Origin of the sequence: Enterococcus sp. S183_ASV_20, from assembly GCF_018919685.1 — a bacterium.
GTDB lineage: Bacteria > Bacillota > Bacilli > Lactobacillales > Enterococcaceae > Enterococcus > Enterococcus faecalis.
The window spans coordinates 57672-247553 of the sequence record NZ_JAHLRI010000001.1 but is presented as its reverse complement, the minus strand read 5'-3'; the positions used below and the strand labels follow the sequence as shown (position 1 = coordinate 247553).

Here is a 189882-nt window from a genome sequence, read left to right as displayed (position 1 = left end):
TGTCTCTTCGTCCGAATATCAGCGCTGCTTGCTTTAAAATATCATTTTCCATTTCTAATTGCTGGTTTCTTTTACGTAGTTCTAACAATTCTTTTTGTTCAGGCGTAAGATTATCTTTTTCTTTGAATGAACCACTCGTTTTAGATTGCTTTACCCATTTGTCAAATGCTGAAGCCGTTAGTTCATATTCTCGAATGATTTCTACACGTGGCTTTCCAGCTAAGTAAATATTGACTATTTGTTGCTTGAATTCTTGTGAAAAAGTTCTTCGTGTTCTCTTAGATATAAAAATTCCTCCTGGTATGTTTTCTTCTAGTCTACACACCTTAATTTTTCTGTCTAGTTAATTGTAGCCTATCCAGTGCTTCTGCCGGAGAAAATCAGATCCGAGGATGCTCATTGTCAAGGGCAATCGGAGCCATAACACCGCAGCATTCACAACACCTTATAATTTTTGTCAAAAAAAGTGTTGCCATTCCAATAGATGAAATTCTTCAATTGAGAGTGTAAAATATTTTGTGTAAATAGAAAAAAGGAAGTCCCTTCTGTAGAATAGAGTTACCACAACACATTCACAGAAAAGAGGACTTCCATATGAACGATTTTACTACAGAAATTCTAAAGACTCTAGCGAACAAAGGCGATTTGAATGAATTATTAGTTGCTTTAATTATTTATAAATAACTATAATGCTTTTATTATAGTATCGTAAATAGTTTATATGAATACATTAATTGTAAAAATGGTGGATGGCTCTGAACGATTAACAATATTTTTTTGTTTTGACTATCATTTTATTGTTCAGAAATAATTTATTGCACTTTTTGAGGTAAATAGTTTAGAATTATTTTAATATAAGTACTTCAGATTTAATAAAGGAGAAATATCTAATGAAAAAAATTGATTTAATAAATATGATAGGTATGTTAATAGGGATATTAGTAAATATAGTAATTTTCACAGATTGGCTCGGGGTGTTATTTTCTAATCTTATTCCCATACTTATTATAGGCATTTGTGGAATTATACTTTCAATATTAGAACTTTTTGAAAGCAGAAATACAATGAATAGAATATTTGCTTGTATTATATTAATTGTTAATCTATTGCCTATGGTCTATTTTACTTTTTTATATTTTGCACTGGGATGAAATAAATTAACCAAAAGTTTCTTTTTCTTATAATGTGTATCAATATTAAAACTGAAAAAGATATGGATAATAGGATCAAAGCCCTCATTGGAACACTCAATATATTATCAGATTTAAATTTCAAATAGATAATTTCATTTTTTAGTAATATCGAAAGATACTTTTTTAATGATGAGAGTGTAATGTAAACCGTGTAAGTAACCATTAATCCTAGGCAGGTGGTTGCTTCGCGGTTTTTCTTTTTCTACAATAAGATCAAGAGGTGATTACACGATGGCTAGAAAGAAAAGAAATCCTGATGCCGAAAAGTTAGCTGAATCCATTCTGAATGCCTATCAACCTGAATCTGTCGATGACATGCAAGATGCTTTGAAAGATGTGTTTGGGCCCCTTTTTGAAAAAATGCTTCAAGGAGAATTGAATAATCATTTAGGTTATGATGCCCATTCTAAAGAGCCTAAGGAACACGATAACCGTCGAAATGGCTATGGAACTAAAACGCTTAAAACCAGTTTTGGTGAAGTAGCTATTGATGTTCCTAGAGACCGGGAAGCTTCCTTTGAACCAGAGTTAATTCCTAAGAGAAAACGAGATGTCTCCGACATCGAAGGGAAGGTTCTTTCCATGTATGCACGAGGAATGAGTCAACGAGATATTGCCGCAACCGTCGAAGCTATCTATGGCTTTGATATTTCCCATGAAATGATTTCAGATATCACTGACGCTGTCCTTCCTGAATTGGAAGAATGGCAAGCCCGCCCCCTAGCAAAGTGTTATGCCTTTCTATTCGTTGATTGTATGTATGTTACTTTACGAGAAAATTATGAAGCCAAAGAATATGCTGTATACACCATTCTTGGCTATGATCTCAAAGGAAATAAGGAGATTTTAGGATTATGGTTAAATCAAACAGAATCTAAAAATCGCTGGATGCAAGTATTTGATGAACTGAAAGCACGTGGTGTCGAAGATGTCTTTTTCATTTCGATGGACGGTGTTTCTGGCCTCGAAGAAGGCGCAAAAGCGATCTTTCCATCGGTAATTGTTCAGCGCTGTATTGTTCATCTTGTTCGAAATGCATTGCGCTATATTCCAAGTAAGGACTATAAGGAAGTCTGCCGAGATATGAAAAAGTTCTACGGTGCTTCTTCTCTAAACGCTGCACATGCTGCTTTTGGCAGTTTTCAAAATCGGTGGTCTCATTATTCTGGTGCTGTAGATGTCTGGAAACGGAACTTTGCACATGTTGAACAACTATTTGATTATGGTAGTGCCATTCGAAAAATTATGTACACTACCAATGCGGTTGAAAGTGTCCACTCCAGCTTCAGAAAAGTCACAAAAAAAGGAGCGTTCTCTAATGAGAATGCACTCCTAAAACTACTTTATTTACGCACGAAAGAATTACACGCGAAGTGGTCAGGTGGTCGAATTCAAAACTGGGCTATGGTGCTTAAGCAGTTAATGATCAACGAGACCTTCTCCTCTAGAATGAAAAGTATGCGATTTACCTTCCGTAACAACGGTAGGTTTATTCAACTATGTGTCCGATCAAAATTTATCTGATTTCAAAATAGCCGAGAGAATTATGGTGGTTAAAAACTCTTAACTATTTAACTTCCACAGTTTAGTTGACAAACCCCAATTAGTTCTCTATTTTCACATACTATTTTCAATAGTGTGTTTTTTATTTATATTCTTAGTCAAGCTAACTGTATGAGTATTTAGTAAAGTTGTTTCTTTCAAAAATTCAGAAGTCTTATCACCTTGTATACCTAACCAAATCAGTGTCCAAGGTTCCTTTTTATCTGTATAATACTTCACTTTTTGACCTTGAAAAAAAAGAAAATATCGTGTTCTATAAGTTCAAAATGTTGAGCTTCTACTTCTAAGAATCCCTTACCAGATAAAACATAATGAAATATCCATTTTTGTTGAACTATATAATTACGAATAGAAGAATTGGGATGATAAGATTCATATCCGCATTGGGAAAGGGAAATTGGAGCAGAAACTGACTTATTATGATACCAAAAATCCTCCATTATTATCCTCCTTTATAGAACTAACTATGAAGAAAATACCATGTTTTAAGTATAGATTATCATGTTCAAATGGTCAAAAAAATCTATACTATAATTAGATAGCGCTTTCTAACTATTTTTTGAAGGAGTCAATCATAATGAGTGAGAAAATAATGAATACAATCCAGAATAAAGTTTTACCTATAGCTACTAAGATTGGGAATCAACGATTTTTAGTAGCGTTAAGAGATTCATTTATGGGTACGATGCCTGTAATAATGACAGGTTCGGTTGCAATATTATTAAATGCTTTTTTAGTAGATTTTCCTATGCAATTTGGCTATGAGAAGATTACTGATTATTTTCAATGGTTAGTAGATATAAATAATTTGATATCAAAAGGAAGCATTTCTATTGTTTCCTTACTGTTTATTTATTGTTTAGGAGTAAATATTGCTAAAATATATAAAACAGATACTTTGTCTTCAGGACTAGTCGCCCTGTCTTCATTTATTATTTCTATAAGTAATTCTATGACTTCAACTTATAATTTATCGAATAATAATAATATTGACTTAACAACACTATTTACTGATGTTGAGGGAATAACAGTTACAGGTAACAGTTTAAATGTGACTATATCAGGATTGTTGCCTGGTACACAAATTAATTCAAATGGTTATTTTACCGCAATAATCATAGGTTTTTTATCTTCAATTATTTTTTGTAAACTCATGAATAAAAATTGGACAATTAAATTACCTGATACAGTTCCTCCAGCTATCGCTAAACCATTTTTATCAATTATTCCGGCTTTAGTTTCTCTTTATATAATTGCTATTTTGACATTTTTGTTAAATAGAATTACAGGAAAAATTTTAACAGATGTAATTTACGAAATATTACAACGCCCTATGTTAGGACTTTCCCAAAGTTTTTTTGTTGTTATATTAGTTGCTTTCTTAGTTCAATTTTTCTGGTTTTTCGGTATTCATGGTGGAAATGTTATGGCACCTATTATGGAAGGTGTATTTGGAGTAGCGCTTTTAGTTAATTTAGAAGCTTATCAAAACAATGAAACTATTCCTTATGTTTGGACAAGTGTATCATACGGATCGTTTGTCTGGTATGCAACTTTAGGTTTATTAATTGCGATTTTTTGGGTATCAAAAAATAGTCATTATAAAGAAGTTGCAAAACTTGGAATTATGCCTGTTTTGTTTAATATTGGTGAACCAGTAATGTATGGATTACCTACTGTATTAAATCCTATTTTATTTATTCCATTTTTGTTATGTCCTGCTGTAATGTCTAGTGTGGCTTATTTAGTAACAGATTTTAAGTTGGGTTTCTCCAGTAACACAAAATGTAACTTGGGTAATACCACCGGTCTTATATGGATTCTTTTCGACAGGATTTGATTGGAGATCAATTATTTTATCAATTATTAATTTATTTTTAACCACGTTAATTTATTTGCCATTTGTTAGAATGGCAAATAAGAAAATTGGATAATTTTTAAGTAAGTCGTAGTTAGTGTGTATTAGAAGTATGATAAGCCTCATTTTTGATATATTAAGGAAGGAGAAGACATGCAAACGTTTGAGATAAAAGAAGAATTTTTGGTAGATGGAAAACCAACTAAATTGATTAGTGGCGCAATCCATTATTTTCGCATGACACCGGCACAATGGGAAGATAGTTTATACAATTTGAAAGCACTGGGTGCGAATACCATAGAGACTTATATTCCTTGGAATCTGCATGAGCCAGTGGAAGGCGTCTATGACTTTGAGGGCATGAAAGACATCGTTGCTTTTGTGTCATTGGCGCAAGAACTTGGCTTGATGGTGATTTTGCGGCCATCTGTCTATATTTGTGCGGAATGGGAATTCGGCGGGCTACCTGCTTGGTTGCTGAAAGAGCACGTGCGATTGCGTTCAACTGATCCACGATTTATTGCAAAAGTCCGTACTTATTTCAGTGTGCTTTTACCAAAATTAGTTCCTTTGCAAGTGACACATGGCGGACCAGTCATCATGATGCAAGTCGAAAATGAATATGGTTCTTATGGCATGGAAAAAGAGTATTTGCGGCAAACAAAACAGGTGATGGAAGAATTTGGCATCGATGTTCCGTTATTTACGTCAGATGGTGCTTGGGAAGAAGTGCTGGATGTGGGCACACTGATTGAAGAGGATGTTTTCGTGACAGGAAATTTCGGCAGTCATTCCAAAGAGAACGCTACAGTGATGAAAGCATTTATGGCAAAACACGACAAAAAGTGGCCGATTATGTGCATGGAATACTGGGACGGTTGGTTCAATCGTTGGGGAGAACCGATTATCAAGCGTGATGGCCAAGATTTAGCTAATGAAGTCAAGGATATGCTAGCCTTAGGTTCATTGAATCTCTATATGTTCCATGGCGGAACCAATTTTGGTTTTTATAATGGTTGTTCTGCTCGTGGTGTGTTGGATTTGCCACAAGTGACTAGCTATGACTACGATGCGCTATTGACGGAAGCTGGCGAGCCGACTGAGAAATACTTCCATGTACAAAGAGCCATTAAAGAAGTATGTCCTGAAGTGTGGCAAGCCGAGCCCCGCAGGAAAACATTTGGTTCTTTAGGAACATTCCCTGTGCAAAACAGCGTCTCACTGTTGGCGGTAAAAGACCAGATGATGACGGCCCAAGAAACGATGTATCCAATAACGATGGAAGAAGCAGAATCTGGTTATGGGTATATGCTTTATTCAGTAAACTTAAAAAATTATCATCACGAAAATAAGCTCAAAGTTGTGGAGGCCAGTGACCGATTGCATCTTTTTGCAGACGGTAGCCTGCAGACAATTCAATATCAAGAAAACCTTAGGGAAGAAGTGATGATCAAGGGTACGCCAGAGAAAGAATGGATTGAACTAGATGTTTTAGTAGAGAACTTAGGCCGAGTGAACTATGGCTTTAAATTGAATGGGCCGACACAAGTGAAAGGCATTCGTGGGGGAATCATGCAAGACATCCATTTTCATCAAGGCTATCGGCAATATGCATTGACATTGTCAGCAGATCAACTCAAAAAAATCGATTATACTGCCGGTAAAAATCCGGCCCAGCCTTCTTTTTATCAAGCTGAATTCACATTGACTGACCTCGCGGATACATTTATCGATTGCCGCAGCTATGGCAAAGGGGTGGTCATCGTCAACGGTATCAATTTAGGTCGTTACTGGCAAAGAGGACCGATTCATTCCTTGTATTGTCCGAAAGAGTTTTTGAAGAAAGGCACAAATGAGATCGTGATTTTTGAAACGGAAGGGATAGAAATTAATGAGCTCATCTTTTGTGGACAACCGATAGTCAAGAAACTTTTGACTAATGATTTTTCTGAAATAGGTTCAAATATCCATAACCATATAGACAGCTAGTTTAAATTTATTGCAGCAAACCAATCATTGTATGTGTCGCGATTTTTCCAAATCTCAATACTTATTCTAACGCATCACAAATATTTATCTCAACAAGTCTCGAATGATTTTTACTTTTCATTTATGGTTCAAGCAGTGAATAATTTACACTTTCTTTTGAGATTGACTTATATTCGCGATAAACATCCTAAATGATAGAGATAATTTAAGCATTTGATCGTTGATAAAAGGTATAATTATAGATTCATCACAGATACATTGCTTTTTTCGAAGAAACTATAAAAAATGAGAGTCTAGGTTATTTGAGAATATCAATTGAGCAAGTACAAATAACTCCAAATTTAGTAATATTCCTAATTGATTATTGGTGAGTAATTAAAAAGGAATACTCAAGCTACATGTATAGCATAGAAAATCAGCATTCAATCAGACAATTAGGATTGAATGCTGACTTTTTTGTTATATTGATATTTTCAATTATCTTCTTTATTTTCTTCTAGTTTTTCGAAAAATAGGTATTCTCTGATCGTTGTATTAGTGGAAAGGGGATAAAGGAGCATATTGATCGTGCAACAAAACAACAATGAGATATCTACACAACACCAATTTGATGCCTACTGTAAAAAAGTATTACGCAATGAAGCTAAGTCTATTCGAAAACGAAACGATAAAATAAAAGAAAATGAGGAACCATTAAATGATTTAAATGAAGGTAAGTATTCACAAACTCATTTAGATGAGCAAGATGTTTATTTCTTATTTGGAATGGAGATATTAATTTCAGATCAGAAGTTATCAGCAGCAATTGATCAGTTATCGGATACAAGGAAAAAGATTGTTTTACTTTATTATTTTGCAGGTTTTAATGATACTGAGATCGGTAAAATTTTCAACATGAGTACAAGTGGTATCTGGTATCAACGAACGAAAGCGGTTGAACAATTGAAAATGGAATATGGCTTATGGTAGACAAACAAAGGAACCAACATTACCCATTAGTTCCTATATCTATTATCTTATCTACTTTGAAAGAAGACCCAATTTCAATCAAAATGATACTTAAACATTACCACGGTTATATAACTAAGTTATGTTTAAAAAATGGATTTAATGAGGTGGGGCAATTTATTACCTATGTAGATGAATATATGCTAAGACAGCTAGAAATTAAATTGATAGAGGCTATATTGAAATTTAAAGTTAACTAATTAAAAAGTCCCCTTTCCACTTTTGCTATCTAAAAGAATCTTCTAATATTTGAGAGATATGTTTTTTAGTTAGAAAACCTATTGATCATTGAAAATTAAATAAATTCTATCAGTACGTTAACACTTCAAGGAGCATATTTTAGTTGCGCCATGATCTCTTATTGTAAAGAAGGAGCGATTAAAATTCTGAAATAGTTTTTATAGTCAATAAAAAGCGATGATTTGAAGTTGAAATAATGATACTTCCGTAAGGCTCGCCGTAAACTTGGGGAGAGGTGAAATTCCTATGTACTTTTGACAAAAGTGGCTGATAGATTAATTATTGTTAATAGAAAGGAAGAGACAATCATGTCGAAGAATAACAATAAAAGTAATTCATCAGAGTTAGAAAAATATTTGTTTCATCCAGAAAAGATAGAGGATTCTAATAATAAAATGAAGAGGATAAATCAACTACCATTAGTTTTAACGAATAAAGATTTAAAAGAACAATTTCAAATAAGTGATAGTACTTTAAACCGTCTTATAAAATTAGGTGATTTTCCAAGCTGCTGGTTTGGCATTAGAGGACATTACCTTAGAGATGACATTTTAGAATGGGTAAAAAAAGGAAATGAAGAATATTTTTGCGATCAGTTTCGTTTATTACGATTATTGTAGAATTTATCTTTTCGTCTGCATGTTGTATAATTATTTCATAGATAGAAAGATTTTCAAGCACTTCCGATTGTTGGGTTCCTTCGTAATTGGAGGTAAGAATAAATGGAAAATATGAGTCGTTTTAAAAAACATATTACTGCAACGGGAAAAATTACTTGGTACTTTCAGGCTTTTCGAACTACGAGACGAGGTTTTAATTCTAAACGTGAAGCTCAGCTTGCTTATCTTGAAATGGAAAAACAACACAGAAATAAGCAAAAAAGGCTTGCTAGTAATGATAAATTTAGTGTTGTTAGTCAAAAGTGGTTTGAATATTATCGATCACTAAACGAACAAAAGGTGGCAACGTATGATAAACGAGAAGAACAGGTGAAAATACTTAATCGATGGATTGGTGGTAAAAAATTAAGTAGTTTATCATCAGAAGAACTACAAAAATTCCTTTTCATTTTAAAAGAAAAGGGAATTGATGGCGTTAATGTTGGTTATGCTAAAAATAGTTTACAATCTCTTGTTCAGGTTCTAAATATGGTTTTTAATTATTGTAAGAAAAAGAATTTGATAAATGAGAATCCAATGAAGTTTGTTAAAATGCCTAAATATCAGTTATCTCTTAAAGATTTAAAAGAGTCTGTCAACAGTTTAGAAGATAAGTTTTTAACAGTGGATGAATTACGAGCTTTTTTAAACTATGGGATAGTTTATGAAGAGTTACCCATGTCTGTTCTTTTTCATGTTTTGTTTTATACTGGGTGTCGTGTGAGTGAAGCGCTTGCTTTACAGCCTCAAGATATAGATTTTGAACGAAATGAAATTTTGTTTTATAAACAGACAGCAGTAAAAGGAAAAAGTAAAGATTTTCGAATAGAAACTACAAAAACTGTTAGTTCTGCAAGAAGAGTACCCGTCACACCATTAGTAATGGAGAAATTACAAGAATTAATTGATGTATTAAATAAAACAAAAAGAAATAGTAATTTTGTTGTAGATGAAACTTATTTATTTGTTTATCTCGATCCTGGAAAGCGTGGAGTTCCTTATCGTCGTGAATATGTAAACGATCATGTTAAACGTTGTGTAGAGCGATGTGGAATTAACAAAGATTTTCACACCCATTTGGCTCGTCATACTATGGCTAGTTTAGTGGCAGAGTATTGCAGTTGGGATGTTTTAAAGGATCGTTTAGGTCATACAGACAGTACAACCTCAAAAATATATCGCCATTTAACATCAACTGAAAAGTTAAAGCCTCTGACTGCTTTTAATTCTTTAGAAGGTTAAAAAGATGGTGAAAGTACTGGTATTACAGGATTCTTGAAAAACATTTTTTTAATAGGTTAGTCAAAGTGTAGTCAGAGGCAATAAAAATTCTTTTATATCAATACTGTAAAGACTTTTCACAAGTATCAAAGAAATCCGTCGTTAATCTTTACTATTCGACAAACGAACACCCTCTTGCTCAGCAAGAGGGTGTTTTTTTGTGTAATTAAGTGGAAAATCAACATTGACTTTTTTTGAAGTCACATAAGTGTGAAAATTAGGTTTTTGGACAATGATTCAGAAATCTTTTGAAAATTGAAGGTGTGAGGAAATTTAGAAAGATAAAAAGAGGGAGTACTGAAAACCGAAATTTCAGTTAAGTGCTTGGATCAAGAAACAAAAACTACGTTAGTTTGTCAATATCAGTTGAAATTGGAGAAGAAGCAGAATGGGGTGATAGTATTGGCAAATTAATTATTTAAGGTCATCGTTACAGGATTTTTGTTTTTTATATTCAATCAAAAAGAAATAAATACAAAGAACACAGATAAGTATTTTAGCAAGTAACCAATAAATAGCAGGACTGTTGGTGCTATAAGAATACAAGAAAATAGTAGTAAACTTAATTGAGAATCGTTTGCTATTTAAATAGTGTTCTTTTCCTTTTAATATATATACGATAAAATAAGTATATTAATTGTAAAAGGACATGATAATTATGGAAGAATTAGAATGGAATAATTTTTATGTTTGCTATAGTTTTGAGGGTAGTGATTCTTTTAATAACTGTCAAGATAGTAGATTACTTTGCGAATACTCCTGAAGTACAAATACAGAGAAAACTTCCTGAGTTTGAAAAAGTGCCACCTTATGATCCAAGAGATAATTCATTTCTGATACAAATTATTCTTTAAGTAATACAACGACTAAGTTTATTTACCAAACCATTACAATAAGAAAAGGTGCAAGTATACCTAATTACTATTGGTATGATGATGGTCAATTTAGAGGAAATCTAAAACTTCAACGTTGGCAAGACTACGGAGAAGATCCAAACATAAGAGGATATATCTGTACTTATGGAGGCTACGTTACCAATGGTTCAAGCCCGGCGCAAAGAATTGTCGATATTAATGAACAATAGCTATTCTAACTTTATGTAATAGGAGGGAGTAATCATGAAAAAAATCGGGTATTTTAGTTGTATTATTTTTTTCATGTTTTTGGTAGGTTGTAGTAATAACAAAAAAGAAAACGGCAATCTTTTGAATGCCAGTTCGTTTCCTTTAATACTCACCACGATTATTGAAAAAGAAGAAGACCTAACGAAAGGTTCAATTTTTTTCAACAAGGATAAAACCATGACGCTTGAAAAAGAATATTTAGTTAATCCCAATAATGAAGACACAAAAAAAACAAGTAGAACAGAAAAAAAGGTATATAAAAATATTAAAATACAAGAAAATAAAGAGAGCTATGAAATTATAGGTCAATTGGACAAAAAAACGAAAAAAATAGAGTTTAAAAAAGTTGATGAAGGTAAACGTATATCTGATGCAGAAGGTAATGTGTATGGTGATTTTGGTGGTAAATAGGATAGTTAAGTCATAAAAAAGAAGGCTAAAAATTTTTATTTTTTTCGTCTCTATACTTTCTGATGTTAGTTTTTTTACCAACATCAGAAAGTATAGAGACGTTTTTGTGTAATTAAACAAAAAATCAACATTGACTAAGACCAGAAATACTTCCTTTAGTGCTCCGAGTTGCTCTAATATAAGACACCAAATTGATAACCATTTGCTTGATAAAACTCTATTAATTGTGGCAATGCTTGTTTTGTTAATTCCTTATCTACTGAATCATGCATTAAGACTACTCTAATATTATAATCCGGATAAACCTCAAGTGAATGTTGATGGAAAGCGAGCATTTCTGCGACTGTAGTAGGCTGTCTGTCTAACGGCTCCGCATCTCCAACCATCGCATTCCAGTCAATCCAATGGATGCCAAGTTGTTTGAATAATTCATCAGATTTTTCTGTACCTCCCCATGACATATGACCTCCTGGGTATCGCCAGAGAGTTGTTTGAAATGTTTCGCCCAATATTTTTTTAAGAGAGTTCTCCATGGTTGCTATTTCCGCTTGTATTTCTTTAGTGTTGACAATCCCGTTTGGATATAACGTTGCATAATCATGAGTTGAACTATGAAAGCCTATTGAATGTCCTTCTGCAACTTCGCGTTTCACTATCTTTTGATTTTCGGAAGTTAGGGTATTTCCTACAAGAAAAAAAGTTGCGTGGACGTTATACTTTTTTAATGTATCTAGGACTTGTGGGGTTATTTGATTATTAACGCCATCATCAAAGGTTAAGAATACTAATTTTTCACCTTTGTAAGGTTCTTCTCCAGTTATATATTTTCTGATTTTGTCTGCTGAGTAAGCATATTTTTTTGATGAAATAGTCATGTGTGTTGATTCCTTTTCTAACTTGGTCGGGGAATCTTTTTTTGCAGTTGAATTTTTAGTCGATGTCTGCGTAGTATCATCATTTTTACTTGTTATCTTGGGTTGAGTTAATAGGAACGTTTGAATGAAAACAAGAACAATGAGGATTAACGCACTAAATAATACATACCCGTTTATTTTGAATTTTCTTTTCTTATGTCGCATACTTTCACTCCTCTTTGGTTAATGAAAAAGTTAAAAAATACACCTCCACATTATACAAAATTGAACGTCCTATTAGTTATAGACGAATTTGAGGACCAAAAAGTTTCAATTTTTTCAATTTAGTTAGTTGTTTATTTAATAAAAAATAAAAGGTTGCTAGAGGATGAAAGGAGTATAATTTATTTATCTAGAAGAGTAATCGGAATGAGAAAGGGCTGTGGAAATGGATCATCAACAGGTGTTGAAAAATGAAATTAAACAATATTTAGTGAGTAAAAACTGTGAGAAGACGTATTATCATTGTATGGAAGTTGGAGAGTATGCCTATCAACTCGGTGAAAAATATTTAACTAGTCCAGAAAAAGTAAGTATTGCAGGATATTTACATGATATCTCTGCGGTTTATCCAAATAATCAGAGAATTAGTGTCGCACAAAAATATGGGATTGAATTAAACGAAACAGAAATGGCCTTTCCAATGATAATTCATCAAAAAATTTCTAAGTCTATTGCGAAAATGGATTTTGGTATTGAAGACAATGAAATTTTATCAGCTATTGAATGCCATACAACATTGAAGAAAAACTATTCGGACATAGATTTAGTTTTGTTTGTCGCTGATAAAATAAAATGGGATCAAGAAGGGAAGCCACCATACTTAGATGGTTTATTACAAGCTTTAAATTGTTCTTTAGAAAATGCCGCATATTTCTATATCGATTATATTTTGAAACACGATATTAAAGTCGTGCATCCTTGGTTATGGGATGCTTACAATCAACTTAATTTGATAATTAAATAACAAATAAATATAGCCGTTTTTAGTCGAGTTTTGCTGGTGAGAAAAGGTGAAAAGTAGTACAGTATTCTTGTCAGAAAGAAGGGATTCCCAATGAAAAAAATAATCTTGATAGGTCTTTTATTGAGTATTTTATCAGGATGTTCTTCCAACAAAAGTGGTGATAGCACTGCAAGCAAATCAAGCAAGCCGACAGCAACATCAGAAATGAAAGCACAACAGTAGCCAAGCGAGTCAAATGAGCACGGAGTCAAAATCTAGTACAACTCAAAGTAATTCTTCTGCTTCTACTAAAACTGAAAATCAGTTGTGGTCTGTGCAAAAAAAAGCACAGTTACAACAATTTATGGCTGACTGGGGGCAACGGATGAACCAAACGTATAAAGAATATATACCAGGAAATTTAATCAATTTTAATGGCGTCCAAGCGCCTGATGGTCTAGTAGGAAATGTTACTATGCAACCAGCGATTGGTCAGCATCCCATTTATTTAGAATGGTCTGAAAATGGACAAGTGAAGGATGGATATGCGTTAGTTGCTGTTTACTCTGATGCAGAAACGCAACCAGAAATGCAAAAGCATTTGTATTTATTCACCATCGTTAACAATCAGCCCTTAGTTTTAGTGACGATGCAAAATCAAGGAGATCCTTATGGCTATCTGTATTTTGGAGCAACAGATAATGCAGAGTTGAGGGCTGGCTTTGAAAAAATTGTAGGTGCCCCGTCAATTACTAAAGAACAAATCCCAAATATTTCAGTCAATCCGTGGTCTTCAAAAGAGGAAGCGATTGATTTTTACGAAGGAATGTATAAAAACACGGCAAACGAAATTTCAACTCAAATTGACTGGCATAACTATCAGCGGGCAAATTGGCGCGAGGTAGAAACAAAAGGCGACACGTTGACATTGCATTTTGCCAACGCGGGCGGTGCTGGGGGCTCATACACACAATTCACGAAAGTTGGTACGAATACTGTTGTTGTATCATTTGATGGCAATGCTGCTTATCCCGATAACCCAAGTAGCGTTTTACTCGTGCAAAATAGTGATTATAAAGTTTTAAGGACTTTGAATCAGTAATAGGGGAAATATATCGTTTACTTAAACATAGGCAAAGGCGGGTTGCTTACCTTTTTATAAGTAACCTACCTTTGCCTATGTGCTATTTTTTGGGATAGAGGTGCTCAGAGTAGGGGATGTTTTTATGGGAAATTTTTATGCTAGATCTCTGTTTGACTAGGCTCAAATAGATCTGAATCAATCGTTGAAGTGATATCTGTTTATATAAAGATAGGCTAAATCGTCAATTTTTTACAAATCGTCGTTCATGTTAAAATAAATGGAGAAATGTTTTAGTATTCATAGTAAGTATTTTATCGTAGAATAAAAGATATACTAACAATGGAGCGATGAAAATGCTAAAAGAAGAAAGATTAAATGCGATAGTCTCTCTAGTAGATCAAAAAGGGGCAATCAAAGTTACTGAAATTATGGAACGATTAAATGTTTCGGATATGACTGTTCGTAGAGATTTGACAGAATTAGAAGCAGCGGGGCGTTTAAAACGAGTACATGGAGGAGCTAGCAGTTTAAATACATATCGTCCACATGAATTGTCTCATGCTGATAAACAAATTATTAATAGTGTTGAAAAAAAAGAAATTGTCCAAAAAGCATTAAGTTTAATTCACGAAGAAGAAACTATCTTTCTAGGACCAGGAACAACTATTGAACTTTTGGCCGAGGCAATGGAATTTAAACATTTAAGAGTAGTAACAAACTGTTTGCCTGTGTTTGAAACGTTAAGTAAAAAAAAGAATGCGTTGACCATTTATTTGGTTGGTGGAGAAATGCGACTTTTAACTAAATCTTTTTTTGGAGAAATCGCTAATAAAGCATTAGAAGAAATGCATTTCCATAAAGCATTTTTTAGTTGCAATGCGTTAAAAGATAATAAAATTATGACAGCCACTATTGAAGAAGGACAAACACAAGCAATTGCATTAGATAACTCAATAGAAAAATATTTGTTAATGGATACTTCTAAAGTAGAGAAACAGGATTTTTATTCTTTTTATCAATTAGAAGAAGTGACAGCGGTAGTTACAAATAAAGATAAATTTGACACATCTAAAGTATTGGAAAAAGTTGTCAGGGTGATCTACTAAAAAGAAGAGGTGCAGATGCACCTCTTCTTTTTAGTTCCCCTTATTGAGCTTTTTGAGCATAAATAATATTTCGCTTCTTCATTTGTTTTGCATACCAAATGAAAATCAGTAGATAGGCGACTAGCGCCAGACATGCGTATAAAATAAATTCGAGTTGACCTTGTGATGCATTGCCGACTAAGTATCCTAAGAATTTTTCCATTGGCCCTTCCATGGTAGTATGTGAAATTAAAGTATTATTATTTAGACCCGCTGGGAAAGCGCCAACTTTTTTTGCGGTTTCGGTAACGAACGGTGCAATTAGGGTACCAGACCATAAGAACAAAGGTAATTCGATTGCTCCAATGATAATCATTCGGATGAGTTTACCTCTTGTTACTACTAGTAGAGCAGGGGTTACACCCATTGCAATAATTCCGCCAAGTGGTAAAAGTTTATTGCCAGGTAGGACAATGGCTTCTAATAGCATAATTGGAGCCAATACGTTAGCTGCTGCCCAGATTTCAGCACGACCAGCTAAGAAAGGCCAATCTAAACCAATATTAAGTGTACGTCCTTTTAATTTATTCGAAGCAAAATCAGTGATCCCTTGGGATAAAGGCTCAACTGCAGCGATAAACCAAGTTCCAATTAAAGAGAATAGTTCCAAACAGACTGCAGCCGTAAAGGATAGAGAAAAAATTTGCGTGGGTGTTTGGCCAGCTAAAAGACCCACAAAAATCCCTAAGTAAATCCCAATGGCAAATTTTGATCCCCAAAAGCCAATTTTACTATTCAATTTGGCAGCGTCAAAATCGTATTTGTCTAACCAAGGAAAAAGCTTATCAAAAATTTTATCAAAAACCATAATGATTGGGTTCATCATATAGTTCATATGTGTGGTAGTCATAGGATTGGTATCTGGGGCGTTAAGTAAATCGTTAAACGTTGGTTTCATTAAGTCAGAATTGATAATTTTTAAAACACCTATGAAAATAACTAAGATTGTTGCAATTATTAAGTTTGCGCCACAAAAAATAGCAAATAAACCAACAATCGATAGATGCCAAATGTCGAAAATATCCACATCTAATGTGTTTGTTTTATTTAGAATTAACATAATGACATTGACAATCACCATAATTAAAAGAAAGTAAAGGGTGTAAGGAGATCCCCAAGTGATGGTGGCCAAAGGTGCCCAACCAACATCGGTAATATTTAAAGAAATTCCTGTACGTTCTACGAAAGAGGCCATTGCATCTGAGAAAGCAGTAGTTAAAATTCCTATAATAGCACTGATACCAGTTAAAGCAATTCCTAGTTTAAGACCACCTTCTAATGCGCGAGTGGGTTTTACCTTAAAACAAAGGGCAATCAGTGTTAAAACAATAGTCATTAAAGGAGCAGCACCTAAATCAATTAAAGGTTTAAAAATTGTATTTGCTAGGTCAATAATCGTATTCATTTATTTTCTCCTTCATAAGCTAAGATAACAAAATTTTTATCTTAGTTTTGTTATTGTTGACAGTGAAGCGTAAGTAATTAGTCTGAAAAGGAAATCATTTGTTTAAAGAGTGAATGATACTTTCCATTTGTTGATAAACAGGTTCAGCCATTGCTGGAATTCGATAAAGAATTGCGCCTGCATCAACTACAGGAATCGTGATTGGGAAACCCAAATCTGTTTTGGCGATTTGGGCGAAAATATCATAATGGGATAGCATCTCTTGATTGATATCTTTAATCATTACGGCATCGCAAGAAACTTGGTAGCCTCTTTTAGATAATTCTGTTTCTAATGCAGATTTGATTTGATGGCTAGAGTTTACCCCAGCCCCACATGCAGCTAAAATTTTGATCATGTTAAATCTCTCCTTTAAAATTTTTTTGTAAAAAACGATAAACTTCTTCTTTATCTTCACATTGAAAAAAAGCCAATAGTGATGAACGGTCTGTCGTGTTAATAAAATCCATGATAGTCGCTAAAAGACCCGTTTGTTCAATACCGTTTTCATTTAAAATCATGAAAAGAAAGGAAACAGAGAGCGTTTCATCTGGGATAATCATGTTATGAAATGATAAGGATTGTTTCAATTTAATCGGGATAATTCTTGTCGTCCGTACAAAGGTACTTTCGGTATGCGGAATGGCGATATTCGGTAGTGCAGGATCAATCGGTGTTAAACTTAAACCAGTCGGATAGTTGTGTTCTCGTTCCAATAAATTAGTTAGAAAATCAGGTGTAACTAATTTCTTTTTTAACAAGTCTAAATAAACTTCTTCAAAAACTTCTTCTTGTGTTTTTTTGTTTGAAATATAGGTAGTATCTAATGAAAAAATCGATGTTTTAATAACCATAGAACCCCTCGTTTCTTTAATATATTATTATTTATTTACAAGTATAATATAAAACGCTTTCAAAAAGATGTCAACACAATATTAAACAATAATAAACAAAAAAGAAAATAAATGTTGAATAAAGTTTGATATTGTTTTATTATGTTTTCGAGAAGGGGATTTGAGTTTAAAGAAAGGGACAGAATTTTAATAGTAGATACACGAGGTAAGGAGGAAAACAAAATGCGTGTCATACTTGGTTCAGATTTAGATGGAATAAAATTAAAAGCAGAAATGAAACAATACTTATTGCAAGAAAAAGTTGAGGTAATCGATAAAAGTGAAAGTGCTTCGGAAGACTTTATAGAAGCAACGCTTGCTGTTGCTCATGAAGTTTTAAAGGATACTGAAAGTTTAGGAATCGTTTTTGATGGTTATGGGGCAGGTAGTTTTATGACTGCTGCTAAAATTAAAGGAATGATTGTCGCTGAGTTGTCAGATGAGCGTTCTGCATATATGGCGCGAGAACACAACAATGCTCGGATGATCACGGTGGGCGCAAAAATTGTTGGAACGGAACTAGCCAAAAACATAATAAAAGAATTCTTAACAGGTCATTATGCAGGCGGGCGTCATCAAATACGTGTAGATATGTTAAATAAAATGGCTTAATAAATAATAGAAAGGAAGCGTTTTTATGAAAATTGCCATTGGTTGTGATCATATTGTGACGGATACCAAAATAGCAGTTTCTGATTTTTTGAAAGCAAAGGGATATGAAATTTTAGATGTAGGCACGTATGATTTTACTCGAACTCACTATCCTATTTTCGGAAAAAAAGTGGGAGAAGCCGTAATGAGCAATCAGGCTGATTTGGGTATATGTATTTGCGGAACAGGCGTTGGAATTACCAATGCGGTTAACAAAGTGCCGGGTATCCGTTCTGCTTTAGTTCGCGATATGACTACAGCGTTGTATGCGAAAGAGGAATTGAACGCAAATGTTATTGGTTTCGGTGGGAAAATAACAGGAGAATTCTTGATCTGTGATATCGCTGCTGCCTTTATTGAAGCACACTATCATCCAACAGAAGACAACGAACAACTAATTGAAAAAATTAATCAAGTTGAAAAACAACATCCAGAACAACAAGATGCGCACTTTTTCGATGAATTTTTAGATAAATGGCAACGAGGAGTCTATCACGATTAGTATTTAATCAATGAAGGTTACTTAAGAAAGTGGTCTTAAATAATAATCATTGGTATTTGAGTTAAATTCCCCTTCATTAATTTTTATTGCTGTTTTAATGTGGCACTGTAAAGAGCATTATTAAGAAAAAGAAGTAACAAAGGAACAAATTGAAGGCTATACAGGTAACCATAAAAAGTACACGAGTTCTTTTCTCGTGTACTTTTTATGGTTTCGCTGCTTGTTTTATTTTAGTAATTATTTTTCTATAAAAATAGTCCCAGAATTATTAAAATAATCCCGATAACTAAACTGCCGATGCCAGAAGCCGTACCATATTTTTTACCTAAATTTATATCAGTAGTATTTTTAGGAATCAAGTTTGAGAAAAAATAAAATTTTTTTACCAAGATTAGATATGCAACAAGTAAAAGTAATAATCCTAAGAGAAGATAACTAAGATTTTCAGCTAATAAATCTAGATGAGCTAATAACAATATCCCCAAAAAGAGGCCTACCAATCCATATTTCATCGTTTTTTCTTTTGCTGACATATAAACATCCCTACTTTACTTTTTAATTTATTAAGAGCATAAAACCATAGATTCGATATAAGTTCATTTTGTTGTATCCAAAAGAGCATGACCTGGAATGACCTATATAATTAGAAAATTGGAGTGATATATAGTTATTTTACCATAGCTTAAATGAGTTGATTAACTCCGAATAATGTACAACTATGTACACCTATTGTGGGTGGAATGTGTGTTGGGACTTTGCTAACCTAATAGTTGAAAAAATGAATCAATAAATTTAGAAAAGGGACTATTCAAAAGAAACTTTTTTGGGAATTGCTATATTATTTATTTTTTTAAGCGTAATCAACTAAATGTTTTTATGGATAAAGAAAGTCATTGTTCCTTGTCATCAAGCTACAACAGCCAAATTCATTAGAATTTTTTTAGTGAATGACTTTAATTTTAGAAAGGTACTGTTGTTAAACATTCATGCTATCAAAGGAGTGTGAGGCGAACGAAGCAAGTATTTTCATTTTATAAAAGTTGTATTATGGACTCTTAAAAAGAGGTGATTTAAAAAATTTTGAAGTGGAAATGTTAAGAAAGGAGAGAGGAAATGACTTATTTAGTTCTGGTCAGTCATGGCGATTTTGCTAGAGGGTTAAAAAATTCATTAGGGATGTTTGCTGGCGATGAGATAGAGAAAGTCAGAGTGTTTGGCTTACAACCTGGTGAATCTACCGATAATTTTGGTAAGCGGTTTCTTTGTGAAGTTGAAAAATTACCGCAGGAAACGAGGCTAATCGTTTTGGCTGATATTGTAGGTGGGAGTCCACTTGCTACTATTTGTAAAGTATTAGATAAGCAAAAAATGCTAGAAAATTCTCTGATTGTTGGAGGAGTGAATTTTCCAATGGCTTTAAATGCGCTTCTATTGAAAGAAACTAGTGAATTATCTGATTTGAAAAAAATGATAGTAGCAGATGCTTGTCATGGCATTAGAGAGTTAACTATAACTGAAGGCGATGTAACTGAAGAGGATATCTAAAGGAGAAGATGAACATGTCAATTTCTTTTGTTCGAATCGATGATCGAATGATTCATGGCTTAATTACTTTACGTTGGACTAAAGAAATGCCATGTGATGGCATTATAGCTGTGAATGACAAAGCAGCAAGTAACCCCATTTTAAAGGAAGCATATAAAGCAGCTGCACAAGATAAAAAAACCTTTATTTGGACAATGGCGCATTTTTTTGATGTAAAGGATAAAGTATTAGCGTCTAAGTCAAAATACTTTTTGATTACAAAGAGCCCTTTGGATATGAAAAAAATTTTGGTAGATTGGCATTTTGTTCCAAGTGAAGTAAAAATGATTAATGTTGGACCGGGGAATGATCGCGAAGGGACAATTAAATTAGGGGATAACCAATCCTTTACAGCAGAAGAAGCAGCGGCTTTTGAAGAAATTGAAAAGGCTGGTTACAAAGTGGATTTTGCCTTGTTACCTGATCAACGAATTGGTTCTTGGGCGCATTTTAAAGCTAAATTTGGTTACTGATTATAGAAGTTTTGAAAAGAGGAGAGTAGTATTATGACAATCAACTGGATACAAGCGGCTATTTTAGGCCTATTTGCTTGTCTGTGTTCAAATTCTTGTATGGCTGGACAAGCGGTGGGAAATTATACGATTGGGCGTCCTTTAGTCGGCGGATTAGTTTGTGGCATTATTTTAGGAGATTTAAAATTAGGAATCGCTTGTGGCGTAGCAATGCAATTAGTTTACATTGCTTTGGTCACACCTGGAGGCACAGTGTCTGCTGATGTGCGGGCAATTTCATATATCGGGATTCCTTTGGCGATGGTGGCGATTTCGACCAAAGGGTTAGATCCACTTGGCGGCTCTGCAGCCGACCTGGCTAAATCGGTCGGCACATTAGTTGGAACGATCGGAACGGTATTATTTTATTCTGTTGCCGCGTTAAATTTAGTTTGGCAATCGTTTGGTTGGAAAGATATAAAAAAAGGCAAGCTTGATCATTTATATGCCATTAATTTTGGTTGGCCGTGGATTTCTCATCTACTTTTTTCCTTTTTGCCAACCGTGATTTTAACCTATTTTGGGGCTACGGCTGTTACAGCAATGAGAGATGCATTACCTATGGATGGTCTTGCAATGAAAACGCTTTTTACTGTAGGTGGCATGCTTCCGTGTGTGGGAATTGCAATTTTGTTACGTCAAATTGTTAATAAGAACATTGATTTTGTACCTTTTTTTGTAGGGTTCACATTAGCTGCTTCATTAAAACTCAATTTAGTCTCAATAACGATTATTGCGCTTCTTTTTGCTGTAATTTTTTATAAAATTGCTTTGATTAAAAACAATACTAAACTGGTTGATTCAACAGGAAGTCTAACGAATGATGACGAAGAGGAGGACATATGAGATGGAAGAGTTGAAAGCAAATAAATTAGACCAAAAAACGTTAAAGCATTCTTTTCATTTATGGTTTTGGGGAGCATTAACTTGTTTTTCACAACAGCATATGCAAACCTTCGGCTATCTTTCTTCAATGCTTCCTATTATCAAAAAACTTTATCCAAAACATGAAGACCAAGTGAAAGCCATTCAAGCATATACAGCTTTTTTTAACACAAATCCAATGCTTGGAACGGTCATTGTTGGTGTGACTGCTAGTATGGAAGAGGCTAGAGCAAGTAAGAATGAAATTGATGGAGAAACCATTAATGATATGAGGGCAGGATTAATGGGACCGATTGCAGGGATTGGCGATTCATTAGTTGATGGTACCTTGATTCCTATCTTGTTAGGAATTTCCTTAGGAATGTCCACGGGCGGTTCGCCAATTGGTGCCATATTTTATATTATTGTTTGGACGTTAATTTCCTATTTTGGCCAACGCTTTTTGTATTTTAGAGGCTATCATTTTGGTGATAAAGCAGTAAGTTTCTTAGTTGGGAAAGAAGGAGCCGCTGTTAGAGTTGCTATCGGAGTTATTGGTAGTATGGTTGTCGGTGGGGTCCTTGCATCTTGGGTAAATGTAACTACTTCTCTTAAATTAATAGGTGCTGACGGAAAAGTTTTCCTTAAACTGCAAGATAAAATTGACAGTATTTATCCAGGATTATTAACGATACTTGTTACCTTGTTTTGTTGGTGGTTAATGTCCAAAAAACATGTTTCCGCTATTTGGACGATGCTTATTTTAGTTGTTATTTCTCTCGTTGGCGTTTTATTAGGTGTTTTCAATCCAGGATTAACTTACTGAACAATCACCAAAAAGGACTCTAGCTGTTAGAGCAAACTGACTTTTGCATAAAACCGATAACGAAAAAGCTAATAAATTAAATTCTTACTCTCTAAGACACAGAAAAAATCTTGTGATTAAAATAAAAATATATAAAATAGAAGAAATTTAGAGACTAGCTTCTATTTTATATATTTTTTTGTTTTAGAAATTTAGTTGGTTTATTAGAATTTTAGGAAAAATTTTACGAAAAGTGTCGCAAAAATGGCTCCTAAAAACGGTGCAGTTCCGGGAACAATCAACCCATATTGCCAATCATTATTGGTTTTATTTTTGATTGGTAAAAGTTGATAGGCGATACGAGGACCTAAATCACGTGCTTGATTCATTGCGAATCCTGTAGTACCACCTAGCCCCATGCCGATTGCCCAAACAAGCAAGCCAACAGCAATGGGTAGTTGTGTTTCGTAGGAATGTGCAATCGCTAAAATAGATGTTAAAAAAATGAATGTTGCAAAAGTTTCAACAAAATAGTTTCTTGGTAAATTTCGTTGGTTCGGATTTGTAGAAAAAATATTACGAATGGCGATCGGATCGACACTATCGGCGGATAGCTTGAAATGATCAGCATACATAATATAAACAATGACGGCGCCACAAATGCCGCCTAACATTTCAGCGATGACATAGGGAATGAAGTAAGACCATGGAATCATTCCTAAAATAGCTTGAGCGAGGGCCATTGCTGGATTAATACAGACTCCGCCAAAGACGAACAGAACAACAGAGATTCCAAAAGCCCAAGTAGTGATTGCAAACATGTGACCAGAACCAGCGTATTTTGTTCGTTTTAGGACATCGTCGCAGTGAACACCTACCCCAAATACGATCATTAATGCAGTTCCCATAAATTCTGATAAGATATGATGAAACATAAGATAAAGCTCCTTTAATCAATAGTTTTGTTATTTAATGTTTGGACGAGGCGATAGACTTCCTCGATTGTAAAATTATATTGTTTAGCAATTCGTTCACAATCTTGGTATTCAATAGACTCTTTCAATAGGCCATGATAATGATTTTTTTTAATATGGACCTTACCAAAAGGTGTTTCCAAGATTTTGAAAGAACGGTCCATCACACTACGTTCCATTGTTTGAAAACGCATACCAATTGTAGAAGTATGTTTAAAGAGTAGTTCTGTAAAATATTCTTTTTCCTCTGTTGTTGTTAAAACCGTTAATAGAATGGCACTTCGGTTTTTTTTCATATGAATGGGCGTGAAAAAAACATCTAGAGCACCATGCTCTAATAATAGATCCATTACGTAACCTAACTGTTCAGGTGTTTGATTGTCTATATTTGTTTCAATTTTTAAGACTTGGTCATGGTGTTCTGTCCTCTTTTTTTTACTATGTGTTTCAGTAAAGATTGATCCTCTGAGGGCATTGAACTTGCCTGTTTCCCGTTTGCCAAATCCGTAACCTATTTTTTCAATTAATCGTTGTTCTGGTGCGACAAATAGAGGACTAAGTTCTTTAAAAATAGCTAAGCCAGTCGGTGTGACAAGTTCAGTTTTTATCTCAAAGTCTTGTTGAATGATTAAATTCGTTTCTTTACGTAATTCCATCACAGCGGGAACTGGTATTGGCATGACTCCATGGGCAATTGTGATAGTGCCACTTCCATCTGTAATTGGCGTTGAATAGACTTGTTCAATCTCTAACTGTTCCCATAGGATAAAAAAGCCAACGATGTCAACAATTGAATCAATTGCTCCAACTTCATGAAAATGAATAGTGTCAATTGTTTGTTGATGAACAGCAGCTTCAGCTTTTGCAATGTCATAGAAAACATTTTTACTATGTTTTTTTACAAAATTGGACAAGTCGCTTTTTTCAATTAAGGAACAAACAAAACGATCATTCACGAAAAGAAAAATAATCTGAGTTTTGCACCAAACACAAGGTTTGATCTGCCTATTTTACTGAAAGATTCGTTTAAACCTGGAGACTATACCTATACCATTAAGTTGAAAAACCATGAGGGGAGCTGGACGTTCTCAAAAGATTTCACGATAAACAAAAAGCAAGCTGATCAGTATAATAAGCGTTCTGTTGATCATAAAGTCAAAAACCTTCACTGGCTTAAGTACCTCATGGCCTTTTTAATTCTAGTTATTTTAGGTACCGTCTGCTATATCTTGGGAAAAAAGAAGGGAAAAATGAGGTTGTAAAACCTGCCTTTAAAATAGTTGACAATTATGCAGAAAAAATCATGCCAGTATGAATTATCTATGACATAAGGGAAGAATAGCTGTCTAGCAAGGATAAATTGTCAAATTAGCGTTAATTTACGCAAGTCATTGGTGTTCCTTATTTTGGAAAGTAGTATTATACTATTATTGTTCAATGATTCACAATAGAAACAAGGAGGAAAGAACCATGTATAAAGCAATTGTCGCAGCAAAAGGAAAAACAACAAAAATTGTTGAAAAAGAATCGCGTCCATTGAAAGATAATGAAGCGCGGTTGAAAATGGAAGTCTGTGGTGTCTGTCATACGGATTTACACGTTAAGAATGCAGATTTTGGCGATGTTAGCGGTTGTACCTTAGGTCACGAAGGAATTGGGATTGTGACGGAGGTTGGAAAAGACGTTACTAGTTTAAAAATTGGTGATCGTGCATCTGTTGCATGGTTTTATGAAGGCTGCGGGCATTGCGAATATTGTACTTCTGGTCGAGAAACGCTTTGTCGTTCAGTAAAAAATGCTGGATATACAGTTGATGGTGCCATGGCCGAAGAATGCATCGTCACAGACGGTTATGCAGTGAAAGTGCCAGAAAATTTAGCATCAGAGCCAGCTTCCTCTATTACTTGTGCAGGGGTAACAACCTACAAAGCGATAAAAGAATCTGGGATTCGTCCAGGTCAATGGCTAATGATTTCAGGATTAGGTGGGCTAGGTAATCTAGCTTTACAATATGCCAAGCATGTCTTTAATGCAAAAGTAGTAGCTGTTGATGTGAATGATAATCAGTTAGCTTTTGCGAAAGAAATGGGTGCTGATCTTTTAATTAATCCAGTTAAAGATCCTGATTTTGCTGCACAACTTCAAAAAGAAATTGGCGGTGTCCATGCAGCAGTAGTCACTGCGGTAGCTAAATCAGCATTTAATGGCGCAGTCGATGCAGTCCGTGCGGGAGGAACGGTTGTCGCCGTTGGATTGCCTGTTGAGACAATGGATTTATCTATTCCACGTCTTGTTCTTGATGGCATTCACGTAGTCGGATCGTTAGTTGGAACCCGTCAAGATTTAAGAGAAGCTTTCCAATTCGGTGCAGAAGGAAAAGTTGTTCCTGTTTGTCAAACACGTCAACCAGAAGAAATTAATGCTATTTTTGAAGAAATGGAACAAGGAAAAATTCGCGGGCGCATGGTCATTGATTTTCGCAGTTAATTTAGTTTTTTAGTGATTCGTTGATTTAATCTGAAAACCATGAAAGGATGGATGGAATGTTTGCAAATCTTACTCTCCGTGAGAGACGACTGCTTAAGCAAGCACAAGTGGGAGCCACAATTAGCTTTATTCTTTTGTTTGTACCAATTCTGACAATCATTCTTTTGCATACTAGTGACTTATTAGCAAAATGGCTAGGTATAGTTGGGGTAATTATGGTTTTACCATTGTTGTATTTTGCGTGGCAGATTTTAAAGATAGCCTATAAAGATCAAAAAGATAATCCAACGCCTCCTTTGTGGGTTCCGAAAGTTTATGGGATTGGGCTTTCGATCAATCCCTATCACCGGTTTGGAAAGTTAATTTTTATATTGCTAGCGGTACTGATAGTTGGCATCATCATTAGTTTGCTTTTCACACCAGCAAGTCAAATCAATCACTAAAAAACGAGTAATTAACACCCTCTTGCTGAGCAGGAGGGTGTTGATTATTTTTAAATAGACTAGATTTGAGCAACAGGTATTAGATTTTTGAAAAAGTCTTTCTTTTTCTGATGTAGATATTTTCGCAATAAAATCATCATTATAAGTGAATTAACAGGTTTATCAAGGGTTAATACTTGTTAATGGTGGCTGCTATAATTAACCGTTGACAAACACAAAAAAACCATCATACGATAATTATGTTATTAAAAAAGTGAAAAATTGGTAGTCAACAAATGAAAACGCATTCATTAGGAAATTATGATTCTGTACTAAAATTTTTATATAAGATGAAAATAGATTGTTTTCATTTAATATTTTATTGAAAGGATGTGTTTATGAAGGGGTTACTGAAACTGACTTTCTAACAGTCTCAGTAAACTAAGAAAATCGTTATGACTTTTCATCTGGATAAAACTTTGTTGGGTTTTGGATTTTGTGAGTAATTTTGTCGGAACTATTCTATGGGGAGCAATTTTAAGGAGGAAAAAATGAACAAAGAGTATCAGGGTAAAAAAATTTACGGTAAAAAGCACTGGTTGACATTTTTATTAGTGAGTTCGTCTGTATTGGCGTTCCATTCGTTTGTTACGATGGATTCTCAAGTGGTTGATGCGCAAGAGCAAACAGCAAAAGAAGACGTAGCTGATTCAGCAACGTCAGTCGGAGCAATTGTGTCGATTGAAAAAGCGGAGAAAAACTTTGTCATTACGTATGCTTCTGGAAAAAAAGCACAAATTAGTATTTTAAACGACCATCTTTTTCGCTATCATCTAGATCCAACTGGTAAATTTGAAGAATATCCAACGCCAAATGATCCAAAGCATGTTGCGAAAATTACGGCTAAAACAATGGCCGACTATGGTACACAAACCTTTGAGCAAACGAACGTCACAGATTCAGGAAACCAATTTATTCTAGAAAATAATGGTTTAAAAATTATGTTCGAAAAAGAAAGCGCTTTAATGAAGGTTCTAGACAAGAAAAAGAATCAAGTTATTTTAGAAGAAACCGCTCCGCTATCCTTTAAAAATGATAAAGCTACACAAACGTTAAAACAAAGTAGTCAAGAAAATTATTTTGGCGGAGGAACTCAAAATGGTCGATTTACGCATAAAGGAACAGCTATCCAGATTGTCAATACGAACAATTGGGTAGATGGCGGAGTAGCATCGCCTAACCCATTTTATTGGTCAACTGCAGGGTATGGCGTTGTTCGAAATACATGGAAACCTGGCAACTATGATTTTGGAAGTCATGATCCACAAAAAACCACAACAACGCACGAAGGAACAGATTTTGATGCTTTTTATTTCTTTAATGATTCCTCAGCAGGTATTTTAAAAGATTACTATGAATTAACTGGGAAACCAGCTTTGATGCCAGAATACGGGTTCTATGAAGCGCATTTAAACGCGTATAATCGGGACTATTGGGTGAAAGTAGCAGAAGGAACCGCGGGAGCAGTTAAGTTTGAAGATGGTAATTTTTACAAAGAATACCAACCAGGCGATCTAGGAAACTTAAATGGCACGCTAGAATCTTTAAATGGAGAAAAAGAGAATTATCAATTTTCTGCACGCGCAGTTATTGATCGATATAAGAAAAACGATATGCCGTTAGGGTGGTTCTTGCCAAATGACGGCTACGGTGCTGGCTATGGCCAAACAGATTCATTGGACGGCGATGTACAAAACTTAAAAGAATTTACAGAGTATGCTCAAGCCAATGGTGTTGAAGTGGGGCTGTGGACTCAATCTAATCTCCATCCAGCGGATCCTAAAAATCCTAAAAAAGGAGAACGGGATATTGCGAAAGAAGTTAGTGTCGCTGGTGTTAAAGCTCTCAAAACTGACGTGGCGTGGGTCGGGTATGGGTATTCCTTTGGCTTAAATGGTGTAGAAGATGCCGCGAATGTTTTTGTAAAAGAAACAGACGGCGCAGTTCGTCCGATGATTGTTTCATTAGATGGTTGGGCCGGAACCCAACGGCACGCTGGTATTTGGACAGGCGATCAAACGGGTGGTCAATGGGAATATATTCGCTTCCATATCCCAACATATATCGGGACTTCGTTGTCTGGACAACCAAATGTCGGTTCAGATATGGATGGAATTTTTGGTGGAAAAAATAAAGAGATCAACATACGTGATTTCCAATGGAAAACTTTTACACCAGTGCAGCTAAATATGGACGGCTGGGGCTCCAATCCAAAAACGCCATTTGCTTTTGATCAAGAAGCCACAGATTTGAACCGAGCGTATCTAAAATTAAAATCAATGATGATGCCTTATAACTACAGTATTGCCAAGGAATCAGTTGATGGACTACCAATGGTACGGGCCATGGCTTTAGAATTTCCTAATGAAGGAACAGCATATACAAAAGATTCTCAATACCAATATATGTGGGGACCAAATTTACTCGTTGCCCCAATTTATAATGGCAATCAAGATGAGGCAGGAAATTCAATCCGTGATGGAATCTACTTACCAGATGAAAAACAAGTCTGGGTTGACTTATTTACAGGCGAAAAATATCAAGGTGGCCGTGTCTTAAATGGAGTAAAAACACCGCTGTGGAAGGTGCCCGTTTTCGTCAAAGATGGCAGTATTATCCCAATGACGAATCCAAACAACAATCCAAAGGAAATCCAACGAGATCAACGATCTTTCTTGATTTATCCAAATGGCACCACTTCTTTTAATATGTATGAAGATGACGGAATTTCAACTAGTTATGAAGCTGGGCAATCAGCTACGACTAAAATAAATAGTCAAGGCCCTAAATCAAACGAAAAAGGGGATCTGACCGTTACTATCGAACCGACAAAAGGAAGTTATAAAGACTTTGTTGATGAACGAAGCACCACGCTTGATTTGCTAGCTTCAGAAGCGCCCGAAAGCGTAACAGCAATGGTGGGGGGGACAGAAGTAACCTTGAAACAAGCAGCTAATAAAGAAGAATTTTTAGCTGGCACAAATCTATATTATTTTGATAAAGAATTCCAAGTGAATCAGTATCTTTCTGAAGCTTCAGGAGAAAAACTGAACCAATCAGCGTTATCAGTAAAACTAGCGAAACAATCTGTGACCGCCAAAGATGTTCAAATAACTGTCAAAGGTTTCATTAATAAAGGAACGGTTGACGGAGGAAATACAACGGTCGATGACCAGTTAACTATTCCGGCAAATGTCGCAATCAATGAAGAAAAAACAACGCCATCTTCTTTGACTCTTCAATGGGATCAAGTAACTGAGGCAACAAGCTATGAAGTAGAGCGTGACGGGACTGTTTTCGGAAATATTCAAACGAATACAGCAACATTTGATGGATTTTCCTTCCTAAGCGAACATACTTTTCGAGTTCGAGCTGTTGGAAAAAACGGGGTCTCTGAATGGAGTGAACCGATTAAAGGAAAAACACAAGATGATCCCTATAAAGAAACAATTAATCAAGTCAAAGCAACAAGTAATTTACCAGAACAACCAGGCGCAGAATTGAAGAAATTAACAGATAAAGATTTGAGTACAGGTTGGCATACGAACTGGTCAACAGGCATCGCTAATCCAAGTGATGGAAATTTCTTGTCTTTAAAATTTGATCTTGGTGCGGAGTATCAAATGGATAAAATTGAATACTTGCCAAGAGACAATGCCGGCAACGGAAATATTTTGCAGCTCCAGTATCGGACGTCGAAAGATGGAGCTAATTGGACAGAGTTTTCAGAACCTATTAACTGGAAGCAAGATGCTTTGACAAAAACCATTGAAACGAAGGACCAAGCGTATCGTTTTGTTGAAATGAAGGTATTAAAATCGGTGGGTAATTTTGGCTCTGGTCGTGAGATGCTCTTTTACAAACAACCAGGAACAGAAGGAATCTTACATGGAGACATTACTAACGATGGAACGATTGATGAAAATGATGCAATGAGTTATCGAAACTATACAGGCTTAGAATCTGTGGACAGTGACTTTAATGGCTATGTTGAAAAAGGTGATTTAAATAAAAATGGGGTAATTGATGCTTATGATATCAGTTATGTTTTACGACAATTAGATGGTGGGATTGAGATACCTGATGTCGAAGAAATTGCGGGCGGTTTATCCCTTGCTGTGGTTAATGAAAATGGCAAGGATACTTATCTTCCTGGCGATACATTAACCTTTATACTTAAAGGTCAAGACTTAAAAAACATTAATGCGTTAAGCACAAAAATGTCCTTTGATTCTAGCAAATTTGAACTTGTCGGTCAGCCTGCAACCACGAATAATACACAACAAATGGAAAATTATTCTAAATATCGGAAACATTCAAATGATGTGGAGAATCTATATTTAGTTCTTAGTAATCAAGGAAATAAACAATTGTTAAATGGTTCAATGGACTTAGTTACCTTTAAAGTTAAAGTAAAAGAAACAACTCGCGTAAAACGTGCGACAACTGTTGAGCAGCCATTACAATTTGATATGAGTCAAGGCTTATTAGTAGGCCAAGGATTCCAACAAGCCACACTTTCAGATTTTTCTGTAACAGTGAAGCCCACAGAGCTAGTAGATAAAGAGTTATTACAAGCGCTAATTACGCTAAATCAAGCACGTGTCGAAAAAGAATATACGCCTGAAACTTGGGCAATCTTTAAACCAATCTTAGATGAGGCAGTAGCTGTTCTAGCCAATGAACAAGCCACACAGACAGACGTTTCTGCTGCCGCGGAAAACCTAGAAAAGGCTGCAAGTCAGTTGGAAAAAATGCCTGATGTAGCGAATAAAGCTGATTTAGAAAAAGCAATTCAAGAGGGGCTAGCGAAGAAACCAAGTGATGGGCAAGAATTCACCGAAGAAACTAAAAAAGTTCTCGAAGAGTCATTAGCAGCAGCTCAAAAAGTATTTGCTCAAGAAAAAGTTACTCAAGAAGAAATAGACCAAGCGACTAAAACATTGCGTGAAGCAATTGCACAATTAAAAGAACAACCCGTCGCCGTTGATAAGGAAACCTTAAAAGAGCAAATCGCTCAAGCCCGAGGAAGAAAGCCGGAAGAAGGATACCAATTTACAAAAGAAACAGAAAAACAATTGCAAGAAGCAATTCAAGCGGCTGAAGCAATCGTAGCGAAAGAAACGGCGACAAAAGAAGAAGTCTCAGAGGCTCTAAACGCATTGGAAACTGCAATGGCTCAATTAAAAGAAGTACCCCTTGTAAATAAAGACCAATTACAAGAAGTAGTCAAACGAGCGCAGCAAGTCACTCCAAGTGAAGGGCACCAATTTACTGCCTCCTCGTTACAAGAGTTACAAAAAGCGCTTTTAGCAGCTAAAAACACATTGAAAAACCCAGCAGCTAATCAAAAAATGATTGATGAAGCGGTTGCTGAATTAACTAGTGCCATCGATGGGTTACAAGAAGAAGTGTTAGTTACAGATAAAAAAGCCTTAGAGGCAATGATAGCCAAAGCAAAAGCAATCAAACCATCTGCCGGAAAAGAATTTACCAGCGAGTCTAAAGCGCGCTTAACTGAAGCAATTGACCAAGCGGAAGGGATTTTAGCTGATAAAAATGCTCGGCAAGAACAAATTGATATTGCTGAAAAAAATGTAAAAACTGCTTTGGATAGTTTAGAGGAACAAGTCCTTCAAACGGATAAAACAAAGTTGAAAGAACTGCTTCAAAAAGCAGAAACCTTGAAACCTAAAGCAGGAAAACAATTTACAAAAGCATCGCAAGAAGCTTTAGCTGAAGCAATTAAACAAGCAAAAGCACTTGTTGAGGACCCAAATGCGACGCAAGAAGCTGTGGACAAATGTTTAAGTATTTTATCACAAGCCATTGAAGCAATGGCAGAAGAGCCAATCAGTAGCAACTCTACAGGCAACAATGGAAATCATAGCACGGTTAGCGGTACTGGTGGTGTAACCAGCCAAGGAAAGGGCACAGCAACAGGTGGAACGACAACGAAAACCACCACTTCTGGTACTTTGCCAAAAGCAAATGAAGTTGTTTCGCCAATCTGGTCAATCAGTGGTTTTCTATTGATAGTAAGTATTGGTTTAGGAAAATTATTCTTCAAAAATAAAAAAGAGCAAAATTAGCGTATCATTAACTTACAAGGCGCATTTGTACAAAAACAGTGTGCAAATGCGCAAGTAAGTAATAGGAGAGGATTTTTACGAATGAAAAGAAAGAAAATCAAGAATCAACTACTTGTTTTAACAAGTATTCTCGTTCTTCTGAGTTTGGAAGTCGCTCCAGTTGTTACGTTGGCTGCAGAATTACCAAGTAGCTCGCTACAAACAGCTCTGTCCTCGGAAACGACAATTACTTCGGAAGAAAAAGTAACCGAAACAACCGAAACAACTGTTGCTACATCGACAACGTCCACTAGTAGTTCGTCATCTGAATCAAGTAGTTCTACCGATACGACTACCGAATCAACGAGTCAGTCAACGACAGAAACGACAACCACAAATACTAGTTCTGAAACAAAAAAAGAACCTACAGAGCCAACGGTATCATCAGAAATCACGCAGCCTGTTGAACAATCGCAACCACCACAAGTTCCTGTGACCAAGCAAGAACCCGAAGAACCTATTCAAGTTCCTGAAGCCAACAATAACTTTGTTGAAGAAAATCAGGCTGTATCGTTAAATCCGTCCCTCAAAGTAGATGAAATAGCTTCTTCAAATTTAAAAGGCTACGAACTTCCACTGTTGTCGTCTTTTGGCGAAAAGAAACGGGCAGTCGTGGTCGCTGAAGCATTAAGACACGTTGGGAAAACAAAAAAAGAATTTAATTTGACGGAGCAAGCATTGACCAGTAGTTTCCTTGCCCAAAAAATTTACCAACAATTATTTAAAATAGACATTGGCAGTACGCCGCAAGAACAAATGACATTTGGTAAAGTTCGTTCTATAGAGGAGGCAGAACCTGGTGATCTGATTTTTTGGCAAACAGCTGAAGGAAAAACGCTTCAAAATGGTGTTTATCTTGGCCAAGGAAAATATTTAATTGCCGCAGCGGAATCGGATTCTAAAGAGAAACCAGAAGTAATCGCTCAGTTAGAGAATATCTATACTGCCAAACAACAACCAGACTCAAAAGAGGAAAAACGCTTGGTAGTGACTAATCCTTTTAAGGAGTTCATATTAACGGAGTATGGCAAAGAAGTTTTAGCAACATATGGTGCGTCATTTGAAATGCAGAAGTCAGAACAAACCACAGCGTTTATTAAAAAAATTGGTGAGACAGCCAGAGAACTTGGCGAAAAATACGATGTTTTTGCATCAGTAATGATAGCTCAGGCTATTTTAGAAAGTGGCTCTGGCGAAAGTCAACTAGCCAAAGAACCTTATTATAATCTCTTTGGCGTGAAAGGTTCGTTCCAAGGAAATAGTGTTAGCTTTTCAACAAAAGAGGCTGATCAGAGGGGCCAACTTTATACAATTTCCGCTGGGTTTCGCGATTACGGTGGCTATAATGACTCACTGCAAGATTATGTTCAATTACTCCGACAAGGGATTGACGGAAATCAAGATTTTTATAAACCAGCGTGGCGTTCGGAAGCCAAAAACTACCTTCAAGCAACGCGTTTTTTAACAGGTAAATATGCAACAGACAAGCAATACGATAATAAATTAAATTCGTTAATTGCGGTTTATAACTTAACCCAATTTGATTTACCAAAAACAGTGGACGGTTTGATTATCCAATCTAAAAATAAGCTGTCGGAAGCGGAACAGCAACAAATGCATTTTCCAGTCTATGATGGGATCAATTATAATCGAAGTGGTAGCTATCCCGTGGGCCAATGTACGTGGTATGTCTATAATCGTTTCAAACAGTTGGGCACTTCTGTGGATGAATTTATGGGAAATGGCAGTGACTGGGGAAGAAAAGGACGTGCATTAGGCTATCAAGTTAGTTCATTGCCTAAAGCTGGTCGTGCGATTAGTTTCCAACCAGGAGTTGCTGGCGCAGATAATCAATATGGACATGTTGCTTTTGTTGAAGCGGTCACTTCTGATGGAATCATTATTTCTGAAAGCAATGTCATCAATGATCAAACGATTTCGTATCGTGTCTTACCTAATGTAATTGCTTATAGTAGTGGCGTGACCTACATTGGCGCTTAAGCGACTCATTCAACAGGAAGAAGTGTGGATGTTTAAGTAAAAAATTAGTACAATGATCCATGTGTGAACTAACAAATTAAATTAACCAGAATCGACCAATGAATTGATTTTGTCATGTATAAAATGACAAGAACAGTTTGGCGGTTGATTCTTTGTTTTTCATCAACGAAGAGACAATAGTCCTCATGATTCGTTAGAAAAAGATGAATAGTCCAAAGTACTCTTTCTTGATCCTTTGTTATTTTATGTTTTTGTTTGCAGGAAACTACTGAAATCGCTATACTAAATTTATGTGAATATACTAACAGACAATCAATTTTTTATCTCTTTTATTGGTGTATAAATTGATTGAACATTATAATCATTTGTCTTTTGTTGTGTAATTTTATATCTTCTTGAGAAAGGGATGAGTGAACAAATGGCTATTTATATATTAGAAGACCAAATTATTCAAGCAAAAGCGTTAGAAGTATTGTTAACAAATATCCTACATTCAAGAAATATTTATAATGAAACAATCCATTTATTTTCACGTTCAGATGAATTATTACAAGTGGCACACCAGGACGCCCAACTAAATATCTTTTTCCTAGATATTCAAATGAACAATCATATCCAGGCAGGATTTGAGGTTGCTAAAGAAATCAGAAAAACAGACAGTGAAAGTCTGATTGTATTTATTTCTACTCACACAGAATTAGTTTTAACTTCCTACAAATATATGGTTTCAGCTCTTCAATTTATTCAAAAGAACGTGGATTTTCTAGATTTCCAAAAAGAGGTCGAAACATGTGTCGATGCATATATTCAACAAAAAGAAAATATAAAGACAAAAAGTGAATATATTATCATTAACTTAAAAGCGTCTTCTATAAAAATGGATATTAATGATATTTATTTCTTTCAAACGGAATACGATCATCGTGTGTCAATGGTTGGTAAAAATTTTAAAAGAGAATTTTATGGAACGTTATCAAAAATTGAACAACTGCATCCAGATTTGATTAGAGTCCATCAATCAATCATCATCAATAAAAAATATGCGTCAAAATTAAATTATAAAACGCATCTTTTAACTATGAGAGACGGAACGGAAGTACCAGTCTCAAGAAGATATTATACTCAGGTCAAGGCACTATTTCTTACTTAGGGAGGGATAATGACTAATTAAGGAATTATCTATCTATTAGTCGCTATATTCGTTATAATTTAGTGCAATACTTGAAGAGGAGGGCGATATGCTAATCGATTGGATTCTAAAAAATATTATGGATATGGATCAGGAAGATCAATCAGGAAAAACACAATGGACAAAGTATTATCTAACCGTTTATTTTTCTGGCTTATTTAATCTTCTGATGATTCTGATTTTATCAGTTTTATTTGGGACGTTAAGCGAAACCTTTATTGTATACGTCGTACTGATTTTTTTACGGCCTGTCGCAGGTGGCTGGCATGCAAAAACTAAATGGCTCTGTCGTCTAGAAAGCATTGTTATCTATGTCGCCATACCATTTGTATTGAAAAATTCTTCTGTGAGCTTACCGTTTATTTATAAAATTCTATTGATGTGCCTCTTAGTCGTATTATTTTATTGGTATGCGCCACAAGGAACAGCGATTGAACCTGTTCAGCCATCTGATTTAAACGTGCTCAAAAAGCAAAGCCTTATAAGGGTGTGTTTACTTATTTTATGTAGTCTGTTTGTCAAAGAAAAGATTGCTTCAGTAATACTCTACGGTCTCGTCATCCAAGGTCTGATGATACTCCCTGTAACAAAAAATTTAATTGAAGGAAGTGTTTTTATGAAATTTGGTAAAAAAATAATTAAAAATGTTATTGAAAAAAGAGTTGCAAAAGTTAGTGATGGTGTGGGAACTAAGCCTAGATTAAATCAAAATTCGCCCAATATATTTGGACAATGGATGGGACAAACTGAAAAACCTAAAAAGAATATTGAAAAATGATTTTGTCGTTATTAGCTACTAACGTTTTGCTTGTATCTAGCTTTATCGTTTTTGTCTTTTTACGAGTAACATTGATCAAGATTGAATGTAAAATACCGTTACTTTCATTGCTTATTGTCATTAATCTTTGTTCGTTTGCGGCATTAATGTTGGGCTACTCTTGGTTGATTTATGCGCTGACAGTCGTTATTTTTACAGGATTTTTACTCATTCACAAAAAGAGGTTCTCAATTTTTAAAGCGATATTTTTGTCTGTTTTTACATTGCTTATGGTTTCGTTTATCAATTACACGGAGCAAACGATTTTAAGTGTTTTTTTTCAACAGATTTATCAAAATAAATTATTATGGATTGCCTCAAATGTTCTTCTGTTGCTTATAAATATCTGGATTGCTTTAAAAATTCCCAATAGTGTTTTTTTAAGATTAAATCGTGTGTTAGAAAATAGCCGAATTTTTTTTGGTTGTTTACTTTTATTGTTGATTCTGTTGTTACTTTTTGTGTTTTTGATTTCGCCAGAGATTTCACCTGACTTTATGCGAGGATTTGTCACGGTAAATAGTTCTAAATTGGAGTTATTAATAAGTGTAGGTTTATTTTTAATTCTGATTGGCTTAGTCATTGAAGCTTATTTGGAAGAACAACGTATCAACACTCAATTATTGAATAATTTAACGATTTATACTGAAAAAATAGAATCCATTAACGAAGAGCTAGCGATGTTTCGTCATGATTATAAAAATTTATTGTATAGTTTACAAATTGCTATTTCATACGAAGATATTCTGGAAATCAAAAGAATTTATGAAGAAACGATTGCACCAACCAAAAAAATTATTGATAATGAAGAATTTGAACTTATGAAGTTAAATCGTTTGAAAAATATGGAACTTAAGGCACTCATAAGTATGAAAATTAATACCGCAAAGCAAGCAAAACTAAAAGTGATTGTTGATGTGCCAGAAGTATTTATTCTTGATACATCAATCGACTTAGTGGTTGTGATTCGTTTGTTGGCTATTCTATTAGATAACGCGATTGAAAACAGTGCAAAATCAGAATTGAAAATGTTCGCTATCTCAATTTTCAATAAAAATGAAACACAAGAGTTTGTGATAACAAATAGTGTCCAAGCCGAATTTGATTTTAAGGTTATGAAGAAAACCAAATTTAGTTCTAAAAGTAATCCAGAAGAGCACGGTTGGGGATTGTTATATGTAAAAGAAATTGTTGATTTTTCAGATCAATTTGATTTGCAAACGTCCTTCAATGAAGGAGCGGTCACTCAACATTTAATTATTGAAAAAAATCATAACAGTAAAAAAGTTGTTAACGAATGAATTTGTTAACAACTTTTTTGCTATGGTATTGAGTTATGAGGGGCAATACAGGGAAAAATGTCGGCTGATTAAGGAATTTAGATAGTGCCGGTTAGGTAGTTGTCTATAATGAAAATAGCAACAAATATTTACGCAGGGAAAGGGGCGGTCGTTTAACGGGAAAAATTAGGGAGGATAAAGCAATACTTTTGTTGGGAAAAGAAATAAAAGGAAACTGGGGAAGGAGTTAATTGTTTGATGAAGGGAAATAAAATTTTATACATTTTAGGTACAGGCATCTTTGTTGGAAGTTCATGTCTATTTTCTTCACTTTTTGTAGCCGCAGAAGAACAAGTTTATTCAGAAAGTGAAGTTTCAACAGTTTTATCGAAGTTGGAAAAGGAGGCAATTTCTGAGGCAGCTGCTGAACAATATACGGTTGTAGATCGAAAAGAAGATGCGTGGGGGATGAAGCATCTTAAGTTAGAAAAGCAAACGGAAGGCGTTACTGTTGATTCAGATAATGTGATTATTCATTTAGATAGAAATGGTGCAGTAACAAGTGTTACAGGAAATCCAGTTGATCAAGTAGTGAAAATTCAATCGGTTGATGCAATCGGTGAAGAAGGAGTTAAAAAAATTATTGCTTCTGATAATCCGGAAACTAAAGATCTTGTCTTTTTAGCTATTGACAAACGTGTAAATAATGAGGGGCAATTATTTTATAAAGTCAGAGTAACTTCTTCGCCAACTGGTGACCCCGTATCATTGGTTTATAAAGTGAACGCTACAGATGGAACAATTATGGAAAAACAAGATTTAACGGAACATGTCGGTAGTGAAGTAACGTTAAAAAACTCTTTTCAAGTAGCGTTTAATGTGCCAGTTGAAAAAAGCAATACGGGAATTGCTTTACACGGAACGGATAACACAGGGGTTTACCATGCAGTAGTTGATGGCAAAAATAATTATTCTATTATTCAAGCACCATCACTAGTAGCATTAAATCAGAATGCTGTTGACGCCTATACGCATGGAAAATTTGTGAAAACATATTATGAAGATCATTTCCAACGACACAGTATTGATGATCGAGGGATGCCCATCTTGTCAGTTGTTGATGAACAACATCCAGATGCTTATGACAATGCTTTTTGGGATGGAAAAGCAATGCGTTATGGTGAAACAAGTACACCAACAGGAAAAACGTATGCTTCCTCTTTAGATGTAGTTGGTCATGAAATGACACATGGTGTAACGGAACATACTGCCGGTTTAGAATATTTAGGACAATCAGGTGCGTTGAATGAATCTTATTCTGATTTGATGGGTTATATTATTTCGGGTGCATCTAATCCAGAAATTGGTGCGGATACTCAGAGTGTTGACCGAAAAACAGGTATTCGAAATTTACAAACGCCAAGTAAACACGGACAACCAGAAACCATGGCTCAATACGACGATCGAGCACGGTATAAAGGAACGCCTTATTATGATCAAGGCGGTGTTCATTATAATAGTGGAATTATTAATCGGATTGGTTACACCATTATCCAGAACTTAGGCATTGAAAAAGCACAGACTATTTTCTACAGCTCGTTAGTAAATTACTTAACACCTAAAGCACAATTCAGTGATGCTCGTGATGCGATGCTTGCTGCTGCAAAAGTTCAATATGGCGATGAAGCAGCTTCAGTGGTATCAGCAGCCTTTAACTCTGCTGGAATCGGAGCTAAAGAGGACATTCAGGTAAACCAACCAAGTGAATCTGTTCTGGTCAATGAATGAAAAAAATTCCCCAATTAAATAAAAATGGATAAGGAGTGGCATAATCTTATGAAAAAGTTCTCCATACGAAAAATTAGTGCTGGTTTTTTGTTTCTGATTTTAGTAACTTTGATCGCCGGTTTTAGCTTGTCTGCAAATGCAGAAGAGTATATCGTTCCTGCCGAAAGTCATTCACGACAAAAAAGATCGTTACTGGACCCTGAGGACAGAAGACAAGAAGTGGCAGATACAACCGAAGCGCCTTTTGCGTCAATCGGAAGAATCATTTCCCCTGCCAGTAAACCAGGCTATATTTCTTTAGGAACAGGCTTTGTTGTTGGAACCAATACAATTGTCACCAATAATCATGTGGCTGAAAGTTTTAAGAATGCCAAAGTATTAAATCCGAATGCCAAAGATGATGCTTGGTTTTATCCAGGTCGAGATGGCAGTGCGACACCATTTGGCAAATTCAAAGTGATTGATGTAGCTTTTTCCCCGAATGCGGATATTGCGGTAGTGACTGTCGGCAAACAAAACGATCGTCCAGATGGCCCAGAGTTGGGAGAAATTTTAACGCCATTTGTTTTGAAAAAGTTTGAATCTTCAGATACCCATGTCACAATATCAGGCTATCCAGGTGAGAAAAACCACACACAATGGTCTCATGAAAATGATTTGTTTACATCTAACTTTACAGACTTAGAAAATCCATTACTATTTTATGATATCGATACAACCGGCGGTCAATCTGGTTCACCAATCTATAATGATCAGGTTGAAGTAGTTGGTGTTCATTCCAATGGCGGCATTAAGCAAACAGGAAATCATGGTCAAAGACTAAATGAAGTGAATTATAACTTTATTGTTAATCGAGTGAATGAAGAAGAAAATAAACGTTTATCCGCTGTGCCAGCAGCGTAAAGAACCATAAAAATACTCGGAATTTCCAGAATCACGGGAAATCTCGAGTATTTTTGTTTTTTAAGATAGTGTAAGTTACGATAAAAGTACCTTGTAATTATCGGTTAAAAGCATATAATAGTGCTGAAAAGAAGGCAAATAATCCGATTAAGTTAGTATTTCTAAACCATCATAACTCGTAATGATTTCATGCTTTTGAGATAAAGCCGCCATCTCCGCATAAGACAAGCCGCCATTGTGAGAAAAATGGTTGGCAACGTAAATCGTTTTATCTGTGACGAGTTTTCTTTCTTTTAATTCTGCAATTAATTTTAAATTTTCTTCCCAATTCATATGACTATTGCCAGTTTCGTTTGTTTGACTAGTACAATCTAAAGAAACAATACTAAGAAGTAAGTGGCTCTTTTCAAGATATTCAAACATTTCTGACGTAAAGTAACCTGTATCATGGGTGGATAAAAAAGCATCTTTACCATCGTCTATAACGAAAATAAAACAATCTTCACTGAAATTTCCATGTTGTGCAGGAAGGGGATAAATCGTATAGTTCGCAATAGTAAAACATTTGTAGGGCTGAATAACCTGATAATGTAATCGGGTATCGTCTTGACGACCTTCTAAATCAAAGGCGCGCTGATAAAACGTCTTAACTGCTTCATTTCCATAAACAGTTAAACGATTGGGAATATCTAATGCATAACCAGACATTCGATAAGCCAAATCCTCGCCGTAAAAATGATCGGAATGCCAATGAGAGATTAGTAAAGAGTCAAAGTCTGCAAAACACAAGTCGTACTGCAACAGGTGTAAATAAGAATCCCCTGGAAAATCAATCAGCAGGACATCATCAATAATTAATTGAGTTTGTGTACGAATTTCTCGTCCTTTTTTCTCTCGAGCGTACTTACATAATTTACAATTACAAAAAATTCCTGGAATCCGTTCTGCTGCACCCGTGCCTAAATAGTTGATTTTCATTGGGAGTACCTAACCTTTCTTTGACATTCTTCATACTTAGTAGATAACGCTGAACCTTAAAGTAAATGGGCATGGAAACTGAAACATTTGTTGTGTCCATCTTACCTTTTTTAGAGAAGAATTGAAATGGAATTTTTTAAGTAAATATGCGTAAAATAGAAAAAGCTAGACGCCTTTTTTGATAAGCTGAATTTACTGCGAATGCTCGTACTATTTCCGAAAAAAAGTTTTACCAAAGGCACTTTCATATCCATCTGCTATTAGTTATAGAAAAATAACAAGATGGACATAGCTTATTAGAGCAAAAATAACTACGCTATTGATAAAGAGTGAGGCGTGTTTTGAACAGGTTGCGTGGGCAAATGAATTTGAATAAAAGGGATGACAAAAGATGACTATTGAAAAATTAGAATATTTTTATACCATTGCAAAATATAATAGTATTTCCAAAGCAGCCTCTGAACTCCATGTTAGTAAATCAACCTTAAGTGCGTCATTAAAAGATTTGGAAAGTGAATTGGGCCATTTACTTTTTAACCGTAACGGTAATTCTTTGACGTTAAATTCCTATGGTGATAAAATCGTCCAATCTGTATATATCATTTTAAACGAGGCTAAGAAAATGAAACTTAATTTGCATGAAATGATTGAGAATCCAGTGATGCGTTTAGGTTTTGGAAATACGTCCTTGATGTATAAAGTGACAGAAAATGAGGATCAACTGAATCGTTTTTGGGAATGTTACCATGGTTCATCGTTTGAGTTATTGAATAAATTGGAGAATCATGAGTTGGATTTTGTGATTACTTCTGCAGATGTGAATAGTCCAGTTTTAAAGAAAGAACAATTAATTGAACTAAAAATGTATCTTTGTGTTTCAAGAGAAATTAAACAAGAAATTGAGGAAGAAGGCTTCAGCTGTTTGACCAACTATCCATTTCTATTTTTGCCGCATCACTTAGATCATTTAGAAGCTACCAAGAGTGTGCTAGAAATGTTGCAATTAACAAGTCCGCTTGTTTGTTGCTACGATACGTTGATGCTTACTCGTCTCATTGAAAAAAGTAAAGGAGTTTATGCGGTGATCTCTCTTCGGAAAGAACAACTGCAGGAAATTGATTCTAAACTCTTCTTTTTACCGATTGAACGAAAACAAAAATTTTATTTATACCGAAATGTTTCCAGTTCGGTTTTTGTCCAACCTGGTCAAATCAAGGCAACTTTACAAAAGTTGCTAGAGACTTAGCCATTAAAATTACTTTGGAATAGTTACCAAAAATAGCTTTATTCGCTTAGATTTACTTCTGCTGCGGATAAGGCTATTTTTGTTGTTCATTGTTTAAAAGAGATGCTCAATTATGGGGCTGTTCGATATTTCTGAACAGAATGTTCAATTATTTAATAACTTAAGAATCGATAAATCGTATCTATTACGGTTCAATTTAAAGGGGTTCTGGTGTATAGTTTGGCTATCTAAAGATTTACTTTTTTAAATATAAAATAACTAAATGGCAAGGAATATAAAGAACTGTTGATACGTGAGTACTTGCGATAACTGTGTCGTTAGAAGTTTAAGTGTCATTGTTGCTTTTCCTGTTTTATGTAGTTGCTAGAAAGGACTGTTTTTATGATCGATAGAAAAAAAGTTATTTTGTATACTTGTTGCATGAGTTTGTTTGTAGTGACCATGGATGTTACGGTTGTCAATGTGGCGTTACCATCCATTCAAAGTGATTTTCACACGAATCTGTCTACATTACAGTGGGTAACAGATGGCTACACTTTAATGGTAGCATCCTTATTATTGTTGTCTGGGTCTACAGCAGATCGAATTGGCCGTAAACGAGTCCTTCAATTGGGCTTAGCCTGTTTTGGTTTAGCGTCTTTCCTATGTGGGATTTCGCAAACCCCAGGGCAATTGATCGCGTTTCGCATGTTGCAAGGGATTGGTGGTTCTATGTTAAATCCGGTAGCAATGTCTATTATTACACAGGTATTTACCGAAAAGTTAGAAAGAGCGAAAGCAATTGGCTTGTGGGGCTCTGTTACAGGGATTTCCTTAGGCATGGGCCCGATTATTGGTGGACTGATTGTTTCTTATTTTAGCTGGCGGTATGTCTTTTTTGTAAATGTACCGATCATTGCTGCGGCAATCATCCTTACACAAAAGTTTGTACCTGAGTCAAAAGTAGAGAAGACGGTGAAAAATGATTTTGTTGGTCAAGCATTGATGATTCTTTTTCTATTTAGTTCTATCTATTCCATTATCGGACTACCTAGAAAAGGGCTTTTCGCGCCAGATATTTTAAGTACTGGGATAATCGGCTGCTTAGCCATTGTTATTTTCTTTATTTATGAATATAACATTGACAATCCGTTAATCAACCCGCGTTTCTTTTTATCTATTCCATTTACATCGGCTTCTTTTTTAGCTATTTTTGGCTTTATCATATATAACGGCTATTTATTTTTAAACACGCTATATTTGCAAGAGATGAGAGGCTTCAGCCCGTTGGAAGCTGGCTTATCAACCATTCCTTTGGCTTTTGTTAGTTTTCTTGTTGCACCGAGAGCCGGCGAAATGGTAGGGAGAATAGGGACGAAACGTCCTATTATGCTTTGTGGTATTTCAATGTTGGCTGTTAGCTTTTTACAATTATTTGTAACTAAAACAACGCCTATGATTATTTTATTTATTATTTATATCTTTTTAGGCATTGGGTTTGGGATGTTAAATTCACCGATTACCATTACAGCGATTGAAGGAATGCCACTTTCTCAGTCAGGAATTGCAGCAGCCATTGCGGTGACATGTAAGCAAATTGGCAATTCTTTAGGGGTGGCGCTACCAAGTCTTTTAATTACAAAGCCTATTACTAGTTCGCTTACTCGAACACCTTTTACAAACGTATGGCTTTTATTTGGATGTTGCGCCATTGCGATTATCTTTTTAAGTTATTTATCCAATTCTCCGCTAGCGAAAAAGTCATTGCGCAGAGTTAGGTTTTATTTTTAACAAATCAAGATTTTTTTGAAGGGAAAGGAAGACAAACTTAGATGAAAAAAATAAATAACCGATTAGGACTCTTTTTATTTTTTGTTTTACTCTTTTGGGCAAAAACGATTCTGGCGTATTACCTAGATTTCTCATTGGGTGTTAAGGGCAGTCTCCAGCGAGAAATTTTATGGTTCAATCCAGTTGCTACTACGCTGTTATTATTTGGTTTTAGTTTGTATTTTAAAAAGCATAAAACATTTATGCTTAGCTTAACTCTTTTAAATGTTTTAAATACATTAATTTTATATTTGAATATTATTTTTTATCGTGAATTCACTGACTTTATTACCATCCAATCTGTTTTTGGCTTTTCAAAAGTTTCAGAAGGAATTTCTGGTGATTTACTTGCCTTAATGAGGGTCCACGATGTCTTTTATTGGCTAGATACTTTAGTGCTGCTCGTTTTGGTATTTTACTCTTTTAAACAGCGACGGAATCATCAAGTCTTTGTGACCAAACCTATCAACAGAAGATTGGCGATCTCAATTAGTTGTTTAAGTGTCTTGCTCTTTTCGGTTAACTTATTTTTAAGCGAAACCGATCGTCCTCAATTGCTTCAAAGAATTTTTGACCGTAATTATTATTGTAAAATATCTTGGCTTGGATGCATTCACAGCCATCGATGGTGTCAAAACAGCCATGTCAAATGAGGTAAGAGCAGAAGCTAGTTCAAACGAATTACCTGAAATCATGAAATTTACCAAGCAAAACAATTTACCGCTTAATCCACAGTATGCCGGGATTGCCAAAGGAAAAAATGTATTTGTGATTCATTTAGAAAGTTTTCAACAATTTTTGATTAATATGAAAGTCCAAGGCCAAGAGGTTACACCGTTTTTAAATCAGCTTTATCAAAACAAAGCGACAATCAGTTTTGATAATTTCTTTCATGAAGTAGGGCAAGGAAAAACGAGTGATGCGGAGAACATGTTGGAAACAGGAACATTCGGGTTACCGCAAGGCTCTCTTTTTACACAATTAGGATCAGACAATACTTTCGAAGCGGCTCCCGCAGTTTTAGGACAAAAAGGCTATACAACCGCTGTTTTCCATGGAAATGTGGGGAGTTTTTGGAATCGAGACCATGTGTATAAAAACTTAGGATATCAATACTTTTTTGATCGGTCATATTTTTCAAAAGATGACAAAATGCTAGGTTACGGTATTTTAGATAAACAATTGTTGCGTGAATCAGCTAGTGAGCTTGAACATTTACAGCAGCCATTCTATGCGAAGTTTTTAACTGTGACCAATCATACCCCTTATTATACGGATGACCAAAACTTCCCGTTTCCTAAATTGAACACAGGCAATTCGATTGTGGATGATTATGTTCGAACAGCGCACTATTTGGATCAATCGCTAGAACAATTTTTCCATTACTTGCAAACAACAAGTTTATACAATCATTCTATTTTTGTTATTTATGGTGACCACTTCGGTATTTCAGATGCGAACAACAAGGACTTATGTAAAGCTTTCAACCGCGATCCAAAAACGTGGACAAACTATGACAATGCGCAATTGCAAAGAGTACCTTTGATGTTTTACATGCCAGGCTATACGCAAGGGAAAATCATGCACGAATATGGTGGGGAAATTGACGTTTTACCGACACTGTACCATCTTTTAGGTGTCGATGATAAAAATTATATCCATTTTGGCACGGACCTTTTATCTCCTCAATATAAACAAGTGGTTCCTTTTAGAAATGGCGATTTTGTAACGCCTCAATTTTCGTATCTAGGTGGGGAAATCTACAATAATCAAGGGAAAAAATTAGACCAAGTTCCAGCAGATTTAAAAGCAGAAGTCACGAAAGATAACGATTGGGTGAAAAAATCGTTAAGTTTATCTGACAAATTAAATCAGGAAAACCTTTTACGTTTTTATAAACCACAAGGATTCCAAGAAGTGCAACCAAAGGACTACAACTATGATGTAGCTTTTGAAAAAAACAAAGTCTTAGAAGTAGAAAAACAAAAAAATGCACAATCAACTAGCTTGTTTAGTCAAAATGGCAATCAAACGACAGTCCAAAATTATCCGACTACGCCATAGATCATTTAAGAAGGATAATTTTTGGAAGGGAAAGAGAATCATATATGAAGTGAAGGAGGTCAGGACAGAACCGTTTATTTTCGAAGGAATTGGTTCTGTTCTCGCCATTTATCAGGTTTTGAGCCTGGAACAAAAATCCAAAGTGATTTTTGTCCCAGGCTCTTTCGCTCTTTTATTGAGTAAGAAGTCAGTTTAGAATTTATATTAAGTTTCGCTGTACATTTTAAAATTATCATCAACAGAAAATACAACAGGCGAATTTTTAGATAAAAAAATTAGTAAAACAAGTATTAAATAAATAGTATTATTGAGGATAAAGTAAGAGAAATGTTGTTTTTTTAATAGTTGTTAACGGAAAACAAAATTATTTTATAGCCATAAAATATATTTTTATTATAATTATATTATAAAATAATGAGCATGTGATTTGCAGATAAGTTTTTCAGGGCCTATTCTGAATAGGAACTTAGCTATAAAAATAAAAGAGGAGAGTGGTTTTGATGAGAAAAAATCAGAAGATTGTGCCAATTGTGACAGCTTCAGACGAAAATTATGCTCCTTATTTGAATGTAATGATGACAACTGTTTTAGAAAATTGTCATGCGGAGAGACCTGTTCATTTTTATGTGATTGATGATGGGCTGTCGCTATCTAGCAAAAAAGCACTCCGAGAAACGGTTAGTAGTAACTCACAAAATGCAACTGTTGAATTTCTAACAGCAGACAAAGAAGTCTATCAAAATTTTTTAGTGAGTGATCATATTACAACGACCGCATACTTACGCATTTCTTTACCGTCACTTTTACAAAAATATAGCTATAAAAAGGTTCTTTATTTAGATGCAGATACGCTGGTTTTAGATGATATTGTCCAGTTGTATGATACGCCATTAGTGAACCAAACGATTGGCGCGGTTATTGATCCTGGTCAAGCATATGCCTTGAAACGTTTGGGCATCCATTCCTCCGATTATTATTTTAATTCAGGAGTTATGATTATTGATATTGACCGATGGAACGAGAAAGCAATCACCCAAAAAACAATTCAGTATCTAGAAGAAAATGGGGACCGCATAGTTTATCATGATCAAGATGCTTTAAACGCTGTTCTTTATGAAGATTGGCTAGCTCTAGAACCAAGATGGAATATGCAGACGTCTTTAGTTTTTAATCGTCATGAAGCGCCTAATGAAGCCTATCAAAAATTATATACAGCGGGAAATCAAGAGCCAGCGATTATTCATTTTACTGGACACGATAAACCTTGGAATACGTTAGAAAATCATCCTTATACAGCTCTTTATCTAAACAAGTTAAAGAAAGTAGGTGCAAGAAATGGAAAATAGAAAAGAATTAGCGATTGTCTCCTGTTGCAATACCAACTTTGTACCGCATCTTGCTGCTATGTTTGTTTCAATTTTAGAAAATAGTCCTTCAGCGGCAGCTGTTCATTTTTATGTGATTGATGACAATATCAATTTTGAAAGCAAGCAACTACTGTATTTTACGATTAAACATACCCAAATCAATGCAGAGTTAACATTTTTAAAAATCAACCCCCATTTTTTCAAAAATGTTGTAACCAGTGAACGAATTCCCAAAACAGCTTACTACAGGATTGCTATTCCAGAGCTGTTTAGAGGAAGCCAGATCGAACGGCTGTTGTATATGGATTGTGACATGATTGCCTTAGATGATGTCGCAAAATTATGGACAGTTGATTTAGGTGAAAATATCATCGCCGCTGTGGAAGATGCAGGGTTCCATCAACGTTTGGAAAAAATGGCGATTCCTGCAGAATCTATGTGTTATTTTAACTCAGGCTTGTTGCTAATCGATGTTAAAAAATGGTTGAATTTAGATGTAACCACTAAAGTCTTAAGATTTATTGAAGAAAATCCAGATAAATTACGTTTCCATGATCAAGATGCATTGAATGCGGTTTTACACGACCGTTGGACCCTGTTGCATCCTAAGTGGAACGCCCAAGGTTATATTCTGTCAAAAGCGAAAAAACATCCAACTATTTATGGAGAAAAACAATATGAAGAAACGAGAAGAGCACCATCCATTATCCACTTTACTGGCCATGTCAAACCTTGGACGAAAGAATTTCAGTGGTATACCAAGCGTTATTATGATCAATATGCGAATAGGACGGCCTTTCGTTGTGTCAACACATTCAATCAATATTTATCTTATACGAAAATTAGTAGAAGGATTGAATATGCTCAATAATGAATATTGTCATGGATTTCGTAAAATTAGTTACTTGTTAGTTGTTGCCAGAACCAAACAATAGAAACGAAGAAGTCGGGATCGAACTGTTTTTCAGATTTTGAGTATGAGACAAAAATCTAAAGTGATTTTTGTCTCATACTCTTTTTTGTCTATTTAAAATAAAGCCAGCAACTGGTATCATATTTAAGGATGGTTTTTTATAAAAAAATGATTTCTTGAGGAAAAAAATATTACAATAAAGAAAAATAAAAAAATGTAAACGTTATCATTTCAAGGTTATAGCGGTATGAAGATATTTATTAATACTTTTTATTGACAAAATAAAAAAAACCACCGTACTATTGGTTTGTGGTTATAACCAGTTAGGGTAAAGGAGAAAGTTATGGAAAATGCCTTTAAAAACAAAGCTTTGTATCATCAACTTGTTGATTTGCTGCAGGAACGAATCGAAACATGCATGATTCCTCATGACAAGTTGCCCTCTGAACGTGAATTGACTGCACAATATGGAGTGAGTCGGACGACGGTCCGGTTAGCGCTACAAGAACTAGAAAATAGAGGTTCCATCTATCGTCGTCATGGCAAAGGAACATTTGTTTCAGATATAAAAAAAGAGGCCGCTGATTTAGCTGGCGCATATAGTTTTACAGAACAAATGAAAGGGCTGGGTCGAAAACCACATACCCGTATATTATCCTTCGAAAAATTGGAAGCGGATAAATTTATTTGTCAGCATTTGAATCTTTCGTTAGGAGAGGCAGTTTTTAAATTAAGTCGGTTGCGGATTGCTGATAACGAGCCATTAATGGTTGAAGACACATACTTGCCTGTGAAATTTTTCTTATCACTCACGGATCAATTACTACGTAGCAAACCATTATATGATCTATTTTCGGAAGATTTTAAGCAAACCGTTCGTTTAGCTGATGAAGAATTATACGCTAGCATTGCGTCAAAAGAAGATGCCAAATTATTGATGATTCCGGAAGGAGCGCCAGTCCTTCATTTAGCACGCCAGACATATAACATGAAAAATGAAATTATTGAATTTACGTTGAGTGTGGCGCGAGCAGATCAATTTCATTATCAGATACGCCATATTCGGAATAGTTAGGAGAGTTAAGTATGTTTACAGCAGAAAAAGAAGAACTAGAACAACTAGGAGCGGAAATCACTACACGTGAAATTCGTCAGCAACCTGAGCTTTGGCAAGAAACCGTGACACTTTATCATGAAAATCAAACAGCTTTGGAAAACTTTTTAAAAGAAGTCCAGGCCAAAGCGCAAGGAAAACGCACAAGAGTAATTTTTACAGGAGCAGGGACTTCGCAATATGTCGGTGATACGGTTGTACCTTATCTCCGAGCACACGGCGACACACAAGCCTTTTCATTCGAAAGTATTGGGACAACGGATATTGTGGCCAAACCAGAAGATTATTTGATTAAAGACGAACCAACATTGTTAGTTTCGTTTGCAAGAAGTGGAAATAGTCCTGAAAGTTTAGCGGCAGTTGAAGTAGCTAATCAAGTGGTCGAAACAATTCATCATTTAGCGATTACTTGTGCCGAAGAAGGACAACTAGCACAAATAAGTCAAAAAGAAGAAAACAGCTTTTTATTCTTAATGCCAACACGTTCCAATGATGGTGGTTTTGCGATGACTGGTAGCTTTTCTTGCATGACTTTGGGTACATTACTACTCTTTGATCAAACAGCCTTTGAGCAAAAACAAGATTATGTAACCGCTCTAATTAAATTAGGTGAAGAAGTGCTATCCCGTGAAGAAGAATTAAATGAAATTGTTAACCTTGATTTTGAACGCATTGTTTATGTTGGTTCTGGAAGTTTAGCTGGTTTGACAAGAGAAGCGCAATTGAAAATTTTAGAACTAACAGCCGGCAAAGTTGCCACAATTTTTGACTCTTCTATGGGCTTCCGTCATGGACCAAAATCATTTATTAATGAAAAAACAATAATGTTTGGTTTTGTTAATAATACACCATACACAAGAGATTATGACTTGGATATCTTAGAAGAAGTTCACGGTGACGAAATTGCGGCGGGTGTTTTTGCGATTGCTCAACCTGGCAAACGTAATTTCTCAGGTTCAACTATTGAATATTCCGCAGAAACTGCTCTATTACCTGATGGCTATTTAGCATTAGCAGATATCATGGTAGCCCAAACAGTCGCACTTTTAACATCTATTAAAGTTGGAAATAAACCGGATACCCCTTCACCGACAGGTACAGTGAATCGTGTGGTTAAAGGCGTAACGATTTATGACTATAAATAATACAACATTTGGAGGAGGAACTATGCTTACGTTAACAGCTGGAAAAAAAGCGGCAATGGATCGTTTGTCAACCCAAGAAGGAATCATTAGCGCATTAGCCATTGATCAACGAGGTGCCTTGAAAAAAATGATCAAAGCGCTAGATGTAGAGCCAACTGATGCACAAATTGAAACGTTTAAAGAATTAGTCTCGAAAGAATTGACACCTTATGCGTCTGCCATTTTATTGGATCCAGAATATGGATTGCCTGCTGCAAAAGCACGCGATACCGAGGCTGGATTGTTACTCGCTTATGAAAAAACGGGCTATGATGCAACAACTCCGGGACGATTGCCTGATTTACTAGCAGATTGGTCTGTTTTACGCTTGAAAGAAGAAGGCGCAGATGCGATTAAATTTTTACTATACTATGATGTGGATGAGGATCCAGAAATCAATCATCAAAAACATGTATTCATTGAACGCTTAGGAAGTGAATGTGCAGAAGAAGACCTACCATTTTACTTAGAATTAGTTTCTTATGATGCACAAATAGCAGATGCGACTTCTTTAGAATATGCAAAAGTTAAACCGCATAAAGTGAATGAAATGATGAAAGAATTTTCTAAACCCCAATATAAAGTAGATGTATTGAAAGTGGAAGTTCCAGTTAATATGAATTTTGTAGAAGGTTTTGCGCCGGCTGAAACAGCGTATACAAAAGAGGAAGCGGCGAATTATTTCTTAGAACAAAGTCAAGCCACTGATTTACCATTTATCTTTTTAAGTGCCGGTGTCTCAACAGAGCTATTCCAAGAAACACTACGTTTCGCTAAAGAAGCTGGTTCAACATTTAATGGTGTTTTATGTGGCCGTGCTACGTGGAAAAATGGCGTGAAACCTTTCGTTGAAGTAGGAGAAACTGCGGCTTGTGATTGGTTAAAAACAGAAGGCCGAGAAAACATTGAAAGTTTAAATGAAGTCATCGCAGCAACCGCCAGCTCTTGGCATGCGAAAGTTCAAGTAAACGAAGGGTAATTGGGAGGCATAGCTGTGATAGTAACAGTAACAATGAATCCGTCAATTGACATCTCCTACCTATTAGATCATCTAAAGCTTGATACCGTTAATCGGACCAGTCAGGTGACCAAAACCCCTGGTGGCAAAGGACTAAATGTCACTCGCGTTATTCATGATTTAGGTGGAGATGTTATCGCTACCGGCGTTCTTGGTGGTTTTCATGGGGCGTTTATTGCAAATGAGTTAAAGAAAGCAAACATCCCCCAAGCATTTACGTCAATCAAAGAAGAAACACGTGATTCGATTGCGATTTTGCACGAGGGGAATCAAACTGAAATTTTAGAAGCTGGACCAACTGTTTCCCCAGAAGAAATCAGTAACTTCCTTGAAAATTTCGATCAATTAATTAAGCAAGCAGAAATTGTCACAATTTCTGGCAGTTTAGCGAAAGGATTACCATCAGATTTTTATCAAGAATTAGTTCAAAAAGCTCACGCACAAGAGGTTAAAGTGCTACTAGATACTTCTGGTGATAGTTTAAGGCAAGTTCTTCAAGGACCATGGAAACCGTATTTAATTAAACCTAATTTAGAGGAACTAGAAGGATTGCTAGGGCAAGATTTTTCAGAAAATCCATTAGCAGCTGTACAAACAGCTTTAACAAAACCAATGTTTGCGGGAATTGAATGGATTGTCATATCTTTAGGAAAAGATGGTGCAATTGCCAAACATCACGATCAATTCTATCGTGTAAAAATTCCAACGATTCAAGCTAAAAATCCTGTTGGTTCAGGAGATGCAACCATTGCTGGTCTTGCATATGGACTAGCCAAGGATGCCCCAGCTGCCGAACTGCTAAAATGGGGCATGGCGGCTGGAATGGCTAATGCCCAAGAAAGAATGACTGGGCATGTAGACGTAGAGAACGTGAAGAAACATCTTATGAACATCCAAGTAGTCGAAATTGCTAAATAAAGAGCTTTCTTTATTTAGCAATTATCCAGCAATTGAAAGCGTTTACTAGAAAGGGTGACAATGTGGACAGATTTGAAATTAAAGAGGAGTTTCTTTTAAATGGTCAATCATTTAAAATTTTATCAGGCGCCATTCATTATTTTCGTGTAGATCCCTCAGATTGGCATCATTCCCTTTATAACTTGAAAGCTTTAGGCTTCAATACAGTTGAGACATATGTACCATGGAATTTACATGAACCGCAAAAAGGAACATTTCATTTTGAGGGAATATTAGATTTGGAGCGCTTTTTAAAATTAGCACAAGAACTTGGACTATATGCGATTGTGCGGCCGTCTCCTTATATTTGTGCAGAATGGGAGTTTGGCGGTTTTCCAGCCTGGCTATTAAATGAACCAGGACGGATGCGTTCGAATAATCCAACCTATCTGAAGCATGTTGCGGAATATTATGATGTTTTAATGGAAAAAATTGTTCCGCATCAACTTGCTAACGGTGGCAATATTTTAATGATTCAAATCGAAAACGAATATGGTTCATTTGGCGAAGAAAAAGCGTATTTACGGGCGATTCGCGATTTGATGATTGCACGCGGCGTGACAGCACCATTTTTTACTTCTGACGGGCCATGGCGCGCAACATTGCGGGCAGGCAGCATGATTGAAGATGATATTTTAGTAACCGGAAATTTTGGCTCAAAAGCCAAAGAAAATTTCGGTATGATGCAAGCCTTTTTTGAAGAACATGGTAAAAAATGGCCGCTAATGTGTATGGAATTTTGGGATGGCTGGTTTAATCGTTGGAAAGAGCCAATTATTAAACGAGATCCGCAAGAATTGGCTGAATCAGTTAGAGAAGCATTAGCATTAGGCAGTATAAACTTATATATGTTTCATGGCGGCACCAATTTTGGGTTTATGAATGGCTGCTCCGCACGAGGAACCATTGATTTACCACAAATCACTTCCTATGATTATGATGCGCCACTTGATGAACAAGGGAATCCAACCGAAAAGTATTTTGCGTTACAAAAAATGCTTCACGAAGAGTACCCTGCGTTACCACAAGCTGAACCATTAGTAAAAGAATCTTTTGCGCAAACAGCAATTCCTTTAACCAACAAAGTGAGTTTGTTTGCGACTTTAGAAACGATTAGTCAGCCAGTGGTCAGCGTTTATCCGCAAACCATGGAACAATTAGGACAAAATACCGGCTATCTTCTTTACCGAACAAGCATTGAAAAAGATGCTGCAGAAGAAAAGCTAAGAGTGATTGACGGTCGTGATCGTCTGCAATTATTTGTCAATCAGGTACATCAAGCAACGCAATATCAAACGGAAATTGGCGAAGATATTTACGTTACACTGCCGCAAGAGAATAATCAAATCGATATTTTAATGGAAAATATGGGTCGTGTCAATTACGGGCATAAACTATTTGCAGATACTCAGAAAAAAGGGATTCGAACGGGTGTCATGGCAGATTTACATTTTATGACGCAATGGCAACAATATTGTTTACCTATGACAAGCTGTGAACAGGTAGACTATTCAAGAGAATGGCAGCCTGATCAACCAAGCTTTTACCAGTATCATGTGGAGTTAGCAGAAGTGAAAGATACATTTATTGATGTTTCTAAATTTGGCAAAGGAATTGTTTTTGTTAACCAAACCAATCTTGGTCGTTTCTGGAATGTTGGTCCGACGCTTTCCTTATATATTCCCAAAGGATTATTAAAAGAAGGGCAAAATGAGATCGTCATTTTTGAAACGGAAGGAACGTACCAACCAGAAATTCAGTTAGTAAAAGAACCACTATATAAAGAAATGAAAGAGGGATTACAATGAGTATTATTGGCGTAAGAATTGATGGACGTTTGATTCATGGACAAGTGGCAAATTTATGGGCGACAAAATTGAATATTTCCAGAATTATGGTCGTTGATGATGAAGTTGCAGGGAATGCCATTGAAAAAAGTGGCTTGAAATTAGCAACACCAGCTGGCGTGAAACTAAGCGTGTTACCAGTTGAAAAAGCTGCTCAAAATATTTTAGCAGGAAAATACGACTCACAACGTTTATTAATTGTGGTACGGAAACCAGATCGTTTATTAAAACTAGTAGAACTTGGGGTGCCGATTAAAGAAATCAATGTTGGGAACATGTCTCAAACAAACGAAACACGGTCGATTACTAAGTCAATCAATGTGGTCGATCAAGATATTGAGGTTTTTAAAGAGTTAAATGCTAAAGGTGTCCATCTGATTGCTCAAATGGTGCCAAGTGACAAAGCGGAAGACTTTATGAGTTTGATAACAAAATAGGAGGGAACAAAAAATGAATATCTTATGGTGGCAGATCTTATTATTAACATTATACGCAGGATACCAAATTTTAGATGAATTACAAATTTATTCTTCATTAAGTGCGCCAGTGTTTGCAGGTCTTTTTGCAGGATTAGTGATGGGGGATATTAAAGCAGGACTTATTATTGGTGGAAGCATGCAATTAACTGTATTAGGAGTTGGGACTTTCGGGGGTGCCTCCAAAATTGATGCTAACTCAGGCACGATTCTTGCCACAGCATTTTCTGTGTCTTTAGGAATGAACCCTGAACAAGCAATCGCTGCTATTGCAGTACCAGTTGCTAGTTTAATGATTCAATTAGACATTTTGGCTCGTTTTGCGAATACCTACTTTGCACATCGGATTGATAAAATGGTCGAAGATATGAACTACAAAGGAATTGAACGTAACTTCTTAATGGGTGCCTTACCTTGGTCTCTTTCTCGAATGATTCCAGTCTTCTTAGCACTTGCTTTTGGTGGTGGTTTAGTACAAAAAGTTGTATCTGTCCTAAATGGCGATTTGAAATGGTTAGGTGATGGCTTGTCTGTTGCTGGGGCGGTCTTACCAGCGGTCGGTTTTGCAATTTTACTACGTTACTTACCAGTGAAAAAACATTTCCCTTATTTAATTCTTGGTTTTACTGTAACTGCTTTACTAGGAACAATCTTTACAAACATGCAACTTTTAGGAACATCTGTTGCGAGCGTTGTGAAAGACTTCAGTGGTGTATTTAACGCACTACCAATGTTAGCAGTCGCTTTAATTGGTTTCGCTTTAGCCGCAATTAGCTACAAAAATGGTCAAATGATTCCGAGTGGGCCAGCAGCCAAAAAAGAACATGCAGCGAATGATTCAGACGAAGGAGAGATTGAAGATGACGAAATCTAATTATAAATTGACGAAAGAAGATTTTAAACAAATTAATCGCAGAAGCTTGTTTACTTTCCAATTAGGTTGGAACTACGAAAGAATGCAAGGATCAGGTTACTTGTATACGATTTTGCCGCAATTGCGTAAAATTTATGGGGATGATACGCCTGAATTAAAAGAAGTAATGAAAACACACACGCAATTTTTCAATACTTCAAACTTCTTTAATACAATTATTACAGGGATCGATTTGGCCATTGAAGAAAAAGAAGGCATTGCTGGAAAACAAACAGTTTCAGGTTTGAAAACTGGTTTAATGGGACCGTTTGCAGCAATTGGGGATTCAATTTTCGCAGCTTTAATTCCAACTATTTTTGGGGCGCTAGCTGCCAACATGGCGATTAATGGTAACCCAACTGGTATCTTTATCTGGATTGTTGCTCAAATTGCCGTGATGGTCTTCCGTTGGAAACAATTGGAATTTGCGTATCGCGAAGGAATTTCTTTGGTAACAACTATGCAACACCGCTTAACTGCCTTAACAGACGCTGCAACTTTACTAGGGGTCTTCATGGTTGGCGCTTTAGTGGCAACGATGGTTAATGTCAAACTATCATGGGCACCAAGTATTGGGGATGTAACACTTAACATGCAAAATAACTTGGATATGATTTTACCACGTCTACTTCCTGCAGGAATTGTCGGTGGCGTTTATTGGATGCTAGGTAAAAAGAATATGACGTCTACTAAAGCCATTTTTATCGTATTAATTGTCTGTGTCGCATTGTCTGCGTTAGGTGTTATTTCAAAATAAGTAAGACAGGAGAAAATCGATGAGTGAACATTTAGTTTTAGTAAGTCATGGCCGTTTTTGCGAGGAATTGAAAAAAAGTGCGGAGATGATTATGGGACCGCAAGAAACAATTTCCACTGTTGCTTTATTACCAGAAGAAGGTGAAGCTGACTTTTTAGAAAAATTTGAAGCGATTACGGAATCGCTAGAAGATTTTGTTGTCTTTGCTGATCTACTAGGGGGGACACCTTGTAATATTTTATCCAAAAAAATTATGCAAGGTGCTTCGTTTGACTTATATACTGGGATGAATTTACCGATGGTTATCAGCTATGTAAATGCAAGTTTATTAGCGATCGAAGGTGACTATGTTAAGGAATCAGCAGAAAGTATTGTGAAAGTCAACGAATTGCTGCTAAATGTTGCAGTAGATGATGAGGATGAATAATTCTGACTTGTCGTCGTAAGCTATTACAGTTTTTAAGAGAATGATTTAGAGATGGACGTTCCAAAAATAAAAGAATTTATTTTTGGAACGCCCCTTTAATTGTTAATAATGAAAGCGTGTTCAAAAATGTTAGGGGGCTGATTTATCAGATGAAACATGGAAAAATAAAACGATTTAGTACATTGACACTATTGGCAAGCGCAACGATTTTAGTACCATTAAGTACGTCTGCAGAAGAAACAACAAACAGCAGCACTGAAACAAGCTCATCAATGGTGGAACCTACCGCAACAGAAGAAAAATTGTGGCAATCTGATTTTCCAGGAGGGAAAACTGGTGAGTGGCAAGATGTGATTGGTAAAACAAATCGAGAATTAGCAGGAGAGTCATTGGCGATTTCACGAGATGCAGCAGCAGGTAATAATGCCGTATCTTTAAATTTAGATTCCCCTAAATTAGCTGATGGTGAAGTAGAAACAAAGTTTAAATACACTGCTGGAAGCGGTCGAACGGGTGTGATTATACGTGGTAATACCAAAGATAGCTGGGTTTTTGTAGGCTATAACGCGAATGGCAAATGGTTAGTTGAAAGCCCTAATTCGTGGAATGATTCAATTTCTGGGCCAACGTTAAATGAAGATACGAATTATTTGTTGAAAGTACGTTATGTTGGTGAAAAAATTACTATCTGGCTTAACACCACGTTGATTTACGAAGGAGAACCTGTTTTGGCCAATGGAGACAAAATTCCAACAGAAGCCGGACATGTGGGTGTCCGTTTGTGGTACGACAAAAAAATTGTCAATTATGACTATTTTAAAAATGGCCCCGTAGATAGCATTCCAGAAATTGTGCCAGAAGTGACACAAATTGCGCCAGTCAAAGTTTTTACAAAAATTGGTGTCGCACCAAAATTACCGAAACAAGTAAAAGTGACCTATAATACTGGTAAAGAAGCCAATGAAGCAGTCCGTTGGAATGAAATCGATCCTGATGCATATAAAGAACCAGGAACTTTTGAAGTCGACGGTACTTTGGAAAATACAAACATCAAAGCAAAAGCCAGCATTGTTGTTGCTAAAGACAATGAAGCTGAAAAAGGCGACAAAATCTCTTCCGCAGATTTAACAGCCGTGGTTGATCCACAATTTCCACGAATTATTCGCTACGAAGACCCTCAGAGTAATCAAGTGATTTTTAATGGCCAACACGAGAAAATTGACCAAGTAATGATTGATGGCAAAGCATATAAAGCAACTGCTGAAAAACAGAAGAGTGAAGCAAATCAAGCCGTTTATAACGTAGCTGTCCCAGAAATTGGTTTGCGTTTCACAACGACATTGACTGTTTCCGAAGGCCAAGAATTAGCTATGAAACTCTCAGATATTCGTGAAGAAGGAACCAAAATACACACAATTTCAATTCCAAATCAAGGCTTGATTTCTGTCAATAGTACAGATGAAGGGGCGACTTTTGCTGGCGTTGTGATGAATACTGGGACAAATGCAAATAACGGAAATAAAAATGGTGATACTATCCAAGATTTAACTACAACAAGCCAAGAAGAAACGAAAAAATATATGTATGGTTTCTTAAATACGGCGAATTATGCTGCAAGTTTTTGGACGAACGCCTATGGAGACGGCTCTGTCGATGGTAGTGACAACAATCGAATCCATAAACAAACAAAAGAAGCGGCGACTGGTTTTGTAACAACCTTGTCAAGTGGGGCATGGACCTATCGACCATTTGATGCACCGGAAGATTACACAACTGGAGAAACGCCAGAAGTGAAAGTTAAATTCTCAAAAGATAGCAACGACGACAATCGGGTGGATTGGCAAGATGCGGCAATTGGGTTCCGTTCAATTATGAATAACCCAATGGGTGCGGAAAAAGTCCCTGAATTAGTCAACCAACGGATTCCTTTTAACTTTGCTAGTCAGGCGACAAACCCATTCTTAGTGACGTTAGACGAATCAAAACGTATTTACAATTTAACAGATGGATTAGGACAAATGAATTTACTAAAAGGGTATCAAAATGAAGGACATGATTCTGCGCATCCAGATTACGGTGCTATTGGTCAGCGACCTGGTGGGGAACAAGCGTTGAATCAATTAATTGATGAAGGACATAAATTAAATGCCGTTTTCGGTGTGCATATTAATGACACCGAGTCTTACCCAGAAGCAAAAGGATTTAATGAGGAATTAGTTGATCCAACGAAGCGTGGCTGGGATTGGTTAGATCCGTCTTATTTTATTAAACAAAGACCCGATACATTGAGTGGTCGTCGCTATGAGCGCTTTAAAGAATTAAAACAAAAAGCACCGAATCTAGATTATATTTATGTTGATGTTTGGGGCAACCAAGGCGAATCAGGTTGGGCAAGTCGTCAACTAAGTAAAGAAATTAATTCACTCGGTTGGTTTACAACCAATGAATTTCCGAATGCTTTAGAGTATGACTCGGTTTGGAACCATTGGTCTGCAGAAAAAGATTACGGCGGTACAACAACGAAAGGCTTTAACAGTACAATCGTTCGTTTTATTCGGAATCATCAAAAAGACACTTGGATTATTTCCGACAACCCTTTGTTAGGTGGAGCTGAATTTGAAGCCTATGAAGGTTGGGTGGGTAAAACCAATTTTAATACCTATCGCCAAAAAACTTTTGCCATTAATGTCCCAACTAAGTTCTTACAACATTACCAAATTACAAACTGGGAAACTACAACAGCAGCAGATGGTCAAATCTATGGCACAATTAAATTAGCGAACGGTGCTGAAAAAGTGACCGTTACTCAAGCAGATGCTAATTCGCCAAGAAGCATTACGTTAAATGAGACAGAAGTTCTAAAAGGTGATGCGTATCTACTGCCTTGGAATGTCAATGGTCAAGACAAACTATATCACTGGAATCCAAAAGGCGGTACCAGCACTTGGTCATTGGATAAGAAAATGCAAGGAAAAACGAATTTACATTTATATGAATTAACAGATCAAGGGCGTATTGACAAAGGCGCAATTGCCACTACAAATAACCAAGTGACCATCCAAGCCGAGGCTAATACACCGTATGTCATTGCTGAACCTGACAGTATTGAACCGATGACATTTGGAACAGGAACACCATTTAAAGATCCTGGATTTAATGAAGCCAATACCTTAAAAAATAACTGGAAAGTTTTCCGAGGTGATGGAGAGGTTAAAAAAGATGCCAATGGTGATTATGTCTTTAGTTCAGAAAAAGAAAGAACCGAAATCAAACAAGATATCAATCTTCCTAAACCAGGAAAATATAGTTTGTATCTAAACACAGAAACACATGATCGTAAAGCCACAGTAACTGTTAAAATTGGTGGTAAGAAATATACGCGGACAGTGAATAATTCGGTTGCCCAAAACTACATTCAGGCAGATATTAACCATACAAGCAGGAAAAATCCGCAGTATATGCAAAATATGCGAATTGATTTTGAAATCCCAGATAATGCCAAAAAAGGCTCGGTGACATTAGCGGTTGATAAAGGCAATTCCGTTACAAAATTTGATGATTTACGAATTGTTGAGCGTCAAACGGATATCATGAACCCAGACAAACAAACAGTTATTAAGCAAGATTTTGAAGACACACAAGCAGTTGGGTTATATCCGTTTGTTAAAGGCTCAGCTGGTGGTGTAGAAGATCCACGGATTCATTTATCAGAAAGAAATGAACCTTACACACAATATGGTTGGAATGGAAACCTTGTTTCAGATGTATTAGAAGGCAACTGGTCCTTGAAAGCCCATAAACAAGGAGCAGGATTGATGCTTCAAACAATTCCGCAAAATATTAAATTTGAACCGAACAAGAAATATACGGACCAATTTGATTATCAAACTGATGGTGAAAATGTCTTTACTGCTGGGACCATTAATGGGGAGTTGAAAAATAACAATGACTTTAAGCCAGTCGGTGAGTTAACTTCGACAGCAGCAGATGGTCAAACCAAGCATTATGAAGCAGAAATAATTGGGGATGCTTCAGGAAACACTACGTTTGGTATTTTTACAACAGGTGCCGATAAAGATTTCATTATGGATAACTTTACGGTCACAGTGGAATCAAAAAAATAAATTTAGTCTATCTAAGCAACTTGGTCTACAAGTTAAACGTACTTGTAGCCCAAGTTGCTTCTTTTATGAAAAGAAGCAAGGTCTAGTGCCTCATTTTTATACTGCAGAATAAACCGACACATTTTTTAAAGTGTCAGGCTTCTTTGTGTATTTCATCAAGAACGAATGGACAAACTTGCCTTTTGCCACAAATCGTTTACAATTACAATGATAGGCATAATTTATTTAGAGGTGAAGTGATTGAAGAAATACAATGTTGATTGGAATTACTGGGTTGTCCGCTTTTTATTTGTAATGGCGCTGATTGTTGGCTATTTATTAATCACGAATTATCAGCACTTTGTCCATAGTGTTTCGGGTTTATTAGGCATCTTATCCCCATTCATTACTGGGTTTGTGATTGCTTATTTATTGAGTGGAAGTCAGAAAAAAATCGAGGGATTACTAGAAAGAGTTCCTTTACCAGTCGTTAAAAAAGCGAAACACGGCTTGAGCGTACTCCTTTTGTACCTGATTATTTTGTTTATTTTTGTTTTGACATTAAACTATATCGTTCCGCTACTCATTAGTAATTTAGTAGATTTAGCAAACTCTTTACCCACTTTTTATGATCACATGGTTCAGTTTGTAATGAGTTTAGAAGATAAAGGGATTTTAAAAACAGCCGCGATTGAAAAATATTTAAATAGTGTCCTTAAAGATTTGTCGCCAGAACGTTTTTTAAATCAATGGACACAAGCGTTGTTTTCATTAGGAACGTTGACTAAAAATGTTTCATCATTCTTTTTAAATGCATTTTTGACGTTGATTATCTCAATATATGCGCTGGTATTTAAGCAATCTATTTTGACATTTGTTGAAAAGGCTGCCCACAAATTGCTGTCTGAAAAAGTGTACAAGCAAACACAAACTTGGTTAAATACAACGAATAAAATTTTCTATAAATTTATCAGCTGCCAATTTCTTGATGCTTGTATAATTGGCGTTTCATCAACGATTTTGTTAAGTATTTTGAATGTGAAATTTGCTGTGACTTTGGGGATTTTATTAGGTATTTGTAATATGATTCCTTATTTTGGTTCGATTTTTGCGTCAATTGTTGCTGGTGTGATTACGCTTTTCACAGGTGGTGTTACTCAAGCAATTACGGTGTTACTAGTTTTATTAATTTTACAACAAATTGACGGCAATATTATTGGTCCTCGAATTATGGGAGATGCCCTAAATGTCAATCCGATTTTAATTATTGTTTCAATCACGATTGGGGGAGCGTACTTCGGCGTCTTAGGGATGTTTTTAGCAGTTCCTGTTGCTGCAATCATTAAAATTATTGTCTCGGAGTGGCTAAATGAATCAAAAGAAAATGATAAGATTGTAGATTCTATTGAATCCTAAAGTAAAACTTTTCGTCGCGCGTTGACGAAAAGTTTTTTAGTGGAAAAGAAAGTTTAATTATTTGGAATTTTTGATATGCTATACTTAAAGTAAATAAAAAATCAAAATTGAGGTGAATAGATGCAGTTTTTAAAAAAATATGGCGGCTATTTTTTAGTTTTAGGGGTCTTACTTGATTTTTTTACACCTTATTATGTCGGATTCAAAGATCAAGGTTACAATCAATTGACAGAAGTAATTAGCTTATTAGGTGATGTGAATAGTCCAGTTAGGGAAAACTTTAATCGGTTAACTATCATTGCGGGAATGTTGATGTTAGCAAGTTTACCTAGGATATATGCTATTTTTTCCAGAAAAACGAAAAAAGGTGCTTGGTTAGTAGTGGCAATGATTGGCGCTTATGGTTTATTTGATTGTATTTTCAGTGGGCTCTTCAGCGTAGACACTTCAAGCGCTGGCACAGTTGCTGCCGCGCTTCATAACGGAGGATCAGCAGTCGGTTATACAGGCTTTTTGTTGTTATCAGGCGTCTTAACCATTATCTACAGTAAATACGGTTCGCAAAAAAATAAAAACCTTTTTGGCTTTTTGTTTATTTTATGTATGCTTGCAGCCGGCTTATATGGCTTAGCAAGGATTCCACAGTTGCAACAGGTAAAACCATTTAATTATTTAGGCTTATGGCAAAGAGTGAGTTCATTTTGTAATTATCTACCAATGCTGGCACTGTGTTTACAAACTAAAACCAATGACAAATTTGATTGAACATTTGTCATTGGTTTTTTACTAGTTAAAATTGTCTGGTAATAACTTAATTATTGGCTACGGTGACTTCACCAGTAACAGTGGCACCATCTTTTTCTAAGTCAGCAGAATCTTTGTATTCTTGTTTATCAAAAGTAATATTGCCATTAACTTTGGTACCATTTAAAGTAAAGCCATTTGCTTTCACCTCAATATCACCTTTGACAGTCCCGTGAACGATGTTGAAATTTTCAGAAGAAACGATTAGCTTAGGAACCGTGATTTCATATTCAGCAGTTACTTTTTTATTATCATCTTGGGAATAAAGTGCTAATTTACGATAGACATCGTTGGAATCTTTCCCCTTATCATGGAAAGTACCAGCAACTGTTACCTCTTTATCAAAAGTGACATTGTCAGTAGCTGCGACAATCCAATTTCCTTTATCACTTAACGCCATTTCGAGCTCTTCAGGCTTGGCACTAATTGAAGCACCAGAGACTACTTCTGTACTTGAATTAGCTGTTTCTTTGCTACTAGAACTACTATCTGTTTTTTTATCAGATGAACAAGCACTAAGCAACACAAGAGCAGCAGTTGCCGTCAAAACAGTGGTGAGTACTTTAGACATTTTCATGAAAATCCCTCCAAAAAATTTATTTATTTCTTCCTTTATCATAACTGATTCAAAGGGAAATGAGTAATCATACACTCAAAGATTGAGAAGTTTGGCTAATGGGAAATTAGGCTTATTCTCTCAAGAAGGTTCAGGAAATATTCAAAGTAATCATTTCTTTTTCAAATGTTCCTTTTCTGTAGTAAGCTAGTAATAGACAGAATTTAAGGAGGAGATTTTGATGCCTTGGAATATGAATGATTATCCTACATCAATGAAAAATTTAGCACCTTTGATTCGGAAAAAAGCGATAGATATTGGCAATGCGTTGCTTGCGGATGGCTACCCTGATGATCGCGCCATTCCAATTGCGATTAGTCAAGCGGAGAAATGGTATCAAGAGGCAAGTGCAGCAGACAAAAAGGCATTTGAACAAGAAGCAAATCCTACGAAACAAGATTCGCATAAACAGGATAAACATGCGGGAAAATTATTAACGGCGGCTGTCAACGTTAAATATAAAGACGGCCAATGGTTGGTGATTTCAGACAGCGCTGAAAAAGCAAGTAATACATTTACCCACAAACAAGAGGCGATTGAACGAGCCCAAGAAATTGCTCGGAATAAGCAAACAAAGCTGAAAATCTATAAGCAAGATGGTACGTTACAAGAAACCAAAGAGTATACTGAATAATTTTTCGAAACCTTGATATTCCGTTGCAATTCAAGAAACGGTTATCAAGGTTTTTTTGCGAGGGAGAAATGGACAAGTAAGAAAAAATAACAAAAGTTAAGAATGAGAATAAGACTTGCTTTTCTAGTTTTTGGTGGGTACAATTACACTAATTAAGATAAAAAATCAAAATAATTGAGGTGCTACGACAATGGAAAAAGCCAATCTTGATTGGAATAATTTAGGATTTTCTTACATTAAAACGCCCTTTCGTTATATTAGTTATTGGCGAGATGGCAAGTGGGAAGAAGGCACGCTAACAGATAACAATCAGTTAACGATTAGTGAAGGTTCGCCTGCTCTACATTATGGCCAACAATGTTTTGAAGGATTAAAAGCGTATCAATGTGCAGATGGTTCTGTCAATTTGTTTCGTCCAGATGAAAATGCCAAACGGCTACAAAAAAGTTGTGCGCGTCTACTGATGCCACAAGTGCCAGTAGAAACCTTTGTTTCTGCATGCCAAGAAGTGGTGAAAGCCAACCTTGCTTATTTACCGCCATATGGAACGGGCGGTACGTTGTATCTTCGCCCTTATATGATTGGTGTCGGCGATAATATTGGCGTAGCACCTGCCAAAGAATACATTTTTTCTATTTTTTGCGTGCCGGTTGGTTCGTATTTTAAAAATGGTTTAGCACCAACCAACTTTATCGTTTCTGAATATGATCGAGCAGCGGGTCGAGGAACTGGGGCAGCTAAAGTGGGGGGCAATTATGCAGCTAGTCTTTTACCAGGTGCAGAAGCACATGAGAAAGAATTTAGTGATTGCATTTATTTAGATCCGTATACGCATACGAAAATTGAAGAAGTTGGTGCAGCCAATTTCTTTGGCATAACCAAAGATGGTACTTTTATTACGCCGAAATCAGCGTCTATTTTGCCAAGTATTACTAAATATTCATTATTGACGCTAGCAAAAGAACGTTTAGGGATGACGGCGCTTGAAGGAGACGTTTACATTGATCGATTAGCGGACTTCTCCGAAGCGGGTGCTTGTGGCACAGCGGCGATTATTTCTCCTATTGGTGGGATTCAAAACGGCACAGATTTCCATGTATTTTATAGTGAAACGGAAGTTGGACCAGTGACTAAGCAACTATATGATGAACTGGTTGGCATACAGTTTGGTGACAAAGAAGCGCCAGAAGGCTGGATTGTAAAAGTTTAAAGAGACAAAAGAGAGAGAATTCATGCTCTCTTTTTTTGTGTAGAATATTCAGAATTTTCTATAAAAAGATTGACTTTGATTCTATTTAAAGGAATAATGGAAGATACAAGATTTAAAAAAGGAGGGGAAGCTATTGCTTATTAAATCAGCAGAATCAGAAGAAATGACGATTTTTTTTGATAAAGAAAACCAACCAAATGCACAAGTTCAAATGGGCATTATTACATTACAACCTGGTGAAAAACGGCCTTTAGCTGGATATGCTCGCCATGAACAGGATGAATATTCTTATGTGATTTCTGGCGAAGCACATACGATTTTAGAAGATGGTCAAGACTTAGTTGGAAAAGCTGGACAAGCCCAATTAATTGAAGCTGGTGAGGGGCACATTAATTATAATAATGGGTTGGAGCCAGCGGTCGTTGTCTGGATGCTTGTGGAAAGGACAAAATAAAAGGGGAGCTGTCTTTCTGTAAGTAAGAGCATAAAAAAATGAAGAGTTATAGGAGAAAGAAGATGAAAAAGTATTTAAAAATCACAATGGTTTGTATTTTATTGGTAGGATTTTTAGCTGGGTGTACCAATAAAAATGAAAATAAAAAGAAACAGAAAAATACCAAAGAAGCCGTTCAACTGATGTCACCCTCGGAATTAACAACGCTCAACACCTCTGTATTATTGGATTTTCCAGATGCTATTGTCCAAACTGCAGCGTTTGAAGGGTTATATAGTTTAGATGAACAAGACCAATTGGTACCAGCCGTAGCAAAAGCATTGCCGATGATTTCAGAAGATGGAAAAACCTACACGATTTCTTTGAGAAAAGAAGCGGTTTGGAGTAACGATGATCCTGTCACAGCACATGATTTTGAATATGCTTGGAAAAAAATGATTGATCCTAAAAACGGCTTTGTTTATAGCTTCCTCATCGTTGAAACAATTCAAAATGGTGCAGAAATCTCAGCGGGGAAATTAGCACCCAATGAACTAGGTGTCACAGCTGTGGATGATTATACATTAAAGGTGACGCTCAAAGAGCCAAAACCGTACTTTACGTCCTTGTTAGCTTTTCCGACATTTTTCCCGCAAAATCAAAAAGTAGTCGAACAATTTGGTGCGGACTATGGAACTGCTAGTGATAAAGTCGTCTATAATGGTCCGTTCGTGGTAAAAGATTGGCAGCAAACAAAGATGGACTGGCAACTAGCAAAAAATAATCGCTATTGGGATCACCAGAACGTGCGCTCAGACATTATCAATTATACAGTTATCAAAGAAACATCTACCGCATTGAATCTTTTTGAAGATGGACAATTAGATGTGGCTACACTAAGTGGTGAACTGGCGCAACAGAATAAAAATAATACGTTGTATCATTCGTATCCAACAGCGACAATGAACTATTTGCGCTTAAATCAAAAACGGAAAGGGCAAGCAACGCCGCTTGCAAACGAAAACCTGCGTAAAGCATTGGCTTTAGGAATAGATAAAGAAAATCTAGTCAATAATATTATTGCAGATGGTTCTAAAGCGCTACATGGTGCGATTACGGAAGGCTTTGTGGCGAATCCCACAACGGGTCTCGATTTTCGTCAAGAAGCAGGTAATTTAATGGTTTATAACAAAGAAAAAGCGCAAAGTTATTGGAAAAAAGCACAAGCAGAATTAGGAGAAAAGGTTAACGTTGAATTGATGGTAACAGATGATGGTTCTTACAAAAAAATTGGTGAAAGTTTGCAAGGCTCGCTACAAGAATTGTTTCCTGGTTTGACAATAGAGCTAACCGCATTGCCGACTGAAGCTGCATTGAACTTTGGGCGAGAAAGTGACTATGATTTATTCTTAATTTACTGGACACCAGACTATCAAGACCCTATTTCTACCCTGATGACTTTATACAAGGGCAATGATCGCAATTATCAGAACCCTGTCTATGACAAATTATTAGATGAAGCAGCCACAACCTATGCCTTAGAGCCAGAAAAAAGATGGGCGACACTGATTGCAGCTGAAAAAGAAGTGATTGAAACGACTGCTGGCATGATTCCACTTAGCCAAAATGAACAAACAGTCCTGCAAAATGATAAAGTCAAAGGCTTGAATTTTCATACCTTTGGCGCTCCATTAACGTTAAAAAATGTTTATAAGGAAAAATAAAAAGAGAGCCTGGGCTGAAAATCGCTTTTGATTTTCGGCCCAGGCTTAAATCCTGCTTTTTAACCCAAAATTTGTCACCATTTAGCCTTTTCGGGTTTTATCTCGAACGCTTCTGTTCTAATAGTTCAGAATCAGGTGCAGTGTGGGGCTGGGCATATTTTTTCATATATGTCGGCAAGGCTTGACTAATCTTCGTTGGTAAAACAACATAGTCAGTTTTGGCCAAATCATCTCCAATGAGACTGTGTAAGTAGACGGCGCCAGCAATGGTTTCAATTGTCGGCTTAAACTGAGCTAAAAAACCAGCAATGATGCCAGCCAAGGTATCCCCAGTTCCGCCAGTAGCCATCCCAGGGTTGCCACCTGTATTTTGAAAAGGTTCTCCTGCGTGGAAAATTGTGGTGCGATGACTTTTTAAAACAATCGTACTGCCTAATTTTGCTTGTTGGCGCTGGTTATTTGCCAGTGTTTGTTGCTCGATAGGTAAGTGACTCAAACGTTGCCATTCCATTTGATGAGGTGTGAAAACAACTTTTTCAGGATAGGTAAGGGAAAAATTGCCTTGGCTAAACAGGGTAATTGCTGAGCCATCGATAATTAACCATTGTTGTTTTTGATGTTGGGCGAGTACCATCTTTAATATTTGTTGTGCAGTAGCATCTAAGCCTAAACCTGGACCAATTAAAATAACATCCGCTTGCTCTACGACGTTCGTCAGAAGGACTGTTTCTTCAAAGCCCACGACCATCGCTTCTGGGCATCTTGCATGTAAAGGCCCGTGATTTTTAACATCAGTAATCACAGTGGTGAGACCAGCGCCACTATTGATACACGCTTCGGTACTCATGATGATGGCTCCGCCATATTGTCGGTTTCCTCCGATTAATACAACACGCCCAAAATTACTTTTATAAGAGTCAGAGGGGCGTTGAGTGATGACTTCCTCTAAAATGTCCTTGCTTAAATAGCGCATTCTATCACTCCTTTTCTTGGGATTTCTTTGTTCTCAGTATACTACAAGAGCCCCGAAAAAATCAGTTTATTTAATGTTAAAAGTTACTCTATTGAAGGCAATGAGGTGTATAATAAGGACCAGATAAATGAGTTAGGAGAGTGAAACAGATGGAAGAGAAAAAAACATTTTATATGAGTGGCTACGTAGGAATTGCGAGCTTATTAGTTATTTTAATTGCGGGAATTGGTTTATTTATTTATGGAGCGAGTCATACCAATGGTGTTCTTGTTGTTTTAGGTATTATTTTGTTAGTTGGGGCTATTTTATTTTTAAGTTCCTTAACCATTGTTAGTCCCAACCAGGCGAAAGCTATTTTATTTTTTGGTCGCTACTTAGGTACGATTAAAGAAAATGGGTTGTTTATTACCATTCCATTTACGCAAAAAATGAACATTTCTTTGAAAGTGCGAAATTTCAATAGTTCTCTATTAAAAGTCAATGACTCTGACGGGAATCCAATCGAAATCTCTGCGGTCATCGTTTTTCGGGTAGTCGATACAGCTAAGGCGTTATTTAATGTCGATTATTATCAAGACTTTGTGGAAATTCAAAGTGAAACGGCAATCCGGCATGTAGCAACACAATATCCTTATGACACTTTTTCAGATAATGATGTAACTCTGCGAGGAAATACCGAACAAATTTCCGAGGAGTTAACCAAAGAATTGCAAGAACGCTTAGCAGTGGCTGGTGTAGAGGTTATCGAAACACGGTTGAATCATTTAGCTTATGCAACTGAAATAGCTAGCTCCATGTTGCAAAGACAGCAAGCAAAAGCAATCTTAGCGGCTCGACAAACAATTGTTGAAGGTGCGGTAAGCATGACACAAATGGCCTTAGAACAGATTGAAGAAGGGCAAGAAATTAATTTTACCGATGAACGAAAAGTACAACTTATTAATAATTTACTAGTCTCAATCATTACTGATAAGGGCACACAACCAGTTATTAATACAGGCGACGTTTCTTCTTAAAGAGGAAGCAACGCTAAAAATAGCAAAAAAGAGTCATCTTTCCGATGACTCTTTTTTGATAAACACGAACATTATATAATTTTAATCTATAATATTTCGGTTTTTCTTTGACATCTCTTTTTCTCATTGTTAGAATAACAGTGAAAAAAGGCGGAAGGAGTTATTACATTCATGAAACCATTAGTCGCTGTGATTATGGGAAGTACCTCAGACTGGGCAACGATGAAAGCTGCTTGTCTTGTGTTGGAAGAGTTGAAAATTCCTTATGAAAAACGAGTGATATCAGCACATAGGACCCCTGACTTGATGTTTCGTTTTGCAGAGGAATCACGAACAAAAGGATTGAAGGTTATTATCGCTGGCGCTGGTGGAGCGGCCCATTTACCAGGGATGGTAGCTGCAAAGACAACCTTACCTGTCATTGGTGTTCCAGTTAAAACACGAACGTTAAACGGTATTGATTCACTGTTGTCTATTGTGCAGATGCCAGGGGGAGTTCCTGTAGCAACAACTGCGATTGGCTCAGCAGGTGCTACCAATGCTGGGTTATTAGCTGCAGAAATACTAAGTATTGATGATTTACAGTTAGCAGAAAGAATCCAAGCAAGACGACAATCATTGGAAAAAGCGGTTATGGAAAGTGGGGAACAACTTGAATAAACCTTTAAAAGTAGGAGCAACTATTGGCATTATAGGTGGGGGACAGTTAGGGCGAATGCTAGTCATGAGTGGTAAAAAAATGGGTTTCCAAATGATTGTGTTGGACCCAACGCTCAATAGTCCAGCTGGTCAAGTAGCTGACCGTCAAATTGTGGCAGCCTTTGATCAGATATCTGCTTTAACTGAACTAGCAGAGTTAAGCGATGTGATCACCTATGAATTTGAAAATATTGAAGTGGCCTCCCTAGAAAAGGCCATTCCACTAGAAAAGTTGCCACAAGGAACAGAATTGTTAAAAATTACTCAAAATCGATTGCTTGAAAAAACGTTTCTTCAATCGATTGGCTGTAAGATTGCCCCTTTTGCGGAAGTAAAAAGCCAGAAAGAGCTGCCACAAGCAATAGAAAAGATTGGTTTTCCATGTGTCTTAAAAACTATTCAAGGTGGATACGATGGAAAAGGACAAGTCGTCTTAAAATGCGAAGAGGATTTCTCCCAAGCGACTAAATTATTAGCTAACGCCACTTGTGAATTAGAAAAGTGGGTGCCTTTCACTAAAGAACTTTCAATCATCGTTGCAGGGAATAAGCATGGTTACCAAAGCTTTCCTGTATCTGAAAACATTCATCGAAAGAATATCTTGCATGAATCAATTGTGCCAGCACGAATTTCTGAGAATGTGCAACAAAAAGCAGCGGAATTGGCGCAATACATTGCTGAGGAATTAAATCTATCTGGGGTTTTAGCTATCGAAATGTTTTTAACGGATTCAGAAGAGTTGTACGTCAATGAATTAGCGCCACGGCCTCATAACTCAGGTCATTACTCTATTGAAGCTTGCTCATTTAGTCAATTTGATGCGCATATTCGAGGGATTAGCAATTGGGGCATTGGGTTACCCCAATTACTTCAATCAGTGGTTATGGTGAATCTCTTAGGCGAACACTTAGAAAAAAGCTACCAGTTATGCACGTCAAAACCCACTTGGCAAGTCCATTACTATGGAAAAGCCGAATCAAAAGTTGGCAGAAAAATGGGCCACGTCACCATTACAACACCTTGCTTATCAGAAACGTTAAAGGAAATTGAGACTGTTGGTATTTGGAACGTAACTTAATAAATGCTTGCTCCAAGCAAGTTTTTTATTTTTACATTCGACAAACACGAACGATTATTGTTTTTTTGTAACTAATGTAAGTTTTTGTCTGATGTGAATCAGCTGAGTTAGAAAGAATAGGGTTCATGAAGCTAACGAGAAGAGGGAAAGAATGGAAAAGAAAGCACTTGTGTATACAGGAAAAGCGAAGAAGTTGTATCAAACAGAAAATGCTGCGGTTCTTTTTGTGGAATATCTTGATCAAGCAACAGCTTTAAACGGTCAAAAAAAAGACAAAGTTCTTGGGAAAGGCGCTTTAAATAATCAAATCACTAGTCTAATTTTTGAACATTTACAGCAACAGAAGATTCCCAATCATTTTATCAAAAAAGTATCTGAACACGAACAATTAATTCAGGTCGTAGAAATGATTCCTTTGGAAGTTGTCGTACGTAATTATGCGGCAGGAAGTTTTTCAAAGCGTTTAGCGATTGAAGAGGGCACTAAATTAGTGACGCCCATTATTGAATTTTATTACAAAGAAGATCGTCTGGATGATCCTTTTATTAACGAAGACCATATTCAATTTCTAAAAGTAGCCACTCCTGCTGAAATTGTGGAGATTAAAGCATTGGCTTTACAAATTAATCAGGCGCTTAGTCAACTCTTTCAACGCCTCAATATTTGTTTGATCGATTTTAAAATCGAGATTGGTCGGACGAAGGCCAATCAATTGTTACTGGCAGATGAAATTTCTCCAGACACCTGTCGTCTATGGGATTTAAACACAAACGAACATCTGGATAAAGATGTTTATCGCCGTGAATTAGGAGAAATAGTTCCTGTATATGAAGAAGTTTTACAACGTTTACTAACAGCTAATTGAGGAGGAAGCGCGTATGTATTTTGTCAAAGTCTATGTTACGTATAAAGAATCAATTTTGGATCCCCAAGGTGAAGCGGTTAAGGAAGCAGTCCATCGGCTTGGTTTTACAGAAGTAGCCGAAATCCGTGTCGGTAAGTATTTTGAAATGCACGTCCAGCAGACAGAAGCAATTGAAGAGAAAATTGAACAAATTTGTGATCAACTATTAGCCAATGTAAATATGGAATCCTATCGTTTTGAAATTTTATCTTTGGAGGAAATTTAAATGAAATTGGCAGTGATTGTTTTTCCAGGATCCAATTGTGATGCAGACTTATTGTGGGCTGTCAAAGAGGTGATGGGCATCGATGCAGAATTTGTCCGACACGATGCCACTTCTTTAGCAAAATTTGATGGCGTATTGTTGCCTGGTGGTTTTTCTTATGGCGATTACTTACGTTGTGGTGCAATTGCTCGGTTTTCGCCAATTATCAATGAAGTGATTCGCTTTGCTACAGAAGGCAAAATGGTTTTTGGTACTTGTAATGGCTTTCAAATTTTAACAGAAATTGGCTTACTTCCTGGCACGTTGTTAAGAAATGATTCGCTTCGTTTTATTTGTAAAAGTGTCCCATTGAAAGTGAATACGCACACAAAGTTTACAAGTGAGTATCCTGAAAATGTTTCGATACATTTACCAGTAGCGCATGGCGAAGGGAATTACTATTGTGATGAAAAAACGTTGAAGGAGCTGAAAGAAAAGAACCAAATTGTTTTTACGTATCAAGAAAAGGTGAACGGTAGTCTTGCGAATATTGCTGGTATTTGTAATGAACAGGGCAATGTTCTAGGAATGATGCCTCATCCGGAACGAGCGATGGAAGAATTGTTAGGTTCAACAGATGGACGCAGCTTTTTTGCTTCAATCATTAAAAACTTTGGAAAGGAATTAAGCCAATGATGAATGAACCAACACCAAAAGAAATCAAGGAAACACGGTTGTATGCAGAATGGGGACTAACAGATGAAGAATATCATCAGATTGAGACCATTTTGCAAAGAGAACCTAATTATACAGAAACTGGCTTATTCTCCGTGATGTGGAGTGAACATTGCTCTTACAAAAATTCCAAGCCCGTTTTAAAAAAGTTTCCGACGGAAGGGCCACAAGTGCTTCAAGGCCCTGGTGAAGGAGCTGGGATTGTCGATATTGGTGACGGATTAGCTGTTGTTTTTAAAGCAGAGAGCCATAATCATCCTTCTGCAGTAGAACCTTACGAAGGAGCAGCTACAGGCGTTGGTGGAATTATTCGCGATATTTTCAGTATGGGGGCGCGGCCGATTGCTTTACTGGATTCGCTAAGATTTGGCGAACTGACGGATGCACGAACACGTTATTTGTTTCAAGAAGTTGTGGCGGGGATTAGCGGTTATGGAAATTGTATTGGTATTCCAACCGTTGGCGGCGAAATTGCTTTTGAGCCATGTTATCAAGGAAACCCACTTGTTAATGCTATGTGTGTGGGATTGATTCGTCATGATGAGATTCAAAAAGGCCAAGCAAAAGGCGTCGGAAATAGCATTCTTTACGTAGGTGCGAAAACAGGACGAGATGGAATTCATGGTGCGACCTTTGCTTCAGAAGAATTTAGTGAAGGTGAAGAACAGCAACGATCTGCGGTACAAGTAGGTGATCCGTTTATGGAAAAATTATTATTGGAAGCTTGTCTTGATTTAATCAAAAATCATCAAGATATTTTAATCGGCATCCAAGATATGGGGGCGGCTGGCTTGGTTTCTTCAAGTGCTGAAATGGCATCAAAAGCAGGTTCAGGCTTGATTCTAGAGCTAGATAAAGTTCCGCAGAGAGAGACGCAGATGAGCCCCTATGAAATGCTCTTGTCTGAGTCCCAAGAACGGATGTTAATCTGTGTGGAAAAAGGAGCAGAACAGCAAGTTTGTGAATTGTTTCAAACGTATGACTTAGAAGCGGTAGCGATTGGCTCCGTAACAGATGATGGACAGTATCGTGTCTTTCACGGTGGCAAAATAGTCGCAGATGTACCAGTAGATGCTTTGGCAGAAGAAGCCCCTGTCTACCAGAAAGCCTATCAAGAACCAGAGCGGATGCGTGCTTTTAAAAAATTAGCGCCCTTCATTCCAGAAATTACGAATAGTACGGAATTATTAAAACGCCTATTGCAACAGCCAACGATTGCATCGAAAAAATCAGTTTACGAAACCTATGATAGTCAAGTACAAACGAATACAGTGGTGCAACCAGGAAGTGATGCAGCTGTTTTAAGAGTGCGGGGCACCAATAAAGCCTTAGCGATGACGACAGATTGTAATAGCCGTTATTTGTATTTAAATCCTGAAATTGGTGGGCAAATTGCGGTTGCAGAAGCAGCCCGTAATATTGTAGCGAGTGGAGCACAACCTTTGGCTATCACTGATTGCTTGAATTATGGTTCCCCAGATAAACCAGAAAGTTTTTGGGAATTATGGACGTCGGCGGATGGAATCGCCGCCGCCTGCCGTCAGCTAGGAACACCCGTGATTTCAGGGAACGTCTCTCTTTACAATGAAACAGATGGTCAAGCCATTTATCCAACGCCAATGATTGGCATGGTGGGAGTGATTGAAGATGTTTCACAAATTACCACACAAGCGTTTAAACAAGTTGATGACTTAATTTATCTCATCGGTGAAACCCACGCAGATTTTAACGGCTCAGAAATTCAAAAAATACAACTGGGTCGAATTGAAGGGCAATTACGCTCATTTGATTTAAAAGAGGAAAAAGCAAACCAAGAATTAGTTTTAAAAGCAATTCAAGTAGGCCTAGTTGCTAGCGCGCATGATTGCGCTGAAGGTGGCGTTGCCGTTGCTTTAGCCGAGTCGGCTTTTGCTAACGAACTGGGGTTACAGGTGACACTGCCATTAAAAAAAGAATATCTATTTGCGGAGACGCAATCCCGTTTTATTCTTTCAGTTAGTCCCCAGCATCAAGAAGCATTTGAAACACTTATCGGAAGAAAAGCTCAACATATTGGGAAAGTGACTGAAACTGGTTTGGTCATTCATGCGTTAGATGATGTGATCAATTGCTCAACAAAAGAAGCCAAAGCCTTATGGGAGGATGCGATTCCATGTCTTATGAAGCAAAAAGCTTAAATGAAGAGTGTGGTATTTTCGGTATTTGGGGTCATCCTGATGCGGCACAAGTGACCTATTTTGGCTTACACAGCTTGCAGCATCGAGGCCAAGAAGGCGCGGGAATTGTGGCGAACAATTCTGGGAAATTAGATGGCCACCGTGATTTAGGTTTATTAGCAGAAGTATTCCAAAAGCAAGAACAACTGAATGCGTTAGAAGGAACGGCGGCTATTGGTCATGTACGCTATGCAACCGCTGGTACGGGTAGCGTGGATAATATTCAGCCATTTTTATTTAAATTTTATGATAGTCAAATTGGGTTAGCACACAATGGCAATTTGACAAATGCCAAACGTTTACGAAAACAACTAGAAAGAGAAGGCGCTATTTTTCATTCCAATTCAGACACTGAAATTTTAATGCACTTGATTCGAAAAAGCACTGCTGCCTCGTTTCTCGATAAATTAAAAGAGAGCTTGAATTTGGTTAAGGGTGGCTTTGCTTATCTTTTATTAACAGAAACGATGATGATTGCTGCACTGGATCCCAACGGCTTTCGCCCTCTCTCCATCGGACAAATGAACAATGGGGCGTACGTTGTGGCATCCGAAACGTGTGCATTAGAAACAGTTGGGGCTCGCTTTATTCAAGATGTGGCGCCTGGTGAAGTAGTCATCATTTCTGATGAAGGCTTGAAAATAGAGGTTTTCACTACGGAAGTCCAACCGGCAATTTGTGCAATGGAATATATTTATTTTGCACGACCAGATTCAAATATTGCCGGAGTTAATGTGCATACAGCTCGTAAAAGAATGGGGAAGAACTTGGCAATCGAAAGTCCAGTCGCAGCTGATATGGTAATTGGTGTACCGAACTCGTCATTGTCTGCAGCTAGCGGCTATGCAGAAGAAGCACAGATACCTTACGAACTAGGTTTAGTAAAAAATCAATATGTCGCTCGAACATTCATCCAGCCGACACAAGAATTAAGAGAACAAGGTGTCCGTATGAAACTATCGGCAGTTCGTGGCGTGGTCAAAGGAAAAAAAGTCATTTTAGTAGATGATTCGATTGTTCGCGGGACCACTATTCGGCGCATTATTCATTTATTAAAAGAAGCAGAAGCGCAAGAAGTTCATGTCAGAATTGCTTCACCACCATTAAAATATCCGTGTTTTTATGGCATTGATATACAGACGCGGGACGAACTAATTGCGGCAAACTATTCAATTGAAGAAATCAAAGAGCAGATTGGCGCAGATTCGCTGGCTTTTTTGAGTGAAGCAGGGCTGATTGATGGGATTCAATTAAATTATGATGCTCCTTATTCTGGGCTGTGTATGGCTTACTTTAATGGAGACTATCCAACGCCTTTGTATGATTATGAAGAACAATATCAAGCATCCTTGAAAAAAGAAACTAGGAGGAATTGACATGGAAAATGCCTATTCAAAAGCTGGTGTAAATGTTGAGGCGGGATACGAAGTAGTAGAACGAATTCAAAAGCATAGCCAAAAAACACAACGGACGGGAACGTTGGGCATGCTTGGTGGTTTTGGTGGTTGTTTTGATTTAAGTAGTTACAAGCTTAAAGAACCAGTTTTGGTATCAGGAACGGATGGCGTAGGCACAAAGTTACTCTTGGCAATTGAAGAACAGAAACACGAGACAATCGGAATTGATTGTGTAGCAATGTGTGTCAATGATGTCGTCGCACAAGGCGCCGAACCGTTATATTTTTTAGATTATTTAGCGTTAGGGACCGTTAATCCAGCTAAAGTTGAAGCAATTGTTGCGGGTGTTGCGGCTGGCTGTTGTGAGGCGAATGCAGCCTTAATTGGGGGCGAAACAGCTGAAATGCCTGATATGTATGAAGCAGATGCTTATGACGTGGCTGGTTTTGCCGTGGGTATTGCTGAGAAAAGTCAACTCTTGACTCCAAGTAACGTAAAAGAAGGCGATTTCTTGATTGGTCTTCCTTCAAGTGGTCTTCATTCTAATGGTTACTCTTTAGTAAGAAATATTTTTTTTAAGAAACATTCGTTTAAAACAACGGACAAGCTTCCAGAATTGGCACCCAAAACGTTAGGGGAAGAATTATTAACACCAACAAAAATTTATGTGAAGGAATTATTGCCATTGTTAAAAGCAGGACTCGTGCATGGGGCTGCGCATATTACTGGCGGCGGGTTTTTAGAAAATCTACCAAGAATGTTTTCTTCCGCATTAGCTGCAGAGATTCAATTAAATAGTTGGCCAGTGCTACCAATTTTTAAATTGATTCAAAAATACGGTGAAATTCCACCTGAAGAAATGTATGAAATTTTCAATATGGGCTTAGGGATGATTTTAGCGGTGAGTCCAGAGCATGTTGAAAAAGTTCAGGAGCTTTTGCCAGAAGCTTTTGAAATTGGTCGTTTGGTACCTAGGAAAACGAAAGCCGTTATTTTTAAGGAAGCCTTATGAAGATAGCTGTTTTTGCATCTGGCAATGGTAGCAATTTTGAGGCGATTGCTGCAGCTTTTTCCCAAAAAAAAATCGCAGGGCATTTGAGCTTAGTCTTTTGTGACCAGCCTGAAGCCTATGTATTGACCCGTGCCCAAAAACGCAAGATTCCCGTTGTTTGCTTTTCGCCATCTGATTTTTCATCTCGTGGGCAATATGAGGAACAAGTATTGAAACATTTAAAAGAGCATCAGATCGATTTAATCGTGTTAGCTGGTTATTTGAGAATTATCGGCAAGACTTTACTGGAGGCTTATCCAAAGAGAATCGTCAATATTCATCCTTCTCTGTTACCTAGTTTTCCAGGTCTTCACGGAATTGAAGAAGCATTTCATTATGGAGTGAAAATAACAGGAATCACTATCCATTATGTTGACTCTGGGGTTGATACAGGACCGATTATTTTCCAAACAACCACCAAGATTGATACCGAAGATACAGTGGACACATTAGCAGAGAAAATTCATGCTCTTGAGCACGAATGGTACCCAAAAATAATTTCACAAATTGTAAAGGAGACAATGAAATGACCAAAAGAGCATTGATTAGCGTTTCAGACAAAACAGGAGTGACAACATTTGCAGCAGGCTTAGTTGCAAATGGCTTTGAAATTATCTCCACTGGGGGAACAAGGACTGTCTTGGAAGAAGCGGGGGTACCGACACTTGCTATTGACGACATCACTGGCTTTCCAGAAATGTTAGATGGCCGTGTCAAAACGTTACATCCGAATATCCATGGCGGACTTTTGGCAAAAAGGGGAAACCAAGCGCATCAAAAAGCACTGACTGAACAAGGCATTCACTTTATTGACCTTGTAGTAGTGAATCTTTATCCATTTAAAGAAACAATTTTAAAACCAGCGATCTCTGAAGCAGAAGCGATTGAAATGATTGATATTGGCGGTCCTAGCATGTTACGTTCAGCGGCAAAAAATTATCAAGACGTAACAGCAGTGGTTGATCCTAGTGATTATGAACAGGTATTAAGTGAAATTAGCAGCACTGGAACTAGCCAGTTAGCCACTAGAAAAAGATTAGCAGCAAAAGTCTTTCGTCATACCGCTGCTTATGACGCGCTTATCGCTGACTATTTAACGACGCAAGTGGGTGAAACTGAACCAGAGAAACAGACGCTTACTTATGAACGTAAGCAAACATTGCGTTATGGCGAAAATAGCCATCAACAAGCCACCTTTTATCAATCCGTTGTACCTGTATCATTATCCATTGCTTCCGCTCGACAACTTCATGGCAAAGAACTGTCATATAACAATATTCGAGATGCTGATGCAGCACTCCGGATTGCTAGCGAGTTTACAGAACCTACGGTCGTCGCTGTTAAACATATGAACCCATGTGGAATTGGAACAGGAAAAACGATTTTGGCAGCCTATCGTCAGGCATTTGAAGCAGATCCAGTTTCAATTTTTGGTGGCATTGTTGTTTTGAATCGTCCAGTGGACCAAGCGACTGCGGCTGAAATGCATCAAATCTTTTTAGAGATAATTATTGCGCCTAGTTTTGAGGAAGAAGCTTTGGCACTGTTATCTCAGAAAAAGAATCTTCGTTTGTTAACGTTAGATTTTCATGCTCAAGAAAAAAAAGCGGTGGAATTAGTTTCTGTTATGGGCGGGTTATTAATTCAAGAACAGGATACAGTTGTTGAAAATGACCAAGCATGGCAAGTTGTTACAGAGCGCCAACCCACACCAGCCGAAAGAGACGCATTGAACTTTGCTTGGAAAGCAGTCAAGCATGTAAAATCAAACGCTATTGTTTTAGCCAATGAAAGCCAAACGGTGGGGATTGGCGCTGGTCAAATGAATCGAATTGGTTCAGTAAAAATTGCAGTTGATCAAGCCCAAGCAGCTGGAAAATTACAAGGGGCCGTCTTAGCAAGTGATGCCTTTTTCCCCATGGCAGATAGCGTGGAATATGCTGCACAACATGGCATTCAAGCAATTATTCAGCCAGGCGGGAGCATTAAAGACCAAGCATCAATCGATCTAGCGAATCATTATGGTATTGCGATGATTTTTACTGGGACTCGTCATTTCAAACATTAATTTTTAAAGGAGAAACCGATGAATATATTAGTGATTGGGCGTGGTGGTCGTGAACATGCAATCGCCAAAAAATTACAGCAAGAAGACAAAGTCAAGACTGTTTATTGTGCACCAGGTAATCCTGGTATGAGTGGTGATAATATTCGGACTGTACCTATCGGTGAAGAGCAGCAAACGGAACTAATTCAATTTGCGAAGGATAATCAGATTGATTGGACATTCGTCGGACCGGAAACGCCATTAATTGAAGGAATTGTAGATGCCTTTCAAGCAGCGGGATTACTGATTTTTGGCCCGACGAAAGCAGCTGCAATAATTGAAGGTTCAAAAAGTTTTGCGAAAGATTTTATGCAAAAATACCAGATTCCAACGGCGGAATATCGGGTCTTTCGACGTTTGGCACCTGCCTTAGAATATATTGAACAGCAAGGAGTACCAATTGTTATTAAGGCAGATGGTTTGGCAGCTGGAAAAGGAGTAGTAGTTGCCGAAACAAAAGCAGCCGCAAAACGGGCGCTAGTTGCGATGATGGAGGACCAACAATTTGGAGCAAGCGGTCAAACGGTTGTAATCGAAGAATTTTTGCAAGGAGAAGAATTTTCCTTAATGGCTTTTGTTTCTAATGAGAAGGTATATCCGATGGTGATTGCTCAAGATCATAAGCGGATTTTCGATGGGGATGCTGGTCCGAATACAGGGGGGATGGGCGCTTATACACCAGTGCCTCAGGTCCCAGAAGAAGCGGTTCAGCAAGCCATTAGCCAAGTCCTGAAACCGACTGCTAAAGGAATGGTGGCTGAAAAACGTCCGTTTCAAGGGATTTTATATGCTGGTTTAATCCAAACAGCAACTGGCCCCAAGGTTATTGAATTTAATGCTCGATTTGGGGATCCAGAAACACAAGTTGTGTTGGCACGTTTAGAGAGTCCCCTTTCAGAAATAATTTCTTCATTGCTGGTGAAAGAGCAACCAACGATTGCATGGAATGAGTTAGCGAGTGTTGGTGTTGTTGTAGCAGCAGAAGGCTATCCTAATCAATATAAGACAAATCTACCATTGCCAGAAATGTCTGGTGCAACCATCTATTATGCAGGGGTAACTCGTTCAGAACAGGCTCTGGTTTCGGCTGGCGGACGAATCTTTTTAGCAGAAGCAACTGCTTCGACTCTTGAAGAAGCCCGCAAAAAAGTTTATCAAACATTGGATAATTACTCATTTCCTGGAATGTACTACCGAAAAGATATAGGTGTGAAAGGCTTGATTTAGGATTTTCAAAAACAGAGGCAAGGACATTTAATCGAATGTTTCCTTGTCTTTTTTTTATTGCAAATTCAGATAGGGAGGCATAAACTGAAAGTATATCCATCATTAAACTAAAGGAGAAAGCTAAGATAATGAGAAACAAGCAGATTGAAAAAGTTAGTCAGGGGTTGTTTATTGTTACAAGTGTCTTGGCAGTCTGTTTACTGTTATTAAGTGCGGTGGTTTATCCTGATTTACCAGCTCATGTGCCCATTCATGTGAATTTTTGGGGCGAGGGGAATTCGTTTGGCCCAAGATCTAGTATATTTATGTGGCCAGCGGTCCTGTTTGGCTTGAGTATTTATCAACGAAGTTATCAATCAGTACAACCATATGGCAGATGGCTGAAGGTATTATTAATCATTGTTAATCTTGGCGCTTTGTTTAGTATTCTGCGTCTATTTATTCATTTGTTGATTTGAAGGGGTCGAAAGGTGAGAAAATGAGAAAGTTAATTTTAGTTTTTGTGGGTTGTGCCATGGCCTTTTGTTTATGGCCTAATCAAGCGGCGGCTGTAGCTGGTGGCTATGGCGGCGGGCGTGTAGAAAGTCCTAGCGGAGGTAATCCCTCGAATGGTTTTTCGCCAAGCGGTGATGGATCAAGAAGTTATGTTCATCATAACGAGACCGGGACCAGCAACACAACGCCACTGGAAGGCTTAATTTCAACAGTGTTTTTTGTTCTTTTTGGGGGCACGATGATTTGGCAAAGACGCCGTAGAAATCAACCAGTCGATGAAGGAGCTTTTCAAGAAATGTGGGCAGCATTACCTGGAACATCAAAAGAAAAAAAGGCACTCTTAAAAGAAATACAACAAACGTTTTTAGAAATACAACAAGCGTGGGATCAAGAAAACTTGTCTGTGGTCAAAGATAACTATACAGAAAAACTTTATCAAAAACATCTTGCAGTATTACAAGCAAATCAACAAGTGGGCATCAGAAATCATGTGAAAAAAGTGAAAGTAGCGCCAGCTTCGAATTATCATCATATTAGTGAAACGAGTTTTTCACTGATGCTTCATTTTTCTTGTATTGACTACGAGGAAGATACTCAAAGCGGTCGTGTTTTATCGGGATACAAGCATCAAAAACAATATTTTTCACAACTTTGGTATTTTGATTACAATCCATCTCTTGGAAAATGGCAAGCAGACTTCATTCAACCTAAAGGATAGTGCTAAAAAGCGCTTGGGGTTTAAATCCCAAGCGCTTTTTTATTCTTCGATGCGTTTTACAAGCTGTATTTTTTTATTTAATACGTAAATCAGGATACCGCCGACGGTCATTGAAAGAAGTTCACCAAGTCCAACGGTCAACCATGTGTACCAAAAAGGTAACTGATAAAAGAACGTTAAGGGTCCGGCGACAGTGAACATGGACAAAGCAAAAAGAATGGCCGTCAGCATTAGTTTAATCAATAAATTTTGCTGATTTTTTGTCGCAAAATAGGCAATCCATAAGACTGCGCACGTTCCAGCACTACCGATGACTATATCGATGATACCAAGAGGCGAAGCGGTGTTGGCAATCGCAACCCCTAACGTAATGGACCAGATATATCGCTTGTTAAAAACGCCTAAATAATTAAATAATTCGGCAAGACGAAGCTGTATCGGACCAAAACTAAGCGGAGCGAGAAGTACAGTGACAACGACATACAAAGCGGTAACCAGCGCCATTTTAGCCAACGCCGTAGCTGACCACGTACTGGTTTGTGGATTTGATGAATGATTCATTTAAGATTCTCCTTTATAAAACAACGACGTGTTTTAGTGATAACCATAACCAAAGGAAGGGCAGTAAAGCCAACTGAAGTGTTATGGTGTGAGTTGCCTCACTGTGTTACATGTTACTGAAGAACAGACACTCTGTAAAGTCTTTTTATTTCATGGTCCAACCACCATCAATGGTCATAACTGTGCCATGGATATAATCAGCGTCATCACTAGCTAGAAATAATGAAAGTTTTGCTACCTCTTGTGGCTGTGCCCAACGGCCCGCGGGTGTTTCACGTGCTACCCAAGCAGCCATTTCACCTTCTCCTGCAAAATCAGCTGCGTTCATGGGTGTTTGGATGGCACCTGGCGCAATCGCATTTGCTCGAATGCCTAATTTGGCATAATCGTAGGAAAGTTGTTTTGTATACCCGATGATTGCGTGTTTGGAGGCAGTGTACGCTGCGCCGCCGCCCCCAGCTACTAAGCCAGCGATAGATGCCATATTAACGATTACTCCTTTTTTTTGTTGGAGGAAATAAGGTAATATGGCATTGGTCACTAAAAAGACACTTTTTAAATTGGTTGCTAAAATTTGATCCCATAAAGCTTCTGAAGTTTCTAGAGAAGGGCGATAATCATCTAAAATACCTGCCGTATTTAATAAAATATCAATTTGGCCGTTGTTTTTCACAATTTGTTTCATCGTGGCTTGCACAAATGAGGGAGAAGACACATCACCGACAAAATAAGTAAACGACTTAGCAGAATCTGGGTCAACCAGTGCGGCTGTCTGCTTTAACCCCGTTTCGTCTAGGTCGATGCCAATAACTTCAGCACCTTGCTCAGCAAAGGCAATTGCTTGTGCTTGGCCAATCCCTGAAGCTGCACCGGTTACAAGCACCCGTTTTGTTTCAAATTCTTTTGGCATAAGAAAAACTCCTTTAAACATTTATAAAATTAAGGTCTGGAAGAACGAGCAATCGCCGTAATCTGCCAGACCTTATGCGTGTAGTTATGCTTCAACAATCACCCAATCTTCTGCTAAGACATCACAGGGTGTTGGTGAAAACATGCTGTAGCCTTCATCAGAAGTTTTGATTAAAAAATACGGGGTAACTTGTAAAAATTCACCTTCGGAGGTGCCAATTTCATCACGTAATTCAATAAAAAGTTCAAAACCGCTCCAGCCTTTACGTACGGCTTTTTTTCCTGCTTTAATCTGTGGCAATACTTCTTCAAATGTCATTTGCTTGTGCTCCTTTTTCGTTAAATGGTAGTTCGTGATAGTTCGTTGCGCCTTTTTCAATTGTCAACTGACCGTTAAGTAGATCCGTCATTTCAGCTATAAATGTTTCTGTTGCTTGTTCATCTACTAAACAAATTAACTGAATAGACTCTGTGTAAATAGTTTCTTTAAGCGTGTAGGGACTATGTTCCAAAAAGGCTTGGGCTTTTCCTAATAAAGGATAGGCGATCGTAATCAATAGCTCTTGTTGCAATTTGCCAATGACTAAACCAATTTCATCTAAAGTGTGGGAAAGAGCATGACTATATGCTCGGATTAAACCACCAGTGCCTAATTTTATTCCGCCAAAATAACGAGTGACAACAGCCACTACGTTGATTAACTCTTTTTTCTTTAAGACTTCCAGCATTGGAACACCAGCAGTGCCACTAGGTTCGCCGTCATCGCTGCTCCGCTGAATGTCATTTTTTTCGCCGATCACAAAAGCACTACAATTATGATTGGCTTTCCAATGTTCTTTTTTTATTGCGGCGATAAAGGCTTTTGCTTCTTCTTCTGATGTTACGCGCTTTACAGAACAGATAAACCGCGATTTCTTGATTTCAATCTCGCTGAAACCATCTTGTTTGACTGTAATATAGCTTTCTAACATATGGGTATCCTTTTCTCTCGTAATAAAGTCAGTATAAAAAAGAATCAACTGAATAGCAACTTTTTCTCTCATCTTTTTTGTGAGATTTTTTGGAAAAAAACGTTATAATAAGGTATGATAGAGAAAAGGGAGGCGCTGGAAATGGTACATACACGACAGAAAAAATATGATACAATTACTCATTATTTGAAAACGAATGGCGGTTCCCAAGTTAACTTGACCTTTACCCAGTTTGATGAATTGTTATTCCCTCATTCTGGTTTACCAAAAACTGCTAAGACAGATGTCGATTGGTGGGCAAACGATTATAAGCATCCAGAAAAGGGCGCTTATGGTTGGTTGAATGCGAGTTACCAAGTAGTTCAAGTGAATTTGGAAAAAGAATATGTGGTATTTAATAAATTACTGAAATCAGCATGGTACGTTTAAACCAAGATTGTATCCGCTTTAAAAAACAAGAATGATTGACAAAAATTAACTTTACACTATAATATTTTTAATAGATAATGTTGAAAATTGAAAAAGGCAATGGTAAAAGGGGCTGTTAAAATGTCAAAAAAAACAATTATGTTAGTTTGCTCCGCAGGAATGAGTACTAGTTTACTTGTTACAAAAATGCAAAAAGCAGCATTTAATCAAGGCTTAGATGCCCATATATTTGCGGCTTCTGCATCGGAAGCAGAAACAAATTTAGAAAATAATCCAGTCGATGTGTTATTGTTAGGTCCACAAGTTCGTTATATGAAGAGTGATTTTGAAAAGCGTCTATCACCAAAAGGTATCCCAACAGATGTCATTAGCATGTCTGATTACGGCTTAATGAACGGGGAAAAAGTGCTGGAACAAGCCTTGGGTTTGTTAGCACAAGCAGATAAAAAAGAGTAAAAACAAGTTGTTTTTTCGAGAATCTTCGAAAAAGCAACTTGTCTTTTTTTATGACTTTAGTTAATTGGAATTGAGCTGAAGCAGTCATTCTGGTTTATCAGTTCCATAAATTATAGAGCCGAAATTAGTCCTGTGAGCTAGAGAAAGACAACTGTCTTTAATTTTTTACTTTAATCTAGATACTAAAAAAACATACTTAACAATCTATTTTCTGAATAATGAACGCCTTTTTCCGTAGTCTGAAAGTAGTAATTCAAAGAATGATTAACAATATTTTATATACGAGTCATTATAGTATGGCATAAGCATTTCGAATAACAGACTTATTCAGCAAATAAATGAGAGAGAATTCTGTTTTTATTGTTTAAAAATAATGAGGTTATTTCATAAGGCATACTTTCTTCATACGTGATTTCTAAAGGACTATCTTTATCAAAAGAAATAATTTGTGAGTCAGGCATTGCAAGTAATATAGGTGAATGAGAGACAATAATAAACTGAGACCCCTCATCAATTAGTTTTTTTATAGATATCATTAAGGCTAGTTGGCGTTGAGGTGAGAGAGCCGCTTCAGGTTCATCTAACAGGTACAGACCATTTCCTCTAAACCGATGGTTCACCAGATTCAAAAAACTTTCGCCGTGTGATTGATGATGTAGGGATTTATCGCCGTATTCAGAAAAATCTAAGTCTATATTTTCTGCATATGTAGCAACATTGTAGAAACTTTCAGCTCTTAAAAAGAAACCATCCGTAGCACGCTTTACACTTTTTCCAACAGTTAAATAATTATGTAAATCCAAGTGAGTATCTTTTGTAGAGAAATTAAAATTAATACTACCGCCTTCAGGATTAAATCCCCAGTTGACTGCGATTGCTTCTAATAAAGTGGATTTTCCAGTTCCATTTTCACCTGAAAAAAAAGTAATAGGTTTTTTAAAATTTAGTGAATTAAATTTATTCAGCCCTTCAATTTTTGAAAAAACAGAATCTTCTTCAAAAGCTTTGAATTCTAGTCTTTTTAAAAAAATATTTTCCATGATAAAGCTTGCTCCTTTCTAGTCTTTTCAAATTAAAGCTTGGATTACTAGATATACTTTAACATTAATTTTTCTTTAAAGGTAGATAAATTTGTTATAAAAAATCTGCATATAGGTAAGTCGAAAGTGGAAGATTCGTGTAAACAATAAAGCGTATCAAGAGTTTGTTTAGTAGGTAACGACTAGATAAGAATAGAAAGATAACGGTGGGAGATTTCCTTTTTCGCAAAAAAGCTAGAGAAATGCGTATTTTATAATTGAGGTGGTTAACATGGAAGATTTGCATGGACGTAAAATAATTATTGAAGAAACAGAACGTTCAATACAGACAAAACTGGTTTATTTACCAACAATGTTAGAGCGTTCCCCCCTAACAATTCAATGTCAGCGGTGCGGGGAAGTCGTATCCAAAAAAGAAAACAGACTGGCGACAAATGTATACTACTGTCATGCGTGCATTCAATTAGGCCGTGTGACTTCTTGTCAAAAATTTTGTCATTTACCAGAAAGGCCCAATAGCCCAAGAACTGTCTTTTTTGAGTGGTCTGGACAATTAACAAAGGGACAGCAAGCGATCTCGGTTGAACTTTGTGAGACAGCAAAAGCAAGAGAGAATCGCTTAGTGTGGGCAGTTACAGGTGCAGGCAAAACAGAAATGTTATTTGCTGTTTTACACCAAACCTTACAAGAAGGGGGGCGGATTGCGCTGGCTTCGCCGCGTGTCGATGTTTGCTTAGAACTGTTTCCCAGAATCCAAGCGGTTTTTCCTCATGAAGCAATTGCTTTACTCCACGGAAACAGTCAAGAATCGTATCGTTATACGAAACTAGTGATTTGCACCACCCATCAATTATTGAAATTCCATCAAGCGTTTGATTTACTTATCGTTGATGAAGTCGACTCTTTTCCTTTTGTTAATAACGAACATCTTTATTATGGAGTGCGTAACGCACGAAAAAAAAGAAGTAGTTTGGTGTACTTAACAGCAACGCCTACGAAAGAATTGCGGAAGCTTTTACAGCAAAAGAAGTTAGCAGCCAGTATTTTGCCAGCAAGATATCATCGTAGGCCATTACCTGTGCCACGCCGATTTTGGGTTCAGTCGTGGCAACGTCTTTCTAGCAAAAATATTAAAATCATTGCACATCATTTGAAACGTTTATTGGTGCGTAATTCAGTTTTACTATTTTGCCCAAGCATTTCATTAATTCACCAATTGCATGCATTAATAGCTGAGCGATTTTCCGACAAAGAAGTTGTCGCCGTTTATGGTAGTGATGAGCTTCGCCTGGAAAAAGTTCAAGCAATGCGTCAGCAGAAAACGGATATTTTGATCACTACAACCATTTTAGAACGTGGTGTGACTTTTGATGCAGTCTCAGTTATTGTTTATGGTGCCAATCATCGAGTCTTCACTTCTTCAACACTTGTCCAAATTGCGGGCCGAGTCGATCGAAGACAAGAATTCAATTACGGCGAAGTTTTATTTTTACATGATGGGGAAACAAGAGACATGAAAGAGGCAATTCGGCAAATAAAGCAAATGAATCGCTTGGCTAGTAAACGAGGGATGTTAGATGGATTGTAAAAATTGCGCAAGCCCCATTCGTTTGGAGATAACATTAAAAATGCTCTTACGTTTTAACAAATGGATGAGCCCTTCACTTTGCCAGCACTGCCAAGCAAAGTTCCAGAAACTGCCAATGACAGGCACTTGTTTTGGCTGTAGTCGCGTCAGCCAAGAGCGCTATTGTTTTGATTGTCAAAGGTGGCAGCTGCTTTATCCAGAGTATTCTTTTCATAATGCAGCGTTGTTTCATTATGATGAAGGAATGCAAGAGTGGATGGAACGCTATAAATTTCAAGGAGACTATCGCTTAAGAATGTGTTTTAACGAGGAAATCAACTTTTACTTTCAGCAACAGTCTGCGGACTATATTATTCCGGTGCCCTTATCCGAAAAACGAATGCAAGAACGAGGCTTCAACCAAGTAATTGGCTTACTAGAAGCGGCTGATGTTCCGTACAGCCCTTTTTTAATTAGAAAAGAGGAAAATGTTCCGCAATCTAAGAAAACTAGAAAGGAAAGGATGCAGTTGCAACAACCATTTGCCATCCAAAAAGAAAACCAAAAAAAATTAAAAAAATGTTCTGTTATTTTGGTGGATGACATCTATACCACTGGACGAACTCTTTTCCACGCAGCTGCTGTTATCAATGACTGTTATCCTAAAAGTTTGAATACGTTTACTCTCGCGCGATAAAAAGAAAAGAATTCATAAATTTGATGACTATTTTGTTGGCAAAACCCAGATTATTCGATATAATGAAATTAAGAAGAAGGGAATTAAAGAGTGGTCCTTTAATCTTTTCTTTACTGGTAGATGAAAGGGGTAATTGTTATGTTTAGATATAATGTACGTGGAGAAAATATCGAGGTAACCGAAGCGATTCGAGACTATGTTGAGAAAAAAGTCGGTAAATTAGAAAGATATTTCAGCGATTCACCTGAAGCAACGGTTCACGTGAATTTGAAAGTGTACACTGAAAAAACAGCCAAAGTCGAGGTTACTATTCCTCTTCCTTATCTAGTTTTACGAGCTGAAGAAACGTCACCTGATTTATACGCAAGTATTGATTTGGTTGTCGATAAATTAGAACGACAAATTCGTAAATTTAAAACAAAAATCAACAGAAAATCTCGTGAAACAGGACGTAACAATACAAAAGCCGCTGTCTTCTTAGTTGGTGAAGAAACAGAAGAAACACCTTCAGAATTAGACATCGTTCGTACAAAACGTCTATCATTAAAACCGATGGACAGTGAAGAAGCTGTTTTACAAATGAACATGTTAGGACACAACTTCTTCATTTTTGAAGATGCTGAAACAAATGGAACAAGCATTGTTTACCGTCGTAAAGATGGCAAATATGGCTTGATTGAAACAGACTAAAGCTTAAAATAAGAGCTGAAATGCCTTCGTGCATTTCAGCTCTTTAAACATCTTTAAAGCACGGAGTAAAGAAAAAATAAAGAAATACATAAAATAACTTTAAAAGTTCCTCTTTTAAAGGAAAATGTCTGTAAAATAGAGAGAAATGGTTTTCTTTCTCGTCAAGTAATGATAAAATAAAACGGATAGATTGTGCTTCTTGTACAAAAAGGATACAAAAATAAAAAGAGGTAATTGAAAGGAACACAGATACCAATGGCAAATTTTTTGAAAAAAATGATCGAAAACGATAAAAAAGAATTAAGACGATTAGAAAAAATCGCCGATAAAATTGATGCACATGCAAGTGCAATGGAACAACTAAGCGATGAACAATTACGTGAAAAAACAGATGAATTTAAAGCCCGTTATCAAAAAGGGGAAACCTTAGACGAACTATTACCAGAAGCGTTTGCGGTTGTCCGTGAAGCTGCTAAACGAGTACTAGGTTTATTCCCGTACCGTGTCCAATTAATGGGTGGGATTGTGCTTCATGACGGGAACATTCCTGAAATGAGAACAGGTGAAGGGAAAACCTTGACTGCCACAATGCCTGTATACTTGAATGCACTATCTGGCGAAGGAGTACACGTTGTTACAGTTAATGAATACTTAGCAACCCGTGACTCTAACGAAATGGGAGAATTATATAATTTCTTAGGCTTAAGCGTTGGCTTAAACATTAACTCTAAATCTTCTGATGAAAAACGTGAAGCGTATAACTGTGATATCACTTATAGTACAAATAACGAATTAGGATTTGACTATTTGCGTGATAACATGGTTGTTTATCGCAGCCAAATGGTTCAACGTCCATTAAACTATGCAATTGTCGATGAAGTGGATTCAATCTTAATTGATGAAGCAAGAACCCCATTAATTATTTCTGGACAAGCTGAAAAATCGACAGCACTTTATACGCGTGCCGATAATTTTGTCAAACGCTTAAAAGAAGATGAAGATTACAAAATTGATATTCAGTCTAAAACAATTGGTTTAACAGAAGCAGGTATTGAAAAAGCTGAACAAACTTTTGGATTGGATAACCTTTACGATATTGAAAATACAGCATTAACGCACCATTTAGATCAAGCGTTACGGGCAAACTATATCATGTTACTAGACATTGATTACGTGGTTCAAGACAATAAAGTCTTAATTGTTGACCAATTTACTGGTCGTATCATGGATGGTCGTCGTTATTCTGATGGCTTGCATCAAGCGATTGAAGCAAAAGAAGGCGTCGAAATTGAAGATGAAACAAAGACAATGGCGACGATTACGTTCCAAAACTACTTCCGGATGTACAAAAAACTAGCCGGGATGACTGGTACTGCTAAAACAGAAGAAGAAGAATTCCGTGAAATTTACAATATTCAAGTCATTCAAATCCCAACCAATCGTCCAATTATCCGTGACGATCGTCCAGATTTACTTTATCCAACCTTAGAAAGTAAATTTAATGCAGTGGTGGAAGATATTAAAGAACGTTACCACAAAGGGCAACCAGTGTTGGTGGGGACTGTTGCGGTAGAAACGTCAGAATTACTTTCTGATAAATTAAACGCAGCTAAAATTCCTCATGAAGTATTAAATGCGAAAAATCACTTTAAAGAAGCCGAAATCATTATGAATGCCGGTCAAAAAGGCGCAGTTACAATTGCAACAAATATGGCTGGTCGTGGAACGGATATTAAACTTGGTTTAGGTGTACTTGAACTAGGTGGTCTAGCAGTTATCGGGACAGAACGTCATGAGTCACGTCGTATTGATAATCAGTTGCGTGGACGTGCAGGACGTCAAGGGGATCCAGGGGTTTCACAATTTTATTTATCTTTAGAAGATGACTTAATGAAACGCTTTGGTTCAGAACGAATTAAAACATTCTTAGAACGAATGAATGTGCAAGAAGAAGATGCAGTTATTCAAAGTAAAATGTTTACTCGCCAAGTAGAGTCTGCTCAAAAACGTGTGGAAGGAAATAACTATGACACACGTAAAAATGTCTTACAATACGATGACGTGATGCGCGAGCAACGTGAAGTTATTTATGCGCAACGACAAGAAGTAATTATGGAAGAAAATGACTTGTCTGATGTATTGATGGGCATGGTAAAACGGACGATTGGCCGAGTGGTGGATAGCCATACACAATTAGAAAAAGAAGAATGGAATTTAGATGGGATTGTCGATTTTGCAGCCTCAACACTTGTCCATGAAGATACGATTTCTAAAAAAGATTTAGAAAATAAATCAGCTGAAGAAATCAAAGACTACTTAGTGGCACGTGCGCAAGAAGTATTTGAAGAAAAATCTCAACAATTGAATGGCCAAGAACAATTGCTAGAATTTGAAAAAGTAGTCATCTTGCGTGTTGTCGATACTAAATGGACAGATCACATTGATGCAATGGATCAATTACGCCAATCTGTCGGGTTACGTGCGTACGGTCAAAACAACCCATTAGTAGAATATCAAACAGAAGGTTATTCTATGTATAACAATATGGTGGGTTCAATCGAATATGAAGTAACACGTTTATTCATGAAATCGGAAATTCGCCAAAATGTCCAACGTGAGCAAGTAGCTCAAGGACAAGCGGAACATCCAGAAACAGAACAAGATGCAGCTGCACAAAGCAACACAAGTGCGAAGCGTCAACCTGTGCGTGTAGATAAAAAAGTGGGCCGTAATGATTTATGCCCATGCGGAAGTGGCAAAAAATTCAAAAATTGTCATGGAAGAAACGCTTAATTAAAGAAAAAACGCAGGGTGGGGCAATTTGTCCCGCCTTTGCTCTTTTTACAATAAAAAGAAAGAAGGAATCATTTTGGAAAACCCAGAAATTCGTACATTATTAGACGAAATGACACAAAAAATTACTAGCTTCAGGAGGTCTCTTTGACTTAGACCAGTTAGAAGAAGACATTGCCGAGGCGGAAAATCGGATGGGAGAACCTGGTTTTTGGGACAACACAGAAACGGCTCAAAAGCTAATTAATGAAACCAATAGTTTGAAAGAAAAATATCAACAATTTCATCAGCTCTCTGAGGAAATTGACGAATTAACGGTGATGTTTGAATTACAACAAGAAGAATATGATGCAGAGATTCAAGAAGAATTGGAAGAAAGAATTCATCTCTTGCAAGAACGTTTAACAACGTATGAGCTATCCTTACTACTAAATGAGCCATATGATCATAATAACGCCCTAATTGAATTACACCCTGGTGCCGGTGGTACTGAATCACAAGATTGGGGAAGTATGCTTTTACGAATGTACACACGTTGGGCAGAAAGTCACGGTTTCCAAGTTGAAACGTTGGATTACCAAGCTGGAGATGAAGCAGGGATTAAAAGTGTCACCTTATTAATCAAAGGTTACAATGCTTATGGTTACCTAAAATCTGAAAAAGGTGTCCATCGTCTTGTGCGGATTTCGCCCTTTGATTCCGCTAAACGCCGTCATACTTCGTTTTGTTCAGTTGATGTAATGCCTGAATTAGACGACACAATAGAAATTGCGATCAATCCAGATGACTTAAAAATTGATACCTATCGAGCAAGTGGTGCCGGTGGTCAGCATATTAATAAAACAGAATCGGCTGTTCGAATCACACATATTCCAACAGGTACCGTTGTCGCAAGCCAAGCACAACGTTCTCAATTAAAAAACCGTGAGCAAGCAATGAGTATGTTAAAAGCCAAATTATATCAATTGGAAATGGAAAAGAAAGCCCAAGAAGCAGCAAGTTTACGTGGTGAACAAATGGAAATTGGCTGGGGCTCACAAATCCGTTCTTACGTGTTCCATCCGTATTCAATGGTCAAAGACCATCGGACAAATTACGAAACCGGCAATGTACAAGCTGTGATGGATGGAGACCTTGATGGTTTCATTGATGCCTACTTAAAACAGCGCTTAAGTTAAGCTCTTCATTAAATTGAAATAAAAATGTAACTTAATGCAAGAAGTTTGCAATATTGACATGTTATAATGAGTAGGATTGAAGAAAAAAGAGATGGAGAGAACGCCATGATTGAAATGAAAGATGTAATGAAGAAATATTCGAATGGTACAACAGCGATTCGGAATATTTCAGTAGAGATTGACCAAGGCGAGTTCGTCTATGTGGTTGGTCCCTCAGGTGCAGGGAAATCAACCTTTATTAGATTAATGTATCGTGAAGAAAAAGCAACAAAAGGTAATTTGACAGTTGCAGGTCATGATTTAATGAAAATAAAAAATAAAGAAGTTCCTTATTTACGTCGTGAAATCGGCATCGTTTTCCAAGACTATAAACTATTACCAAAGAAAACTGTGTATGAGAACGTGGCCTATGCGATGCAAGTTATCGGACGGCGTCCTCGCGAAATCAAAAAACGCGTGATGGAAGTTTTAGATTTAGTCGGTCTAAAACATAAGGTACGTGTTTTTCCAAGCGAACTTTCTGGTGGGGAACAGCAACGGGTATCCATTGCACGAGCAATCGTAAATACACCGAAAGTTTTAATTGCCGATGAACCAACTGGGAACTTAGATCCAGAGAATTCATGGGAAATCATGAAATTGTTGGACCGGATTAATGCACAAGGAACAACAGTCGTGATGGCAACGCATAATAGTACAATTGTAAATACGATTCGTCACCGTGTTATTGCCATTGAAAATGGTCGCATTATCCGTGACCAAGTGGAAGGAGAATACGGCTACGATGATTAGAACATTCTTTTCTCATTTATTTGAAAGTATCAAAAGTTTAAAACGGAACGGTTGGATGACTGTTGCCTCAGCAAGTGCGGTTACAATTACATTAGTTTTAGTTGGTATTTTTATGGGCGTTATTTTTAATGCAACGAAACTTGCTGATGATATCGAAAAAAACGTGACAGTGTCTGTCTTTGTCGATATTGGTACAAAACAAAATGAAATGAAAACATTAGAAAAACAACTTAAAGGATTAGACAATGTTGAAGATATTTCTTATTCAAACAAAGATCAACAATTGAAAAAAATCCAAGAACAAATGGGGGATGCCTGGAATCTTTTCGAAGGCGACAGTAACCCATTATACGACGTGTATTATGTCCGTGCAAAAACACCAGAAGACACGAAAGATATTGCGAAACAAGCAGCTAAATTCCCAAGTGTTTTTAAAGCCGATTACGGTGGTGTAAACTCAGACAAAATCTTTAAAATCGCTCAAACCGTTCGAACTTGGGGCTTAGCAGCTGCTGCATTACTTTTATTCGTTGCAGTGTTCTTAATTTCCAACACTATTCGGATTACGATTTTATCTCGTCAAAAAGAAATCCAAATTATGCGTCTTGTAGGAGCCAAAAACAGTTTCATTCGTTGGCCGTTCTTCTTAGAAGGTGCTTGGATTGGGTTGATTGGCGCAATCGTGCCAGTCATTATTATGACGTTAGGCTACCATCAAGTTTATAACATGTTCAACCCGCAGTTATTGCGTTCGAATTATTCATTAATTCGTCCAGAAGATTTTATCTGGAAAGTCAATCTATTAATGATTGCAACAGGAATGATTATTGGATCACTAGGTTCAGTTATTTCAATGCGTCGTTTCTTGAAAATTTAAACGAAAAAAAGCTCTCCATTTTGGAGAGCTTTTTTTGTTTTAGTTTTAAAATACTTGTTATTTAATTTAAGAGTTTTCTCAGTTGTACCAACAAATTGATAACTTATAATTTTCAAGTCCTACATATAATGGTAAAATAGAATGGATTGAAATTAATTGGAGGAATAATGAATCGATGAAAAAAAGATTGCTATTATTTATTGGTTTGGCAAGTATACTTACTTTGACAGGATGTGCAAAATGGATTGATCGTGGTGAATCCATCACAGCGGTAGGCTCATCAGCTTTACAACCATTAGTAGAGACAGCGAGTGAGGAATATCAAAGCCAAAATCCGGGAAGATTTATTAATGTCCAAGGTGGCGGAAGCGGAACAGGTCTGAGTCAAGTCCAATCTGGCGCGGTAGACATTGGTAATTCTGATTTATTTGCAGAAGAGAAAAAGGGCATCAAAGCGGAAGACTTAATTGATCATAAAGTTGCTGTCGTTGGGATTACACCAATCGTTAACAAAAATGTCGGTGTCAAAGATATCTCAATGGAAAATTTAAAGAAAATCTTTTTAGGTGAAGTAACAAACTGGAAAGAACTTGGCGGGAAAGACCAAAAAATTGTTATTTTGAATAGAGCGGCCGGTAGTGGTACGCGTGCGACTTTTGAAAAGTGGGTCTTGGGAGATAAAACAGCCATTCGTGCGCAAGAACAAGATTCCAGCGGCATGGTTCGTTCCATTGTTTCTGATACACCAGGAGCGATTAGTTATACCGCATTTTCATATGTTACTGATGAAGTAGCTACGTTAAGTATTGATGGTGTTCAGCCAACAGATGAAAATGTAATGAACAATAAATGGATTATTTGGTCTTATGAACACATGTACACTCGTAAAAATCCAAGTGATTTAACCAAAGAGTTTTTAGACTTTATGTTGTCAGATGATATCCAAGAACGTGTGATTGGTCAATTAGGGTATATTCCTGTTTCGAAAATGGAAATTGAACGGGATTGGCAAGGAAATGTCATTAAATAATTCTCTTAACACAAAATTTACAAACTTAACATAAAATTTACATGTTATTAAAAACAAATTGATGTAAAAAAGGTACACTATTTTTATCTGTAAAAGTTGGATTGTTTGAGGAGGAAATATTCTTGGAAGATGTACAGAAAAAATTATTAACAAAATCGAAAAGAGCCAAGATGGAGCAACGAGGGAAATTTATTAGTTTCCTATGTATTGCCTTAATTGTAGCAGTGGTTGTTTCAATTTTCTATTTTGTTGCAAGTAAAGGACTTGCTACATTCTTTAAAGATAAGATTAATGTGTTTGATTTCTTATTTGGAACAAACTGGAACCCAAGTGATATCGGTGCAGACGGTAAACCCATGGTTGGGGCTTTACCGATGATTGCGGGTTCCTTTATTGTAACGTTTTTGTCAGCGATTGTTGCGACGCCATTTGCGATTGGAGCGGCTGTTTTTATGACAGAAATTTCACCTAAAAAAGGAGCAAAATTTTTACAACCAGTTATTGAATTACTTGTAGGGATTCCCTCTGTTGTTTATGGATTTATTGGTTTATCTGTCATTGTTCCTTTTGTCCGTTCAATCTTTGGCGGAACTGGCTTCGGTATTTTAGCTGGTACGTTTGTGCTATTTGTCATGATTTTACCAACGGTCACTACGATGACCGTAGATGCATTAAAAGCCGTGCCTAGACATTATCGTGAAGCGTCGTTGGCGCTTGGTGCTACGCGTTGGCAAACGATTTATAAAGTTGTCTTGCGGGCAGCTGTGCCTGGTATTTTAACTGCGGTTGTCTTTGGTATGGCTCGTGCGTTTGGTGAAGCCTTAGCAATCCAAATGGTAATCGGAAATGCAGCTGTGATGCCAACTAGTTTGACAACACCAGCTTCGACACTAACAAGTATTTTGACAATGGGGATTGGGAATACAATTATGGGAACAGTTGAAAACAACGTTCTTTGGTCTTTAGCCTTGATTCTATTGTTGATGTCTTTACTATTCAACATTGTTATCCGAATTATCGGTAAGAGAGGAGCCTTAAAATAATGAATGCAAAAAAAGCAGATAAAATCGCAACAGGTATCTTATATGCCGTATCTGGCGTCATTGTTTTAATTTTGGCGGCCTTACTGATTTACATTTTAGCTAGAGGAATTCCACATATTTCGTGGGAATTTTTAACACAACCATCCAGAGCCTATCAAGTTGGTGGTGGGATTGGTATTCAGCTGTTTAACTCACTATATTTACTATTGATTACAATGATTATTAGTATTCCAATTTCATTAGGTGCTGGAATTTACTTATCGGAATATGCGAAAAAGAATTGGTTAACTGATTTAATTCGTACCTCGATTGAAATTTTAAGTTCATTGCCTTCCGTTGTTGTCGGGCTGTTCGGCTTCTTGATTTTCGTTGTACAAATCGGATATGGCTTTTCAATCTTATCAGGTGCGTTAGCATTAACATTTTTTAACTTACCATTATTGACTAGAAATGTTGAGGAATCTTTGAAAGCCATTCATTATACACAGCGTGAAGCGGGGTTAGCCTTAGGTCTTTCACGTTGGGAAACAGTTAAAAAAGTTATTTTGCCAGAAGCATTACCAGGAATTTTGACAGGTGTTATTTTGAGTTCTGGTCGGATTTTCGGTGAAGCCGCTGCGTTAATTTATACAGCAGGACAAAGCGCACCTGCCTTAGATTTCAGTAATTGGAATCCATTGAGCGTTTCAAGTCCAATTAGCATTTTCCGTCAAGCGGAAACGTTGGCTGTGCATATTTGGAAAATTAATACCGAAGGAACGATGCCAGATGGCGCTGCGGTCTCAGCAGGTGCCTCCGCTGTGTTAATTTTAGTAGTTTTACTTTTCAATTTCGGCGCTCGTTTTATCGGCAACCGTCTTTATAAGAGAATGACATCAGCTTAATGTTAGGGGAATTAGCATGAAAGAATACAATTTAAATGATACCCATTTACTTCAACTAGATAGCCAAAAAGACCCGATTGCGTTACACACGGAAGACTTACATGTCTTTTACGGGGACAATGAGGCTATCAAAGGTGTTGATTTGCAATTTGAAAAGAACAAAATAACCGCCTTAATTGGACCTTCTGGTTGCGGTAAATCCACGTATTTACGTTCGCTAAATCGTATGAACGATGGCATTGCCAATTCACGTGTTACTGGAAAAATCATGTATAAAGATGTCGATGTCAATACGAAAGAAGTTGACGTCTACGAAATGAGAAAACGCATTGGCATGGTTTTTCAGCGGCCCAATCCATTTAGTAAATCTATCTATGAAAATATCACATTCGCATTGAAACAGCATGGTGAAAAGGATAAGAAAAAATTAGATGAAATCGTTGAAACAAGTTTGAAGCAAGCCGCACTTTGGGATCAAGTGAAAGATAACTTAAACAAAAGCGCCTTAGCTCTGTCTGGTGGGCAACAACAACGTTTGTGTATCGCTCGGGCAATTGCGATGAAACCAGATATTTTATTGTTAGATGAACCGGCAAGCGCGTTAGATCCGATTTCAACAGGAACGGTTGAAGAAACGTTAGTGAATTTAAAAGATGATTACACGATCATCATTGTGACACATAACATGCAACAAGCGGCGCGGATTAGTGACTATACAGCTTTCTTCTATATGGGTAAAGTCATTGAATACGACCATACAAGAAAAATCTTTACACGACCAAAAATTCAAGCAACGGAAGACTACGTTTCAGGACATTTTGGTTAGGAGGAGCAAGATGGGCAAAGAAATTATTTCATCAAAAGATTTACATTTATATTACGGGAAAAAAGAAGCATTGAAAGGCATTGATTTAACTTTTAATCAAGGAGAATTAACTGCCATGATTGGTCCTTCTGGTTGCGGGAAGTCAACGTATTTACGTTGCTTGAATCGTATGAATGATTTAATCCCAGACGTAACTATTACTGGAAGTGTCGTCTATAAAGGAAAAGATATTTATGGACCGAAAACAGATAACGTTGAATTACGTAAAGAAATTGGCATGGTTTTCCAACAACCTAATCCATTTCCGTTTTCAGTTTATGAAAATGTGATTTATGGCTTGCGCCTAAAAGGAGTCAAAGACAAGCAAGTCTTAGATGAAGCAGTTGAAACCAGTTTGAAAGCTGCTGCCGTTTGGGAGGATGTCAAAGATAAACTTCACAAAAGTGCACTTTCACTTTCTGGTGGACAACAACAGCGGGTTTGTATCGCTCGTGTTTTAGCTGTGGAACCGGATATTATTTTATTAGATGAACCAACTAGCGCCTTGGACCCAGTTTCTAGTGGTAAAATTGAAAACATGCTGTTAACATTAAAAGAGAAATATACCATGATTATGGTGACACATAATATGTCACAAGCATCACGGATCTCTGATAAAACGGCCTTCTTTTTACAAGGTGATTTAATTGAATTTAATGACACGAAAAAAGTATTTTTAAATCCAAAAGAAAAACAAACAGAAGATTACATTTCTGGTAAATTTGGTTAAAAGGGGGAAAAAGAATGTTACGGACACAATTTGAAGAAGAACTATTGAATCTGCACAATCAATTTTATGAAATGGGTATGATGGTTAGTAGTGCCGTCCATAAATCCGTGAAGGCATATATTAATCATGATAAAAAATTGGCTCAAGAAGTGATTGATCGCGATATTGAAATTAATGATATGGAAGTCAAACTTGAGAAAAAGAGTTTTGAAATGATTGCGTTACAACAACCAGTGACAACAGACTTACGTATGATTATTACTGTTATGAAAGCTAGTTCGGATTTAGAAAGAATGGCGGACCATGCCGTTTCAATTGCTAAATCAACGATTCGCTTAAAAGGAGAAACACGTATTCCTGAAATCGAAAAAGAAATTTCAGATATGTCTGATTATGTGAAAAAAATGGTGGATAATGTTTTAATCGCCTATGTTAAAACGGATCAAAAAGATGCACGAATGATTGCACAAATGGATGATCGTACTAATGAATATTTCGATAGTATTTACAAACATGCCGTAGAAGCAATGAAAGCTAATCCAGAAACGGTCATTAGCGGAACTGATTATCTACATGTGGCACAATACTTGGAAAGAATTGGCGACTATGTCACAAATATTTGTGAGTGGATTGTTTACTTGGCAACTGGTAAAATTACCGAATTGAATAGTAATCGTGACGAACAATTTTAAGAAAAACAAATAAAAAAAACTAGGAGACGGCCTTTTTTAGACCAATTCCTAGTTTTTTTAGCGTAAAATGAACTGATTTTATAAAACTAGTCCTTACTAATGAGAAGAAATCGTTCTTAAGTCCTATGACAAATGATCAAAAACAAGGCATAATAATGCATGTAAGGAAAACACTATTGAGTGAAAAATTTGCTAAGGAGGCAATATCCATGAAAGAAAGAGAACGCGTATTAGAATTAGTGAAAAAAGGTATTCTAACGTCAGAAGAAGCGTTAATTTTATTAGAAAATATGGCAACTGAAAAAGATGAAAAACAAATCGAAAAAGCTGCTGAAAAAGTTGATACACAAAATATTGGAACAACAAATAAAGAAGATCAAGTCGCAGATTTAATGAATGCATTAGAAAAAGGCGAATCAGAAGGACCTACTGTTGATTCGTTTGAAGAAAATACACAGGACAGTGCAGAAAAAGATCGTGAAAACTTAGAAAGAATTCTTGATGAGTTAGCAACAAAAGCCAATCGTGCTTCGGCTGAATTGGACGAAGTCAACGCAGAAATTGCCGGCATCAAAGAAGAAATTAAAGAAGTCGCAGAAGAAATTGGAACATTAGATACAAAAGAAGAATTAGATGCATTAACAGAAGATGAACAAGTTCAACGAAAAGACTTGCACGTTTTACTTGCACAATTAGAAGAAAAATTAGCGACTCAAAGTACTGAAAAAACAGCACTGGAAGAAGAACTAAAAAACATTCGCAAAGAACAATGGAAAGGTCAATGGAATGATACAAAAGAAAAAGTTTCTTCTCAATTCTCTGAAGAGTGGAAAGATCAAGCCACAGACACCTTTAACCAAGTCGGCGGCAAAGTTGCCGAAGTTGGTGGTCAAGTGGGAGAATTCTTGAAAAAAACATTTAATTCTTTCAGTGATACCATGAATGATAATGTGGAATGGAAAGACATTAAAATGAAAGTTCCTGGTGTGGCAACAACTAAGTTTGAACATGAGTTTAACTATCCAAATCCACAAGCAAGTTTAATTGATGTCAAGGTAGCAAATGGTACCGTGGTTTTCAAAACTTGGGATCAAGAAGATGTGAAAGTCGAAGCAAAAATCAAATTATATGGTAAAATGGCAGGAGATTCACCAATGGAAGCTTTCTTAGAACGAAGTGACATTGATGTGGATGATGAAACGATTTCTTTCCAAGTGCCAAACAAACGGGTGAAAGCAGATTTAACGTTCTATTTACCAAAACGCACTTACGATCATGTATCTGTTAAATTATTAAACGGAAATGTCTTAGTAGAAGAGTTAACAGCGAAAGATGTTTACACAAAATCAACGAATGGGACGATTACGTTTAAAAAAATTGATGCAACTATGTTAGAAATTGAAGGTGTGAATGGTGAAATTAAAGTCCTAGAAGGAACGATTTTAGATAACATTATTGAAACAGTCAATGGTGATGTGTCTATTTCCGCGGCACCAGAAAGTCTAAGTGTCTCTCTGATTAATGGAGATATCCGCATTACAGCTAAAGAAAAAACGCTTCGCCGTGTTGAAGCAAGCTCTGCAAATGGGAATATCAAATTGGCCTTGCCAAATGACTTAGGTGTTGAAGGGCAAGTGAAAACTAATTTAGGTAGTATTAACAGCCGTTTAACAGATATTGAAGTTGTTCGTGAAAAGAAAGATCGCGGCAATCAACAATTACATTTTAGACGTGTACTGGAAGAATCAATGGCTCAAATTAATGCTTCTACAACAACGGGAAGTATTTTCCTAAAAGATACGGATAAATAATTAACAATTTTAAGCTAGATGGGCTGACGAATCAGCCTTTCTAGTGTAAAATTTAGTAGATGAGGTGAAAACATATGAAAAGAAAACTAACAAAATCTCCGAATAACGTGGTTTTAACAGGAAGCTTAGCTGGGATTGCTGATTGGCTAGGAATTGACCCAACAATTATTCGTGTCGTTTATGTCTTGCTCAGCTTTTTCTCAGCAGGATTTCCAGGCATTCTCTTATACATTGCTTTAGCAGTCTTGATCCCTTCTGGAAGAACAGGAAGCGATCGCGGCTACGGCCATCAAAATCCTTATAATAGAAATGTTCGCAATGAAAATCCTTATGCTGCCAATAAAAAGCAACGTAAAGAAGCGGAAAAAATTGATGATGACGAATGGAGTGACTTTTAATGACATATTTTCAGCGATTGGTTGTTAATACACTGACATTCATTTCTTTATCAGTTGTTTTTCCTGGCATGATTCATGTGAGAGGCATAATGCCTGCAATTATTGCCGCCTTTGTTCTCTCAATCCTAAATATGTTGGTGAAACCAGTCTTAACAATCTTGTCGCTCCCATTTACTTTATTAACGTTTGGTCTATTTAGCTTTGTTGTCAATGCAGCGATTTTACAAATGACCTCGTTTTTTGTGGGGGAAATGAACTTTGGCTTCTCAAGTTTTTGGGCAGCGGTGCTAATGGCTGTAATTATGTCAATTGTCAATACGATCGTTACGGATCACAATTTATCGAAATATGAATAAAAAAAGCCTGAAGAACGTAGCATAAAATGCGTTCTTCAGGCTTTTTCGATGGTTAAATTTTCTAGGTGACATTCTGGATGGCGGCTGATATAGCCATATAAAATGTTTAAAAAATCAACTTGTTGCTTCGAGTAATGCTCAATTGTTTTCGGTGGTTTTTTGGGCATGATTTTTTTTGCTAGTTCAAGCGGTGAATATTTTTGAAACGTTTGTTTAGTTACAACACGTGTTGCTACCACCAAGCCTTGGTAAATTAAATAGTATTTGATTTTTTTCTGACAAGGTAACCACATCAGTTGCCAATCTCGTTGGTTAGCTTGACTAATTCGTTGATTTTGGTTTGCAAAGCGCGTCAGAAAGAGCCAATCTTCCTTGAGTTTTGCCGCTTTTTCGAAGGCTTGTTTTTCAGCAGCCTCTTGCATTTGTTGAGCAATTCGTTTGATTGGTTCTCGTCCTTGATTATGGAAAAAGTCGAACAATTCTTGTTGAAATAGTTCGGTCGGAATGGCACTCTCTTTTTGAAAGGTTTGATGCCAGTAGTTGGTTGGGACGAGATCGTAGATACTATCCAAAATTATTTTTAAACGGTTTAATTTTCGGCGAATCGAATAAGGACCAAAACAGTTCTCTTTAGTGGGAATATTTAAGAGTTTAATCTCTAATTGCCGCTCATTAACGGCTACCGATACATAAGAATATTGTTCATAAGCATTCATTTGGCGATTGTAGCGCGGCCGATACTGTTGAATCAGTTGACATTCTAGGAGGAGTGCATCCAATTCTGTGTCAGTATGGAGAACATCGAAGTCTATAATTTGTTTGACTAAACGCATCGTCTTTCGAGAATGTTGATTACTATTAATAAAATAGCTCGACACGCGATTTTTTAATTTTTTGGCTTTACCCACATAAATAATTGTGTCGGTTGCGTCTTTCATTAAATAAACACCCGGTGTTAACGGTAATTGATGGGCTTTTTCCTTTAAATATTCTTTCATAAGTTTCCTCTTTTCTTAAAAGGATCGGCTTCAAGTATACAAAGTTTTCTGAAATAGTCAAGTAACAGAAATAGCATAGGTAATTTCACTGAAAAATAGTTTCATTTTTTTAAAATATGATAATTCTAGGAATTATCTAGTGAATAGCTAGAAACTTGTATTTTTAAATGATAAAATATAACAAGTAGCAGAAAGGACTGACATTCGATATGACAGAAGTGGTAAAGATTTATCAACTGGTAGAAAATCTTTCTTTAGAAGTAGTATACGGAGATGAAGAAAGCTTAAATAGAACAATTAAAACTGGTGAAATTTCCCGGCCAGGTTTAGAATTAACTGGGTATTTTAATTATTATTCCCATGACCGTTTACAATTATTTGGGAGCAAAGAAATTACCTTTGCGGAACGAATGATGCCTGAAGAGCGTTTATTAGTGATGCGCCGTTTATGTGCGAAAGATACTCCAGCCTTTATAGTATCCAGAGGACTAGAAATCCCCGAAGAATTAATTACAGCAGCAAAAGAAAATGGCGTTTCTGTATTACGTTCACCGATTTCAACTTCCCGTTTACTAGGGGAACTATCCAGTTATTTAGATGGCCGTTTAGCTGTTCGGACAAGTGTCCACGGAGTTTTAGTTGATGTTTATGGACTTGGTGTTTTGATTCAAGGAGATAGCGGTATTGGTAAAAGTGAAACAGCTTTAGAGCTTATTAAACGTGGACATCGGCTAATCGCAGACGATCGCGTCGATGTTTATCAGCAAGATGAATTAACCGTGGTTGGAGAACCACCAAAAATTTTGCAGCATTTAATTGAAATTCGTGGTATCGGAATTATTGACGTCATGAACCTGTTTGGAGCTAGTGCGGTCCGTGGCTTTATGCAAGTTCAATTGGTCGTTTATTTAGAGGCATGGGAAAAAGACAAGAAATATGATCGTCTTGGTAGTGATGATGCAATGGTTGAAATAGCTAACGTTGATGTCCCTCAGATTCGTATTCCTGTTAAGACCGGCCGAAATGTGGCCATTATCATTGAAGTAGCAGCAATGAACTTCCGCGCGAAAACAATGGGCTATGATGCAACAAAAACGTTCGAAGAGCGCTTAACCCGTTTGATTGAAGAAAATTCAGGAGAATAGAAGGAGAAGATGTGATGATGTTAGCCCAAGTAAATTCAATTGCATTTCGCCTTTTCGGTATTCCCGTCTATTGGTATGCAATTATTATTGTTTCAGGGATTGCTTTAGCTGTTTGGCTAAGTAGTCGTGAAGCCGTTCGTGTTGGTTTAAAAGAAGATGATGTCTTTGACTTTATGCTCTGGGGATTACCTGCAGCAATTGTTGGCGCGCGCTTGTATTACGTCGCTTTTCAATGGCAAGATTATGTAGACAATCCGATTGAAATTTTCTTTACTCGAAATGGTGGCTTAGCGATTTATGGTGGTCTTATTGGTGGGGGACTGGCGCTGTTTTTCTTTACGCGTCATCGTTTCATTTCTACATGGACTTTTTTAGATATTGCCGCACCAAGTGTGATTTTAGCGCAAGCAATTGGTCGCTGGGGCAACTTTATGAATCATGAAGCCTATGGGCCAGCGACCACCAGACAATTTTTAGAAAATCTCCATTTACCAACGTTTATCATTGATAACATGAATATCAACGGAACATATCATCAACCAACATTTTTATATGAATCTGTCTGGAATGTTTTAGGCTTTATCGTTTTAGTGTTATTACGCAAAAAGCCACACTTTTTAAAAGAAGGCGAAGTCTTTTTAGGTTATATAATATGGTATTCTTTCGGCCGTTTCTTCATCGAAGGCTTACGGATGGACAGTTTGTATGCGTTTAGTAACATTCGTGTCTCACAATTGTTGTCTTTAGTGATGTTCGTGGCAGCAATTGTTATTGTGATCGTTCGCAGAAGAAATCCCAATTTGAAATTTTACAATCGGGAGAAACAAAAGAAAAAAATAACAACTTCTTAATCCAACTTGATTGAAGAATATGGTAAACTAAAGAAGTAACGTTGTTTAGCGAAAGGAGAGTTTCACCGATGAAACAAAAAGTCGCTGTTTTAGGTCCAGGTTCCTGGGGGACAGCTTTAGCTCAAGTATTAGCCGAAAATGGACACGAGGTCTGTATTTGGGGAAATAAACCAGAGCAAATCGATGAAATAAATACAAAACACACCAACAAACATTATTTACCAGAATTAATCTTACCTACTTCAATTCAGGCAACCACTGATTTAGCCACTGCTTTAGTAGATGTTGATGCGGTACTGTTTGTGGTACCAACTAAAGCCATTCGTTCAGTAGCACAAGAAGTGGCCCAACATTTAAAAACAAAACCAATTATTATTCATGCAAGTAAAGGGCTCGAACAAGGTACACATAAGCGGATTTCAGAAGTGATAGCGGAAGAGATTCCAGCAGAAAAACGGCAAGGGATTGTGGTTTTATCTGGTCCAAGCCATGCAGAAGAAGTCGCTGTTCATGACATTACAACCATTACAGCAGCAAGCGAAAATTTAGCAGACGCTGTGTATGTGCAAGAGTTGTTTATGAATGATTACTTTAGAATTTATACGAATGATGATGTGATTGGTGTAGAAACAGGGGCGGCCTTAAAAAATATTATTGCTTTGGGCGCCGGAGCGATTCATGGCTTAGGCTTTGGTGATAATGCCAAAGCGGCAATTATGACTCGTGGTTTAGCAGAAATTAGTCGTTTAGGGGTTGCGATGGGAGCAAACCCATTAACATTTATTGGTTTAAGTGGTGTTGGGGATTTAATTGTTACTTGTACAAGTGTCCATTCTCGAAATTGGCGTGCGGGTAATTTATTAGGAAAAGGCCATAAGTTAGATGAAGTCTTAGAAAACATGGGCATGATTGTGGAAGGTGTTTCAACAACTAAAGCAGCCTATGAATTGGCACAACAACTAGAAGTCGAAATGCCAATCACAGAAACAATCTACAATGTCTTGTACAATGACGAAGATGTACAACAAGCAGCAAAAGAAATCATGTTGCGCGATGGCAAAACCGAAAACGAATTTACACTTGATTTTTAGGAGGAAAAAAGATGAAAGTTAAAAAGGCAGTTATTCCAGCAGCTGGGTTAGGAACACGTTTCTTGCCGGCTACCAAAGCGATGGCAAAAGAAATGTTACCGATTGTTGATAAACCAACGATTCAATTTATTGTAGAAGAAGCACTAGCTTCAGGAATCGAAGATATTTTAATTGTGACAGGCAAAGCCAAACGTCCGATTGAAGATCATTTTGATTCAAATGTTGAATTAGAAAATAACTTAAAAGAAAAAAATAAAACCGATTTATTGAAATTAGTCGAAGAAACAACGGATGTTAATTTACATTTTATTCGTCAATCCCATCCGAAAGGCTTAGGACACGCTGTTTTACAAGCGAAAGCATTTGTTGGCAATGAACCTTTTGTCGTGATGTTAGGCGACGATTTAATGGAAGATAAAGTGCCATTAACGAAACAATTAATGGATGATTACGAACAAACACATGCTTCGACAATTGCGGTAATGAAAGTACCCCATGAAGATACTTCAAAATATGGTATTATCAACCCAGAAAAAGAAATCGAAAAAGGACTATACAATGTCGAGAATTTTGTTGAAAAACCAAAACCCGAGGAAGCACCAAGTGATTTAGCGATTATCGGCCGTTATTTATTAACCCCTGAAATTTTTGATGTACTTGAAAATCAAAAACCAGGCGCTGGTAACGAAATTCAGTTAACAGATGCGATTGACACTTTAAATAAAACACAACGCGTTTTTGCTCGTGAGTTTAAAGGAGAACGTTACGACGTTGGCGATAAATTTGGGTTTATGAAAACAAGCATTGAATATGGTTTGACTCATCCAGAAGTAAAAGATAATTTACGAGAATACATTATTAATTTAGGTGCTCAATTAGCGAAAAAAGAGCAACCAAAAGAAAAATAAATAAAAATAAGCGTAAAATTTCAATTCGTTAGAAAGAAATTTTACGCTTTTTTTCTTAAAGAAAAGGGCATGAGAATTTTATAAAATAAATTGTCATTCTTAGCTTTATGAGTTGTGAAAAATATAAGTTGGTGTTATCCTAAGATTATAAATAAAATTTCAGAGGGGAGTAATGATATGTCAGGTGGGGAAATTGCTGCCTTAATTGCAGCGGTAGCATTTGTTGTTTTAGTCATCTTTTTAGTACTTGTGTTATATAAAGTCTCTCAAGTTGTTTCAAAAATTGAAGATACAATTGATGAAACAAATACAACAATCAAAGTCGTGACTAGCGATGTGAATGTATTGAGTCGCCAAGTGGAAGGCTTGCTTGTTAAAAGTAATGAACTATTGACAGATGTGAATCAAAAAGTGGCAACGATTGATCCGTTGTTTACGGCCGTTGCTGATTTAAGCGAAAGTGTCTCTGAATTGAACACCTCAAGTAAACATTTGATTACAAAGGTAGGAACCGTAGGGAAAGGCACAGCGAAAGCTGGTTTAGTGAGTAAAGTAGGCGGTTCTGCTTTTAGAGCAATGCGTTCAAAAAATAAAAAAACAAATAACTAATTGGAGGAGATTTTTATGGCTAAAAAAGGCGGATTTTTCTTAGGAGCAGTAATTGGTGGAACAGCAGCAGCCGTTGCCGCATTATTACTTGCACCAAAATCAGGTAAAGAATTACGTGATGATTTATCAAATCAAACAGATGATTTAAAAAACAAAGCGCAAGATTACACAGATTATGCTGTTCAAAAAGGAACAGAATTAACAGAAATCGCAAAACAAAAAGCCGGCGTTTTATCAGATCAAGCCTCTGATTTGGCAGGTTCTGTCAAAGAAAAAACAAAAGATTCATTGGATAAAGCACAAGGTGTTTCTGGCGACATGCTTGATAACTTTAAAAAACAAACAGGTGATTTATCTGATCAATTTAAAAAAGCAGCTGACGATGCTCAAGATCACGCAGAAGATTTAGGTGAAATTGCCGAAGATGCAGCAGAAGATATCTATATTGACGTTAAAGATTCTGCGGCAGCGGCCAAAGAAACTGTTTCTGCTGGTGTCGATGAAGCAAAAGAAACCACCAAAGATGTTCCTGAAAAAGCTGCAGAAGCAAAAGAAGATGTTAAAGATGCAGCGAAAGACGTAAAAAAAGAATTTAAAGGGTAACAAGCGTTTAGCTTATGAAAGTTAGCAACGGATCGTGTTGCTTTTGTTCAGCGGCTTACCTTAAAATTTAGAAATGAGGCCATCAGTCCGGTTGACTGATGGCCTCATTTTATTTTTATGCTATTGAATAATTTGCAATTCTTTGGTTGTCTTAGTGAATGGTTCGGAGCCTGTTTTCGTTACGTGTAAACAATCTTCAATACGAACGCCTACTTTTCCAGGAATGTAAATACCGGGCTCAATAGAGAAACACATACCTTCTTCAATGACTAAATCATTGCCATGAACTAGCGATGGGTATTCATGGACAGTGGTTCCAATGCCATGGCCTAAGCGATGGTTAAAGTATTCACCATAACCAGCTTTTGTAATTACACCTCGGGCAATATCATCTAATTCGCCTGCTGTAACACCAGGTTTCACCGCTTCAGTTGCTGCTAATTGTGCTTCTAAGACAATTCCATAAATTTCTTTTTGGAAATCAGAAGGTTCCAAGTAGCTGACTGTTCGTGTGGCATCACTACAATAGCCATTATGAACGACACCTAAATCAAATAACACTAAGTCATGGGGCTCAATTTTTGTTTCGCCAGGTACCCCGTGAGGACTAGCTCCGTTTTTTCCTGTTAAGACTAACGTATCAAAACTCATTGAGCGAATACCTTGACGTTTTAATTGATACTCGATTTCTGCAACAATTTCTTGTTCCGCAACGCCTGCTTGAATTGCTTTGAAGCCAATCTCAAAAGCGACATCAGCCCAACTACCAGCTTCTAGTAAACGTTGAATTTCAGGTTCTGTTTTAATTAATTGAAGTTTTTCAATTAAAGGCGTAACATCATGCGAAAAATCGCTAGCTGGGAAATAGGTTTTCAATTGATCGAAACGAGCTAAAGAAAGAGCTTGTTTTTCTAAAGCAAAGCGTGGTGTGCCTTGTGTTCGTTTATTTAATAAAGCCGCAATTTTTTCCCAAGGATTTTCGCTATCTAAATAACCATAAACGGGATAAGTCCAACTACTCTTTTCGGCATCTTCGACTTCCAATGCAGGTGTAAATAAAAATGATTGGTCGTCCGCAGCGATAAACAAAGCTAACACGCGTTCATGAGGTTCGCTTTCGTAACCGGAAAAGTAAGCGATATGACCAGGATCACTAATATAAGTGAAGTCAATCTTTTCTTGGTGCATCCAATTTTTTAAATCGGCAATTTTTTCTTGATTCATAAAACATCCTTCTTTCTTTTATTCTGAAGTGAATCACAGTACTATCATAACATGAAATGACAAAAAGTTCCTTTTGAAATGGAAAGTAAATTTTCATGAAAAAACGATAAAACGGTTGCAAAAATAGAAGAATTTTGATATTCTAGGCTAGGAAAGAAATGTAAACAGTGTTTTCAGAAAATGAGAACAAATTCATATTTATAGGAGAAGAAACATGGAAAAACAAACAATTACAATTTATGATGTTGCTAGAGAGGCAAATGTATCTATGGCTACTGTTTCTCGTGTTGTCAATGGTAATCCCAATGTAAAACCAGCAACGCGTAAAAAAGTCTTAGAAGTGATTGATCGCTTAGATTACCGTCCTAACGCAGTCGCACGTGGTTTAGCAAGTAAAAAAACGACAACAGTGGGTGTCATTATTCCAGATGTTAGTAATGCATTTTTTGCTTCATTAGCACGTGGCATTGACGACGTAGCTACAATGTATAAATACAATATCATTTTAGCTAATTCAGATGGAGACGATCAAAAAGAAGTTACTGTATTAAACAATTTACTTGCCAAGCAAGTAGATGGGATTATCTTTATGGGTCATCGCATTACAGATGATATTCGTGGTGAATTTTCACGTTCAAAAACACCTGTTGTCTTAGCAGGTTCAATTGATCCAGACGAACAAGTTGGTAGCGTTAATATTGATTACACAGAAGCAACGAAAGATGCAACAGCGACTTTAGCGAAAAATGGAAACAAAAAAATTGCTTTTGTTAGTGGTGCATTAATCGATCCAATTAATGGTCAAAACCGAATGAAAGGCTACAAAGAAGCTTTAGCCGAAAATGGCTTATCTTATAATGAAGGCTTAGTTTTTGAATCTGAATATAAATTTAAAGCAGGCATTAATTTGGCTGAGCGTGTCCGTAATAGTGGGGCAACTGCTGCCTTTGTTACAGATGATGAGCTAGCAATTGGCTTATTAGATGGGATGCTAGATGCTGGTGTGAAAGTTCCAGAAGAATTTGAAATCATTACAAGCAATAACTCATTGCTTACAGAAGTCTCTCGTCCACGTCTATCAAGTATTACACAACCTTTATATGATATCGGTGCCGTGTCAATGCGTTTATTAACAAAACTAATGAACAAAGAAGAAATTGAAGAAAAAACAGTTGTTTTACCTTATGGAATTGATCAAAAAGGTTCAACAAAATAAATTGAATTAAACGGCTAAACTAAGAGCGTTAACTCTTAGTTTAGCCGTTTTTTGATACCTAAAAATGAGCCAGAAAAATACGTTTTCTGGCTCATTTTAGCGAGTTAATTATTATTCTTTTTATTATCGTTGTTTTTATTGTTATTGTTGTTATTATTTGTAGTGGCACGTGGAGCAAGATTTCCCCAGTAAGAAGCGTAATTGCTGTCTGTTCCACCGATCCCAAATTTATAGGTACTTTGTGGTGCACCATCTTTGGCATAGTATGAAGTCGTTGTTTTGCCAGGTGTGTTGAACTTGGCACCATTATAGGTAATTGAGCCAGGTTTTTCACCAGTAAATTCAGAAACTTTTGATTTAATAACGCTTGGATCTAATTCAAATTTTTGACCAATGCCAAACAATTCTGGATTCGCATAGTACAGCGCGTTGGCTAAGTTCGCCATATAATTCCCATTATTGTCGCCGCTGGTCATCGTCATTGGTGCTGGTAGATCATGTCCTGCCCAAGAACTTAGTGTCACAGTTGGGGTAGAGACAATCAGCCATGAATCTTTAAACTCATCAGTTGTCCCAGTTTTTCCGACCCAATCAGCACTAGCTAGATGAGGATTCAAGCCAGCTAACGTTGGTTTGAATTTTGTCGTATTCGCAGAATCCACCACTGAGCGCAACAAGTCATTCATAATAGAAGCGGTCGCCGGTGAATAAACTTGCGTTCCTTCATCTTTGTGTTCGTAGACCACATGTCCGCTATTGTCTGTGATTTTTTCAATCATGTAGGCTTTTTGATATTTACCTTTGTTAGCAAGCGCTTGGAAGCCGTTTGTTTGTGTTACAACATTTGTTTCTACTGAACCCAATGGCGCAGATTCGTAAGCCCAAGCATCTGAAGCTGGATAGTTCATTTTACTTAAGTAGTGATTGTAAGAGAAATTATCATCACCCATTTTTTTTCTTAGCTCATTATTAACATGAACGACAGGGATATTGAAAGACCAATTCAAGGCATTCCGAACAGTCACGAATTGATTTAAATCCACATTTGTGGAATTAACAAATTCACGACCATCAGCATAAGTCGTTGGGTAGTTGGCCAGACGACTTTCAGAACCAATGATTCCTTGATCAATCGCAGGACCATAGACAGAAATTGGTTTAATCGTAGAACCAACTTGACGATCGGCATTAAAGGCATGGTTGTTTTGATTAATATCGAAGTTTCTGCCGCCGATAAAACCAAGGATACGACCAGTAGCGTTATCCATTAAAATATTGCCAGTTTCAATCATTGTATTCCCATTGACATCTGCAGTGCCATCATCAAGCAAATAACCATAATTTGCGACAGCGGTTTGCATCGTGTTGTAAATATTCTGATCAATGGTTGATTGGATTGTATAGCCTTGCGACTGGATTTCGCGACGTGCTTGTTCTTCATATTGATCTAAACCAACTTGATCTAAATCATCACGATTAACTTTAGCTTTTTTCATATCTAAATCCATGACAATCTCAACTGCTTTATCTAACACCGTATAGTATAGATAGCCTTCTGTATTGACATTGGCCTGTTCAGTTGGTAAAAAGTCTTTTTTCAAGTCGTAAGCTTTGGCTTCTTCATATTCCTTTTGCGAAATAGCTTTTTCTCGGTACATACTGAAAAGAACAAAATCTTTTCTCTTCATTCCTAAAGACAAATCGTCTTTCAAGGCACCAGTGTTAGTATAGGGCGTGTAAACAATGGGACTTTGGGGAAGTCCTGCGATAAAGGCCGCTTGAGGAAGATTCAAGTCCTTGGCACTTTTACCAAAGAGTCCTTTGGCTGCTTCTTCCACGCCTGCAATATTTTCACCTTTGTTATTACGACCAAAAGGGGAGACATTTAGATAAGTTGTCACGATTTCGTCCTTAGAAAAGTATTTTTCAATACGTAAAGCTAATAAAATTTCGTTGGCTTTCCGTTTAAAGGTCGTTTCATCAGTTAAAATCTGTTGCTTGACCAATTGCTGAGTCAATGTTGAACCACCAGAAGAACCGCCGATACCTGTCGCATCAGAAATCAACGCTCGAACTAGCGCTTTTGGTACCACCCCATGATGTTCTTCAAAATATTCATCTTCTGTTGAAATAATGGCTTTTTTTAGCAATGGAGACATTTGATCGCCATTAATTCGTGTCCGAATTAAATCTGATTTGATGTTAGCAATCGGAGTACCATCTGCGTAAGTCATTTTTGACACTTCGGTAATATCACTGATTTCTTTTTGCAATTCTTCCTTCGTTGGGGGCTGTGTATCTTCAACTAGAAAAGCAAAATAGCCCATTCCAATACCTAAGCCAAGAGAGCCACCTAAGACAATCAGAATAACCCCAAAAACCACTAATGACTGAAAAACGCGAATAATGACATTTAAAATAAGTAAAAAGACATTGCCGCCAGAAGAGGTCGTTGGTTTTTGCTTATTGTTACTTGAATTATTTTTCAAAAGCTTCACCTCAATAAAATGATACATTCTGTGTTATTATAGCAAAAAAAAGCTTCTATGAATAGTTTCTACACCAATTGCCATTTTTTGTTGAAAAAACTTAAGAGAAAATAGGGAAATCTCATTTTTTGACTTTTCAAGTGTGACAGAATCGGTTACTATGAATAGGGGAATTTGATCTATTATTATGTTTTACTATAGGAGGAAAATCATGAATTCAGCTTTTTTTGAAGAATTAAAAGCCCGTGGGTTGGTCTACCAAGTCACAGATGAAGAAGCCTTACAAAAACAATTAAATGAAGAATCTGTTAAATTATATATCGGCTTTGATCCAACGGCAGACAGTTTACACATCGGGCATCTACTGCCAATTCTTATGTTACGTCGTTTCCAACAAAATGGTCATGTGCCCATTGCTTTAGTTGGTGGCGGAACAGGCATGATTGGTGATCCATCATTCAAAGATGCAGAACGTAGTTTAAACACACTTGATACAGTGAAAGCTTGGTCTGAAAGTATTAAGGGCCAGTTGTCACGTTTTATCGATTTTGAAGATGAAAAAAATCCAGCGATTCTAGCAAATAACTATGATTGGCTTGGAGAGCTTTCGTTAATTGATTTCTTACGTGATGTTGGAAAAAACTTTACAATTAACTATATGATGAGTAAAGAAAGTGTGAAACGTCGAATCGAAACAGGAATTTCTTATACTGAATTTGCGTATCAATTATTACAAGCGTATGATTTCTTGAAATTGTACGAAACAGAAGGTTGTTTATTGCAATTAGGCGGCAGTGATCAATGGGGAAACATTACTTCAGGGATTGAATTATTACGCCGAGAACAAGAAGTTCAAGGATTTGGCTTAACTATGCCTTTAATTACAAAAGCAGATGGTACCAAATTTGGTAAAACAGAAGGAAACGCAGTTTGGCTAGATGCGGAAAAAACTTCGCCATATGAATTTTATCAATTCTGGATTAACACAGATGATCGTGATGTCGTGAAATTCTTGAAATACTTTACTTTCTTAACATTGGATGAAATTGCAACAATTGAAGAAGAATTTACAGCGAACCCAGGTCAACGTGCTGCGCAAAAAGCGTTAGCCAAAGAAGTGACTACTTTAGTCCACGGTGAAGCAGCCTATCATCAAGCGGTTAAAATTTCAGAAGCTTTATTCAGCGGGGATATCCAAAGCTTAACAGCAGAAGAAATTAAACAAGGCTTTAAAGATGTACCGACGTATGAGGTGCAACCAGAGGATCAATTAAGTTTAGTCGACTTATTAGTTACCTCAAAAATAGAACCATCCAAACGTCAAGCCCGTGAAGATGTTCAAAATGGAGCGATTTACGTCAATGGAGAACGTAGACAAGATTTAGCAGCTGAATTGACAGAAACTGATAAAATCGAAGGACAATTTACTGTGATTCGTCGCGGTAAGAAAAAATATTTCTTGTTAAAATACTAAAAAAATGAAAGCTTGGGACGAAGGTCGTTTAGACAACAGGTTCCAAGCTTTCGCTTTTAAAAAAGATAAATTGGGATTAATTCTGTTACAAAAAACTCTTTTTTACTATTGGGCATATTCAATTACAGATAACTTGTGCTATGCTAGAATAAAAAGTGCAGTCGCTATAAGGAGTAGGTTATGAAATCAATTGTCGAAAAGTTAAACTTAACGAAGTATCAGCAACTAGTTATTTTAAATAGACCACAGGGAGAGTATCTATCTGAATTTGCTTCAGCCGCGCAGCAATTACCCTCAGAACCAGTTGAGCTGATTTTTGCATTTGTGAAAACAATGGCGGAATTTCAAGAGATTGTTTCAATGGTGATTGAAGGTCAACATTTAGTAGAAAATGGGTTGTTATATGTGGCTTATCCGAAAAAAGGCAATAAAATGTATCCAACCTTTGTCCACCGAGATGAAATTTTTCCAACATTACAAGTAAACGAGGCAGATGGGTATATTAAAGGCTCAACCTTAAAATTTAATCGCATGGTTAGTTTAGATGAGACTTTTACGGTTGTCGGCATGAAGAATGTTCTTAAAAAGCTAGCGAAGAATCAGACCAGTTCTGCTGTTGGGGATTATGTTCAATATTTACCGGAAATTGAAGCGTTGGTACAAACAGAACCAGCTGCTGCAGCGACATTCGCTGCATTAACGCCTGGTTATCAAAAAGAGTGGGCGCGGTATGTATTTAGTGCAAAGCGAGCGGAGACACGGAAAAAGCGGCAAACTGAAATGTTAGTCATTTTAAAAGAAGGCTATAAAACCAAAGCGCTTTATCAGCAAAGGAAGAAATAATGGCGCAGTCAATTGAAACAGTTACAGCATACATCGAAACAGTTGAACCAAACTGGCGAATTGCTTATCAGCAAGTATTAGATGTCGTTTCGCAAAATTTGCCAGCAGGATTTGAATTAACAATGCAATATGGCATGCCAACCTTTGTTGTGCCGCTTTCAGTATTTCCAGAAGGCTATCTTAACCGTGGTGATGAACCGTTACCATTTATCAGCTTAGGCGCTACTAAAAGGCAAGTAGCTTTATATCACATGGGATTAATGGGAAATGAAGCCGTCCGAAGTTGGTTTCAAGAAGCCTATCAGGAACAAGTGTCAACAAAGCTAAACATGGGGAAAAGTTGTCTTCGCTTCACTAATCCTAAGCGAATACCCTATGAACTAATTGGCGAATTAGTAACAAAAATCACGCTAGAAGAATGGCTGCAACAGTATCAACACTACCAAAAGAAAAAGAAGAATTATTAGGAGGAACCACATGTTATTAGGATCACACGTTAGTATGAGTGGCAAGAAAATGCTATTAGGCTCTGCCGAGGAAGCGGCTAGTTATGGCTCAACAACCTTTATGATTTATACAGGTGCGCCACAAAACACGCGTCGGAAACCGATTGAAGAAATGAATATTGAAGCTGGGCAAGCTTTTATGAAGGAACACAATTTAAGTAATATCGTCGTTCATGCCCCGTATATTATTAATTTAGGTAATACAATTAAAACGGAAAATTTCGGTTTTGCCGTAGACTTTTTGCGTCAAGAAATTGAGCGAGCACAAGCGTTGGGAGCAACGCAAATCACGTTACACCCAGGTGCGCATGTTGGTGCAGGTCCAGAAGCCGGCATTAAACAAATTGTTAAAGGTCTAAACGAAGTCTTGTGGAAAGAGCAAATCCCTCAAATCGCTTTAGAAACCATGGCTGGTAAAGGAACCGAAATCGGCCGTACGTTTGACGAACTAGCTGCGATTATTGACGGAGTTACGCTAAATGATAAGCTTTCTGTCACTCTGGATACTTGCCACATTAATGATGCAGGTTATAATGTAAAAGATGATTTTGATGGCGTATTAGTTGAATTTGATAAAATTATCGGATTGGATCGTTTAAAAGTTATTCATGTGAATGATTCTAAAAATCCTATGGGCTCACATAAAGATCGTCATGCCAATATTGGCTTTGGCACTATTGGTTTTGAAGCTTTAAACGGTGTGGTTCACCATGAAAAATTAACTGCTTTACCAAAAATTTTAGAAACACCTTATGTCGGAGAAGACAAAAAAAATAAAAAGGCCCCTTACGGCTTTGAAATTGCGATGTTAAAAAATCAAACATTTGATCCAGAATTATTAGAAAAAATTCAAGGACAAAACTAAAGCAACAATCGCTCTTAAAGGTCCTATTGACATTTAAGAGCGTATATTTTTGACTTTTAATCACTATTTTGCAAAAAAATCAGACTTTTTTCATTATTTAAGAGAAATCCCGCAAAAAGAACTTTTCTTTTTTTGCTATTTCTAGTAAAATAATTCATTGAGAGCAAAACTATACGGAGAGGAGAGAGTTTCAATGGCAACAGGTTGGGTAGTATTAATCGCAGTAATCGCTTTATTAGTAGGCGCTGCAGGGGGCTTTTTCCTTGCACGCAAATATATGCAAGATTATTTCAAAAAAAATCCTCCCGTTAATGAGGATATGTTACGCATGATGATGGCATCAATGGGTCAAAAACCGTCAGAGAAAAAGGTTAGACAAATGATGCAACAAATGAAAAACCAAGGAAAATAGTAAAGGTTATTCAGGTAATCATGAATAAGTGTAAAAACGGGCTGATTTTCAGTCCGTTTTTTTGTTGTTTTGCGGGAGAATAGGATAATCTAGGAGGAAAAGAGCGAAACGTTTAATCAAAAACAACAATAACGAAGAAACCTTCTAGCTCGAAAGTAGTCTTCGTAGAACAACAAAGTAAAAGGAGGGACAACTGAATGTCCATATTCAAAAAATTAGGCTGGTTTTTTAAGCAAGAGAAAAAAAGTTATATTATTGGGGTTTTCTCATTAATGATGGTCGCTCTTGTTCAATTAGTCCCGCCCAAAGTTATTGGCGTCGTTGTAGATGAAATCGTTAACAAAGAAATTCGCTTAACGAAAATTATCGTGTGGGTTGCACTCTTGATTGGTGCTGGGCTTGCCCAATATCTTTTTCGCTATATTTGGCGGATGCATATTTGGGGGAGTGCGGCTCGTTTGGAAAAAGAGCTACGGACTCAATTATTTCATCATTTCACAAAAATGGATAGCATCTTTTATCAGAAATATCGGACAGGTGACTTGATGGCGCATGCAACCAATGATTTAAATGCCATCCAAAATGTTGCTGGAGCTGGGATTTTAACGTTTGCCGACTCTGTGATTACGGGAGGAACAACGATTATCGCAATGGTTCTATTTGTCGATTGGCGCTTAACATTAATTGCTTTATTACCGCTGCCTTTATTAGCCGTCACTTCACGAGTTCTAGGTTCTAAGTTGCATGATGCCTTTCGAGATTCACAAGCTGCTTTTTCAGCGATTAATGATAAAACACAAGAAAGTATTACTGGAATTAAAGTCATTAAAACATTTGGGCAAGAAAAAGAAGATCTTGCTGATTTTACAGAGAAAATTGATGATGCTATCGTCAAAAATAAACGAACGAACTTTTTAGATGCACTATTTGATCCGTTTATTACGCTGATTATTGGTGTTTCTTATGTTTTGACAATTATTATTGGTGGTCGTTTCATCATGGAAGGAACGATTAGTTTAGGTCAGTTGGTCTCTTTCATTGCCTATATTGGGATGCTAGTTTGGCCAATGTTTGCGATTGGGCGCTTATTTAATGTGTTAGAACGTGGGAATGCTAGTTACGATCGTGTGAACGAATTATTACATGAAAAAACGCATATTATCGAACGAAAAGATGCCATCAAAACAATGGCGCAAGGGACAATTTCAATGAAGATTGATTCTTTTTCTTATCCAAAAGAAGAGACGGTGGCGTTGGAAAATATCCAATTTTCGTTGCAAGAAGGAGAAACCTTGGGGATTGTTGGCAAAACAGGCGCTGGTAAAACCACTATTTTGAAATTGTTGATGCGTGAATATGACCAATACCAAGGAACGATTTCCTTTGGAAAACATAACATTAAAAATTACACATTAGATGCATTGATGGGTGCAATGGGGTACGTGCCACAGGACCATTTTCTCTTTTCCATGACGGTACGAGATAACATTCGTTTTGCTAAACCACACTTGGAACAAGCAGCAGTTGAACAAGCGGCAGCATTAGCATTTATTAACCAAGAAATTAAAGCATTCCCTGAAGGCTATGACACAATGGTTGGGGAACGTGGCGTTTCGCTTTCTGGAGGACAAAAACAACGGATTTCTATTGCACGGGCCTTGATTGTTGAACCAGAATTGTTAATTTTAGACGATGCCTTATCTGCAGTCGATGCGAAGACTGAAGAGGCGATTTTATCAAATCTAAAAGAAACGCGCCAAGAAAAAACCACTATTATTACAGCGCATCGTTTAAGTAGTGTCATGCATGCCAAAGAAATCTTAGTGTTGGATGAAGGGAAAATTATTGAACGGGGGACGCATCCAGAGTTACTGGCTCAGAAGGGTTGGTATCAGCGGATGTGGGAAAAACAGCAATTAGAAGCGAAAATTGAAGGGAGTGAGAGTTAATGGAAGAAAAGTATCAATCCGAATGGTCCAGAGAATTACCGATGAAAGAACAATTAACGATTGTTCAGCGTTTGTTTCGTTTTGCCAAACCGTTTCGACGCATGTTTTACACAGCTATTCTCTTTGCATTTGGCTTATCAATTATCAATATTCTTTTGCCTAGAGTCATTCAAGTTTTTATGGATAATTATTTAACGCCTAAAACTGCTACAATGCAAGTGATTCTAACTTTTGCTGCTATTTATTTCTTTGGTGTCATTGTCAAAAGTATTGTTTGGTTTTTCCAATGGTATTTGTATTCGATGGCTTCTTTAAAAACGTATCAATATATACGAGTGAAATTATTTGAAAAATTACACACTTTAGGTATGCGTTATTTTGATCAAACACCAGCGGGTTCGACGGTGTCTCGTGTTACAAATGACACAGAAACATTGTTTGAATTCTGGTATGTATTCCTAATGGTGATTACAGGAATTTTTGCCGTAATCTCGTCATTTTTTGCAATGTTTCAACTCAGTCCAGAAATCTCATTTTATTGTCTAATTTTCTTGCCGATTTTATTAGTTGTGATTTGGTATTACCAAAAATTTAGTTCAAAATTATATCGCAGTATGCGGGAAAAATTAAGTCAATTAAACACCAAACTAAATGAATACATCTCTGGTATGCAAATCATTCAACAATTTCGCCAAGAAAAGCGTTTGGAAAAAGAATTTGAGGAAACCAATGATGATTATTTAAAAACACGAGTAGCAATGATTCGTATGAATTCGTTATTATTAAGTCCCATCATTAATTTGTTGTATACGTTGGCGATTGCATTGGCCTTAACTATGTTTGGCATCGATGCTTTACATTCACCTGTTGAAGCGGGGATGATTTATGCTTTTGTAACGTATGTCCAAGCTTTTTTTAATCCGATGACGCAAATGATGGACTTCCTAAGTATCTTTACAGATGGGATTGTCGCAGGTAGCCGTATTTTAAAAATTATGGATACGGAAGAATTAACGCCGCAACAATCAGTAGGTGCGAATGGGGAAATTATTCGCGGGAAAATTGAATTTCGCAATGTTACTTTTTCTTATGACGGCAAAAACGAAGTATTGAAAAATATTAGCTTTGTCGCAAATCCCGGGGAAACCGTCGCTTTAGTCGGTCATACAGGAAGTGGTAAAAGTTCAATTATTAATGTACTCATGCGTTTCTATGAATTTTATGAAGGGCAGATTTTAATTGATGATCGTGACATTCGTGATTTTCCCATGACAGAATTACGGGAAAAGATGGGCTTAGTATTACAGGACGCTTTCATGTTTTATGGAGATATTGCTGGAAATATCCGTTTACTGAATCCCAATATTACAGATGAGCAAATTAAACAGGCTGCGGAATTTGTTCAGGCAGATAAATTTATTCACACGTTACCCAATACCTATCATGCGAAAGTCATTGAACGAGGAGCGAGTTATTCTAGCGGGCAACGTCAATTAATTTCGTTTGCACGAACGATTGTGACTGATCCCAAAATTTTAGTTTTAGATGAAGCAACCGCTAATATTGATACAGAAACAGAAGGATTGATTCAAGAAGGATTAGCCAAAATGCGTCAAGGGAGAACGACAATTGCGATTGCGCATCGCCTTTCGACGATTCGTGACGCAAACTTGATTTTAGTTTTAGACAAAGGGCAGATTGTAGAACGAGGAACGCACGAAACGTTACTGGCAGAAGGTGGCCTTTATGCGGATATGTATCAGTTACAAAGTACGGAAGTTTAACGTAACAATAGAAAGAGTTAAATAACCCAAACAAAGGCATTTAGTGTTAGGAAATTCCTAATTCTAGGTGTCTTTGTAGCTCTTTAAATTGCAAAAAAGAATAGAAATGGTATGATATGAAGAGAGAAAAACAAACGAGGAAGTTAGGTGGAACTGTGAAGCCAGTTATAGTCAAAAATGTGCGAATAGGTGAAGGGAATCCCAAAATTGTGGTGCCCATTGTTGCTCCAACAGCCGAGGATATTTTGGCCGAAGCAACGGCGAGCCAAACACTAGATTGTGATTTGGTGGAATGGCGTTTAGACTATTATGAAAATGTCGCTGATTTTTCCGATGTATGTAATCTTTCACAACAAGTAATGGAACGGTTGGGGCAAAAACCGTTATTGTTAACTTTTCGTACACAAAAAGAAGGCGGCGAAATGGCTTTTTCCGAGGAAAATTATTTTGCATTGTATCATGAATTAGTAAAAAAGGGTGCGTTGGATTTATTGGATATTGAATTATTTGCGAATCCGCTGGCGGCAGATACGTTAATTCACGAAGCTAAAAAGGCGGGGATTAAAATTGTTCTCTGTAATCACGACTTTCAGAAAACACCGTCGCAAGAGGAGATTGTCGCGCGGTTACGCCAAATGCAAATGCGTCAGGCAGATATTTGTAAAATAGCTGTGATGCCACAAGATGCGACAGATGTACTTACGTTACTTTCAGCAACCAATGAAATGTACACCCATTATGCATCCGTTCCAATCGTTACTATGTCAATGGGACAGTTAGGGATGATTAGTCGCGTAACAGGTCAACTGTTCGGATCGGCACTAACTTTTGGCTCCGCCCAGCAAGCGTCTGCACCAGGCCAACTATCCGTACAAGTATTAAGAAATTATTTAAAGACATTCGAACAAAACAAGTGATTCAGAAGGTGAAAAAAGTGGCAAAGAAAAAAACACAACAAAAAACGAATGCGATGCGCATGGTGGAACAACATAAAGTACCATATAAAGAATATGAATTCGCTTGGAGTGAAGATCATTTAAGTGCAGAAAGTGTCGCTGAAAGTTTAGGTATTGAAAAAGGACGAATTTTTAAAACCTTGGTTACAGTAGGTAATAAAACAGGTCCAGTCGTGGCTGTCATTCCTGGTAATCAAGAATTAGATTTGAAAAAATTAGCGAAAGCTAGTGGCAACAAAAAGGTAGAAATGCTTCACTTAAAAGATTTAGAAGCAACCACAGGCTATATTCGTGGGGGCTGTTCACCAATTGGGATGAAAAAACAATTTCCCACCTATTTGGCTGAAGAAGCTCAACAATATTCTGCAATTATTGTTTCTGCAGGCAAACGTGGCATGCAAATTGAATTAGCGCCTGAAGCAATCCTTTCGCTAACCAATGGGCAATTTGCGGAAATAACGACAAAAGAATAAGTGGCTATAAGAAGAAGTCGAGACAGAACCGTTTATCTGTTTTTAAACGTGGAGCAAAAATCACTTGGAATTTTTGCTCCACGTGTTTAATTATCAAATTAATAAAGGAAAAGCATTAAGTAAACAGTGCTACTTTTTATTGGGATAAAATTTTTGTAATGCTTGCCGTGCAAGCATATCGGCCGCTTTGTTTTGACTTTCAGGTAGCCATTCGATTAAGAGCAAAGGAAAATTCTTTTCTAGTTGTTGATATTCTGCTAAATAAGGCTGGTACTTTTCATTTTTAGCATAGTTTTTTTCAATTGTTTGGACAACAATTTTACTATCTGAGTGGAGAAGAACGGTTTGTTGATTGTCTTCATTGGCAATCGCTTTTTTTAAAGCTTCAATCAGCACTTTAAATTCGGCTTCGTGATTACTAACAATGCCTAAAGGCACATGCAATTGTTGCCGCGATTGGTCGGTGAGGTAAACGATACCGCCGCCAGATTCACCTGGATTGCCTTTTGTTGCAGCATCTACATAAATTCTTAACATAAAATTACTCCTAATTTCTTTTTGTTCTTAAAAAAAGTATGTTACTATTATAACATATTTAAATTTAGCGGCGTTGATCCAGAAGTAGTGAGGGCACTTTATGAAAAAACAGAAATTCTATTGGCAGCCAGAATTAGCATCAACAATTATTTACTGGTCTTGCACATTTTGTATATTATTTATTAGTTTAATTTTAGCATTGGAAAATAATGGTCCTTACTTGATTAGTAATCTGGTGATGGTTCCATTTTTTGTGTTTGCTTATCTAGGAATTGCGCGGTCTTTTAATATGACAGAAACATCTTTAATTGTCAGAGATGTTTTGTGGTTTCGCAAAAAAGCACTTCCGCTTTCTCAGATAGAAAAAGTAACCTACAATGAAAAAAGCATCGAAATTTTTTCCTCAGAATTTAAGGAAGGCTCAAAAGTCTTTTTAATGAAAAAGAAAACGATTCCGTTATTTCTTGAGGCACTTAAGGTAAAAAAGCCTGAATTGAAGGTAGCAGAAGATCATTCTTTGGGCCTTCATAAAAAAGAAGAAAAAAACAAGAGTGAGTCATAAGTCGAAACGACTGGTGACCCACTCTCAAAATCTTAAAATAATCAGCTGAAACAAACGCTACGTTTACTTACTTTTTGGAGCTAAGCGCTGTTGGTTCAGCTTTTTTAGTTATCTATTTTTTTGACATGTGCTGCTTGTAGCCCACGATTGCCTTCCATTATCTCGAACTCTACAGATTGATTCTCATCAAGTGATTTGAATCCATCACCTTCTATAGCAGTGAAGTGGACAAAAATCTCATCTTCTTCGTTGTAAACGATAAAACCATAACCTTTTCTGTTATCGAACCATTTGACAATTCCTTTTTGCATCCAATTCACGCTCCTTTTAGATTTGTAAAGACACTTTCATTATACGAGAAAAGGCTACCAAACGTCAATGGTTGGGTTGTTTAAAAAAGGTTATTCTAGCCATTCTATTCAATACAAGCTATAATTTAAAAGAAACAATGTGTCACAAAGACGATAAAGAATTGAAAAGGGGTCCGTTATGAAGACAGATATTAACATTGCACAAGCAGCAACATTAAAACCTATTCAAGAGATTGCCGAAACAATCGGTCTTTCAGAAGATTCGCTCGAACTTTATGGAAAATACAAAGCGAAAATAGATTTTCCAACGCTTCAATCCTTAGAAGCGCAACCAGAAGGTAAATTAATCCTCGTTACATCGATTAATCCAACACCAGCAGGAGAAGGAAAGTCAACCGTGACCATTGGTTTAGGAGATGCATTAAATCAAATCAATAAAAAAACAGTTATTGCCCTAAGAGAACCATCATTAGGTCCTGTGATGGGGATTAAAGGTGGCGCAACAGGTGGCGGTTACGCACAAGTATTACCAATGGAAGAAATCAATTTGCATTTTACTGGTGATATGCATGCGATTACGACAGCCAATAATGCCTTAGCTGCGTTACTAGATAATCATTTACAGCAAGGAAATGAATTAAAGATTGATTCTCGACGGGTGATTTGGAAACGGGCAGTGGATCTAAATGATCGTGCGCTCAGACAGGTCGTTGTTGGTTTAGGCGGTCCTTTCCAAGGTGTACCAAGAGAAGACGGTTTCGATATTACTGTGGCAAGCGAAATTATGGCGATTCTTTGTTTAGCGCAAAATTTAACGGACTTAAAAGAACGCTTAAGTCGGATTATTGTCGCCTATAATGACCAAAGAGAGCCGGTGACGGTTAAAGATTTAAACGTGGCAGGTGCGCTGACTTTATTATTAAAAGACGCCTTAAAACCTAATTTAGTTCAAACGATTGAAGGAACTCCAGCTTTTGTTCACGGTGGTCCTTTTGCCAATATCGCTCATGGATGTAACAGTATTTTAGCGACAAAAACGGCTTTGCATCTAGGGGATTATGTCGTAACAGAAGCAGGTTTTGGTGGCGACTTAGGTGGCGAAAAATTTTTAGATATTAAAGTACCTTCTTTAGGAAAAGCACCCGATGCCGTTGTGATTGTGGCAACGATTCGCGCGTTGAAAATGCATGGCGGTTTGGCGAAAGATCAGTTAGCAGAAGAAAATTTACCAGCGTTACAAAAAGGCTTTGCCAACTTAGAAAAACATATTCAAAACATGCAACGTTATGATGTACCAGTAGTTGTTGCAATTAATGAGTTTACACAGGATACAGAGAAGGAAATTCAACTGTTGAAAGAAGCCTGCCAAGCGTTAGGCGTGCCCGTCGAGTTAACAAGTGTTTGGGCGCAAGGTGGCGCAGGTGGCACGAATCTAGCGAAAACAGTAGTAGCAGAGATTGAAGCCGATACAAAACAGTTTCAACCTTTATATAATCCTCGCCAAACTATTGAAGAAAAAATTCAAGCCATTGTACAAACGATTTACGGCGGGGAACAGGCGATTTTTTCTCCGAAAGCGCAAAAACAAATCGCAGACTTTACAAAAAATGGTTGGGATCAATTACCAATCTGCATGGCGAAGACACAGTATTCACTTTCTGACGATCCTCAAAAATTAGGACGGCCAGAAGGATTTACGATTACAATTCGTGAACTAGTTCCAAAAATCGGTGCAGGGTTTATCGTGGCGTTAACGGGTGACATTTTAACGATGCCTGGCTTGCCGAAGGTTCCTGCTGCGTTAAATATGGATGTGGACGAAACGGGTCAAGCGAGCGGTCTCTTTTAAAGCCGCTCTTTCCTGAGACCTATTTTTAGTATATACTTGAAAGTAGCTCAATAAAAAATAATGACGGAAATTTATTGCGTAGTTTATTATAAGGAGCAACGACTATGGGGGAACGAGCAGATACATTTTTAGCACACTTTAATCGCATTGAAAAGTGGATGAGAGAGAGACTGAACAATCCTGTCAACATGGGATTCAGTGAAATGACAAGACGTCTTTCCCGAAAAGAAAAAGGACAGATTGCTCAATTTGAAGAGGATTTGCTTCAAATGGCTCAGTTAAGAAATGCCATCGTTCATGAGCGAATTGCTGATGATTTTGTAATTGCAGAGCCAAACGAATGGGCAGTTCAACGAATTGAAACGATTGAACAAGCTTTAACAAAACCAGAAAAAGTAGTGCCTAAATTTGCGAAACGTGTTACAGCTTTTGAAATCACCACTTCTTTAGAAACGTTATTAACGATTATTGCAAAAAAACAATATTCTCAATTTCCGATTTATGAAAAAGGTGTATTTAAAGGATTAATCACGGTTCGAGGGATTGGTGTATGGTTTGCCATTGAGAGCACCAAAGGCGAAGTTCACATTGCCAACCGAACGGTGCGAGAATTGTTGGCATCAAATTATAAACGCAGCAACTATCAATTTGTTTCAATTGAAGCAACCGTTTTTGAAGTTGAACAAATGTTTCGGGAGCAGCCACGCTTAGAAGCTGTGCTTATTAGTAAAAGTGGCCATCCTAATGGTGAGTTAGTAGGCATTGTTCGACCAAGAGATTTAGCAAGTATTCATAGAGAAAAGGAATGACGCGATTGTTAGTAGTATATTTTTTAATCAGTGCCTTATTAGTAGGGCTTGACCAATGGAGCAAATATTTGACGGTCCAAAACATTTCTTTGGGTGAAACAAAAGAATTCATTCCTGGATTTTTGTCGCTGACCCATTTAAGAAATACCGGAGCTGCTTGGAGCTTATTAGAAGGAAAGATGATATTCTTTTATGTCATCACAGTAATTGTTAGTGTCGTGATTATTTATTTATTAATTAAGAATTATAAAAAAAGTATCTGGTATTCTGTAGGTTTATCTTTTGTCTTAGCAGGTGCCATTGGGAATTTTATTGATCGTGTACGTTTAGGCTACGTAGTGGACATGCTCCAAACGGATTTTATGAATTTTCCTATTTTTAATGTTGCAGATAGTACGTTAGTGGTCGGCGTTATTTGTATATTTATTTATTTGATTTTAGATGAAAAAGCAGCAAAGGAAGGCAAAAATGGAACAAATTAACGTAACGATTCAAACAGAAAAAGGCCGGATTGATAAAGTATTAAGTGAACATTTACCCAATCATTCCCGCTCGCAAATTCAACAATGGTTAAAAGAAAAACACGTAACAGTTAATGGTGAAACGGTCCGCGCAAATTACAAAGTTACAGCAGGCGATGAAATTGTTGTAACAATTCCTGAACCAGAAGTTCTAGATATGGTAGCAGAGGATATTCCTTTGACCATTGTTTATGAAGACAATGATGTGATTGTTGTCAACAAACCTCAAGGCATGGTCGTTCATCCTTCGGCAGGGCATCCCAAGGGTACATTAGTGAACGCGTTACTTCATCATGCGGATCACTTATCGGCGATTAATGATGTGGTGCGACCGGGAATTGTTCATCGAATTGATAAAGATACTTCGGGGCTATTGATGGTGGCTAAAAATGATCAAGCCCATGAATCATTAGCGAAACAGCTAAAAGAAAAAACATCGTTACGTAAATACGTTGCCTTGGTCCACGGTGTTATTCCTCACGATAAGGGAGAGATAAATGCGCCTATTGGTCGTTCCAAGGTTGACCGCAAAATGCAAGCGGTCATTGAAGGCGGTAAAGAAGCAGTCACGCATTTTACTGTTTTAGAGCGTTTTGATGCATTTACCTTAGTTGAATTACAACTAGAAACAGGCCGGACACATCAAATCCGTGTTCACATGAAATATATCGGTTATCCATTAGCTGGAGATCCGTTATATGGACCGAAAAAAACATTGCCTGGCAATGGACAATTTTTACATGCGAAGTTATTAGGCTTTACACATCCTACTACAGGTGAACAATTAGTCTTTGAAGCACCTTTACCAGAAGTTTTTGAAAAAACTTTACACCAATTAAGAAATAATCATTGATTTTTTTCTGAAGAAGAGGTAAACTCTTTTTTAAGAAGAAAAATAACTAAATAACTGTAACCTTTAAGTTTAGTCCCGTGAGGCTAAGAAGGAATCATGCAAAAGAACACTAGGTGCGCTTAGTTAGTAAGTTGTGTGGGCTACATGGTACCCTTGTACCTTTTTAAACTGTAACCAACATCCTCCTATCCTCATACGGGTAGGAGGATTTTTTGTTGGAAAAAATAACAGGACAATTTCAATAAAAACCCACTTATTTTTCAGCTGCTCAATTGAAGGAAGAATCGCTGACCCCAAGACAGCGAGGACGTAGATAAAAAAGAAATGAGGAGGAAATTATTATGCCAAAGAAAGAAGTTGTTGACGCAGTCACAATGAAACGAGCGCTTACTCGAATCTCGTATGAAATTATTGAAAGAAACAAAGGAATTCAAGACATTGTTTTAGTAGGAATTAAAACGCGTGGGATATACATTGCACAACGTCTAGCCGAACGCTTAAAACAATTAGAAGATATTGACGTGCCAGTTGGTGAATTAGATATTACTTTGTATCGTGATGATGTGAAAGATATGGAGGAACCTGAATTACATTCTTCTGACGTACCAGTCTCAATTGAAGGTAAAGAAGTTATTTTAGTGGATGATGTCTTGTACACGGGCCGGACCATTCGTGCTGCGATGGACGCTGTTATGGATTTAGGTCGTCCGAGAAAAATCTCTTTAGCAGTCTTAGTAGATCGTGGACATCGGGAACTACCGATTCGTGCCGATTATGTAGGAAAAAATATTCCAACATCAAAAACTGAGGAAATTATTGTGGAAATGGAAGAGCGTGACGGCGCAGATCGTATTATGATCAGTAAAGGAAACGAATAAAAAGGAGTGAACAACGTTGTCAGAAAAAGAATTTCGAAATGAGGATGCAGTCTTAGATATTAAAGACAGACCGCAAGCTTTTCACTGGGTTGGCCTAAGTTTACAACATTTATTTACGATGTTTGGTGCAACGGTTTTAGTACCAATCTTAGTGGGAATTGACCCAGGGATTGCTTTAGTCAGTTCAGGATTAGGAACAATGGTCTATCTGATTACTACAAAAGGAAAAATCCCCGCTTATCTTGGCAGTAGCTTTGCTTTTATTGCAGCGATGCAGATGTTAATGAAGAGTGATGGTTATCCAGCCATTGCCCAAGGTGCTATGACAACCGGCTTGGTATACCTAATCGTTTCATTAATCATTAAAAAAATTGGTTCCGACTGGTTGGATAAAATTTTACCGCCTATCGTTGTAGGACCTGTCGTGATGGTTATCGGTTTAGGCTTGGCGGCTAATGCCGCAAATAACGCAATGTATAACAACAACGTTTATGATTTTAAATATATTGCCGTAGCCTTAATTACTTTAGGCTTAACCATTTTTTACAACATGTTTTTCAAAGGCTTCCTAGGATTAATTCCAATTCTTTTGGGAATTGTCAGTGGGTACCTAGTCGCTTTAGCTTTCGGAATTATTGATTTAACCCCTATTAAAGAAGCTGCGTGGTTTGCTTTACCGAATTTTGAAGTACCTTTTGTTCAATATGAACCGAAATTGTATTTAAATGCCATTACAACAATGGCACCAATTGCTTTTGTAACAATGACAGAACATATTGGTCATTTAATGGTCTTGAATAAATTAACCAAGCGCAACTTTTTCCAAGACCCAGGCTTATCTAAAACTTTAATGGGAGATGGCTTAGCGCAAATTGTAGCAGGTTTTGTTGGTGGACCACCAGTTACAAGTTATGGTGAAAATATCGGCGTGCTAGCAATTACAAGAGTACACAGTGTCTTCGTGATTGGTGGAGCCGCGGTGTTCGCTGTAGCTTTAGGCTTTGTTGGAAAATTAAGTGCCTTGATTCTAAGTATCCCAGGACCAGTTATTTCAGGAATTAGTTTCGTCTTGTTCGGTGTGATTGCCGCAAGTGGTTTGAAAATCTTAATCGATAATAAGATTAATTTTGATAAGAAAAAGAATTTATTGATTGCTTCAGTAATTTTAGTCATCGGCATTGGTGGCTTAGTCTTCAAAGTAGGAACTTTTGAATTGTCTTCAATGGCATTAGCAACTGTCTTAGGAATTGTTTTGAATTTAATTTTACCGGAAAACGCACGTAGCGAAGAACAGTAGGAGGACTGGACGAATGATTATTACATCTGAACGAATTAGTTTAAAACATCTTTTAACTGCTGAGGCTTTAACCGACCGTGAAGTCATGGGGTTAATCCGTCGCGCAGGAGAATTTAAACAGGGGGCAAAATGGCACCCAGAAGAACGTCAATATTTTGCAACAAACTTGTTTTTTGAAAATAGTACTCGAACACATAAAAGTTTTGAGGTAGCTGAGAAAAAATTAGGCTTAGAAGTGATTGAGTTTGAAGCAAGTAGAAGTTCTGTTCAAAAAGGAGAAACGTTATACGACACAGTACTAACGATGTCGGCAATTGGTGTAGATGTAGCAGTCATTCGTCATGGTAAAGAAAATTATTACGATGAATTGATTCAAAGTAAAACGATTCAATGTTCTATTATTAACGGTGGGGACGGGAGTGGACAACACCCTACACAATGTTTATTGGATCTGATGACTATTTATGAAGAATTTGGTGGATTTGAAGGCTTGAAAGTGGCGATTGTGGGAGATATTACACATTCTCGCGTTGCTAAATCAAATATGCAGTTATTAAACCGTTTAGGCGCTGAAATTTATTTTTCAGGTCCAGAAGAGTGGTACGATCATCAGTTTGATGTCTATGGACAATATGTGCCGCTAGATGAAATTGTTGAAAAAGTCGATGTGATGATGTTGCTTCGCGTGCAGCACGAACGTCATGATGGTAAGGAAAGTTTTTCAAAAGAAGGCTATCATTTGGAATATGGTTTAACCAACGAACGGGCAACTCGTTTACAGAAACACGCAATTATTATGCATCCAGCGCCAGTCAATCGGGATGTTGAACTGGCAGATGAATTAGTGGAAAGTCTGCAATCAAGAATCGTCGCGCAAATGAGTAACGGAGTCTTTATGCGCATGGCAATTTTGGAAGCAATTTTACATGGAAAGGCCTAGGTGGAGAAATGAAGACGTTAATTAAGAATGGAAAAATCATCAAAAAAGAGAATCAATTGATTGAGGCAGCACTTTGGCTAGAAAATGGTGTGATTCACGCAATCGGGGAATCGTTTGACGAAGCAGATTTTGAGCAAGTGTTTGATGCGAACGGGCAACTAATCACGCCAGGCTTGGTGGATGTGCATGTTCACTTTAGAGAACCAGGCTTTACGTATAAAGAAACGATTAAAACGGGTAGTAAAGCTGCTGCTCGCGGTGGTTTTACTACGGTTTGCGCAATGCCCAATTTGAATCCAGTACCAGATACGGCTGAAAAATTAAGTGAGGTTTACGACTTAATTCAAAAAGATGCAGTCGTGAAAGTTTTACAATATGCCCCCATTACAGAAGAGCTACGGAGTGAAGTTTTAACCAATCAGAAGGCCTTAAAAGAAGCGGGCGCCTTTGCATTTACGAATGATGGTGTTGGTGTCCAAACGGCAGGAACGATGTACTTAGCCATGAAAGAAGCGGCTGCATTAAATATGGCACTTGTTGCGCACACGGAAGATGAATCTTTATTATTTGGTGGTGTGATGCATGAAGGAGAAGTTTCTAAGAAATTAGGCCTACCAGGGATTTTAAGTGCAACGGAAGCTTCACAAATTGCTCGGGATATTACTTTAGCGAAAGAAACAGGCGTTCATTATCATGTTTGTCATGTTTCAACAGAAGAAAGCGTGCGCGTTATTCGAGATGCTAAAAAAGCAGGGATTCACGTAACAGCCGAAGTTTCGCCACACCATTTAATTTTAGTCGATGAGGATATTCCTGGTGACGAAGGGTTTTGGAAAATGAACCCGCCATTACGTGGTTTAGCAGATCGACAAGCATTGATTGACGGCTTGTTAGATGGCACGATTGACTGTATTGCTACCGACCATGCGCCCCATGGTTTAGAAGAAAAACAACAATCATTTTTAAACGCACCTTTTGGTATTGTCGGTAGTGAAACGGCCTTCCAATTGATTTATACGAACTTTGTCGAAACAGGCATTTTCACATTAGAACAAGTGATTGATTGGATGGCAGTGAAACCGGCAGAAATTTTTGGATTAAACGCAGGAACACTAACAATTGGTGCACCAGCAGATATTGCAGTTTTTGACTTAGCAACAGCTGCACCAATTGATGCAGAAGCATTTGAATCAATGGCTGTCAATACACCATTTACAGGGTGGACAGTCAAAGGAAAGACACTTATGACATTTGTTGACGGAGCATTAGCTTGGTCGGAGGAGGCGCAGTAGGTTTGAAAAGGTTATTGATTTTAGAAGACGGAACAGTATTTGAAGGAAAAGCGTTTGGTGCAGAAGGCAATGTAGTAGGAGAAGTTGTTTTTACTACTGGCATGACAGGTTACCAAGAAGCAATTACTGACCAAAGTTTTAATGGACAAATGATTACTTTTACGTATCCATTAGTTGGGAATTACGGGGTCAACCGAGATGATTATGAATCCATTGCACCAACCTGTAAAGGTGTCATTGTTAAAGAGCATGCGCGGGTTGCTTCAAATTGGCGTCAACAAATGACCTTGGATGAATTTTTAAAGCGCAAAGGGATTCCGGGAATTTCAGGAATTGATACGCGTGCGCTGACTCGTAAGTTACGATCAGCTGGAACAATGAAAGGGAGCATCATTGATGCCGTGGATGATTTGCCGCATGCGTTTGATCAATTAAAAGCGACAGTCATGCCGAAAAATCAAGTGGCACAAGTCTCCACCACTAAGCCTTATCCGAGTCCAGGTATTGGGCGTAATGTGGTCGTCGTTGATTTTGGGTTGAAACATAGTATTTTGCGAGAATTATCAAAACGGCAATGCAACTTAACCGTGTTGCCTTATAATACAACGGCCGAAGAGATTTTAGAATTAAGTCCCGATGGTGTCATGTTGACAAATGGGCCTGGAGATCCCAAAGATGTGCCTGAAGCTATTGAAATGATTCAAGCAATCCAAGGAAAAGTTCCGATTTTCGGCATCTGCTTAGGTCATCAGTTATTTTCATTAGCGAATGGTGCGGATACGTATAAGATGAAGTTTGGACATCGCGGTTTGAATCATCCTGTACGAGAAATTGCAACAGGACGCATTGATTTCACTTCACAAAACCACGGATATGCCGTAGATGAAGCAACAATTGATCCAGAAAAATTACTTGTGACCCACGTGGAAGTCAATGATGGAACGGTTGAAGGCGTGCGTCATCGAGATTATCCTGCTTTTACTGTGCAATATCACCCAGATGCGGCTCCAGGACCGCACGATGGTCTTCATTTATTTGACGAATTTATGGAATTAATGGATGCATGGAAGGAGCAAAACTAATGCCAAAACGAACGGACATCAAGAAAATCATGGTGATTGGTTCAGGACCAATCATTATTGGACAAGCAGCAGAATTTGACTATGCAGGCACACAAGCCTGTTTAGCGCTAAAAGAAGAAGGGTATGAAGTTGTCTTAGTAAACTCAAATCCAGCGACTATCATGACCGATAAGGAAATCGCGGATCATGTTTATATCGAACCGATTACTTTAGAATTTGTTTCAAGAATTTTGCGAAAAGAACGTCCTGATGCTCTTCTACCAACATTAGGTGGTCAAACTGGATTAAATATGGCGATGGAATTATCGGAATCAGGAATTTTAGATGAGCTAAATGTAGAATTGCTAGGAACAAAGCTCAGTGCGATTGACCAAGCGGAAGACCGTGATTTATTTAAACAATTGATGGAAGAATTAGAACAACCGATTCCAGAAAGTGAAATTGTCAATACGGTGGAACAAGCCGTGGCTTTTGCCAAACGAATTGGCTATCCAATTATCGTTCGTCCCGCATTTACTTTAGGTGGAACAGGCGGCGGCATGTGTGATACGGAAGAAGAACTCCGCCAAATTGCTGAAAACGGTCTGAAATTATCACCAGTTACACAATGTTTAATTGAAAAAAGTATTGCTGGTTTTAAAGAAATTGAATATGAAGTGATGCGTGATTCGGCTGATAATGCGATTGTGGTTTGTAACATGGAAAACTTTGATCCTGTCGGCATTCACACTGGGGATTCGATTGTTTTTGCTCCGAGTCAAACCTTATCAGATTATGAATACCAAATGTTGCGAGATGCGTCTTTGAAAATTATTCGTGCATTAAAAATTGAAGGTGGCTGTAATGTTCAATTAGCTTTGGACCCGCATAGCTTTAATTATTATGTGATTGAAGTGAATCCTCGTGTTTCTCGCTCATCTGCACTTGCTAGTAAAGCCACAGGGTATCCCATTGCGAAGTTAGCTGCAAAAATTGCTGTTGGTTTAACATTAGATGAAATGAAAAATCCAGTTACTGGAACCACTTATGCCGAATTTGAACCAGCTTTGGACTATGTTGTTTCCAAAATTCCTCGATGGCCTTTTGACAAATTTGAAAAAGGTGCTCGAGAACTAGGAACGCAAATGAAAGCAACCGGGGAAGTCATGGCAATTGGCCGCAATATTGAAGAATCCTTATTAAAAGCAGTTCGTTCTTTAGAAATTGGTGCTTATCACAACGAGTTAGCAGAACTAAGTCATGTCAGTGATTTGGAATTAACGAAGAAAATGGTCCATGCGCAAGATGATCGATTGTTCTACTTATCAGAAGCCATTCGCAGAGGATATAGCATCGAAGAATTACAAAGTTTAACGAAAATTGATTTATTCTTCTTGGATAAACTTTTACACATTATCGAAATTGAAACAGCCCTTGAAAGTCACGTGGACAACGTAGCTGTTTTGAAAGAAGCCAAACAAAATGGTTTTTCTGATCGGAAAATCGCAGCACTTTGGGGACAAACAGAACAAGCCATCGCTGACTTCCGCAGAGCCAATCAAATTGTGCCCGTCTATAAAATGGTGGATACGTGTGCTGCAGAGTTTGAATCACACACGCCTTATTTTTATAGCACGTATGAAGTGGAAAACGAAAGCAATGTTTCGAAAAAGCCTTCTGTACTAGTATTAGGTTCTGGTCCCATTCGCATTGGTCAAGGGGTCGAGTTTGATTATGCAACGGTTCATTCTGTCAAAGCGATCCAAGCGGCTGGTTATGAAGCAATTATTATGAATAGTAATCCTGAAACAGTTTCAACAGATTTCTCTGTTTCTGATAAATTATACTTTGAGCCATTAACTTTAGAAGACGTCATGAATGTGATTGATTTAGAAAATCCGATTGGCGTGATCGTCCAATTTGGTGGACAAACAGCGATTAATTTAGCTGAGCCGCTCACAAAACAAGGCGTTAAAATTCTTGGAACAACGATTGAAGATTTAGATCGTGCGGAAAATCGTGATTTATTTGAACAAGCTTTGCAAGAGTTAGCGATTCCTCAACCACCAGGAGATACGGCCACAAGTGCAGAAGAAGCAGTCGTGATTGCTGATCGTATCGGCTATCCCGTTTTAGTTCGTCCAAGTTATGTTTTAGGTGGTCGTGCAATGGAAATTGTCGAAAATCAAAAGGATTTGGAAGATTATATGCGACATGCAGTCAAAGCTTCTCCAGAACATCCTGTCTTGGTTGATAGCTATTTATTGGGACAAGAATGTGAAGTTGATGCCATTTGTGATGGTGAAACAGTACTAATTCCAGGGATTATGGAACATATTGAACGAGCTGGCGTGCATTCTGGTGATTCAATGGCGGTTTATCCACCGCAGTATCTTTCTCAAGAAATTCAAGCAACAATTGCCGATTATACAAAAAAACTGGCACTTGGTTTAAACTGTGTAGGTATGATGAATATTCAATTTGTTATTCATGAAAATCGTGTTTATGTGATTGAAGTGAATCCTCGTGCGAGTCGAACAGTTCCTTTCTTAAGTAAAATCACAGGGATTCCGATGGCCCAAGTTGCTACAAAAGCGATTCTTGGTGAGAAACTGACTGACCTAGGATATCAAGATGGATTATATCCTGAAAGTAAACAAGTTCATGTGAAAGCCCCTGTATTCTCCTTTACGAAACTACAAAAAGTAGATACGTACTTAGGGCCTGAAATGAAATCAACTGGGGAAGTTATGGGTAGTGATTATTATTTAGAAAAAGCCTTGTATAAAGCCTTTGAAGCATCTGGCTTGCATTTGCCAAGTTATGGGGCTGTACTTTTCACCATTGCTGATGAAACAAAAGAAGAGGCGTTAGAAATTGCTAAGCGTTTTTCAGCAATTGGCTATAGTTTAGTCGCAACGGAAGGAACCGCTGACTTTTTAGCGAAGCATCAGTTGCCTGTTAAGAAAGTGACGAAAATTTCTAATCCTGAAGGGGAAACCGTGCTGGATGTCATTCGCAATGGGAATGCGCAAGTGGTAATCAATACCATGGATAAAAATCGTTCCAGTGCCAACCAAGATGGATTTTCAATCCGTCGGGAAGCAGTCGAACATGGGATTCCATTGTTTACCTCACTTGACACAGCAAATGCGATTTTAAAAGTTTTAGAATCAAGAGCCTTTACGACAGAAACCATTTAAGCAAAAATCTGGAACAATCGTCTGAGGAGGACTGTTCCAGATTCTTTTACGAAGAAATAGAAAATCATTTATAGGGGAATCAGAGAATAAAGGAGTGAAGGATACTGATGCAGAGAAAGCAAGAAATGATGACCATTGTAGCTCAAAAACAGTTAGCGCCACGGATTTATCAGTTAGACTTACAAGGCGAGTTAGTGAAAGAGATGACACGACCTGGACAGTTTGTGCATATCAAGGTTCCGCGTGCAGATTTACTTTTGCGGCGACCGATTAGCATCAACCAAATTGATCATTCGAACGAAACCTGTCGTTTGATTTATCGAGTCGAAGGCGCTGGAACGGAAGTGTTTGCCACCATGAAGGCTGGTGAACAATTAGATATTTTAGGTCCTTTAGGAAACGGCTTTGATATAACTACCGTAGCAGCTGGTCAAACTGCTTTTATCGTTGGCGGAGGAATCGGGATTCCCCCATTGTATGAATTATCAAAACAACTCAATGAAAAAGGCGTGAAAGTGATTCATTTTCTTGGTTATGCATCAAAAGAGGTTGCTTATTACCAACAAGAATTTATGGCATTAGGAGAAACACATTTTGCCACAGATGACGGCTCGTTTGGCGCTCATGGCAACGTGGGCCGTTTATTGTCAGAAGCGTTAGCAAAAGGACGGATCCCTGATGCAGTGTATGCTTGTGGTGCGAATGGTATGTTAAAAGCAATTGATTCTTTATTTCCAACACATCCACACGTTTACCTTTCTTTAGAAGAACGGATGGCCTGTGGAATTGGGGCTTGCTATGCCTGCGTTTGCCATAAAAAAGGAGACACTACTGGAGCAAAAAGTGTCAAGGTCTGTGATGAAGGTCCGATTTTTAAAGCAAGTGAGGTTATCTTATGATGAAAAATCCTTTAGCCGTTTCAATTCCAGGTTTAACATTAAAAAATCCAATTATTCCCGCCAGTGGTTGCTTTGGGTTCGGGGAAGAATATGCTAACTATTATGACCTTGATCAATTAGGTTCAATTATGATTAAGGCAACAACGCCCCAAGCACGATATGGAAATCCCACGCCACGTGTAGCTGAAACACCTAGTGGTATGCTAAATGCCATTGGATTGCAGAATCCAGGTTTAGAAGTGGTTATGCAAGAAAAATTACCGAAATTAGAAAAATACCCTAACTTACCGATTATCGCAAATGTTGCAGGTGCTTGCGAAGAGGACTATGTGGCTGTTTGCGCAAAAATTGGGCAAGCGCCTAACGTCAAAGCAATTGAACTGAATATTTCCTGTCCCAATGTGAAACATGGCGGCATAGCTTTTGGTACAGATCCAGAGGTTGCTTTTCAATTAACACAAGCAGTCAAAAAAGTCGCCTCTGTTCCGATTTATGTTAAACTATCACCAAACGTAACGGACATTGTGCCGATCGCCCAAGCAATTGAAGCAGGGGGCGCAGACGGTTTTTCTATGATTAATACATTGCTAGGGATGCGCATTGATTTAAAAACGAGAAAACCTATTTTAGCCAATCAAACTGGCGGACTATCTGGCCCAGCCATTAAACCTGTTGCTATTCGCTTAATCCGACAAGTCGCCAGTGTTTCTCAGTTGCCAATTATTGGAATGGGCGGTGTTCAAACAGTGGATGATGTCTTGGAAATGTTCATGGCAGGTGCTAGCGCTGTCGGTGTTGGTACGGCCAACTTTACAGATCCATATATTTGTCCGAAGTTGATTGACGGATTACCTAAGCGAATGGAAGAGTTAGGTATTGAATCGTTGGAACAATTAATTAAAGAAGTGAGAGAGGGGCAGCAAAATGCACGATAGACCAATTATTGCGTTAGATTTTCCCACGCAAAAAGAAGTGGCTGTTTTTTTAGAAAAATTTCCTAAGGAAGAAGCCTTGTTTGTTAAAGTGGGGATGGAACTTTTTTACGCAGAAGGACCAGCGATTGTTCGCTGGCTTAAAGAACAAGGACACGATGTTTTCTTGGATTTAAAATTACATGATATTCCGAATACTGTGGAAAAAGCGATGACAAATTTAGCAAAATTAGGCGTTGCCATTACTAATGTCCATGCAGCAGGGGGCGTTCGAATGATGCAAGCAGCTAAGGAAGGTCTAATCAAAGGGACTCAGCCAGGCGCTAAGGTTCCTGAGTTAATTGCTGTAACCCAGTTGACTTCTACTAGTGAAGAAGAGATGCACCATGATCAATTAATCAACGTTCCTTTAGAGACAAGTGTCATTCATTATGCTAAATGTGCGGAAAAAGCGGGTCTGGATGGTGTGGTTTGTTCAGCATTAGAAGCACGTGGTATTCAAGAAGCAACCAAGCAGACGTTTATTTGCTTAACACCTGGTATTCGTCCAGCAGGAAGTGCAGTAGGTGACCAACAACGGGTCGTTACGCCGCAACATGCTCGCGAAATTGGGTCCACATATATCGTTGTTGGCCGACCTATTACCCAAGCAGAAAATCCTTATGAAGCCTATCAAGAAATCAAAAAAGACTGGAGCGAAAAGTAACATGACAAAAGTAGCAAAAAAGATTGCCAAAGATTTATTAGATATTGAAGCGGTATTTTTAAACCCTAATGAGCCGTTTACCTGGGCAAGTGGCATAAAAAGCCCGATTTATTGTGATAACCGTATCACGATGAGTTATCCTGCTGTGCGTAAAGAAATTGCAGAAGGCTTAGCGGCAAAAATTAAAGAGACTTTCCCAGAAGTCGAAGTGATTGCTGGGACAGCTACCGCAGGGATTCCACATGCGGCATGGGTAGCCGATATTTTAGGATTACCAATGGTTTATATCCGCAGTAAAGCCAAAGATCACGGCAAAGGGAATCAAATTGAAGGCCGAATTTCTGAAGGACAAAAAATGGTAGTTATCGAGGATTTAATTTCAACAGGCGGTAGCGTGTTAGAAGCGGCAGAAGCGGCGGAACGTGAAGGAGCAACGGTTTTAGGCGTTGCGGCAATCTTCACTTATGAGTTACCCAAAGGAACGGCAAATTTTGCAGATAAACAGATGACGTTACTAACGTTAACCAATTATTCAACTTTAATTGATGCTGCATTAGAAGCAAATTATATCGAAGAAAAAGATGTTACCTTATTACAAGAATGGAAAAAAGATCCTGAAAACTGGGGCAAATAACCGTTGAACTAAAGAAGGTTCTTGTCGTCTGATTTTTAGTGTCATTTTCAGTAACCAGATTTAACGGTAGGAGAACTTAGGTCATTTGCCGAGGAGCGTAATGATCTAAGTTCTTTTGTTTGACGTAGAAAAGATGTTAGGATAGAGTTTTAACATGAGTTTTACCTGATTACTATGTGGAAATGAAGGAAGAGTGTATGAAAAAAATAAAAAATATGGACGTTGAATGGAGCTATACAGGCAACGATGGACCAGAACATTGGCATACGCTATGTGACTGGTTTGCAGAAGGTGCTAAGTTTGCTTATCAATCGCCAATTGCTTTAGAAAAAGAAAGTGCTGAGACAGTAAATTCTCAGATTACGTTTCATTATAAAAAAGAAGAATTCACTGAAAAAGAATTCAAAAATACGTTTCATTTTGTACCACCAAATACGGAAAGTTACGTAATGTTTGAAAATGTTGCGTATCATTTAACCGATATCCATTTTCATATGCCTAGCGAACATTTGCTATCGGGAAAGCAGTATCCGCTAGAATTCCATTTGGTTCATATGAACGATGCTGGCGAAAATTTAGTTGTCGGTTGCCTGTTTACCATCACAGAGGAAGAAAATCGTTTTTCAGAAGCGAATCATCCGATGGACTGGGAAAACGGCACGCACCAACAATGGTTTAATCCGTCAATCTTTTTACCAGAGGAGCGTCTACACTACCATTATGTAGGCTCGTTAACAACACCGCCAACTAAGGGTCCAGTGAAATGGTTTGTATTTGATACCATTCAAAAAATGGATCAAGCCTTTTTAAATAAGATTAAGGAAGGTATGTTGGCCTTTAACAATCGGCCCCTTCAGCCGTTGAATGGGCGTAAGATTTATTTTTCAAATGATTAGTGTGTGGAGGAAAAAGGGTTGAATATTCAACAAATGAAGTATGTTGCTGCCATAGCTAACAATGGGAGTTTTCGGGAAGCAGCCAAAAAACTATTTATTACACAACCTAGCTTGTCAAATAGTATTCGAGAATTAGAAGAAGAACTAGGGATTTCCCTCTTTTTACGTACCAATAAGGGCGCTTTTTTAACAGAAGAAGGAATGGTTTTTTTAGAACAAGCAGAGAAAGTTTTAGTTCAAATGGAGTTATTGGAAAATCGCTATCGCGAGACAGTGACCAGCGAACGATTCTCCATCTCTTCGCAACATTACGATTTTTTAGGTGAGGTAATTGCCAAAGTTCTTAAAAAGTATGGGGATCAATATAAAGATTTTCGTGTCTTTGAAACCACGACCTTAAAAGTAATTGAAGATGTCAAAGGATTTCACAGTGAGCTGGGGATTATTTATTTAAATGAACAAAATAGTGTCAGTATTGAACGGTATTTAGAACAAGCTAATCTAGCCTACGAGGTAATTAGTACTTTTAATACACACATTTTTTTAGGAAATCATCATCCTTTAGCCAAGCAAAAAGAAATTCATTTAGAGGAATTAGTTCCCTATCCACAAGTTCGCTTTAATCAAGAAGGAAGCAATTTTTCCTATTTTTCTGAAGATTTAGTTGAAATTCCTGAACAGGAATCGGTCATTCATACTACGGATCGTGGAACCTTGATGAATTTGTTGGTAGAAACCAATGCTTATGCTTCTGGTTCAGGAGTCGTAACGGGTTTTACGAAGAAAGAAATTCGGTTAGTGCCATTGGCGCCAGCTTTGGAAAATCGTATTTGTTTACTCTTTCCCAAAAATCGGGAAATCAGTCCAATTGGTCGCTACTTTATCAAAGAATTAAAAGCGTTGTTTAAAAAAGAGGTAGATACCAAAACATTTAGCACTAAGGAATAAAAAGAAGAGGTCGGGACAGAAGTGTTTAACTCCGAGAAATAAGAAGGAATTTCCGAAAATTGTTCTTTAATTTTTGGAGAATTTCGGCTTATTTCCGAAGGATTTGCTTCTGTTCCCGCCGTTTATTAGTTTTTGAGCGTGGAGCAAAAATCCAAAGTGATTTTTGTCCCACGCTCTTCTTTTTTGGCTCATTTTGAAACAGTAGAAATGGTTTCTCTTTCAATTAATGTGACAGGCACTTGAATGTCTTCTATGATTTGAAGGTCTTGTTGCATCGTTTGTAATAACACTTCACCAGCTAGTTTTCCCATTTCTTTAAAGTCTTGCGCCATGGTTGTTAATGGCGGTTCGACAAATGCTGCTGCTTGAATATCGTCAAAACCAATAATCGATAATTCTTCTGGCACATGAATACCTAGGTTTTTACAGTTTCGTAAACAATGTAACGCGCTGAAGTCATTATCGCAGACCACGGCTGTGAGTTGGTGCGCCTCAAAATACTGTTTAAAGTTGTGTTCATCTAAGAGATTGGTTTCCGTGATTGCTGTATGAAACGCCAGATTGGCTTCTTTTAAAGCTTGGAGATAACCTAAATAACGTTGCCGAACGGATTGTAGGGCTGGACTTCCTGAAAGGATATATCCAATTTTTGTATGTCCTAAGCCAATTAAGCGTTCGGTTGCTGTTTTACCACCAGCAAAGTTGTCTGATTGAATGGTTGCAAAAGGTAAATCATGGATCTTTTTATCCAAGACAACGACTGGAAAATTCATCAAAGCCAACTCGAACAGTAAGTCGAGATAGTCATTACTAGTAGCAGCATAATAGACAAGCCCGGCAAACTCATTCACAATGTCCGCAGCATTTTTCTCTCTCAAAAAATTAGGCGAGGTCATAAAGACTTCTAAACCAGCTGCTTGAATAGTAGGGGCCAAACCGCTATAGAAATTTCCTACTGATAAATCGTCTGCAAAAGGCAATAAAAAAAGAACTTTATTTAAAGAGGTATGAAGAGGATGCTTTGGTGCTTGAACAAAACTTCCTTTTCCTTGGTGACGTTGGATTACGCCTTGCGTTTCCAACTCAGTTAGCGCTCGTTTGGACGTAATTCTACTGACGTTAAACTGAGCCGATAATTCTTTTTCGGTAGGCACTTGCGCTCCAACAGGCAATCGCCCTGAATCAATTTCATTTTGTAAATAATCAATAATTTGTTGATATAATGGTTGCTTCATTCATTTCACCTCACAATAAGATATATCTTATTTATAGTTTACCATAAATTAATTGGTTTTAAAATGAAAAAAATGATCGAAATCACTAGACAAAGTGAAATGTAAACGCTATAATTCAATTGTTAAATGATATATCAAATTTAAGAGGTGACGAGAATGGTTTATACAGAAGTTCCAAAATCCGTAGCAACATTTATGGAGACAATTACAGAAAAATGCGGTGAAGCACATCAAGATTGGGCAAAAAACTTTCAGGCGGCCTTTGCCAATACTTTACTAACAACAGTGAAACGTCAAGAAGATGGTACTACCTTTTTATTAACAGGCGATATTCCAGCAATGTGGTTGAGAGACTCAACAGCACAAGTTCGTCCCTATTTAGTGATTGCGAAAGAAGACGAAGACCTTGCTCAAATGATTGCTGGTTTGGTTAAACGCCAGTTTCGTTATATTTGCATTGATCCTTATGCCAATGCGTTTAATGAAACAGATAATCATGCAGGCCATCAAACTGATAAGACAGAAATGAATGGCTGGATTTGGGAACGGAAATATGAAATTGATTCATTATGTTACCCGGTCCAATTAGCCTATTTACTTTATAAAAATACTGGGATGACCGAACAATTTAATTCAGATTTTGTGGAAGGCGTCAAAAAAATTCTCAACGTTTTTACAACAGAACAAGATCACGCACAGTCACCTTATTTATTTGAACGAGATACGTGGCGTCAAGAAGATACGTTGGTTGAAGCAGGGAAAGGAACACCAGTTGGCAAAACAGGGATGACATGGTCAGGCTTCCGTCCTAGTGATGATGCCTGCCAATATGGTTACTTAGTTCCTTCTAATATGTTTGCAGTCGTAATTTTAGGCTATATTCAAGAAATTTTCTCTGATGTTTTAGAAGATGCTACGATTGGGGCGATTGCTAAAAAATTACAAGAAGAGATTGAAGAAGGCATCCAAACATTTGGACGAACAAAAAATCAAAATAACGAAACGATTTACGCGTATGAAGTGGATGGCTTAGGCAATGCAAGCGTGATGGATGACAGTAATGTTCCCAATTTAGTAGCAGCCCCTTATCTGGGTTATTGTTCAACAGAGGATGAACAATATTTAACAACGCGTCAAACCTTATTAAGTAAAGAAAATCCTTACTTCTATGAAGGCAAATACGCGAAAGGGATTGGTAGCTCGCATACACCAGAAAATTACGTGTGGCCGATTGCTTTAGCAATGGAAGGAATGACAACCAAAGATAAAGCAGAAAAAGAACGAATTTTAGATTTATTAGTTGCCACAGATGCGGGGACTCATTTGATGCATGAAGGTTTTGACGTAGATAATCCTGAAAATTATACAAGAGAATGGTTTTCATGGGCTAATATGATGTTTTGTGAATTAGTTATGGATTATTTTGACATCCGAGTGGAAAAATAGGAGGAAAAGTAATGACAAAGAAAAAAGTCTATATTGTTTCCCATAGTCATTGGGATCGTGAATGGTATCTGCCTTATGAAGAACATCATATGCGCTTAATTGAATTAGTGGATAATGTATTAGATTTAATTGAAAATGATCCAGAGTTTAACAGTTTCCATTTAGATGGACAAACGATTATCTTAGACGACTATTTACAAGTTCGCCCAGAGAAAAAAGAAGCCGTGAAAAAAGCTGTCCAAGCAGGCAAACTAAAAATCGGACCATTTTATATTTTACAAGATGACTTTTTAATTAGCTCTGAATCCAATGTTCGAAACATGCTGATTGGGCATTTAGAAAGTCAAAAATGGGGAGCACCAGTTCAATTAGGTTACTTCCCGGATACATTTGGGAATATGGGTCAAACGCCTCAAATGATGCAATTAGCAAATCTGCCTGCGGCTGCCTTTGGACGCGGGGTGAAACCGATTGGCTTTGATAACCAAGTCTTAGAAAGCGACTATAGCTCACAATATTCTGAAATGTGGTGGGAAGGTCCTGATCAAACGAAAATTTTCGGCTTGCTTTTTGCTAACTGGTATAGTAATGGGAACGAAATTCCTTCAGAAAAAGAAGCGGCAATCGCTTTTTGGAAACAAAAATTGGCTGATGTGGAACGTTACGCTTCCACAAACCATTTATTGATGATGAATGGGGTCGACCACCAACCTGTACAAAGAGATATTACTAAGGCCATCGCTTTAGCCAATGAACTATTCCCAGAATATGAATTTATTCATTCCAATTTCGATGACTATTTGAAAGCTGTTCAAGAGGAGTTACCAGAAGATTTAGGAACAGTAACAGGTGAATTAACGAGTCAAGAAACGGATGGCTGGTACACATTAGCCAATACTTCTTCTGCTCGCGTCTATTTAAAACAGTGGAACACAAAAGTCCAACGCCAATTAGAAAATATCGCAGAACCTTTAGCAGCAATGGCTTACGAAGTAACTGGCGACTACCCACATGACCAATTTGATTATGCTTGGAAAACATTGCTTCAAAACCATCCGCACGATAGTATTTGTGGCTGTTCTGTCGACGAGGTTCACCGAGGCATGATGACTCGCTTTGAAAATGCCAATGATGTCGGGCATTTCTTAGCAGATGAAGCAACACGACAATTAACAGAAGCAATTGATACAAGTGTTTTCCCAGAAAAAGCGCACCCGTTTGTTTTATTTAATACTAGTGGCTATCAGAAAACGGAGGTTGTCACTGTGGAAGTGGAGATTGAACGATTGCCATTTTATACAGGAAAACCTGAAGATCTTTATCATGAATTAAAACAAAAAGCCACCCCAGATTATCAAGTGATTGATCCAACTGGAAAAGCCGTTGCAAGCCGTATTGTCAAAGAAGATGTTCGTTTTGGTTACGATTTACCTAAAGATGCTTTCCGTCAACCGTACATGGCCAAATACTTAACGGTCGAATTATCTGTCAAAGAAATGGCGCCATTCTCTTGGGATAGCTTTGCATTGATTCAAGGAGAAACGAAAGCTTTTGAAGGAAGTCTTTTGGCTCAACCAGCAACAAATGAAATGGAAAACGAATTTATTCAAGTGAAAATTGAAAACAATGGTAGCTTAACCATTGCTGACAAAAAAACAGGAGAAACATTTTCAAAATTGTTAACATTTGAAGATACTGGCGACATTGGGAATGAATATATCTTTTTCAAACCGACCGAAGACCAAGGAATTACAACCGAAAATGTAACGGCTGAAATCACGAATAAAGAAAATTCCCCTGTAAAAGCAAGTTATCAAATTAAACAAACCGTCATGTTACCAGTTGCGGCAGATGAACGATTAGAAGAAGAACAAAAGGCTGTTCGTGAGTTTAGAGAACGCCTTGCACAACGTTCAACGACGCTTCGCCCGTTCGAAATAACGACAATGGTTACAATGATCAAAGAAAGTAACCAATTGTTCTTTGAAACAACCATTAATAATCAAATCAAAGATCATCGTTTACGCGTGCTTTTCCCAACTGGCATGGTCACAGAAACACACGAAGCGGATAGTATTTATGAAGTCGTGACACGACCAAATCAAGTAAGCGACACATGGGAAAATCCAACAAACCCGCAGCACCAACAAGCGTTTGTGAATGTTCATGACCAAAACAAAGGCGTGACTATCTTCAATGAAGGCTTAAATGAGTATGAAGTCTTAGCAGATGGAACCATTGCGGTCACATTAATTCGTTGTGTTGGCGAACTAGGTGATTGGGGCTATTTTGCGACACCAGAAGCACAATGCCAAGGAGAATATACCTTTAAATATGGTTTGTCATTGCATGGAAAACCAGAAGAACGCTTTGCTACGTATCAACAAGCCTATAGTGCACAAATTCCTTTTACTGCAGCTACTACTGCGCGTCATGAAGGTAAACTAGCACCGAACCATGTCTACTTGACAACGGCAGAAGGACCAATTGGTTGGACAGCCGTTAAACGTCAAGAGCAAACAAATCATTTAGTCGTTCGTGGCTTTAATCTAACAGCGCAAAATATTCCTTGTGAACTTCACAAAGAGACACAACCAGCGACTTGTTTAACAAATGTATTAGAAGAACCGTTGACACCAGCGATAGAAGTTGATGCACCATTACGTCCGTTTGAAATTCGGACATGGCGTTTCGAAAAATAAATAAATAGGAGAACTTTGTTGAAAAGGACAAAGTTCTCCTATTTTCTTTTCTGTCGTTTTTTTGAGATATTTATAATAAAAATCTAGCGAAACAATGAGAAAATCATTCATTTTACGGTCAATTTGTGCTACTATAACGTCAACTGAAGGAGTGAAGCTAAATGGATTTAACCAATCGTTTTAATCGTCAAGTAAATAAAATTGCTGTTTCTTTAATTCGTCAATTTGACGAACAAGTCTCAGGAATTGAAGGTATTTTAAAATTAACGCTAGGAGAGCCGGATTTTAACACACCTGAGCATGTCAAAAAAGCAGCCAAAGAAGCAATTGATGCGAATTTTTCTCATTATACAGGGATGTCTGGTTTATTAGATGTCCGTGAAGCAGCCGCTTATTTTATGAAAGAAAAGTACCATTTGACTTACCAGCCTGCGACAGAAATTTTAGTAACAGTTGGAGCAACAGAAGCGATTTCAGCTTCGTTATTAGCAATTTTAGAACAAGGTGACAAAGTGCTATTGCCAGCACCTATTTACCCAGGGTATGAACCAATTATTACATTGGCGGGGGCGGAACCGGTATATTTGGATACACGAGACAACGATTTTGTCTTGACCCCTGAAATGATTGAAGCGGCAATGGCCGAGCATGGGGAACAAGTCAAAGCAATTATTTTAAATTATCCTAGCAACCCAACTGGTGTCACCTATAACCGCCAAGAGTTGCAAGCAATTGCTGATGTTCTAAAAAAATACGACATTTTTGTGATTAGTGATGAAATTTATAGTGAGTTAACTTATGATGAGAGTCATGTTTCGATTGCTGAAATGTTACGTGACCAAACGATTTTAATTAACGGTTTGTCGAAATCACATGCCATGACAGGCTGGCGGATTGGCTTTATTTTTGCACCAGCGATTTTAACAGCGGAGATCATTAAAGTTCATCAGTATTTAGTTACTGCGGCTGCAACTGTGTCTCAAAAAGCGGCTGTTCGTGCCCTAATCGAAGGAATGCATGATGCTGAAATTATGAAAGAAGAGTATCGGAAACGGCGCGATTTTGTTTATGAACAGATGACTCAATTGGGGTTTGAGGTTGCGCGTCCAAATGGGGCCTTTTATATTTTTGCTAAGATTCCTACTGGTTATGAACAAGATTCTATGAAATTTTGTATTGATTTAGCGCAAAAAGAAGCAGTAGCGTTGATTCCAGGTATTTCTTTTGGCCCAGAAGCAGAAGGATACGTCCGAATTAGTTATGCGTCCGATATGGATAAATTAACAACGGCCATGGAACGAATTGCACATTACATGGCGACACAACGCGTAACGCACTAGCCTTTATAGATTCTTTACACACCTTTACCTTTTATTTACATTTAATTGAAACAGAATTAACAGAGTCTTGGTAGACTAAACTTGTAACTAATTGAAAAGGAAGTGCAAAGATGAAAAAACGTGTAATTGCAGCAACTATGCTGAGTCTAGGGTTATTATTAACTGGGTGCGGAGCTCAAGGAGGCACAACTGAAAAATCCAGCGAAGCGGATAGTAACAAACCAGTTAAAATTGTCGCTGTTGGTTCCACCGCTTTACAACCGTTAGTAGATGCTGCGAAAGATCAATTTACACAAGAACATCCTAATTATACAGTTTCTGTCCAAGGTGGCGGCAGCGGAACAGGACTTTCGCAAGTTGCAGATGGCGCAGTGACCATTGGAAATTCCGATGTGTTTGCCGAAGAGAAAGATGGCGTGGATGCCTCTAAATTAGTCGATCATCGGGTGGCCGTGGTCGGTATGGGACCAGTGGTCAACAAAGAAGTCGGCGTGAAGAATTTAACGAAGCAACAATTGATTGATGTCTTTACTGGCAAAGTCAAAAACTGGAAAGAAGTGGGCGGCAAAGATCAAGAAATCGTCGTAATAAACCGCGCAAACGGAAGTGGCACCCGAGCAACATTTGAAAAATGGGGCTTAGATGGAGCTAAACCAGTTCAATCACAAGAACAAGATTCTTCGGGAACAGTTCGTAAAATTGTTGAACAAACACCAGGAGCAATCAGCTATTTAGCTTTTTCTTATATGGATGATTCCACTGTTGCCTTAAGCATTGATGGTGTTGAACCAAAAGAAGAACACGTGAAAGACAATTCATGGAAAATCTGGTCTTATGAACATATGTATACAAAAGGGGAGCCTAATAAAGAAGTAAAAGCCTTCTTAGACTATATGGTCACCGATGATGTTCAAAAAACAATTGTCAAAGACTTAGGTTATTTAGCCATCACAGACATGCAAGTAGAACGTGATGTAAATGGAAAAGTAACTGAAAAATAAACAAAAAAACTCAGCCAATAAACAGGATTGGCTGAGTTTTTTTAGGCTTCTTTTTTTGTTAAAGGCAAGGTGATTGTAAAAGTGGTCCCTAAGCCTAAGTGACTATCAATGGCGATTTTACCGCCTAATAATTCTGTGTAATTTTGGACAATAGCTAGACCTAGACCGGTGCCACCAGAATGACGGCTACGTGCTTTATCGACACGATAGAACCGTTCAAAGATCCGTTCTTGGTCTTTTTGACTAATGCCAATGCCAGTATCTTGAACAGATAAACGTAATTGCTGATTTTCTATAGCATAAGAAATAGTAATCTGACCATTTTCTTGGGAATACTGAATGGCATTTTCAATTAGATTCTTCACGATTGGATAAAACAATTCGTATTTGGTGAAAAACTGGCTCTCTGGCAGACCATGAACGACTGTTTTCAGCTGTTTTGCTGCCAATTGTTGCTGATAAGAACCGAGAATTTCTGTAATAAATTTTTCTAAAGTAATTTCTTGTTCTGCATAAGGAATTGTCGCGCTGCCCCGAGAAAGTTCTAAAATTTCTTGAATTAATTGTTGCAGACGCTGGGCATCTTTTTGCATGATGTGCAAAAATTGATTAAGGACTTCCGGATCTTCTTTGGCACCGTCTATGAGTGTCTCGGTAAAGCCCAAAAGAGAAGTGACAGGCGTTTTTAATTCATGAGACACGTTTGATACAAAATCTTTTTGCATTTTTTCTAGTTGGCGAACGCGCGTTAAATCATAGGCAATTCCTAACACTTGATAATCATTGGCGCTTTGATCATCCAAGTAACGAAGAGAAAGATCTAATCGTAAAGGTGTTGGTCCTTGTGTCACAGTGATTTCTTGATGTAAACTGTTTTTTTCAGCGACGACTTGATGGATTAAATGAATCAAATCGGCGTCTTGAATCACTTCGAGATAATTGCTTTGCATATTTTTAGCAGAGAGTCCTAACATTTCCTGCATTTTAGGGTTCAACAGACGAAGCCGTCCTTGCGTATCAATGATAAAGACACCAATCATCAACTCATCTAAAAGTTCGTGAAATTGCTCATCCGCAGACGTATACGCTTTATACGTTTGACTTACTTGTTGACTCAGTAGGTTAATAGTTTCGTAAAGTTCATTCCATTCAGAAGATTGCTGGATAATGGATCGATTTTCATCTGGATGTTTAAGCATTCGTTTCAGAATCGGTAAGACAGTCACTAGCGGTTGATTTTTTTGCCGTAACAATAAAAAGATAAACAAGGTAATTAGTAGGAACAAGATGCCAAATGTAAAGATAATATAGCGACGAAAAGATTGAATATTTTTAGAAAATAGCGCGGTTTGTTCCGAAATCCGAATAATGCCAACGATTTCTCCTGATTTTAAAACAGGCGTGGCAACGTACAGAAGTTCTTTATTTAACGTTTTACTCTTTCGTAAAGCTGAACCATAGGTAGCTCCTGATAGAACCGCAGCGATTTCAGGTCGTTTTTTGTGCGACTCTAGCGGTTCATTTTGGCTGCTGTCAAAAAAGACGGTACCATTTTTTTGCAACAAAGTTACCCGTTCTTCTGCATCATCTAACGCATGGGTGACAAGGAGTTGTTGTTGGTTTGTCAGTTGCCCTTTTTCGAAAACGGAAGGGGGCAACTGGTCTGTTAAAAGGGTATTTTTTCTTCTTAAATAGGTTTCTTGCTGAGCAACCATTTCTTTTTGAAAGAAAAAATTGGTCGCTGCAATACTCCCGACAAATAATAAAAGCATGACTGCCGCAACTAAAAAATATTCAATCCGCAGTCTCTTTTTCATCGTTTTGGCTCCTGAAAACGGTAGCCAAAGCCACGGACAGTTACTAAGTAAACGGGCCGTTTGGGATCGGGCTCGATTTTATCACGTAAATGACTAATGTGGACATCGACGATGCGACTTTGTCCAGCGAAGTCATATTGCCAAATTCGTTCCAACAAGGTTTCCCGATTAATGACCCGATCTTTGCGTTTCATGAAGTAAACGAGTAATTCAAATTCTTTCGGTGTTAGCTCAATGGGCTGATTGCGCACAAAGACTTCATAATTTTGTTCATCCACACGAATCTCGCCAATCACAAGCGGAGCTTTAGGTGTGTCCTCTTGAAGCGTTTCGGTCGTGGTAGGTTTTAAACGACGGAAAATAGCTTTCATGCGTGCTAGGACTTCTCTGGGACTAAAAGGTTTTGTTAAATAATCATCTGCCCCAATTTCTAAGCCGATGATTTTATCTACTTGTTCATCTTTGGCAGTTAAAATCAAAATAGGCGTGTCAATTTTTTCTCGACGAAGTGCTTTGGTAATTTCTAAGCCATCCATACCAGGAAGCATTACATCTAAAATTATAAAATCATATTGATTAGACAAAGCTAATTCGAAGCCGTTTTTACCATCTTCGGAAGTAGTCACCTGATAGCCTTCTTTTTCCAAATTAAAGGTTAACAAAGTTAAAATCGATGGTTCATCATCGACGACAAGAACTTTTTTCATTTACATAACTCCTTCAAGAAATTTCTGAAAATAAGTGTATATTTCACTATTGTTAGTTTAACATATTTTTAGAGGAAGAACGTACTTTAAAGTAAGCGAGAATGCTACTTTTGAGAAAAGTCAACTCATGGTATAATAGAGAAATGAAATGAGGAGAAGCGAATGATTGGTATTAGTAGTTGCTTAGGTGGGATTTGTTGCCGTTACGATGGAAAATCTCAAGAACAAGAAGCGTTAAAACAACTTGTAACTAATGGAAAAGCAATAATGATTTGTCCCGAAGTTTTAGGGGAGTTGCCTATTCCACGTCCGCCAGCAGAAATCATTGGCGGGGATGGCTTTGATGTTTGGGCGAATACTGCTTATGTATATACGGATAACGGGGAAGATGTGACTGAGACATTTAAAGCAGGGGCACAACGCGCGTATCAAAAATTAAAAGCCCTACAAATTACAACCTTGATTTTGAAAGAAAAAAGTCCCAGCTGTGGCAGCCAGCTGATTTATGATGGACAATTTTCTGGCATTAAAAAAGCTGGAGTTGGAGTCGCAACTGCTTATTTTATTCAACAAGGAATGACCGTTTATTCTGAAGAAACATGGCAACTTGCGGACATTTCTTTTTAAAAGGTAAAAACTTAGTAAAAAAAGATTGACTATTCCCTATGAAATCGGTAACCTATAAGGGATTGAAGATGGGAGCACGGCTCATGGAAATGGAAAAAACAAACCGCATGAATGCGTTATTTGAATTTTATTCGACATTATTAACGGAAAAGCAGATGAATTATATGGAGCTTTACTATGCTGATGACTTTTCTTTAGGAGAAATTGCGGAAGAATATGAGGTTAGTCGCCAAGCGGTTTATGATAACATTAAACGAACCGAAAAAATTTTAGAAGAATACGAAAAAAAGTTACATCTTTATTCAAACTATGTTGTACGGAAAGAATTTCTTGAACAACTACAGCAGTATGTTCAAGAAACTTATCCCAAAGATAGTGAAATCAAAAAATATATTGAACAAATTCAAGAAATAGAGGAATGAAACTATGGCTTTTGAGAGTTTAACAAACCGCCTACAGCAGGCAATGAGTAAAATCCGTCGTAAGGGAAAAGTTTCCGAAGCCGACGTAAAAGAAATGATGCGAGAAATCCGTTTGGCTTTATTAGAAGCCGACGTTAATTTACAAGTGGTCAAAGATTTCACAAAACGTGTCAGAGAACGGGCAGTAGGAGTCGAAGTATTAGAAAGCTTATCACCAGCCCAACAAATTGTAAAAATTGTTGATGAAGAATTAACGAAAACGTTAGGTTCAGAAACGGTTGAACTGAATAAATCTCCAAAAATCCCGACAGTGATTATGATGACAGGGTTACAAGGGGCTGGTAAAACAACTTTTACTGGTAAATTAGCAAAACACTTAATGAAAACTGAAAACGCTCGTCCGCTTTTAATCGCTGGTGACGTTTATCGTCCAGCAGCGATTGATCAGTTGAAGGTTTTAGGTCAACAATTAGAAGTTCCCGTTTTTGATATGGGAACAGATGCTAATCCAGTGGAAATTGTTCGTCAAGGGTTAGCATTAGCAAAAGAAAAGAAAAATGATTATGTCTTAATTGATACGGCCGGCCGTTTACACATTGACGAAGCTTTAATGGACGAATTGAAACAAATTAAAGAGTTGGCTGATCCCAATGAAATTCTGTTAGTTGTTGATGCGATGACGGGGCAAGATGCTGTCAACGTTGCAGATAGTTTTAATGAACAGCTTGGAATTACTGGGGTTGTTATTACCAAAATGGATGGCGATACTCGTGGGGGGGCTGCGCTGTCAATTCGGGCAGTAACGGGTGCTCCGATTAAATTTGTCGGTTCTGGTGAAAAATTAACCGATTTAGAAATTTTCCATCCCGATCGTATGTCGAGTCGTATCCTAGGTATGGGGGACATGTTGACGCTAATTGAAAAAGCGCAACAAGATTACGATGAGAAAAAAGCAGAAGAACTTGCTCAAAAAATGAAAGAAAACAGTTTTGACTTTAACGATTTCATTGAGCAATTGGATCAAGTTATGGGCATGGGACCGATTGAAGACTTATTAAAAATGATCCCTGGAATGAGTAACATGCCTGGTATTGAAAATGTCAAAGTCGATCCAAAAGATGTGGCACGGAAACGGGCGATGGTCTTATCAATGACCCCTGCAGAACGTGAAAATCCTGATCTATTAAATCCTAGTCGCCGCCGCAGAATTGCAGCTGGTTCAGGAAATAGTGTGGTTGAAGTCAATCGTATGATTAAACAATTTAAAGAATCCAAAAAAATGATGCAACAAATGTCCAAAGGGGATATGAACATTCCTGGTATGGATCAAATGTTAGGTGGCGGCGTTAAAGGCAAGCTAGGTAAAATGGCCATGAATCGTATGATGAAGAAAAACAAAAAGAAGAAAAAGAAAAAAAGATAAACAGGCTTTAGTTAATTATTGGAAGAAACAGAAAGTGCGTCATCAGTCTCTTCGACTGATGGCGCACTTTCTGTTTAAGCGTAGTTTTGGATAATTGCGTTTAACGCTTCGGCAAAACCAGCGCCGTGTTGTTCATAATATGACGTAAATCGTTCATCGCCAACATACATAAGGCCTAACCCTTTGTGTGCTTCTGGCGAATAGCTTGACCAAGAGTACATTAACCAATCTTTGTGTAATTGGAAAATTTCTTGCGCAAGTTGGCTAGTCAACTTGGGTGATTTTTGATACATGGCTAACTTAGAAAATAAATCTTTTTCCACGTTCTGCATTGCTTGCATGTCTTTTTCCGTCAAGTTTAAATATTTTTTGTTGGCTTGTTCAATCGTTTCGTTGCCATATTTTTCCCGAATCTCTTTACCATATTTTTCTTCGTTTTCTTGAACTTTTTGTTGTTTGAATGCTTCGAATTTTTGCTGATCTGACATGTTTATCTCTCCTTTGTAATGGTGTAAGGTTTGTTGAACAGAGGCTAAAAGACGATCAATTTCATTGCGCTTTTCCAATAGTTTTTGTTGATGCTCGTATAAAGCCTGTTCAACATTAAAGTCAGGTTGCTCCAAAATTTCTTTAATTTCATCTAGTTTCAGATCCAATTCACGGTAAAAAAGAATTTGTTGCAAACGATTCACCTCGGCTTGCCCGTAAATTCGATAACCAGAAGAATTAATTCTGGCTGGTTGAAGAAGACCAATTTCATCATAATATCGTAACGTCCGTGCACTGACGCCAGATAGTGAAGCCATTTTTTTAATTGTATATTCCATCATTCATTCCTCCTGACAAAATCTATCATAAACCTTTACGTAACGAGAGGGTCAAGCAAAAAAATAAAAAAAGTGAGACAACCTGTAAAAAGTTGCCTCACTTTTTCTCGATTGATTCAATTAGGCAGTTAAGCGATTAAAGAAATCCACGTAAGCATCTACAATTGATTGTAAGAAGCCAACAGTGCCATCAATAATTTTACCATCTTCACCAATTAAGTTCGTAATACCGCCAATATAGGCTTCAGGTTGTTGTAAAGTTGGAACATTTAAGAAGACTAATGATTGTCTTAAATGATGGTTCGCACCAAATCCGCTAATTGCACCTGGTGAAACACTCACCACAAGTCCTGGTTTTTTATCCCAAACGCTTTCGCCATACGGACGTGAACCGACATCCAATGCATTTTTTAAAACAGCTGGTACTGAACGGTTATATTCTGGTGTTACAAACATTACGCCATCTACTTGTTTAACTTCTTCACGGAATGTTGTCCAAGCTTCGGTGGGGGTTCCTTCATCATCCAAATCTTGATTGTATAATTCTAAATCACCTATGTTAATGAAAACAGGTTCGAAATCAGCTGGAAATAAGTCCGCCATTGTTTTTGCTACCAATTTGTTAAATGAATCTTTTCTTAAACTCCCTACAAAAATACCAATTTTTTTTGTCATGTAAATCCCTCCATTTTTCTTTTACTTACTTTATGATAGTACTTTTTCAAAAAAAGCGCAAACGTTTTATCCTTGTACATTGTTGAACTTCGTAACTTCACGTATAATAGCTAGTAAAAGGATGAGTAAAGGAGCAACTGCTTGAATAAAAAAATAAATTGGCGCCGACAGTTAACACAGTTGGAGAAACAAACATTGACTGAATTAAAAAACAAGGAAATGATTAAACAAGGAACTTTTTATAAATTGGAACAAACATTTCCTGAGGAATCAGCTTATACTTATTATGGTTTATACAGGAAGGAACAAACCATTCAAGCATATATCGTAGGGTATTGTTTTGATGGGGAAACCTTGGAAGCGACGATTGTTGCGCCAAATGTAGGACCATTTTTTGAAGAACTTGTTCAAGAACTCGAAAAGCAAGCAGCTTTGTGGGGAATGAAAGAAGTCTTTCTCGTGATGGACGACAAGCAATCTGTTGGCCTGAATTATTTTAATAGACAAGGAATTGTGCCAGCTTTTTCAGAACAGTATCTGGTTTTTCAAAGAGAAACTTACTCACAGGCGTTGGCGAAGCTGACACTTCTCCGACCACAAGTGGCTGATTTGGATTCCTTGGCTAGGTTACTCGAAGGTACGCCTTTGCCGGAGGACCTTCAACGAACACTTATTTATAAAGAAAACAATCAACTTTTAGCCACGCTACGTTTGGATCATTTTGAAAACGAATGGGGGATTTATGGCTTTGTTGTGACAAAAACGCAACGAGGTCGCGGTCTTGGCCGTCAAGTGTTACAGTCTGCGCTCCGAATGATTTTAGAAAATTCAGCTTCAGCGACTATTTTTTTAGAAGTTGAAACAGAAAATCAAGCAGCGCTTCATCTCTATCAAACAGAAGGCTTTCAAGTGAGAAACCAGTACAACTATTATCAAATTTTGTAAAAATTCTTCATTATTTCGTTTGTTTTCCTGCAAATTGGCTAAAAAAATTGAAAAAAAGTAAAGGTGTCAAGAAAAAACTCTTTACAGGTTGTTGTTAATCTGTTAAACTAACTCTTGTGATTAAGTTAATGGAGGTGTATTTAATAATGGCAGTTAAAATTCGTTTAAAACGTATGGGTTCTAAAAAGAGTCCTTTTTACCGTATTGTAGTAGCTGATTCTCGTTCTCCTCGTGATGGACGTTTCATCGAAACTGTAGGTACTTACAACCCTTTGAAAGACCCTGCAGAAGTAGTTTTAAAAGAAGATTTAGTTTTAGATTGGTTATCTAAAGGTGCGCAACCTTCTGATACAGTTCGTAACATCCTTTCAAAAGAAGGCGTTATGAAAAAACATCATGAAGCTAAAAACGTTAAGAAATAAGGTGATTGAACATGGCAGATGTGAAAGAGTTAATTTTAACTATTGTCCGTCCGTTAGTCAGTCAACCTGAAGCAGTCTCATTAGAAATTGAGGAATCAACTGATTTCCTCGAGTATAATTTGACTGTGGCCAAAGAAGATATTGGACGTATCATTGGTAAACAAGGGCGTGTTGCAAAAGCAATTCGGACAATTGTTTATAGTGTACGTATCGATGGTCCGAAAAAGGTCCGTTTAAATATTCTTGATGGTAAATAAGCATTAACAAGGAGGTAGCCTAGCTATCTTCTTTTTTTATACATAACCAAAAAGTTTTCATTGCTAGAGATAGGCCTTTCTTGCTAAAATAGATGTATCCAGAATAAAGGAGCGATTTGTATGGCAAAACGAATTATCATTATGAACTTTGATATTGAAAGTAAATCGTACCAAGCATTTTCCGAAATAAAAAAGATGCAGGCAGAAAGACAGCTTAAAGGTGAGCAAATGGCGGTTGTTACGCATGTTAATGATGGCCAGCATCAATTTAAAATCAATGATTTTATCGATTTTACAGGCAACAATCATACATCAAAAGATAGCATGATTGGGATGCTAGTAGGCATATTAGGTGGTCCTCTGGGCATTCTTTTTGGCTGGTTTGCTGGAAGTATGTATGGTGCAAGCAAAGACGCCAAAGAAATTCAAGAAGCACAAACGGTTTTTGAACATGTGATTCAAAAGATTGATGAAGGACAAACGGGATTGTTATTAATTGCAGAAGAAGAAGACAACCGTCCGCTCAACCAATTGGTTATGTTTGACTTAGGTGGCGAAATCACGCGGCTTGATTTAGAGGAAGTCCAACAAGAAATTAACGATGCGAACGAAGTTGCAAATGAAGCGAAACAATCGTGGCAAGCAAAAAAAGAACAACACAAAGAAGCAACATCGAAAGAAGAATAAGGAGCAAAGACTGTTTTCTGAATAAAGGAAAACAGTCTTTTAAAATACTAAGAAATCACGGTTTTTTATGGTAGTTTGCTAATTTTTTGTTATTTTATCGTAAAATACGGTAAACTAAGAAGGAAACTTTGAGAAAATAGATAAATTATTATTTGCTAAAGGAGCAAACTTCTTCTAAAATAAAAAGGAAGTTTAAAAGAAAGTATGGTAGCAGATGGAAATACAATTTTTAGGAACAGGCGCTGGTGTACCAGCAAAACATCGCAATGTCACAGGAATTGCGTTGAAATTATTAGATGAACGAAATGCAGTTTGGCTCTTCGATTGTGGGGAAGGGACTCAATTGCAAATTTTAAAAAGTAGTATTCGCCCAAGAAAAATTGAAAAGATTTTTATTACACATTTACATGGGGATCATATTTTTGGTTTACCTGGTTTGTTAAGTAGTCGTTCTTTTCAGGGCGGGACAGAACCTTTAGAAATCTATGGACCAGTTGGGATTGCTGACTTTGTCAAGACTTCTTTACGGGTCTCGCAATCGCGGTTGTCCTATCCACTGAAATTTATTGAATTAACGAAAGAAAATGACGTTATTTTTAAAGATAAACAATTCACTGTTCGCTGTAATATCTTGGACCATGGCATCACGAGCTTTGGCTATCGAATTGAGGAAGCAGCGCATGAAGGAGAATTACAAGTAGAGAAACTTCAAGCTTTAGGGATTCCTTCTGGGCCGTTGTATGGCAAACTCAAACGTGGTGAAACGATTGTTTTTGATGGACAGGAAATTAATGGACAAGCGTTTGTGGGAGAGCGTAAACCTGGACGAATCGTGACGATTTTAGGAGACACTCGCAAAACCAAAAATAGTGTAACTTTAGCACGACGAGCGGATGTTTTAGTCCATGAAAGTACGTTTAATAAACACGAAGCAAAAATGGCAAAAGCCTACTTCCACTCAACCAGTCAACAAGCAGCTGAAGTTGCAAAAGAAGCGCAAGTAAAACAACTTATTTTAACGCATATTAGTGCCCGTTATTTAACCAAAGAGGCCTATCAGCTTCAAGAAGAAGCCCAAGAAATTTTCCCCAATACAAAAATCGTAAAAGATATGGATATCATTGAGATTCCATTTGCCAATGAAGGAGGAGCTTAGATGGATTTAACAAATAAAGTCGTTGTCGTAACTGGAGGTTCAGCTGGTTTAGGTGAACAAATTTGTTATGAAGCAGCTAAACAAGGGGCGGTCGTCGTTGTCTGCGCCCGCAGAATTAATTTGATTGGTAAAGTTCGCGAGCAGTGTGCTGTTTTAAGCGGACGAGAAGCATTTTCTTATCAATTAGATATTGCCGATCCAGAAAGTGTTGAACGTGTGGTTGAAGCTATTTCAGCAGAAGTTGGTCCTATAGATGTTTTAGTCAACAATGCTGGTTTTGGCTTGTTTGAAAATTTTGTTGAAATTGACTTGGCTGTTGCACGCCAAATGTTTGATGTCAACGTTCTAGGAATGATGACGTTTACTCAAAAAGTAGCTATTAAAATGATTGAAGCTGGGCAAGGACATATTATCAACGTTGCTTCAATGGCTGGGAAGATGGCTACAGCTAAATCAACCGTTTATTCTGCAACGAAATTTGCTGTGTTAGGTTTTTCAAATGCTTTACGTTTAGAATTGAAACCGTTGGGTGTAGCAGTAACGACTGTCAATCCAGGACCAATCCAAACAGAATTCTTTGATAAAGCGGACCCGACAGGCACATATCTAGCTGCGGTGGATAAAATTGTTTTGGACCCTACGAAATTAGCGAAAGAAGTGGTTGGGAGTATGGGGACTTCTCGACGTGAGATTAATCGTCCATTTGTCATGGAAGCGGCAGCCCGCTTTTATACATTGTTTCCACATTTAGGAGATTTCATAGCGGGAAATATTTTAAATAAAAAATAAAGGAGTCGATCAAGTCATGAAAAATCAATGGCGTGTTATTTTGGGCCTTGTGTTGGTCTTAATTGTTGTTATTTTTGCTGTTTTAAATAATCAAGCTGTTCCAGTAAACTTTGGTTTTACTAAAATTAGTGGACCGTTAATCTTAATTATTTTAGGTTCTGCAATTATTGGCGCACTAGTTGGATTACTAACCTCCACAACCACCATTTGGAACCAACGTAAGGAATTAAAAGCTGTACAAAAAGAGTTGGATATTTATAAAAATGATATGGATAAATTAGTCAAAGAAGAAACGGAAAAAGTTCAACGTTCTTTTGATAATCAATTGGCTGATTTGCAAGCCAAACAAGCGGCAGCACCACAAGTCTCAGAACCAGTGGTCAACGAACAAACGTCAAACACAGAAGTAGACGTAACGCCTGTGTCAGGTAGTCGTATTGATCGTTATGTGAAACCTCGTGTGAATGAAGAGGAACAAAAATAAGGAAGAGACTTTATCACTAAGTTTCTTTTAAAATAAAACTGTGATATCTGCTATTTATCTAACAGATATCACAGTTTTTTTCTCAGATTTAAAAAAATGCTTTCTTTAGTTTTTGGAAAAATTTTGCTATAATTACTTGGTTAGGAGTGACGTCGTGAAAAAATCAAACTATCAATGGCAGTTACAGACAAAGACAGAATTACCTGTAGAATTTATAGAACAATTAAAAAAAGAAGAAATTAATCCATTAATTGGCCAACTTTTATGGCACCGCAATATCCGGACAGAAGAAGCATTACGTAAGTTTCTACATCCGACTATCGAAGATATTTATGATCCGTTCTTAATGCATGATATGGAGAAAGCGGTAGCCCGCATCCAGCAAGCCGTCGAAGCGGGTGAACAAATCCTTGTCTATGGGGATTATGATGCAGATGGCATCACTAGTACCACGGTTATGAAAGAAGCAATCGAATTAGTCGGTGGCATGGTTCAGTACTTTCTACCGAATCGTTTTGTTCATGGCTATGGGCCTAATAAAGACGTATTTGCTGAACAAATTGAACAAGGAGTCCAATTAATTGTAACCGTTGATAATGGTGTAGCCGGACATGAAGCAATTAACTACGCTATGGCACAAGGAGTAGATGTAATCGTTACTGACCATCATGAATTGCCTGAACAATTACCAGAAGCCTATGCGATTGTCCACCCTAGACATCCACAAGGTGACTATCCTTTTGGAGATTTAGCTGGTGTTGGCGTGGCTTTCAAAGTCGCTACTGCGTTACTTGGTGAATTGCCAATTGAGTTATTAGATTTGGTAGCAATTGGGACGATTGCTGACTTGGTTTCATTAACCGATGAAAATAGAACGTTTGTCAAAATGGGCCTTCAAATGATTCAAACTGGTGATCGAATTGGTTTAGACGTTTTATTACAAGAAGCGGGTGTGAAAAAGGAAGCTGTTTCAGAAGAATCAATTGGCTTTACCATTGGACCTCGTTTAAACGCATTAGGTCGATTAGGGGAAGCCGCACCAGGTGTTGAATTGATGACTACATTTGATGAAGAACAAGCGCTGGAAATCGCTAAATATATTGATCAACAAAACAATGAACGAAAAGACATTGTAACGACGATTGCCAAAGAAGCCCTGGATTTAATCGACCCGAATGCGCCGGTCCATATTTTAGCGAAACAAGGCTGGCATGAAGGCGTCTTAGGGATTGTCGCGGGCCGCATTATGCAAGAAACGGGGAAACCAACCATTATTTTAGCAATAGATGAATCTGGTACGACTGCTAAAGGCTCTGGACGCAGCATTAGCGCATTGAATCTCTATGAGGCGTTGAACGAAGTGCGTGAGCAATTCACTCATTTTGGTGGGCATCATATGGCAGCGGGAATGACTTTACCTGTTGAAAATATTCCTTTTGTTCAAGAACATTTGGCACACTTTATTGAAAAAAATCAAATTGATATGGCTAATGGACAAGAGTTGCTCATTAGTGAGAGCTTAGCGGTTTCGCAGGCCACGACTACTTTTATTGATCAATTGCGTATTTTGGCGCCTTTTGGGACCGATAATACTGTTCCAACTTTTGTATTTAAGGAAATCACGCCTACGCAAATTCGGCAAATTGGTGCAGATAATGCACATCTGAAATTTCAAATGAATCAAGAAGGGGCACAATTGGATGCAATTGCTTTTCAAATGGGGCCTCAAGCGGATGAACTAGCACAAGGAACCGCCGATGTGGCAGGCCAACTTTCCATCAATGAATGGAATGGTCGTAAGAAACCACAATTAATGGTGACTGATTTTGCTGTATTGGGAAGACAATTATTTGATTTTCGTGGCAAAAATAATCAAACGAAACCAATTCCTTCAGAAGCAACAGCTTATCTTTTGTTTGATGAAAAAAATCAAAAATTCATTTCAGATCCAACCGCTAATATTATTGTTTGGTCAAACCAAGAAGAATTGGTGGAAGCTGTTTCTCAAAATCAAATCGAACAACTGGTTTTTGTCGACTGTCCTGTGGAAGCAATCACGGTTAAAGAAATTGTTGAAGCGACTGAGATACAACGTATATACATGATGTTTATTTCACCAGAAGAAGCTTATTTAAACGGTATGGCTTCACGTGAACAATTTGCAACATTGTATAAATTTATTTTGCAGCAAAAAGAAGTAAATCTACGTTCCCAGCTATCGAAGGTGGCAAATTACTTAAATATCCAAGAAAAATTATTAATTTTCATGATACAGGTGTTTTTTGACTTAGGATTTGTTACAATAGAAAGCGGTGTTTTAAACAGTATTGAGAAACCCGACAATCGACCATTGACTGAAAGTCAAGTGTACCAACAACGATTGAAAAAAATAAAAACAGAAGAATTTCTACTTTACAGTGATTGTCAAACAATACAACAATGGCTGTGGAATGAGGAGGACAAATAAAAATGGATTTAAGAGATTACATTGCAAGCATTCCAGATTATCCTGAGAAAGGGATCGTGTTCCGTGACATTTCTCCATTAATGGCTAATGGGGATGCCTATCGTGAAGCAACGAAACAAATCGTGGATTACGCGAAAGAAAAAAGAATTGATATGGTTGTAGGACCGGAAGCTCGTGGCTTTATTGTCGGCTGTCCAGTGGCTTATGAACTAGGGGTTGGCTTTGCTCCGGTTCGTAAAAAAGGAAAACTTCCTCGTGAAACCATCGAAGTGACTTATGACTTAGAATATGGTTCAGATACATTAACGTTGCACAAAGATGCCATCACACCAGGCCAACGTGTTTTGATTTGTGATGACTTGTTAGCAACTGGTGGTACAATTAAAGCAACCATCGAATTAGTCGAACAATTAGGTGGTATTGTGGTTGGTTGTGCGTTCCTAATTGAATTAATGGATTTACATGGCCGCGATAAAATTGATGGCTACGATATTGTTACCTTAATGGAATACTAATCTAATTTAATTAGAAAGAGCGAAGGATTTAATCCTTCGCTCTTTCTTTGACATATTTATAAAAACGGAGCGTAGCTTGGGGGGAACACACCGTTTTATTATTTATTAAGGGAACTTACGATAAACGTATCTTGCTTGCTGTTGTTTACGTGTACGTGTATAACGCTTCTCATCCCATGACATAAACCAAAGAATAAATAACGGCGTCACGATCATAAAAGCAAGACGTAATCCTAATGTTCCCAAGAAAATACCTATAACCAATACAAAAAATAAAAATCCAACACGACGAATTGCTTCCATGTGTATCACCTCTTCATTTGATTCGAACGAGTGTTCGTATTGTTATTATACGAATGTATGTTCGTTTTGTAAAGTCTTTTCTACTAATTTATGTTAAAATAATTCGAAAAGAAGAATAATCCTTTATAATAAAGAGATTTAGGGCAATAAAAGAACACGATGCTTTGAGCATCGTGTTCTTATTGTGCTGTGATTACGTATAAAAGAGAACAGAAAAATACATGAGGATCGCTGCAAGCATGACGAACAAATGCCAAACCACATGCATAAACCGCACATTTTTCAATGAATAGAAGGCTGCACCTAATGTGTAAGACACACCCCCTGCGACCAATAACGCTGTTCCTGTAAACCCAAGAGATTCATATAACGGACGAGCAGCTATGATACAGAGCCAACCTAAAACAATATAAATAATCGTTGAAATGTTTTTCACTGTTTCTTGTTTATGCAACGTGAGGGATTTATAGACAATACCGACGATGGCGATTAACCAGACTAAACTAAATAAGGTCCAACCTAACCAACCGCCAATACTAATTAAGCAAAACGGCGTATAGCTGCCAGCAATCAATAAGAAAATAGAACTATGATCGAAGACCTGAAAGACCTTTTTGGCTCTTGTAAAAATTAAACTATGAAATAACGTTGAAGATAAAAAAAGTAGAATCAACATGGAGCCATAAATAGCATAAGATACCACGTGAATCGGTGAGCCTAAACGAGCTCCTTTAACAAGTAAAATGACTAAGCCAGCAATACTTAAACCTGCGCCTATGCCATGTGTAACTGCATTCAAGACTTCGTTCACGATTAGGTATTTTTTTGAGAAATGCGTTTTTTCCAATAAATTCACTTCCTTTATTTTAATTTGATGAAAAATTCGGCAGTGTCTGTTATACTATAACTAGATAATTAACCGTTTAATGGTATTCTACCATGAAAACAGGTTCCTTTTAAAGAAAGAGTGATAAATTTATGACAAACGTTAAAATCGTAACGGATTCTTCATGTACGATGGAAAAAAGTCTTAGAGATGAATTAAATATCCATATGATGCCTTTATCAATTATGGTTGATGGCGTTGTTTATCCAGATGATGATCATTTGCCAGGCGAAAAATTTATGGACATGATGGCTAATGCGAAGGCCTTACCCAAAACGAGTCAACCACCAATTGGTGAATTTGTAGAATTATATGATCGCTTAGGTGAAGATGGCAGTGAAGTAATTTCGATTCACATGACAAAAGGCTTAAGTGGAACGGTTGAAGCGGCCCGTCAAGCTAGCAACTTATCATCAAGTAAAGTAACGGTGATTGATAGCGATTTTACAGACCAAGGTTTGTCTTTCCAAGTCATTCAAGCAGCAAAATTGGCACAAGCGGGAGCGGGTGTTCCAGAAATTTTAGCTGAAATTGAACGCGTCAAACAAAATACTAAATTATACATTGGCATTTCAACATTGGATAATTTGGTTAAAGGTGGACGAATCAGCCGTACAACAGGATTATTATCAAACATTTTTAATATGAAAGTTGTCATGGACTTTGAAAATACGGAATTGATTCCTGTAGCGAAAGGCCGAGGCGTTAAAACGTTTAATAAATGGTTTGACGAATTGAAATCAGAATTAAGTAAGATTCCAAATGTTCGACAAATTGGCATTTCTCATGCGGATGGGCTAGAACTAGCAAATGGATTCAAAGAAGGATTACAAGCAATCTTTAAAGACATGGATATTCCCGTATTACATACGAATCCAGTCATTGCAACACATACAGGAAAAAATGCCTTTGCTATTATGTACTATACAGACTAAGAAATAACGAGGTTGGGTCTCACTCTTAAACGAGTAGACGCAACCTCTTTCTAACAAGAAAAGGAAAATTTCTTGTTGGTTTATTTAAAAGGAAGTGACGAAGATGAAAAAACAAACACAGCATATTTTGCTGACCGTCTTAACACCTATCCTCATTGCGCTAGGTGTTTTTACATTGTTAAGTGTGGCCATCCCCAAAGCAAAGCCACTATTAAAGCAAGAGAAAGTGGCCACAACTGCTCAAAAAAATCAAAAAGAAGTCATTCATTATACAGCTATCGGTGATTCTTTAACTGAAGGAATTGGCGATTTGACGAATAGTGGAGGTTTTGTTCCTATTGTGGCAGATGATTTAAAAGAACACTACAACTTGAACGGTGTTCAAACAGACAATTTTGGGAAAAATGGGGATCGTAGTGATCAAATTTTAAAACGAATCAAAGAGAAACCTGAAATTCAAAAGGGCCTTGCCTCTGCGGACGTGATTACGCTAACGGTTGGTGGAAATGACTTAATGAAAGTAATTAGTAGTAATATTTTCGACTTGAAAGTCAGCTCGTTCAATCGTCCACAAAAAGCCTATCAACGCCGAGTAAGACGACTACTTGAAGAAATCCGAGAGTACAACGAGAAGGCCCCTATTTATGTCTTAGGAATTTACAATCCCTTCTACTTAAACTTTTCCGAAATTACAGAAATGCAAGAAATCGTTGATAATTGGAATCAAGCAACCGAAGAAATGGTTCAAGAGCAAAAACGAGCCTATTTCATTCCTATCAATGATTTACTCTATAAAGGTCGTGGCGATGAAGTTGGCGTAACTGGTGGTGACTCAGAAACTACAGGAAGTAGTGCTAGCAAAGAGGATTTAAACAATTTGTTATATGAAGAAGATCGCTTCCATCCGAATAATCTTGGCTACCAAATTATGGCCGGAGCTGTCCGGGATGAAATGGTCAAGACAGAGAAAGAATGGATAACCAAATCAGAAGGTAGTGAATAAAATGAATGAAGAAAAGCCAAAAACAAGTAAATCAATTAAAAAGACACAACCAACCAATCTTAAACGAAATCCCTGGAAAATCGCTTTTCTTGTTCTAGTGGGTTTAATCATTGGTAGTGTAGCTTTCGTGACATTTCGAGCAACACAAGTTCGCGAACCAGATTTAAAGAAAATACCAGCAATTGTTGAAAAAGAAGGCGAGCCAGTCGTCACCATTCAGTCAAAAAAACAACAAGTGAACAAACTGATTGACTTTTATTTAGCCGACTTTCAAAAAGGTTCGGAGATCAAATATAAATTTTATTTAGAAAATGATGCTTTATTAAATGGAACATTTCAGGTGTTAGGGCATGACATTCCTTTTTACTTATATTTTGATCCTTACGTGATGGCGAATGGTAATGTACAATTAAAAGCAAAAAGTTTATCTATAGGAACGTTAGGCTTGCCAATTAAAGAAGTATTGAAATTTGCTAAACGTTCTTACAAACTACCTAAATGGGTTGAAATCAATCCAGATGATCAAACTGTTTTATTACGTTTAGATCAGTTTAGAATGCAAAATGGTCTATTTGTTCGAGCAGAAAAGATTAATTTAGTTGACGATGACATTCGTATGAATATATACTTGCCAAAAGAGAAATAAAAAAGGAGTGTTAGAGATGGAAGAAAAAGCAATTTTTGCAGGCGGCTGTTTCTGGTGTATGGTGCAGCCTTTTGATACACAACCAGGGATTATCTCAGTTGTTTCGGGTTATACAGGTGGGCACGTGCCTAATCCAACATATGAACAGGTTCTAACACACACAACAGGCCATACGGAAGCAGTAGAAATCACTTTTGATCCAGCGATTATTTCTTACGAACAATTAGTGGATATTTATTGGCAACAAACGGATCCTACTGATGCTTTCGGCCAGTTTCAAGACCGCGGCGATAATTATCGGCCAGTTATTTTTTATCGTTCTCAAGAACAAAAAGAAATTGCTGAGAAAAGTAAAGAACGTCTAGCTAATAGCGGCCGTTTTACAGAACCAATTGTTACCACCATCGAACCAGCAGCACCATTTTATCCTGCTGAAGAATACCATCAAGACTTTTATAAAAAAGACGCTTTGCGTTATGGATTGTCCCATCAACGTAGAAGTGAATTTATTGAAGAAAAATGGAGTGATTAATTTACATGAGACGAAGCTTTTACCATTACTTAATGACATTAAAAGGTCCGGCTAAAGATTCTGAAACTGATTTTGCCAATGAAGCGGCCAAAGATATTCAGTTTCCAAAACAAACCGAGGATTATCATGAACTTTCTTCTTATTTAGAAATGAATGCTGACTATTTAAGCAACATGGACATCTTTGATGAGTTATGGGAAAAGTACCTTGAAAACAATAAATAAATCCAGAGGAAAAGCAAACAAAGCTTTTCCTCTTTTTTCATTCATGTTATAGTAAACAAAAGTAGTGACGAATTTGTTAGAAATGAGATGAAATCTATGAAGAACAAACGAACTGTTCCTTTTTATCAATATATTATTTCGCTCCTCTGTGTCGCATTTTTAGCTGGAGGAAGTAGTTATATTTATTTTGATCATCGTGTTAAAAAGATGAGTCAAGAAGGGGCAATTACCAATGCTGATTTAAGCAAAGTGCAGGATTTATATAATGAAATTAGTACCAATTATGTAGGTGAAGTAGATAAAAATGAATTAGTTGAAGGCGCCTTAAAAGGCATGTCTGAAGCCATTGGAGACCCATACTCAACTTATCTAAATGAATCTGCTGCCAATGATTTAAACGAAAGCTTATCTGGTGATTTTGAAGGAATTGGTGCCACTATGACAATGAAAGATGGCGAACCAGTTGTAGCAGAGGCCCCTGTAGCAGATTCCCCAGCTGAAAAAGCGGGAATCAAAGAAGGCGATATTATTGAAAAGGTTGATGGTACAGCTACAAAAGGGATGAAACTAGCAGAAGTCGTCTCAAAAGTCCGAGGTAAAAAAGGAACTTCCGTTGAATTGACTATCCAAAGAGAGGGAGAAACTAAAAATATCTCAATCAAACGTGGGAAAATTCCCGTTAAAACAGTGACTGGTGAGTTAGACAAAAATGATGCACAAATTGGCTCGATTAAAATTACGTCCTTTGGTAAAAAAACATATCAAGAATTGAAAGAAACAATCACGAATTTACGTGACAAAGGAGCTAAATCCTTTGTAATTGATGTACGCCAAAATCCTGGTGGACTGCTAGATCAAGCAGAGCGAATGGCCAGTATGTTTTTAAAAAATGGCGAAACAATTGTTCAATTTGAAGACAAAAAAGGACGTACGATGAAAGAAGTTGCTTCCAAAGAATTAGACGGCGGCTTTAAAGTAAAAGAACCTGTTGCAGTTATCATTGATGGCAATAGTGCCAGTGCATCCGAAATTTTTGCTGCAGCACTGCATGAATCTGCGAATGTCCCATTAATTGGAACGAAAACATTTGGCAAAGGAACGGTCCAAACGGTGAAAGATTTAAATGACCAAACCGAAATAAAATTGACTGTTTTAAAATGGTTAACACCAAAAGGCGAATGGATCAACGAAAAAGGAATTGAACCAACCATCAAAGCTGATTACCCCGAGTATGCCTATTTAAAATTGATTCCTCGCGATAAAACGCTAAAAGAAGGAGATCAATCTGAAGATATTCAGAACTTAAATGCTATTTTAGCTGTATTAGCGTATCCTGTTGATGAAAACAATGCAAACTACACCGCAGAAACAAAAGCAGCGGTTAGCGATCTTCAACAGAAAAATGGCTTGCCTGTAACTGGAGAAATCGACAATGAAACAGCCACAAAAATTGAAGCCACTTTAGGTAAATTAATTCTTGAAAATGACGCTGCTTACGATACAGCAGTCAAAGAAATTCAAAAAAACTAGAAAAAGGTGGCACGAAGTTGAAGAAGAAACGTGATTATGTTGGGTATTTAATGTACTTTCTGAAAATTTTAGTACCAGCAATCGTAGCCGTTTTTATTTTAAGAGGATTTTTCCTGATTCCTGTTCGGGTGGATGGCCATTCTATGCAAAAAACCTTGAATCAAGGAGATATGATTGTGATGGAAAAATTCTCCGCCATTAAACGGTTTGATGTGGTGGTCTTTAAAACAGATACAGGATCGATTCTGATTAAACGTGTGATTGGTTTACCAGGAGAAGCTGTGCGTTACGAAAACGATCAATTATATGTCAATAATCAGCCAATCGCTGAACCGTATTTAACTAAAAACAGAAAAAAAGATCATGAAACGATGCCTTACACTACGAATTTTGATTCAAAAGAATTGTTAATGCAAGAAAAATTACCTAAAGATAGCTATTTTGTGCTTGGTGATAATCGCCGTATGTCCAAAGACAGCCGTTCTTTTGGTGCAATACATGCAGATCAAATCTTAGGGAAAGCACAATTTGTTTATTACCCACTCACTCATATGAAGATCATTCCTAAATAAGTAAGACCACTAGTTCGTTTATTTAAATAACGACTAGTGGTCTTTTCTAATCTGAAAAATTGTTCTCTTAGCTGAAAAATGTTAAGGTTAAAGTAATGATAGATGTAGGAGGTCATGCAAATGATTAGAAAAACAATTTTAGCAAGTTCTATCTTAGGCGTTGGGTTGCTAATTGGTGCATGTGGGAATCAAACCCAAACTCAAATGAATTCAACTAATACCAGTGAATCATCACAGCCTAAAGTAACCGAATCAAGTCGCAAGTCATCTGAAAGTGCGTCTAAAAATCAAACAACGATTAAGAAAGTCACTGATAATGAGTATAAACGCATTCTTGTGATGGAAGAAAAGGCTACAGGAACGACCTATAAAAGTATTTTGATAAAAAAACAAAATCGCTTAAAAATTGTCAACGAAACAACCGATGAATTGTTATACAATGGAACCCTATAAGAACGAAACCATTCAATAAACTCAAAAGTATAGCCATTGTTTTCAAAGAAAAATTTCTTTGGAAACAATGGTTTTTTTATTGACAAAAGAATTTCTAGGATATATAGTTAGTTACATAAGTAGTTAACCGTTTAAGCGAGGTGTAAAAATGGAATTTAATTTTTCGGGGGAAAAGCCTTTATTTCAGCAAGTAGCCGATCAGATTGCCGAAGGAATTTTTAATGGCGCTTACTTAGAAGGCGAACAAATTCCCTCAACCACAGAAATATCAAAAAGTTATCAAATCAATCCAGCCACCGTTTTAAAAGGAATGAATTTATTAGTAGAACGACAGTTGATTGAAAAGAAACGGGGGATTGGCATGTTTGTTTTACCAGGCGCTCAAGAGAGAGTAAGAAGTGCACGGAAAGAAGAATTTTTAAATAAAGAAGTCTTAGAAGTTGTCGCAGAAGCTAAAAAATTAGGGATTACAGCTGAACAATTAAAACAACTAATTGAAAGAGGGTATGACGCATGAGTTTGCGGGTGGAATCAGTAAGTAAAAAATATCATCAAAAACAAGCACTAGATAATATTTCAATTACTTTTGAAAAAGAAACGATTTATGGGCTCTTAGGCAGAAACGGGGCTGGTAAAAGTACGTTATTAAATATCATAAATAATCGAAGTTTTGCCACTTCAGGTTCCGTTAAATTGGCGGGAGAAACAGTGACCGATAATGAGGCTGCTTTGACTCATATTTACTTAATGAGTGAAGATAATTTGTTTCCTCCTCAGTTAAAAATTAAAGATATTTTTAAAACGACTGAAGGTTTTTATGGATCCTTTGACTGGTCTTTAGCCGAACAAATGTTAAGCGATTTTGATTTAGATGGTAAAAAGACATTCAAAAAATTATCAACTGGTTATCGGAGTATTGCTAAACTAATAGTGGCGCTATCCGTCCCCTGTGAGTATATTTTTTTAGATGAGCCAGTCTTAGGTTTAGACGCCAATCATCGGGAATTATTTTATACTTATTTAATTGAGACATACCAAGAACGTCCCCGTACGTTTGTGATTTCTACCCATTTGATTGAAGAAATTGCGAATTTATTAGAAGATATTATCATCATTGATCAAGGAAAATTGATTCGCGCAGAATCTATTGAAACAATTTTGAAAAACGGTCGCATTGTTTCTGGGCCGAAAGAACAAGTAGAGCGCTATACTCAGTCATTGGAAATCTTAGGCATGGACACTTTAGGTGGAGCAGTTACGGCTTACGTGTACGGCGACTTGCCGACTGAAAAAGCAGAGGTTCAAATTGCGCCGCTAAATTTACAAACATATTTTGTACAATTAACCAATAGAAAGAAGGAAAAGTAAAATGAAATTTAAAACAGCTTTGCGGTATCGTGTTATTTATCAAGTCCGTTCCTTAGCAATTTATTTTGGCTTTTATGCTTTGTTCGGCATTCTTTTTCCTCTTATTGGGTTGCTCTTTTCTAACGACGTGAACACTGTCAGCTCTGATGCAGTAATTCCTTGTCTGGTTTTTATGGGGATACTATCATTTTTGGGGATGAACACAGATTTTAAACTGTTTATTCAAAACGGGCTTTCCCGCTGGACAATTTTTTTGGTGAATTTTGTAAGTAATGCTATTTTATCTTTGGTTGGATCCTTGGCTGTACTTGTACTGATTAAAGTATTTAGCGGCAATTTCATTTCTCATTTTCAATTATCAATGAAATTAATTGATGTCTATGCACAAGGAAACTTTTTCATGTCGTGGTTGCTCTTTTTTATCTTACTAATGCTTAGTGGCTCACTTGGCTTGTTAGCAGGTGTCTTTAATGATCGGATAGATGGCGTAAAAAAACTCATTGTTTTATTGCTGTTATTAATGATTCCTATTTTACTGGGCACGATTGCACAATTAGGGGGGGCACCAATGCGCCTGAGAATGCTCCACATCTTGCAAACAATGGTTGGTTATCAATCCACTGGTTTTACTGTCCTACCACTTCTTCTGACAATCAGTTGCTTTGTTGGTATTAATCTTGGCTTGGCCTATTTATTGAATAAACATCGTGAAATTAAACGCGTAAATGCATAACTAATTAATAAGAACATGTTCAATGAGGTGAATTTGGAACATGTTCTTATTGTTTTAATTGAGAGATACATCGGAAGTACCATGACAAAGGAAAGGGCTTCCGTCAAAATAGAAAGAGAAGAAAGGAGTATGAAAAGAGTAAAAAACTTTGTAAATAAGTAAACGACAAAGAATGAAAAATGGAGGGGTAACATGGCGGTAATTGAAGCAAAAAATATCAAAAAAAGTTATGGAAAGAACGAAACAAAATTTGACGCGTTAAAAGGTGTTGATTTAAAAGTTGAAAAAGGTGAATCTGTGGCCATAATTGGTAAAAGTGGCTCTGGGAAATCAACATTTATGCACATTTTGGCATTGTTAGATCAACCAACTTCAGGAGATATTTATTTAAATGGTAAAAATGTTACTAGTATTAGAAAGAAAGTGCTGAATAAAACGAGAAATGAAGAATTTGGTTTTGTTTTTCAACAATTCTTTATGAATGCCAAGGATACAGTTTTAAATAATGTTCTTTTACCATTAAAAATTGGTGGGATTTCCGGTAGCAAGAGGAAAAAGATGGCTTTAGATGCGTTAAAAGCAGTCGGTTTGGAAGATAAAGTTCAAAATAAAGCGAATAATTTATCTGGTGGCCAAAAACAACGGGTATGTATAGCGCGTGCTTTAGTTAATAATCCGCAAATTATTTTTGCAGATGAACCTACAGGGAATTTAGATTCTGCCACTGGGAAGAAAATTGAAGAATTGTTATTTGATTTAAATAAAAATAAAGGAATTACCTTAATTATTGTGACACATGATCCAGACTTAGCAGCACGTTGTGATCGGCAAGTTCATGTTCGAGACGGCTTGATTGTAGGAGGAGATGAGTAAATGAAATTTAGAGATATTTTAAAATCAGCTAGTACCAATTTAATGCGTAATAAAGGTCGAACCGTATTGACCATTATTGCAATCTTTATTGGAGCATTTACCATAGCTTTAACTACAGGAGTCAATATTGGTGTAAATGATTATATTGACAAACAAGTCGGCAGTGTCGGTGGTGCAAATCAGTTATTTATTCAGCCAAAAATGGAGATGAATGTTGGTAACGGAACAGAACCAAGTAAATATAATCCAGAGAAAAAAACCAGTACGATTCAACAACAAAGTATGCTTGCTGAAAAAGATATTGAGAAGATTAAAAAAATCTCGGATGTTACATCAGTGGAACCAATGAAATCCGTTGCTATCGATTATATAAAAGGAGCAGATAAGCATAAATATGTATTTTCAGCAACTTCTGCGCTAGATGAGATGACCATTGATTTAGCGGCTGGCCGTAAAGTTTCGCAAACGAGCCAGGACTTCGAAATTAATTTGTCACCAGAATATGTAAAAGCGCTCGGCTATACATCTAGTAAAGCTGCCGTGGGGGAAACAGTTCAATTAGGTATCTCAAGTTCCTTGAAAGGACAAGAGCAAGTTATTGAAGCAAAAATTGTTGGCGTTAGAAATGCCAGTGTCATTCAAAATGGGCTCTCGCTGATGAATAAAGCATTGATTGATAAAGTTGTCTCAATCAATCAAGCAGATCTTCCAGAACATTTAAAAAATCAATACGCGATGATTATTGCTGAAGTTAAAAAAGACAGCACGCCAGAGCAGATTAAGGACATCAAAAAAGATTTAGACAAAGCTGGCTATTTAGCGACTACTGTCGAAGATGAAATTGGCATGATTCGTAATATAATCAATGCAATCACTGGTGTCTTAACCATGTTTGGTGCAATTGCCTTGTTAGCTGCAAGCTTTGGCATTATTAACACGCTGTATATGTCTGTCCAAGAAAGAACGCGAGAAATTGGTTTAATGAAAGCCATGGGTCTTAGCAATGGGAAAGTCTTTACAATTTTTAGTGTTGAGGCGGCTTTAATTGGCTTTTTTGGCTCAATATTAGGCATTTTAGGAGCTGTTGGGGTTGGAAATTTAGTTAATCGTTTGGCAACGGATTCTTTTTTAAAGGCTTTAACAGGATTTAAATTAATTCAATTTTCATTGCCATCTTCACTAACGATTATCTTAGTTATTATGTTTATTGCTTTTTTAGCAGGAACTTTACCAGCTCGAAGAGCAGCAAAATTAGATCCAATTGAATCTTTACGTTATGAATAATAGACTAAAAACAGCTACTTTCTCTCAATTTAACTAAAGCATATTCTTATATAAAAAGAAGGCAATAGGCGTATACTAAAAGTGTGAAAAATGAAACAAATGAGAGGAAGTTGGTTTATGAAAGCTGTTGTGATTAATCAGTACGGAAGTAAAGAGGTACTTGAAGAAGCAGAAGTAACACTGCCAGAATTATCGGAACATCAAGTGTTGGTAAAAGAATACGCGACATCAATTAATCCGATTGATTGGAAATTGCGTGAAGGATATTTAAAACAGATGTTTGATTGGTCCTTTCCGATTATTCTTGGTTGGGATGTCGCTGGTGTGATTACAGAGGTGGGGAGTCAAGTAACGGATTGGCAAGTTGGCGATAAAGTTTTTTCTCGTCCTGAAACTACTCGTTTTGGTACCTATGCAGAAGTAACGATTGTGGATGATCATTTATTAGCAAAAATCCCTGAAACAATTAGCTTTGAAGAAGCGGCTGCCGTTCCGTTGGCTGGTTTAACCGCTTGGCAAGCATTGTTTGATCATGGTCACCTTAAAGAAGGAGAAATTGTTTTAATTCATGCGGGTGCAGGTGGGGTCGGTACTTATGCGATTCAACTAGCAAAAGAAGCGGGCGCACATGTCATCACGACCGCTAGCGCAAAAAATCATACCTTACTGAAAAAAATTGGTGCAGATGAAGTGATTGATTATCATACAACGAATTTTGCAGAGGTATTAACTGATGTTGATTTAGTCTTTGATACAATGGGTGGTGAGGTTCAAAAAAATAGTTTTGCCGTCTTAAAACCAAACACCGGTCGTCTTGTTTCAATTGTGGGAATTGAAGATAAACAATTGGCAGCCGAAAAAAATATTTCTGCTGAAAGTATTTGGCTTCAACCAAATGGAGAACAATTACAAAAAATTGCTGATTTGATGGCAGCTGGAAAAGTTAAATCAATTATTGGTGAAGTTTTCCCTTTTTCTAGACAAGGGATTTATGATGCACATGCACTCAGTGAAACGCACCATGCAGTTGGTAAAATAGTTGTTCAAATGGCAGAATAAAAAGAAGCTCAGACAGTGAATTATCTTAAAATAGAAAAAGTGGGTCCTAAGTCGAAATGACTTAGGACCCACTTTTTTGTTAAGAGGACAGATGTGCCAACCAAGTTTGTGTTTCCTTAATTTCTTGATAAGTTAATTGATGACTTTGTGTCCAAACCTCTTGTACGGTTGCTCCATGATTCTGAAATAGTTGAATCACACGCATACTCTCAGGAAGTGGGACAATCGGGTCATGCTCTCCTAGAGATAATAAAACAGAAGTGTCGGTCAAGTCTGGTTGATTGGTCAATTCAACAGGAAACATGGGATGATAGAGGACAGCTTGATGGTAGCTGTCGGGATGAGTAAGCAATAATTGAATAGCGATATTGGCCCCATTTGAATAGCCAATAAAAATAATTTTATCCAATGAAAATTGATGCTCGTTAGCGGCTTGTTGAATAAACTTATGAAGCGCCTCGCCGCGTTTTTCTAGATCTTCTAAGTCATAATGACCTTCCGCTAGGCGCTTAAAATAACGATTCATTCCATTTTCTGAAACATCACCACGAATACTTAGCACAGTAGCTTGTTTATTTAGTTCTTGGGCAATTGGTAGGAGAGATGTTTCATCACCACCTGTACCGTGAAGTAGCACAAAGACAGGTGCTTCAGGATGTCCTTTTTTAAAAATTGAATGCATGTTTTTTCCTCCTTAGGCTCGTTTTGTATTGAAAGGCTTGATCACACTCTCAATATATTCACGACGGTTTTCTAAAAATGGCGCAAGAGATAACTTTTCTCCTAATGTTTCGTAAGGTTCATCCCCCATAAATCCTGGTTCATCGGTGGCTAATTCGACTAAAATATGCCCAATGCGAACATACAATGATTCAAAATAATAACGATCGACATAGCCAGAGTTTTGTAAGCCTAAATGATCAAAGAGCGCTTGCCAAGTCCCAAGTGATTTACGATCCGCTAGGCGGAATGCAACGTGATGTACTTCACCATATCCTTGTTGCGCTTGTGAGCTAGTATCATCGTCTACCAAAACGACTTGGGCACCATTGCCACCTTGTCCAACTTCTAGTAAATAGCGATTGCCTTCTTGTGCCACTACGTGAAAGCCTAGAATTTCTTCAAAGACTTCTTTGAATTCATGAAAATAGGAAATAGCTATTTCGACAGGTCCTAAGCCATAAATCGCAAATTCTGTTGGAACAGGTCCTTTTTTCCAAGGGGTGCCCGCTGCAACGCCCTGATTTAATTCATCAGAGATTAATTGATACGCTTGATCATCAAAATCCCAAAAGCGAAGGACTTTTTTCCCGAATTCTTCAGAAATGCCTGTGTGTTTGACAGCAAATTCATTGAAGCGATTTTCATAATAAGTCAAAGCTGCATCTGAAGGAACCCGGAACCCTGTTCTTGAAATTGTATTGGTTCCTTTTAATCCTTTAGGGTTATTGGGAAAATCGAAAAAGGTCATGGTTGTACCTGGTGTACCCAAATCATCAGCAAAATAGGTATGGTAAGTATAGATATCATCTTGATTCACTGTTTTTTTGACTAAACGCATCCCTAAAACATCTGTAAAGAAGTGATAGTTTTTTTCTGCATCACTTGTCATAGCTGTAACGTGGTGGATTCCTAATAATTGATCTTCTTTTTTCATCATTATTTCCTCATTTCGTTTCATTTGTTATTTTTCGTAAAGTTTTTTGAAGAAGTGTTAATTCTTCGGAAGAGAGTTGTTCAAATGCTTCTGCAATTCGCTTTGCATGCGTCGGGAAAATTTCTTCAATTAATGTTTTTCCAGCTTCTGTTAATTCAACGTAAGTAATGCGTCGGTCTTTTTCACTGGGGGTGCGCGTTACATAGCCTTTTTTATGTAATTGGTCAATAACATAAGTGGTGCTACTGCTAGCGATTAAAATTTTCTCCTTAATTTTTTGGATGGTCTGAGGACCTTTATGGAGTAACAGCTCTAATACTGAAAATTCTGTAATGTTTAAGTCATAACAAGTGACATCTTGCTTGGCAAGTTGCTCTAGTCGATGGCTGGTTCTTAATAAACCGATATAGGCTTTTAAAGCTTCTTGCTGTTGGTTCATTGTTTCACCTCTTTTTATTTCGAATTCGAGATAAATATAACTTACTTTTGGTAAGTAATCAATTAATATGCTTAAAAAGACAGCCAGCAAAAAATGTGAATTTTTGCTGGCTGTCTTTTTTGTTTATTTTAGAAGATTGTTGGAACTAAGCCGCCATCGATTCTTAAGGCTTCTCCTGAGAAAGAAGAAGAATCTGGGCTGGCCACAAAGGTAACAAAACGACCAATTTCTTCTGGTCGAATGAGCCGTTGGATTTGTGAACGAGAACGATGATTTTTCATGAAATCTTTTTCCCAATCCTCTTTGGGAATGTCTGAATCAGCGTACATATCTTCCAACATTTTTTCTACACCTTCGGTAAGGGTTGAGCCAGGCATAACCGTGTTAACGGTGACATGTGTGCCAACAGTTAAGTTGGATAAACTTTTAGCTAAGGAAAGATTCATCGTTTTTGTCATGCTATATTGGGGCATTTCGCCAGAAGGCATCACCGCTTCTTCGCTAGCGATGAAAATAATGCGACCAAAATCTTGTGCAAGCATTTTAGGTAGATAAGCTTTTGCTAATGCATTGCCTGACAACACGTTCACAGTAAAAAATTTTTCCCAAGTGGCGTCATCGATGTCCCAGTATTCCATTGGCTCAAAAATCCCCATATTGTTCACTAAAATGTCGACTTTAGGGAATTTTTCAAGCAAAGTAGCTCGTTGACTTTCAATGGAAATATCGGCAGTCCCTGCTTGAGGATGAGTGTCTGGAAACATTGTTTGTATTTCTTTAACAACTTTAGTTACTTCGGCTTCATTGCGCCCATTGATAATGACATCGGTCCCTTCACGAGCCATTTCAATCGCAATTGCTTTGCCAATTCCTTTGGTTGAACCAGTAATTAATGCTAATTTATTCGTTAAGTGTAAATCCATTTAAATCCCTCCAACGTTTGTCTATCTCTAGTGTAGGTCTTTTTCTGGACTTTTAAAAGGAAAAAGTTTTTTCGGCCCTAGGGAAACAAGCCCCAATAATTACTTAACAGCTAGATTTTCACTTTTTGGGCGTAAAACGAGTAATTATTGTCAGTAAAAAAGCATCACTTTTTTGATAGAATAACTAGAGACGAAATTGGCTAAGACCAATTTTGTAAAATTGTACATAAAAAAGAAGAGTGGGAATGCTATGAAGAAACAATATTACTGGAATATACCCGATAACTTACTAAACTCGTTAAAACAGCGGAAAAAGTTATACAACTTTTATAAAAATGAACAAAATAAGGCAAGAGAATTAGTAGAAAATTGTCAGTCGGTTCTTTTTCCTGAATTAGTCGCTTCGCTGAATAAAATAGATGAACGGATTAAATTATTGATATTCTATCAAAATTTAGAAGATTGTGAGCTTTCAGAAGAAGAAATTATTACTGTGATTGAGCGAGAATATTTTGTGACTTTTTATGAAACAATTGAAGAACCGACCACTGAAATTATTAGTAGTCATTCTATGTATTATTTATTGCAACAGCCGACTAAAGAAATGCTTTGGGATTTAGACTTTAGTAACATGTTAAAACAAGGTCAGTTAGTTGATTTAATGGATTACCAAAAATTGACCAAATGTTATCAAAAGCTGCAGAATCAAGCTAAAAATTTGATTGAAAAATTAAATAAAGAAACATTTTACACATTCTATAGTCAACTTTTATTGATTGATTGCCAATGCAAATTATTAATAGAAGAGGCGCTTCTAAAAGAAGAATCATTGATGACGGTCGATGAATGCTTAACAGCCATTAAGCAAGAAATTCGAAAAATTCATTTTGAACAATTTAAATACCAACATTATTTATTTGAAGATTTATCTTTGCGGTACCAAGTTTAACAAAAGTGACAAAAAGAATGGTTGAATCTAACAAGAATGTTCGTTGTTTTCTGTTATATAAAAAGATATGATAGTTTCTGTAGAAAAAATAAAGGAGACGATTCATGAACGCAAATCGCTTAAAGTTATTGATGATGGGGTTAATGGTTCTTGACCATATTAGTTATTTTGTTCCGCCAGAATGGGCACTGATTTTTCATGTAATTACTCGTTGTGTCGGTGTGTTTTTTGGTTACATGGCTGTAGAAGGTTTCAACTATACACGGAATGTTTATCGTTACAATGGTCGTTTGTATATTTGGGCAGCAATCATGTTTGTTGGAAATACGCTTCTAAATCATTTAGTGAATAATCCAGCTGTCGCTGTTCACAACAATATTTTCTTCACCTTAGCCCTTGGTGTCAGTATGTTAATTGTGACAAAAGCGATGCTAGAGATGCCAAAAATCAGTTTAAAAATTGTTTTATTGATTAGTATACTAGCAATTTTAGGAATAGGAGCAATGTTTGCTGAAGGTGGCATTGTGATGTTACCTTTTATGTTGATTACGTATTTAGCCAGAAAGAGACTTGTCTTACGGAACTGTTTATATGGTGCATTAGCGCTCTTTTTCTTAGTTACAAGTTTTCAATGGTTGGGAGATTGGCCAACGACAATTGAAATGTTAGCTTATAATTCTGATTTTATGTTTATCACTGTGTTACCCTTTATATCGCTTTACAATGGTGAGAGAGGGAGCAAAGCACCATTTTTCAAATATTTATTTTACGGATTCTATCCGCTCCATTTATGGCTGATTGCATTGATAGCCAATTACGTTCATTAAACCTTTTTATATTAAAAGAATAAAAACAGCGACTCACAAAAATGTGAGTCGCTGTTTTTTTAGATGGGTAAGATACTGATTCCTAAAAGAAGAGTGACAAGTAGAAAAACAAAAAGCACAATTCGCTTATCATGAACCAGTAAGGCAATGTATTCTCGGATTAGAGCAGTTGGTAAAAAATATAAGGCAGTTGGCGCCCCGACACCTTCAGCTTTTAAGCCGACACGATGGGCATACATAGCTCCTCGTAAGACATGATAGTTATTTGTTGAAAAAATAACAGAGGGTTGTTTAGAATCAGACGGCATCTTTTGCCAATCTGCCTGAATTATTGCTTTAGAAAACAACATATTTTCATAAGTGGTTGTGGATTGGTCCTCCATCAAAATTGCTTCTGCAGGAATATTTTGTGAAAGCAAATATTTTTTCATTGCGAAAGCTTCGGCCACAGGTTCGTCAGGACCTTGACCACCGCTGACTACAAATTTAGCAGTGGGATTTTTTTCATAATATTCAATCCCTTTATCTAACCGACTCTTCAAAAGTGGAGGTACTTCCTCGCTACGAATTCCCGAACCTAAAACAATGATATAATCAACCGCTTTTTTTAAAGGAATCATTTGGTACATCCATGAATACAAGACGTAAGCAGCAAATAGAAAGGTCAGCAAAAGATCCATTAACAATAGAAAAAGTAAGAACAGAAAAAGCACATAAGGTATTTGCGCTGTGCCAACTGATAATAAATATAGAAAGGCTGGTAAAGCAATTAATAAGTTCAGCCCTAAGCCCGCCGACAATTTAGCCGTGACACTTTTGCCTTCTTTCGTTTGCATCGTACGTGAGTTAAAAATAAAGTAAAGGCAAATGCCGATAAACACAGCGGGAATTAATAGATAAGCAATGGCCAAGGTAATTAGGTCGCCATTCTTAAAATGTAAATAAATTTTGTCTAATCCGATAAATAGTAAGGTGACTAATGACAATAAGGTGCCGGAAGCCAGAGTGATACCGCCGAGGATACTGCGGTTATTAATTTTTAATATACCAAATCCTAGTAGGGCGATAAACAAAAAGAATAGTAGTAGTGCCATTTAATTCCTCCTAAAAATAAGTATCTAAAGTATAACATGCTTTAGGATCTGACATAAATAAACAGCTGTGCCGAAGCATAAGTTTTCCTTTCATTCTTAGAAAAGAAGTTTTTTCATGAAAAGTAAATTAGATAACAATTGTTTAGAGAAAGAAAAGCTTGATTTACTAAGCTTTTCCTTCTCTATAAAAAATATTAATGAGGACATAAAAATTAACAATTTGTATGCGTTTACATACTAAGGTAGATTTAAAGTGTAAAGAAGAAAAAATGAGGTGAGAAAATGATCACTGTTTCAATTGCAGGAGGTTCACAACCAGAGATTTTACAGTTAGTTAAAAAAGCACTAAAAGAAGCCGAGCAACCGTTGCAGTTTATTGTATTTGATACAAATGAAAATCTTGATACTGAAAATCTTTGGAAATATGTTCATTGCTCAGATGAGGCCGCGGTAGCACAGGAAGCTGTCAGTTTAGTTGCAACCGGTCAAGCACAAATTTTATTGAAAGGAATTATTCAGACCCACACATTACTGAAAGAAATGTTGAAAAGTGAGCATCAATTAAAAAATAAACCGATTCTTTCCCATGTAGCAATGGTGGAGCTGCCTGCGGGAAAAACCTTCTTGTTAACCGATTGTGCGATGAATATCGCCCCCACTCAAGCGACCCTCATTGAAATTGTTGAAAATGCTAAAGAAGTCGCCCAAAAATTGGGACTGCATCACCCGAAAATTGCTTTGTTAAGCGCAGCGGAAAATTTCAATCCTAAAATGCCTTCGTCTGTTTTAGCAAAAGAAGTCACGGCACATTTTAATGATCAACAAGAGGCTACGGTTTTTGGGCCACTTTCGCTTGATTTAGCGACCTCTGAAGAAGCGGTTGCGCATAAACGTTACAGCGGTCCTATCATGGGGGATGCAGATATTTTAGTGGTCCCAACTATTGATGTTGGAAATTGTTTATACAAATCATTAACCTTGTTTGGGCACGCCAAGGTGGGAGGAACGATTGTTGGCACAAAAGTCCCAGTTGTTTTAACATCTAGAAGCGATTCGACAGAAAGCAAATTCCATTCATTAAGATTTGCCATGAGACAAGTTTAAAAAAAGGAGCAGAAAACAATGGAAACAGTATTGGTTATTAATCCTGGCTCGACCTCCACGAAGTTAGCGCTTTTTGCTAATCATGATTGCTTGGCAGAAGAAACGCTTAGACATAGCGTCCAAGAATTGGCACCTTTTGAAAATGTTGTCAGTCAAACATCATTTCGAAAACAAATGATCGCGGAATTTTTAGAAACACATAACATCATACAATTAGCCGCTGTTGTAGGGCGTGGTGGTTTGCTTAAGCCTATTCCTGGCGGTACGTATCTTGTCGACCAACAAATGCTAGAAGACTTGCGGACAGAACGCTTTAATACCCATGCTTCAAATTTAGGGGCGATTTTAGCTAATGAGTTTGCAGAAAAATATCACGTGCCAGCCTTTATTGTCGATCCTGTTGTTGTAGATGAGCTACAGCCATTAGCCAGGATTTCTGGATTAAAAGGCATTCAGCGGCGTAGCGTTTGTCACGCCTTAAATCAAAAAGCGGTCGCTCGAAAAATCGCTGAGGATTTAGGGAAAACATATGAGCAAAGCAATTTTATCGTTGTTCATTTAGGTGGGGGCATTAGCTTGGGGGCGCATCAAAAAGGCCGCATGGTGGATGTGGTAAATGGGCTTGATGGTGAAGGTCCTTATACGCCAGAACGCAGTGGTGCCTTACCGCTCGTTGAATTTGCGCAATGGATACTTGAACAGGAGTTAACGATTAGCCAAGTGAAAAAGCTAATTGCGGGGAATAGCGGTCTTAAATCATACCTAGGTGAAACAGATTTACGGCATATCCAAGCACAAATAGCTGCAGGTGATCAAACAGCAAATTACTATTTAAAAGGAATGTGTTACCAAATCGCAAAAAGTATTGGCGAGATGGCCGTGGTTCTTGAAGGCACAATTGATGCAATTATTTTAACAGGGGGCGCAGCCTATTCGCAAACCGTTGTTCAAGAAATTAGTCAAAAAGTCACTTGGATTGCACCAATTAAGGTTTACCCAGGTGAAATGGAGATGGCTGCTTTATATGAAGGCGTCAATCGAGTATTAACAGGGGAAGAACAAGCTTTAAATTATAGTGAAGCAAAAATTGAGCAGGAGTGATCAAAATGGCGGAACAAACAGATTTACTGATTTTAGGTGGCGGAACAGGAGGCTATGTAGCAGCAATTCGAGCTGCACAAAAAGGGCTAAACGTCACAATTGTTGAAAAATACAAATTAGGTGGCACTTGTTTGCACAAAGGCTGTATCCCTACAAAAGCTTTATTAAGAAGCGCAGAGGTTTTTGATACCTTAAAACAAGCGGCTTCTTTTGGGATTGAAACAGAGGCAGCGTCCATTGATTTTTCTAAAATACAACAACGGAAAGAAGGAATTATTGAGCAGTTACACAAAGGTGTTGAAGGCTTATGCAAGAAAAATAAAATCAAAATTTTAGCAGGCGAAGGTGCGATTTTAGGTCCCTCCATTTTTTCACCAGTCTCTGGCGCAGTGGCAGTTACGTTTAATGATCCAACACGAGAAGAAGAAATTATCGTTCCTAAAAATGTCATTATTGCGACAGGCTCTAGTTCTAAAACGTTACCTAATTTGCCATTGGATGAAGAATTTATCTTATCTTCTGATGGGATGCTTGAATTAGAAGAGCTACCAGAATCAATTGCAATTATTGGTGGTGGCGTTATTGGTGTCGAGTGGGCTTCTTTATTAAATAGTTTAGGTGTCAACGTAACTATCATTGAATTTTTGGATCGTTTACTTATAAATGAGAGTGCAACAATTTCTAAAGAATTAAAGAAACGTTTAGAGCAACGAGGAATTAACATTTTATTAGGAAGCAAAGTCCAAGAAGCGAAAGTTACTGGACAAAAGGTTCAAGTAGAAGTTGCAGGACAAGAAACCCTCACCGTTGACAAAGTCATGGTAGCAATTGGACGTCAGCCCAATATCAATAAGTTAGGGTTACAGAATACCTCAGTGAAATATACTGACAAAGGCATTGAAGTAAATGAATTTTATCAAACCACAGAAGGACATATTTATGCGATTGGTGATTGTATCGATACACTCCAACTAGCACATGTGGCTATGAAAGAAGGAGAGTTAGCTGTTCAGCATCTTTTAGGCGAGACAGTTGAACCTTTAAATTATACAAACGTACCTCGAGGTGTTTATACAAATCCTGAAATAGCAAGTGTCGGCTATACTAGAGAAACTTTACCAGCAGAAAAAGAAGTAGTAATTGGCACCTTTAATTTTAATGGTAATGGTAAATCACTTGTTTATGGAGAAACAGATGGCTTTATAGAAGTAATTCGTGACAAGAAGACCGATGATTTATTAGGGGTTTCTATGATTGGCCCACATGTCACGGATTTAATTGCCGAAGCAAGTACTGCCATGTATTTAGATGCCGCGCCCATTGAAATTGGTGAAGCAATCCATGCGCATCCAACAATGACAGAAGTATTGCAAGAAGCAGCCTTAGATACTTATGGCTTAGCGATTCACAAATAGAGAAAGGTTGATGAAAATGAAAGCGCTTAAAAAATCAGGTTTATCAAAAGAAGAATTGATTCAGGCATATCGTGAAGTACTAAGAGGACGTCGTTTAGACGAACGGTTGTGGCAATTAACAAGGATTGGTAAGACCTCTTTCAATATTTCTGGTCAAGGGGCAGAAGTTGCACAAGTAGCGATGGCGATGGCTTTTGATCCTCAAAAAGATTATTTTTTACCGTATTATCGTGATATGACCGCGTGCTTGGTTTGGGGCATGACCTCCAAAGATATTTTAATGGGTTCTTTTGGAAAAGAAGCGGATCCTTCTTCCCATGGTCGTCAAATGCCGAATCATTATGGTTCAAAAGAGCATAATATTGTTTCCTTCTCTTCAACAGTAAGTACACAAATGCCATTAGCGACAGGTGTTGGTTATGCAGCGCAACTTCAAAAAGCTGATTTTGTTGCATTAACCACCACTGGGGAAGGCTCTGCCAATCAAGGAGAAGTCCAAGAAGCTATGAACTTTGCAGGCGTAAAAAAATTACCAGTTATTTTTGTTGTTGAAAATAATGAATATGCGATTTCTGTCCCAATTGAAGAACAGTATGCCAATAAACGAATGGCCGATCGCGCGAAAGCTTATGGCTTTGAAGGTGTAACCGTTGATGGTAGTGATTTTACTGAAGTCTATCTAGCATTTAAAGAAGCAGTAAAAGCGGCTCGCGGGAAAAAAGGACCAAAATTGATTGAATTAATGGTTTCGCGCTTGACGTCTCATTCCGCTGACGATGATCAATCTGTTTATCGTTCAAAAGAAGAAATTGAAGAAATGAAAAAGAACGATGCAGTGAAGCTTTTTGAAAAACAATTATTAGAAGAGGGCTATTTAACAGACGAAGACATTGCCAAAATTGATGAAGAAATTCGTGCAGAAATCAATCAAGCAACGGATGAAGCAGAAGCAATGCCAGATCCTGTACCGACATCAATTTTAGAAGAAGTGTATGCAAAATAAGAGAAGAGGAGAAGAAATATAATGGCTGAGATGACTTATTTAGAAGCAATTAACTTAGGAATTTCTGAAGAAATGGCTCGTGATGAAAAAGTAGTTATTTTTGGAGAAGATGTCGGCGGCGACAAAGGCGGCGTGTTCGGTGTAACAAAGGGCTTGGCTGCTAAATACGGTGACGAGCGTTGTTTTAATACACCGTTAACAGAAGGCTTAATTGGTGGTTTAGCTGTCGGCTTAGGTTTAATGGGCTATCGCGCAATTGGTGAATTTCAATTTGCGGATTACATTTTGCCTGCAACCAATCAATTGTTATCAGAGGCTCGGACAATGCGCTATAGAACAAAAGGCGATTGGACTGCGCCAATCGTTTATCGGACCCCTTATGGCGGCGGTGTTCGTGGTGGGCTGTATCATTCTCAGTCTACAGAAAAAGTCTTTTGTGGACAACCAGGATTGAGAGTGGTGACCCCTTCTAATCCTTATGATGCAAAAGGGATGATTAAAGCAGCGATTCGTTCCGATGATCCAGTCATTTTTTACGAACATAAGCGTTTATATCGTTTACTAAAAGATGAAGTGCCTGCAGATGATTATATCGTACCAATTGACAAAGCCAATGTCGTTAGAACGGGTAGTGATTTAACCGTGATTAGTTACGGCATGACCTTGCAATTAGCTTTAGCTGCGGCGGAAAAACTAGCCGCTGAAGGAATTGATGCCGAAATCGTCGATGTTCGCTCATTATATCCTTTAGATCGCGAAACATTAGTGGCTGCAGCTAAGAAAACAGGGAAGGTCTTACTCGTAACAGAAGACAATAAAGAAGGCAGCGTGATGAGTGAAATTGCGGCAATGATTTCAGAAGATGCTCTCTTTGATTTAGATGCACCGATTCAACGACTTGCAGGACCTGATTGTCCAAGCATGCCTTATGCATTACCTTTAGAAAGAGAATTTTTAATCAATGAAGAGCAAGTATTAGCAGCAATGAAAGAATTAGCAGAATTTTAATTGAAGCAAGGAGGAAAAAATAAATGGCCACAAAAGAAATCAAAATGCCTCATCTAGGCGAAAGTGTCACAGAGGCAGCCATTGTCCAATGGTTAGTTAAACCAGGAGATTCAGTGAAACGCTATGATCCCTTAATGGAAGTCGTTTCTGATAAAGTCACCACGGAAGTCC

The 189882-nt window shown here is 37.3% G+C and carries 187 protein-coding genes and 2 pseudogenes (1 of these 189 cut by a window edge); 154 read left to right on the top strand and 35 right to left on the bottom strand.

Annotation, left to right across the window (positions count from 1 at the left end; all coding sequences use genetic code 11):
• Positions 1-286 (bottom strand): transposase (locus tag KQI94_RS01195; RefSeq protein WP_216454304.1); only part of this gene is annotated, 286 nt, incomplete at its 3' end.
• Positions 287-890: 604 nt separating this feature from the next.
• On the opposite strand from KQI94_RS01195, the gene KQI94_RS01190 reads away from it, so the two are divergent.
• Together KQI94_RS01190 and KQI94_RS01185 are read left to right on the top strand one after the other, a co-directional pair.
• Positions 891-1151, top strand: a complete 261-nt coding sequence (locus KQI94_RS01190; RefSeq protein WP_002313174.1) for a hypothetical protein — start codon at positions 891-893, stop codon at positions 1149-1151.
• 273 nt (positions 1152-1424) lie between these two features.
• The gene (locus KQI94_RS01185) at positions 1425-2717 is read left to right on the top strand and encodes an IS256 family transposase (RefSeq protein WP_002298157.1); all 1293 of its coding nucleotides are present in this window, start codon (positions 1425-1427) and stop codon (positions 2715-2717) included.
• A 93-nt stretch (positions 2718-2810) separates the two neighbouring features.
• On the opposite strand, the gene KQI94_RS01180 is transcribed toward KQI94_RS01185, so the two are convergent.
• Positions 2811-2975, bottom strand: coding sequence for a hypothetical protein (locus KQI94_RS01180; protein ID WP_002298159.1), 165 nt, complete (start codon positions 2973-2975; stop codon positions 2811-2813).
• The gene (locus KQI94_RS01175; protein ID WP_002360092.1) at positions 2972-3196 is read right to left on the bottom strand and encodes a hypothetical protein; all 225 of its coding nucleotides are present in this window, start codon (positions 3194-3196) and stop codon (positions 2972-2974) included. The genes KQI94_RS01180 and KQI94_RS01175 overlap by 4 nt, the downstream gene beginning before the upstream one ends.
• 137 nt (positions 3197-3333) lie before the next feature.
• Between KQI94_RS01175 and KQI94_RS01170 the strand changes: the two genes are divergently transcribed.
• From KQI94_RS01170 to KQI94_RS01140, 7 genes are all read left to right on the top strand, one after another.
• A complete protein-coding gene (locus tag KQI94_RS01170; RefSeq protein ID WP_002330923.1) occupies positions 3334-4596 on the top strand; it encodes a PTS transporter subunit EIIC in 1263 nt (420 codons plus the stop codon).
• 171 nt (positions 4597-4767) lie between these two features.
• Positions 4768-6603, top strand: a complete 1836-nt coding sequence (locus KQI94_RS01165) for a beta-galactosidase family protein (RefSeq protein ID WP_002369229.1) — start codon at positions 4768-4770, stop codon at positions 6601-6603.
• A 567-nt stretch (positions 6604-7170) separates the two neighbouring features.
• Positions 7171-7572 (top strand): sigma-70 family RNA polymerase sigma factor, encoded by a 402-nt coding sequence (locus KQI94_RS01160; protein WP_002297668.1) that lies wholly within the window; start codon positions 7171-7173, stop codon positions 7570-7572.
• On the top strand, positions 7566-7811 hold the full coding sequence (locus KQI94_RS01155; protein ID WP_216454303.1) for a helix-turn-helix domain-containing protein: 246 nt from the start codon (positions 7566-7568) through the stop codon (positions 7809-7811). The genes KQI94_RS01160 and KQI94_RS01155 overlap by 7 nt, the downstream gene beginning before the upstream one ends.
• A gap of 348 nt (positions 7812-8159) precedes the next feature.
• Positions 8160-8471, top strand: coding sequence for a helix-turn-helix domain-containing protein (locus tag KQI94_RS01150; RefSeq protein ID WP_002297662.1), 312 nt, complete (start codon positions 8160-8162; stop codon positions 8469-8471).
• A gap of 102 nt (positions 8472-8573) precedes the next feature.
• On the top strand, positions 8574-9752 hold the full coding sequence (locus tag KQI94_RS01145; protein WP_002297659.1) for a tyrosine-type recombinase/integrase: 1179 nt from the start codon (positions 8574-8576) through the stop codon (positions 9750-9752).
• A 1157-nt stretch (positions 9753-10909) separates the two neighbouring features.
• Entirely contained in the window at positions 10910-11326 is a 417-nt protein-coding gene (locus tag KQI94_RS01140; RefSeq protein ID WP_002360100.1) for a hypothetical protein, read from the top strand.
• Between the two features lie 173 nt (positions 11327-11499).
• Here the strand turns inward: KQI94_RS01140 and KQI94_RS01135 are convergent, their stop codons facing one another.
• Positions 11500-12405 (bottom strand): polysaccharide deacetylase family protein, encoded by a 906-nt coding sequence (locus KQI94_RS01135; RefSeq protein ID WP_002369233.1) that lies wholly within the window; start codon positions 12403-12405, stop codon positions 11500-11502.
• A 223-nt stretch (positions 12406-12628) separates the two neighbouring features.
• Here KQI94_RS01135 and yqeK point away from each other — a divergent pair, with 223 nt between their 5' ends.
• From yqeK to KQI94_RS01120, 4 genes are all read left to right on the top strand, one after another.
• Positions 12629-13207, top strand: a complete 579-nt coding sequence (yqeK, locus tag KQI94_RS01130; RefSeq protein WP_002390435.1) for a bis(5'-nucleosyl)-tetraphosphatase (symmetrical) YqeK — start codon at positions 12629-12631, stop codon at positions 13205-13207.
• A 90-nt stretch (positions 13208-13297) separates the two neighbouring features.
• Positions 13298-13429: a hypothetical protein gene (locus tag KQI94_RS16685; RefSeq protein WP_002390434.1), complete on the top strand. Its 132-nt coding sequence runs from the start codon at positions 13298-13300 to the stop codon at positions 13427-13429.
• A 13-nt stretch (positions 13430-13442) separates the two neighbouring features.
• Positions 13443-14288, top strand: coding sequence for a DUF4767 domain-containing protein (locus tag KQI94_RS01125; protein ID WP_002369236.1), 846 nt, complete (start codon positions 13443-13445; stop codon positions 14286-14288).
• 335 nt (positions 14289-14623) lie between these two features.
• Complete coding sequence (locus KQI94_RS01120) at positions 14624-15376, top strand: DeoR/GlpR family DNA-binding transcription regulator (protein ID WP_002369238.1); 753 nt, start codon at positions 14624-14626, stop codon at positions 15374-15376.
• A 40-nt stretch (positions 15377-15416) separates the two neighbouring features.
• Here the strand turns inward: KQI94_RS01120 and KQI94_RS01115 are convergent, their stop codons facing one another.
• The 3 genes from KQI94_RS01115 to KQI94_RS01105 all read right to left on the bottom strand — a co-directional run bounded on the left by KQI94_RS01115 (position 15417) and on the right by KQI94_RS01105 (position 17713).
• Positions 15417-16820 carry a PTS transporter subunit IIC gene (locus tag KQI94_RS01115; RefSeq protein ID WP_002357183.1) on the bottom strand — a complete coding sequence of 468 codons (1404 nt, stop codon included), beginning with the start codon at positions 16818-16820 and terminating at the stop codon, positions 15417-15419.
• A 94-nt stretch (positions 16821-16914) separates the two neighbouring features.
• On the bottom strand, positions 16915-17217 hold the full coding sequence (locus tag KQI94_RS01110) for a PTS fructose transporter subunit IIB (RefSeq protein ID WP_002357185.1): 303 nt from the start codon (positions 17215-17217) through the stop codon (positions 16915-16917).
• A gap of 1 nt (position 17218) precedes the next feature.
• A complete protein-coding gene (locus tag KQI94_RS01105) occupies positions 17219-17713 on the bottom strand; it encodes a PTS sugar transporter subunit IIA (RefSeq protein WP_002357187.1) in 495 nt (164 codons plus the stop codon).
• A gap of 222 nt (positions 17714-17935) precedes the next feature.
• Between KQI94_RS01105 and lacA the strand changes: the two genes are divergently transcribed.
• Positions 17936-18364 carry a galactose-6-phosphate isomerase subunit LacA gene (lacA, locus tag KQI94_RS01100; RefSeq protein WP_002357188.1) on the top strand — a complete coding sequence of 143 codons (429 nt, stop codon included), beginning with the start codon at positions 17936-17938 and terminating at the stop codon, positions 18362-18364.
• A 25-nt stretch (positions 18365-18389) separates the two neighbouring features.
• The gene (gene lacB, locus KQI94_RS01095) at positions 18390-18905 is read left to right on the top strand and encodes a galactose-6-phosphate isomerase subunit LacB (protein WP_002369240.1); all 516 of its coding nucleotides are present in this window, start codon (positions 18390-18392) and stop codon (positions 18903-18905) included.
• Between the two features lie 245 nt (positions 18906-19150).
• Here lacB and KQI94_RS01090 read toward each other — a convergent pair whose 3' ends face one another.
• Positions 19151-19438: a hypothetical protein gene (locus tag KQI94_RS01090; protein ID WP_002369241.1), complete on the bottom strand. Its 288-nt coding sequence runs from the start codon at positions 19436-19438 to the stop codon at positions 19151-19153.
• A 580-nt stretch (positions 19439-20018) separates the two neighbouring features.
• Here KQI94_RS01090 and KQI94_RS01085 point away from each other — a divergent pair.
• The 4 genes from KQI94_RS01085 to KQI94_RS01070 are packed head-to-tail and all read left to right on the top strand — an operon-like array spanning position 20019 to position 22691.
• Positions 20019-20450: a PTS fructose transporter subunit IIA gene (locus tag KQI94_RS01085; RefSeq protein ID WP_002369242.1), complete on the top strand. Its 432-nt coding sequence runs from the start codon at positions 20019-20021 to the stop codon at positions 20448-20450.
• A gap of 14 nt (positions 20451-20464) precedes the next feature.
• Positions 20465-20962 carry a PTS sugar transporter subunit IIB gene (locus KQI94_RS01080; RefSeq protein WP_002357192.1) on the top strand — a complete coding sequence of 166 codons (498 nt, stop codon included), beginning with the start codon at positions 20465-20467 and terminating at the stop codon, positions 20960-20962.
• Positions 20963-20995: 33 nt separating this feature from the next.
• Positions 20996-21847, top strand: coding sequence for a PTS sugar transporter subunit IIC (locus KQI94_RS01075; RefSeq protein WP_002357194.1), 852 nt, complete (start codon positions 20996-20998; stop codon positions 21845-21847).
• A complete protein-coding gene (locus tag KQI94_RS01070; protein WP_002382434.1) occupies positions 21822-22691 on the top strand; it encodes a PTS system mannose/fructose/sorbose family transporter subunit IID in 870 nt (289 codons plus the stop codon). Before KQI94_RS01075 ends, KQI94_RS01070 begins: the two co-directional genes overlap by 26 nt.
• A 203-nt stretch (positions 22692-22894) precedes the next feature.
• Here KQI94_RS01070 and larD read toward each other — a convergent pair whose 3' ends face one another.
• Both larD and larC read right to left on the bottom strand, forming a co-directional pair.
• The gene (gene larD / locus KQI94_RS01065) at positions 22895-23605 is read right to left on the bottom strand and encodes a D/L-lactic acid transporter LarD (RefSeq protein ID WP_002357197.1); all 711 of its coding nucleotides are present in this window, start codon (positions 23603-23605) and stop codon (positions 22895-22897) included.
• A 14-nt stretch (positions 23606-23619) separates the two neighbouring features.
• Complete coding sequence (gene larC / locus KQI94_RS01060; RefSeq protein WP_195805283.1) at positions 23620-24558, bottom strand: nickel pincer cofactor biosynthesis protein LarC; 939 nt, start codon at positions 24556-24558, stop codon at positions 23620-23622.
• An 18-nt stretch (positions 24559-24576) separates the two neighbouring features.
• Here larC and KQI94_RS01055 point away from each other — a divergent pair.
• The 10 genes and pseudogenes from KQI94_RS01055 to sprE form a co-directional block, all read left to right on the top strand.
• A pseudogene (locus KQI94_RS01055) lies at positions 24577-24906 on the top strand (DUF3324 domain-containing protein); the annotation flags it as partial.
• Positions 24907-25114: 208 nt separating this feature from the next.
• A complete protein-coding gene (gene adhP / locus KQI94_RS01050) occupies positions 25115-26131 on the top strand; it encodes an alcohol dehydrogenase AdhP (protein WP_002357219.1) in 1017 nt (338 codons plus the stop codon).
• A gap of 47 nt (positions 26132-26178) precedes the next feature.
• A complete protein-coding gene (locus KQI94_RS01045; protein WP_002369244.1) occupies positions 26179-26574 on the top strand; it encodes a hypothetical protein in 396 nt (131 codons plus the stop codon).
• A gap of 503 nt (positions 26575-27077) precedes the next feature.
• On the top strand, positions 27078-32705 hold the full coding sequence (locus tag KQI94_RS01040; protein WP_002390431.1) for a TIM-barrel domain-containing protein: 5628 nt from the start codon (positions 27078-27080) through the stop codon (positions 32703-32705).
• A gap of 81 nt (positions 32706-32786) precedes the next feature.
• Positions 32787-34745, top strand: a complete 1959-nt coding sequence (locus tag KQI94_RS01035; RefSeq protein ID WP_002382428.1) for an amidase domain-containing protein — start codon at positions 32787-32789, stop codon at positions 34743-34745.
• Between the two features lie 418 nt (positions 34746-35163).
• Positions 35164-35895 carry a response regulator FsrA gene (gene fsrA / locus KQI94_RS01030; protein WP_011109506.1) on the top strand — a complete coding sequence of 244 codons (732 nt, stop codon included), beginning with the start codon at positions 35164-35166 and terminating at the stop codon, positions 35893-35895.
• Between the two features lie 88 nt (positions 35896-35983).
• Positions 35984-36712, top strand: a complete 729-nt coding sequence (locus KQI94_RS01025) for an accessory gene regulator AgrB (protein ID WP_002369249.1) — start codon at positions 35984-35986, stop codon at positions 36710-36712.
• Positions 36709-38052 (top strand): GHKL domain-containing protein, encoded by a 1344-nt coding sequence (gene fsrC, locus KQI94_RS01020; RefSeq protein WP_002386893.1) that lies wholly within the window; start codon positions 36709-36711, stop codon positions 38050-38052. The genes KQI94_RS01025 and fsrC overlap by 4 nt, the downstream gene beginning before the upstream one ends.
• Positions 38053-38286: 234 nt before the next feature.
• Entirely contained in the window at positions 38287-39819 is a 1533-nt protein-coding gene (gene gelE / locus KQI94_RS01015) for a M4 family metallopeptidase coccolysin (protein ID WP_002369251.1), read from the top strand.
• A gap of 48 nt (positions 39820-39867) precedes the next feature.
• Positions 39868-40722, top strand: a complete 855-nt coding sequence (gene sprE / locus KQI94_RS01010) for a serine proteinase SprE (protein ID WP_002369252.1) — start codon at positions 39868-39870, stop codon at positions 40720-40722.
• A gap of 147 nt (positions 40723-40869) precedes the next feature.
• Here the strand turns inward: sprE and KQI94_RS01005 are convergent, their stop codons facing one another.
• Positions 40870-41700 carry an MBL fold metallo-hydrolase gene (locus KQI94_RS01005; protein ID WP_002369253.1) on the bottom strand — a complete coding sequence of 277 codons (831 nt, stop codon included), beginning with the start codon at positions 41698-41700 and terminating at the stop codon, positions 40870-40872.
• A 391-nt stretch (positions 41701-42091) separates the two neighbouring features.
• On the opposite strand from KQI94_RS01005, the gene KQI94_RS01000 reads away from it, so the two are divergent.
• The 17 genes and pseudogenes from KQI94_RS01000 (at position 42092) to KQI94_RS00920 (ending at position 64076) form a co-directional block, all read left to right on the top strand.
• On the top strand, positions 42092-42946 hold the full coding sequence (locus KQI94_RS01000; RefSeq protein ID WP_002369254.1) for a LysR family transcriptional regulator: 855 nt from the start codon (positions 42092-42094) through the stop codon (positions 42944-42946).
• A gap of 381 nt (positions 42947-43327) precedes the next feature.
• Positions 43328-44716: an MFS transporter gene (locus tag KQI94_RS00995; protein WP_258865610.1), complete on the top strand. Its 1389-nt coding sequence runs from the start codon at positions 43328-43330 to the stop codon at positions 44714-44716.
• A gap of 41 nt (positions 44717-44757) precedes the next feature.
• Positions 44758-46819, top strand: a pseudogene (locus KQI94_RS00990) (LTA synthase family protein).
• A gap of 500 nt (positions 46820-47319) precedes the next feature.
• Positions 47320-48165: a glycosyltransferase family 8 protein gene (locus KQI94_RS00985; RefSeq protein ID WP_002382422.1), complete on the top strand. Its 846-nt coding sequence runs from the start codon at positions 47320-47322 to the stop codon at positions 48163-48165.
• Entirely contained in the window at positions 48155-49057 is a 903-nt protein-coding gene (locus KQI94_RS00980) for a glycosyltransferase family 8 protein (protein ID WP_002382420.1), read from the top strand. Before KQI94_RS00985 ends, KQI94_RS00980 begins: the two co-directional genes overlap by 11 nt.
• A gap of 385 nt (positions 49058-49442) precedes the next feature.
• Positions 49443-50174, top strand: a complete 732-nt coding sequence (locus KQI94_RS00975; RefSeq protein WP_002360115.1) for a GntR family transcriptional regulator — start codon at positions 49443-49445, stop codon at positions 50172-50174.
• A gap of 11 nt (positions 50175-50185) precedes the next feature.
• Positions 50186-51358, top strand: a complete 1173-nt coding sequence (locus KQI94_RS00970; protein ID WP_002357242.1) for an SIS domain-containing protein — start codon at positions 50186-50188, stop codon at positions 51356-51358.
• Positions 51359-51380: 22 nt separating this feature from the next.
• Entirely contained in the window at positions 51381-52376 is a 996-nt protein-coding gene (lacD, locus tag KQI94_RS00965) for a tagatose-bisphosphate aldolase (RefSeq protein WP_216454302.1), read from the top strand.
• A gap of 15 nt (positions 52377-52391) precedes the next feature.
• Entirely contained in the window at positions 52392-53333 is a 942-nt protein-coding gene (locus tag KQI94_RS00960) for a hexose kinase (RefSeq protein WP_010706669.1), read from the top strand.
• 32 nt (positions 53334-53365) lie between these two features.
• Complete coding sequence (locus KQI94_RS00955; RefSeq protein WP_002382417.1) at positions 53366-55180, top strand: beta-galactosidase family protein; 1815 nt, start codon at positions 53366-53368, stop codon at positions 55178-55180.
• A complete protein-coding gene (locus KQI94_RS00950; RefSeq protein ID WP_002361968.1) occupies positions 55177-55656 on the top strand; it encodes a PTS sugar transporter subunit IIB in 480 nt (159 codons plus the stop codon). The genes KQI94_RS00955 and KQI94_RS00950 overlap by 4 nt, the downstream gene beginning before the upstream one ends.
• A gap of 13 nt (positions 55657-55669) precedes the next feature.
• Entirely contained in the window at positions 55670-56569 is a 900-nt protein-coding gene (locus tag KQI94_RS00945; RefSeq protein WP_002357253.1) for a PTS sugar transporter subunit IIC, read from the top strand.
• Positions 56556-57365: a PTS system mannose/fructose/sorbose family transporter subunit IID gene (locus tag KQI94_RS00940; protein ID WP_002357254.1), complete on the top strand. Its 810-nt coding sequence runs from the start codon at positions 56556-56558 to the stop codon at positions 57363-57365. The genes KQI94_RS00945 and KQI94_RS00940 overlap by 14 nt, the downstream gene beginning before the upstream one ends.
• Before the next feature lie 19 nt (positions 57366-57384).
• On the top strand, positions 57385-57792 hold the full coding sequence (locus tag KQI94_RS00935; protein WP_002361967.1) for a PTS fructose transporter subunit IIA: 408 nt from the start codon (positions 57385-57387) through the stop codon (positions 57790-57792).
• Positions 57793-57941: 149 nt separating this feature from the next.
• Positions 57942-61916 (top strand): endo-alpha-N-acetylgalactosaminidase family protein, encoded by a 3975-nt coding sequence (locus KQI94_RS00930; protein ID WP_002390423.1) that lies wholly within the window; start codon positions 57942-57944, stop codon positions 61914-61916.
• Between the two features lie 240 nt (positions 61917-62156).
• On the top strand, positions 62157-63311 hold the full coding sequence (locus KQI94_RS00925; protein WP_002386882.1) for an AI-2E family transporter: 1155 nt from the start codon (positions 62157-62159) through the stop codon (positions 63309-63311).
• A 120-nt stretch (positions 63312-63431) separates the two neighbouring features.
• Positions 63432-64076 (top strand): DUF998 domain-containing protein, encoded by a 645-nt coding sequence (locus tag KQI94_RS00920; RefSeq protein ID WP_002369262.1) that lies wholly within the window; start codon positions 63432-63434, stop codon positions 64074-64076.
• A gap of 46 nt (positions 64077-64122) precedes the next feature.
• On the opposite strand, the gene KQI94_RS00915 is transcribed toward KQI94_RS00920, so the two are convergent.
• Positions 64123-64734: a lipoprotein gene (locus KQI94_RS00915; protein WP_002382413.1), complete on the bottom strand. Its 612-nt coding sequence runs from the start codon at positions 64732-64734 to the stop codon at positions 64123-64125.
• 178 nt (positions 64735-64912) lie between these two features.
• On the opposite strand from KQI94_RS00915, the gene KQI94_RS00910 reads away from it, so the two are divergent.
• From KQI94_RS00910 to KQI94_RS00895, 4 genes are all read left to right on the top strand, one after another.
• Positions 64913-65365 carry a DUF2188 domain-containing protein gene (locus tag KQI94_RS00910; RefSeq protein ID WP_002369264.1) on the top strand — a complete coding sequence of 151 codons (453 nt, stop codon included), beginning with the start codon at positions 64913-64915 and terminating at the stop codon, positions 65363-65365.
• Positions 65366-65555: 190 nt separating this feature from the next.
• Positions 65556-66575 carry a branched-chain amino acid aminotransferase gene (locus tag KQI94_RS00905; RefSeq protein ID WP_002369265.1) on the top strand — a complete coding sequence of 340 codons (1020 nt, stop codon included), beginning with the start codon at positions 65556-65558 and terminating at the stop codon, positions 66573-66575.
• Positions 66576-66708: 133 nt separating this feature from the next.
• Positions 66709-67029: a cupin domain-containing protein gene (locus tag KQI94_RS00900; RefSeq protein ID WP_002369266.1), complete on the top strand. Its 321-nt coding sequence runs from the start codon at positions 66709-66711 to the stop codon at positions 67027-67029.
• 62 nt (positions 67030-67091) lie between these two features.
• Positions 67092-68732: a peptide ABC transporter substrate-binding protein gene (locus KQI94_RS00895; RefSeq protein ID WP_002369267.1), complete on the top strand. Its 1641-nt coding sequence runs from the start codon at positions 67092-67094 to the stop codon at positions 68730-68732.
• A gap of 97 nt (positions 68733-68829) precedes the next feature.
• Here the strand turns inward: KQI94_RS00895 and KQI94_RS00890 are convergent, their stop codons facing one another.
• Positions 68830-69705, bottom strand: coding sequence for an NAD(P)H-hydrate dehydratase (locus tag KQI94_RS00890; RefSeq protein ID WP_002365767.1), 876 nt, complete (start codon positions 69703-69705; stop codon positions 68830-68832).
• Positions 69706-69854: 149 nt separating this feature from the next.
• Here KQI94_RS00890 and KQI94_RS00885 point away from each other — a divergent pair, with 149 nt between their 5' ends.
• The 14 genes from KQI94_RS00885 to KQI94_RS00820 all read left to right on the top strand — a co-directional run bounded on the left by KQI94_RS00885 (position 69855) and on the right by KQI94_RS00820 (position 83553).
• The gene (locus KQI94_RS00885; protein ID WP_002357267.1) at positions 69855-70721 is read left to right on the top strand and encodes an SPFH domain-containing protein; all 867 of its coding nucleotides are present in this window, start codon (positions 69855-69857) and stop codon (positions 70719-70721) included.
• Between the two features lie 171 nt (positions 70722-70892).
• Complete coding sequence (gene purE / locus KQI94_RS00880) at positions 70893-71381, top strand: 5-(carboxyamino)imidazole ribonucleotide mutase (protein ID WP_002365766.1); 489 nt, start codon at positions 70893-70895, stop codon at positions 71379-71381.
• Entirely contained in the window at positions 71374-72498 is a 1125-nt protein-coding gene (purK, locus tag KQI94_RS00875; RefSeq protein WP_002379523.1) for a 5-(carboxyamino)imidazole ribonucleotide synthase, read from the top strand. Before purE ends, purK begins: the two co-directional genes overlap by 8 nt.
• A 151-nt stretch (positions 72499-72649) precedes the next feature.
• Positions 72650-73363 carry a phosphoribosylaminoimidazolesuccinocarboxamide synthase gene (purC, locus tag KQI94_RS00870; RefSeq protein WP_002369269.1) on the top strand — a complete coding sequence of 238 codons (714 nt, stop codon included), beginning with the start codon at positions 72650-72652 and terminating at the stop codon, positions 73361-73363.
• A gap of 13 nt (positions 73364-73376) precedes the next feature.
• On the top strand, positions 73377-73628 hold the full coding sequence (gene purS, locus KQI94_RS00865; protein WP_002357271.1) for a phosphoribosylformylglycinamidine synthase subunit PurS: 252 nt from the start codon (positions 73377-73379) through the stop codon (positions 73626-73628).
• A complete protein-coding gene (purQ, locus tag KQI94_RS00860) occupies positions 73629-74303 on the top strand; it encodes a phosphoribosylformylglycinamidine synthase subunit PurQ (protein WP_002369271.1) in 675 nt (224 codons plus the stop codon).
• Positions 74300-76519, top strand: a complete 2220-nt coding sequence (gene purL, locus KQI94_RS00855) for a phosphoribosylformylglycinamidine synthase subunit PurL (RefSeq protein WP_002369272.1) — start codon at positions 74300-74302, stop codon at positions 76517-76519. Before purQ ends, purL begins: the two co-directional genes overlap by 4 nt.
• Entirely contained in the window at positions 76495-77934 is a 1440-nt protein-coding gene (gene purF, locus KQI94_RS00850; protein WP_002382407.1) for an amidophosphoribosyltransferase, read from the top strand. The genes purL and purF overlap by 25 nt, the downstream gene beginning before the upstream one ends.
• Position 77935: 1 nt before the next feature.
• Positions 77936-78967: a phosphoribosylformylglycinamidine cyclo-ligase gene (gene purM / locus KQI94_RS00845; protein WP_002369275.1), complete on the top strand. Its 1032-nt coding sequence runs from the start codon at positions 77936-77938 to the stop codon at positions 78965-78967.
• Positions 78964-79536 carry a phosphoribosylglycinamide formyltransferase gene (purN, locus tag KQI94_RS00840; RefSeq protein WP_002369276.1) on the top strand — a complete coding sequence of 191 codons (573 nt, stop codon included), beginning with the start codon at positions 78964-78966 and terminating at the stop codon, positions 79534-79536. The genes purM and purN overlap by 4 nt, the downstream gene beginning before the upstream one ends.
• The gene (gene purH / locus KQI94_RS00835) at positions 79533-81074 is read left to right on the top strand and encodes a bifunctional phosphoribosylaminoimidazolecarboxamide formyltransferase/IMP cyclohydrolase (RefSeq protein ID WP_010706668.1); all 1542 of its coding nucleotides are present in this window, start codon (positions 79533-79535) and stop codon (positions 81072-81074) included. Before purN ends, purH begins: the two co-directional genes overlap by 4 nt.
• An 18-nt stretch (positions 81075-81092) precedes the next feature.
• Complete coding sequence (gene purD, locus KQI94_RS00830) at positions 81093-82340, top strand: phosphoribosylamine--glycine ligase (protein WP_002369278.1); 1248 nt, start codon at positions 81093-81095, stop codon at positions 82338-82340.
• 128 nt (positions 82341-82468) lie between these two features.
• Complete coding sequence (locus KQI94_RS00825; protein ID WP_002369279.1) at positions 82469-82798, top strand: DUF1648 domain-containing protein; 330 nt, start codon at positions 82469-82471, stop codon at positions 82796-82798.
• A 20-nt stretch (positions 82799-82818) separates the two neighbouring features.
• Positions 82819-83553 carry a TIM44-like domain-containing protein gene (locus KQI94_RS00820; protein ID WP_002369281.1) on the top strand — a complete coding sequence of 245 codons (735 nt, stop codon included), beginning with the start codon at positions 82819-82821 and terminating at the stop codon, positions 83551-83553.
• Between the two features lie 39 nt (positions 83554-83592).
• On the opposite strand, the gene KQI94_RS00815 is transcribed toward KQI94_RS00820, so the two are convergent.
• The 4 genes from KQI94_RS00815 to KQI94_RS00800 all read right to left on the bottom strand — a co-directional run bounded on the left by KQI94_RS00815 (position 83593) and on the right by KQI94_RS00800 (position 85994).
• Positions 83593-84114, bottom strand: a complete 522-nt coding sequence (locus tag KQI94_RS00815) for a QueT transporter family protein (protein WP_002385866.1) — start codon at positions 84112-84114, stop codon at positions 83593-83595.
• Positions 84115-84259: 145 nt separating this feature from the next.
• Entirely contained in the window at positions 84260-85045 is a 786-nt protein-coding gene (locus KQI94_RS00810; protein ID WP_002382402.1) for a 3-oxoacyl-ACP reductase, read from the bottom strand.
• A 63-nt stretch (positions 85046-85108) separates the two neighbouring features.
• Entirely contained in the window at positions 85109-85342 is a 234-nt protein-coding gene (locus tag KQI94_RS00805; RefSeq protein WP_002357284.1) for a DUF2829 domain-containing protein, read from the bottom strand.
• Positions 85332-85994, bottom strand: a complete 663-nt coding sequence (locus tag KQI94_RS00800) for a YigZ family protein (protein WP_002369284.1) — start codon at positions 85992-85994, stop codon at positions 85332-85334. Before KQI94_RS00800 ends, KQI94_RS00805 begins: the two co-directional genes overlap by 11 nt.
• Before the next feature lie 141 nt (positions 85995-86135).
• On the opposite strand from KQI94_RS00800, the gene KQI94_RS00795 reads away from it, so the two are divergent.
• On the top strand, positions 86136-86423 hold the full coding sequence (locus tag KQI94_RS00795; protein ID WP_033591436.1) for a hypothetical protein: 288 nt from the start codon (positions 86136-86138) through the stop codon (positions 86421-86423).
• Positions 86424-86543: 120 nt separating this feature from the next.
• Positions 86544-86879: a PTS sugar transporter subunit IIB gene (locus KQI94_RS00790; RefSeq protein WP_002360150.1), complete on the top strand. Its 336-nt coding sequence runs from the start codon at positions 86544-86546 to the stop codon at positions 86877-86879.
• Positions 86880-87202: 323 nt separating this feature from the next.
• Here KQI94_RS00790 and KQI94_RS00785 read toward each other — a convergent pair whose 3' ends face one another.
• On the bottom strand, positions 87203-87919 hold the full coding sequence (locus tag KQI94_RS00785; RefSeq protein ID WP_002369289.1) for an AAA family ATPase: 717 nt from the start codon (positions 87917-87919) through the stop codon (positions 87203-87205).
• 271 nt (positions 87920-88190) lie between these two features.
• Here KQI94_RS00785 and KQI94_RS00780 point away from each other — a divergent pair, with 271 nt between their 5' ends.
• The 16 genes from KQI94_RS00780 to KQI94_RS00705 all read left to right on the top strand — a co-directional run bounded on the left by KQI94_RS00780 (position 88191) and on the right by KQI94_RS00705 (position 104322).
• Positions 88191-89507, top strand: coding sequence for a DEAD/DEAH box helicase (locus KQI94_RS00780; protein ID WP_002382399.1), 1317 nt, complete (start codon positions 88191-88193; stop codon positions 89505-89507).
• Complete coding sequence (locus KQI94_RS00775) at positions 89497-90183, top strand: phosphoribosyltransferase family protein (RefSeq protein ID WP_002369291.1); 687 nt, start codon at positions 89497-89499, stop codon at positions 90181-90183. Before KQI94_RS00780 ends, KQI94_RS00775 begins: the two co-directional genes overlap by 11 nt.
• Before the next feature lie 138 nt (positions 90184-90321).
• Positions 90322-90873: a ribosome-associated translation inhibitor RaiA gene (gene raiA, locus KQI94_RS00770; RefSeq protein WP_002357293.1), complete on the top strand. Its 552-nt coding sequence runs from the start codon at positions 90322-90324 to the stop codon at positions 90871-90873.
• A gap of 255 nt (positions 90874-91128) precedes the next feature.
• Entirely contained in the window at positions 91129-93666 is a 2538-nt protein-coding gene (secA, locus tag KQI94_RS00765) for a preprotein translocase subunit SecA (RefSeq protein ID WP_002381826.1), read from the top strand.
• 76 nt (positions 93667-93742) lie between these two features.
• A protein-coding gene (gene prfB, locus KQI94_RS00760) for a peptide chain release factor 2 (protein WP_156209178.1) occupies positions 93743-94844 on the top strand; the annotation gives its coding sequence in 2 pieces (ribosomal slippage) (positions 93743-93814 and positions 93816-94844; 1101 coding nt in all).
• 105 nt (positions 94845-94949) lie between these two features.
• A complete protein-coding gene (gene ftsE, locus KQI94_RS00755) occupies positions 94950-95636 on the top strand; it encodes a cell division ATP-binding protein FtsE (protein WP_002361935.1) in 687 nt (228 codons plus the stop codon).
• Positions 95629-96513, top strand: coding sequence for a permease-like cell division protein FtsX (ftsX, locus tag KQI94_RS00750; RefSeq protein WP_002364071.1), 885 nt, complete (start codon positions 95629-95631; stop codon positions 96511-96513). The genes ftsE and ftsX overlap by 8 nt, the downstream gene beginning before the upstream one ends.
• Before the next feature lie 175 nt (positions 96514-96688).
• Positions 96689-97543 carry a phosphate ABC transporter substrate-binding protein PstS gene (locus KQI94_RS00745; protein WP_002357298.1) on the top strand — a complete coding sequence of 285 codons (855 nt, stop codon included), beginning with the start codon at positions 96689-96691 and terminating at the stop codon, positions 97541-97543.
• Positions 97544-97665: 122 nt separating this feature from the next.
• Complete coding sequence (gene pstC, locus KQI94_RS00740) at positions 97666-98586, top strand: phosphate ABC transporter permease subunit PstC (RefSeq protein ID WP_002357299.1); 921 nt, start codon at positions 97666-97668, stop codon at positions 98584-98586.
• Complete coding sequence (pstA, locus tag KQI94_RS00735; protein WP_002357300.1) at positions 98586-99470, top strand: phosphate ABC transporter permease PstA; 885 nt, start codon at positions 98586-98588, stop codon at positions 99468-99470. Before pstC ends, pstA begins: the two co-directional genes overlap by 1 nt.
• 16 nt (positions 99471-99486) lie before the next feature.
• The gene (gene pstB, locus KQI94_RS00730) at positions 99487-100296 is read left to right on the top strand and encodes a phosphate ABC transporter ATP-binding protein PstB (RefSeq protein WP_002357302.1); all 810 of its coding nucleotides are present in this window, start codon (positions 99487-99489) and stop codon (positions 100294-100296) included.
• Between the two features lie 10 nt (positions 100297-100306).
• On the top strand, positions 100307-101065 hold the full coding sequence (gene pstB / locus KQI94_RS00725; protein WP_002357303.1) for a phosphate ABC transporter ATP-binding protein PstB: 759 nt from the start codon (positions 100307-100309) through the stop codon (positions 101063-101065).
• 14 nt (positions 101066-101079) lie between these two features.
• Positions 101080-101757: a phosphate signaling complex protein PhoU gene (gene phoU, locus KQI94_RS00720; RefSeq protein ID WP_002357304.1), complete on the top strand. Its 678-nt coding sequence runs from the start codon at positions 101080-101082 to the stop codon at positions 101755-101757.
• Positions 101758-101966: 209 nt separating this feature from the next.
• Positions 101967-103568, top strand: coding sequence for a daptomycin-sensing surface protein LiaX (gene liaX, locus KQI94_RS00715; RefSeq protein WP_002369294.1), 1602 nt, complete (start codon positions 101967-101969; stop codon positions 103566-103568).
• A 74-nt stretch (positions 103569-103642) separates the two neighbouring features.
• Positions 103643-103966, top strand: a complete 324-nt coding sequence (locus KQI94_RS00710; RefSeq protein WP_002357306.1) for a PspC domain-containing protein — start codon at positions 103643-103645, stop codon at positions 103964-103966.
• Positions 103966-104322 (top strand): phage holin family protein, encoded by a 357-nt coding sequence (locus tag KQI94_RS00705; protein WP_002357307.1) that lies wholly within the window; start codon positions 103966-103968, stop codon positions 104320-104322. Before KQI94_RS00710 ends, KQI94_RS00705 begins: the two co-directional genes overlap by 1 nt.
• A 35-nt stretch (positions 104323-104357) precedes the next feature.
• On the opposite strand, the gene KQI94_RS00700 is transcribed toward KQI94_RS00705, so the two are convergent.
• Entirely contained in the window at positions 104358-105320 is a 963-nt protein-coding gene (locus KQI94_RS00700; RefSeq protein WP_002365747.1) for a GIY-YIG nuclease family protein, read from the bottom strand.
• A 209-nt stretch (positions 105321-105529) separates the two neighbouring features.
• Here KQI94_RS00700 and hprK point away from each other — a divergent pair, with 209 nt between their 5' ends.
• The 6 genes from hprK to KQI94_RS00670 all read left to right on the top strand — a co-directional run bounded on the left by hprK (position 105530) and on the right by KQI94_RS00670 (position 110527).
• On the top strand, positions 105530-106465 hold the full coding sequence (gene hprK / locus KQI94_RS00695; RefSeq protein WP_002357309.1) for an HPr(Ser) kinase/phosphatase: 936 nt from the start codon (positions 105530-105532) through the stop codon (positions 106463-106465).
• A 17-nt stretch (positions 106466-106482) separates the two neighbouring features.
• Positions 106483-107316 (top strand): prolipoprotein diacylglyceryl transferase, encoded by an 834-nt coding sequence (gene lgt / locus KQI94_RS00690; protein ID WP_002381830.1) that lies wholly within the window; start codon positions 106483-106485, stop codon positions 107314-107316.
• 68 nt (positions 107317-107384) lie between these two features.
• Positions 107385-108407 carry an NAD(P)H-dependent glycerol-3-phosphate dehydrogenase gene (locus KQI94_RS00685; protein ID WP_002357312.1) on the top strand — a complete coding sequence of 341 codons (1023 nt, stop codon included), beginning with the start codon at positions 107385-107387 and terminating at the stop codon, positions 108405-108407.
• Positions 108408-108418: 11 nt separating this feature from the next.
• Positions 108419-109315, top strand: coding sequence for a UTP--glucose-1-phosphate uridylyltransferase GalU (gene galU / locus KQI94_RS00680; RefSeq protein WP_002357314.1), 897 nt, complete (start codon positions 108419-108421; stop codon positions 109313-109315).
• A 177-nt stretch (positions 109316-109492) separates the two neighbouring features.
• Complete coding sequence (locus KQI94_RS00675) at positions 109493-109924, top strand: DUF948 domain-containing protein (protein ID WP_002357316.1); 432 nt, start codon at positions 109493-109495, stop codon at positions 109922-109924.
• A 15-nt stretch (positions 109925-109939) separates the two neighbouring features.
• The gene (locus KQI94_RS00670; protein ID WP_002381831.1) at positions 109940-110527 is read left to right on the top strand and encodes a YtxH domain-containing protein; all 588 of its coding nucleotides are present in this window, start codon (positions 109940-109942) and stop codon (positions 110525-110527) included.
• A 120-nt stretch (positions 110528-110647) separates the two neighbouring features.
• Here KQI94_RS00670 and KQI94_RS00665 read toward each other — a convergent pair whose 3' ends face one another.
• Positions 110648-111751: a Xaa-Pro peptidase family protein gene (locus KQI94_RS00665; RefSeq protein ID WP_002361926.1), complete on the bottom strand. Its 1104-nt coding sequence runs from the start codon at positions 111749-111751 to the stop codon at positions 110648-110650.
• A 214-nt stretch (positions 111752-111965) separates the two neighbouring features.
• Between KQI94_RS00665 and ccpA the strand changes: the two genes are divergently transcribed.
• Positions 111966-112967: a catabolite control protein A gene (gene ccpA, locus KQI94_RS00660; protein WP_002357319.1), complete on the top strand. Its 1002-nt coding sequence runs from the start codon at positions 111966-111968 to the stop codon at positions 112965-112967.
• Positions 112968-113071: 104 nt separating this feature from the next.
• On the opposite strand, the gene KQI94_RS00655 is transcribed toward ccpA, so the two are convergent.
• The gene (locus tag KQI94_RS00655) at positions 113072-115483 is read right to left on the bottom strand and encodes a transglycosylase domain-containing protein (RefSeq protein ID WP_002382391.1); all 2412 of its coding nucleotides are present in this window, start codon (positions 115481-115483) and stop codon (positions 113072-113074) included.
• Between the two features lie 184 nt (positions 115484-115667).
• Between KQI94_RS00655 and tyrS the strand changes: the two genes are divergently transcribed.
• From tyrS to ybaK, 10 genes are all read left to right on the top strand, one after another.
• The gene (gene tyrS, locus KQI94_RS00650) at positions 115668-116930 is read left to right on the top strand and encodes a tyrosine--tRNA ligase (RefSeq protein WP_002357324.1); all 1263 of its coding nucleotides are present in this window, start codon (positions 115668-115670) and stop codon (positions 116928-116930) included.
• A gap of 4 nt (positions 116931-116934) precedes the next feature.
• Positions 116935-117114, top strand: coding sequence for a hypothetical protein (locus tag KQI94_RS16750; RefSeq protein ID WP_002365741.1), 180 nt, complete (start codon positions 116935-116937; stop codon positions 117112-117114).
• Positions 117111-117773, top strand: coding sequence for a YdeI/OmpD-associated family protein (locus tag KQI94_RS00645; RefSeq protein ID WP_002369298.1), 663 nt, complete (start codon positions 117111-117113; stop codon positions 117771-117773). Before KQI94_RS16750 ends, KQI94_RS00645 begins: the two co-directional genes overlap by 4 nt.
• Positions 117773-118240 carry a DUF1801 domain-containing protein gene (locus KQI94_RS00640; protein WP_002369299.1) on the top strand — a complete coding sequence of 156 codons (468 nt, stop codon included), beginning with the start codon at positions 117773-117775 and terminating at the stop codon, positions 118238-118240. The genes KQI94_RS00645 and KQI94_RS00640 overlap by 1 nt, the downstream gene beginning before the upstream one ends.
• Before the next feature lie 10 nt (positions 118241-118250).
• A complete protein-coding gene (locus KQI94_RS00635; protein ID WP_002357396.1) occupies positions 118251-119144 on the top strand; it encodes a deoxyribonuclease IV in 894 nt (297 codons plus the stop codon).
• 193 nt (positions 119145-119337) lie between these two features.
• Positions 119338-119556 (top strand): YneF family protein, encoded by a 219-nt coding sequence (locus KQI94_RS00630; RefSeq protein ID WP_002357397.1) that lies wholly within the window; start codon positions 119338-119340, stop codon positions 119554-119556.
• Positions 119557-119753: 197 nt separating this feature from the next.
• Positions 119754-121505: an ABC transporter transmembrane domain-containing protein gene (locus tag KQI94_RS00625; protein WP_002369303.1), complete on the top strand. Its 1752-nt coding sequence runs from the start codon at positions 119754-119756 to the stop codon at positions 121503-121505.
• Positions 121505-123289, top strand: coding sequence for an ABC transporter ATP-binding protein (locus KQI94_RS00620; RefSeq protein WP_002357399.1), 1785 nt, complete (start codon positions 121505-121507; stop codon positions 123287-123289). Before KQI94_RS00625 ends, KQI94_RS00620 begins: the two co-directional genes overlap by 1 nt.
• A 155-nt stretch (positions 123290-123444) precedes the next feature.
• The gene (gene aroD, locus KQI94_RS00615; protein ID WP_002357400.1) at positions 123445-124206 is read left to right on the top strand and encodes a type I 3-dehydroquinate dehydratase; all 762 of its coding nucleotides are present in this window, start codon (positions 123445-123447) and stop codon (positions 124204-124206) included.
• A complete protein-coding gene (gene ybaK / locus KQI94_RS00610) occupies positions 124203-124718 on the top strand; it encodes a Cys-tRNA(Pro) deacylase (protein WP_002382387.1) in 516 nt (171 codons plus the stop codon). The genes aroD and ybaK overlap by 4 nt, the downstream gene beginning before the upstream one ends.
• Positions 124719-124847: 129 nt before the next feature.
• Here the strand turns inward: ybaK and KQI94_RS00605 are convergent, their stop codons facing one another.
• Positions 124848-125255 (bottom strand): ribonuclease HI family protein, encoded by a 408-nt coding sequence (locus KQI94_RS00605; protein WP_002369306.1) that lies wholly within the window; start codon positions 125253-125255, stop codon positions 124848-124850.
• A 100-nt stretch (positions 125256-125355) separates the two neighbouring features.
• Here KQI94_RS00605 and KQI94_RS00600 point away from each other — a divergent pair, with 100 nt between their 5' ends.
• Complete coding sequence (locus KQI94_RS00600) at positions 125356-125817, top strand: EbsA family protein (RefSeq protein ID WP_002357403.1); 462 nt, start codon at positions 125356-125358, stop codon at positions 125815-125817.
• Positions 125818-125921: 104 nt separating this feature from the next.
• On the opposite strand, the gene KQI94_RS00595 is transcribed toward KQI94_RS00600, so the two are convergent.
• Entirely contained in the window at positions 125922-126128 is a 207-nt protein-coding gene (locus KQI94_RS00595) for a cold shock domain-containing protein (RefSeq protein WP_002357404.1), read from the bottom strand.
• A 178-nt stretch (positions 126129-126306) separates the two neighbouring features.
• Between KQI94_RS00595 and KQI94_RS00590 the strand changes: the two genes are divergently transcribed.
• The 16 genes from KQI94_RS00590 to KQI94_RS00515 all read left to right on the top strand — a co-directional run bounded on the left by KQI94_RS00590 (position 126307) and on the right by KQI94_RS00515 (position 143846).
• The gene (locus KQI94_RS00590; protein ID WP_002369307.1) at positions 126307-127977 is read left to right on the top strand and encodes a formate--tetrahydrofolate ligase; all 1671 of its coding nucleotides are present in this window, start codon (positions 126307-126309) and stop codon (positions 127975-127977) included.
• A gap of 104 nt (positions 127978-128081) precedes the next feature.
• Positions 128082-128786: a CBS domain-containing protein gene (locus tag KQI94_RS00585; RefSeq protein ID WP_002360173.1), complete on the top strand. Its 705-nt coding sequence runs from the start codon at positions 128082-128084 to the stop codon at positions 128784-128786.
• Positions 128787-128791: 5 nt separating this feature from the next.
• A complete protein-coding gene (gene lspA, locus KQI94_RS00580) occupies positions 128792-129268 on the top strand; it encodes a signal peptidase II (RefSeq protein ID WP_002360174.1) in 477 nt (158 codons plus the stop codon).
• On the top strand, positions 129255-130160 hold the full coding sequence (locus KQI94_RS00575) for an RluA family pseudouridine synthase (protein WP_002357408.1): 906 nt from the start codon (positions 129255-129257) through the stop codon (positions 130158-130160). The genes lspA and KQI94_RS00575 overlap by 14 nt, the downstream gene beginning before the upstream one ends.
• 341 nt (positions 130161-130501) lie before the next feature.
• The gene (gene pyrR, locus KQI94_RS00570; protein ID WP_002357409.1) at positions 130502-131038 is read left to right on the top strand and encodes a bifunctional pyr operon transcriptional regulator/uracil phosphoribosyltransferase PyrR; all 537 of its coding nucleotides are present in this window, start codon (positions 130502-130504) and stop codon (positions 131036-131038) included.
• 16 nt (positions 131039-131054) lie between these two features.
• Entirely contained in the window at positions 131055-132335 is a 1281-nt protein-coding gene (locus KQI94_RS00565; protein ID WP_002357410.1) for a solute carrier family 23 protein, read from the top strand.
• Positions 132336-132348: 13 nt separating this feature from the next.
• Complete coding sequence (locus tag KQI94_RS00560; protein WP_002357411.1) at positions 132349-133275, top strand: aspartate carbamoyltransferase catalytic subunit; 927 nt, start codon at positions 132349-132351, stop codon at positions 133273-133275.
• An 8-nt stretch (positions 133276-133283) separates the two neighbouring features.
• Positions 133284-134567: a dihydroorotase gene (locus KQI94_RS00555; protein WP_002357412.1), complete on the top strand. Its 1284-nt coding sequence runs from the start codon at positions 133284-133286 to the stop codon at positions 134565-134567.
• A gap of 2 nt (positions 134568-134569) precedes the next feature.
• Positions 134570-135649 carry a carbamoyl phosphate synthase small subunit gene (locus KQI94_RS00550; RefSeq protein ID WP_002360175.1) on the top strand — a complete coding sequence of 360 codons (1080 nt, stop codon included), beginning with the start codon at positions 134570-134572 and terminating at the stop codon, positions 135647-135649.
• Positions 135649-138831, top strand: a complete 3183-nt coding sequence (gene carB / locus KQI94_RS00545; RefSeq protein WP_002369310.1) for a carbamoyl-phosphate synthase large subunit — start codon at positions 135649-135651, stop codon at positions 138829-138831. The genes KQI94_RS00550 and carB overlap by 1 nt, the downstream gene beginning before the upstream one ends.
• A 107-nt stretch (positions 138832-138938) precedes the next feature.
• Positions 138939-139730, top strand: a complete 792-nt coding sequence (locus KQI94_RS00540) for a dihydroorotate dehydrogenase electron transfer subunit (RefSeq protein ID WP_002365731.1) — start codon at positions 138939-138941, stop codon at positions 139728-139730.
• Positions 139727-140665, top strand: a complete 939-nt coding sequence (locus KQI94_RS00535; protein ID WP_002369312.1) for a dihydroorotate dehydrogenase — start codon at positions 139727-139729, stop codon at positions 140663-140665. The genes KQI94_RS00540 and KQI94_RS00535 overlap by 4 nt, the downstream gene beginning before the upstream one ends.
• Entirely contained in the window at positions 140655-141368 is a 714-nt protein-coding gene (pyrF, locus tag KQI94_RS00530; protein ID WP_002369313.1) for an orotidine-5'-phosphate decarboxylase, read from the top strand. Before KQI94_RS00535 ends, pyrF begins: the two co-directional genes overlap by 11 nt.
• Position 141369: 1 nt before the next feature.
• Complete coding sequence (pyrE, locus tag KQI94_RS00525) at positions 141370-142002, top strand: orotate phosphoribosyltransferase (RefSeq protein ID WP_002357418.1); 633 nt, start codon at positions 141370-141372, stop codon at positions 142000-142002.
• Between the two features lie 197 nt (positions 142003-142199).
• Positions 142200-142898 carry a carbonic anhydrase family protein gene (locus KQI94_RS00520; protein WP_002381850.1) on the top strand — a complete coding sequence of 233 codons (699 nt, stop codon included), beginning with the start codon at positions 142200-142202 and terminating at the stop codon, positions 142896-142898.
• Between the two features lie 18 nt (positions 142899-142916).
• Positions 142917-143846 carry a LysR family transcriptional regulator gene (locus KQI94_RS00515; RefSeq protein ID WP_002361904.1) on the top strand — a complete coding sequence of 310 codons (930 nt, stop codon included), beginning with the start codon at positions 142917-142919 and terminating at the stop codon, positions 143844-143846.
• A gap of 188 nt (positions 143847-144034) precedes the next feature.
• Here KQI94_RS00515 and KQI94_RS00510 read toward each other — a convergent pair whose 3' ends face one another.
• Positions 144035-145081, bottom strand: coding sequence for a GntR family transcriptional regulator (locus KQI94_RS00510; RefSeq protein ID WP_002374726.1), 1047 nt, complete (start codon positions 145079-145081; stop codon positions 144035-144037).
• 156 nt (positions 145082-145237) lie between these two features.
• Here KQI94_RS00510 and KQI94_RS00505 point away from each other — a divergent pair, with 156 nt between their 5' ends.
• The 4 genes from KQI94_RS00505 (at position 145238) to KQI94_RS00490 (ending at position 151570) form a co-directional block, all read left to right on the top strand.
• Positions 145238-146527 (top strand): glycoside hydrolase family 125 protein, encoded by a 1290-nt coding sequence (locus tag KQI94_RS00505; RefSeq protein ID WP_002369315.1) that lies wholly within the window; start codon positions 145238-145240, stop codon positions 146525-146527.
• 11 nt (positions 146528-146538) lie between these two features.
• Positions 146539-149229 (top strand): alpha-mannosidase, encoded by a 2691-nt coding sequence (locus KQI94_RS00500; protein ID WP_002369316.1) that lies wholly within the window; start codon positions 146539-146541, stop codon positions 149227-149229.
• 161 nt (positions 149230-149390) lie between these two features.
• A complete protein-coding gene (locus KQI94_RS00495) occupies positions 149391-150569 on the top strand; it encodes a pyridoxal phosphate-dependent aminotransferase (protein ID WP_002365726.1) in 1179 nt (392 codons plus the stop codon).
• Positions 150570-150679: 110 nt separating this feature from the next.
• Complete coding sequence (locus KQI94_RS00490) at positions 150680-151570, top strand: phosphate ABC transporter substrate-binding protein PstS family protein (protein ID WP_002357425.1); 891 nt, start codon at positions 150680-150682, stop codon at positions 151568-151570.
• Between the two features lie 41 nt (positions 151571-151611).
• Here the strand turns inward: KQI94_RS00490 and KQI94_RS00485 are convergent, their stop codons facing one another.
• Both KQI94_RS00485 and KQI94_RS00480 read right to left on the bottom strand, forming a co-directional pair.
• Positions 151612-153387 (bottom strand): ATP-binding protein, encoded by a 1776-nt coding sequence (locus tag KQI94_RS00485; RefSeq protein WP_002390658.1) that lies wholly within the window; start codon positions 153385-153387, stop codon positions 151612-151614.
• Entirely contained in the window at positions 153384-154094 is a 711-nt protein-coding gene (locus tag KQI94_RS00480; RefSeq protein WP_002357427.1) for a response regulator transcription factor, read from the bottom strand. The genes KQI94_RS00485 and KQI94_RS00480 overlap by 4 nt, the downstream gene beginning before the upstream one ends.
• 162 nt (positions 154095-154256) lie before the next feature.
• Between KQI94_RS00480 and KQI94_RS00475 the strand changes: the two genes are divergently transcribed.
• The 3 genes from KQI94_RS00475 (at position 154257) to ffh (ending at position 156566) form a co-directional block, all read left to right on the top strand.
• Entirely contained in the window at positions 154257-154721 is a 465-nt protein-coding gene (locus KQI94_RS00475) for a DUF523 domain-containing protein (protein ID WP_002369322.1), read from the top strand.
• A gap of 83 nt (positions 154722-154804) precedes the next feature.
• Positions 154805-155143, top strand: a complete 339-nt coding sequence (locus tag KQI94_RS00470; protein ID WP_002369323.1) for a putative DNA-binding protein — start codon at positions 154805-154807, stop codon at positions 155141-155143.
• Positions 155144-155147: 4 nt separating this feature from the next.
• Positions 155148-156566 (top strand): signal recognition particle protein, encoded by a 1419-nt coding sequence (gene ffh, locus KQI94_RS00465; protein WP_002361897.1) that lies wholly within the window; start codon positions 155148-155150, stop codon positions 156564-156566.
• Positions 156567-156640: 74 nt separating this feature from the next.
• Here the strand turns inward: ffh and KQI94_RS00460 are convergent, their stop codons facing one another.
• Positions 156641-157396: a MerR family transcriptional regulator gene (locus KQI94_RS00460; RefSeq protein WP_002357431.1), complete on the bottom strand. Its 756-nt coding sequence runs from the start codon at positions 157394-157396 to the stop codon at positions 156641-156643.
• A 117-nt stretch (positions 157397-157513) separates the two neighbouring features.
• Entirely contained in the window at positions 157514-158068 is a 555-nt protein-coding gene (locus KQI94_RS00455) for an NAD(P)H-dependent oxidoreductase (protein WP_002357432.1), read from the bottom strand.
• A gap of 141 nt (positions 158069-158209) precedes the next feature.
• On the opposite strand from KQI94_RS00455, the gene KQI94_RS00450 reads away from it, so the two are divergent.
• From KQI94_RS00450 to KQI94_RS00410, 9 genes are all read left to right on the top strand, one after another.
• Entirely contained in the window at positions 158210-159013 is an 804-nt protein-coding gene (locus KQI94_RS00450; protein WP_002369325.1) for a GNAT family N-acetyltransferase, read from the top strand.
• A gap of 146 nt (positions 159014-159159) precedes the next feature.
• A complete protein-coding gene (gene rpsP / locus KQI94_RS00445; RefSeq protein WP_002357434.1) occupies positions 159160-159435 on the top strand; it encodes a 30S ribosomal protein S16 in 276 nt (91 codons plus the stop codon).
• A gap of 11 nt (positions 159436-159446) precedes the next feature.
• A complete protein-coding gene (locus tag KQI94_RS00440) occupies positions 159447-159692 on the top strand; it encodes a KH domain-containing protein (RefSeq protein WP_002357435.1) in 246 nt (81 codons plus the stop codon).
• Between the two features lie 120 nt (positions 159693-159812).
• Complete coding sequence (locus tag KQI94_RS00435) at positions 159813-160379, top strand: hypothetical protein (protein WP_002357436.1); 567 nt, start codon at positions 159813-159815, stop codon at positions 160377-160379.
• A 214-nt stretch (positions 160380-160593) separates the two neighbouring features.
• Positions 160594-161535, top strand: a complete 942-nt coding sequence (gene rnz / locus KQI94_RS00430) for a ribonuclease Z (RefSeq protein WP_002360200.1) — start codon at positions 160594-160596, stop codon at positions 161533-161535.
• Positions 161536-162324, top strand: coding sequence for an SDR family oxidoreductase (locus KQI94_RS00425; protein ID WP_002357438.1), 789 nt, complete (start codon positions 161536-161538; stop codon positions 162322-162324).
• Between the two features lie 16 nt (positions 162325-162340).
• Positions 162341-162808 (top strand): LapA family protein, encoded by a 468-nt coding sequence (locus KQI94_RS00420; protein WP_002369327.1) that lies wholly within the window; start codon positions 162341-162343, stop codon positions 162806-162808.
• A gap of 154 nt (positions 162809-162962) precedes the next feature.
• Positions 162963-165275: a single-stranded-DNA-specific exonuclease RecJ gene (recJ, locus tag KQI94_RS00415; protein ID WP_002382374.1), complete on the top strand. Its 2313-nt coding sequence runs from the start codon at positions 162963-162965 to the stop codon at positions 165273-165275.
• A gap of 2 nt (positions 165276-165277) precedes the next feature.
• Positions 165278-165790 carry an adenine phosphoribosyltransferase gene (locus tag KQI94_RS00410; protein WP_002357441.1) on the top strand — a complete coding sequence of 171 codons (513 nt, stop codon included), beginning with the start codon at positions 165278-165280 and terminating at the stop codon, positions 165788-165790.
• Between the two features lie 105 nt (positions 165791-165895).
• On the opposite strand, the gene KQI94_RS00405 is transcribed toward KQI94_RS00410, so the two are convergent.
• Both KQI94_RS00405 and KQI94_RS00400 read right to left on the bottom strand, forming a co-directional pair.
• Positions 165896-166093: a hypothetical protein gene (locus tag KQI94_RS00405; protein WP_002360203.1), complete on the bottom strand. Its 198-nt coding sequence runs from the start codon at positions 166091-166093 to the stop codon at positions 165896-165898.
• A 193-nt stretch (positions 166094-166286) separates the two neighbouring features.
• The gene (locus KQI94_RS00400; RefSeq protein WP_002357443.1) at positions 166287-166940 is read right to left on the bottom strand and encodes a hemolysin III family protein; all 654 of its coding nucleotides are present in this window, start codon (positions 166938-166940) and stop codon (positions 166287-166289) included.
• A gap of 131 nt (positions 166941-167071) precedes the next feature.
• On the opposite strand from KQI94_RS00400, the gene KQI94_RS00395 reads away from it, so the two are divergent.
• From KQI94_RS00395 to KQI94_RS00330, 14 genes are all read left to right on the top strand, one after another.
• Entirely contained in the window at positions 167072-167914 is an 843-nt protein-coding gene (locus KQI94_RS00395; protein ID WP_002357444.1) for a DegV family protein, read from the top strand.
• Between the two features lie 103 nt (positions 167915-168017).
• Positions 168018-168917: an SGNH/GDSL hydrolase family protein gene (locus KQI94_RS00390; protein ID WP_002365717.1), complete on the top strand. Its 900-nt coding sequence runs from the start codon at positions 168018-168020 to the stop codon at positions 168915-168917.
• Positions 168910-169563 carry a YpmS family protein gene (locus KQI94_RS00385; protein WP_002366749.1) on the top strand — a complete coding sequence of 218 codons (654 nt, stop codon included), beginning with the start codon at positions 168910-168912 and terminating at the stop codon, positions 169561-169563. The genes KQI94_RS00390 and KQI94_RS00385 overlap by 8 nt, the downstream gene beginning before the upstream one ends.
• Before the next feature lie 16 nt (positions 169564-169579).
• Complete coding sequence (gene msrA / locus KQI94_RS00380; RefSeq protein ID WP_002357448.1) at positions 169580-170095, top strand: peptide-methionine (S)-S-oxide reductase MsrA; 516 nt, start codon at positions 169580-169582, stop codon at positions 170093-170095.
• A 5-nt stretch (positions 170096-170100) separates the two neighbouring features.
• On the top strand, positions 170101-170319 hold the full coding sequence (locus tag KQI94_RS00375; RefSeq protein WP_002364020.1) for a YozE family protein: 219 nt from the start codon (positions 170101-170103) through the stop codon (positions 170317-170319).
• A gap of 87 nt (positions 170320-170406) precedes the next feature.
• Positions 170407-171849 carry a S41 family peptidase gene (locus KQI94_RS00370; protein ID WP_002369330.1) on the top strand — a complete coding sequence of 481 codons (1443 nt, stop codon included), beginning with the start codon at positions 170407-170409 and terminating at the stop codon, positions 171847-171849.
• Between the two features lie 17 nt (positions 171850-171866).
• Positions 171867-172421, top strand: coding sequence for a signal peptidase I (gene lepB / locus KQI94_RS00365; RefSeq protein ID WP_002382369.1), 555 nt, complete (start codon positions 171867-171869; stop codon positions 172419-172421).
• A gap of 114 nt (positions 172422-172535) precedes the next feature.
• On the top strand, positions 172536-172874 hold the full coding sequence (locus KQI94_RS00360; RefSeq protein WP_002369331.1) for a hypothetical protein: 339 nt from the start codon (positions 172536-172538) through the stop codon (positions 172872-172874).
• A gap of 148 nt (positions 172875-173022) precedes the next feature.
• The gene (locus KQI94_RS00355; RefSeq protein WP_002357453.1) at positions 173023-173391 is read left to right on the top strand and encodes a GntR family transcriptional regulator; all 369 of its coding nucleotides are present in this window, start codon (positions 173023-173025) and stop codon (positions 173389-173391) included.
• Entirely contained in the window at positions 173388-174242 is an 855-nt protein-coding gene (locus KQI94_RS00350) for an ABC transporter ATP-binding protein (RefSeq protein WP_002366745.1), read from the top strand. Before KQI94_RS00355 ends, KQI94_RS00350 begins: the two co-directional genes overlap by 4 nt.
• Before the next feature lies 1 nt (position 174243).
• Positions 174244-174975 (top strand): hypothetical protein, encoded by a 732-nt coding sequence (locus KQI94_RS00345; RefSeq protein WP_002369334.1) that lies wholly within the window; start codon positions 174244-174246, stop codon positions 174973-174975.
• Positions 174976-175167: 192 nt separating this feature from the next.
• A complete protein-coding gene (locus KQI94_RS00340; RefSeq protein ID WP_002357457.1) occupies positions 175168-175848 on the top strand; it encodes an ABC transporter ATP-binding protein in 681 nt (226 codons plus the stop codon).
• Entirely contained in the window at positions 175849-177132 is a 1284-nt protein-coding gene (locus KQI94_RS00335; RefSeq protein ID WP_002357458.1) for an ABC transporter permease, read from the top strand. It begins immediately after the preceding gene.
• Positions 177133-177222: 90 nt separating this feature from the next.
• A complete protein-coding gene (locus KQI94_RS00330) occupies positions 177223-178191 on the top strand; it encodes an NADP-dependent oxidoreductase (protein WP_002386844.1) in 969 nt (322 codons plus the stop codon).
• Between the two features lie 79 nt (positions 178192-178270).
• Here the strand turns inward: KQI94_RS00330 and KQI94_RS00325 are convergent, their stop codons facing one another.
• The 4 genes from KQI94_RS00325 to KQI94_RS00310 form a co-directional block, all read right to left on the bottom strand.
• Entirely contained in the window at positions 178271-178873 is a 603-nt protein-coding gene (locus KQI94_RS00325; RefSeq protein ID WP_002361880.1) for an alpha/beta hydrolase, read from the bottom strand.
• 12 nt (positions 178874-178885) lie between these two features.
• A complete protein-coding gene (locus KQI94_RS00320) occupies positions 178886-179848 on the bottom strand; it encodes a ring-cleaving dioxygenase (RefSeq protein ID WP_002381868.1) in 963 nt (320 codons plus the stop codon).
• A gap of 10 nt (positions 179849-179858) precedes the next feature.
• Entirely contained in the window at positions 179859-180287 is a 429-nt protein-coding gene (locus KQI94_RS00315) for a MarR family transcriptional regulator (protein WP_002366740.1), read from the bottom strand.
• Between the two features lie 128 nt (positions 180288-180415).
• Positions 180416-181210: an SDR family oxidoreductase gene (locus KQI94_RS00310; RefSeq protein WP_002364009.1), complete on the bottom strand. Its 795-nt coding sequence runs from the start codon at positions 181208-181210 to the stop codon at positions 180416-180418.
• 250 nt (positions 181211-181460) lie between these two features.
• On the opposite strand from KQI94_RS00310, the gene KQI94_RS00305 reads away from it, so the two are divergent.
• Entirely contained in the window at positions 181461-182159 is a 699-nt protein-coding gene (locus KQI94_RS00305) for a hypothetical protein (RefSeq protein ID WP_002369341.1), read from the top strand.
• Positions 182160-182263: 104 nt separating this feature from the next.
• The gene (locus KQI94_RS00300; RefSeq protein WP_002357468.1) at positions 182264-182986 is read left to right on the top strand and encodes a TraX family protein; all 723 of its coding nucleotides are present in this window, start codon (positions 182264-182266) and stop codon (positions 182984-182986) included.
• Positions 182987-183045: 59 nt separating this feature from the next.
• Here KQI94_RS00300 and KQI94_RS00295 read toward each other — a convergent pair whose 3' ends face one another.
• On the bottom strand, positions 183046-184080 hold the full coding sequence (locus KQI94_RS00295) for a YdcF family protein (protein WP_002382358.1): 1035 nt from the start codon (positions 184078-184080) through the stop codon (positions 183046-183048).
• A 282-nt stretch (positions 184081-184362) separates the two neighbouring features.
• On the opposite strand from KQI94_RS00295, the gene ptb reads away from it, so the two are divergent.
• The 6 genes in view from ptb to KQI94_RS00265 are tightly spaced (at most 23 nt apart) and all read left to right on the top strand, a layout consistent with a single transcriptional unit that may run on beyond the window.
• Complete coding sequence (gene ptb / locus KQI94_RS00290) at positions 184363-185184, top strand: branched-chain phosphotransacylase (RefSeq protein ID WP_002360223.1); 822 nt, start codon at positions 184363-184365, stop codon at positions 185182-185184.
• 18 nt (positions 185185-185202) lie between these two features.
• Positions 185203-186285, top strand: a complete 1083-nt coding sequence (gene buk, locus KQI94_RS00285; RefSeq protein WP_216454301.1) for a butyrate kinase — start codon at positions 185203-185205, stop codon at positions 186283-186285.
• Positions 186286-186290: 5 nt separating this feature from the next.
• Positions 186291-187700: a dihydrolipoyl dehydrogenase gene (gene lpdA / locus KQI94_RS00280; protein WP_010706660.1), complete on the top strand. Its 1410-nt coding sequence runs from the start codon at positions 186291-186293 to the stop codon at positions 187698-187700.
• A 10-nt stretch (positions 187701-187710) separates the two neighbouring features.
• Positions 187711-188703 carry a thiamine pyrophosphate-dependent dehydrogenase E1 component subunit alpha gene (locus KQI94_RS00275; RefSeq protein WP_002369347.1) on the top strand — a complete coding sequence of 331 codons (993 nt, stop codon included), beginning with the start codon at positions 187711-187713 and terminating at the stop codon, positions 188701-188703.
• A gap of 21 nt (positions 188704-188724) precedes the next feature.
• Positions 188725-189711, top strand: coding sequence for an alpha-ketoacid dehydrogenase subunit beta (locus KQI94_RS00270; protein ID WP_002357475.1), 987 nt, complete (start codon positions 188725-188727; stop codon positions 189709-189711).
• Between the two features lie 23 nt (positions 189712-189734).
• Positions 189735-189882, top strand: partial view of a dihydrolipoamide acetyltransferase family protein gene (locus KQI94_RS00265; protein WP_002369348.1) — the beginning only. The gene runs 1151 nt beyond the window's last position; the window shows 148 of its 1299 coding nt (coding positions 1-148); its start codon is at positions 189735-189737; the stop codon falls past the right edge of the window.

What these genes read in the sequence shown, in the direction of transcription:
- KQI94_RS01190 (WP_002313174.1), top strand. Translation starts at nt 891, where the DNA reads ATGAAAAAAATTGATTTAATAAATATGATAGGTATGTTAATAGGGATA.
- KQI94_RS01185 (WP_002298157.1), top strand. Translation starts at nt 1,425, where the DNA reads ATGGCTAGAAAGAAAAGAAATCCTGATGCCGAAAAGTTAGCTGAATCC.
- KQI94_RS01175 (WP_002360092.1), bottom strand. Translation starts at nt 3,196, where the DNA reads ATGGAGGATTTTTGGTATCATAATAAGTCAGTTTCTGCTCCAATTTCC.
- KQI94_RS01170 (WP_002330923.1), top strand. Translation starts at nt 3,334, where the DNA reads ATGAGTGAGAAAATAATGAATACAATCCAGAATAAAGTTTTACCTATA.
- KQI94_RS01165 (WP_002369229.1), top strand. Translation starts at nt 4,768, where the DNA reads ATGCAAACGTTTGAGATAAAAGAAGAATTTTTGGTAGATGGAAAACCA.
- KQI94_RS01155 (WP_216454303.1), top strand. Translation starts at nt 7,566, where the DNA reads ATGGTAGACAAACAAAGGAACCAACATTACCCATTAGTTCCTATATCT.
- KQI94_RS01150 (WP_002297662.1), top strand. Translation starts at nt 8,160, where the DNA reads ATGTCGAAGAATAACAATAAAAGTAATTCATCAGAGTTAGAAAAATAT.
- KQI94_RS01145 (WP_002297659.1), top strand. Translation starts at nt 8,574, where the DNA reads ATGGAAAATATGAGTCGTTTTAAAAAACATATTACTGCAACGGGAAAA.
- KQI94_RS01140 (WP_002360100.1), top strand. Translation starts at nt 10,910, where the DNA reads ATGAAAAAAATCGGGTATTTTAGTTGTATTATTTTTTTCATGTTTTTG.
- KQI94_RS01135 (WP_002369233.1), bottom strand. Translation starts at nt 12,405, where the DNA reads ATGCGACATAAGAAAAGAAAATTCAAAATAAACGGGTATGTATTATTT.
- yqeK (WP_002390435.1), top strand. Translation starts at nt 12,629, where the DNA reads ATGGATCATCAACAGGTGTTGAAAAATGAAATTAAACAATATTTAGTG.
- KQI94_RS16685 (WP_002390434.1), top strand. Translation starts at nt 13,298, where the DNA reads ATGAAAAAAATAATCTTGATAGGTCTTTTATTGAGTATTTTATCAGGA.
- KQI94_RS01125 (WP_002369236.1), top strand. Translation starts at nt 13,443, where the DNA reads ATGAGCACGGAGTCAAAATCTAGTACAACTCAAAGTAATTCTTCTGCT.
- KQI94_RS01120 (WP_002369238.1), top strand. Translation starts at nt 14,624, where the DNA reads ATGCTAAAAGAAGAAAGATTAAATGCGATAGTCTCTCTAGTAGATCAA.
- KQI94_RS01115 (WP_002357183.1), bottom strand. Translation starts at nt 16,820, where the DNA reads ATGAATACGATTATTGACCTAGCAAATACAATTTTTAAACCTTTAATT.
- KQI94_RS01110 (WP_002357185.1), bottom strand. Translation starts at nt 17,217, where the DNA reads ATGATCAAAATTTTAGCTGCATGTGGGGCTGGGGTAAACTCTAGCCAT.
- KQI94_RS01105 (WP_002357187.1), bottom strand. Translation starts at nt 17,713, where the DNA reads ATGGTTATTAAAACATCGATTTTTTCATTAGATACTACCTATATTTCA.
- lacA (WP_002357188.1), top strand. Translation starts at nt 17,936, where the DNA reads ATGCGTGTCATACTTGGTTCAGATTTAGATGGAATAAAATTAAAAGCA.
- lacB (WP_002369240.1), top strand. Translation starts at nt 18,390, where the DNA reads ATGAAAATTGCCATTGGTTGTGATCATATTGTGACGGATACCAAAATA.
- KQI94_RS01090 (WP_002369241.1), bottom strand. Translation starts at nt 19,438, where the DNA reads ATGTCAGCAAAAGAAAAAACGATGAAATATGGATTGGTAGGCCTCTTT.
- KQI94_RS01085 (WP_002369242.1), top strand. Translation starts at nt 20,019, where the DNA reads ATGACTTATTTAGTTCTGGTCAGTCATGGCGATTTTGCTAGAGGGTTA.
- KQI94_RS01080 (WP_002357192.1), top strand. Translation starts at nt 20,465, where the DNA reads ATGTCAATTTCTTTTGTTCGAATCGATGATCGAATGATTCATGGCTTA.
- KQI94_RS01075 (WP_002357194.1), top strand. Translation starts at nt 20,996, where the DNA reads ATGACAATCAACTGGATACAAGCGGCTATTTTAGGCCTATTTGCTTGT.
- KQI94_RS01070 (WP_002382434.1), top strand. Translation starts at nt 21,822, where the DNA reads ATGATGACGAAGAGGAGGACATATGAGATGGAAGAGTTGAAAGCAAAT.
- larD (WP_002357197.1), bottom strand. Translation starts at nt 23,605, where the DNA reads ATGTTTCATCATATCTTATCAGAATTTATGGGAACTGCATTAATGATC.
- adhP (WP_002357219.1), top strand. Translation starts at nt 25,115, where the DNA reads ATGTATAAAGCAATTGTCGCAGCAAAAGGAAAAACAACAAAAATTGTT.
- KQI94_RS01045 (WP_002369244.1), top strand. Translation starts at nt 26,179, where the DNA reads ATGGATGGAATGTTTGCAAATCTTACTCTCCGTGAGAGACGACTGCTT.
- KQI94_RS01040 (WP_002390431.1), top strand. Translation starts at nt 27,078, where the DNA reads ATGGGGAGCAATTTTAAGGAGGAAAAAATGAACAAAGAGTATCAGGGT.
- KQI94_RS01035 (WP_002382428.1), top strand. Translation starts at nt 32,787, where the DNA reads ATGAAAAGAAAGAAAATCAAGAATCAACTACTTGTTTTAACAAGTATT.
- fsrA (WP_011109506.1), top strand. Translation starts at nt 35,164, where the DNA reads ATGGCTATTTATATATTAGAAGACCAAATTATTCAAGCAAAAGCGTTA.
- KQI94_RS01025 (WP_002369249.1), top strand. Translation starts at nt 35,984, where the DNA reads ATGCTAATCGATTGGATTCTAAAAAATATTATGGATATGGATCAGGAA.
- fsrC (WP_002386893.1), top strand. Translation starts at nt 36,709, where the DNA reads ATGATTTTGTCGTTATTAGCTACTAACGTTTTGCTTGTATCTAGCTTT.
- sprE (WP_002369252.1), top strand. Translation starts at nt 39,868, where the DNA reads ATGAAAAAGTTCTCCATACGAAAAATTAGTGCTGGTTTTTTGTTTCTG.
- KQI94_RS01005 (WP_002369253.1), bottom strand. Translation starts at nt 41,700, where the DNA reads ATGAAAATCAACTATTTAGGCACGGGTGCAGCAGAACGGATTCCAGGA.
- KQI94_RS01000 (WP_002369254.1), top strand. Translation starts at nt 42,092, where the DNA reads ATGACTATTGAAAAATTAGAATATTTTTATACCATTGCAAAATATAAT.
- KQI94_RS00995 (WP_258865610.1), top strand. Translation starts at nt 43,328, where the DNA reads ATGATCGATAGAAAAAAAGTTATTTTGTATACTTGTTGCATGAGTTTG.
- KQI94_RS00985 (WP_002382422.1), top strand. Translation starts at nt 47,320, where the DNA reads ATGAGAAAAAATCAGAAGATTGTGCCAATTGTGACAGCTTCAGACGAA.
- KQI94_RS00980 (WP_002382420.1), top strand. Translation starts at nt 48,155, where the DNA reads ATGGAAAATAGAAAAGAATTAGCGATTGTCTCCTGTTGCAATACCAAC.
- KQI94_RS00975 (WP_002360115.1), top strand. Translation starts at nt 49,443, where the DNA reads ATGGAAAATGCCTTTAAAAACAAAGCTTTGTATCATCAACTTGTTGAT.
- KQI94_RS00970 (WP_002357242.1), top strand. Translation starts at nt 50,186, where the DNA reads ATGTTTACAGCAGAAAAAGAAGAACTAGAACAACTAGGAGCGGAAATC.
- lacD (WP_216454302.1), top strand. Translation starts at nt 51,381, where the DNA reads ATGCTTACGTTAACAGCTGGAAAAAAAGCGGCAATGGATCGTTTGTCA.
- KQI94_RS00950 (WP_002361968.1), top strand. Translation starts at nt 55,177, where the DNA reads ATGAGTATTATTGGCGTAAGAATTGATGGACGTTTGATTCATGGACAA.
- KQI94_RS00945 (WP_002357253.1), top strand. Translation starts at nt 55,670, where the DNA reads ATGAATATCTTATGGTGGCAGATCTTATTATTAACATTATACGCAGGA.
- KQI94_RS00940 (WP_002357254.1), top strand. Translation starts at nt 56,556, where the DNA reads ATGACGAAATCTAATTATAAATTGACGAAAGAAGATTTTAAACAAATT.
- KQI94_RS00935 (WP_002361967.1), top strand. Translation starts at nt 57,385, where the DNA reads ATGAGTGAACATTTAGTTTTAGTAAGTCATGGCCGTTTTTGCGAGGAA.
- KQI94_RS00930 (WP_002390423.1), top strand. Translation starts at nt 57,942, where the DNA reads ATGAAACATGGAAAAATAAAACGATTTAGTACATTGACACTATTGGCA.
- KQI94_RS00920 (WP_002369262.1), top strand. Translation starts at nt 63,432, where the DNA reads ATGCAGTTTTTAAAAAAATATGGCGGCTATTTTTTAGTTTTAGGGGTC.
- KQI94_RS00915 (WP_002382413.1), bottom strand. Translation starts at nt 64,734, where the DNA reads ATGATAAAGGAAGAAATAAATAAATTTTTTGGAGGGATTTTCATGAAA.
- KQI94_RS00910 (WP_002369264.1), top strand. Translation starts at nt 64,913, where the DNA reads ATGCCTTGGAATATGAATGATTATCCTACATCAATGAAAAATTTAGCA.
- KQI94_RS00905 (WP_002369265.1), top strand. Translation starts at nt 65,556, where the DNA reads ATGGAAAAAGCCAATCTTGATTGGAATAATTTAGGATTTTCTTACATT.
- KQI94_RS00895 (WP_002369267.1), top strand. Translation starts at nt 67,092, where the DNA reads ATGAAAAAGTATTTAAAAATCACAATGGTTTGTATTTTATTGGTAGGA.
- KQI94_RS00890 (WP_002365767.1), bottom strand. Translation starts at nt 69,705, where the DNA reads ATGCGCTATTTAAGCAAGGACATTTTAGAGGAAGTCATCACTCAACGC.
- KQI94_RS00885 (WP_002357267.1), top strand. Translation starts at nt 69,855, where the DNA reads ATGGAAGAGAAAAAAACATTTTATATGAGTGGCTACGTAGGAATTGCG.
- purE (WP_002365766.1), top strand. Translation starts at nt 70,893, where the DNA reads ATGAAACCATTAGTCGCTGTGATTATGGGAAGTACCTCAGACTGGGCA.
- purC (WP_002369269.1), top strand. Translation starts at nt 72,650, where the DNA reads ATGGAAAAGAAAGCACTTGTGTATACAGGAAAAGCGAAGAAGTTGTAT.
- purS (WP_002357271.1), top strand. Translation starts at nt 73,377, where the DNA reads ATGTATTTTGTCAAAGTCTATGTTACGTATAAAGAATCAATTTTGGAT.
- purQ (WP_002369271.1), top strand. Translation starts at nt 73,629, where the DNA reads ATGAAATTGGCAGTGATTGTTTTTCCAGGATCCAATTGTGATGCAGAC.
- purL (WP_002369272.1), top strand. Translation starts at nt 74,300, where the DNA reads ATGATGAATGAACCAACACCAAAAGAAATCAAGGAAACACGGTTGTAT.
- purF (WP_002382407.1), top strand. Translation starts at nt 76,495, where the DNA reads ATGTCTTATGAAGCAAAAAGCTTAAATGAAGAGTGTGGTATTTTCGGT.
- purM (WP_002369275.1), top strand. Translation starts at nt 77,936, where the DNA reads ATGGAAAATGCCTATTCAAAAGCTGGTGTAAATGTTGAGGCGGGATAC.
- purN (WP_002369276.1), top strand. Translation starts at nt 78,964, where the DNA reads ATGAAGATAGCTGTTTTTGCATCTGGCAATGGTAGCAATTTTGAGGCG.
- purH (WP_010706668.1), top strand. Translation starts at nt 79,533, where the DNA reads ATGACCAAAAGAGCATTGATTAGCGTTTCAGACAAAACAGGAGTGACA.
- purD (WP_002369278.1), top strand. Translation starts at nt 81,093, where the DNA reads ATGAATATATTAGTGATTGGGCGTGGTGGTCGTGAACATGCAATCGCC.
- KQI94_RS00825 (WP_002369279.1), top strand. Translation starts at nt 82,469, where the DNA reads ATGAGAAACAAGCAGATTGAAAAAGTTAGTCAGGGGTTGTTTATTGTT.
- KQI94_RS00820 (WP_002369281.1), top strand. Translation starts at nt 82,819, where the DNA reads ATGAGAAAGTTAATTTTAGTTTTTGTGGGTTGTGCCATGGCCTTTTGT.
- KQI94_RS00815 (WP_002385866.1), bottom strand. Translation starts at nt 84,114, where the DNA reads ATGAATCATTCATCAAATCCACAAACCAGTACGTGGTCAGCTACGGCG.
- KQI94_RS00810 (WP_002382402.1), bottom strand. Translation starts at nt 85,045, where the DNA reads ATGTTTAAAGGAGTTTTTCTTATGCCAAAAGAATTTGAAACAAAACGG.
- KQI94_RS00805 (WP_002357284.1), bottom strand. Translation starts at nt 85,342, where the DNA reads ATGACATTTGAAGAAGTATTGCCACAGATTAAAGCAGGAAAAAAAGCC.
- KQI94_RS00800 (WP_002369284.1), bottom strand. Translation starts at nt 85,994, where the DNA reads ATGTTAGAAAGCTATATTACAGTCAAACAAGATGGTTTCAGCGAGATT.
- KQI94_RS00795 (WP_033591436.1), top strand. Translation starts at nt 86,136, where the DNA reads ATGGTACATACACGACAGAAAAAATATGATACAATTACTCATTATTTG.
- KQI94_RS00790 (WP_002360150.1), top strand. Translation starts at nt 86,544, where the DNA reads ATGTCAAAAAAAACAATTATGTTAGTTTGCTCCGCAGGAATGAGTACT.
- KQI94_RS00785 (WP_002369289.1), bottom strand. Translation starts at nt 87,919, where the DNA reads ATGGAAAATATTTTTTTAAAAAGACTAGAATTCAAAGCTTTTGAAGAA.
- KQI94_RS00780 (WP_002382399.1), top strand. Translation starts at nt 88,191, where the DNA reads ATGGAAGATTTGCATGGACGTAAAATAATTATTGAAGAAACAGAACGT.
- KQI94_RS00775 (WP_002369291.1), top strand. Translation starts at nt 89,497, where the DNA reads ATGGATTGTAAAAATTGCGCAAGCCCCATTCGTTTGGAGATAACATTA.
- raiA (WP_002357293.1), top strand. Translation starts at nt 90,322, where the DNA reads ATGTTTAGATATAATGTACGTGGAGAAAATATCGAGGTAACCGAAGCG.
- secA (WP_002381826.1), top strand. Translation starts at nt 91,129, where the DNA reads ATGGCAAATTTTTTGAAAAAAATGATCGAAAACGATAAAAAAGAATTA.
- ftsE (WP_002361935.1), top strand. Translation starts at nt 94,950, where the DNA reads ATGATTGAAATGAAAGATGTAATGAAGAAATATTCGAATGGTACAACA.
- ftsX (WP_002364071.1), top strand. Translation starts at nt 95,629, where the DNA reads ATGATTAGAACATTCTTTTCTCATTTATTTGAAAGTATCAAAAGTTTA.
- KQI94_RS00745 (WP_002357298.1), top strand. Translation starts at nt 96,689, where the DNA reads ATGAAAAAAAGATTGCTATTATTTATTGGTTTGGCAAGTATACTTACT.
- pstA (WP_002357300.1), top strand. Translation starts at nt 98,586, where the DNA reads ATGAATGCAAAAAAAGCAGATAAAATCGCAACAGGTATCTTATATGCC.
- pstB (WP_002357302.1), top strand. Translation starts at nt 99,487, where the DNA reads ATGAAAGAATACAATTTAAATGATACCCATTTACTTCAACTAGATAGC.
- pstB (WP_002357303.1), top strand. Translation starts at nt 100,307, where the DNA reads ATGGGCAAAGAAATTATTTCATCAAAAGATTTACATTTATATTACGGG.
- phoU (WP_002357304.1), top strand. Translation starts at nt 101,080, where the DNA reads ATGTTACGGACACAATTTGAAGAAGAACTATTGAATCTGCACAATCAA.
- liaX (WP_002369294.1), top strand. Translation starts at nt 101,967, where the DNA reads ATGAAAGAAAGAGAACGCGTATTAGAATTAGTGAAAAAAGGTATTCTA.
- KQI94_RS00710 (WP_002357306.1), top strand. Translation starts at nt 103,643, where the DNA reads ATGAAAAGAAAACTAACAAAATCTCCGAATAACGTGGTTTTAACAGGA.
- KQI94_RS00705 (WP_002357307.1), top strand. Translation starts at nt 103,966, where the DNA reads ATGACATATTTTCAGCGATTGGTTGTTAATACACTGACATTCATTTCT.
- KQI94_RS00700 (WP_002365747.1), bottom strand. Translation starts at nt 105,320, where the DNA reads ATGAAAGAATATTTAAAGGAAAAAGCCCATCAATTACCGTTAACACCG.
- hprK (WP_002357309.1), top strand. Translation starts at nt 105,530, where the DNA reads ATGACAGAAGTGGTAAAGATTTATCAACTGGTAGAAAATCTTTCTTTA.
- lgt (WP_002381830.1), top strand. Translation starts at nt 106,483, where the DNA reads ATGTTAGCCCAAGTAAATTCAATTGCATTTCGCCTTTTCGGTATTCCC.
- KQI94_RS00685 (WP_002357312.1), top strand. Translation starts at nt 107,385, where the DNA reads ATGAAACAAAAAGTCGCTGTTTTAGGTCCAGGTTCCTGGGGGACAGCT.
- galU (WP_002357314.1), top strand. Translation starts at nt 108,419, where the DNA reads ATGAAAGTTAAAAAGGCAGTTATTCCAGCAGCTGGGTTAGGAACACGT.
- KQI94_RS00675 (WP_002357316.1), top strand. Translation starts at nt 109,493, where the DNA reads ATGTCAGGTGGGGAAATTGCTGCCTTAATTGCAGCGGTAGCATTTGTT.
- KQI94_RS00670 (WP_002381831.1), top strand. Translation starts at nt 109,940, where the DNA reads ATGGCTAAAAAAGGCGGATTTTTCTTAGGAGCAGTAATTGGTGGAACA.
- KQI94_RS00665 (WP_002361926.1), bottom strand. Translation starts at nt 111,751, where the DNA reads ATGAATCAAGAAAAAATTGCCGATTTAAAAAATTGGATGCACCAAGAA.
- ccpA (WP_002357319.1), top strand. Translation starts at nt 111,966, where the DNA reads ATGGAAAAACAAACAATTACAATTTATGATGTTGCTAGAGAGGCAAAT.
- KQI94_RS00655 (WP_002382391.1), bottom strand. Translation starts at nt 115,483, where the DNA reads ATGTATCATTTTATTGAGGTGAAGCTTTTGAAAAATAATTCAAGTAAC.
- tyrS (WP_002357324.1), top strand. Translation starts at nt 115,668, where the DNA reads ATGAATTCAGCTTTTTTTGAAGAATTAAAAGCCCGTGGGTTGGTCTAC.
- KQI94_RS16750 (WP_002365741.1), top strand. Translation starts at nt 116,935, where the DNA reads ATGAAAGCTTGGGACGAAGGTCGTTTAGACAACAGGTTCCAAGCTTTC.
- KQI94_RS00645 (WP_002369298.1), top strand. Translation starts at nt 117,111, where the DNA reads ATGAAATCAATTGTCGAAAAGTTAAACTTAACGAAGTATCAGCAACTA.
- KQI94_RS00640 (WP_002369299.1), top strand. Translation starts at nt 117,773, where the DNA reads ATGGCGCAGTCAATTGAAACAGTTACAGCATACATCGAAACAGTTGAA.
- KQI94_RS00635 (WP_002357396.1), top strand. Translation starts at nt 118,251, where the DNA reads ATGTTATTAGGATCACACGTTAGTATGAGTGGCAAGAAAATGCTATTA.
- KQI94_RS00630 (WP_002357397.1), top strand. Translation starts at nt 119,338, where the DNA reads ATGGCAACAGGTTGGGTAGTATTAATCGCAGTAATCGCTTTATTAGTA.
- KQI94_RS00625 (WP_002369303.1), top strand. Translation starts at nt 119,754, where the DNA reads ATGTCCATATTCAAAAAATTAGGCTGGTTTTTTAAGCAAGAGAAAAAA.
- KQI94_RS00620 (WP_002357399.1), top strand. Translation starts at nt 121,505, where the DNA reads ATGGAAGAAAAGTATCAATCCGAATGGTCCAGAGAATTACCGATGAAA.
- KQI94_RS00605 (WP_002369306.1), bottom strand. Translation starts at nt 125,255, where the DNA reads ATGTTAAGAATTTATGTAGATGCTGCAACAAAAGGCAATCCAGGTGAA.
- KQI94_RS00600 (WP_002357403.1), top strand. Translation starts at nt 125,356, where the DNA reads ATGAAAAAACAGAAATTCTATTGGCAGCCAGAATTAGCATCAACAATT.
- KQI94_RS00595 (WP_002357404.1), bottom strand. Translation starts at nt 126,128, where the DNA reads ATGCAAAAAGGAATTGTCAAATGGTTCGATAACAGAAAAGGTTATGGT.
- KQI94_RS00590 (WP_002369307.1), top strand. Translation starts at nt 126,307, where the DNA reads ATGAAGACAGATATTAACATTGCACAAGCAGCAACATTAAAACCTATT.
- KQI94_RS00585 (WP_002360173.1), top strand. Translation starts at nt 128,082, where the DNA reads ATGGGGGAACGAGCAGATACATTTTTAGCACACTTTAATCGCATTGAA.
- KQI94_RS00575 (WP_002357408.1), top strand. Translation starts at nt 129,255, where the DNA reads ATGGAACAAATTAACGTAACGATTCAAACAGAAAAAGGCCGGATTGAT.
- pyrR (WP_002357409.1), top strand. Translation starts at nt 130,502, where the DNA reads ATGCCAAAGAAAGAAGTTGTTGACGCAGTCACAATGAAACGAGCGCTT.
- KQI94_RS00560 (WP_002357411.1), top strand. Translation starts at nt 132,349, where the DNA reads ATGATTATTACATCTGAACGAATTAGTTTAAAACATCTTTTAACTGCT.
- KQI94_RS00555 (WP_002357412.1), top strand. Translation starts at nt 133,284, where the DNA reads ATGAAGACGTTAATTAAGAATGGAAAAATCATCAAAAAAGAGAATCAA.
- carB (WP_002369310.1), top strand. Translation starts at nt 135,649, where the DNA reads ATGCCAAAACGAACGGACATCAAGAAAATCATGGTGATTGGTTCAGGA.
- KQI94_RS00540 (WP_002365731.1), top strand. Translation starts at nt 138,939, where the DNA reads ATGCAGAGAAAGCAAGAAATGATGACCATTGTAGCTCAAAAACAGTTA.
- KQI94_RS00535 (WP_002369312.1), top strand. Translation starts at nt 139,727, where the DNA reads ATGATGAAAAATCCTTTAGCCGTTTCAATTCCAGGTTTAACATTAAAA.
- pyrF (WP_002369313.1), top strand. Translation starts at nt 140,655, where the DNA reads ATGCACGATAGACCAATTATTGCGTTAGATTTTCCCACGCAAAAAGAA.
- pyrE (WP_002357418.1), top strand. Translation starts at nt 141,370, where the DNA reads ATGACAAAAGTAGCAAAAAAGATTGCCAAAGATTTATTAGATATTGAA.
- KQI94_RS00520 (WP_002381850.1), top strand. Translation starts at nt 142,200, where the DNA reads ATGAAAAAAATAAAAAATATGGACGTTGAATGGAGCTATACAGGCAAC.
- KQI94_RS00510 (WP_002374726.1), bottom strand. Translation starts at nt 145,081, where the DNA reads ATGAAGCAACCATTATATCAACAAATTATTGATTATTTACAAAATGAA.
- KQI94_RS00505 (WP_002369315.1), top strand. Translation starts at nt 145,238, where the DNA reads ATGGTTTATACAGAAGTTCCAAAATCCGTAGCAACATTTATGGAGACA.
- KQI94_RS00500 (WP_002369316.1), top strand. Translation starts at nt 146,539, where the DNA reads ATGACAAAGAAAAAAGTCTATATTGTTTCCCATAGTCATTGGGATCGT.
- KQI94_RS00495 (WP_002365726.1), top strand. Translation starts at nt 149,391, where the DNA reads ATGGATTTAACCAATCGTTTTAATCGTCAAGTAAATAAAATTGCTGTT.
- KQI94_RS00490 (WP_002357425.1), top strand. Translation starts at nt 150,680, where the DNA reads ATGAAAAAACGTGTAATTGCAGCAACTATGCTGAGTCTAGGGTTATTA.
- KQI94_RS00485 (WP_002390658.1), bottom strand. Translation starts at nt 153,387, where the DNA reads ATGAAAAAGAGACTGCGGATTGAATATTTTTTAGTTGCGGCAGTCATG.
- KQI94_RS00480 (WP_002357427.1), bottom strand. Translation starts at nt 154,094, where the DNA reads ATGAAAAAAGTTCTTGTCGTCGATGATGAACCATCGATTTTAACTTTG.
- KQI94_RS00475 (WP_002369322.1), top strand. Translation starts at nt 154,257, where the DNA reads ATGATTGGTATTAGTAGTTGCTTAGGTGGGATTTGTTGCCGTTACGAT.
- KQI94_RS00470 (WP_002369323.1), top strand. Translation starts at nt 154,805, where the DNA reads ATGGAAATGGAAAAAACAAACCGCATGAATGCGTTATTTGAATTTTAT.
- ffh (WP_002361897.1), top strand. Translation starts at nt 155,148, where the DNA reads ATGGCTTTTGAGAGTTTAACAAACCGCCTACAGCAGGCAATGAGTAAA.
- KQI94_RS00460 (WP_002357431.1), bottom strand. Translation starts at nt 157,396, where the DNA reads ATGATGGAATATACAATTAAAAAAATGGCTTCACTATCTGGCGTCAGT.
- KQI94_RS00455 (WP_002357432.1), bottom strand. Translation starts at nt 158,068, where the DNA reads ATGACAAAAAAAATTGGTATTTTTGTAGGGAGTTTAAGAAAAGATTCA.
- rpsP (WP_002357434.1), top strand. Translation starts at nt 159,160, where the DNA reads ATGGCAGTTAAAATTCGTTTAAAACGTATGGGTTCTAAAAAGAGTCCT.
- KQI94_RS00440 (WP_002357435.1), top strand. Translation starts at nt 159,447, where the DNA reads ATGGCAGATGTGAAAGAGTTAATTTTAACTATTGTCCGTCCGTTAGTC.
- KQI94_RS00435 (WP_002357436.1), top strand. Translation starts at nt 159,813, where the DNA reads ATGGCAAAACGAATTATCATTATGAACTTTGATATTGAAAGTAAATCG.
- rnz (WP_002360200.1), top strand. Translation starts at nt 160,594, where the DNA reads ATGGAAATACAATTTTTAGGAACAGGCGCTGGTGTACCAGCAAAACAT.
- KQI94_RS00425 (WP_002357438.1), top strand. Translation starts at nt 161,536, where the DNA reads ATGGATTTAACAAATAAAGTCGTTGTCGTAACTGGAGGTTCAGCTGGT.
- KQI94_RS00420 (WP_002369327.1), top strand. Translation starts at nt 162,341, where the DNA reads ATGAAAAATCAATGGCGTGTTATTTTGGGCCTTGTGTTGGTCTTAATT.
- KQI94_RS00410 (WP_002357441.1), top strand. Translation starts at nt 165,278, where the DNA reads ATGGATTTAAGAGATTACATTGCAAGCATTCCAGATTATCCTGAGAAA.
- KQI94_RS00405 (WP_002360203.1), bottom strand. Translation starts at nt 166,093, where the DNA reads ATGGAAGCAATTCGTCGTGTTGGATTTTTATTTTTTGTATTGGTTATA.
- KQI94_RS00395 (WP_002357444.1), top strand. Translation starts at nt 167,072, where the DNA reads ATGACAAACGTTAAAATCGTAACGGATTCTTCATGTACGATGGAAAAA.
- KQI94_RS00390 (WP_002365717.1), top strand. Translation starts at nt 168,018, where the DNA reads ATGAAAAAACAAACACAGCATATTTTGCTGACCGTCTTAACACCTATC.
- msrA (WP_002357448.1), top strand. Translation starts at nt 169,580, where the DNA reads ATGGAAGAAAAAGCAATTTTTGCAGGCGGCTGTTTCTGGTGTATGGTG.
- KQI94_RS00375 (WP_002364020.1), top strand. Translation starts at nt 170,101, where the DNA reads ATGAGACGAAGCTTTTACCATTACTTAATGACATTAAAAGGTCCGGCT.
- KQI94_RS00370 (WP_002369330.1), top strand. Translation starts at nt 170,407, where the DNA reads ATGAAATCTATGAAGAACAAACGAACTGTTCCTTTTTATCAATATATT.
- KQI94_RS00360 (WP_002369331.1), top strand. Translation starts at nt 172,536, where the DNA reads ATGCAAATGATTAGAAAAACAATTTTAGCAAGTTCTATCTTAGGCGTT.
- KQI94_RS00355 (WP_002357453.1), top strand. Translation starts at nt 173,023, where the DNA reads ATGGAATTTAATTTTTCGGGGGAAAAGCCTTTATTTCAGCAAGTAGCC.
- KQI94_RS00350 (WP_002366745.1), top strand. Translation starts at nt 173,388, where the DNA reads ATGAGTTTGCGGGTGGAATCAGTAAGTAAAAAATATCATCAAAAACAA.
- KQI94_RS00345 (WP_002369334.1), top strand. Translation starts at nt 174,244, where the DNA reads ATGAAATTTAAAACAGCTTTGCGGTATCGTGTTATTTATCAAGTCCGT.
- KQI94_RS00340 (WP_002357457.1), top strand. Translation starts at nt 175,168, where the DNA reads ATGGCGGTAATTGAAGCAAAAAATATCAAAAAAAGTTATGGAAAGAAC.
- KQI94_RS00335 (WP_002357458.1), top strand. Translation starts at nt 175,849, where the DNA reads ATGAAATTTAGAGATATTTTAAAATCAGCTAGTACCAATTTAATGCGT.
- KQI94_RS00330 (WP_002386844.1), top strand. Translation starts at nt 177,223, where the DNA reads ATGAAACAAATGAGAGGAAGTTGGTTTATGAAAGCTGTTGTGATTAAT.
- KQI94_RS00325 (WP_002361880.1), bottom strand. Translation starts at nt 178,873, where the DNA reads ATGCATTCAATTTTTAAAAAAGGACATCCTGAAGCACCTGTCTTTGTG.
- KQI94_RS00320 (WP_002381868.1), bottom strand. Translation starts at nt 179,848, where the DNA reads ATGAAAAAAGAAGATCAATTATTAGGAATCCACCACGTTACAGCTATG.
- KQI94_RS00315 (WP_002366740.1), bottom strand. Translation starts at nt 180,287, where the DNA reads ATGAACCAACAGCAAGAAGCTTTAAAAGCCTATATCGGTTTATTAAGA.
- KQI94_RS00310 (WP_002364009.1), bottom strand. Translation starts at nt 181,210, where the DNA reads ATGGATTTACACTTAACGAATAAATTAGCATTAATTACTGGTTCAACC.
- KQI94_RS00305 (WP_002369341.1), top strand. Translation starts at nt 181,461, where the DNA reads ATGAAGAAACAATATTACTGGAATATACCCGATAACTTACTAAACTCG.
- KQI94_RS00300 (WP_002357468.1), top strand. Translation starts at nt 182,264, where the DNA reads ATGAACGCAAATCGCTTAAAGTTATTGATGATGGGGTTAATGGTTCTT.
- KQI94_RS00295 (WP_002382358.1), bottom strand. Translation starts at nt 184,080, where the DNA reads ATGGCACTACTACTATTCTTTTTGTTTATCGCCCTACTAGGATTTGGT.
- ptb (WP_002360223.1), top strand. Translation starts at nt 184,363, where the DNA reads ATGATCACTGTTTCAATTGCAGGAGGTTCACAACCAGAGATTTTACAG.
- buk (WP_216454301.1), top strand. Translation starts at nt 185,203, where the DNA reads ATGGAAACAGTATTGGTTATTAATCCTGGCTCGACCTCCACGAAGTTA.
- lpdA (WP_010706660.1), top strand. Translation starts at nt 186,291, where the DNA reads ATGGCGGAACAAACAGATTTACTGATTTTAGGTGGCGGAACAGGAGGC.
- KQI94_RS00275 (WP_002369347.1), top strand. Translation starts at nt 187,711, where the DNA reads ATGAAAATGAAAGCGCTTAAAAAATCAGGTTTATCAAAAGAAGAATTG.
- KQI94_RS00270 (WP_002357475.1), top strand. Translation starts at nt 188,725, where the DNA reads ATGGCTGAGATGACTTATTTAGAAGCAATTAACTTAGGAATTTCTGAA.